The 222,610-nt window shown below is 66.0% G+C and carries 214 protein-coding genes and 2 pseudogenes (2 of these 216 running past the window's edge); 108 read left to right on the top strand and 108 right to left on the bottom strand.

The features are described 5' to 3' along the window. Positions 1-243, top strand: partial view of a hypothetical protein gene (locus ACSQ9A_RS25595; protein WP_436294023.1) — the 3' portion only. 96 nt of this gene lie to the left of the window's left edge; 243 of the gene's 339 nt are visible here — the last part of the coding sequence; the start codon falls outside the window, past its left edge; its stop codon occupies positions 241-243. A gap of 6 nt (positions 244-249) precedes the next feature. Here the strand turns inward: ACSQ9A_RS25595 and ACSQ9A_RS25590 are convergent, their stop codons facing one another. The 6 genes from ACSQ9A_RS25590 to ACSQ9A_RS25565 all read right to left on the bottom strand — a co-directional run bounded on the left by ACSQ9A_RS25590 (position 250) and on the right by ACSQ9A_RS25565 (position 5,575). Then, entirely contained in the window at positions 250-537 is a 288-nt protein-coding gene (locus ACSQ9A_RS25590; RefSeq protein WP_436305728.1) for a hypothetical protein, read from the bottom strand. A 240-nt stretch (positions 538-777) separates the two neighbouring features. Next, on the bottom strand, positions 778-2,895 hold the full coding sequence (locus ACSQ9A_RS25585) for an SdrD B-like domain-containing protein (RefSeq protein WP_436305727.1): 2,118 nt from the start codon (positions 2,893-2,895) through the stop codon (positions 778-780). After that, positions 2,892-3,719 (bottom strand): hypothetical protein, encoded by an 828-nt coding sequence (locus ACSQ9A_RS25580; protein WP_436305726.1) that lies wholly within the window; start codon positions 3,717-3,719, stop codon positions 2,892-2,894. The genes ACSQ9A_RS25585 and ACSQ9A_RS25580 overlap by 4 nt, the downstream gene beginning before the upstream one ends. Then, entirely contained in the window at positions 3,716-4,186 is a 471-nt protein-coding gene (locus ACSQ9A_RS25575) for a hypothetical protein (protein ID WP_436305725.1), read from the bottom strand. The genes ACSQ9A_RS25580 and ACSQ9A_RS25575 overlap by 4 nt, the downstream gene beginning before the upstream one ends. Next, positions 4,183-4,830 carry a hypothetical protein gene (locus ACSQ9A_RS25570; RefSeq protein WP_436305724.1) on the bottom strand — a complete coding sequence of 216 codons (648 nt, stop codon included), beginning with the start codon at positions 4,828-4,830 and terminating at the stop codon, positions 4,183-4,185. Before ACSQ9A_RS25570 ends, ACSQ9A_RS25575 begins: the two co-directional genes overlap by 4 nt. Before the next feature lie 103 nt (positions 4,831-4,933). Beyond that, positions 4,934-5,575, bottom strand: coding sequence for a hypothetical protein (locus tag ACSQ9A_RS25565; RefSeq protein WP_436305723.1), 642 nt, complete (start codon positions 5,573-5,575; stop codon positions 4,934-4,936). A 270-nt stretch (positions 5,576-5,845) separates the two neighbouring features. Here ACSQ9A_RS25565 and htpG point away from each other — a divergent pair, with 270 nt between their 5' ends. After that, positions 5,846-7,888: a molecular chaperone HtpG gene (gene htpG, locus ACSQ9A_RS25560; RefSeq protein ID WP_436305722.1), complete on the top strand. Its 2,043-nt coding sequence runs from the start codon at positions 5,846-5,848 to the stop codon at positions 7,886-7,888. Between the two features lie 2 nt (positions 7,889-7,890). Then, on the top strand, positions 7,891-9,168 hold the full coding sequence (locus ACSQ9A_RS25555) for a cytochrome P450 (protein WP_436305721.1): 1,278 nt from the start codon (positions 7,891-7,893) through the stop codon (positions 9,166-9,168). 16 nt (positions 9,169-9,184) lie between these two features. Here the strand turns inward: ACSQ9A_RS25555 and ACSQ9A_RS25550 are convergent, their stop codons facing one another. The 6 genes from ACSQ9A_RS25550 to ACSQ9A_RS25525 all read right to left on the bottom strand — a co-directional run bounded on the left by ACSQ9A_RS25550 (position 9,185) and on the right by ACSQ9A_RS25525 (position 14,138). Next, positions 9,185-10,207, bottom strand: coding sequence for a serine/threonine protein kinase (locus ACSQ9A_RS25550; protein WP_436305720.1), 1,023 nt, complete (start codon positions 10,205-10,207; stop codon positions 9,185-9,187). A gap of 13 nt (positions 10,208-10,220) precedes the next feature. Continuing rightward, positions 10,221-11,336, bottom strand: a complete 1,116-nt coding sequence (locus tag ACSQ9A_RS25545) for a DUF2855 family protein (protein WP_436305719.1) — start codon at positions 11,334-11,336, stop codon at positions 10,221-10,223. A gap of 96 nt (positions 11,337-11,432) precedes the next feature. Next, a complete protein-coding gene (locus ACSQ9A_RS25540; RefSeq protein WP_436294033.1) occupies positions 11,433-11,861 on the bottom strand; it encodes an organic hydroperoxide resistance protein in 429 nt (142 codons plus the stop codon). Positions 11,862-11,924: 63 nt separating this feature from the next. Next, entirely contained in the window at positions 11,925-12,377 is a 453-nt protein-coding gene (locus ACSQ9A_RS25535; protein WP_093108396.1) for a MarR family winged helix-turn-helix transcriptional regulator, read from the bottom strand. A gap of 89 nt (positions 12,378-12,466) precedes the next feature. After that, entirely contained in the window at positions 12,467-13,282 is an 816-nt protein-coding gene (locus tag ACSQ9A_RS25530; protein WP_436305718.1) for a crotonase/enoyl-CoA hydratase family protein, read from the bottom strand. 7 nt (positions 13,283-13,289) lie between these two features. Then, positions 13,290-14,138, bottom strand: coding sequence for a 3-hydroxybutyryl-CoA dehydrogenase (locus ACSQ9A_RS25525; protein WP_436305717.1), 849 nt, complete (start codon positions 14,136-14,138; stop codon positions 13,290-13,292). Positions 14,139-14,197: 59 nt separating this feature from the next. Here ACSQ9A_RS25525 and purT point away from each other — a divergent pair, with 59 nt between their 5' ends. From purT to ACSQ9A_RS25480, 9 genes are all read left to right on the top strand, one after another. Beyond that, positions 14,198-15,400 carry a formate-dependent phosphoribosylglycinamide formyltransferase gene (gene purT / locus ACSQ9A_RS25520; RefSeq protein WP_436305716.1) on the top strand — a complete coding sequence of 401 codons (1,203 nt, stop codon included), beginning with the start codon at positions 14,198-14,200 and terminating at the stop codon, positions 15,398-15,400. A gap of 25 nt (positions 15,401-15,425) precedes the next feature. Beyond that, positions 15,426-16,367, top strand: a complete 942-nt coding sequence (locus ACSQ9A_RS25515) for an alpha/beta hydrolase (RefSeq protein ID WP_436305715.1) — start codon at positions 15,426-15,428, stop codon at positions 16,365-16,367. Between the two features lie 190 nt (positions 16,368-16,557). After that, a complete protein-coding gene (locus tag ACSQ9A_RS25510; RefSeq protein WP_436306361.1) occupies positions 16,558-17,301 on the top strand; it encodes a helix-turn-helix domain-containing protein in 744 nt (247 codons plus the stop codon). 11 nt (positions 17,302-17,312) lie between these two features. Continuing rightward, entirely contained in the window at positions 17,313-18,188 is an 876-nt protein-coding gene (locus tag ACSQ9A_RS25505) for a branched-chain amino acid ABC transporter permease (protein WP_436294038.1), read from the top strand. Continuing rightward, on the top strand, positions 18,189-19,265 hold the full coding sequence (locus tag ACSQ9A_RS25500; RefSeq protein ID WP_436305714.1) for a branched-chain amino acid ABC transporter permease: 1,077 nt from the start codon (positions 18,189-18,191) through the stop codon (positions 19,263-19,265). Next, positions 19,262-20,074, top strand: a complete 813-nt coding sequence (locus tag ACSQ9A_RS25495; protein ID WP_436294040.1) for an ABC transporter ATP-binding protein — start codon at positions 19,262-19,264, stop codon at positions 20,072-20,074. The genes ACSQ9A_RS25500 and ACSQ9A_RS25495 overlap by 4 nt, the downstream gene beginning before the upstream one ends. After that, positions 20,071-20,844 carry an ABC transporter ATP-binding protein gene (locus tag ACSQ9A_RS25490; protein ID WP_436294041.1) on the top strand — a complete coding sequence of 258 codons (774 nt, stop codon included), beginning with the start codon at positions 20,071-20,073 and terminating at the stop codon, positions 20,842-20,844. The genes ACSQ9A_RS25495 and ACSQ9A_RS25490 overlap by 4 nt, the downstream gene beginning before the upstream one ends. A gap of 4 nt (positions 20,845-20,848) precedes the next feature. Continuing rightward, positions 20,849-22,726, top strand: coding sequence for an AMP-dependent synthetase/ligase (locus ACSQ9A_RS25485; RefSeq protein WP_436305713.1), 1,878 nt, complete (start codon positions 20,849-20,851; stop codon positions 22,724-22,726). 37 nt (positions 22,727-22,763) lie between these two features. Next, the gene (locus tag ACSQ9A_RS25480) at positions 22,764-23,936 is read left to right on the top strand and encodes an ABC transporter substrate-binding protein (RefSeq protein ID WP_436294043.1); all 1,173 of its coding nucleotides are present in this window, start codon (positions 22,764-22,766) and stop codon (positions 23,934-23,936) included. Positions 23,937-23,948: 12 nt separating this feature from the next. Here the strand turns inward: ACSQ9A_RS25480 and ACSQ9A_RS25475 are convergent, their stop codons facing one another. The 3 genes from ACSQ9A_RS25475 to ACSQ9A_RS25465 are packed head-to-tail and all read right to left on the bottom strand — an operon-like array spanning position 23,949 to position 26,393. Continuing rightward, positions 23,949-24,482, bottom strand: coding sequence for a DUF4124 domain-containing protein (locus ACSQ9A_RS25475; protein ID WP_436305712.1), 534 nt, complete (start codon positions 24,480-24,482; stop codon positions 23,949-23,951). Between the two features lie 7 nt (positions 24,483-24,489). Continuing rightward, entirely contained in the window at positions 24,490-25,437 is a 948-nt protein-coding gene (locus ACSQ9A_RS25470; protein WP_436305711.1) for a pseudouridine-5'-phosphate glycosidase, read from the bottom strand. Between the two features lie 35 nt (positions 25,438-25,472). Then, on the bottom strand, positions 25,473-26,393 hold the full coding sequence (locus ACSQ9A_RS25465; RefSeq protein WP_436294045.1) for a LysR substrate-binding domain-containing protein: 921 nt from the start codon (positions 26,391-26,393) through the stop codon (positions 25,473-25,475). A 103-nt stretch (positions 26,394-26,496) separates the two neighbouring features. Between ACSQ9A_RS25465 and ACSQ9A_RS25460 the strand changes: the two genes are divergently transcribed. Next, positions 26,497-27,654: a pyridoxal-phosphate dependent enzyme gene (locus ACSQ9A_RS25460; RefSeq protein WP_436305710.1), complete on the top strand. Its 1,158-nt coding sequence runs from the start codon at positions 26,497-26,499 to the stop codon at positions 27,652-27,654. Positions 27,655-27,671: 17 nt separating this feature from the next. Next, entirely contained in the window at positions 27,672-28,649 is a 978-nt protein-coding gene (locus ACSQ9A_RS25455) for a Bug family tripartite tricarboxylate transporter substrate binding protein (RefSeq protein ID WP_436305709.1), read from the top strand. 14 nt (positions 28,650-28,663) lie between these two features. Here the strand turns inward: ACSQ9A_RS25455 and ACSQ9A_RS25450 are convergent, their stop codons facing one another. After that, on the bottom strand, positions 28,664-29,191 hold the full coding sequence (locus ACSQ9A_RS25450) for a hemerythrin domain-containing protein (RefSeq protein WP_436305708.1): 528 nt from the start codon (positions 29,189-29,191) through the stop codon (positions 28,664-28,666). A 220-nt stretch (positions 29,192-29,411) separates the two neighbouring features. On the opposite strand from ACSQ9A_RS25450, the gene ACSQ9A_RS25445 reads away from it, so the two are divergent. The 5 genes from ACSQ9A_RS25445 (at position 29,412) to ACSQ9A_RS25425 (ending at position 38,177) form a co-directional block, all read left to right on the top strand. Continuing rightward, positions 29,412-35,240: a GAF domain-containing protein gene (locus tag ACSQ9A_RS25445; RefSeq protein WP_436305707.1), complete on the top strand. Its 5,829-nt coding sequence runs from the start codon at positions 29,412-29,414 to the stop codon at positions 35,238-35,240. A gap of 13 nt (positions 35,241-35,253) precedes the next feature. Then, positions 35,254-35,595, top strand: a complete 342-nt coding sequence (locus ACSQ9A_RS25440) for an Hpt domain-containing protein (RefSeq protein WP_436305706.1) — start codon at positions 35,254-35,256, stop codon at positions 35,593-35,595. Further along, positions 35,588-36,643: an adenylate/guanylate cyclase domain-containing protein gene (locus tag ACSQ9A_RS25435; protein WP_436305705.1), complete on the top strand. Its 1,056-nt coding sequence runs from the start codon at positions 35,588-35,590 to the stop codon at positions 36,641-36,643. Before ACSQ9A_RS25440 ends, ACSQ9A_RS25435 begins: the two co-directional genes overlap by 8 nt. 501 nt (positions 36,644-37,144) lie before the next feature. Beyond that, positions 37,145-37,630 carry a hypothetical protein gene (locus tag ACSQ9A_RS25430; RefSeq protein WP_436305704.1) on the top strand — a complete coding sequence of 162 codons (486 nt, stop codon included), beginning with the start codon at positions 37,145-37,147 and terminating at the stop codon, positions 37,628-37,630. A gap of 175 nt (positions 37,631-37,805) precedes the next feature. Continuing rightward, complete coding sequence (locus ACSQ9A_RS25425) at positions 37,806-38,177, top strand: hypothetical protein (RefSeq protein WP_436305703.1); 372 nt, start codon at positions 37,806-37,808, stop codon at positions 38,175-38,177. 134 nt (positions 38,178-38,311) lie between these two features. Here the strand turns inward: ACSQ9A_RS25425 and ACSQ9A_RS25420 are convergent, their stop codons facing one another. The 4 genes from ACSQ9A_RS25420 to ACSQ9A_RS25405 form a co-directional block, all read right to left on the bottom strand. Next, positions 38,312-39,100 (bottom strand): class I SAM-dependent methyltransferase, encoded by a 789-nt coding sequence (locus ACSQ9A_RS25420; RefSeq protein ID WP_436305702.1) that lies wholly within the window; start codon positions 39,098-39,100, stop codon positions 38,312-38,314. 56 nt (positions 39,101-39,156) lie between these two features. Then, entirely contained in the window at positions 39,157-39,648 is a 492-nt protein-coding gene (locus tag ACSQ9A_RS25415) for an H-NS family nucleoid-associated regulatory protein (protein ID WP_436305701.1), read from the bottom strand. A 73-nt stretch (positions 39,649-39,721) separates the two neighbouring features. Continuing rightward, positions 39,722-40,099, bottom strand: coding sequence for a VOC family protein (locus ACSQ9A_RS25410; RefSeq protein ID WP_436305700.1), 378 nt, complete (start codon positions 40,097-40,099; stop codon positions 39,722-39,724). Positions 40,100-40,115: 16 nt separating this feature from the next. Continuing rightward, complete coding sequence (locus tag ACSQ9A_RS25405; RefSeq protein ID WP_436305699.1) at positions 40,116-40,835, bottom strand: zinc-binding dehydrogenase; 720 nt, start codon at positions 40,833-40,835, stop codon at positions 40,116-40,118. On the opposite strand from ACSQ9A_RS25405, the gene ACSQ9A_RS25400 reads away from it, so the two are divergent. Further along, positions 40,806-41,321 carry an alpha/beta hydrolase gene (locus ACSQ9A_RS25400; protein ID WP_436305698.1) on the top strand — a complete coding sequence of 172 codons (516 nt, stop codon included), beginning with the start codon at positions 40,806-40,808 and terminating at the stop codon, positions 41,319-41,321. The genes ACSQ9A_RS25405 and ACSQ9A_RS25400 overlap by 30 nt on opposite strands. Here the strand turns inward: ACSQ9A_RS25400 and ACSQ9A_RS25395 are convergent. The 4 genes from ACSQ9A_RS25395 to ACSQ9A_RS25380 form a co-directional block, all read right to left on the bottom strand. Beyond that, the gene (locus tag ACSQ9A_RS25395; RefSeq protein WP_436305697.1) at positions 41,284-42,795 is read right to left on the bottom strand and encodes a tripartite tricarboxylate transporter permease; all 1,512 of its coding nucleotides are present in this window, start codon (positions 42,793-42,795) and stop codon (positions 41,284-41,286) included. The two genes, ACSQ9A_RS25400 and ACSQ9A_RS25395, sit on opposite strands and share 38 nt — an antisense overlap. 13 nt (positions 42,796-42,808) lie before the next feature. Further along, entirely contained in the window at positions 42,809-43,297 is a 489-nt protein-coding gene (locus tag ACSQ9A_RS25390; RefSeq protein ID WP_436305696.1) for a tripartite tricarboxylate transporter TctB family protein, read from the bottom strand. 172 nt (positions 43,298-43,469) lie between these two features. Next, complete coding sequence (locus ACSQ9A_RS25385) at positions 43,470-43,874, bottom strand: RNA recognition motif domain-containing protein (RefSeq protein ID WP_436305695.1); 405 nt, start codon at positions 43,872-43,874, stop codon at positions 43,470-43,472. A 185-nt stretch (positions 43,875-44,059) separates the two neighbouring features. Beyond that, complete coding sequence (locus tag ACSQ9A_RS25380) at positions 44,060-44,275, bottom strand: DUF3820 family protein (protein WP_436305694.1); 216 nt, start codon at positions 44,273-44,275, stop codon at positions 44,060-44,062. A gap of 39 nt (positions 44,276-44,314) precedes the next feature. Here ACSQ9A_RS25380 and ACSQ9A_RS25375 point away from each other — a divergent pair, with 39 nt between their 5' ends. After that, positions 44,315-45,556 carry a DEAD/DEAH box helicase gene (locus tag ACSQ9A_RS25375; RefSeq protein ID WP_436305693.1) on the top strand — a complete coding sequence of 414 codons (1,242 nt, stop codon included), beginning with the start codon at positions 44,315-44,317 and terminating at the stop codon, positions 45,554-45,556. Here the strand turns inward: ACSQ9A_RS25375 and ACSQ9A_RS25370 are convergent. From ACSQ9A_RS25370 to ACSQ9A_RS25360, 3 genes are all read right to left on the bottom strand, one after another. Continuing rightward, positions 45,551-46,711, bottom strand: a complete 1,161-nt coding sequence (locus ACSQ9A_RS25370) for an acyl-CoA dehydrogenase family protein (RefSeq protein ID WP_436305692.1) — start codon at positions 46,709-46,711, stop codon at positions 45,551-45,553. The two genes, ACSQ9A_RS25375 and ACSQ9A_RS25370, sit on opposite strands and share 6 nt — an antisense overlap. Positions 46,712-46,757: 46 nt before the next feature. Then, positions 46,758-47,519 (bottom strand): MHYT domain-containing protein, encoded by a 762-nt coding sequence (locus ACSQ9A_RS25365; protein ID WP_436305691.1) that lies wholly within the window; start codon positions 47,517-47,519, stop codon positions 46,758-46,760. Between the two features lie 117 nt (positions 47,520-47,636). After that, entirely contained in the window at positions 47,637-48,668 is a 1,032-nt protein-coding gene (locus ACSQ9A_RS25360) for an NAD(P)H-binding protein (RefSeq protein ID WP_436305690.1), read from the bottom strand. 91 nt (positions 48,669-48,759) lie between these two features. Between ACSQ9A_RS25360 and ACSQ9A_RS25355 the strand changes: the two genes are divergently transcribed. Beyond that, complete coding sequence (locus ACSQ9A_RS25355) at positions 48,760-49,671, top strand: LysR family transcriptional regulator (RefSeq protein WP_436305689.1); 912 nt, start codon at positions 48,760-48,762, stop codon at positions 49,669-49,671. Here the strand turns inward: ACSQ9A_RS25355 and ACSQ9A_RS25350 are convergent. The 4 genes from ACSQ9A_RS25350 to ACSQ9A_RS25335 form a co-directional block, all read right to left on the bottom strand. Beyond that, positions 49,668-51,305 (bottom strand): hypothetical protein, encoded by a 1,638-nt coding sequence (locus ACSQ9A_RS25350; protein ID WP_436305688.1) that lies wholly within the window; start codon positions 51,303-51,305, stop codon positions 49,668-49,670. The two genes, ACSQ9A_RS25355 and ACSQ9A_RS25350, sit on opposite strands and share 4 nt — an antisense overlap. Positions 51,306-51,384: 79 nt before the next feature. After that, entirely contained in the window at positions 51,385-52,227 is an 843-nt protein-coding gene (locus ACSQ9A_RS25345; protein ID WP_436305687.1) for an ABC transporter permease, read from the bottom strand. A 15-nt stretch (positions 52,228-52,242) separates the two neighbouring features. Continuing rightward, positions 52,243-53,217: an ATP-binding cassette domain-containing protein gene (locus tag ACSQ9A_RS25340; RefSeq protein ID WP_436305686.1), complete on the bottom strand. Its 975-nt coding sequence runs from the start codon at positions 53,215-53,217 to the stop codon at positions 52,243-52,245. Further along, complete coding sequence (locus ACSQ9A_RS25335; RefSeq protein ID WP_093108431.1) at positions 53,217-54,101, bottom strand: LysR family transcriptional regulator; 885 nt, start codon at positions 54,099-54,101, stop codon at positions 53,217-53,219. The genes ACSQ9A_RS25340 and ACSQ9A_RS25335 overlap by 1 nt, the downstream gene beginning before the upstream one ends. Positions 54,102-54,210: 109 nt before the next feature. Here ACSQ9A_RS25335 and ACSQ9A_RS25330 point away from each other — a divergent pair, with 109 nt between their 5' ends. Next, positions 54,211-54,852, top strand: a complete 642-nt coding sequence (locus ACSQ9A_RS25330; RefSeq protein WP_436305685.1) for a glutathione S-transferase family protein — start codon at positions 54,211-54,213, stop codon at positions 54,850-54,852. Beyond that, a complete protein-coding gene (locus tag ACSQ9A_RS25325; protein ID WP_436305684.1) occupies positions 54,849-55,811 on the top strand; it encodes a flavin-nucleotide-binding protein in 963 nt (320 codons plus the stop codon). The genes ACSQ9A_RS25330 and ACSQ9A_RS25325 overlap by 4 nt, the downstream gene beginning before the upstream one ends. Before the next feature lie 6 nt (positions 55,812-55,817). On the opposite strand, the gene ACSQ9A_RS25320 is transcribed toward ACSQ9A_RS25325, so the two are convergent. Continuing rightward, the gene (locus tag ACSQ9A_RS25320; RefSeq protein ID WP_436305683.1) at positions 55,818-56,972 is read right to left on the bottom strand and encodes a cytochrome P450; all 1,155 of its coding nucleotides are present in this window, start codon (positions 56,970-56,972) and stop codon (positions 55,818-55,820) included. A gap of 51 nt (positions 56,973-57,023) precedes the next feature. Between ACSQ9A_RS25320 and ACSQ9A_RS25315 the strand changes: the two genes are divergently transcribed. After that, positions 57,024-57,716 (top strand): ArsR/SmtB family transcription factor, encoded by a 693-nt coding sequence (locus ACSQ9A_RS25315; RefSeq protein ID WP_436305682.1) that lies wholly within the window; start codon positions 57,024-57,026, stop codon positions 57,714-57,716. A gap of 9 nt (positions 57,717-57,725) precedes the next feature. Here ACSQ9A_RS25315 and ACSQ9A_RS25310 read toward each other — a convergent pair whose 3' ends face one another. From ACSQ9A_RS25310 to ACSQ9A_RS25275, 8 genes are all read right to left on the bottom strand, one after another. After that, complete coding sequence (locus tag ACSQ9A_RS25310; RefSeq protein ID WP_436305681.1) at positions 57,726-58,736, bottom strand: Bug family tripartite tricarboxylate transporter substrate binding protein; 1,011 nt, start codon at positions 58,734-58,736, stop codon at positions 57,726-57,728. 138 nt (positions 58,737-58,874) lie between these two features. After that, positions 58,875-60,392: an AMP nucleosidase gene (locus ACSQ9A_RS25305; RefSeq protein ID WP_436305680.1), complete on the bottom strand. Its 1,518-nt coding sequence runs from the start codon at positions 60,390-60,392 to the stop codon at positions 58,875-58,877. A 40-nt stretch (positions 60,393-60,432) separates the two neighbouring features. Next, complete coding sequence (gorA, locus tag ACSQ9A_RS25300; protein WP_436305679.1) at positions 60,433-61,788, bottom strand: glutathione-disulfide reductase; 1,356 nt, start codon at positions 61,786-61,788, stop codon at positions 60,433-60,435. Between the two features lie 78 nt (positions 61,789-61,866). After that, entirely contained in the window at positions 61,867-63,915 is a 2,049-nt protein-coding gene (locus tag ACSQ9A_RS25295) for a DUF6600 domain-containing protein (RefSeq protein WP_436305678.1), read from the bottom strand. 126 nt (positions 63,916-64,041) lie between these two features. After that, positions 64,042-65,001 carry an extracellular catalytic domain type 1 short-chain-length polyhydroxyalkanoate depolymerase gene (locus tag ACSQ9A_RS25290; protein WP_436305676.1) on the bottom strand — a complete coding sequence of 320 codons (960 nt, stop codon included), beginning with the start codon at positions 64,999-65,001 and terminating at the stop codon, positions 64,042-64,044. Positions 65,002-65,011: 10 nt separating this feature from the next. Beyond that, positions 65,012-66,925, bottom strand: a complete 1,914-nt coding sequence (locus ACSQ9A_RS25285) for a TRAP transporter large permease subunit (RefSeq protein ID WP_436305675.1) — start codon at positions 66,923-66,925, stop codon at positions 65,012-65,014. Next, positions 66,922-67,581, bottom strand: coding sequence for a TRAP transporter small permease subunit (locus ACSQ9A_RS25280; RefSeq protein ID WP_436305674.1), 660 nt, complete (start codon positions 67,579-67,581; stop codon positions 66,922-66,924). Before ACSQ9A_RS25280 ends, ACSQ9A_RS25285 begins: the two co-directional genes overlap by 4 nt. Before the next feature lie 82 nt (positions 67,582-67,663). Continuing rightward, positions 67,664-68,773, bottom strand: coding sequence for a TRAP transporter substrate-binding protein (locus ACSQ9A_RS25275; protein ID WP_436305673.1), 1,110 nt, complete (start codon positions 68,771-68,773; stop codon positions 67,664-67,666). 183 nt (positions 68,774-68,956) lie between these two features. Between ACSQ9A_RS25275 and ACSQ9A_RS25270 the strand changes: the two genes are divergently transcribed. Further along, positions 68,957-69,421, top strand: a complete 465-nt coding sequence (locus ACSQ9A_RS25270; RefSeq protein ID WP_436305672.1) for a rhodanese-like domain-containing protein — start codon at positions 68,957-68,959, stop codon at positions 69,419-69,421. 4 nt (positions 69,422-69,425) lie between these two features. Here the strand turns inward: ACSQ9A_RS25270 and lysM are convergent, their stop codons facing one another. Then, complete coding sequence (gene lysM / locus ACSQ9A_RS25265) at positions 69,426-69,890, bottom strand: peptidoglycan-binding protein LysM (protein ID WP_436305671.1); 465 nt, start codon at positions 69,888-69,890, stop codon at positions 69,426-69,428. Between the two features lie 118 nt (positions 69,891-70,008). Here lysM and ACSQ9A_RS25260 point away from each other — a divergent pair, with 118 nt between their 5' ends. Further along, positions 70,009-70,782: a type III pantothenate kinase gene (locus ACSQ9A_RS25260; RefSeq protein WP_093108502.1), complete on the top strand. Its 774-nt coding sequence runs from the start codon at positions 70,009-70,011 to the stop codon at positions 70,780-70,782. Here the strand turns inward: ACSQ9A_RS25260 and ACSQ9A_RS25255 are convergent. The 3 genes from ACSQ9A_RS25255 to ACSQ9A_RS25245 are packed head-to-tail and all read right to left on the bottom strand — an operon-like array spanning position 70,779 to position 74,345. Then, on the bottom strand, positions 70,779-71,873 hold the full coding sequence (locus ACSQ9A_RS25255; RefSeq protein ID WP_436305670.1) for a M14 family metallopeptidase: 1,095 nt from the start codon (positions 71,871-71,873) through the stop codon (positions 70,779-70,781). The two genes, ACSQ9A_RS25260 and ACSQ9A_RS25255, sit on opposite strands and share 4 nt — an antisense overlap. Further along, a complete protein-coding gene (locus tag ACSQ9A_RS25250; RefSeq protein ID WP_436305669.1) occupies positions 71,870-73,084 on the bottom strand; it encodes a M20 aminoacylase family protein in 1,215 nt (404 codons plus the stop codon). Before ACSQ9A_RS25250 ends, ACSQ9A_RS25255 begins: the two co-directional genes overlap by 4 nt. Positions 73,085-73,142: 58 nt before the next feature. Then, entirely contained in the window at positions 73,143-74,345 is a 1,203-nt protein-coding gene (locus ACSQ9A_RS25245; RefSeq protein WP_436305668.1) for a glycerophosphodiester phosphodiesterase, read from the bottom strand. A 107-nt stretch (positions 74,346-74,452) separates the two neighbouring features. On the opposite strand from ACSQ9A_RS25245, the gene argE reads away from it, so the two are divergent. After that, positions 74,453-75,661 (top strand): acetylornithine deacetylase, encoded by a 1,209-nt coding sequence (gene argE, locus ACSQ9A_RS25240; protein WP_436305667.1) that lies wholly within the window; start codon positions 74,453-74,455, stop codon positions 75,659-75,661. A 113-nt stretch (positions 75,662-75,774) separates the two neighbouring features. Next, positions 75,775-76,881, top strand: a complete 1,107-nt coding sequence (locus tag ACSQ9A_RS25235; protein WP_436305666.1) for a DUF445 domain-containing protein — start codon at positions 75,775-75,777, stop codon at positions 76,879-76,881. On the opposite strand, the gene ACSQ9A_RS25230 is transcribed toward ACSQ9A_RS25235, so the two are convergent. Further along, entirely contained in the window at positions 76,878-77,426 is a 549-nt protein-coding gene (locus ACSQ9A_RS25230; protein WP_436306360.1) for a helix-turn-helix domain-containing protein, read from the bottom strand. The genes ACSQ9A_RS25235 and ACSQ9A_RS25230 overlap by 4 nt on opposite strands. Before the next feature lie 243 nt (positions 77,427-77,669). On the opposite strand from ACSQ9A_RS25230, the gene ACSQ9A_RS25225 reads away from it, so the two are divergent. Beyond that, a complete protein-coding gene (locus ACSQ9A_RS25225) occupies positions 77,670-77,978 on the top strand; it encodes a helix-turn-helix domain-containing protein (protein ID WP_436305665.1) in 309 nt (102 codons plus the stop codon). Positions 77,979-78,220: 242 nt separating this feature from the next. Further along, positions 78,221-78,355: pseudogene (locus ACSQ9A_RS25220) on the top strand (IS481 family transposase); the annotation flags it as partial. Positions 78,356-78,540: 185 nt separating this feature from the next. Here ACSQ9A_RS25220 and ACSQ9A_RS25215 read toward each other — a convergent pair. After that, the gene (locus ACSQ9A_RS25215; RefSeq protein WP_436305664.1) at positions 78,541-79,665 is read right to left on the bottom strand and encodes an ABC transporter substrate-binding protein; all 1,125 of its coding nucleotides are present in this window, start codon (positions 79,663-79,665) and stop codon (positions 78,541-78,543) included. Positions 79,666-79,737: 72 nt separating this feature from the next. Between ACSQ9A_RS25215 and ACSQ9A_RS25210 the strand changes: the two genes are divergently transcribed. Genes ACSQ9A_RS25210 through ACSQ9A_RS25200 form a run of 3 tightly spaced genes read left to right on the top strand, consistent with a single transcriptional unit; the run spans position 79,738 to position 83,236 of the window. Further along, positions 79,738-81,765 carry a molybdopterin-containing oxidoreductase family protein gene (locus ACSQ9A_RS25210; protein WP_436305663.1) on the top strand — a complete coding sequence of 676 codons (2,028 nt, stop codon included), beginning with the start codon at positions 79,738-79,740 and terminating at the stop codon, positions 81,763-81,765. A gap of 45 nt (positions 81,766-81,810) precedes the next feature. Then, the gene (locus ACSQ9A_RS25205) at positions 81,811-82,911 is read left to right on the top strand and encodes an aminopeptidase (protein ID WP_436306359.1); all 1,101 of its coding nucleotides are present in this window, start codon (positions 81,811-81,813) and stop codon (positions 82,909-82,911) included. Further along, complete coding sequence (locus ACSQ9A_RS25200) at positions 82,904-83,236, top strand: polyhydroxyalkanoic acid system family protein (protein ID WP_436305662.1); 333 nt, start codon at positions 82,904-82,906, stop codon at positions 83,234-83,236. The genes ACSQ9A_RS25205 and ACSQ9A_RS25200 overlap by 8 nt, the downstream gene beginning before the upstream one ends. Before the next feature lie 15 nt (positions 83,237-83,251). On the opposite strand, the gene ACSQ9A_RS25195 is transcribed toward ACSQ9A_RS25200, so the two are convergent. The 4 genes from ACSQ9A_RS25195 to ACSQ9A_RS25180 all read right to left on the bottom strand — a co-directional run bounded on the left by ACSQ9A_RS25195 (position 83,252) and on the right by ACSQ9A_RS25180 (position 85,636). After that, on the bottom strand, positions 83,252-83,506 hold the full coding sequence (locus ACSQ9A_RS25195; protein WP_214691904.1) for an acyl-CoA-binding protein: 255 nt from the start codon (positions 83,504-83,506) through the stop codon (positions 83,252-83,254). A 59-nt stretch (positions 83,507-83,565) separates the two neighbouring features. Further along, positions 83,566-84,396: a hypothetical protein gene (locus ACSQ9A_RS25190; RefSeq protein WP_436305661.1), complete on the bottom strand. Its 831-nt coding sequence runs from the start codon at positions 84,394-84,396 to the stop codon at positions 83,566-83,568. A gap of 19 nt (positions 84,397-84,415) precedes the next feature. Beyond that, positions 84,416-85,090, bottom strand: coding sequence for a TetR/AcrR family transcriptional regulator (locus tag ACSQ9A_RS25185; RefSeq protein ID WP_436305660.1), 675 nt, complete (start codon positions 85,088-85,090; stop codon positions 84,416-84,418). A 78-nt stretch (positions 85,091-85,168) separates the two neighbouring features. Then, complete coding sequence (locus tag ACSQ9A_RS25180) at positions 85,169-85,636, bottom strand: phasin family protein (protein WP_436305659.1); 468 nt, start codon at positions 85,634-85,636, stop codon at positions 85,169-85,171. A 152-nt stretch (positions 85,637-85,788) separates the two neighbouring features. Between ACSQ9A_RS25180 and rfbB the strand changes: the two genes are divergently transcribed. The 6 genes from rfbB (at position 85,789) to ACSQ9A_RS25150 (ending at position 92,580) form a co-directional block, all read left to right on the top strand. Further along, on the top strand, positions 85,789-86,850 hold the full coding sequence (rfbB, locus tag ACSQ9A_RS25175) for a dTDP-glucose 4,6-dehydratase (protein ID WP_436305657.1): 1,062 nt from the start codon (positions 85,789-85,791) through the stop codon (positions 86,848-86,850). Beyond that, positions 86,847-87,737, top strand: coding sequence for a dTDP-4-dehydrorhamnose reductase (gene rfbD / locus ACSQ9A_RS25170; RefSeq protein ID WP_436305656.1), 891 nt, complete (start codon positions 86,847-86,849; stop codon positions 87,735-87,737). The genes rfbB and rfbD overlap by 4 nt, the downstream gene beginning before the upstream one ends. A 23-nt stretch (positions 87,738-87,760) precedes the next feature. Continuing rightward, entirely contained in the window at positions 87,761-88,648 is an 888-nt protein-coding gene (gene rfbA, locus ACSQ9A_RS25165) for a glucose-1-phosphate thymidylyltransferase RfbA (protein ID WP_436305655.1), read from the top strand. Further along, the gene (gene rfbC / locus ACSQ9A_RS25160; RefSeq protein ID WP_436305654.1) at positions 88,645-89,190 is read left to right on the top strand and encodes a dTDP-4-dehydrorhamnose 3,5-epimerase; all 546 of its coding nucleotides are present in this window, start codon (positions 88,645-88,647) and stop codon (positions 89,188-89,190) included. The genes rfbA and rfbC overlap by 4 nt, the downstream gene beginning before the upstream one ends. A gap of 75 nt (positions 89,191-89,265) precedes the next feature. After that, entirely contained in the window at positions 89,266-90,324 is a 1,059-nt protein-coding gene (locus ACSQ9A_RS25155; protein ID WP_436305653.1) for an FkbM family methyltransferase, read from the top strand. 315 nt (positions 90,325-90,639) lie between these two features. Next, the gene (locus ACSQ9A_RS25150) at positions 90,640-92,580 is read left to right on the top strand and encodes a hypothetical protein (protein ID WP_436305652.1); all 1,941 of its coding nucleotides are present in this window, start codon (positions 90,640-90,642) and stop codon (positions 92,578-92,580) included. A 273-nt stretch (positions 92,581-92,853) separates the two neighbouring features. Here the strand turns inward: ACSQ9A_RS25150 and ACSQ9A_RS25145 are convergent, their stop codons facing one another. The 9 genes from ACSQ9A_RS25145 to ACSQ9A_RS25105 form a co-directional block, all read right to left on the bottom strand. Beyond that, positions 92,854-94,176, bottom strand: coding sequence for an NAD(P)/FAD-dependent oxidoreductase (locus ACSQ9A_RS25145; protein ID WP_436305651.1), 1,323 nt, complete (start codon positions 94,174-94,176; stop codon positions 92,854-92,856). 31 nt (positions 94,177-94,207) lie between these two features. Then, positions 94,208-95,191 (bottom strand): lysylphosphatidylglycerol synthase transmembrane domain-containing protein, encoded by a 984-nt coding sequence (locus ACSQ9A_RS25140; RefSeq protein ID WP_436305650.1) that lies wholly within the window; start codon positions 95,189-95,191, stop codon positions 94,208-94,210. Next, positions 95,184-95,960 carry a glucose-1-phosphate cytidylyltransferase gene (gene rfbF / locus ACSQ9A_RS25135; protein WP_436305648.1) on the bottom strand — a complete coding sequence of 259 codons (777 nt, stop codon included), beginning with the start codon at positions 95,958-95,960 and terminating at the stop codon, positions 95,184-95,186. Before rfbF ends, ACSQ9A_RS25140 begins: the two co-directional genes overlap by 8 nt. A 14-nt stretch (positions 95,961-95,974) precedes the next feature. Further along, complete coding sequence (locus ACSQ9A_RS25130) at positions 95,975-96,958, bottom strand: glycosyltransferase family 2 protein (protein ID WP_436305647.1); 984 nt, start codon at positions 96,956-96,958, stop codon at positions 95,975-95,977. An 11-nt stretch (positions 96,959-96,969) separates the two neighbouring features. Continuing rightward, positions 96,970-97,797, bottom strand: coding sequence for an NAD-dependent epimerase/dehydratase family protein (locus ACSQ9A_RS25125; RefSeq protein WP_436305646.1), 828 nt, complete (start codon positions 97,795-97,797; stop codon positions 96,970-96,972). Next, positions 97,794-98,903 carry a CDP-glucose 4,6-dehydratase gene (gene rfbG / locus ACSQ9A_RS25120; RefSeq protein ID WP_436305645.1) on the bottom strand — a complete coding sequence of 370 codons (1,110 nt, stop codon included), beginning with the start codon at positions 98,901-98,903 and terminating at the stop codon, positions 97,794-97,796. The genes ACSQ9A_RS25125 and rfbG overlap by 4 nt, the downstream gene beginning before the upstream one ends. Before the next feature lie 227 nt (positions 98,904-99,130). Beyond that, on the bottom strand, positions 99,131-100,168 hold the full coding sequence (gene gmd / locus ACSQ9A_RS25115; RefSeq protein ID WP_436305644.1) for a GDP-mannose 4,6-dehydratase: 1,038 nt from the start codon (positions 100,166-100,168) through the stop codon (positions 99,131-99,133). Positions 100,169-100,310: 142 nt separating this feature from the next. After that, the gene (locus ACSQ9A_RS25110) at positions 100,311-102,878 is read right to left on the bottom strand and encodes a glycosyltransferase family 4 protein (RefSeq protein ID WP_436305643.1); all 2,568 of its coding nucleotides are present in this window, start codon (positions 102,876-102,878) and stop codon (positions 100,311-100,313) included. A gap of 4 nt (positions 102,879-102,882) precedes the next feature. Beyond that, positions 102,883-104,226 carry a methyltransferase domain-containing protein gene (locus ACSQ9A_RS25105; RefSeq protein ID WP_436305642.1) on the bottom strand — a complete coding sequence of 448 codons (1,344 nt, stop codon included), beginning with the start codon at positions 104,224-104,226 and terminating at the stop codon, positions 102,883-102,885. Positions 104,227-104,696: 470 nt separating this feature from the next. Between ACSQ9A_RS25105 and ACSQ9A_RS25100 the strand changes: the two genes are divergently transcribed. Both ACSQ9A_RS25100 and ACSQ9A_RS25095 read left to right on the top strand, forming a co-directional pair. Further along, positions 104,697-106,514 (top strand): FkbM family methyltransferase, encoded by a 1,818-nt coding sequence (locus ACSQ9A_RS25100; protein ID WP_436305641.1) that lies wholly within the window; start codon positions 104,697-104,699, stop codon positions 106,512-106,514. Positions 106,515-106,735: 221 nt separating this feature from the next. Then, complete coding sequence (locus ACSQ9A_RS25095) at positions 106,736-108,796, top strand: glycosyltransferase family 4 protein (protein ID WP_436305640.1); 2,061 nt, start codon at positions 106,736-106,738, stop codon at positions 108,794-108,796. Here the strand turns inward: ACSQ9A_RS25095 and ACSQ9A_RS25090 are convergent. The 3 genes from ACSQ9A_RS25090 to ACSQ9A_RS25080 are packed head-to-tail and all read right to left on the bottom strand — an operon-like array spanning position 108,765 to position 111,739. Next, the gene (locus ACSQ9A_RS25090) at positions 108,765-109,511 is read right to left on the bottom strand and encodes an ABC transporter ATP-binding protein (RefSeq protein WP_436305639.1); all 747 of its coding nucleotides are present in this window, start codon (positions 109,509-109,511) and stop codon (positions 108,765-108,767) included. The two genes, ACSQ9A_RS25095 and ACSQ9A_RS25090, sit on opposite strands and share 32 nt — an antisense overlap. A 6-nt stretch (positions 109,512-109,517) precedes the next feature. Beyond that, on the bottom strand, positions 109,518-110,321 hold the full coding sequence (locus ACSQ9A_RS25085) for an ABC transporter permease (protein ID WP_436305638.1): 804 nt from the start codon (positions 110,319-110,321) through the stop codon (positions 109,518-109,520). Beyond that, the gene (locus tag ACSQ9A_RS25080; protein WP_436305637.1) at positions 110,318-111,739 is read right to left on the bottom strand and encodes a mannose-1-phosphate guanylyltransferase/mannose-6-phosphate isomerase; all 1,422 of its coding nucleotides are present in this window, start codon (positions 111,737-111,739) and stop codon (positions 110,318-110,320) included. The genes ACSQ9A_RS25085 and ACSQ9A_RS25080 overlap by 4 nt, the downstream gene beginning before the upstream one ends. 115 nt (positions 111,740-111,854) lie before the next feature. On the opposite strand from ACSQ9A_RS25080, the gene ACSQ9A_RS25075 reads away from it, so the two are divergent. From ACSQ9A_RS25075 to ACSQ9A_RS25065, 3 genes are read left to right on the top strand one after another with little or no spacing between them, the layout of a single operon-like run. Further along, positions 111,855-113,882 (top strand): glycosyltransferase, encoded by a 2,028-nt coding sequence (locus ACSQ9A_RS25075; RefSeq protein WP_436305635.1) that lies wholly within the window; start codon positions 111,855-111,857, stop codon positions 113,880-113,882. Next, positions 113,816-114,883, top strand: a complete 1,068-nt coding sequence (locus ACSQ9A_RS25070) for a glycosyltransferase family 2 protein (RefSeq protein WP_436305634.1) — start codon at positions 113,816-113,818, stop codon at positions 114,881-114,883. Before ACSQ9A_RS25075 ends, ACSQ9A_RS25070 begins: the two co-directional genes overlap by 67 nt. Before the next feature lie 40 nt (positions 114,884-114,923). Further along, positions 114,924-115,982, top strand: a complete 1,059-nt coding sequence (locus ACSQ9A_RS25065) for a glycosyltransferase family 2 protein (RefSeq protein ID WP_436305633.1) — start codon at positions 114,924-114,926, stop codon at positions 115,980-115,982. On the opposite strand, the gene ACSQ9A_RS25060 is transcribed toward ACSQ9A_RS25065, so the two are convergent. Next, the gene (locus ACSQ9A_RS25060) at positions 115,979-116,740 is read right to left on the bottom strand and encodes a glycosyltransferase family 2 protein (RefSeq protein WP_436305632.1); all 762 of its coding nucleotides are present in this window, start codon (positions 116,738-116,740) and stop codon (positions 115,979-115,981) included. The two genes, ACSQ9A_RS25065 and ACSQ9A_RS25060, sit on opposite strands and share 4 nt — an antisense overlap. 44 nt (positions 116,741-116,784) lie before the next feature. On the opposite strand from ACSQ9A_RS25060, the gene ACSQ9A_RS25055 reads away from it, so the two are divergent. From ACSQ9A_RS25055 to ACSQ9A_RS25040, 4 genes are all read left to right on the top strand, one after another. Continuing rightward, positions 116,785-117,879: an MraY family glycosyltransferase gene (locus ACSQ9A_RS25055; protein WP_436305631.1), complete on the top strand. Its 1,095-nt coding sequence runs from the start codon at positions 116,785-116,787 to the stop codon at positions 117,877-117,879. A gap of 43 nt (positions 117,880-117,922) precedes the next feature. Next, positions 117,923-118,816, top strand: a complete 894-nt coding sequence (gene argB / locus ACSQ9A_RS25050) for an acetylglutamate kinase (RefSeq protein ID WP_436305630.1) — start codon at positions 117,923-117,925, stop codon at positions 118,814-118,816. A gap of 63 nt (positions 118,817-118,879) precedes the next feature. Continuing rightward, positions 118,880-119,011 (top strand): hypothetical protein, encoded by a 132-nt coding sequence (locus ACSQ9A_RS25045; protein WP_436305629.1) that lies wholly within the window; start codon positions 118,880-118,882, stop codon positions 119,009-119,011. A 144-nt stretch (positions 119,012-119,155) separates the two neighbouring features. Further along, positions 119,156-119,833, top strand: a complete 678-nt coding sequence (locus ACSQ9A_RS25040) for a GSU2403 family nucleotidyltransferase fold protein (protein WP_436305628.1) — start codon at positions 119,156-119,158, stop codon at positions 119,831-119,833. On the opposite strand, the gene galE is transcribed toward ACSQ9A_RS25040, so the two are convergent. Then, complete coding sequence (galE, locus tag ACSQ9A_RS25035) at positions 119,821-120,840, bottom strand: UDP-glucose 4-epimerase GalE (protein ID WP_436305627.1); 1,020 nt, start codon at positions 120,838-120,840, stop codon at positions 119,821-119,823. The two genes, ACSQ9A_RS25040 and galE, sit on opposite strands and share 13 nt — an antisense overlap. 124 nt (positions 120,841-120,964) lie before the next feature. On the opposite strand from galE, the gene slmA reads away from it, so the two are divergent. Both slmA and ACSQ9A_RS25025 read left to right on the top strand, forming a co-directional pair. Then, on the top strand, positions 120,965-121,612 hold the full coding sequence (gene slmA, locus ACSQ9A_RS25030; protein WP_436305626.1) for a nucleoid occlusion factor SlmA: 648 nt from the start codon (positions 120,965-120,967) through the stop codon (positions 121,610-121,612). Between the two features lie 112 nt (positions 121,613-121,724). Then, positions 121,725-123,245: pseudogene (locus ACSQ9A_RS25025) on the top strand (catalase). 15 nt (positions 123,246-123,260) lie between these two features. Here the strand turns inward: ACSQ9A_RS25025 and ACSQ9A_RS25020 are convergent. After that, positions 123,261-123,767: a BON domain-containing protein gene (locus tag ACSQ9A_RS25020; RefSeq protein WP_436305625.1), complete on the bottom strand. Its 507-nt coding sequence runs from the start codon at positions 123,765-123,767 to the stop codon at positions 123,261-123,263. 32 nt (positions 123,768-123,799) lie between these two features. Continuing rightward, positions 123,800-124,600, bottom strand: coding sequence for a hypothetical protein (locus tag ACSQ9A_RS25015; protein ID WP_436305624.1), 801 nt, complete (start codon positions 124,598-124,600; stop codon positions 123,800-123,802). Positions 124,601-125,400: 800 nt separating this feature from the next. Between ACSQ9A_RS25015 and ltrA the strand changes: the two genes are divergently transcribed. Both ltrA and ACSQ9A_RS25005 read left to right on the top strand, forming a co-directional pair. Then, positions 125,401-126,771, top strand: a complete 1,371-nt coding sequence (gene ltrA, locus ACSQ9A_RS25010) for a group II intron reverse transcriptase/maturase (protein WP_436302363.1) — start codon at positions 125,401-125,403, stop codon at positions 126,769-126,771. A 111-nt stretch (positions 126,772-126,882) separates the two neighbouring features. Then, positions 126,883-127,518, top strand: coding sequence for a LysE family translocator (locus tag ACSQ9A_RS25005; RefSeq protein WP_436305623.1), 636 nt, complete (start codon positions 126,883-126,885; stop codon positions 127,516-127,518). Here ACSQ9A_RS25005 and ACSQ9A_RS25000 read toward each other — a convergent pair whose 3' ends face one another. Both ACSQ9A_RS25000 and ACSQ9A_RS24995 read right to left on the bottom strand, forming a co-directional pair. Next, positions 127,519-128,553, bottom strand: a complete 1,035-nt coding sequence (locus ACSQ9A_RS25000) for an L-idonate 5-dehydrogenase (protein ID WP_436305622.1) — start codon at positions 128,551-128,553, stop codon at positions 127,519-127,521. A 20-nt stretch (positions 128,554-128,573) separates the two neighbouring features. Continuing rightward, positions 128,574-129,347 carry a glucose 1-dehydrogenase gene (locus ACSQ9A_RS24995; RefSeq protein WP_436305621.1) on the bottom strand — a complete coding sequence of 258 codons (774 nt, stop codon included), beginning with the start codon at positions 129,345-129,347 and terminating at the stop codon, positions 128,574-128,576. Positions 129,348-129,601: 254 nt separating this feature from the next. Here ACSQ9A_RS24995 and ACSQ9A_RS24990 point away from each other — a divergent pair, with 254 nt between their 5' ends. The 10 genes from ACSQ9A_RS24990 to ACSQ9A_RS24945 all read left to right on the top strand — a co-directional run bounded on the left by ACSQ9A_RS24990 (position 129,602) and on the right by ACSQ9A_RS24945 (position 140,988). Further along, complete coding sequence (locus ACSQ9A_RS24990; protein ID WP_436305620.1) at positions 129,602-130,810, top strand: aspartate transaminase; 1,209 nt, start codon at positions 129,602-129,604, stop codon at positions 130,808-130,810. Between the two features lie 112 nt (positions 130,811-130,922). After that, entirely contained in the window at positions 130,923-132,128 is a 1,206-nt protein-coding gene (locus ACSQ9A_RS24985) for an ABC transporter substrate-binding protein (protein WP_212733643.1), read from the top strand. Positions 132,129-132,162: 34 nt separating this feature from the next. Beyond that, positions 132,163-133,035, top strand: a complete 873-nt coding sequence (locus ACSQ9A_RS24980) for a branched-chain amino acid ABC transporter permease (protein WP_436305619.1) — start codon at positions 132,163-132,165, stop codon at positions 133,033-133,035. A 39-nt stretch (positions 133,036-133,074) separates the two neighbouring features. After that, positions 133,075-134,109, top strand: coding sequence for a branched-chain amino acid ABC transporter permease (locus ACSQ9A_RS24975; RefSeq protein WP_436305618.1), 1,035 nt, complete (start codon positions 133,075-133,077; stop codon positions 134,107-134,109). Continuing rightward, complete coding sequence (locus ACSQ9A_RS24970; protein WP_093103735.1) at positions 134,099-134,872, top strand: ABC transporter ATP-binding protein; 774 nt, start codon at positions 134,099-134,101, stop codon at positions 134,870-134,872. Before ACSQ9A_RS24975 ends, ACSQ9A_RS24970 begins: the two co-directional genes overlap by 11 nt. A gap of 1 nt (position 134,873) precedes the next feature. Further along, the gene (locus ACSQ9A_RS24965; RefSeq protein ID WP_436305617.1) at positions 134,874-135,617 is read left to right on the top strand and encodes a branched-chain amino acid ABC transporter ATP-binding protein; all 744 of its coding nucleotides are present in this window, start codon (positions 134,874-134,876) and stop codon (positions 135,615-135,617) included. A gap of 38 nt (positions 135,618-135,655) precedes the next feature. Next, a complete protein-coding gene (locus tag ACSQ9A_RS24960) occupies positions 135,656-137,746 on the top strand; it encodes a hydantoinase/oxoprolinase family protein (protein ID WP_436305616.1) in 2,091 nt (696 codons plus the stop codon). Between the two features lie 12 nt (positions 137,747-137,758). Next, positions 137,759-139,447: a hydantoinase B/oxoprolinase family protein gene (locus tag ACSQ9A_RS24955; protein WP_436305615.1), complete on the top strand. Its 1,689-nt coding sequence runs from the start codon at positions 137,759-137,761 to the stop codon at positions 139,445-139,447. Next, positions 139,447-140,250, top strand: a complete 804-nt coding sequence (locus ACSQ9A_RS24950; RefSeq protein WP_436305614.1) for an SDR family oxidoreductase — start codon at positions 139,447-139,449, stop codon at positions 140,248-140,250. Before ACSQ9A_RS24955 ends, ACSQ9A_RS24950 begins: the two co-directional genes overlap by 1 nt. Positions 140,251-140,265: 15 nt before the next feature. After that, positions 140,266-140,988 carry an HpcH/HpaI aldolase family protein gene (locus ACSQ9A_RS24945; protein WP_436305613.1) on the top strand — a complete coding sequence of 241 codons (723 nt, stop codon included), beginning with the start codon at positions 140,266-140,268 and terminating at the stop codon, positions 140,986-140,988. Between the two features lie 3 nt (positions 140,989-140,991). On the opposite strand, the gene ACSQ9A_RS24940 is transcribed toward ACSQ9A_RS24945, so the two are convergent. Further along, complete coding sequence (locus tag ACSQ9A_RS24940) at positions 140,992-141,960, bottom strand: LysR substrate-binding domain-containing protein (RefSeq protein WP_436305612.1); 969 nt, start codon at positions 141,958-141,960, stop codon at positions 140,992-140,994. An 88-nt stretch (positions 141,961-142,048) separates the two neighbouring features. On the opposite strand from ACSQ9A_RS24940, the gene nac (ACSQ9A_RS24935) reads away from it, so the two are divergent. Beyond that, the gene (nac, locus tag ACSQ9A_RS24935) at positions 142,049-142,972 is read left to right on the top strand and encodes a nitrogen assimilation transcriptional regulator NAC (RefSeq protein ID WP_436295227.1); all 924 of its coding nucleotides are present in this window, start codon (positions 142,049-142,051) and stop codon (positions 142,970-142,972) included. A 15-nt stretch (positions 142,973-142,987) separates the two neighbouring features. Here nac (ACSQ9A_RS24935) and ACSQ9A_RS24930 read toward each other — a convergent pair whose 3' ends face one another. Together ACSQ9A_RS24930 and ACSQ9A_RS24925 are read right to left on the bottom strand one after the other, a co-directional pair. After that, on the bottom strand, positions 142,988-143,659 hold the full coding sequence (locus ACSQ9A_RS24930) for an RraA family protein (protein ID WP_093103747.1): 672 nt from the start codon (positions 143,657-143,659) through the stop codon (positions 142,988-142,990). Positions 143,660-143,694: 35 nt separating this feature from the next. Further along, positions 143,695-144,903 (bottom strand): aspartate transaminase, encoded by a 1,209-nt coding sequence (locus ACSQ9A_RS24925; RefSeq protein ID WP_436305611.1) that lies wholly within the window; start codon positions 144,901-144,903, stop codon positions 143,695-143,697. Between the two features lie 256 nt (positions 144,904-145,159). Here ACSQ9A_RS24925 and nac (ACSQ9A_RS24920) point away from each other — a divergent pair, with 256 nt between their 5' ends. The 12 genes from nac (ACSQ9A_RS24920) (at position 145,160) to ACSQ9A_RS24865 (ending at position 154,908) form a co-directional block, all read left to right on the top strand. Continuing rightward, complete coding sequence (nac, locus tag ACSQ9A_RS24920; RefSeq protein ID WP_436305610.1) at positions 145,160-146,098, top strand: nitrogen assimilation transcriptional regulator NAC; 939 nt, start codon at positions 145,160-145,162, stop codon at positions 146,096-146,098. 133 nt (positions 146,099-146,231) lie between these two features. Further along, positions 146,232-146,648, top strand: coding sequence for an acetyl-CoA carboxylase biotin carboxyl carrier protein (locus tag ACSQ9A_RS24915; protein ID WP_436305608.1), 417 nt, complete (start codon positions 146,232-146,234; stop codon positions 146,646-146,648). Between the two features lie 12 nt (positions 146,649-146,660). Continuing rightward, positions 146,661-148,013: an acetyl-CoA carboxylase biotin carboxylase subunit gene (accC, locus tag ACSQ9A_RS24910; protein ID WP_436305607.1), complete on the top strand. Its 1,353-nt coding sequence runs from the start codon at positions 146,661-146,663 to the stop codon at positions 148,011-148,013. Then, positions 148,010-148,678, top strand: a complete 669-nt coding sequence (gene pxpB, locus ACSQ9A_RS24905) for a 5-oxoprolinase subunit PxpB (RefSeq protein WP_436305606.1) — start codon at positions 148,010-148,012, stop codon at positions 148,676-148,678. The genes accC and pxpB overlap by 4 nt, the downstream gene beginning before the upstream one ends. Beyond that, positions 148,675-149,661, top strand: a complete 987-nt coding sequence (locus ACSQ9A_RS24900) for a biotin-dependent carboxyltransferase family protein (protein ID WP_436305605.1) — start codon at positions 148,675-148,677, stop codon at positions 149,659-149,661. The genes pxpB and ACSQ9A_RS24900 overlap by 4 nt, the downstream gene beginning before the upstream one ends. 1 nt (position 149,662) lies before the next feature. Next, positions 149,663-150,079 carry an acetyl-CoA carboxylase biotin carboxyl carrier protein gene (locus tag ACSQ9A_RS24895; protein WP_436305604.1) on the top strand — a complete coding sequence of 139 codons (417 nt, stop codon included), beginning with the start codon at positions 149,663-149,665 and terminating at the stop codon, positions 150,077-150,079. Between the two features lie 13 nt (positions 150,080-150,092). After that, a complete protein-coding gene (locus ACSQ9A_RS24890) occupies positions 150,093-150,860 on the top strand; it encodes a LamB/YcsF family protein (protein WP_436305603.1) in 768 nt (255 codons plus the stop codon). A 116-nt stretch (positions 150,861-150,976) separates the two neighbouring features. Continuing rightward, positions 150,977-151,729: an SDR family oxidoreductase gene (locus ACSQ9A_RS24885; RefSeq protein WP_436305602.1), complete on the top strand. Its 753-nt coding sequence runs from the start codon at positions 150,977-150,979 to the stop codon at positions 151,727-151,729. A gap of 27 nt (positions 151,730-151,756) precedes the next feature. Further along, on the top strand, positions 151,757-152,458 hold the full coding sequence (locus ACSQ9A_RS24880) for an amino acid ABC transporter permease (protein WP_436305601.1): 702 nt from the start codon (positions 151,757-151,759) through the stop codon (positions 152,456-152,458). Positions 152,459-152,461: 3 nt separating this feature from the next. Next, a complete protein-coding gene (locus tag ACSQ9A_RS24875; RefSeq protein ID WP_436305600.1) occupies positions 152,462-153,220 on the top strand; it encodes an amino acid ABC transporter permease in 759 nt (252 codons plus the stop codon). A 75-nt stretch (positions 153,221-153,295) separates the two neighbouring features. Continuing rightward, the gene (locus tag ACSQ9A_RS24870; protein ID WP_436306358.1) at positions 153,296-154,030 is read left to right on the top strand and encodes an amino acid ABC transporter ATP-binding protein; all 735 of its coding nucleotides are present in this window, start codon (positions 153,296-153,298) and stop codon (positions 154,028-154,030) included. A gap of 35 nt (positions 154,031-154,065) precedes the next feature. Further along, positions 154,066-154,908: an ABC transporter substrate-binding protein gene (locus tag ACSQ9A_RS24865; RefSeq protein ID WP_093103765.1), complete on the top strand. Its 843-nt coding sequence runs from the start codon at positions 154,066-154,068 to the stop codon at positions 154,906-154,908. 13 nt (positions 154,909-154,921) lie between these two features. On the opposite strand, the gene ACSQ9A_RS24860 is transcribed toward ACSQ9A_RS24865, so the two are convergent. Continuing rightward, complete coding sequence (locus ACSQ9A_RS24860; RefSeq protein ID WP_436305599.1) at positions 154,922-155,866, bottom strand: LysR family transcriptional regulator; 945 nt, start codon at positions 155,864-155,866, stop codon at positions 154,922-154,924. 90 nt (positions 155,867-155,956) lie between these two features. On the opposite strand from ACSQ9A_RS24860, the gene ACSQ9A_RS24855 reads away from it, so the two are divergent. Together ACSQ9A_RS24855 and ACSQ9A_RS24850 are read left to right on the top strand one after the other, a co-directional pair. Beyond that, the gene (locus tag ACSQ9A_RS24855) at positions 155,957-156,928 is read left to right on the top strand and encodes a Bug family tripartite tricarboxylate transporter substrate binding protein (RefSeq protein ID WP_436305598.1); all 972 of its coding nucleotides are present in this window, start codon (positions 155,957-155,959) and stop codon (positions 156,926-156,928) included. A gap of 20 nt (positions 156,929-156,948) precedes the next feature. Then, the gene (locus ACSQ9A_RS24850; RefSeq protein ID WP_436305597.1) at positions 156,949-157,947 is read left to right on the top strand and encodes a 4-hydroxythreonine-4-phosphate dehydrogenase PdxA; all 999 of its coding nucleotides are present in this window, start codon (positions 156,949-156,951) and stop codon (positions 157,945-157,947) included. A gap of 22 nt (positions 157,948-157,969) precedes the next feature. On the opposite strand, the gene ACSQ9A_RS24845 is transcribed toward ACSQ9A_RS24850, so the two are convergent. From ACSQ9A_RS24845 to ACSQ9A_RS24820, 6 genes are all read right to left on the bottom strand, one after another. Beyond that, positions 157,970-158,701 carry an MBL fold metallo-hydrolase gene (locus ACSQ9A_RS24845; protein ID WP_436305596.1) on the bottom strand — a complete coding sequence of 244 codons (732 nt, stop codon included), beginning with the start codon at positions 158,699-158,701 and terminating at the stop codon, positions 157,970-157,972. Positions 158,702-158,752: 51 nt separating this feature from the next. After that, a complete protein-coding gene (locus tag ACSQ9A_RS24840; RefSeq protein ID WP_436305595.1) occupies positions 158,753-159,844 on the bottom strand; it encodes a phosphatase PAP2 family protein in 1,092 nt (363 codons plus the stop codon). 318 nt (positions 159,845-160,162) lie between these two features. Continuing rightward, the gene (locus ACSQ9A_RS24835; protein WP_436305594.1) at positions 160,163-161,389 is read right to left on the bottom strand and encodes a sulfite oxidase; all 1,227 of its coding nucleotides are present in this window, start codon (positions 161,387-161,389) and stop codon (positions 160,163-160,165) included. A 144-nt stretch (positions 161,390-161,533) separates the two neighbouring features. After that, the gene (locus ACSQ9A_RS24830) at positions 161,534-162,715 is read right to left on the bottom strand and encodes a glutamate carboxypeptidase (protein ID WP_436306357.1); all 1,182 of its coding nucleotides are present in this window, start codon (positions 162,713-162,715) and stop codon (positions 161,534-161,536) included. A gap of 144 nt (positions 162,716-162,859) precedes the next feature. Next, positions 162,860-163,207 (bottom strand): hypothetical protein, encoded by a 348-nt coding sequence (locus ACSQ9A_RS24825; protein ID WP_436305593.1) that lies wholly within the window; start codon positions 163,205-163,207, stop codon positions 162,860-162,862. 102 nt (positions 163,208-163,309) lie between these two features. Then, a complete protein-coding gene (locus ACSQ9A_RS24820) occupies positions 163,310-164,137 on the bottom strand; it encodes a TIGR02594 family protein (RefSeq protein WP_436305592.1) in 828 nt (275 codons plus the stop codon). A gap of 165 nt (positions 164,138-164,302) precedes the next feature. Between ACSQ9A_RS24820 and ACSQ9A_RS24815 the strand changes: the two genes are divergently transcribed. Next, complete coding sequence (locus tag ACSQ9A_RS24815) at positions 164,303-166,975, top strand: C1 family peptidase (protein ID WP_436305591.1); 2,673 nt, start codon at positions 164,303-164,305, stop codon at positions 166,973-166,975. A 159-nt stretch (positions 166,976-167,134) separates the two neighbouring features. Next, positions 167,135-167,461 (top strand): hypothetical protein, encoded by a 327-nt coding sequence (locus ACSQ9A_RS24810; RefSeq protein ID WP_436305590.1) that lies wholly within the window; start codon positions 167,135-167,137, stop codon positions 167,459-167,461. Here the strand turns inward: ACSQ9A_RS24810 and ACSQ9A_RS24805 are convergent. Then, positions 167,412-167,927 (bottom strand): DUF1772 domain-containing protein, encoded by a 516-nt coding sequence (locus ACSQ9A_RS24805; RefSeq protein WP_436305589.1) that lies wholly within the window; start codon positions 167,925-167,927, stop codon positions 167,412-167,414. The genes ACSQ9A_RS24810 and ACSQ9A_RS24805 overlap by 50 nt on opposite strands. A gap of 196 nt (positions 167,928-168,123) precedes the next feature. On the opposite strand from ACSQ9A_RS24805, the gene ACSQ9A_RS24800 reads away from it, so the two are divergent. After that, a complete protein-coding gene (locus tag ACSQ9A_RS24800) occupies positions 168,124-169,245 on the top strand; it encodes a heparan-alpha-glucosaminide N-acetyltransferase domain-containing protein (protein WP_436305588.1) in 1,122 nt (373 codons plus the stop codon). Positions 169,246-169,257: 12 nt separating this feature from the next. On the opposite strand, the gene ydiK is transcribed toward ACSQ9A_RS24800, so the two are convergent. Further along, positions 169,258-170,334: an AI-2E family transporter YdiK gene (ydiK, locus tag ACSQ9A_RS24795; RefSeq protein ID WP_436295250.1), complete on the bottom strand. Its 1,077-nt coding sequence runs from the start codon at positions 170,332-170,334 to the stop codon at positions 169,258-169,260. A 90-nt stretch (positions 170,335-170,424) separates the two neighbouring features. On the opposite strand from ydiK, the gene ACSQ9A_RS24790 reads away from it, so the two are divergent. The 4 genes from ACSQ9A_RS24790 to ACSQ9A_RS24775 all read left to right on the top strand — a co-directional run bounded on the left by ACSQ9A_RS24790 (position 170,425) and on the right by ACSQ9A_RS24775 (position 175,722). Further along, positions 170,425-171,324 carry a Ku protein gene (locus ACSQ9A_RS24790; protein ID WP_436295251.1) on the top strand — a complete coding sequence of 300 codons (900 nt, stop codon included), beginning with the start codon at positions 170,425-170,427 and terminating at the stop codon, positions 171,322-171,324. After that, positions 171,321-172,175: a tetratricopeptide repeat protein gene (locus ACSQ9A_RS24785; protein WP_436305587.1), complete on the top strand. Its 855-nt coding sequence runs from the start codon at positions 171,321-171,323 to the stop codon at positions 172,173-172,175. Before ACSQ9A_RS24790 ends, ACSQ9A_RS24785 begins: the two co-directional genes overlap by 4 nt. A 15-nt stretch (positions 172,176-172,190) precedes the next feature. Further along, the gene (gene ligD / locus ACSQ9A_RS24780; protein WP_436305586.1) at positions 172,191-174,704 is read left to right on the top strand and encodes a DNA ligase D; all 2,514 of its coding nucleotides are present in this window, start codon (positions 172,191-172,193) and stop codon (positions 174,702-174,704) included. Between the two features lie 217 nt (positions 174,705-174,921). Next, positions 174,922-175,722, top strand: coding sequence for a transporter substrate-binding domain-containing protein (locus ACSQ9A_RS24775; protein ID WP_436305585.1), 801 nt, complete (start codon positions 174,922-174,924; stop codon positions 175,720-175,722). 30 nt (positions 175,723-175,752) lie between these two features. Here the strand turns inward: ACSQ9A_RS24775 and ACSQ9A_RS24770 are convergent, their stop codons facing one another. The 8 genes from ACSQ9A_RS24770 to ACSQ9A_RS24735 form a co-directional block, all read right to left on the bottom strand. Then, positions 175,753-176,325 carry a DUF2894 domain-containing protein gene (locus tag ACSQ9A_RS24770; RefSeq protein WP_436305583.1) on the bottom strand — a complete coding sequence of 191 codons (573 nt, stop codon included), beginning with the start codon at positions 176,323-176,325 and terminating at the stop codon, positions 175,753-175,755. Positions 176,326-176,350: 25 nt separating this feature from the next. Next, on the bottom strand, positions 176,351-176,998 hold the full coding sequence (locus tag ACSQ9A_RS24765; RefSeq protein WP_436305582.1) for an OmpA family protein: 648 nt from the start codon (positions 176,996-176,998) through the stop codon (positions 176,351-176,353). After that, positions 176,998-178,803 (bottom strand): hypothetical protein, encoded by a 1,806-nt coding sequence (locus tag ACSQ9A_RS24760; RefSeq protein WP_436305581.1) that lies wholly within the window; start codon positions 178,801-178,803, stop codon positions 176,998-177,000. The genes ACSQ9A_RS24765 and ACSQ9A_RS24760 overlap by 1 nt, the downstream gene beginning before the upstream one ends. Next, entirely contained in the window at positions 178,800-179,447 is a 648-nt protein-coding gene (locus tag ACSQ9A_RS24755; RefSeq protein WP_436305580.1) for a DUF3348 domain-containing protein, read from the bottom strand. Before ACSQ9A_RS24755 ends, ACSQ9A_RS24760 begins: the two co-directional genes overlap by 4 nt. An 83-nt stretch (positions 179,448-179,530) precedes the next feature. Further along, the gene (locus ACSQ9A_RS24750; protein WP_436305578.1) at positions 179,531-180,715 is read right to left on the bottom strand and encodes an amylo-alpha-1,6-glucosidase; all 1,185 of its coding nucleotides are present in this window, start codon (positions 180,713-180,715) and stop codon (positions 179,531-179,533) included. A gap of 102 nt (positions 180,716-180,817) precedes the next feature. Next, positions 180,818-181,045 carry a hypothetical protein gene (locus ACSQ9A_RS24745; protein ID WP_093103798.1) on the bottom strand — a complete coding sequence of 76 codons (228 nt, stop codon included), beginning with the start codon at positions 181,043-181,045 and terminating at the stop codon, positions 180,818-180,820. 91 nt (positions 181,046-181,136) lie between these two features. Beyond that, complete coding sequence (locus tag ACSQ9A_RS24740; protein ID WP_436305577.1) at positions 181,137-181,442, bottom strand: hypothetical protein; 306 nt, start codon at positions 181,440-181,442, stop codon at positions 181,137-181,139. Between the two features lie 161 nt (positions 181,443-181,603). Then, positions 181,604-182,080 carry a DUF6130 family protein gene (locus ACSQ9A_RS24735; RefSeq protein WP_436305576.1) on the bottom strand — a complete coding sequence of 159 codons (477 nt, stop codon included), beginning with the start codon at positions 182,078-182,080 and terminating at the stop codon, positions 181,604-181,606. A gap of 293 nt (positions 182,081-182,373) precedes the next feature. Between ACSQ9A_RS24735 and ACSQ9A_RS24730 the strand changes: the two genes are divergently transcribed. Then, complete coding sequence (locus ACSQ9A_RS24730; protein WP_436305575.1) at positions 182,374-182,793, top strand: cupin domain-containing protein; 420 nt, start codon at positions 182,374-182,376, stop codon at positions 182,791-182,793. Between the two features lie 139 nt (positions 182,794-182,932). Here the strand turns inward: ACSQ9A_RS24730 and ACSQ9A_RS24725 are convergent, their stop codons facing one another. After that, entirely contained in the window at positions 182,933-183,199 is a 267-nt protein-coding gene (locus ACSQ9A_RS24725; RefSeq protein ID WP_093103801.1) for a hypothetical protein, read from the bottom strand. Between the two features lie 483 nt (positions 183,200-183,682). Between ACSQ9A_RS24725 and ACSQ9A_RS24720 the strand changes: the two genes are divergently transcribed. From ACSQ9A_RS24720 to ACSQ9A_RS24700, 5 genes are read left to right on the top strand one after another with little or no spacing between them, the layout of a single operon-like run. After that, positions 183,683-184,804: an aminotransferase class V-fold PLP-dependent enzyme gene (locus ACSQ9A_RS24720; RefSeq protein WP_436305574.1), complete on the top strand. Its 1,122-nt coding sequence runs from the start codon at positions 183,683-183,685 to the stop codon at positions 184,802-184,804. A gap of 37 nt (positions 184,805-184,841) precedes the next feature. After that, positions 184,842-185,741 carry a transporter substrate-binding domain-containing protein gene (locus ACSQ9A_RS24715; RefSeq protein WP_436305573.1) on the top strand — a complete coding sequence of 300 codons (900 nt, stop codon included), beginning with the start codon at positions 184,842-184,844 and terminating at the stop codon, positions 185,739-185,741. Positions 185,742-185,771: 30 nt separating this feature from the next. Continuing rightward, complete coding sequence (locus tag ACSQ9A_RS24710; RefSeq protein WP_436305572.1) at positions 185,772-186,539, top strand: amino acid ABC transporter permease; 768 nt, start codon at positions 185,772-185,774, stop codon at positions 186,537-186,539. Then, the gene (locus ACSQ9A_RS24705; protein ID WP_436305571.1) at positions 186,536-187,228 is read left to right on the top strand and encodes an amino acid ABC transporter permease; all 693 of its coding nucleotides are present in this window, start codon (positions 186,536-186,538) and stop codon (positions 187,226-187,228) included. Before ACSQ9A_RS24710 ends, ACSQ9A_RS24705 begins: the two co-directional genes overlap by 4 nt. 18 nt (positions 187,229-187,246) lie before the next feature. Beyond that, on the top strand, positions 187,247-188,038 hold the full coding sequence (locus tag ACSQ9A_RS24700) for an IclR family transcriptional regulator (RefSeq protein ID WP_436305570.1): 792 nt from the start codon (positions 187,247-187,249) through the stop codon (positions 188,036-188,038). A gap of 4 nt (positions 188,039-188,042) precedes the next feature. Here the strand turns inward: ACSQ9A_RS24700 and ACSQ9A_RS24695 are convergent, their stop codons facing one another. Further along, positions 188,043-188,783 carry a hypothetical protein gene (locus ACSQ9A_RS24695; protein ID WP_436305569.1) on the bottom strand — a complete coding sequence of 247 codons (741 nt, stop codon included), beginning with the start codon at positions 188,781-188,783 and terminating at the stop codon, positions 188,043-188,045. A gap of 134 nt (positions 188,784-188,917) precedes the next feature. Here ACSQ9A_RS24695 and ACSQ9A_RS24690 point away from each other — a divergent pair, with 134 nt between their 5' ends. Together ACSQ9A_RS24690 and ACSQ9A_RS24685 are read left to right on the top strand one after the other, a co-directional pair. Beyond that, complete coding sequence (locus ACSQ9A_RS24690) at positions 188,918-189,553, top strand: FABP family protein (protein WP_436305567.1); 636 nt, start codon at positions 188,918-188,920, stop codon at positions 189,551-189,553. A 34-nt stretch (positions 189,554-189,587) separates the two neighbouring features. Next, the gene (locus ACSQ9A_RS24685; protein WP_436305566.1) at positions 189,588-190,874 is read left to right on the top strand and encodes a lytic murein transglycosylase; all 1,287 of its coding nucleotides are present in this window, start codon (positions 189,588-189,590) and stop codon (positions 190,872-190,874) included. Here the strand turns inward: ACSQ9A_RS24685 and ACSQ9A_RS24680 are convergent. After that, entirely contained in the window at positions 190,871-191,230 is a 360-nt protein-coding gene (locus tag ACSQ9A_RS24680) for an SET domain-containing protein (RefSeq protein WP_436305565.1), read from the bottom strand. The genes ACSQ9A_RS24685 and ACSQ9A_RS24680 overlap by 4 nt on opposite strands. 309 nt (positions 191,231-191,539) lie before the next feature. On the opposite strand from ACSQ9A_RS24680, the gene ACSQ9A_RS24675 reads away from it, so the two are divergent. The 3 genes from ACSQ9A_RS24675 to ACSQ9A_RS24665 are packed head-to-tail and all read left to right on the top strand — an operon-like array spanning position 191,540 to position 194,531. After that, positions 191,540-193,447: a galactose oxidase-like domain-containing protein gene (locus ACSQ9A_RS24675; RefSeq protein ID WP_436305564.1), complete on the top strand. Its 1,908-nt coding sequence runs from the start codon at positions 191,540-191,542 to the stop codon at positions 193,445-193,447. A gap of 32 nt (positions 193,448-193,479) precedes the next feature. Then, on the top strand, positions 193,480-193,932 hold the full coding sequence (locus ACSQ9A_RS24670) for a hypothetical protein (protein ID WP_436305563.1): 453 nt from the start codon (positions 193,480-193,482) through the stop codon (positions 193,930-193,932). Next, the gene (locus ACSQ9A_RS24665) at positions 193,929-194,531 is read left to right on the top strand and encodes an SCO family protein (protein ID WP_093103818.1); all 603 of its coding nucleotides are present in this window, start codon (positions 193,929-193,931) and stop codon (positions 194,529-194,531) included. The genes ACSQ9A_RS24670 and ACSQ9A_RS24665 overlap by 4 nt, the downstream gene beginning before the upstream one ends. Here ACSQ9A_RS24665 and ACSQ9A_RS24660 read toward each other — a convergent pair. After that, positions 194,514-195,950, bottom strand: coding sequence for a cytochrome P450 (locus tag ACSQ9A_RS24660; RefSeq protein WP_436305562.1), 1,437 nt, complete (start codon positions 195,948-195,950; stop codon positions 194,514-194,516). The genes ACSQ9A_RS24665 and ACSQ9A_RS24660 overlap by 18 nt on opposite strands. A gap of 63 nt (positions 195,951-196,013) precedes the next feature. After that, entirely contained in the window at positions 196,014-196,667 is a 654-nt protein-coding gene (locus tag ACSQ9A_RS24655; protein ID WP_436305561.1) for an N-acetyltransferase family protein, read from the bottom strand. A gap of 246 nt (positions 196,668-196,913) precedes the next feature. Between ACSQ9A_RS24655 and ACSQ9A_RS24650 the strand changes: the two genes are divergently transcribed. Together ACSQ9A_RS24650 and ACSQ9A_RS24645 are read left to right on the top strand one after the other, a co-directional pair. Beyond that, positions 196,914-198,434, top strand: a complete 1,521-nt coding sequence (locus ACSQ9A_RS24650) for a hypothetical protein (protein WP_436305560.1) — start codon at positions 196,914-196,916, stop codon at positions 198,432-198,434. A 2-nt stretch (positions 198,435-198,436) separates the two neighbouring features. After that, positions 198,437-202,201: an alpha/beta fold hydrolase gene (locus ACSQ9A_RS24645; RefSeq protein WP_436305559.1), complete on the top strand. Its 3,765-nt coding sequence runs from the start codon at positions 198,437-198,439 to the stop codon at positions 202,199-202,201. On the opposite strand, the gene ACSQ9A_RS24640 is transcribed toward ACSQ9A_RS24645, so the two are convergent. Further along, positions 202,164-204,758, bottom strand: a complete 2,595-nt coding sequence (locus ACSQ9A_RS24640; protein WP_436305558.1) for a winged helix-turn-helix domain-containing protein — start codon at positions 204,756-204,758, stop codon at positions 202,164-202,166. The genes ACSQ9A_RS24645 and ACSQ9A_RS24640 overlap by 38 nt on opposite strands. Positions 204,759-204,896: 138 nt before the next feature. Next, positions 204,897-205,295 (bottom strand): nuclear transport factor 2 family protein, encoded by a 399-nt coding sequence (locus tag ACSQ9A_RS24635; protein ID WP_436305557.1) that lies wholly within the window; start codon positions 205,293-205,295, stop codon positions 204,897-204,899. Positions 205,296-205,349: 54 nt separating this feature from the next. On the opposite strand from ACSQ9A_RS24635, the gene ACSQ9A_RS24630 reads away from it, so the two are divergent. Beyond that, positions 205,350-205,799, top strand: a complete 450-nt coding sequence (locus ACSQ9A_RS24630) for a topoisomerase DNA-binding C4 zinc finger domain-containing protein (protein WP_436305556.1) — start codon at positions 205,350-205,352, stop codon at positions 205,797-205,799. Positions 205,800-205,951: 152 nt separating this feature from the next. Here ACSQ9A_RS24630 and ACSQ9A_RS24625 read toward each other — a convergent pair whose 3' ends face one another. From ACSQ9A_RS24625 to ACSQ9A_RS24610, 4 genes are all read right to left on the bottom strand, one after another. Further along, entirely contained in the window at positions 205,952-206,227 is a 276-nt protein-coding gene (locus tag ACSQ9A_RS24625) for a GAF domain-containing protein (RefSeq protein ID WP_436305555.1), read from the bottom strand. 137 nt (positions 206,228-206,364) lie between these two features. After that, positions 206,365-206,913 (bottom strand): alpha/beta fold hydrolase, encoded by a 549-nt coding sequence (locus ACSQ9A_RS24620; protein WP_436305554.1) that lies wholly within the window; start codon positions 206,911-206,913, stop codon positions 206,365-206,367. A 16-nt stretch (positions 206,914-206,929) separates the two neighbouring features. Continuing rightward, the gene (locus ACSQ9A_RS24615) at positions 206,930-207,274 is read right to left on the bottom strand and encodes a putative quinol monooxygenase (RefSeq protein ID WP_436305553.1); all 345 of its coding nucleotides are present in this window, start codon (positions 207,272-207,274) and stop codon (positions 206,930-206,932) included. Between the two features lie 107 nt (positions 207,275-207,381). Then, positions 207,382-207,942: a hypothetical protein gene (locus ACSQ9A_RS24610; protein ID WP_436295281.1), complete on the bottom strand. Its 561-nt coding sequence runs from the start codon at positions 207,940-207,942 to the stop codon at positions 207,382-207,384. Positions 207,943-208,207: 265 nt separating this feature from the next. On the opposite strand from ACSQ9A_RS24610, the gene ACSQ9A_RS24605 reads away from it, so the two are divergent. After that, entirely contained in the window at positions 208,208-208,417 is a 210-nt protein-coding gene (locus tag ACSQ9A_RS24605; protein ID WP_436305552.1) for a hypothetical protein, read from the top strand. Positions 208,418-208,490: 73 nt separating this feature from the next. After that, a complete protein-coding gene (locus tag ACSQ9A_RS24600) occupies positions 208,491-208,802 on the top strand; it encodes a hypothetical protein (RefSeq protein ID WP_436296559.1) in 312 nt (103 codons plus the stop codon). A gap of 180 nt (positions 208,803-208,982) precedes the next feature. Here the strand turns inward: ACSQ9A_RS24600 and ACSQ9A_RS24595 are convergent, their stop codons facing one another. The 4 genes from ACSQ9A_RS24595 to ACSQ9A_RS24580 all read right to left on the bottom strand — a co-directional run bounded on the left by ACSQ9A_RS24595 (position 208,983) and on the right by ACSQ9A_RS24580 (position 212,937). Continuing rightward, complete coding sequence (locus tag ACSQ9A_RS24595; protein ID WP_436295283.1) at positions 208,983-209,783, bottom strand: hypothetical protein; 801 nt, start codon at positions 209,781-209,783, stop codon at positions 208,983-208,985. Between the two features lie 322 nt (positions 209,784-210,105). After that, positions 210,106-211,236: a sensor histidine kinase gene (locus tag ACSQ9A_RS24590; protein WP_436306356.1), complete on the bottom strand. Its 1,131-nt coding sequence runs from the start codon at positions 211,234-211,236 to the stop codon at positions 210,106-210,108. A 138-nt stretch (positions 211,237-211,374) separates the two neighbouring features. Continuing rightward, complete coding sequence (locus ACSQ9A_RS24585; RefSeq protein WP_436305551.1) at positions 211,375-211,755, bottom strand: response regulator; 381 nt, start codon at positions 211,753-211,755, stop codon at positions 211,375-211,377. Between the two features lie 114 nt (positions 211,756-211,869). After that, positions 211,870-212,937 carry a hypothetical protein gene (locus tag ACSQ9A_RS24580; RefSeq protein ID WP_436305550.1) on the bottom strand — a complete coding sequence of 356 codons (1,068 nt, stop codon included), beginning with the start codon at positions 212,935-212,937 and terminating at the stop codon, positions 211,870-211,872. Between ACSQ9A_RS24580 and ACSQ9A_RS24575 the strand changes: the two genes are divergently transcribed. Further along, positions 212,936-213,322, top strand: a complete 387-nt coding sequence (locus ACSQ9A_RS24575) for a hypothetical protein (RefSeq protein WP_436305549.1) — start codon at positions 212,936-212,938, stop codon at positions 213,320-213,322. The two genes, ACSQ9A_RS24580 and ACSQ9A_RS24575, sit on opposite strands and share 2 nt — an antisense overlap. A gap of 19 nt (positions 213,323-213,341) precedes the next feature. On the opposite strand, the gene ACSQ9A_RS24570 is transcribed toward ACSQ9A_RS24575, so the two are convergent. Then, the gene (locus ACSQ9A_RS24570) at positions 213,342-213,674 is read right to left on the bottom strand and encodes a hypothetical protein (RefSeq protein WP_436305548.1); all 333 of its coding nucleotides are present in this window, start codon (positions 213,672-213,674) and stop codon (positions 213,342-213,344) included. Positions 213,675-213,939: 265 nt separating this feature from the next. Here ACSQ9A_RS24570 and ACSQ9A_RS24565 point away from each other — a divergent pair, with 265 nt between their 5' ends. Then, complete coding sequence (locus tag ACSQ9A_RS24565) at positions 213,940-214,506, top strand: hypothetical protein (RefSeq protein ID WP_436305547.1); 567 nt, start codon at positions 213,940-213,942, stop codon at positions 214,504-214,506. A 14-nt stretch (positions 214,507-214,520) separates the two neighbouring features. Next, positions 214,521-215,111 (top strand): hypothetical protein, encoded by a 591-nt coding sequence (locus ACSQ9A_RS24560; protein WP_436305546.1) that lies wholly within the window; start codon positions 214,521-214,523, stop codon positions 215,109-215,111. 50 nt (positions 215,112-215,161) lie between these two features. Here ACSQ9A_RS24560 and ACSQ9A_RS24555 read toward each other — a convergent pair whose 3' ends face one another. Genes ACSQ9A_RS24555 through ACSQ9A_RS24545 form a run of 3 tightly spaced genes read right to left on the bottom strand, consistent with a single transcriptional unit; the run spans position 215,162 to position 218,491 of the window. Next, positions 215,162-216,220, bottom strand: a complete 1,059-nt coding sequence (locus tag ACSQ9A_RS24555) for a malate/lactate/ureidoglycolate dehydrogenase (RefSeq protein ID WP_436305545.1) — start codon at positions 216,218-216,220, stop codon at positions 215,162-215,164. Positions 216,221-216,237: 17 nt separating this feature from the next. After that, positions 216,238-217,764 carry a UxaA family hydrolase gene (locus ACSQ9A_RS24550; RefSeq protein ID WP_436305544.1) on the bottom strand — a complete coding sequence of 509 codons (1,527 nt, stop codon included), beginning with the start codon at positions 217,762-217,764 and terminating at the stop codon, positions 216,238-216,240. 19 nt (positions 217,765-217,783) lie between these two features. Then, on the bottom strand, positions 217,784-218,491 hold the full coding sequence (locus ACSQ9A_RS24545) for a FadR/GntR family transcriptional regulator (RefSeq protein ID WP_436305543.1): 708 nt from the start codon (positions 218,489-218,491) through the stop codon (positions 217,784-217,786). Positions 218,492-218,641: 150 nt separating this feature from the next. Between ACSQ9A_RS24545 and ACSQ9A_RS24540 the strand changes: the two genes are divergently transcribed. Genes ACSQ9A_RS24540 through ACSQ9A_RS24530 form a run of 3 tightly spaced genes read left to right on the top strand, consistent with a single transcriptional unit; the run spans position 218,642 to position 220,990 of the window. Next, positions 218,642-219,376, top strand: a complete 735-nt coding sequence (locus ACSQ9A_RS24540) for an SDR family oxidoreductase (RefSeq protein WP_436293708.1) — start codon at positions 218,642-218,644, stop codon at positions 219,374-219,376. Next, positions 219,373-220,119, top strand: coding sequence for an SDR family NAD(P)-dependent oxidoreductase (locus tag ACSQ9A_RS24535; protein ID WP_436305542.1), 747 nt, complete (start codon positions 219,373-219,375; stop codon positions 220,117-220,119). Before ACSQ9A_RS24540 ends, ACSQ9A_RS24535 begins: the two co-directional genes overlap by 4 nt. Positions 220,120-220,141: 22 nt before the next feature. Then, positions 220,142-220,990 (top strand): fumarylacetoacetate hydrolase family protein, encoded by an 849-nt coding sequence (locus ACSQ9A_RS24530; RefSeq protein ID WP_436305541.1) that lies wholly within the window; start codon positions 220,142-220,144, stop codon positions 220,988-220,990. A 40-nt stretch (positions 220,991-221,030) separates the two neighbouring features. Here the strand turns inward: ACSQ9A_RS24530 and ACSQ9A_RS24525 are convergent, their stop codons facing one another. Next, the gene (locus ACSQ9A_RS24525; protein ID WP_436305540.1) at positions 221,031-221,783 is read right to left on the bottom strand and encodes a tetratricopeptide repeat protein; all 753 of its coding nucleotides are present in this window, start codon (positions 221,781-221,783) and stop codon (positions 221,031-221,033) included. 126 nt (positions 221,784-221,909) lie between these two features. Here ACSQ9A_RS24525 and ACSQ9A_RS24520 point away from each other — a divergent pair, with 126 nt between their 5' ends. Beyond that, positions 221,910-222,610, top strand: the 5' portion of a protein-coding gene (locus ACSQ9A_RS24520; protein WP_093104163.1) for a GntR family transcriptional regulator. The gene runs 82 nt beyond the window's last position; the window shows 701 of its 783 coding nt (coding positions 1-701); it begins with the start codon at positions 221,910-221,912; its stop codon lies beyond the right edge, outside the window.

Raw genomic sequence — 222,610 nt, 5'->3', positions numbered from 1 at the left:
TCCGACTACCACCCGCTCATGATGAACTCGCCGCCGAGCGCCGAGGTGCAGGCCGGCGCGGTGGCGGCCGCGCATCCGGCCGGCACCGAGGTCGAGGGCCAGTCGACGGCTGCGCCGGCGATGAGCTCCAAGGTGTCCGAGACCGAGGTCTATGCCGGCGCGCTCGCCGCTTCCCATGCGAGCGGCACCGAGCTGCCGGGCCAGTCGACCTCGCCGATGCCGCCCTCGGGCAGCAGCCACTGAGCCCGCTCAGAGGCCGTGAACCAGCAACAGGCCCTGCGGCGGCGTCGGAATCTTCAGCGTTGTCTCGCCGACGCGGTGGAACCGGTATTCGCGGCCGTTGAGCATCACGCTGGGCCTGTTGGTCCAGACGCGGTACTCGTACCCGTCCGTCACCGGCGTCACCTGCAGCACGCGGAACACGGGCGGAATGATCACCGTGAAGTTCAGGCCTCCGGTCGCGCTGTTCACGCCGAGCGTGGTCTCGGCTGTGCAGGCCAGCGGCAGCAGCAGCAGGGCGGTGAGGGCGCTTTTCATGCAAACCCCCGTTGAGAACGCGCTTCCGTACATATGGCGGCACCCAAGAAAAAACAGGACAGGCAGGCGTCGCATCGACGACCGGTCCTTTGGATATCGGCGGAGTCACGGAAAAATGAAGGGTCGGCGGGATCCGTGGCCTCCGTTGCCGGCCAGTAAATACCCTGCCGCGGCGCAGCGCAACCGACTTAAGTCGTAGGACGCGTGCGCAACGCGCCGCCGCGAGACAAAGGCCGCGCTTCAGCGCTCTTTCTGCACGGGCAAGTCCGCCGAGGCGGTGTCGCGCACGTACACGTCGACGCGGCGCGAAGGCGAGCCCGCGCTGCTCCAGGGCAGCGGCAGGTTGTCCTGGATCAGTTCGATCTCGTGGCTGCCGGCCGCCACCGACGGGAAGCTGTAGAAGCCCTGGGCGTCGGTGCGCGCCACGTAGCGGCGGTCGAGCACCACCGTCACGTTGGCTACGCCGCCCTCGTTCGCTTCGCGCCGGCCGTTGTTGTCCTGGTCGAAGAACACATGGCCTTCGAGCCGGCCCGCGCCGGCACCGGGTGCGCCGCCGATGGGCGCGCTGGCCAGGCCGGCCCGGTTCTCGTAACGCAGCGCCACCATGAAGGTTCTGCTGTAAGGCGTGACCAGCACCGGCTGCAGCGTCGCCGCCGTCAGCGCCGAGACCACCGCCGGATTGAGCGACTCCTGCCCGCGCGCCGCCGTGTACTGGGCGATGAAGGACCAGCCCAGGCCGAGTGGCCAGGTCAGGCGCGCATTGGCGCTCAGGAAGCGCGAGTCGTTGCCGCCGATGCCGTTGCTGCCGCGCAGGCTCAGGTCGAGCCGGGCGCCGGCGACCAGGGGCGTGGTGCCGAGCACGCCCCAGTGGACCGTGCGCTTGCTGAGGCCGATCTCGCGCGACTCCTCGACCGCCAGCGAGGTCGAGAGGGTCTGCGTCTCGCTCACGCTCCAGGCATGGTCGACGCCGGTGCGCAGCACGCGCAGACCGGTGCCGTGCGCCGCGTCGGTGCGCCATTGCGTGTAGCCCCAGTCGGACTTGTGCTCCCAGGTCAGCTGGACCGACTGCGCGGCGAAAGTGCCGGTGCGCGCGGCGAGGGTGGCCGAGAGTGCGTCGCGCGAGTCGAAGCGATAGCGGCCGAACAGGTTGCCGAACACCGAGCTGCGCCGCAGGCCGCTCACGCTGTCGCTCACTTCGAGGTTGGTGCCGAGCTGCCATTGGCGCGTCGAGATGTCGCCGCGCCACGAGGCGCCGCGCAGATCGCTCGGCAGCGAATCGCCGCCCCAGCGCAGCGAGGGCTCGAAATAGAACACCGAGGCGGCCTGTTGCATCAGCTTCGTGCGCCAGGCGGCATCGACCCAAGCGCCGGTGGCCGAATCGCGCGGGGCGAAGGAGGACGCGTCCGAAGGCCGGCCGGAACTTTGCGCCAGGTTGGCCTGGACGCGCAGGCCGCCCACCTTGTCGGCGACGCCGCCGAAGCCGGTTCCCAGCGAATCGGCCCAGGGCGCCAGGCCCTGCCAGGACACGGCGGTCCAGAGCGAGCGTGTGTTCTGGGCAAAGCCGGGCACGCCGTTGGCGTTGAAGTCGCGCGTCTCGATTAGCTGGACGGCTGCATCGGTGCGGCCCAGCGCGAGCGGGCCGTCGCCGCCGGTCAGCTGCGTCTGGGCGCCGGCGCTCGTGGCCGTGCCCTGGTTGGCCGAGAAACCCTGGAAGGAGAGCCCGTCGAAAAAGCCGAGCCGGCCGGCCGAGGCATTGAAGGTGGTCCTGCCCGGCTGCTCCAGGCTGGCGGCAACGCCCTCGATCGGCAGGCTGGGCAGGTAGACGCGGCCGACGCCGCGCGCCAGCGGCGTCGCCGCCATGTTGATGTTGCCGACGCTGTTGTTGCCGAACCAGCCGCCGTCGAAAGGCATGCCGCGCTGGTCGATGCGCCAGGTGCTGCCGGTGCGGTAGCTGTAGGGCACCACGCTATACGGCGTGCCGGTGGTGCCCACCAGGCCGAGGCCGTTCACCGGCGCGGCGTCGCGGTTGAGGTTCGCATTGGCCGAAAAGGTGCCGTAGTCGGGCGTGTCGAGGTAGCCGGAGAACAACAGCGACTGGCTGCGCTGGCGCACGATGCCGCTCTGCTGGGTCGACTGGCCTTCGATGCTCCAGCCGCGCGGCCAGCCCGTGTCGCGGACCTGGGGCTCATCGGCCGGTTCGGCTTGCGGGCTGTCGTCCAGCACGCGGTCGGCATAGCCGGCCGCCTCGGGCTGCACCACCGTGGCAGCGGGCGCGGCCTGTGCCCATGCCGGCGCGCCGGCCAGCGCGTGGCCCGCGCCGCACAGTCCGAGGGCGCTGCATCGGAGCCAGCGTCTCATGGGGCGAAGCGTTGATGGATCGGCATCGAGCCGTTCTTGCCCCACTCCAGCTTGCCGGTGATCGTGATCGGGAAGCGCACGGCGACGGCCGTTTCGGTGTCGCCGGGCTTGTTGGCCACGAGCGCGATGTCGCGTGTCTCGCCGGCCATGATGGGGGTGGTGCTGGCCTGCAGCTCCAAGGCCGTGCCGCTTGCATCGGTACCGGAGAGGAAGCCGGCCAGCCGGCCGTGGGCGGTGCCGGTGTTGCGGATCTTGAGCATCGGCGTGGCCTGGCCGTCGACCGTCTGGACCGAGCTGCCTGCGAGCTCCAGCACCGGCGCCACGTCACCCACGGCGACATAGATGATGACGCCGATGCGCGCCCCCAGTGCAACCGGAACGCCCGGTGCCGCCGCGGGCTGCTGGCCTTCGATCATCACCGCGAAGCGGCATTCCGTCGGCGGCGTGCCGGCCGGCGGCGTCACTTCGAAGCGGAAGCGGTAGGGGCGTCCGGGCGTGATGCTGAGTTCGCGGCGCTCGATCGCGACCCAGGGCCGGCAGCTGCCCGACAGCAGCTCGTCGCTGAAGTCGACCGAGGCGTCGGGCCTGAAGGTCCAGTCGGTGGTCTTGAGCTTGTAGGCGCCGGCGCGCGTGTCGCGGTGCGTGAGCTCGATCACCTCGCGCACCCGTTCGCCCGGCTTCGCCGACAGTTCGAAACGCGGCGGCGATACGGCGAGCGAAAACTGTGCCTGCACCGGCGCGCCGGTCGTCAGGGCGGCAATGCCGGTCGCAAGCAGAAAGGCCGCGGAGTGCACGCGGCGGAAAAGTGCGGCACGGCGCGTCACGGCGATACCTCGATCTCAAAGAAGAATTGCAGGGATTGCGCGCGCTCCACCGTCCGGCCATCGGCGGTGAGATCGAGCACGATGCTTTCCTGCAGAAAAGCGTCGCGTGCCACGCCTTCGAACACCAGCGTGCGGCTGCCGCCGCGGACCGTGCCCGGAAGCAGCCGGCCCTGCGTGCGCCACGTGGCGATCAGCTGCTCGCCCTCGGTCGGTGCCAGCGACATGTAGATGCGCGCCGGCCGGTTGAGCCAGGGCGACAGGTTGAGCCGCAGCGCCACGGCCACGCGGCCTTCGATCGTGTGGTCGCCCGCGCGGCCGGGTGCCAGCTGGCGCCAGCGCATCGGTGTGACCGGCTGGCTCACGTAGGTGCCCGTGTCGTCGACCCGAAAGGTCGCGGCGCCGGCCGTCGGCGGCGTGGCCAGGGCCAGCAGGCCGGCCAGCATGGCAAGCGAAGCGCGGGCCTTCATGGCGCGGTGAGCGTGTAGGTCGCTCTGCCGGTGAAGGTGCCGGCGGGGACCAGCTGGGTGTTGAGGTAGCGGAAGGCCAGGCAGCTTTCGAACCAGGTGTTGCGGGTGACCGACAGCAAGGTCTGGGCGCCGCCCGCGAAGGTGGCGCTGGGGATCGTTGTTCCCGTGTCGCCGTTGCCCGAAGAGGTCCACGCGATGCTATTGAAGGGGATCGTGTTGCCGCCATCGGTCAGGCTCGCCGGCGTGGTGACGGACAGGGTCGCCGCGCCGGCGGTGCTCGAACCCGGCATGCGATAGAAGCCGCCCACGTACACCTGCCCCGTGGTGGCCGGTGAATTGCAGAACGCGAAGCCGTCCCATGGACTGATCGTGACGGTGCTGTCGGTCGTCATGGCCTGGGCCGTGCCCGAGCCCAGTTGGCCCGCCGGAACGGTGACCGACACGGAGTTGACGGTCGTGTTGTTGCCGGGCGTGCCGCCGGTTCTGAAATTGCCGCCCGACATGGTGCCGGCGCCCACCTGAAGAAAAAGCGCGCGGGTGCCGGGTGTGATGCCGATCGTGAAGCCGTGTGCCGCAGGCAGCCAGACGCCGCCCAGCACGGCAAGCGCCAGCGCGGCGCGCCGGGCGCGGGAAGGTGGTGACAACCAAGGTTCCATGCGGCTTTTTCCTAGACGGCTTAGGCAGGACGGGCCTGCCTTCCTTCATCGCGTCTCGAAAGCCGCGCGTCCCGGACAGTCGTGTTGGCGATCAGGGCGCGGTCGCGGTGTAGGTCACGCGGCCGTTGTTGCCCACGGTGTCGCCGTAGGTGCCGGCCGGCAGCGTAGCCGTGTTGGCATAGGCGAAGGTCCAGCTGCCTTCGCGGCGCACGAGGCCTGCCGAGGCGGCCAGCGTGGTGGCCGTCGCCGACGCGCCGCCGCCGGCTGCGTCGTTGAACGGCGGGTGGGCGATGGCCGCGTTGGTGTAGCCGGCGGTGGTCGTTGCCAGTGCACCTGCGGTCACGACGATGTCGGCCCACGGCACGGTCGGGTTGCCGGCGACGCCGCTGCTCAGTTGGCCCGTGGTCGCGTTGGTCAGGCTGACGGTGCCGCTGTTGCCGAGCACACGCACCGTGACGCCGCCGCCGGCCAGGTCGCCGCCGGTGCCGGCCACGGCAGTGCCGTTGCCGATAGCGCCTGCCGGCACGTCGAAGGTGACGTTGTCCACGGTCGCGTTGTTGGCGAGATTGGTGCCGGTACCGACTTGCAGGAAGAGCACCTTCGGAACGACGACCTTGAAGTCGAGCTTCGCGGCGGCGCTCTGGGCGCCCGAGCCGGTGACGAAGTTCGATTCGGCTTGCGCGGCCAGGGGAGCGATGGCGGCAAGCGCGGTGACCAGAATAAGTTTTTTCATGAGCGGTGGAGTAAGTGGTTGGTTTCGGTGCCGGGTGAAATGTAGGCGATGGCCTACAAGTTCGGGCGCTATTTAGTTCTCATGAATAACGAGAAGAGAACTTTCGTTAAATAGTTACGATGTAGTACTTTGGGGTCTGTCGTGCCTTTGCCACGCACCGTGCAGCATTCCATCTGCGGAGCCGGGCATTTCTTTCGGATGGCTCGCCGCGGCGGGGTCTTGTAAAGTTGTCGATTCGCCTGAGGCGACCGTCCTTTTTCTTCTCGTGCCATGACCCTTTCCAAGACCAAACTCCCGTTCCAGGCCGAAGTCGCGCAACTGCTTCACCTGGTCACACATTCGCTCTACTCCAACAAGGAAATCTTCCTGAGGGAGCTGATCTCGAACGCGTCGGATGCCTGCGACAAGCTGCGTTTCGAGGCCATCGACCAGTCGGCCCTGTATGAAGACCAGCCCACGCTGGATGTGCGCGTTTCCTTCGACAAGGAAGCCAAGACGATCACGATTGCCGACAACGGCATCGGCCTCTCGCAGCAGGAGGCCATCGACCACCTGGGCACCATCGCCAAGAGCGGCACCCGGGAGTTCATGAGCAAGCTCTCGGGCGACCAGAAGGCCGATGCCCAGCTCATCGGGCAGTTCGGCGTGGGCTTCTACTCGGGCTTCATCGTGGCCGACAAGATCACGGTCGAGTCGCGCCGCGCGGGCCTGCCCGCCGAGGAAGGCGTGCGCTGGGTCAGCGCAGGCGCTGGCGATTTCGAAGTCGACACCATCGCGCGAGCACAGCGCGGCACCAGCGTGACGCTGCATCTGCGCGAGGATGCCGAGGAATACCTGAACCTGTGGAAGCTCAAGTCCATCATCTCCAAGTACTCCGACCACATCTCGCTGCCCATCCTGATGGAGAAGGAGGAATGGAAGGAGGGTGAGGAGAACAAGGGCGGCCAGATGGTCAAGACCGGCGAATGGGAGCCGGTCAACCAGGCCAATGCGCTGTGGAGCCGGCCGAAGAAGGACATCAGCGAAGAGCAGTACGTCGAGTTCTACAAGAACATCAGCCACGACTTCGAGCCACCGCTCGCCTGGAGCCACAACCGCGTCGAGGGCACGACCGAGTACACGCAGCTGCTCTACATGCCGTCCAAGGCGCCGATGGACCTGTGGAACCGCGAGAAGAGCGCGGGCGTCAAGCTCTACGTCAAGCGCGTCTTCATCATGGACGACGCCGAGGCGCTGCTGCCGAGCTACCTGCGCTTCGTCAAGGGCGTGATCGATTCGGCCGACCTGCCGCTCAACGTGAGCCGCGAACTGCTGCAGGAAAGCCGCGACGTGAAGGCGATCCGCGAAGGCAGCACCAAGCGCGTGCTCGGCATGCTGGAGGACCTAGCGAAAAAGCAGAAGGCGGCCGGCCAGAGCCACGAGGGCAAGCTCGATGTCGGCTCCGGCGAGAGCGTGCCGGCGCCCGAGCCGGGCGAGGGTGTGACCGATGCGGTCGACAAGAAGGACGCGGACACCACGCTGGCCGCCGAAGCCGCGGCCGAGTACAGCGACGAATCGGGCAAGTACGCCAAGTTCTACGCCGAGTTCGGCGCCGTGCTCAAGGAAGGCCTGGGCGAAGACTTCGGCAACCGCGAGCGCATCGCCAAGCTGCTGCGCTTCGCATCGAGCACCAGCGACACCGTGAGCGTCAGCTTCGCGGACTACAAGTCGCGCATGAAGGAAGGCCAGGAAGCGATCTACTACATCACGGCCGACACCCCGGCCGCGGCCAAGAACAGCCCGCAGCTCGAGATCTTCAAGAAGAAGGGCATCGAGGTGCTGTTGATGACCGACCGCGTCGACGAGTGGGCGCTCAACTACCTCACCGAGTTCGATGGCACGACGCTGCAGAGCGTGGCCAAGGGCGCGGTCGACCTCGGCAAGCTGCAGGACGAGGCCGAGAAGAAGGCTGCGGAAGAGGCGGCCGAATCCTTCAAGCCGATGCTGGAACGGCTCAAGCTGACCCTCAAGGACAAGGCCGAAGACGTGCGCGTGACCACGCGCCTGGTCGATTCGCCGGCCTGCCTGGTGGTTCAGGACGGCGGCATGAGCACCCAGCTCGCGCGCATGCTCAAGCAGGCCGGCCAGCCGGCGCCGGAACTCAAGCCGGTGCTGGAAGTGAATGCCGAGCACCCGCTGGTCAAGAAGCTCGATGGCTCCGAGCACTTCGAGGACCTGGCCAACATCCTGTTCGACCAGGCGCTCCTGGCCGAGGGCGGCTTGCCGGCCGACCCGGCCGCGTACGTGCGGCGCGTCAACGCTTTGCTGGTGTAGTCATGAGCCCGGCCGAGTCCTCGCAAGCGCCCGACCTGTCGGGCTTCGACTTGCGCAGCCTCGGCCCGGCCTTCTACGAGAACCCCTATCCCTGGTACGCCGCGCTGCGCGAATCGACGCCGGTGCGGCGCATGCCCGACGGTTCGCTGCTGCTGACGCGGCATGCCGACTGCGTGGCGGTCTACAAGGACACGCACACCTTCAGCTCCGACAAGCGCGCCGAGTACGCGCCCAAGTACGGCGCCGGCAGTCCGCTCTACGCGCATCACACGACCAGCCTGGTGTTCAACGACCCGCCGCTGCACACGCGCGTGCGCCGGCTGATCGCCGGTGCGTTGACGCCCAAGGCCATCGAGTCGCTGGAGGATGGGCTCGTGCACCTGGTGAACGGCCTGCTCGACCGCATGGAAGAGCGGCAGCGCGCCGGCGGCGAGGTCGACCTGATCGAGGACTTCGCGGCCGCGATTCCGGTGGAGATCATCGGCAACCTGCTGGGCGTGCCGCGCGACGAGCGCGAGCCGCTGCGCAACTGGTCGCTCGCGATCCTCGGCGCGCTGGAGCCGCGGCTGACCGAGGCGCAGATGGAAGCCGGCAACCGCGCCGTGACCGAGATGGTGGCCTATCTGCGCGCGCTGGTGGCCGAGCGGCGGCGCCATCCCGGCGATCCGGCGCACGACGTGCTCACGCGGTTGATCCAGGGCGAGGAGGACCCTTCGACAGGCTCAGGACAGGACAAGTTGAGCGAGAACGAGCTCTACCAGAACTGCATCTTCATCCTCAACGCCGGCCACGAGACCACGACCAACCTGATCGGCAACGGCCTGGTTGCGCTGCTCGAATGGCCCGAGGAGAAGCATCGTCTGCTGGATGACCCCTCGCTCATCCGAAGCGCGATCGAAGAATTCCTGCGCTTCGAGAGCTCCAACCAGCTGGGCAATCGCATCACGACCGTCGCCGCCAAGGTCGGCGGCATCGAGGTGCCGGCCGGCACGCAGATCACGCTCGCCATCGGCGCGGCGAACCGCGATCCGGCGGTGTTCGATGCGCCCGATCGGCTCGACATCACGCGCTCGCCGAACCGGCATTTGGCCTTCGGCTCGGGCACGCACCAGTGCGTGGGCATGAACCTCGCGCGGCTCGAGGGCCGGGTCGCGATCGCGGCCTTCCTGGCGCGCTTTCCCGACTACGGGCTCTGCGGGCCGGTGGTGCGTGGCGGCCGTGCGCGCTTTCGCGGCTACCTGCATGTGCCGCTGAGCCTGGGGCTGCCGATCGAGTCCTGATCGCGTCGGCGCGCTTTCAGGCGTACAGCGGCTCCTCCGCCATCGCCTCGCACTGGTCCTGCAGCATCTGGATCTGCTCCTTCCAGTAGTCGCTCGAGCCGAACCAGGGGAAGTTGATCGGGAAGATCGGGTCGCGCCAGCGCCGTGCGAGCCAGGCGCTGTAGTGGATCTGGCGCAGCGTGCGCAGCGGCTCGATCAGCGCCAGCTCGCGGCGGTCGAATTCGCGGAACTGCTCGTAGCCCTCGAGCAGGCCGCTCAGCTGCGCGGTGCGCTGCGGGCGCTCGCCCGACAGCAGCATCCACAAGTCCTGCACCGCGAAGCCGGTGCGCGCGTCGTCGAGGTCGACGAAGTGCGGGCCGCCGTCGGGACGGTCGGTCGGGGTCCAGAGGATGTTGCCGGGGTGCACGTCGCCATGCAGGCGGAGCTTCTTCAGGTCGGTATCGGCGGCCGTTCCCAGCGCGGTGCCCTCGATCATCTCGAAGGCGGTGTTGCAGGCCTTCTCCCAGTCGCGCTGCACGTCGAGCGGGATCATCTCGTGGCCCAGCAGCCAGTCGCGCGAGGCGATGCCGAAGCTCTGCAGGTCCAGCGCCGGCCGCACTTCGAAGGGCCGCGCGGCGCCGACCGTGTGGATGCGCGCCAGGAAGCGGCCCACCCATTCGAGCACCTCGAAGTCGTCGAGCTCGGGCCCGCGCCCGCCGCGGTAGGGGCTGACGCTGAAGGCGAAGCCGCCGTGGTGGTGCAGCGTGGCGCCCTGCAACTCGAGCGGCGCGACGGCCGGCACCTCGGCGGCCGTGAGCTCGGTGGAGAAGGCGTGCTCTTCGGCGATCTGTTCATCGCTCCAGCGGCCGGGCCGGTAGAACTTGACCACCACCGCGCTGCGGTCCTCCAGGTACACCTGGTAGACGCGGTTCTCGTAGGAGTTCAGCGCCATGAGCCGGCCGTCGCCATGCAGGTCGAGCCCGGCGAGCGCGTCCAGCACCACGTCGGGCGTGAGGCTTTCGTAGGGATGGGCGCTGGCTTTCTCGGCGGATGAGGTCATCCGCCCATTGTCGCTAGCTCGAAGCCCTGGAAAGCGACAAGATGTGCCCGGTGCGCGGATCGCCGCGGCCCGACAGCACCTGCGCGTAAGCGGCCTGCACCGCTTCGGGCCCCTCGTGGTGCTGGACGACGAGCCACGGCGTGGCGGGCCGGGTCACCTGCGCGATGAAATTGCGCCAGGCCTCGACCATCCGCCGTCCGAATTCGTCGCCGCCCCATTCCCCGGTGCGCTTCTTGATCTGGGCCGGCGCGAAGAACAGCGTCGCGCGCACGCCGGACAGGTCCTTGCCGCTGCCGCTCGCGGCCAGCTGCTCGACGTGCGTGCCGCCGATCGAGCAGCTGTACTTCAACTGGGTAAAGCGCGTGTGGATGGCGCGCCGCAGTTCGCCGTTGCCCGCGAAGTCCACGTAGACGCAGGGCGCGTCGGCCGCGACCTGGTCGAGCTCCTCGTAGGCCAGCACGCGGTGGTAGCAGCCCAGGCTTTCGCAGAAAGCCTTGTTGGCAGAGGAGGTGAGGCCGATCACCTCGATGCCGGGGCGCTGATGCATATGGAAGGCGGTGCCGTAGGCCGTCTTGCTCGACGCGCTCGAAAGCAGGGCGATGCCCGGCCTGGCGCCGAAGAAATCGTTGTCCTCGAAGAAGTCGTCGATCAGCCAGGAGGTGATGAACAGCGGCCGCAGCAGGGCCTGCAGGTCTTCCGTGTCGGCGCTGTAGAGCGGATCGCTCGCGGCGCGGAAGTACTGGTTGTAGACGGCCGGCAGCGCCGCGCGGTGCGGCGCGCCGTCGGTGAAGCGGGCGGCAGACAGTCGCTCGGGGGTCAGCACCACGCTTGATGCCATCGGCACATAGCCGTAGAGCCGCTCGCCCACCGCGACACCCGGGTGCAGCGACTGCACCACCGAGCCGAAACCCCAGACCGGGATCGAGCCCCAGCCCTCTTCACCGGTCGGGAAGAACTGCCAGTAGTTCATCGACTCGCCGAAGGCGGCGTAGGTGATGTTGTTGGAGGTGAGGGCGAAGCTGTCGATGCGCACCCGGACCTGGCCGTCGGCCAGGGGCGCGTCGTCGTCGGCGCGCACGCGAGTGGCAGAGAGATCGTCCTTGCGGATCAGGAGGGTGGTGGTGTTCATGGAAACCACCTTAGCGCAGGCGCATGACGCCTGTCATGTCTAAAGCTGCGGCCGGCGTCACCTGCGTGACGCCGGCCGCAGTTCCGACGGGAGCGATCAGACGATCGAGAGTTCGACGTCGATGTTGCCGCGCGTGGCGTTCGAGTACGGGCACACCTGGTGGGCGGTGTCGACCAGGAGCTTCTTCTGCGCGTCGTCGAGGCCCGGCAGCGTGATCGCCAGCTTGACCGCGATGCCGTAGGCCTTGCCCTCGTTGATCGGGCCGAGCGAAACGCTGGCGTCCACCGCCACGTCTTCCGGCACCTTGACGTTGATCTTGGGCGCCACGGCCTTCATCGCGCCGATAAAGCAGGCCGAGTAGCCGACCGCGAACAACTGCTCGGGGTTGGTGCCGGGCTTGCCGGAGCCGGGCGGATTCAGTTTGACGTCGAGCGCGTCATCGCTGGACTTGCCGGCGCCGCCGTCGCGGCCGCCGGTGGTGTGGGACTGGGCGGTGTACAGGACTTTGTCGAGCTTCGTGGCCATGGTGATTCCTTCAGGTTGGTTGGGGGAGAAAAAATGCTTCGGTGGGCCGAAGCGGGGGAAAACCTATGCGGCGGCCTTGACGCGATCCCTCAGTTGCTGGATCTGCTGCGTGAGCGCCACCAGCTCCTCGACCGAGCACTGGGAGGCGGCCATCAGGCAGGCCGGAACGCTCGCCGCACGCGCCTTGAGCTTGCGGCCGGCGGCCGTGAGACTGACGTGCACGCGCCGCTCGTCGGCCACGTCGCGGATGCGCGCCACCAGGCCGTTGGCTTCGAGGCGCTTCAGGAGCGGCGTCAGCGTGCCCGAATCGAGCGAGAGCCGCTCGCCCAGCTCCGACACCATGAGACCGTCACGCTCCCACAACACCAGCATCACAAGATACTGGGGATAGGTGAGCTTGAGCTTGTCGAGCAGTGGCTTGTACAGCTTGGTCATCGCCAACGAGGCGGAATAGACCGCAAAGCAGAGCTGGTTGTCGAGCCGCAGCATGTCGTCGGCGGAGGGCGTGGAAGGCATGGGCAGAATTGTAGCTGTCAATTGAATTGTGTGCAATCTAAATGGTAAGCGCATGTTGCCGGAAAAGGCGGCATCCTGCGCCGCCGTGCTCAGCGCCCGCTGAAACGCGCCGGCCGCCGCTCGACGAAGGAGCGCACGCCCTCGGCCGCGTCCTCGCTGTTGGCGAGCCGTTGCTGGACCGGAATGAAATCCGCCACCGCCGCGAGCGGCCCCTGTTCGATCGCCTTCATCACGTTGAGCCGGGTCGCGACCACCGCGAGCGGCGCCTGGGCCGCGATGCGTTGGGCGATGCGCAGCGCCTCGTCCAGCTCCTGCCCGGCCGGTACCACCTTCTGCACGAAATGCAGGCGATAAGCCTCGGCGCTGTCGAACTCGTCGGCCGTGAGCAGATGCAGCATCGCATTGCCCAGGCCGGCGCGCTCGGCCATGCGCAGCGTGGCGCCGCCGGTGGCCATGATGCCGCGCTGCACCTCCATCTGCGAGAAGCGGCAGTTGTCGGCCGCCACCACGATGTCGGCGCCCAGCATCAGCTCGATGCCGACCGTGAAGCAGATGCCCTTGACCGCGACCACCATCGGCTTCTCGCGGCGGCGGTAGCCGGGCAGGCCGAAGTCGTGCGGCTCCACCAGGCCCTCGGGAATCGCCTTCTCGCCGCGCTTCATGTACTCGGCCACGGCCGGCAGGTCGAGCCCGGCCGTGAAGTGATCGCCGAAGGCATGCAGCACGCCCACGCGCAGGGCCGGGTCGTCGTCGAGCCGCGTATAGGCCTCGGCCAGCTCGCGGAACATGCGCGGCGTCCAGCCGTTGCGCTTGGCGGGGCGGTTGATGCCGATCAAGAGCACGTGGTCGAGCACCTGTGTGTCGATGCAGCCTTCGGGCGGGGGCGTGGTGGGGATGGCGGTCATGGCGGGCTCAGTAGGTGTAGACGCCGCGACCCGTCTTGCGGCCGAGCTGGCCTGCCGCGACCATCTCCTTCAAGAGCGGGCAGGGCCGGTACTTCGAATCGCCGAACTGCTCGAGGTACACCTCCATCACCGCCAGGCAGACGTCGAGCCCGATCATGTCGGCCAGCGCCAGCGGACCGATGGGCTGGTTGCAGCCGAGCTTCATGCCGGCGTCGATGTCTTCCGCGCTCGCAATGCCTTCGGCCAGCACGAAGAAGGCCTCGTTGATCATCGGCACCAGGATGCGGTTGACCACGAAGCCCGGCGCGTTCTTCACGGTGATCGGCGACTTGCCCAGCCGCTCGGCCAGCGCCTTCACCGCATCGTGCGTGGCGTCGCTGGTGAGGTAGCCGCGGATGATCTCCACCAGCGCCATCATCGGCACCGGGTTGAAGAAGTGCATGCCGATGAAGCGGTCGGGCCGCGAGGTCGCCGCTGCCAGCTGGGTGATCGAGATCGACGAGGTGTTGGAGGCGATGATGGCCTCCGGCGCCAGCATGGCGTCGATCTGCTTCAGGATCTTGAGCTTGAGTTCGTGGTTCTCGGTCGCGGCCTCGATCACCAGCTCCGCGGCCTTCAGGTCCTCGTAGTTCGTCGAGCCCTTGATCAGCGCCAGCGCCGCATCCTTCTGGGCGGCCGTGAGCTTGTCTTTCTTGATCAGGCGGTCCAGGCTGCCGGCCACGGTGGCGAGACCCTTGTCGACCGCGGCTTGCGCGATGTCGACCATCACCACCTTCACGCCTGCGACCGCGCAGGCTTGCGCGATACCGTTGCCCATCGTCCCCGCGCCGATGATCCCGACCGTCTGAATCGCCATTTCGAATGCTCCTTGAAAATCCGCCATTGTGGGTCAGCCCGTGATTTAAAGTCGTCACCATGACGACCCTTGGAACCCCTCTTTCCCCCTCTGCAACCCGCGTGATGCTGCTCGGCTCAGGCGAACTCGGCAAGGAGGTGCTGATCGCGCTCCAGCGCCTCGGCGTGGAGACCATCGCCGTCGACCGCTATGAGAACGCGCCCGGCCAGCAGGTGGCGCACCATGCGCGCACCATCACGATGAGCGACCCCGATCAGCTGAAGGCGCTGATCGAAGCCGAGAAGCCGCAGCTCGTGGTGCCCGAGATCGAGGCCATCGCCACGCCCATGCTGCAGCAGCTGGAAGACGCGGGCACGGTGCGCGTGATCCCGACCGCGCGCGCGGCGCGCCTCACGATGGACCGCGAGGGCATCCGCCGCCTCGCCGCCGAAACGCTGGGTGTGCCGACCAGCCCCTACAAGTTCTGCGATTCGCTGGCCGAGTTGCAGGCGGCGATCGACGCCGGCATCGGTTATCCGTGCATCGTCAAGCCGGTGATGAGCAGCTCGGGCAAGGGCCAGAGCAAGATCGACGGCCCGGCCGACGTGCAGAAGGCCTGGGACTACGCGATGGCCGGCGGCCGCGTGAGCCACGGCCGCGTGATCGTCGAGGGTTTCATCGATTTCGACTACGAGATCACGCTCCTGACCGTGCGCGCGCTCGACGCGGCAGGCCGGGTCCAGACGCAGTTCTGCGAACCCATCGGCCACGTGCAGGTGAGCGGCGACTACGTCGAGAGCTGGCAGCCGCATCCGATGGCGCCGGCTGCGCTGCAAAAAGCGCAGCAGATCGCGCAGGCGGTGACGGCCGACCTCGGCGGCCAGGGGCTCTTCGGCGTCGAGCTGTTCGTGAAGGGCGAGGAGGTCTGGTTCAGCGAAGTCAGCCCGCGGCCGCACGACACCGGCATGGTGACCATGGCGACCCAGTGGCAGAACGAGTTCGAGCTGCATGCGCGCGCCATCCTGGGCCTGCCGGTGGACACCGCGCTCAAGAGCCCGGGCGCCAGCGCGGTGATCTATGGCGGCGTGGACGCGACCGGCATTGCCTTCGAAGGCGTGGCCCACGCGCTGCAGGTGCCGGGCAGCGAGGTGCGCCTGTTCGGCAAGCCCGAAAGTTTCGTCAAGCGGCGCATGGGCGTGGCGCTGGCGCATGCGGCGGATGTGGAGACGGCGCGCCGCAACGCGAAGGAAGCCGCTTCGCGCGTCAAGCCGCGCAAGGCCTGAGTTCCGGCCCTTCCAGGAGTCCGCCATGCTGCATCCCCAAGCCCAAGCCTTCATCGACCTGCTGGTGCAGCGCGGCGTGCCGCCGACCCACACGCTGACGCCGACCGATGCGCGCAAGTTCTACCGCGAACGGCGCGCGGTCACGCAGCCGGAGCCCGGCGAAGTGGAGGAGGTGCGCGAGCTCAGCGCGCCCGGCCCGCACGGCGCGATCCCATTGCGGCTCTACCGTCCACTGGGCAGCACGGCCGGCGCCTCGGTGCCGGTGCTGGTCTACTACCACGGCGGCGGCTGGACCATCGGCGACCTCGACACCCACGACACGCTGTGCCGCGAGCTTGCCAACCTCTCGGGCTGCGCGGTGATCGCAGTCGACTACCGCATGGGCCCGGAGCATCGCTTCCCGGCCGCGGTGGACGACGTGCTCGCCGCCACCTACTGGGTGCGCAAGGAAGCGGATTCGCTCGGCGTGGACGCGAATCGCCTCGCGGTCGGCGGCGACAGCGCCGGGGGCAACCTCGCGGCGGTGGTGGCGATCGCGGCGCGCGATGCGGGCGATCTGCCCATCGCCTTCCAGTTGCTGATCTACCCGGCAACCGACATGCGCTGCGTGCACCCTTCGCACACCAGCAACGGTCAGGGCTATGTGCTGACCAGCGACACGATCAAGTATTTCCACGACCACTACATCACCGACCCGCAGCACGACCTCGACTGGCGCGCCTCGCCGCTCTTGCACACCGACCTGTCGCGCCTGCCGCCGGCGCTGGTGCTCACCGCCGGCTACGACCCGCTGCGCGACGAGGGGCTGGACTACGCGCGGGCGCTGACTGCGGCCGGCAACCGCGCGGTCTACGTCTGCTTCGAGCGCCAGATCCATGGCTTCATCACCATGGGCCGGCTGCTCGACGAGGCGAACGCGGCGGTGGCGCTGTGCGCCGGCGAACTGCGGCGGGCGCTGGCGGCATGACCAGGAACCGTTCGGACTGAGCTTGTCGAAGTCAGGGCGCATGTAGGGAAAGTCCCCGCACCTCGACATCGCCGCGCCGCTGCGGCGCCGCTACGATCCTGCGAGCGCGACGCGAGCGCAGGAGACATTCATCTTGGGCACCAGGACGGACACCGACCGCAGCGGCAACGGCAGCAGGGGCGAGCGCCTCATGTGGCTGACCCGCGAGCGCGTTTTCTACGCCGGCCTGCTGGGCGCGGCGGCCGAGCGCAGCCTGGGAGGCCATGGCGTCTACGTGTCGCCCACGGGACAGCCGATGCGCATCCGCATCGGCGGCGGCGCCTGGCAAAGCGGCGAGCTGCTGGTGGTGCCGCCGCAGGTGCCGCACCAGGTCGTGAGCGAAGAGCCGCTGATCCTCAACCTGCTGATCGAATCGGAGTCGGTCGATCCAGCGCAGCTGCCCAACTTTCTGCAGCACTGCGGCGCGGTCGAGGCGCCGGACTTCGTCCAGCGCGTTCGCGCGGCCCACGCGCAACTGCTTGCCGCCGCCGGCCGCGACGGCTTCGACGCCCTTGACTTCGACACGCTGTTCTTCGGCCAGCCGCTCGTCGTGCGGCCGATCGACGCGCGCATTCGCCAGGTGGTCGAGCGCATCGTCGCCGACCCGGCGCTGCCGGCCTCGGCCGAGGAATGCGCGGCCTCGGTGCAGCTCTCCTTCTCGCGCTTCCTGCATCTGTTCAAGCAGGAGATCGGCGTGCCTTTCCGTGCCTTCCGCGCCTGGAAGCGGGCCCGCAGCCTGCTGCGCCATGTGCGGGAGTCCGCCACGCTGACCGACATCGCGCTCGACACCGGCTATCCCGATTCGACCCATTTCAGTCACTCGATCCGCCAGGTCTACGGCCTGCGTCCCAGCGACATCCTCGCCGGCTCGCGACGACTCGCCGTGTATCAATGAAAGAGGCCTGATTGCAAGTCCTCCAGCTCCTACTCTCAGGCATTGCGCAAGGCTGCATCTACGGCCTGATCGCGCTGGGGTTCGTGCTGATCTACAAGGCCACCGAAACCGTGAGCTTCGCCCAGGGCGAGCTCATGATGCTGGGCGCCTTCTGTGCCTTCGCCGGCATGTCCTTGTTCGGCCTTCCCTTCTGGTTGGCGGCGCTGCTGGCCGTGGCGGCGATGGCCGCCTTCGGCGTGCTGCTCGAGCTGGTCGTGATCCGGCCGATCCTCGGGCAGCCGCAGTTCTCGATCGTGATGCTGACCATCGGCATCGGCTACGTGGCGCGCGGGCTGATCACCATGATTCCCGCCATCGGCACCGAGACGCACACGCTGCCTGTGCCCTACAAGGACCAGATCTGGAAGCTGGGCGAGCTGGTGGTCAACGTGGAGCAGATGGCCATCATCCTTTCCACCGCGGTGCTGTGCGGCCTGCTGTTCGCGATGTTCCGCTACAGCAAGCTCGGCATCGCGATGCAGGCCTCGTCGCAGAACCAGCTGGCGGCCTACTACATGGGCATTCCGGTCAAGCGGCTCAACGGGCTGGTGTGGGGGCTCGCGGCCGCGGTGGCCGCCATCGCCGGCATGCTGCTCGCGCCGATCACCTTCGTGCACGCCAACATGGGCTTCATCGGCCTCAAGGCCTTTCCGGCGGCGGTGGTGGGCGGCTTCGGCAGCCTGCCGGGGGCGATCGTCGGCGGGCTGGTGATCGGCATCGTCGAATCCTTCGCCGGCTTCTATCTGCCCGACGGGTTCAAGGACACGGCGCCCTACATCGTGGTGCTCGTGATGTTGATGGTGAAGCCCAACGGCCTGTTCGGCGAGAAGCTGCGCAAGAAAGTCTGAATGCGCTTCATCTTCAAGACCTCCTACGCGCAGGACATCGGCCTGGCCAAGCACGGCGGCCACGTGTTCTGGTACAGCCTGCTCGGTGCGGCGCTGATCGCGGCGCCATGGCTGCTGCCCGAGTACTGGCTCGCGCAGCTGACCTTCGTGCTGATCTACGGCATCGTGGGCCTCGGCCTGATGCTCCTGGCCGGCTTCACCGGGCAGTTCTCGATCGGGCATGCGGCCTTCCTGGGCACTGGCGCCTACACGCAGGCCGTGCTCGCGAACATGGGGGTGCCCTTTCCGATCGCGATGGTGGCGGCCGCTGCGCTCTCGGCCGCGGTCGGCGTGATGGTCGCGCTGCCGGCCCTGCGCGTCAAGGGCATCTACCTCGGCATCGCGACCCTGGCCTTCGGCTTCATCGTCGAGGAGGTGTTCGCGCGCTGGGAGAGCGTCACCGGCGGCAACTCGGGACTGCACGTGAAGTCGCCCAAGCTCTTCGGGCTGGACATCAGTTCGAGCGAAGGCTTCTACATCGTGTGCCTGGTGATCGCGGTGGTCTGCACGCTGGCCATCCTGAACCTGCTGCGCTCGCCGACCGGCCGCGCCTTCGTCGCCATCCGCGATTCGGAGATCTCGGCGCAGAGCATGGGCATCCATCTGGCGCGCTACAAGACCATGTCCTTCGCGATCTCGGCCGCATTGGCGGGGCTCGGCGGGGCGCTCTATGCGCACAAGCTCAGCTTCATCTCGCCGGACCAGTTCAACATCCTGCAATCGATCGACCTGCTGCTGATGGTGGTGATCGGCGGGCTCGGTTCGGTGCACGGCGCTTTTCTCGGCGCGATCTTCCTGATCGCGATGCCGCAGCTGATCGCGCTCGGCAAGGACTGGCTGCCGCCGGTGATCGGCCAGGCGCCCGGACTGCAGGGGCTGGTCTACGGGCTGGTGCTGATCGGCTTCGTGCTGTTCGAGCCGCTGGGCCTGTACGGGCGCTGGCTCAAGATCCGCACCTACCTGCAGCTCTTTCCTTTCTACCGCCGGGGCTTGTTCAGGCGGCAGAAGTCCTTCACCAAGTCGGATCGCCTGAGATGAGTGGCGATGTACTCCTTGCAGCCCGGGACCTGAGCGTGCGCTTCGGCGGCGTGCTGGCCGTGAACAAGGTGAGCTTCGACGTGCGGCGCGGCGAGGTGTTCACGCTGATCGGGCCCAACGGCGCCGGCAAGACCACGGTCTTCAACCTGATCAGCCGCATCTACACGCCGACCACGGGCGAGATCGTCTGGCACGGCGAGGGCGCGGCGCTCTCGCTCACGCAGCAGGCGCCGCATGCCATTGCCGCACTCGGCATCGCGCGCACCTTCCAGAACATCGAGCTGTTCGAGCACGCGACCGTGCTGCACAACCTCCTGATCGGCCGCCACACGCATCGCCAGACCGGCTTCTGGAGCGAAGTCTTCTTCACGCCCGCCACGCGCCGCGCCGAGATCGAGGCGCGCGAAAAGGCCGAGCGGGTGATCGACCTGCTGGACCTGCAGCATCACCGCGATTCGATGGTGGCGGGGCTGCCTTACGGCGTGCGCAAGGTGGTGGAACTCGCCCGCGCGCTGTGCACCGAGCCCAAGCTGCTGCTGCTCGACGAACCGTCTTCCGGGCTCAATGTCGAGGAGACGGCGGACATGGCCTTCTGGATCCAGGACATCCAGCAGGAGCTCGGCATCTCGGTGCTGATGGTGGAGCACGACATGTCGCTGGTGTCGAAGGTGTCGGACCGCGTGCTGGCGATGAACATGGGCGAGGCGCTGGCCTCGGGGACGCCGCGCGAGGTGCAGTCGGATGTGAAGGTTATCGAGGCTTATCTGGGGACTGTGGGGGATGTGAGCGGATTGAGGAGGACGGCATGAGCGACATCGTCCTTGCGCTCCTCAACGTCGAAAGCGCCTACGGCCCCATCAAGGCCATCCGCGGCGTCAGCCTCAAGGTGCGCCAGGGCGAGATCGCCACCGTGCTGGGCTCCAACGGCGCCGGCAAGACCACCATCCTCAAAACGATCTCCGGAATCATCGATCCGAGAAAAGGCAGCATCGAATTCCAAGGTCAGAACATCACCGCCAAGGATCCTGCCCATATCGTCCAGCAAGGCCTCTCGCACGTCCCCGAAGGCCGTGAAGTGTTCCCGCTGCTGTCGGTGAAAGACAACCTGCTGATGGGCGCCTACACCCGCACCGACCGCGACGGCGTCGCGCGCGACATCGAAACCGTCTATGGCTATTTCCCGATCCTGCGCGAGCGCGCCACGCAGGACGCCGGCCTGCTCTCCGGCGGCCAGCAGCAGATGCTCGCGATCTCGCGCGCCATCATGGCGGCGCCCAAGCTCATCCTGCTCGACGAGCCCAGCCTCGGCCTTTCGCCCAAGCTCACGCGCGAGATCTTCGAGATCGTGGTGCGCATCAACCGCGAGCGCGGCACCACCATCCTGCTGGTGGAGCAGAACGCCAACATGGCGCTCAACGCCTCCGACTACGGCTACGTGCTGGAGAACGGCCGCATCGTGATGGAAGACACCTGCGAGCGCCTGCGCGAAAAGGAGGACATCAAGGAGTTCTACCTCGGCCTGAAGGACGAGGGCGTGCGCGGCGAGCGGCGCTGGAAAAAGAAGAAGACCTGGAGATAAGACCATGGCCAAGCAGCATCAGCAGCAGCAAGGACTCTGGGACCTCTCTCACATCCAGCCGCGGCAGGAGATCGTGGTGCAGGGCGACACCGTTCCCGCGGTCTTCTGGAACGCCGAGCGCGCGCGTGGCGACCAGGTCTGGATGCGGCAGAAGGAGTTCGGCATCTGGCGCAGCTGGAGCTGGCGGCAGACCGCCGAGGCGGTGCGCGAGATCGCCGGCGGGCTGATGGCGATCGGCTTCGCGCCCGGCGAGTGCGCATCGATCCTGGCCAACACCGTCGTCGAATGGGTGCTGTGCGACCTGGCGGTGCTCAGCTGCGCCGGCGTGGCCAACGGCATCTATCCGACCGACGCGGCCTCGCAGGTGAAGTACCTGTGCGAGGACTCGCGCACCACCGTGCTCTTCGTCGAGGACGACGAGCAGCTGGACAAGGCGCTCGAAGTGCGCGCCGGGCTGCCGCTCCTGCGCCGCGTGATCGTGTTCGACATGGAAGGCTTGCGCGAGCTTCATGATCCGGGCGTGATGAGCCTCGATGCGCTGCGCGCCCTGGGCCGCGACTATCTCCAGAGCCACCCGCAGGAACTCGAACAGCGCATCGCCGCCTGCCGCCCCGAAGACCTGGCGATCCTGGTCTACACCTCGGGCACCACCGGCAAGCCCAAGGGCGCGATGCACAGCCATCGCGGGCTGGTCCACACCATGCGCGGCTACAACATGCTGGTTGCGCAGGACGAGCACGACGAGCGCATGTGCTTCCTGCCGCTGTGCCACATCGCCGAGCGCATGGGTGGCGAGTACTTCGCGATGTACACCGGCGCCATCCTCAACTTCGTCGAGAACCCGGAGACCGTGCCGGAGAACGTGCGCGAGATTGCGCCCACCGTGTTCACCGCCGTGCCGCGCGTGTGGGAGAAGTTCTATTCGGGCGTGATGATCGCGCTGAAGGAAGCGAGCAGCCTGCAGCAGGCGGCCTACCGCTGGAGCATCGGCGTGGGCGGCGCCATCGCCGAGCGCGTGCTCGCGGGGCAGCCGGTGGGCGGCCTGCTGCGCTTCAAGTTCCGCCTCGCGCGCTGGCTCGCGCTCGACAACGCGCGCAAGCTGATCGGCATCCACCGCGCGCGCTTCCTGGTCACCGGCGCGGCGCCGATCTCGCCCGAGCTGGTCAAGTGGTACCTGGCGCTCGGTGTGCCGATGCTCGAGGTCTGGGGCATGACCGAGTCCTGTGGCGCTTCCACCGGCGTGCCGGCCGCGCGCATCAAGCCGGGTTCCATCGGCCCGGCCGCGGGCTACAACGAGGTACGGCTCGATCCGGCCACCGGCGAGATCCTGGTGCGCGGCACCAACGTCTTCATGGGCTACCTCAACCTGCCCGAGAAGACGGCGGAGACCATCGACGCCGACGGCTGGCTGCACACCGGCGACGTCGGCACCGTCGACGAGGACGGGTATTTCCGCATTACCGACCGCATGAAGGACATCATCATCACGGCAGGCGGCAAGAACATCACGCCGAGCGAGCTGGAGAACGAGCTCAAGTTCAGCCCCTACATCACCGATGCCGTGGTGATCGGCGATGCCAGGCCCTATCTGACGGTGATCGTCATGATCGACCAGGAGAACGTCGAGAAATTCGCGCAGGACCACGACGTGCCTTTCAGCAACTACGAGAGCCTCACGCGCGCACAGGAAGTGCAGGACCTGATCCAGGGCGAGATCGACCGCGTCAACGCCAAGTTCGCGCGGGTGGAGCAGATCAAGAAGTTCTTTTTGCTCGAAACGCAGCTCAGCGCCGAGGACGAAGAGCTCACGCCGACGATGAAGCTCAAGCGGAAGCTGGTGCAGACCAAATACTCCCCCCGCATCGAGGCCATGTACCGATAGCCGACTCGTTCAGTTCGTCAACCAAGGAGATTCCTGTATGAAGATCAAGACACTGTTTCCCCTGGCCGCAGTCGCCGGTCTCGCGCTGGGCTCCGGCCTGGCCGGCGCGCAATCGCAGGGCGTCACCAAGGACGAGATCCGCATCGGCACCATCCAGGATCTCTCGGGCCCGATCGCGGGCTTCGGCAAACAGTCGCGCAACGGCATGCAGCTGCGCGTGGACGAGCTCAACGAGCAGGGCAACGTGCATGGCCGCAAGCTCAAGCTCTTCGTCGAGGACTCGGGCTACGACCCCAAGAAGGCGGTGCTGGCGGCGCAGAAGCTGGTCAACCAGGACAAGATCTTCATCATGGCCGGCCACATCGGCACCGCGCAGAACATGGCGGCGATGCCGGTGCAGTTCGACAAGAACGTGATCAACTTCATGCCGATCACAGCGGCGCGCGAAATGTACGAGCCCTTCCACCGGCTCAAGTACTCGTTCGCCGCCACCTACTACGACCAGATCCGCAACGCGCTGCCCAAGATGATCAAGGAGAAGGGCGCCAAGAAGGTCTGCACCATCTACCAGGACGACGAGTTCGGGCTCGAAGTGCAGCGCGGCGCCGAAGCCGGCCTCAAGACCGCCGGCATGGAGCTGACCGAGAAGACTTCATTCAAGCGCGGCGCGACCGACTTCTCCTCGCAGGTCGCGAAGATGAAGGCGGCCAACTGCGATCTCGTGGTGATGGGCACCATCATCCGCGAAACCATCGGCACCATCGGCGAGGCGCGCAAGACCGGCTTCAACCCGACCTTCCTGGGCTCCAGCGCGGCCTACACCGACCTGATCCACAAGCTCGGCGGCAAGGCGATGGACGGCCTCTACGCGACCATGACCGCGCAAAATCCCTACACGGACGAGCAGTCGCAACCGATCCGCTTCTGGGCCAACAAGTACAAGACCAAGTTCAACGAGGACCCGACCGTGTTCTCGGTCTACGGCTACACCATCATCGACCAGTTCATCAGGGCCGCGCAGAAAGCCGGCCCCAACCTCACGACCGACAGCTTCATCAAGGCGATGGACAGCATGACCTTCGAGCCCGACATGTTCGGCGGCCCCAAGAGCAGCTACACCGCCACCAAGCGCCTGGGCAACGACCAGTCGCGCCTGTCGCAGATCGTGGACGGCAAGTGGAAGGTGGTGTCGGACTACGTGGCGCCCTGAGGCGTCGCCGGCTCAGCGGCAGATCGTGGTGGTACCCACCGGCCGGCAGGTCTTTCCATCGGGGGTCTGGTAGCGGTCCAGCTGGCCGGAGCGGTTGTAATGGTTGCCCTGCGTGTCCTGGCAGCCCGCCGCATCGCAGTTGCGGATGCGCGGGCGCATGTCGCGACGCGGCATGGGCTGGCGATAGGTGCCGGGGTAGGGATATCCATCGTCGATCGCCACGGGATCGCTGCCGCGCTCGCTCCAGCGCGAATCGCCGGGCCGCTCGTTGCTGCTGGCGCCGCGAGAGTCGATGATGGCCGGGCCTGCCGGCGCCTGAGACGGGTTCGGGGCCGCTGCCATCGGGCCGCGCTCCTCACGCTGACGTTCGGCTCCGTCTCGCAGCGCAGGCGGGGGTTCCGACACGCGTCCCACCGGCCTGGCGCCCGGCGGGCATGTGCCGTCGGTATAGCTCACGTTGCCGGCCGCGTCTGCACAGCGGATCACCTCCGCGCTGGAGAGGGGAGCGAGCGTGCTCAGGATGGCAAGAAAGAGGAGCTGGCGCATGAGGCACTCATTGTGCGCCTGCTCCCCGTCCCGCACGTGCCAACGCCAGCGCCAGCCTGGCCCCCACCTCGGCGTTGTGTTTGACGAGCGCGATGTTGGTCGCCAGGCTGCGTCCGCCCGTCAGCGCCTTGATGCGAGCCAGCAGGAAGGGTGTCACCGCCTTGCCGGTGATGCCTTGCGCCTTGGCCTCGGCGAGCGCCTGCCGGGTCAGCGCGTCGATCTCCTCGCACGGCATCGCGGCCGCTTCCGGCACCGGCGTGCTCAACACCACGCCGCCCGCGAGGCCCAGGTCCCACTTGGTGCGGATGAAGCGTGCCTGCGCCGCGGCGTCGTCCAGCCTGAAGTCCGCGAGAAAGCCGCTGTCGCGCGTGTAGAACGCGGCGAAGTTGTCCTGCTCGCAACTGAGCACCGGCACGCCGTGCGTTTCCAGGTATTCCAGCGTGAGCCCGATGTCCAGGATCGACTTCGCACCGGCGCACACCACGGCCACCGAGGTCTTCGCCAGTTCCTGCAGGTCGGCCGAGATGTCGAAGCTCTCCGGCGCACCGCGGTGCACGCCGCCGATGCCGCCGGTGACGAAGACCTCGATGCCGGCCAGCGCCGCGCAGATCATCGTGCCGGCCACCGTCGTGGCGCCGAGTTCGCCGCTCGCGAGCACGGCCGGCAGGTCGCGGCGGCTGACCTTGTACGCATCGCCCGAGCGGGCCAGCAGTTCGAGCTCGTCGTCCGCGAGGCCGACGCGGATCCGCCCGCCGATCAGCGCGATGGTCGCGGGCTCGGCGCCCAGGCTGCGGATCAAGGCCTCCACTTCGCGTGCCGTGCGAACGTTCTCCGGATAGGGCATGCCGTGGGCAATGATGGTCGACTCCAGCGCCACCAGCGGGCGGCCGGCGGCCTGCGCAGCGGCCACGGGTGCGCTGCGGGTCAACCAGGAGTGGGCAAGTTCGGTCACCATGTCGATGCTTCCGGCAGTGTGGTTCACGCGGCGGTTCAGCGCAAATGGCGCTGCAGCCGCTGACTATCCTCGGCGAGCTGCTGGCGCATGACGGACAGGAATTCCCTGGCCGTGGCCGACAGCACCTTGCCCGCAGGCAGGGCCAGCAGGCAGGCGAACGAGACGTCGATCGACAGCTTGCGCACGACCAGCCCACGCTCGGCGTAGTCGAGTGCGGTGATCGGATTGACCAGGCCGACGCCCAGGCCGCGCAGCGCCATCTCGCAGACGCTGGCCGCATAAGGCGTCTGCGCGGCCACGCGCAGCGCGATGCCCTGCTGCGCCATGGCGGTCTCGAGCCGGCGATGCGCCGGGTCCTCGGGGTTCAAGGCCAGGAAGGGAAGCTCCGCGAGCTGCTGGGGCTTGACGGTCTTGAAGCGAGCCAGCGCGTGGCCCTCTCGCATCACGATCACGCCGGGCATGCGCGCAAAGGTCGAATGCTCGATGCCCTCCAGCGACAGCTCGTCGGCCATGAGCCCGAAATCCGAAATGCCCATGGCCACGCGGTCGCGCACGTCCTTCGAGCTCAGCACCTGCAGCGACACCTGCGGCCATGCGCCGTCCCCGCGTTGCGCCTTCAGCCGCGCCAGCGCGCGCGGCATGAAGCCGAGCCCGAAGGCCGGATAGCAGCTGAGTTCCAGCTGGTTGACGCCGAAGTCGCGCAGGCTGCGCAGCCGGTGCTCGATGGCGTCCATGCCGATGAACACGCGCTCCACCTCGGTCCAGAGCGCGCGGGCCTCCGGTGTCGGCACCAGCCGCCCGCCGGTGCGCTGGAACAGCACCATGCCCGCCTGCGCCTCGAGCCGCTTGAGCGACTGGCTGACGGCGGGCTGCGTCACATGCAGCTGAGCCGCCGCCTTGCGCGTGGTGCTGCTGCGCATCAGGGCCCGGAAGGTCTCGATCTCGGTGAATCGCATTGATAAGTTTGGTTATCGGATGAATAGATCGATCGACTTTATTTTATTTATCTGCGCCTAGCATTCGGGCATCGATTTCAGCGACAAGACAGAAGCCAAAGAGATGACCCACCCGGTTTGCGCCCTGGCCCAGCCGATCCGGCCGATCAGGAATCCGCTGCTGCGCGGCCTGCAATGCCTGCGCTGCGACGCCGAGTATCCGATCCGCCTTGCGCACGAGGGCTGCCCAGCCTGCCGCGCGGAGGGCGTGCATGTCGGCCTGCGCGCGAGCTACCGGGCCGACGCGACGTCAGCGCCTCTCATGCCGTATGCACGGGGCTTCAGCCTGGGCGAGGGCGGCACGCCGCTGTACGCGATGCCCGATCTCGCACGTCGCTTCGGCGTCGCGCGCCTCAGCTTCAAGGACGAGTCCTGCAATCCGACCGGCTCGCACAAGGACCGGATGACCGCGATTGGCGTCACGCAGGCGCTGGACTTCGGCGCTCACACGCTGGTGCTCGCCTCCTCGGGCAACGCCGCGGTGTCGGCCGCGCATTACGCGCAGGCGGCGGGCCTGGCCTGCGAGGTCGCGACCTACGACGGCATGCCAGCCGCCTACGCGCGCGCACTCGACGCCGCGGGCGCCAGGCGTTTCGCCTTCGCCGACAACGCCGGCCGCTGGGCCTTCGTGCGCGAGCGTGCGCCGCTCGCGGGCTATTTCGCGCTCACCAACTACAGCCTGCCGGCGCTCGGCAGCGCGCCGCTGGCCATCGAAGGCTACAAGCCCATCGCCGACGAATGCCTGGAGCAGGGCGGCCTGCCCGACCATGTGCTGGTGCCGACGGCGCGCGGCGATCTGGCGTGGGGCCTCTTTGCCGGCTTTCGCGATCTGCTGGCCGCCGGCCGCATCGCGAAGCTGCCGCGCATCTGGGCGGTCGAGCCTTTCGCGCGGCTCTCGCGCGTGCTCGAAGGCGGCGCGCTGGATGCCGACTACCCCGGCCGCACCGCGCAGTTCTCCACGGCCGGCGCTACCGTCACGTATCTTCAATGGCAGGCGGTCGCCGCCACCGGCGGCGCCGCCGTGGTCGTGGGCGACGACCAGGCGCGTGCGGCCCGGCGCCTGCTCGCGCAGGCGGGCGTCAGCGCGGAGCTCTGCGCCGCGGGCGGCCTGGCTGCGCTTTCGCAATTGCGCGAACGCAGCGCGATCGCGGCGGACGAACACGTGCTGCTGATGCTCACCGCGGACGCCTCGTGCGATCCGAGCTGGCCCGATCCTGTTTGAGTTTCAAGGAGCTTCCCATGTCGCCGATGCATCGCCGCACCTTCCTGAGCGCAGCCGCGCTGATGGCCGCCGGGCCGAAGGCCTGGGCCGCCTTTCCCGACAAGCCGATCAAGCTGATCGTGCCTTGGGCTCCCGGCGGCAGCACCGATGCCATCGCGCGCGCCATGGCGCAAGGCATGAGCAGCGCGATGGGCATCTCGGTCGTCGTGGACAACCGGCCCGGCGCCGCGGGCCAGATCGGCACCGAAGCCGCCGCCCGGGCCGCGCCGGACGGCTACACGATCGCCATCGTGGAACTCCCGCATGCCATCGCGCCGGCGGTGATGACCCGCCTGCCCTACGACCTGCTGCGCGACTTCACGCCGATGACGATGATCGGCACCTCGCCGTTGGTTTTCTTCGGCGGCACCGGTGCCGACAGCAAGGATTTCAGGAGCTTCATGAAGGCGGCTGCGGCCGCTGCTGCGTCGCCGCCCGCCATCGCGCACAGCGGCGCCGGCACCGTCAGCCACCTGGCCGCGGAGCTGCTGGCGACCCGCAGCCGGATCAGGTTCAACATGGTGCCGTACCGAGGTTCGGCGCCTGCGCTCAACGACGTGGCGGCGGGCATGGTGGCGGGCCACCTCGCCACGCTGGCAAGCGGCTCCAGCCTGCTCGCGGCCGGCAAGATCCGCGCGCTGGCCGTGGCCAGCCCGCAGCGTGTGGACCTGCCGGCGCTGCGGGGCGTGCCCACGCTGTCGGAGGCCGGCATCAAGGGCGTCGAGATCGACCAGTGGTGGGCCATGGTGGCGCCGGCCACCACGCCGCTCGAGGTGACCGAACACCTGCGCAAGGAGGCCGCGGCAGCCCTGGCTCAGCCGGCCGTCAAGGAGCGGCTGTCGGCCCTGGCCGTGGAACTGAAAGCGTCCAGCAGCGGCGAGTTGCGCGCCTTCATGCGCGCGGAAGCCGAACGCTGGCAGAAGGTGGCGAAGGAAATCGGCTTGCAGCCGCAATAGCGGCGGCGCGATCCTCAGGAGGGCGGGCGACCACGGTCGCGTTCTTTCGCGGCCTCCATGGCCGCGGACATCGACGACACCACGGCAGCCCACTCCTCGCCCGTCAGCAACAGCGCCGTTTGGGAATGGAGCAGCGTGTCTTCTCGGTCCAGATGGGCATGCATCAGCTGGCGGTGCTCTTGCAACAGGGCTTCGACGGTCCCGGCGTTGCCCATTTCCCCCGATTCGGCAGGCTTCAACATGGCCTTTGCCCGTGAGAGCAGGCCGTCACAGTGCTTGCTTTCCAGTTCGAGCTCATCGAGCAGTTGGTCGGCCTCTGCCGACCTGCCGCGCAGTATCTCGAGCAGGACGACGCCCTTCGGGCGATGCGTCGTTTCGTCGAATGCCTGAAGGCGTTCGATGAGTTCGACGAGCGACGCCGCCTGCGGCCCCGGTCGTGTCCAATCCCCTGTTTTCAGCGTGCCGTCGACAAGCGCCAACAGCTCACGAATGCGAGTGTGCTCGGCACGCAAGATGATCCACGCGCATTCGGCCGCCAGCATGTTCTTGTCCCCTTTGTGCCAGCTTACTCCTGTGCGTTTGCCTTGAAGGTCTGGCCGCGTGGGCATTGGGGTTTCAAGCAATTGAAGCACCGGCCATAGGGCCTCACACCCGCTCGCCGCTTCGCCGTTAGACTCCACGCCGTGTGCGCCACTCGCGCATCACCCCCTGATCGCAGGAGGCAATTGCCATATGGCAAGGTCCCGGTCCCGGCCACTGTTGATGCGCGCGTTGCGCGCCGACACCCACCGGCGCGAGCCCTTCGAGCGCCTGGTCTACAGCGGGCTGCGCCTGAATGAACTGCACCGCGAGAGTGAGCTGCACGAATTCCTGATCGACGAGGCGATCGAACTCAGCGGCGCGCAGCGCGTGCTGCTGGTGCTCGACAGCGACGACGGCCCGCGCATCGTCGCCTCGATGCTGCCGCAGGGCGAAGACGCCGCCGGCCTGCTCAGCGCCATTGGACCCTGGCTCGCCGAAACCCGCCGCACCCGCGCCGTGAGCCTGCGGCACGGGCCCGATGGTGCCGAACCCGCCGCCCAGCGCTCGTGCCTCATCGCTCCGCTGATCGCGGGGCGCGAGCTGATCGGCTACCTTTACGCCGACATCGAAGGCGCGGCCGGTCGCTTCCATGGCGCGGACCGCGACCTGCTGGCCATGCTTGCGAGCCAGGCCTCCATGGCCCTGGCCAATATCCGCTTCCGTGAGGGCCTGGAGCGCAAGGTGGCTGAGCGCATGGCCGAGCTCGCGCAACGCGCCGGGGAGCTCACACTCATCAACAGCATCCAGCAAGGCGTGGCCGCCAGGCTGGAGTTTCAGGCCATCATCAACCTGGTGGGCGACAAGCTGCGGGAAGTGTTTGCCACCGGCGACCTGAACATCGTGTGGTGGGACGACAAGACCAACCTGATCCAGGCGCTGTATCGCTACGAACACAACGTGCCGTTGCCGCTCCCGCCGGCGCGGCCGTTGAAGCCCGGCGAGGCGGCAGAACGAATCCTCCGCGAACGCCGGACCGGCGTGGCGAACACGCGCGAGGAACAGACCCGGATCGGCATGAGCCCGGCACCGGGAACCGATTGGGCGCACTCGATCGTCGCGGTCCCCATCATCGGCAGCGATCGCGCTCTGGGCGCCATCGTGCTGCAGAACCACGAGCGCGAATACGCCTTCGGGAGCAACGAGGTCCGGCTGCTCGAAACGGTGGCGGCGAGCATGGGCCTGGCGCTGGAGAACGCCCGCCTGTTCGACGAGACGCAGCGCCGCGCCCGCGAATTAAAGGAGGCGCTGGCGCACCAGACCGCGACCGCCGAGGTGCTGCAGGTCATCGGCAGCTCGGTGGCCGACACCGGGCCCGTGTTCGACAAGATCCTCGAGTGCTGCGACCGTTTGTTCGACGCCGGTTCCTTCGCCTTGTTGATGGTCGACGCTCAGGGCCAGCTCGCGCTGACGCGTTGGCGGATGACGGCGGCCGGCCGCGCCGCGATCGGCGAGGCACGCGCTGCCGAGCTCGAGCCATTGATGCAGTCGAACTACCCGATGCCGCTGGCCGATACGTCTGCCGAACCCGCGTTCCGCACCGGAGACCTGGTGGAGTTTGCCGACGTGCTGAACGACGTCGGGGCGCCACTGGTGTTGCGCCGCAACGCCGAGCATCTGGGAAGAAGCTTCGCGAACCTGGCCGCTCCGCTGATGTGGGAGGGCCGCGGCATCGGCATCCTCAGCATGCAGCGCGGCGAGGTGGGTCCGTTCAGGCCCAGTGAGCGCGCTCTGCTCAAGACCTTCGCCGACCAGGCGGTGATCGCAATCCGGAACGCGCGGCTGTTCAACGAGACCCAGGAGGCGCTGCACAAGGTCGAGGAACGCACCGCCGAGCTGACAGAGTCCCTCGAGTACCAGACCGCGATCAGCGAGGTGCTGCGCGTCATCAGCGAATCGCCGACCGATGTGGCGCCCGTGTTCGAGGCGATCCTGGATTGCGCGACGCGGCTGCTCGGCAGCCCGACTTCCGCGATCTTGAGCTTCGACGGGCGCCTGGTTCATCTGGCAGCCACCCGGAACTGGGCTGCACCGGCGCTGGAGGCGGCACGCACGCTGTACCCGGCGCCTCCCGATTCGCACCTGATGAGCGGTCGCGCCATCATCGAGCGAAGGGCCCTGAGCAACGAGGATGCGGGGTCGGACCCGAACTACGACCGCACGATGGCGAAGACCGGGAACTGGCGCCGGATGATCGCTGCACCGATGCTCAAGGATGGCGCGCCGATCGGCGTGATCGTCACCGCGTGGCTGGAACCCGGCAAGACGCCGCGACGGCAGCTCGACCTGCTCAAGATGTTTGCCGACCAGGCCGTGATCGCGATCGAGAACGTGCGGCTGATCAATGAGACCCGGGAGGCGCTGGAGCGCCAGACCGCAACGTCCGAGGTGCTGAAGGTCATCAGCGGCTCGCCGACCGACGTGCAGCCGGTGCTCGACACGGTGGCCGAGCGCGCCGGCCTGCTGTGCCGGGCCGACGGCAGCCGGGTGTGGCTGGCCGTCGGAGAGCACCTGCGCGCGATGACGAGCTACGGGCCGGCGTACGGCGACTACTCGCTGGGCGCGGAACTGCCGCTGCGCACCAGCTCGATCGGCGGCCGTGCGTTCCTGGAGCGCCGCTGCGTGCATGTCGAAGACGTCGTTCCCCTGCTCGACACCGAATATCCGGACGTGCGCGAGCTCCAGGCGCGCAACGGCTTTCGCACGGTGCTGGCCGTGCCGATGCTTCGCGATGGCGAATCGATCGGCGTGATCGCACTGCTGCGCAACCAGGTACGGCCTTTTGCGCCGGCGGAGATCGCCCTGGTGCAGACCTTCGCCGACCAGGCGGTGATCGCCATCGAGAACGTGCGTCTGTTCAACGAAACCAGGCAGGCACTGGAGCGGCAGACGGCAAGCGCCGAAGTCCTGCAGGTCATCAGCGGCTCGGTGGCCGACACCGCGCCGGTGTTCGACAAGATCCTGGAGAGCTGCGCTCGCCTGTTCCGCAGCTCCGAGCTCGGCATCGTGATCATCGACGAGGAGCAGCAGCTGTTGCGCTCCGCGGCCTACCGCGGCGAGTCGGCGCCGGCGGTGGCGCGCATCTTTCCGCTCCCGCTGCGCGAGGAGCCGGTCCACCAGGCGATCCGCGAAAACCGCGTGCTGCGCTACGCCGACGTGATGAACGGGGCCGACACACCCAAGAGCGTGCGCAACGCCGCGGTGATGCTCGGGACCGGCAACTACTCGCAGGTCTTCGCGCCGATGCAGTGGGAAGGGCGGGGCATCGGCATGCTGTACGTGACCCGCAACCCGCCCGTGCCCTTCAGCGAGCAGGAGGCCGGGCTGCTGAAGACCTTCGCCGACCAGGCCGTGATCGCGATCCAGAACGCGCGACTGTTCAATGAGACCAAGGAGGCACTGGAGCAGCAGACCTCCACGGCGGCGATCCTGCGCGTGATGAGCAGTTCGCCCACCGATGCGCAGCCCGTGTTCGAAGCGATCGCGGAGCGCGCCAGGGCGTTGTGCGGCGCGACCATCGGCACGGCCACGCGTTTCGACGGCCAACTGCTGCACATGGTGGGCTACCACGGCACGACACCGGAAGCGGAGGCGTCCATGCGCGCCTCATTTCCGATGAAGCTCGGGCGCGGCTCCAGCAACGCCCGCGCCATCATGGAACGCGCGCCAGTGCAGATTCCCGATGTGCACGCGGACGCTGATTACGAACTGAATGAACAGGCCAGGCAAGCGGGCTTTCGCAGTGTGCTGTCGGTGCCCCTGCTGCGCGAGGGCCGCCCCATCGGCACGGTCGGCGTTGCGCGTGAGCAGCCCGGTACCTTCCCCGCCAAGTCTGTCGCCCTGCTGCAGACCTTCGCCAGTCAGGCCGTGATCGCGATCGAGAACGCGCGCCTGTTCCGTGAGACCCAGGAAGCGCTGGAACGGCAGACGGCGACAGCGGAAATCCTGAAGGTCATTGCAAGTTCGCCCGCCGACGTGCAACCTGTCTTCAGCGCCATCGTTCAAAGCGCGCGGCAGTTGGTTGGCGGGTTCTCCGCGACATTGCTGCGGCTCATCGACGATTCGATCCATCTGGCCGCATACACGCCCACCAGCGAGGAGGGCGACCAGGCGCTGAAGAACTACTTTCCCGCCCCGGTGGCCTCGGACTATATCTACCAGCCCCTGGTGACGGGCAAGCCGCTTGTCATGGAAGACATCGAGGCGAATGCGGAGGTCTCGGATGCATTGCGAGCGCTGGCGCGCCGCAGGGGATGGCGCGGCCAGGCCGGCGTCCCGCTGGTGCACGAGGGCGTTCCCATCGGCATGATCAGCGTGACCCGCAGCGCGGCCGGGCCGTTCTCCAGCCACCAGGTGGAGCTTCTCAAGACCTTCGCCGACCAGGCCGTGATTGCCATACAGAACGCCCGAATGTTCAATCAGACGCAGGAGGCGCGTGCCGCGGCCGAGGCCGCCAACGACGCGAAAAGTTCGTTCCTGGCGACCATGAGCCACGAGATTCGCACGCCGATGAACGCGGTGATCGGCATGAGCGGCTTGCTGCTCGACACGAAGCTCGACACCGAGCAGCAGGACTACGTCGCGACCATCCGCGATTCGGGCGATGCGTTGCTGACCATCATCAACGACATCCTCGACTACTCGAAGATCGAGGCCGGGCGCATGGACATCGAATCGCACCCGTTCGACCTGCGCGACTGCGTGGAGGCGGCGCTCGACCTCGTCAGCACGCGCGCGACCGAGAAGCAGCTCGACATTGCCTATGTGTTCGAGGGTGACGTGCCCGCGGCCGTGAGCGGCGACCTCGCGCGGCTGCGGCAGATCCTGCTGAACCTGTTGAGCAATGCGGTGAAGTTCACCGAGGCCGGCGAGGTGGTGTTGACGGTGAGTTCGGAGGCTGCCTCCGCCGGCAAGGTCGCGCTGACCTTCGCCGTGCGCGACACCGGCATCGGCCTGTCGCCGCAAGGCATGAGCCGGCTGTTCCAGTCGTTCACGCAGGCCGACTCGAGCACCACGCGCAAGTACGGCGGCACCGGCCTGGGCCTGGCGATCAGCATGCGGCTGGCCGAACTGATGGGCGGACGCATGTGGGTGGAAAGCGAGGGTGTGGGCAAAGGCTCGACCTTCCTCTTCACCATCGAGGCGCCGACCGCGAACCTGCCGCCGAGCCGGCGCCGCGACCATGTCGGCGTGCAGGCGGGACTGCAGGGAAAGCGCGTGCTGATCGTCGACGACAACGCGACGAACCGGCGCGTGCTCTCGCTGCAGACCGGCAAGTGGGGCATGAGTTCGCGCGACACGGAATCGCCGCTCGAAGCCTTGCGCTGGCTCGAACAGGGCGAGCGCTTCGATCTCGCGATCCTCGACATGCACATGCCCGAGATGGACGGCATCGACCTCGCGCGACGCATCCGGGCGAGCCACGCCGTGCTGCCGCTCGTGCTGTTCAGCTCGCTGGGGCGGCACGAGACGCATGCCACCGAATCGTTCTTCAATGCGTACCTGGCCAAGCCGATCCGCCAGTCGCACCTGTTCGACACGTTGATGGGCCTGCTCGCGCACGACACGCCTGCGAAACCTGCAGCCGCCGATGCGGCCAAGCCGCAGATCGACCCGACGATGGCAGCACGCCACCCGCTGCGCATCCTGCTCGCCGAAGACAACGCGGTGAACCAGAAGCTCGCCATGCGCCTGCTGCAGCAGATGGGCTACCGGGCCGACCTCGCCTCCAACGGCATCGAGGCGGTGGAATCGGTGCAGCGCCAGGCCTACGATGTGGTGCTCATGGATGTGCAGATGCCCGAACTCGACGGACTGGACGCGACGCGGCAGATCTGCAAGCTGCTGGAGGCGCCGCAACGGCCGCGCATCGTGGCGATGACGGCCAACGCCATGCAGGGCGACCGTGAGATGTGCATGGCCGCAGGCATGGACGACTACCTGACCAAGCCGATCCGCGTCGATCGGCTGGTCGAAGCGCTGAACAGCGTGCTCGCACGAAAGGACCGATGAAAGGAGCGATGACATGAGCGCTGCGACCATCGACCTCGCGACCTTTACGGAACTGCAAGACACCGCGGGAGCCGACTTTGTCAAGGAACTGGTGCAGACCTTTCTCGAAGAGGCACCGGCGATGTTGAAGGAGCTTCGCGACGCGATGGACTCGGGCAATGCTGATGACTTCCGCCGCGCTGCGCATTCGCTCAAGTCGAACAGTCTCACCTTCGGCGCGCATACGCTGGGCGCGATGGCGCGCGAACAGGAACTCGGGGGCCTGGCGGCCGCGCAGCAATCGAATGCACTCGACGCGCTGGCGCTGGAGTACGCCCGGGTCGCCGCGGCTCTGACGGAGCTGATCCATGGTTGACTTGCGCCACGCGCCGGCCCACCTCCTCGTGGCGGACGACAACAAGGTCAACCGCCTGCTGCTGACCCGCAGCCTCGAACTGCAGGGCCACCGCGTCGAAAGCGCCGAGAACGGACGTGTCGCCCTGGAGCTGCTGCGGCGCGACACCTACGACCTGCTGCTGCTCGACATGGAAATGCCCGAGATGGACGGCTTCCAGGTGCTGGAGCAACTGACCGCCGATCCGAAGCTGCGCGACCTGCCCGTGATCGTGACCTCGTCGCTCGAGGGCGTGGCCACCATCGTGCGCTGCATCGAGCTCGGCGCTGAGGACTACCTGCACAAGCCGGTCAATGCGGTACTGCTGAAGGCGCGCATCGGCGCCAGCCTCGAGAAGAAGCGCCTGCGCGACCAGCAGAAGGAGCTGGTGCGCCGCTTCGCCACCTCCGAGGTCGCGCAGGACCTGCAGCAATCCGGCTTCGCGCTCGGCGGGCGACGCGTGCAAGGCGCGGTGATGTTCTCCGACATTCGCAGCTTCACCGCGCTGGTCGAGTCGCAGCCGCCCGAAGAGACGATCGAACTGCTGAACACGTACTACACGCTGATGTTCGACGCGATCAACGGCCATGGCGGCGTGGTGAACCAGATGATCGGCGACGGGCTGATGGCCATCTTCGGCGCCCCGCTGCCGCTGCCCGACCACAGCGCGGCCGCGGTGCGCGCGGCGCTCGACATGGTCGAGATGATCGAGCTGCTGAACACAGAGCGCATCGCTGCGGACAAGCCTGCGATCCGCATCGGCGTGGGAATCGCCAGCGGCGAAATGGTGGCGGGCTACACCGGCACGCAGCAGCGCGCGACCTACACCTGCATCGGCGACACGGTGAACCTTGCCGCACGACTCGAGGCGCACACCAAGCTTGCGAAGCGGACGATCCTGATCGATCCGGCAACCTGCATGGCTCTCGGTGGACGCATTCCGGTCGAGCCCCTCGGGGCGGCGTCGTTCCGGGGCAAGGCGGCGCCGGTCGAGGTGTACGCCGTCACTGGCAGCAACGCATCAGAGTGAAGGGTCGCCGTGCGGCTGCAAAGAGGCAGCGTCCATAAATCGAGTTTTCGAACGTGCCAACGTAAACGACCGCTTTTGCGACTTGTAGCTTTCCGAAATGGCAGGTATCAATTCGCAACCGACAAAACGCAACGGCCGTAACTGGCTACAACGCGTGTAACTGGCCCTAGGAGGTCCAACATGCACCGCGTTCCGGCTCCGGGCGCCAACGGGTATTGAGCTGCAAGACTTCCTGTTGAACCCATAGAGCGCAGTACACCGAAACGATACCCGTCTCGCAGGCAATGAGTTTGCGCATGCAAGGAATTTGCGTCCGGAATCTGTTGCGTGTTTCAACGGGGGATAAGTTCCGCCGGCGCCTATTTCGTTTGTCCAATGTCAAACTTTATTATTAAGTTCAGCATGCCAAGTGTTCTCAGGTCGCCGCGATGTTGACCTCATCGCCACCACCGAGACGCACCCAAGAACAGATGATTTTTCAATCTTACTTGGAGGCTTAATATGAAGAAGACATTACTGATAGCGGCAATGCTGACGTTTGGAGCCGGACAGGCGCTCGCCGCGGCACACTTCTTCAGTGCCGACGCATCCGTGAATTCGAATGGGGCCCTAGTGGTCAGTTTTGATGAAGCCGGAGTGGGGAATGCAACAGTGCTCGAAAGCCTTACAGCTCAGGGCACGGCGGTGTACGCGTGCATCAACCACGGGGGAAAGAATCCGAGCGCCAGCAACAAGACCACCGTCACGGGAGCCGTTCGGGCTGACGACACATTCCCGGCCACCAAGAACGGCCGAGTCAGGGGGAGCCTGACAGCCGGCCCTCCGGACGAGGGCAACTTTGCCTGCCCATCCGGTCAAGATCTCATCATCGCATGCGTCAGATACACAGACGTGCTGCTCACTGATTTGACCAACGGTGTCTCGATCGTGCCAACTGGCACCTTCGCGAGAAACTTCTTCAGCATCCCAGGCTCTTGCCCCAACTAAGCAAGAGGCCGCGTCGGAAGGGACCCTGGGCAAGCTCGGGGCCCTTTCCCCATTGCGGTTTCGCCGTGCCCGGATGTGATCGGGCCAGCGTCCTGATCTTCGACACTTATCAAGCGCACCAGGCAACCGGCAGCAAGTAGTAACGGCCATCTCGGCCAACACCAAGGACATCGTCGTGGTGCATGGACAACGTGGAGCGCGCCTTGCGCTTGCAGGTCTTGGCCTGGCAGCCCTCTCGGCAGCTGCTGCGGCGCCGCCGTTCGCAGCCGAAGCTCGACGGCCTTCCTCCACTGAAGCCGATCGGATCGAACAATCAGCCGGCGTCGAAGTCCAGGCCGACGAGTCTGGCTTGGCAAGCCATGGCGGCGCGCTCTACAGCCCGTTCAGCACCGCTTTTGACATGGCCGCGTCAACACCGCACGCCTACGCCACGTCGACACGACAAAACGCGGACGACGGATCGCCCAACCCCGTGACGGCGGCAGTCACCGCGCTCGTTGCTGTGGGGTTCCTCGTCATTCTTGTTCGCGTCCTGATTGCGAGTTAGGGGCGCCTGCGCCTTGACTCTAACTAAACGGGGATGACTCGGGTAGTCCACATAGCATCTGTTGGCCGACTGTCGCCGGCCGCGGCCGGCGAGCTTCTGGCCCTAAACAGACATTGCTCTTGCTGCAACGCGCCCTAGACAACTCCGCGTACAGCCCAAAACGACGTTGTCAGGGCGCGTGGTCCGTCAGGCAAGCCGCAGAGATACGCTGCTCGGACATGATGCTTCAGTTCGTCGCGTTTCGACATTGCAAGCTGCGTCACGTAGCTGCCCGTCTTTCCTTGCCCGGTGAGGAACGTAGACCAGTAGTCATCAAACGATTGGTACTCGAATAGGGCGGCAAGTTGGTCTTCCACGACGGCGGTGAAGCTCGCAGCTTCGAACAAGTCCGCGAGTCCTCCGGGCCAACCGAGCGCCTTCGAGACCATTTCGTCGCGCATTGCAGCGCCGTCTGCATCGAGGACGGCAGCGGCGTCCCAAACCAGGCTGAATGGCGTCCAGCCGCAGCGGAAATTGTTGACGACCACAGTGACCATGCCGCCCTTGCGCGTGACCCGCTTCATCTCGCGCAGGCCCTGGGCGGAGTCCGGAAGCACGTCCAGCGCGAGCATGGATAGGGCGCGGTCGAAAACTCCATCCTGGTACGAAAGGTTAAGGGCATCGCCGACTTCGAAGACCACGTCCTGCCTTGCGGTCACACGCTGTGCAAATTCAACGTAAGAGGGAGACAGATCGACGCCGGTTGCGCGCGCCCCGGCGAGCGATATGGCACGCGTCAGATGGCCTGTGCCGCAACCCACGTCAAGGACGGCCTCGTTTGCCGAAACACCCGCGAATCGAACAACGGACGGTGCAAGGCGTTGGCTTCCTCGACCGACATATGCTTCATAGCCCTCAGGGTCGGTCGCTACGAACACTGCCATTTGAAACTCCTCAGAACCTGCATTGCAGACTTCCGGTGCGGCGCGTCAGCCGTGTCTCAGGCAGTCATCTCCTCGAGTGTCTTTCCCGCATCCAGCGCCTCTTTCAACCAGCGCGGCCGCGGGCCCATTCCCGACCATGTGTGTCCAGCCTCATCTCGATACACAACCTTGGACTTCCGCTTCTTGGACTTATTGAGCTTTTTTGCGCTCGACGCGCCCGACGACGAAGCCGCGGTGGCGAACTCTTCAAGCGCCCTGCCGGCATTGAGAGCGTCACGCAGCCAGTACGGGCGTTTCCCAATGCCCGACCAGGAATTGCCTTGACCGTCGCTGTACTTCGTTGACCGAGTGGGGGCAGTCTTTCCTGCTTTCGCCTTCACACTGCCGGCAGTCGCTCCGAAGCCCAACTGCTCTGGAGTGAGCCCGTAGTGGGCGATGGCCACCTTGATGCGCGCAACTACTCCATCGACCTCCTGCTTGCGCAAATTCTCGGCTTGGCGCTGGAGAGTCTCGATTTGCTTTTGGATCTGCTTGTAGCTTTGAGTCATTGACCTTGGTTCCGAGATTTGGAAAGACTCGACTTTAGTCGCATTGACGAGTCTTGCCAAAATGCGGCCGCCGCTACGGCTTCTCGGAGGCGTCGAAGTCGAGTTCGACCTTCGCTCCGTTGGGGTCATGACAGAACAGCTGCCAGGTGCCCGCACCCGCCTGCTGCCGCAGCTCGTACTTCGTGCCGCTCTGGTCGAAGCGGGCTTTCACGGCACGCAGGTCGCGTGCCGTGAAAGCCATGTGGTCGATGACGCCGGTGCGCTGCGCCGGCACCGGCCGCTCGAAGTAGAGGTGCAGCACCGCCTGCGGCCCCTCGCCGTAGAGCCATGCGCCGGGAAAGCCGAGGTCCGGTCGATGGCCGATGGTGAGCCCGAGCAGGCCCGTGTAGAAATCCAGGGTCTTCTTCTCGTCCTCGGCCGTGACGGTGAAGTGATTCATCCCGACGATCATTTCGCTCTCTCCTTGTTCATGGCAGCAACACCAGCGCGCCGATGGTGGCGCGCGATTCGAGCCGCGCGTGCGCCTCTGCCGCGGCGTTCAGTGAATAGCGTTCGATCGGCGGCGCCTTGATCGTGCCGTCGGCGAGCGCGTCCCAGACCCGTTGCGCGCGCTCCGCGAGCTGCTCGTTCGTCGCCACGTAGTCGAACACCACGGGCCGCGAAAAGCTCAGCGACTTGGCGAGCAGCGCGTCGGCCGGCAATGGCGCCAGCGGTCCGCTGGCCTGGCCGAGGCTGATCCAGTGGCCGCGGCGCGCGAGGGCGGCGAGGTTCTCGTCGCGGGCCGCGTCGCCCAGGCCGTCGATCACCACGTCGGCGCCGCTGCAGGCGCGCTGCACGGCATCGGCGAAACGGTAGTCGCGGGTCACGATCACGTGCTCGCAGCCGTGTTCGCGCGCGACGCGGGCCTTCTCCTCGCTCGACAAGGTGCCCAGCACGACTGCGCCGAGACGGCGCGCCCAGGAGCAGACCAGCAGGCCCACGCCGCCGGCTGCCGCATGGACCAGCAGCCGCGTGCCGCGCTGCACGCGCCCGAGGTCGCGCAACAGGTAGTCGGCGGTGATGCCCTTGAGCAGCAGCGCGGCGGCGAGCTCGTCCTCGACTGCCGCGGGCAGCCGCACCACCCGGCAGTCAGCATCGAGCACATCCTGCTGCAGCTCGTGCAGGCACTGGTCTGGGTCTATCGGCATGCGGCGGAACACGGCGGCGATCCCGAGCGCATCGTGGTGGCCGGCCACTCCGCGGGCGGACACCTGGCAACGATGCTGCTGGCCTGCGACTGGCGCGCCGTGGCGCCCGACCTGCCTGCGGACCTGGTGAAGTCGGCGCTGGCCATCTCGGGGCTGTACGAGCTCGAACCGCTGCGGCACGCGCCCTTCCTATGCCTGAGCGCAGCAACGGCGCAGCGCCTGAGCCCGGCCGCGATGCCGCCGCCGCGCGGATCGCAAGTGACGGTGGTCGGCGGCGACGAGAGCGAGGAGTTTCTGCGGCAGGCGGCGCTGATCTCGCAGGCTTGGGGTCCGCGCGTCGTCATCGCTGCAGAACGCGTTCCGCAGCGCAACCACATGGACGTGCTCAACGAGCTGGCGGACCCGCACTCGCCAACGCATCGGCGGGCCTTGCAACTGCTGGGACTGCTCAGTCCTCGACGAAAGCCTCTTGCCGCTTCGCCTTGATCGAGGGCAGCAGCACGATGCCCAGCAGCGCCAGCGCCGCCACCAGCAACCCGGCCGACAACGGCCGCGTGACGAACACGCTCCAGGTTCCGCGTGACAGCAGCAGCGCGCGGCGCAGGTTCTCTTCCATCATCGGCCCGAGGATGAAGCCCAAGAGCAGCGGGGCCGGCTCGGTGCGCAGCTTGATGAAGAGATAGCCGACGAAGCCGAAGATCGCGACCATCCAGACGTCGAAGGTGTTGTTGTTGGTCGAGTACACGCCGATCGCGCAGAACAGCACGATGGCCGGGAACAGGAACTTGTAGGGCACGGTTAAGAGCTTGATCCACATCCCGATCAGCGGCAGGTTCAGGATGATGAGCATCGCGTTGCCGATCCACATCGAGGCGATCAGGCCCCAGAACAGCTCGGGGTTGCTGGTCATCACCTGCGGGCCGGGCTGGATGTTGTGGATGGTCATCGCACCGACCATCAGCGCCATCACCGCGTTGGGTGGAATGCCCAGCGTGAGCAGCGGGATGAAGGAGGTCTGCGCGCCGGCGTTGTTGGCCGATTCGGGCGAGGCCACGCCGCGGATGTTGCCCTTGCCGAAGGCGATTTCGCCGGGGCGCATCTTGATCTTCTTCTCGAGCGCATAGGCCGCGAAGGCCGCCAGCAGCGCGCCGCCGCCCGGCAGGATGCCCAGCGCCGAGCCCAACGTGGTGCCGCGCAGCACCGCGGGCGCCATGTTCTTGAAGTCCTCCTTGGTCGGCCACAGGCCCTTGACCTTGGAGGTGAACACTTCGCGCTCGTCGTCGGGCTGCGAGAGGTTGCCGATGATTTCGCCGTAGCCGAACACGCCCATGGCGATCACCACGAAGCCGATGCCGTCGGTCAGTTCGGGGATGTCGAAGCTGTAGCGCGCCACGCCCGAATTGACGTCGGTGCCGACGATGCCGAGCAGGAGGCCCAGCACGATCATCGCGACCGCCTTGAGCAGTGAGCCCGAGGCCAGCACCACGGCGCCGATCAGGCCCAGGATCATCAGCGAGAAGTACTCGGCCGGGCCGAACTTGAAGGCCAGCTCGGTCAAGGGTGGCGCGAAGGCGGCAAGGATCAGCGTGCCGACGCAGCCCGCGAAGAAGGAGCCCAGGCCCGCAGCCGCCAGCGCCGGACCGGCACGGCCCTGCCGCGCCATCTGGTAGCCGTCGATGCAGGTCACGACCGACGAGGACTCTCCCGGCAGGTTGACCAGGATCGCGGTGGTCGAGCCGCCGTATTGCGCGCCGTAGTAGATACCGGCCAGCATGATCAGCGCCGACACCGGCGGCAGCGCGTAGGTCGCCGGCAGCAGCATCGCGATGGTGGCGACCGGGCCGATGCCGGGGAGCACGCCGATCAGCGTGCCCAGGATGCAACCCACCAGGCAGTACAGCAGGTTGGTGAAGGTGAAGGCGACGCCGAAGCCGGTCGCCAGGTTGTGAAGCAGATCCATGGTGCGCCGGTCCTCAGCCCGAAATGAAAGTGGGCCAGACCTGGATCTGCAGCTTGAGCGCCCAGATGAAGGCCACGTAGCTGCCGGCCGCCAGGATGGTCGAAAGAATCAGCACGTCGCGCAGCTTGAAATGCGCGCCGGCCAGGCTGGAGATGATGGTTAGCGCGTAGATCGCGAGGATCATTCCCATCGCCGGCAGCCCGATGCTGGGCAGGCCGCCCAGCAGCACGCCGAAGGCGAGGTTGGCGCCGAGCACGAAGGCAAGCGGCTTCCAGGCCCATTTGCCGATCTTGTCGCCGTCGTTGGTCTCGACCACCAGCGCCTGGAACATGATCGCGGCGCCCAGGATCGCCAGCAGGATCCCCAGCATGAGGGGGAAGTAGCCGGGCCCCATGCGGGCCCCGTCGCCGATGTTGTAGGTGGTGGCGCCGATCGCGAAGGCCCCTCCCACCGATGTGAACATGACTCCCGAATAGAAGTCAGCCTGACTCTTGATGCGCATTGTCTCGACCCTCGTTGATGTGCACCCGAGGGTCGTCGCCCGTGCCTGACCGCTTGCTGACCAGTACTGTACGGACTTCCACGTATCGGCCCTTCTCTCCCTGTCGCGGCCGCAACGAAAAAGGCTCCCGAAGGAGCCTTTTCATCGACGCTGTGAAGCGTGAGGTATGTGCTTAGTAGCCGCCGCGGCCACCGCCACCACCGCCGTAGCCGCCACCGCCGCTGCGATTGCCGCCACCGCCGCCGCCGTAGCCGCCACCACCGCCGCCGCCGTAACCACCGCCGCCGCTGCGGCCACCGCCGCCGCCGAAGCCGCCGGGCGAACGGGGCTCCATCGGACGGGCTTCATTGACGGTCAGGCTGCGGCCTTCGAGGGATTGGCCGTTCAGGCCTTCGATGGCTGCGAGCGCTTCCGCGTCGCTGCTCATTTCGACGAAGCCGAAGCCCTTGGAGCGACCGCTGTCGCGTTCCATCATGACCTTGGCACTGGCGACCGAGCCGTACTGGCCGAAAGCCTGTTCGAGTGTGTCGTCGCGCACGGAGTAAGCGAGGTTGCCTACGTAAAGTTTCTTGCCCATGGAAGGACTCCTAATTCAAACCAACAAAACAAAGCGATGGAGTCCCTGTATCACAACAAACTAAAACAGCGCTGTGGCGCGAAACTGACCGATCACCGGATCACGTCTTTGGCAGAAAAAATGCCAGGACGCCCCGGTATTGTCGTTCACTATTCTGAATTTGTCAGAAATGCTTTTATTAAGGGTTAACGCGGCCTGCGCAGCGGGGCCAGCAGGGCCCTCAACCCGTTGTGGTCGATCTCGTGCATCAGCGCCAGCAGGCGGCCGATCTCGCCCTTGGGAAAGCCCTCGCGCGCGAACCACTGGAGGTAGTTGCCCGGCAGGTCGGCGATCACGCAGCCCTTGTGCTTGCCGAAGGGCATTTCGAGCGTGACCAGGCGTTCGAGGTCATCGGGCGTCATGCTGGCTATGCTCCTTCACTCGCTCCAACTTTCTCATTCATGCCATTCAGCTCTCTGGGCCTCGATCCTGCCATGGCGCGCGCCGCGGCCGACAAGGGCTATGCCGCACCCACCGCCATCCAGGCCGCGGTCATTCCGCCGATTCTGCAGGGACGCGACATCCTGGGCGCGGCCCAGACCGGATCCGGCAAGACGGCCGCCTTCTCGCTGCCGCTGCTGCAGCGCCTCGCGAGCGAGCGCCCGACCGCGCCGCGCCGGCTGCGGGCGCTGATCCTGGTGCCGACGCGCGAGCTCGCCGCGCAGGTCGGGGAGTCGATGCGTGGCCTGGCGCAGCATCTGGCGTCGTCGCTCAAGATCGCGGTCGCGTTCGGCGGTGTCTCCATCAATCCGCAGATGATGGCGCTGCGCGGCGGCGCCGATGTCATGGTCGCCACGCCGGGCCGGCTGCTGGACCTGGTCGACCATCGCGCGCTGAAGCTCTCCTCGGTGTCGATGCTGGTGCTCGATGAGGCCGACCGGCTGTTGGACCTCGGTTTTGCCGACGAGCTCGCGCGCATCCTCGCGCTCTTGCCGGCAGAGCGCCAGAACCTGCTGTTCTCGGCCACCTTCCCGCAGGCGGTGCGTTCGCTGGCCGAGGGGCTGTTGCGCGAGCCGGTGCGCGTCGAGGTGCAGGCCGAACCGGCCGAAGCGCCCGCCATCCTGCAGCGCGCGATCGAGGTCGATGCCGGACGGCGCACGCAGCTGCTGCGCCACCTGGTCCAGCACGAGGGCTGGGCGCGGGTGCTGGTCTTCGTCGCCACCAAGCACGCGGCCGAGATCGTGGCCGACAAGCTGCGCAAGGCCGGCATCGATGCCGAACCCTTCCACGGCGTGCTGAGCCAGGGCAAGCGCACGCAGGTATTGACCGACTTCAAGGCTTCGAGGGTGCAGGTGGTGGTCGCCACCGACCTCGCGGCGCGCGGCATCGACGTGGTGCAGCTGCCGGCGGTGGTGAACTACGACCTGCCGCGCTCGGCCGTCGATTACGTGCACCGCATCGGGCGCACGGGCCGTGCCGGCGAGAGCGGCGTGGCGCTGAGCTTCGTGAGCGCGGACAGCGAGGCGCATTTCAGGCTCATCGAGAAGCGCCAGGGCCTGAACGTGCCGCGGGAGCGGGTGGCGGGCTTCGAGCCGGTGGAAACCCAAGCGCCTGCAAGAGCGCCGGACAGCAACGGCGGCGTCAAGGGAAAGAGGCCGAGCAAGAAAGACAAGCTGAGGGCGGCCAAAGCATCCGCATCATGACTGCGGTGGCCGCTTTGCGATCCCCATGGTCTTGGCCAGGATGCCCAGCATCACCTCGTCGGCGCCGCCGCCGATCGAGGCCAGCCGGCCGTCGCGGTACAGGCGCGACACACGGTTCTCCCAGGTGAAGCCCATGCCGCCCCAGAACTGCAAGCAGGTGTCGGCCACCTCGCGCGTGAGGCGCCCGCACTTGAGCTTGGCCATCGAGGCCAGCGCGGTCACGTCTTCGCCCTGCACATGGAGGTCGCAGGCGCGGTAGGTCAGCGCGCGCAAGGCCTCCACTTCGGTCTGGAGCTCGGCCAGCTTGAACTGCACCCACTGCTGGTCGGCCAATGTGCCGCCGAAGAGCTTGCGCTGCTGCGCCCACTCGATGGTGTCGGCGATGCAGGCTTCCATCGGTTCGAGCGAGCTGGCGGCGCACCACAGGCGCTCCTCCTGGAATTGCTGCATCTGGTAGACGAAGCCCTGGCCTTCCTCGCCGATGCGGTTGCGCTGCGGCACGCGCACGTTGTCGAAGTAGATCAGGCCGGTGTCGCTCGAGTGCATGCCGATCTTCTTGATCTTCTTCGCCTTTTCGATGCCGGGGCTGTCCATCGGCACGATGACCAATGACTTGTTGCGGTGCGCCGGTCCGTCGCTGGTGTTGACGAGCATGCACATCCAGTCGGCCTGCAGGCTGTTGGTGATCCACATCTTCTGCCCAGTGATCAGGTAGTCGCCACCGTCCTTGCGCGCATGGCTTTTGAGCCCGGCCACGTCGCTGCCGGCGCCGGGTTCGCTGACGCCGATGCAGCCCACCGTCTCGCCGGCGATCGCGGGTGCGAGGAACTCGCGCCTCAGGGCGTCGCTGCCGAAGCGTGCGAGCGCCGGCGTGCACATGTCGGTCTGCACGCCGATGGCCATCGGCACGCCGCCGCAGCTCACATGGCCGAGCGCCTCGGCCAGCGCCATCGCGTAGGAGTAGTCGAGCCCGGCGCCGCCGTATTCCTCCGGCTTGTTCAGGCCGAGCAAGCCCAGCGCGCCGAGCTTCCTGAACACCTCGTGCGCGGGAAAACTCTCCGCCGCTTCCCACGCGTCGACATGCGGGTTGATCTCCTCGTCGATGAAGCGCCGCAGCGTCTTCTGGATCTCGAGGTGTTCGTGGGTGTACTGCATGCCCCACTCTAGGCGCGCAGCGCGACGCGCCGCTTGCGCAAACTGGCTATGCGTGCGCCGTGCCCCGTGGCGAGTTGTCGATCGCGCGGCCCGTCACCACCCAGAGGATGAAGATCAGCACGGTGCCCGCGATGCCGAACACGCCCAGGCCGATGTTGCTGCCGCCGATGGCGAAGGCGCTCGGGGCCGTGGGTGCGATGCAAACCATGCTGGCCGCCAGCATGCCGACATAGTGCATCGAGCAGACGGCCACGCCCATCACTGCGGCGGCCACCACCTGGTGCGTCAGCTCGGTCAGGTTGAAGGCCAGCCACAGCGCCGAGGCGGCGGCGATGACGGCGATGGCGAACGAGCCCGCCACGACGTTCCAGTCGAGGCTCATCGTCGCGCGCATGCTCATCGCGAACATGCCCATGTAGTGCATCACGCAGACCCCCACCGCCGCCAGCAGGCTGCCGGCGACCCAGCCCTTGGCGTTGAAGCGTTTGCCGCCCGCCAGGTACAGGGCGACGCCGGAGATGACGATCGCAGCCACCAGGGAAATGACGGTGAGCGGCACGTTGTACGCAATGGGAATGGGCAGGTGGTAGGCCACCATGCCGATGAAGTGCATCGACCAGATGCCGATGCCGCCCAGGGCCACGGCGCCGGAGGTCAGCATGGCGAAGTCCACCGTGCCGTCGGCCCGGACCATCTTTCTCGCGCACAACAGGGCCAGCAAGGAGCCGAAGAACGAAATCACGTAGGAGAGCACCACCGTCCCGAGGGCGTATTTCGGGGTCAGCAATTGGCCGATGAGGGGGTCCATGACTTTCCTTTCAAGAAAAACCAAGAAAGGCCGGCCCCGTGAGAAGACCGACGCGGCGCCCGAGGGCTGCGCCAGTCTGTAACAGCTATTTCTGTAAGTAAATTAAGCGCTTGTTATTCAGATCGATGCCGACGTGTGACTTATTTCCGCTTTTTGATGCGCTTGAGCCTTGACGCCGTCGACTTGCAAACAGCCCAGGCCGGCCAGCGTGGCGCCGACCGCGAGGTCGAGCGGCGTGTGAGGCTCGGTCCCCAGCACTGACCGCAGCCGTGTGTTGCGCAGGCGCACCGGCTGCTGCCACAGGTAGCGCATCTCGCGCAGCTCGCGGAACATCGGCACGAAGGGCGAGCTCAGTGTGATCAGCCACCAGGGAAAGCGCTTGACCGGCAGCTCCGGCTGTCCGCTGGCGCGCCGGATGGCGGCCTGCATCTGCGTGCCGTCCGCGTCCCAGTGGCCGTTCATGTGGAAGGCATCGAACACCGCGAGCGCGCTTTCGCGTTCGACCAGGCGAACGATGGTTTCGGCCACGTCGGGCAGGTAGGCCCATTGGTGGCCGACGCCGCGTCGTCCGGGGTCGCTGATCGCCGCGAGCGCCTGGCCGGGCTTCACCAGCCCCTGGGAGAACCAGTTGTTGCGGGCCCTGGGCCCGAAGAAGTCGCCGGCGCGAACGATGAGTGTGCGCACACCACGCTGTGCCGCCTCGCGCAGGCGTTGTTCCATCTGCACGCGGATCGCGCCCTTGCGCGTCAGCGCACGCTGTGGTGCGCTCTCGGCGATGTCGGGGAATGCATCCGGCCCGTAGTTGTAGACCGTGCCCGGCAGCACGATGCGGGCGCCTGAAGCCTCGGCCGCCCGGATCGTGCTCTCCAGCATCGGCAGCACCAGCGTCTCCCAGTTGCGGTAGCCGGGCGGATTGACCGCGTGGACGATCAGCGCCGCGCCGCGCGCCGCCGCCACCACGCTCGCGGCGTCGAGCGCATCGCCTGCCACCCATTCCGGCTGTGCCAGGCCGGCCGGCCATTGCGCCGCAGCCTGGACCGGGTCGCGGGCCAGCGCCCGCACCTGCCAGCCGCGCCGCAGCAAGGCCGCCACCGTTTCGCCGCCGATACCGCCCGTCGCACCGAGCACCAATGCCGTACCTTGTTCCATTTCGCTGTTCCTTTCGTCGAGGATTCGATTCTTGAGGCGGCTCGCACTAAACACAATTGTCGTAGCGGTGCTATCAGCTAGTATGAAATGTATGAGCACAAGTCATCTCGACTGGGAAAACCAGCGCGCCTTCCTCGCTGTACTGCGCGAAGGAAGCCTCTCCGCGGCGGCAAGAGCACTCAACGTCGTTCAACCGACAGTGCGGCGTCGGCTCGATGCGTTGGAGCGCTCCCTCGGGGTCGCGCTGTTCACGCGCTCGCCCAGCGGTCTTTCGCCGACCGAAGCCGCACGCGAACTTGGCGCCCATGCCGAAACCATGGCGGCCGCCGCGGATGCCTTCGCGCGAGCGGCCTCGGCCGACACCGATGCTGCCTTCGGCACGGTGCGCATCACCGCGAGCGATGTGATGGGCGCCGAGGTGCTGCCCGCGGTGCTGGCCGAGCTGCAGGAGGCGCAGCCGGGGCTGGTGTTCGAACTCAGCCTGACCAACCGCACCGAAGATCTGCTGCGGCACGAGGCGGACATCGCGGTGCGCATGGTGCGGCCCACGCAGGCGGCGGTCGTCGCCACGCACGTGGGCGCGGTGCAGCTCGGCCTCTTTGCCAAGGCCGCCTATCTGGAGAAGCACGGCACGCCGCGCGCCCTCGAAGAGCTCGGCCGCTTCGCGCTGATCGGGCCCGACCGCGACACCGGTGTCCTGCGCGCATTGCAAGCCCGGGGCCTGGATCTGCGCCGCGCGATGTTCAGCTGCCGCGCCGACAACCAGCTGGCACAACTGGGCGCCATCCGGGCCGGACTCGGCATCGGCATCTGCCAGAAGGCGCTGGCGAGGCGCGACCCGGCGCTGGTGCCGGTGCTTCCCGAGCTGTTCACCCACGATCTCGAAACCTGGGTCACGATGCACGAGGACCTGCGGCGCGTGCGGCGCGTGCGCACGACCTTCGGCCACCTGGTGAAAGCGCTGTCCGCCTACTGCAGCGGCGGTGAAGGCCTCCCGCTCTAGCGCTGCGGCCGGATCCGGTAGAGCGCGTTGTTGCGGTCGGCCGTCATGTAGATGGTGCCGTCGCTGCCCACCGCCACCCCGGTCGGCACGTACGGCGGCGGCATGCCGGGCCCGCCGGCCAGGCCGATCGGCAGGTTCTGGGCCACGGTGCGGCGCGTGCCGTTCGCGGGATCGATTTCCACCAGCCGCCGCGCCGCGCTCTCGGCCACGATGAAGCTGCCCCAGGGCGTTTGTGCCAGGCCTTCGGGCAGCGCCAACCCATCGGCGATGGCACGCAGCGGCGCGCTGGCGTCGAGCGGAATGCGCGTCAGCTTGCCCGCGGCTTCGGTAACGTAGAGCGCGCCGTCGCGCCCGAGGATCATCTGCACCGGCCCGCCGAGCCCGCTGGCCAGCACCTGCCGGGTCTCGAACTTGGGGCCGCTCGCGCGCGTCACGCTGCCGGTCGCGATCTCGGCATAGACCAGGCTGCCGTCGGGCATCGGGATCGCATCCACCGGCGCCTTGAGGCCATGCAGCATCGCAGTGGTCTTGAAGGTTTTGCGATCGACCAGCTGCACCGAGCCGGTGAACCACGACGACAGCGCGAAGTGGGTGGCCGACAGGCCCACGCCGAACGGGTATTCGAGCTCCGGATCGCGCTGCATGCGGAAGATGTCGCGCACCGCGCCCGTTTTCGCGTCGACCTGGCGGAAGCCGAAGATGTCGGCCACCCACAAGTCGTTGCCGTCGATCTTGAGGCCGGCCGGCACCGCGAGCTTGCCGCTGGTCAGCATGCGCACCTCGCCGGTCGCCGGGCTGAAGGTCTCGACCGAGTTGTCGGCCATGTTCGAGACGTAGATCGTCCCGTCGGGCGCAATGGCGAGGTTGTCGAGCGAGGGCTTGAGCTGCTTGGCGACCGTCTTGCGGCCGGTCGAGAGATCGACGCGCACCAGTTCGCCGCTCCTCGTATCGACCACCCACAGATTGCCCTTGCCGTCGAGGTTGGCGGCGGCCGGGATCTTGAAGCCCTCGGCGATCACCGTGAGCCGGCCGTCGGCCGGATCGATCTTCACGACCTGGCCCTTGAACCACAGCGGGCCGTAGAGCATGCCGTCCGGTCCGACCTCGAAGCCGTTGAAGCCGCCCATGTCCTTCTTGATCAGGCGCGGCGGCTTCTGGCCCGCCATGTCGATCTCCCACAGCGCGTCGCCGAGGAACACCTGCGAGGCGTAGAGCTTGCCGTTGCGGCGGTCGAAGTCGAGCGAGTTGATGCCGGGCAGGTCCTTGGCGAGCACGCGCATCGGAGCGCCGTCGCTCTCGCGGTAGCGGACCATGCCCATCAGGTAGTTGGTCCACGCGAGTTCCCCCTTGGGCCCGACCGCGATGTCGTCGGCCTGGCCTTCGAGGCCCTCGATCAGTACGCGGGCGGCGCCGCTGTTGCGGTCGACTTCCCACATCGTGTTGCTGACCACCGAGCCCGCGAGCAAGCGGCCCTGGCGGTCGACGGCCAGGCCGTGGACGCCGCTGAAGGAGGAGGGAGCGACCAGCGTTTCGGGCGGAGCCCAGCCCGTGGGGCGGGTGGGCGGGGCGGTGGTGGTGCAGGCGCCGAGGATGAGTAGCGAGGCGAGCAGCGCTGCGTCGAGGATTCGCGGCATGTGTTGTCTCCTTTTCTTGGTCGCCGGGGGAGTCTAGGAGAAGACGAGGGGGGCTTTGCAGTCACCCTCGGGACAAGGATCAGGCCCTGAACCTCTTGCGCGTCAAGGCCAGTGCCACCCAGAACGACACCACGGTGTAGACCACAAGCACCACCGCATGCCGCCACCAATCCACAGGCCATTGATCCATGAACAGCGGTCGCACCAGCTCCACCGCGCTGGCGAGCGGCAGCCAGCCAGCCACTGCGCGCACCGCCCCCGGCAACTGCTCCAGCGGAAAGAAAACGCCCGAGAGAAACATCATCGGCGTCATGAAGAGCGTGAAGTAATAGGTGAAGAAGTCGTAGCCCTTCGCCAGCGCATTGAAGATCAGCGCGATGCACGAGAAGGTGACCCCCACGCCGGCCAGCACGAACCAGGCGACGAGGAGCTTGGGGCTGTGGCTGATGCCGAGCCCCAGCATCACGAACAGGATCGCGGTGGTCGTGAAGATGGCCTTGAAGCCGGCCCACAGCATCTCGGCCAGCACCACGTCGTCGAGCCCCACCGGCGCGTTCATGATGCCGTCCCAGGTCTTCTGCACGTGCATGCGCGAGAAGGCCGAGTACAGCGCCTCGAAGGAGGCCGCGTTCATCGAGCTCATGCAGATCGAGCCGCTGGCGAGGAACAGGATGTAGGGCACGCTGCTGCCGCCCACCTCGACTTGGCCGACCAGCGCGCCCATGCCGTAGCCGAAGGCCACCAGCCAGATCAGCGGCTCGGCGATGTTGCCGATCAGGCTCGGGATCGCGAGCTTGCGCCATACCAGCAGGTTGCGCAGGAACACGGGCCACCAGCGCATCGAGAGCTCGGGCGGTCGCCAGACCGACGGCGCTCGAGGGGTGGGGGAAGCGCCCGGCAGAGAAGAAGCTGGACTCGACATGATGATGTGCTCCGACTAGCCGTCTTCGCGGATCTGGCGGCCGGTCAATTTGAGGAACAGGTCCTCCAGATTGGCAGGTCGATGGAAGGTACGCAAGCCGCTGTGGCTCGCCAAGGCTGCCAGCAGGCCGCGCGCATCCTGCGTATAGAAGAACACCGTTTCGCCGCTGACCTCGACGCGGGCCGCGAACTCTTTCAGCGGCGATTGCGCGAGCCCGAGCGCACCGTTGCCGTACACCTCGACCACGTCGGGCTCCAGGTGCTCGGCGATCAGGTCGCGCGGCCGCCCTTCGGCGATCTTGCGGCCGTGGTCGAGCACCAGCAAGCGCGAGCACAGGCGCTCGGCCTCGTCCATGAAGTGCGTGGTGAGCAGGATCGACTTGCCCTGCTGCAGCAGCAGCTGCAGCCGCTCCCACATCAGGTGCCGCGCCTGCGGATCGAGGCCGGTGGTGGGCTCGTCGAGCATCAGCAGCTTCGGATCGTTGACCAGCGCGCGCGCGAGAGACAGGCGCCGCCGCATGCCGCCGGACAGCTCGCCCGGCCTCGCATCGGCCTTGTGCGAGAGCGCCGCGAATTCGAGCAGCTGCGGAATGCGCGGTGCGATCTGCGCGCGGCGCATGCCGAAGTAGCGCGCGTAGACCATCAGGTTCTCGGCGCAGCTGAAGTCGGGGTCGAGCGTGTCGAACTGGCTCACCACGCCGAGCTGCGCCTTGATGGCGCGCGCATCGCGCGGCATCGAGAGCCCGCCGAGCGCATCGATCGTGCCGCCGTCGGGCGTGGTGAGCCCCAGGCACATGCGGATGGTGGTGGTCTTGCCGGCGCCGTTGGGGCCGATCACGCCGAGGCACTCGCCGGGCGCGATCTCGAAGGACAGGTCGTCGACCACGGTGGTCGCGCCGTAGCGCTTGTGCAGGTGGCTGGCGTGGAAAAGAGGGGAAGCAGGGCTGGGCACCGCGGCATTGTGGCGCAAGCGGGCGGCGCCTTCGCGCATCAAAGATGCAACCCCTCGAACTCCTTCTTCATCCAGTCGATGAAGGCGCGTGTGCGTGCCGGCAGCAGCCGTGCGTGCGGATAGATCACGCTCACCGGCCTCGGCTCCAGCTCGAACTCCTCGAGCACGATCGCAAGCCGCCTCTGCGCCACGAAGGGCTGCACCTGGTAGGAGAAAAACATGCCGAAACCCATGCCTGCGGCGCAGGCCTCGACCGCGGGCGCGATGTGGTTGAACTCCAGGTTGCCCTTGGCCGCGACCGCGAAGCTCCGGCCGTTCTCCCGGAAGTGAACCGGGGCGCTCGGATGGATGCGCACGCAGTTGGCCTTCAGCAGCTCGCGCGGATGCCGCGGGATGCCGTGCTGCCGCAGGTAAGCCGGGCTCGCGACCACCACGCGGCGGATGCTGCCGAGCTGCTGCGCGACCAGCGACGAATCTTCGAGCGGGCTGATGCGGATGCCGACATCGATACCTTCCTCCAGCAGGTTCACATTGCGGTCGTGCAAGAGCACGCTGCAGCGCATCTTGTCGTAGCGCTGGAGGAAGCGAACGATCGCCGGCGCCACGTACATGTGGCCGAACAACACCGGAGCAGTGACCGTGAGCTGCCCGGCGGGTTCAGCCGCATCGACCGTGAGCGCGCGGTCGGCGGCATCGGCCGCGGCCAGCACCTCGCGTGCGCTGTCGAGGTAGCGACGGCCTTCCTCGGTCAGCGAGATGCGCCGCGTCGTGCGGTGGAACAGGCGCACGCCGAGGTGCGCTTCGAGCGCAGCCAGCGAGCGCACGACGGCGGGCAGCGAGCTGTCCAGCGCATCGGCGGCCTTGGTCAGACTGCCCTGGTCGGCGATCTGCACGAAAGTCTGCATGGCTTTGAGGCGGTCCATGAGGCGATTAGACCGGAAATCGCAGCAGTGAAATACAGGAAAGCCTATTACTCCGAAGGACGTATCAAAGAAGAATCGGCTTCATCCACCCACCCGACAGGAGAAAGCCATGCCCACCCGTCCCGCCCGCCCCATCACGGTCTACAGCTCGTCGATCTCCGGCCACTCGCACCGCGTGCGTCTGTTCCTCGGGCTGCTCGGGCTGCCTTTCGAAGTCGTCGAGATCGATCTCGCAGCGCGCGCGCAGCGCAGCCCCGAGTTCCTGCGCCGCAACGCCTTCGGCCAGGTGCCGGTGATCGAGGACGGCGAGGTCACGCTGGCCGATTCGAACGCGATCCTGCTCTACCTCAACGAACGCTACGCACCCGATCCATTGCGCTGGCTGCCGCGTGACGCGCTCGGCGCGGCGCGGGTGCAGCGCTGGCTCTCGGTCGCGGCCGGGCCACTGGCGCAAGGCCCTTCGATGGCGCGCGTGATCGTGTTGTTCGGCCTGGCCACCGACCCGTCCGACGTGATCGCGCGCTCCCACAACCTGCTGAAAGTGATGGAGGCCGAACTTTGCGACCGCCCCTTCCTCGCAGGCGACTCTTCGACGCTCGCCGACATCGCCAACTACAGCTACGTCGCGCATGTGCCCGAAGGCAATGTGTCGCTGGAGCCCTATCCGAAGGTGCGCGAATGGCTGGCACGCATCGAGGCGCTGCCGGGCTTCGTGCCGATGGTGGCGTCGCGCATTGGGCTGAGAGCATGAACGCCGCTGCCGCCACTTGGCACGAGGGCGAGCGTGCGCTGCAGTCGCGCGCCGGCATCGGCCAACGCATGGCCGAGATCGGCCCGCGCGTGGTCCGCGATCACATGCCCGACCAGCACCGCAGCTTCTTCGCGCAGTTGCCCTTCCTGATCGCGGGCAGCCTGGATGCCGAGGGCCGGCCCTGGGCCAGCGTGCTGGTGGCGCCGCCGGGCTTTGCGCATTCGCCCGACCCGATGCACTTGCGTATCGACACGCTGCCGCTGCAGGGCGATCCGCTGGGCGGCGCGCTCGCACCCGGCGCGCCGATCGGCTTGCTCGGTATCGAGCCGCACACGCGCCGGCGCAATCGCATGAACGGCGTGGTCGAGGCGCTCGATGCGCGGGGCTTCTCGGTCGCGGTGCGCCAGAGCTTCGGCAACTGCCCCAAGTACATCCAGGCGCGCGAGCCCTTGTTCGTCGGCGGTGCGCAGGACGCGCATGTCGGGCCCCGCAGCGACCGGCTCGATATGAAGGCGCAGCGCATGGTGCGCGCGGCCGACACCTTCTTCATCGCCACTGCGCATCCTTCGGCCGGCGATGCAGGCTCGCCGGCCCATGGCATCGACGTCTCGCACCGCGGCGGCCGCCCCGGCTTCGTGCAGCTGAGCGGCGAGGGCACGCTCACGGTGCCGGACTTCGTTGGGAACACCTTCTTCAACACCCTGGGCAATATCGCGATCAATCCGGTCGCCGGCATGTTGTTCATCGATTTCGAGACCGGCGATTTGCTGCAGCTCTTCGTCAAGGCCCAGATCGTCTGGGACGGGCCGGAGGTCGCTGTATTCGCCGGCGCAGAGCGCTTGCTGCGCATGCAGGTGGTGGCCGCGCAGCATGCGCCGGCCGCGCTGCCGCTGCGCTTCGGGCCCGCGGCCCTGTCGCCGCATCTGGAGGCGACGGGACGCTGGCCGGCAGCCGCGTGAAGCAGCTCAGTGGAAGACAGGGATGCGGGCGTTGACCGAGGGCCGGTAATCCCAGCCGCGTTCACGCAGCGATGCGGTGTCGGCGCCGCCTGCCAGCAGCGCCTGCACGCCTGCCGCTGCCACGGTGCAGGCCAGCGCCTGGCCGGGGCAGTTGTGGAGGCCATGGCCGAAACCCAGGGTCTGGCGATCGGGGCGCGCCAATTCGAAGATCGCCGGCGAGGGGTTCAGCGCCGGGTCGCGGTTCGCGGCGCCCAGCACCAGCAGCACCGCATCGCCCGGTGCGAGTGCCGTGCCTGCCACGAGGGTCGTTTCGGCGACGAAGCGGCGCGTGTTCTGCACCGAGGGATCGTGTCGCGCGACTTCCTGCACGAGGGCGTTCAACAGTTGGGGCTGCGATTCGATCGTGCGGCCGAGCCCCGGCTCGCGTGCGAGCGCCACCAGGCTGTTGCCCAGCAGGCCGGCCGTGGCCTCGCAGGTTTGCGACAGCAGGCCGGCCAGGTTGGCCAGCAGGGCGCGCGAGTTGTCGTCCGGCGCCTGGGCGCGCACCGCAGCCAACAAGCTGCCGTCGCGCGCGGGCTGCGCGGCGACGAGCTGCTCGAAGCGCGCCATCAGCGCTTGCGCGGCCTCGCTCGCGGCCTGCAGCTGCGCCGCGGTGGACAGCGGCGACAGGCAGGCGACGAAGTCGCGCATCCAGTCCGAGATGCGCGGCAACTCCTCGTCGGCGAAGCCCAACAGGTGCGCAACGCCCGCGACCGGCAACGCGAAGCAGGCGTCGGACAGCGACGCGGCGGGCATTCGCGTCGCGACTTCCAGAACGCCCGAGTGCGCCGACTGCAGATCGAGCCCGGCCAGCGCGCGCTGCAGCACCGGCTTGTGCGCGGCATGCGGCGCGCCGTCGTTCATGCGCACGAGACGGCCGAACACTTCGCCGGCCGGCGTGCCCGCGATCGCGCGCGGCACCGGCTCGGCCGCGGGCCGCACGCGCAGCGCAGGGTTGGCGAGCAGCTCGCGCACGGTCTCGGCACGGCTCGCGACCCAGAGGCGAAGGCCTTCGTCGTAGATCAGCGCGGGTCCTTGGCGCAGTACGGCGTACCAGGGGTAGGGGTCGGGGTGGGTGACGGCCGCGATGGCGTCGGCTGGCGGGGCGATGTCGTGGTTCATGTCCGAAGTGTGATGCTTCCCGCACGCACACACTTCGCTTAGCATCGAAGTATGGATGCATCCACGGCCGACACCCACCTGGCGCGCCTGGCCGGCGCCATCGCCGAACCGGCCCGCGCGCGCATGCTGTGCTGCCTGCTCGACGGCCACGCCCGCACCGCGACCGAGCTGGCGGCCGTGGGCGAGGTCGCGGCCTCCACCGCGAGCGCGCACCTGGCGCGGCTCAAGGAGCAGCGGCTGGTGGAGTCGGTGGCGCAGGGCAAGCACCGCTATTTCCGGCTTGCGGGCAGCGAGGTCGCCGCCGTGCTCGAAGGCCTGCTGGTGGTCGCCGGCGCGCCGCGCAGCGAATTCCAGCCGACCGCACCAAGCCGCCTGCGTGCGGCGCGCACCTGCTACGACCACATGGCCGGCACGGCCGGCGTCGCGCTGCACGACCGGCTGCATGCGCAGGGCTGGCTGCAGGCGACGGCGGAGGGCGGCGCCTACGAGCTCACGGCCGAAGGCGCGGTGGCGCTAGAAAGCTTGGGGCTGGACATCGAGAACGCGCGCAGCTCGCGCCGGCGTTTTGCCTGCGCCTGCCTCGACTGGAGCGAGCGGCGGCCGCACCTGGGCGGCGCGCTCGGCGCGGCCTGGCTGCAACTGTCGCTGCGGCGCGGCTGGGTGCGCCAGGAACTGGACGGCCGGGCCCTCGCGCTTACGCCCAAGGCAAAGCGCGAAATGCCGGAGCTCTTCGGCCTGGCGTGAGGGACTTCTTCAGGCTTTGAGCTTGAGGATGTAGGTCAGGACGCCGGCCGTTGCCACGTCCAGTTCGAGAAAGGACTTGAAGTCCTTCCCTTCCATCCAGTAGCTGTCCCAATTGCTGCGCTTGATGGTTTTTTGCCAGGCGTCCGTGGCCACCGCGCGCCGCACGGCTTCGAGCAGCGCGGCCTGGCGCTGCGGCGGCACCGCGCGACCGGTGAAGACGCCGCGCCAGTTGGCGAGATCCGCGTCCACGCCCTGCTGCCGTACCGACGGGACACCCTGGAACGGGCTCTTCGACGACACGCCGATCGCGCGCAGCTTGCCGCTGGCGATGTGCTCGCTGAACTCGCTGTAGCCCGAAATGCCGGCGACGGCCTGGCCGGACTCCACCGCCGACACCACCTGGGCGCCGCCGGGGAAGGGCTGGTAGACGAGTGCCGCGGTGTTGCCGGCCGCGCGTGCCAGCAGGCCGGCGAACATGTGGTCGACCCCGCCGGCGGAGCCACCGGCGATGGCGGCGCTGGTGGGCTCGGCGCGCATCTTCGCGATCAGGTCCTTCGCGGTCTTGATCGGCGAGTCGCTCTTGACCACCACCATCTCGTAGTCGCTGGTCAGCCGCGCCACGGGTGCGATGCGGTTCATGTCGACGGGGGGCTTCTGCAGCGCCACGGCACCGACCATCACCATGCCGCTCATCAGCAGGGTGTCGGGGTCGGCGTCGTACTTCTCGACGTAGCGCGCGAGGCCGATGGTGCCGCCCTTGCCGCCGATGTTCTCGTACTCGATCTGGCCGACCGCGCCGGCGGCGATCAGCGCGGCGCCGAGGGCGCGGCCGGTCTGGTCCCATCCGCCGCCTTCGTTGGCCGGGATGACGATGCGCAGGCGCGGGATTGCTGCGGCGGTCGCTGCTGCTGCGGCGGCGGGCGCGGGCCGTGCCGCCTGGGCCCATGCGGATGCCGGCAGGGCGCCGGCTGCGGTGGCGGCGAGCCACGAGGTGAAGATGCGCCGCGTCGGGTCAACCATGGTGGAGTGGGGACACAGATTGTGTCAATTTGTTGCTGACAGGTGGAATCCTAGCCCACGACCCGCAGAGTTCGGTGACGACTGTCGCGAGGAAACGCCAGTCTCGCGCCAACAAAATCTCGAAAAGCGGCGCTTCGCCTACTGGAAGGCCACTTCGGCGAAGCTGCGCAGCTTGCGGCTGTGCAGCCGGCTCGAGCCTTCGCTGCGCAACACGTCGATTGCGGCCATGCCGATGCGCAGGTGCTGCTCCACCCGCTCGCGGTAGAACTGGTTGGCCATGCCGGGCAGCTTGATCTCGCCGTGCAGCGGCTTGTCGCTCACGCACAGCAGGGTGCCGTAGGGCACGCGGAAGCGGAAACCGTTGGCCGCGATGGTGGCGCTTTCCATGTCGAGCGCCACCGCGCGGCTCTGGCTGAAGCGCCGCTGCGGCTGGTTGCCGGGCAAGAGCTCCCAGTTGCGGTTGTCGGTGCTGGCCACCGTGCCGGTGCGCATGATCTTCTTGAGCTGCGTGCCCTGCATGCCGGTGACGTCGGCCACCGCCTTCTCGAGCGCGAGCTGGATTTCGGACAGCGCCGGGATCGGCACCCACAGCGGGAGCTCCTCGTCGAGCACGTGGTCCTCGCGCACGTAGGCGTGGGCCAGCACGTAGTCGCCGAGCTGCTGCCCCTGGCGCAGGCCGGCGCAGTGGCCGAGCATCATCCACGCGTGCGGGCGCAGCACCGCCACGTGGTCGGTGATGGTCTTGGCATTGGCCGGGCCGACGCCGATGTTGACCATCGTGATCCCGCTGTAGTCCTCGCGCACCAGGTGGTAGGCCGGCATCTGCGGCAGGCGCCCCGGCGGCGTGCCTTGCGTACCGTCGAGCAGCACGCCGAAGGTGCCGCTCGAACCCGCCGCGAGCCCGCGCCGGCGCGTGATCACATTGCCGGGCTCGATGAAGGCAATGTATTCGCTCTGCTCGTCGGTCATCGCTTCGTGGCCGAGGCGCACGAACTCGTCGATGTAGAACTGGTAGTTGGTGAAGAGCACGAAGTTCTGGAACCACTCGGGCGCGGTGCCGGTGTAGTGGCGCAGCCGGTGCAGCGAGTAGTCCACGCGCGCCGCGGTGAAGAGCGAGAGCGGCTGCGCCTCGCCGGGCTTGGGCTCGAAGGTGCCGTTGGCGATGCCGTCGTCCATGGCGCCGAGATCGGGCAGGTCGAAGACATCGCGCATCAGGGCGCGGCGCTCGGCGCTCATCGTGCCTTCGATGTGGTCGTTCTCGGCGAAGGAGAAGTGGACCGGGATCGGCTGCGTGCTGGTGCCGACTTCGAGCTCGACCTCGTGGTTCTCGAGCAAGAGCCGGAACTGCTCGCGGTAGTAGCGGTGGAACAGATCGGGCCGCGTCAGCGTGGTTTCATAGCGGCCCGGCCCGGCGACGAAGCCGTAGCTCAGCCAGGCGTTGGCCGCCGGCGTGCGGCGCGAAACCGTGTGCGTATGAACGCGGACGAAGGGGTAGCAGGCGCGCACGCGGCCGGCCAGGCTGTCGCCGGCCACGAAGCGCTGCATCGCGTCGCGCAGGTGCTGCAGGCCGCCGTTGTAGATGAGACGGACCTGTTCGAGGGCTGCGTCGGGGTCGGTGAAGCGGGCGGGTGCGACGAAGGCGGGCATGTAGGGCATCCGCTCATTGTGCAGCGTGCCGGCGGCGACTTGCGCGGGGCTATCCTGGCATGGGTTCCCGCATCGTGACGAACTCCTCTGCAACGGTGGGGTGGATGCCGATGGTGCTGTCGAACATCGCCTTGGTGGCGCCGGCGCGCATCGCGACCGCGAAGCCCTGCACCACCTCGCCCGCGTCGGGCCCCACCATGTGCAGGCCGACCACGCGGTCGCTGGCGTGCTCGACGATCAGCTTCATGAAGGTGCGCTCGCCGCTCCCCGAGAGCGTGTGACGCAGGGCCTTGAACTCGCTGCTGAATACGCTGACCTTGCCGAACTTGGCGCGCGCCGCGGCCTCGGTGTAGCCGCAGGTGCCGATGTTCGGATGGGTGAAGACGGCCGTCGGCGTGAATTCGTAGTCGAGCTGCCGCGGTCCCTTGCCGAAGAGCGTGTCCACCACCACCATGGCTTCGGCCAGCGCCACCGGCGTCAGCTGCTGGCGCGTCGACACGTCGCCCACCGCAAGGACCGAGGGCACCGAGCTGCGGTAATGCGCATCGACCACCACGCCGCCGCGCTCGTCGAGCGCAACGCCGGCGGCTTCGAGGCCCAGGCCCTGCGTGTTGGGCACGCGGCCGGTCGCGTAGAGGATGGTGTCGGCCTCGACGCGCTGGCCGCGCGAGAGCAGCGCGCACAGGCCGCTGTCCGTGCGCGTGATCATGTCGATCTCGCAGTTGAAGCGGATGTCGATGCCGGTGCGCGTCATCTCCTTGGCCAGGAACTGGCGCAGGTCCTCGTCGAAGCCGTTGAGCAGGTGCGCGCCGCGGTACAGCTGCGTGACCTGGGCGCCCAGCCCGTTGAAGATGGAGGCGAACTCACAGGCGATGTAGCCGCCGCCCACCACCAGAAGCCGCTTCGGAAAAGGGTCGAGGTCGAACATCGCATCGGAGACCACCAAGTGCTCCCGCCCCGCCACCTCCGGCACGAAGGGCATGCCGCCGGTGGCGACGAGCACATGACGCGCCGTGTGCTTCTTCTCGCCGATCTGCACTGTCTGGGCGTCGGCCAGTTGCGCCCAGCCCTGGATCAGCGTGACGCCTGCGCCTTCGAGCAGGCCGCGGTAGACGCCGTTGAGCCGCGTGATTTCGCGTGCGCGATTGGCCTTGAGCCGGTTCCAGTCGAAGCGCGGTTCACCGAGCCGCCAGCCGAAGCCCGCGGCTTCCTCGAAGGATTCGGCATAGCCGGCGGCGTAGCTGTAGAGCTTCTTGGGAATGCAGCCGACGTTGACGCAGGTGCCGCCCAGCTCGGCGCATTCGGCCAGCGCCACGCGAGCGCCGCGCTGGGCCGACATGCGCGCCGCGCGCACGCCGCCGCTGCCGCCGCCGATCACGAAAAGGTCGAAGTCGAATGTGCGCATGGGTGCTCCTTGCGGCCGACTGTAGCCGGCCGAAGGAGCGGCTGCTGCGCGCGGGTTTCGTGATCGGCCGCGGCCCACTCAGGGGCGATCGCCTTGCTGAGCGGAGTCCCGCGACGTCCAGCGCTGCTGCACACGCGGATCGCCGGCGCGCTGCTGCAACCGCTGCTGTTGCTGTTGCAAGGCACGCTGCTGGGCTTCCTGCGCTTGGCGCATCGCGTTGTGTTGCTGGGCCTGCTGCTGCGCCTGCACCTGCTGCTGCGCGCGCAAGGCCTGCTGCTGTTGCAACTGCTGCATCTGCTGGGCCTGTTGTTGCTGCGCCTGCATCTGCTGCTGTGCCCGCAGGGCCTGCTGCTGTTGCAGCTGCTGCATCTGTTGAGCCTGTTGCTGCGCCTGCATTTGCTGCTGTGCCCGCAAGGCCTGCTGCTGTTGCATCTGTTGGGCCTGTGCCTGGGCAGCGGCACGCTGCTGCATCTCCTGCTGCTGGCGTGTGGCCTGCAACTGCATCTGCTGCTGTGCCTGTGCCTGTGCCTGCGCGGCGCGCTCCTGTTGCTGCTGGCGCAGCCCGTCGCGTTGCTGCATCTGCTGAAGTTGCTGCGCCTGTTGGAGTTGCTGCGCCTGTTGCGCCTGTTGCAACTGCTGGGCCTGTTGGAAGCGCTGTGCCTGCTGCGACTGAAGTTGCTGCTGCGCCTGCGCCTGTGCTGCGCGCTGCTGGAGCTGTTGCTGCGCTTGCTGTGCCTGGGGCTGTTGCCGTGCCTGCTCGAACTGGAATTGCTGCTGCTGTCGTGCCTGAAAAGCAGGCGGCGGCAGCGAAGCGGCGGGGCGCCCGAAGCCGCCGAAGTGGCGATCGCCGCGCGGCGGGATTGGCACCGCCGGTGCGACCTGCATTTGCGCGATGCGGTCCTCGGGCATGCGCAGGAAGTCGCGCCGGGCGATGGGGCCGCGGCCGAAGATGTCCACCGGCACCAGCGAGAGCGCACCGGGCGTGTTGCGGTGCAGGTACTCGGCGCGCGCCAGTTGCTGCTGGTAGGCGATCGCGCGATTGACCTCGTCGATGTAGCGCTGGCTGGCGCGGTAGCCCGGCCGCCAGGGCTCGCCCGGCGCGAGCGGGAACCAGCCCACGCCGTTGCGGCCGCCGCCGATGTTGGCGCCGCCTACGAAGCCGACCAGCGCCGGCGCATAGATCGGCCGCACATTCGGCCGCCCCGGGACCCAGCACCAGCGCGAGCCGATGCGGGCCCAGCGGCCGTAATGGGAAGGCGCAAAGCCCCACGGTTGGGCGTCGACCCAGGTCCAGCCCCAGGGCGCCACATTGACCCACTGGCCGTCGCGATAGGGCGCCCAGTCGGCGTCCACATTGCGCGGGTACCAGACGTTGCCGTATTCGGGAACGTTCTGCCAGTCGCCGTAGTTGTCGAGCTGCTGGTAGCCGACCACTTCGCGCGAGACGTAGCGCGCCGAGATCGACTGCTCTTCGATGCGGTCGCGCTCGGCCACCCAGCGCTCGAAGGCGTCGTTGCCGGCGCGCACTGGGCCTGCGCTCACTGTGGCCAGATTGCGCCCCGATACCGTGAGCTGCTGGCGCGCGCCGAGCGGCATCGACTCGCCGCCTTCGCCATAGAGCGTGGCGCTGCCGGCGGCAATGGCCACGCGCGTGGTGCCGGCAGCCGGGTCGGCCTCGATGCGATAGTCGCCGGGTGCGTCGATCACCACGGCAAGGTTGCCGGTGTCGATCTCGAAGCGCTGGCCTGCCAGCTCGTCGCGCACCCGCACCTGCAGGCGGCCCTGCTGCGCTGTGATGCGCGCAGTGTCGTCGTCGAGTTCGGACACCGCGATGCTGGTCTGGTCGTCCAGGCGCAGCGTGGCGGAGCCCACGTGCAGTTCGGCGCGGGCATTACGATCGGTCCAGAGGCGGTCGCCGGTGGTGATCGGCCGGTTCGGGACCACGTCGTACCAGCTGTCGTCGCCGGCCGGCGAGAAGCTGATGGTGCCTTGATGGAAATTGAGGCGGGCCACGCGGCCCGGCGGATCCTGCTGGGCAAAGGCTGCAAGCCCGGTGAAGAGCAGCGCCAGACCCAGCAGCCAGCCGGCCGCGCGGCGGCCGGACGTCGAGGTGGTGCGGTGTTTCATGGGTCGTTCCCTTCGTGACGTCCCTATTAACGCGCGAGCGGGCCCGGCGCTGGCATCCGCTTTGCAAAGCTTTGGAAATATCGCGCCCGGTGCGCAACCTGATGTAAGCGCGAGCCGGGTGGCGGGCTAGGGCGTCTGCGGATGCGAGAGAAAGAAGCGAAGCATTTCGGCGCTCGCGTCCGGCCCGGTGGGATCGGTGAACGAGCCCTCCGCGCTGCCGCCGGCCCAGGCGTGGCCGGCGCCGTGCAGCAGCCAGTGCTCGACCGTGATGCGGCCATGGGTATCGGCGTAGGTGCGGCGGGCATAGGCGCGGCCTTGCTTCGACCGGCCTTGCGTCTCGTGCGCTTGCGGCCTGCCGCCGCCGGCCTCGGCGGCGAGCGCGGCCGTCGCCACCTCTTCGCCGTTGCGCGGATGCACCGTCTCGTCGGCGTCGCCGTGGAAGACGATGGTCGGCCGCACCGGGCCCGCCGTCGCGGCCGCCGCGCCGTTCTTCATCGCCGCCATTGCCGACATCAGGTCTTTCGCCGCGCCGATCGGCAGGCCCGAGTGCACGCCGACCGCGGCGAAGAGCTCAGGGTGGGTGCGCGCGAGGATGTGGGCCATCGCGCCGCCGGCCGAAAGGCCCGCCACGTAGACGCGCGCCGGATCGACCGCGTGATCGGCCATCACCGATCGCGTGAGGTCAGCCAGGAGCGCCGGCTCGCCGCGCTCGCGCTGCTGGTGCTGCGGCAGAAACCAGTTCCAGCACCTCGCGGCGTTGTGCTGCTTCGTCTGCGTCGGGTAGAGCACCAGGAAACCGCGCTCGGCGGCGAGCCGGTTCATCTGCGTGCCGGTCGCGAAGTCATCCGGATCCTGCGTGCAGCCGTGCAGCATCAGCAGCAGCGGGCGCCGCTGGCCGGTGTTCCGGGCCGGGACGAAGAGCTTGTAGGCGATGCTGCGGTGCTGGTGCGTGAAACTGCCGTCGATCCATTGGTCGGACCGGGCTTCGCGTGCAGGCGCCAGCAGCCCGGCGCGCCGCAGCGCGCGCGGGACGGCGCCGGCCCATTGCGCGAGGCGGCGCTTGAATCCTTCGAACAGGGAAGCCATCAGGCGTCGGCTAACCCCCGTAGAGGTACTGCGGCAGCCAAAGCGTCAGGCCCGGCCAGATGTACATGAACACCATGCACAGGATCACGATCAGCATATACGGCATCATGCCCGCGAAAATCTGGTTGATCGTGACATGCGGCGGCGAGACGCCCTTCAGATAGAAGGCCGACATCGCCACCGGTGGCGACAGGAAGGCGGCCTGCAGGTTCACGAAGACCAGCACGCCGAACAGCAGCGGATCGATCTGGAAGTGCGCCAGCAGGGGCAGGAAGATGGGCACGAAGATCACGATGATCTCGGTCCACTCGAGCGGCCAGCCCAGGATGAAGATGATCGCCTGCGACAGCAGCAGGAACTGCAGCGGGCTCAGGCTCATCCCGAGCACCCATTCCTCGATGATCCGCTGTCCGCCGAGCAGCGCGAAGACCGCCGAGAACAGCGCCGAGCCGACGAACAGCCAGCAGACCATGGAGGTGGTCTTGAGCGTCAGGAACACCGCCTCCTTGATCTTCTTGAAGTTCAGCGTCCTGGCCTGCCACGCCATCAGGAAGGCGCCTGCTGCGCCTACGGCGGCCGACTCGGTGGCGGTCGTGATGCCGAACAGGATCACGCCCAGCACCACCAGCGTCAGCGTCGCGAGCGGCATGACCGAGGAGGCCAGCATGCGCAAGATCTCGAACTGCTCGGCGTCCATTCGCCAGTAGTACCAGCCCAGAAGCACGAGCGCGAAGGCGCAGGCCACCGCGAAGCCGATGTAGAAGGCCTCCGGCACGGCCGCCGTCTTCGGCGCGTCGACGGCTTCGCCCAGTTGCTGCAGGCCGCCCTCCTGGGTTTGCGACGCGGCGCTTTCGCTGCCGGGCGGCTCCTCGACGCCGCCGGACGATTCCGGCTCCTGCGCGCCTTCGGTCGTGGGCGGCTCCGCCAGTCCACCGCCGGACGGCTCGGGCAGCGTTGCGCCCGCGCCGGCCTTCGTCGCCTCTGCCGACTGGGCGGCGACAGGCGCGCTGGCCGGGTTGCTGTCCTTCTGCGAATAGATTGTCACGTACCACCAGATGGCGCCCAGCGTGACAGCGGTCAGCGCCAGCGGCACCAGCGCGGTGAGCAGGTTGCGCAGCAGCAACGCCCAGGTGATCTTCATGCCCTCGACGCTGCCGCGCAGGGCGCGCGCCGGCGCCAGCACGGCTGCGAACAGCGCCGGCAGCATGCGCGGCGAATAGCTGGCCGCGAGGTGGGCGACCCAGGGCGAGACCGGCGCGCGCTGCTGGTCGATCGGCAGCTTGGGCGCGACCTTGGGCTGCAGCACGGCCCAGCCGATCACGTAGATCAGGTACAGAAAGGCCAGGAAGAAGCCCGGGAACATCGCGGCCGCATAGAGCTTGACCACCGACTGTCCGGCGACGGCCGCGTACACGATGATCATCACCGAGGGCGGGATCAGGATGCCCAGCGTGCCGCCGGCCGTGATGACGCCGGCCGCCAGCCGCGTGTCGTAGCCGGCGTTCAGCATCGGCCGCATCGCAATCACGCCCATCAGCACGACCACCGCGCCGACCAGGCCGCTCGCGATGCCCCAGAAGGTGCACACGATCAGCGTCGTGACCGCCAGCGAGCCCGGCACGCGGCGGAAGGCGAGCTGCACGCTGTGGAACATCTTGTCCACCAGCGCGCCGCGTTCCATCACATAGCCCATCAGCACGAAGAGCGGTATCGAGAGCAGGGTTTCGTTGGTCATCGCGCCGAAGGCGCGCTGCACCATGAGGTCGAACACCTTGTTGTCGAGCCACGGCACGGCCGGGTCGTAGAAGGCGATGAAGCCGAAGAACATGCCCAGCCCCATCAGCGTGAACGCCGTCGGGAAGCCGAGCATGATCACCACCACGATCAGCCCCAGCATCGTCAGGCCGAGTACCGCCTCGCTCATGACTGGCCCCCGGTGCTGCGCTGCTGGGCCGCGTGTTCAATGTCCTTCGCGCGCTCCATCACCTCGCGCTTGGCCGCCTCGTCGACGTAGCTGCTGCTGGCAAGCTGGTCGCCGACCACGTCCATCTCTTCGGCATCCTTCAGGCGCGGCGTCCACTCGCCGGTCTTGAGGCAGACGACGCAGCGCACCATCTCGGCGAAGCCCTGCAGCAGCAGCACGATGCCGGCGACCGGAATCACGAACTTGAAGGGGTAGACCGGTATCGGGTCGGCATTGAAGGTCTGCTCGCGCATCGCGAGCGAGTCATTGAAATAGGTCCAGCCCGACCAGGTGAGCGCCACCACGCCGGGCAGGAAGAACAGCGCGAACAGCGCCAGGTCGAGCGCCGCCTGGGTGCGTGGCTTCATGCTGCCGTAGAAGAAGTCGCCGCGCACATGGCCCGCCTGCGCGAGGGTGTAGGCGCCGCCCATCATGAAGAGCGTGCCGTAGAGCATGTTGTTGGCGTCGAAGATCCATGCGGTCGGCGCGTTGAGCGCATAGCGCTTGAAGACCTCGCCGCACACCAGCAGCATCAGGGCCACGATGAGCCAGGAGAAGGTCTTGCCCACCACCATGCTGAAGCGGTCGACGGTGTGGAGGAATCGTTGAATGGTCATGGAACGCGGAAGATTCACATATCAAAAAAATCAGCCACCCGGAAACGCCCGGATGGCTGATGGCAGCGGGGGCCCCTGAAGCTCAGGCCTTCTTCTTGCTGAAGTAGTGGTTGTAGGCCATCTTGAAGTCGACGTTGTAGTCGTTTTGCCACTGCAGGGCACGCTCGGCAAAGGTTTTTTGCGAATCGAGCACCTTCTTGAAGAGCGGGTTCTCCTCGGCCTTCTTGGCGATGGTCTTGTCCCAGGCCGCGAGCTGGGCGCGCAGCACGGCGTCGGGCGTCTTGTAGAACTTGATGCCGGCCTTCTTCATGTCCGCGTAGTCCTGCGAATTGCGCTGCACGGCCTTCCAGCTCATGTCGGCGCTGGCCGCCTGCACGGCGTAGTCGATGATCGAGCGGAGCTCCTGCGGCAACGCACCGTACTTCGCCTTGTTGAACAGGATCTCGAACTGCTCGCTCGACTGGTGGAAGCTCTGCAGCATGCAGTTCTTCACCACGTCGGGGAAGCCGAGCACGCGGTCGCTGGAGGCGTTGTTGAACTCGGCCGCGTCGATCAGGCCCCGGTCGAGCGCCGGCACGATCTCGCCGCCCGGCAACGGGTTCACGGCCGTGCCCATCTCGGTGAACACGTCGACCGCCAGCCCGACGGTGCGGAACTTGAGGCCCTTCATGTCCTCCACCTTGGCCACCGGCTTCTTGAACCAGCCCAGCGGCTGCGTCGGCATCGGGCCGTACAGGTAGGACACCACCTCCATGTTCAGGCTCTTGTAGATCTCGTCGAGCAGCGCCTTGCCGCCGCCATAGTTGTGCCAGGCAAGGACCGTGTTGGCATCCATGCCGAAGCTGGGGCCCGAGCCCCAGAGCGCCAGGGCCGAGTTCTTGCCGTAGTGGTAGGCGACCACGCCATGGCCGCCATCGAGCGTGCCCTTGTTCACCGCCTCCAGCAGTTGGAAGGCCGGCACCACCGCGCCGGAGGGCAGCACATCGATCTTGAGGCGGCCGCCCGCCATTTCATTGACCTTCTTGGCGAAATCCTGTGCGTACTCGTGGAAGATGTCCTTTGCGGGCCAGGTGCTCTGGAAGCGGAAGGACGCGGTCTGCGCCATGCTGACCATGGGCGCGGACATGGCGCCGGCCGCCACGGCTGCGCCTTTGAGCAGGCTGCGGCGGCGGTTCGGTTTGTTCTCGGTCATTGCGTATTTCTCCGTTGGTGTCTGGAAAACCCCAGACTGCCATCTTTGACATGTGAACATTCGCGACAAAGAGGGTTTTCACGAACTGGTGAAAAATCGTGGGATGCGGAACGGACTTCTGACGCAAAGACCGCCCGCTTCTAAGCAGTAACCCTAGGAAACAGAAGGATGACAGTGACAGACATGACCCAGCCGGCCCCGAACCCAACCAGCGCAGATAGCGCACCAGCCGGTGAACGAGCGGGCGTGCGGCCGGCCGAGGGCTATGCCGGCGACGTGACGCCCGAGCAGGCGCATGCGTGGGTCGCCGGCGGCGAGGCCGTGCTGGTCGACGTGCGCAGCGATGCCGAGCGCGAATGGGTGGGCTATGTGCCCGGCGGGGTGGGTCTGGCCTGGAAGCAGTGGCCGGGGATGGCGCTCAACGCGGGATTCGACGAAGGACTCAAGGCCGCCGTGCCGGCGGGCAAGAAGGTTGTGATGCTGTGCCGCAGCGGCGTGCGTTCCATCTCGACCGCGCGGCGCGCCACCGAACTGGGCCTCGAGGCCTACAACATCCTCGAAGGTTTCGAGGGCGATGCCGACGCCGAGGGCCACCGCGGGCGCAAAGGCGGCTGGCGCCTGCGTGGCTTGCCCTGGAAGCAGAACTGACCGTTTACTTGAGGGGAGGGATGCGGAGTTTTTGGCCGGGGTAGATCTTGTCCGGGTGGCTCAGCATCGGCTTGTTGGCTTCGAAGATCGCGTTGTACTTGTTGGCATCGCCGTAGTACTTCTTCGAGATGGCCGACAGCGTGTCGCCCTTGGCCACGTCGTGGTACTGCGCCGGATCGGCCGCGGGTGCCACCAGCTTGTTGTCGACCTGGCTCACGTTGGCCACATTGCCCGCCGCGAGCGATGCTTTTTCGCTGGCCTCCTGCGAGGGTGCGTTGCCCGCGAGCGTGACCACGCCCGAGGCGGCGACGTAAGTCACTTCCAAACCGGTCAGGCCCAGGTTCTGGGTCTCGATGTAGGTCTTGATCGCGGCGGCTGCCTTCTGGTTGGCATCCGGTTCCGCCGCCTGGGCCGAGGAGCCTCCGAACAGTTTTTCCCCCGCCTCTTTGATGAAACTCAGCAAACCCATGGTGTTCTCCTTGCGCCTTGGTTGATCGGAAGGGCACTGTACCGTCGGAAAGTGACCGCCGCGCGTAGGCTGCGGCCGCATGTGCAAGCTCCCGTAAGAACTCGCAATAATGCCGCGCATGGCATTCCTCGCGATCGACATCGGCAACACCCGCCTCAAGTGGTCCCTCTACGATGCGGCGCGGCCGGGCGCGTCGCTGCTGGCGCACGGTGCCGAGTTTCTCGACCATATCGAGCGGCTGGCCGACGGCCCTTGGGCGGACCTGCCCGCGCCGGCCTCGATGCTCGGTTGCGTGGTGGCCGGCGACACGGTGCGGCGGCGGGCCGAGGAGCAGGTGGTGGAGCGCTTCGACTGTTCCCCGCGATGGGTGGTTTCGAGCGCCGCCGAAGCCGGCATCGTGAACGGCTATGACCATCCGACGCGCCTGGGCTCCGATCGCTGGGTCGCGATGATCGGCGCGCGCCACCGCATGCTCTCGCAGGGGCCGACGCGTCCGATGGTGGTGGTGATGATCGGCACCGCGGTGACGGTCGAGGGCGTGGATGCGAACGGCAAGTTCCTCGGCGGCCTGATCCTGCCGGGCCACGGCATCATGCTGCGCGCACTCGAATCGGGCACCGCGGGCCTGCACGTGCCGACCGGTGAAGTGCGCGAATTCCCCACCAACACCAGCGATGCGCTGACCAGCGGCGGCACCTATGCGATCGCGGGTGCGGTGGAGCGCATGGTGCAGCACGTGCGCTCGCACTGCGGCGTGGAGCCGGCCTGCTACATGACGGGCGGGGCGGCCTGGAAGATGGCGCCGAGCATGAACGGGGAGTTCGAGCTCGTGGATGGGTTGATCATGGACGGATTGCTGGTGATTGCGCAGGAGCGCCTGTTGGCGTCCTAAGAAGCCAGCCCGTCCACCGCCTGGAACATCGCCTGCCGCGCCTGGCTGATGACCTGCCCTCGCCAGGCATCCGTGTCCGTGTAGAAGGTCTCCAGCATCTGCGACCGGATGGCCGCGGCCAGTTCGGCCGGCGCCTCCGGATGCTTGTGGAGCCAGTGATCGGCCCGCAGGGCCTGCGTCACTTCGAGCATGGACAAGGTTCCGTACTCGAGCGCGATCGAGGTGTGCTCGGCCTGCGGGCATTCGTCGTCGAGCGCATAGCACATCAAGCCGGTCAGAAAGGCGGAGGTGGACGAGCCGTCGTACATCGAAGTCACCGGCGCCGCCGCCGTGCCCCACCAGGCATTGGCGCGCGCATAGGCGGCCTTGTCGTCCCTGCCGGCGAAGATGCGCTCGCCGATGCCGCTGGGGCCGAGCCCCGTGTGGAAATCGATCCAGCCGATGCGCCGCGCGCCACCGGCATGGGTGCGCAGCACTTCGCGCAAGGTCCTGTTGCTCCAGGTCGGCGCGTCGCCGCCGTAGAACAAGCCGTCGGCAAACTGGTACTGCCCTCGCGTCACGGCGGCCTGGTAGAAGCCCAGGCCCTCGCGTTCGATGAGACTGCCGATCTCGGCCTGGTTGGCCGGCGTCGGCGGCCACTCATCGGGCAGGAGCAACGGATGCAAGCGGGCGTACGCCTCGTTGACGGGCCGCGGCTGCGAGAAGTCGAGGAAGTTGCGGTTCAGGTCCACGTTCTCGTGCGTCACGCGGCGGCTGTACGAGAAGCCGTACGGGTTGAGCGCATGCACGTACAGCACGGCCACGCCCTGGTCGCGCGCCTTTTCGCGCCACTCGGCATCGTGCAGCGCGAAGGCCTGCACGCCGCTGCCGCAATGGCCTTCGACGCCGTGGCAGGCACTGCTCACGATCAACAGGTTCTCGGCCTTCGCTTCACCATCGAGCGCCACATCCATCGCGAGCGCTTCGCCTTCGCGCCCCTTCCGCGGATGGACATGCGAGCGCACGGCCAGCCCGGCGCTCGCGCAACCCTGCAGGAACTTCTGGCGTGCCTGCGCGTAGCGAGGGGAGAAGGCCTCGCCGACGCCGATCATGCGGCCGTCCCTTCAGGCGCCTTCGGCCCCTGGAGGAACTCTTCGGCCAGCCGGACCCAGCAGGTCGCGCCCAGCGGAATCAGATCGTCGTTGAAGTCGTAGCTCGCGTTGTGCAGCATGCAGGGCCCGCCGCCGTGGTGCATGTCGCGGTGGCTGCCGTCGCCGTTGCCGATGAAGGCATAGGCGCCCGGTTTGGCCAGCAGCATGAAGGCGAAGTCCTCGGCCGTCATCGCTGGTTCCTGCACCAGCACGTTGTCCGCGCCGACGATGCCGGCCATCACGCGGCGGGCGAAGTTCGCTTCGTCGGCCGTGTTGATGGTGGGCGGGTAGTTGCGGTGGAAGCGGAACTCGCACTGCGCGTCGTGCGCCGCGCTCACGTGCTCGGCGATCTTCTGCATGCGCGCCTCGATCAGGTCGAGCACCTCCAGCGTGAAGGTGCGCACCGTGCCCTTGAGCTCGCAGCTGTCGGGAATCACGTTGTTGGCTTCGCCCGCATGGATCATCGTGACCGAGATCACGCCCGCGTCGGTGGGCTTCTTGTTTCGCGTGATGATGGTTTGGAAGGCCTGCACCATCTCGCAGGCCACCGGCACCGGGTCGATGCCGGTGTGCGGCAGCGCCGCATGGCCGCCCTTGCCGCGGATGGTGATGGTGAACTCGTTGCTCGAGGCCATGGCCGGCCCGGGACTCACCGCGAACTGGCCGGCTTTCATGCCCGGCCAGTTGTGCATGCCGAACACGGCTTCCATCGGGAACTGCTCGAACAGCCCTTCCTTGACCATCTCGCGCGCGCCGCCGCCGCCTTCTTCGGCGGGCTGGAAGATCAGGTAGACCGTGCCGTCGAAGTTGCGGTGCTTGGCGAGATGCTGCGCCGCCGCCAGCAGCATCGCGGTGTGGCCGTCGTGGCCGCAGGCGTGCATCTTGCCGGCGTGCTTGCTCGCATGGGCGAAGGTGTTGAGCTCGGTGACCGGCAGCGCATCCATGTCGGCGCGCAGGCCGACGGCGCGTGTGCTGGTGCCGTTCTTGACGATGCCGACCACGCCGGTGGTGCCGAGGCCGCGGTGGATCGGGATGCCCCATTCGGTGAGCTTGGCCGCCACCACGTCGGCGGTGCGCACTTCCTGGAAGCAGAGTTCGGGATGGGCATGCAAGTCACGTCGAACCGCGGCGATGCCGGCCGCCTCGGTGACGAGGGAATCGATGAGTTTCATGGGCACGAGTCTAGGCTTTGCGCAAGAGGCTCGCAAAGACCGTGCCCCCTCATCCGACTCAGCGGCCGGTTTCCTTCAGCCAGCTACGGCGGGCTGCCAGCGCGGTGTCGGTGAAGTCGGTGAAGACGCCGTCGACGCCGAGCCGGTAGTAGGCCAGGTACTCGTTGGCCGCGTCCCCCTTGTAATCCGCCGCCAGCCGGCGCGACTCGTTGCGGAAGGTGAAGGGGTGCACGAACAAGCCGGCCTTGTGCGCGTCGGCCACCAGGCTGGTCGGCGCGGTGGAGGTGGCGTCGGCATCGTTGACCTTGCCGTCGCGGTTGACGTCGACCGGCTTGCCGTCGGCGCCGACGGTGCCCTTGATGCTCACGATGTAGCGCTTCCACGGGCCGATGCCGTCGGCATAGGTCTTGATCTCGGCCAGGCCCGCGGGCGTGACCATGACGTCGAAGTTGCGCTTGTCGCCGGCCTTGGTCCACTCGTAGGGGCGGTCCACCGGCACCGCGTAGGTCATGGCGCCGGTCTTCATGTCGATGCCGTCGCCGTCGATCAGCTGGATCAGCCGGGTCTTCAGGCCCTTGCTCTTCATGTACTTGAGGCTGCCGGGCTCGAAGGACTGCACCAGCACCGGCGCCGTGCGGCTGTTCCAGCCCGCGGCCTCGAGCATGGCGATCAGCTTGTCTTCCATGGGCATGCCCAGGTCGCGGAAGTAGGTCGGGTTCTTGGTCTCGGGATAGATGCCGATGGTGCGGCCGGTCTCGCGCGACTTGGCCTTGGCCAGGTCGATCACTTCCTGGAAGGTCGGCACCTTGTACTGGCCGTTGAACTGCTGCGGCCGCTCGGCATCGGTCGAGATCGCGCCGAGGCGCTTGATCTCGGCCAGCGTGAAGTCGTTGCTGAACCAGCCGGTCTGGGTTTCGCCGTCGACCTGGATGGTCTTCTTGCGCGCCGCGAATTCGGGGCGCTTGGCGACGTCGGTGCTGATCGCGAGGTTGGGGTCGTGGCGCGTGATCAGAACGCCGTCCTTGGTCGACACCAGGTCCATCTCGATCATGTCGGCGCCGAGTTCGATCGCGCGCGCATAGGCTTCCAGCGTTTCCTCGGGCAGCAAGCCCGAGGCGCCGCGGTGCGCCACCACCAGCGGCGGCTGGCCGTCGAGCGTGGGCAGCTTGCCCGATGGGCCGGTGCCCGGCAGGCTGCAGGCGGCCAGGCCGAGGGCGGCGCTTGCGGCCAGTGCGGTCTTGGCGGTCTTGAATCGCGTCATGAGCTTCTTCTCCATCCGGTTTGAAAAAAGGCGCAGCCTACTCCCATGCGGTGACAGTTTCCCGGCGGCAGCGGCGGGCTGGCCGGACTTCCGGGACAATCGTCCGCATGTCCCATGTGCTTTCCACCCGCAGCCTCGAACTCGCGCAAACGCTGGTGCGCATGAACACCGTGAGCGCCAACAGCAACCTGGAGCTGATCGACTTCGCGCGCGACCACCTCGCCGGCCTGGGCGTGCGCAGCCGGCTCACCTACAACGCCGACAAGACCAAGGCCAACCTCTTCGCCACGCTGGGCGCCGGCAAGAAGGCCGGCGTCATCGTTTCGGGCCATACCGACACCGTGCCCTGGGACGGCCAGGACTGGAGCGTCGACCCGCTCTCCGCCACCGTGCAGGACTGGCCGCAGGGCGGCCATGACGGCGAGGCGGTGCATGCCGAGCCGCGCCTCTATGGCCGCGGGTCGGCCGACATGAAGAGCTTCATCGCGATCGCGCTGGCCAATGCCGAGCGCTTCCTCGAAAGCGAGTCGCCGTTCGCGGTGCACTTCGCCTTCAGCTACGACGAGGAGGTCGGCTGCTTCGGCGTCAAGGAAATGATCGCCGACATGAAGGACCAGGGCATCAAGCCGCTGGCCTGCATCGTCGGCGAGCCGACCCTGATGGTGCCGGCCATCGCGCACAAGGGCGTCTACCGCTACCGCTGCTGCGTGCGCGGCAAGGAGGCGCATTCCTCGCTCACGCCGCAGTCGGTCAATGCGATCGAGATGGCGGCGCGGGTGGTCGGCAAGCTGCGCGACATGGCCGAGGGCTTCGAACGCGACGAACCGCGCTACGCCGGCTTCGACGTGCCCTTCAGCACCGCCAGCGTGGGCCAGTTCCACGGCGGCATCGCCGACAACGTGGTGCCGCGTGACGCCGAATTCCGCTACGAATTCCGCGACCTGCCCACCGCCGATGCGCAGCAGATGCAGAAGGAGCTCCGCGGCTACGCGAGCCGCATCGAGGCCGGCATGAAGAGGGTCGCGCCCGAGGCCGGCTTCAGCTTCGAGACCATCTGCGAGATCCCGAGCTTCCTGACCACCGCCGACGATCCCGTCACGCGCCTCGCGCAGCGCCTGGCCGGCGAAGTGCGCACCACGCTGGTCGCCTTCGGCACCGAGGCCGGCATCTTCAAGAACGCCGGCATCCCGACCGTGGTGTGCGGCCCCGGCAGCATCAATCAGGCGCACCAGCCCGACGAGTACGTGACGCTGGAGCAGCTGGCGCGCTGCGAGCAGTTCCTGCGGGGGTTGGCAACGACGAAGGAAATCCGCTGAAGCGCATCGCCTTCGGCCTGCTCTGCGCTGCCGCGCTGCTGTACGCGGCGGCGACCGCGCTCGAAGCGCGGCATGCTGCCTGGGGCTACGTCGCAGCCTTCGCCGAGGCCGCGATGATCGGCGCGATCGCCGACTGGTTCGCGGTGGTGGCGCTGTTCCGGCATCCGCTGGGCCTGCCGATTCCGCACACCGCGATCATCCCGGCCAACAAGGACCGCATCGGCGCCAAGCTCGCCGGCTTCATCTGCAACAACTTCCTGAGCACGTCGCAGGTGCTGGCCAAGCTGGAGCAGCTCGACCCGGCCGCGCGACTGGCCCACTGGCTTTCGGCGCCCGAGCATGCGGCCAAGCTCGGCGAGCACCTGGTGGCTGCCGCGCGCTACGGGCTCAGCGCTTTCGACGATGCGCGCGTGCGCGACTTCCTCGGCCGCATCGCGACCGCGGGCCTGGCGCAGGTCGACATCTCGCGGCTGGCGGGCCAGGCGCTCGATGCGCTGACCGCAGACGGGCGGCACCAGGCCTTGCTCGACGACGTGCTGGCGCAGGTCGCCGGCGTGGTCGAAGGCGACGAGGTGCAGGAGCAGATCACCGAGGCGATCGCGCGCGAGATCAGGGCGCTGCGCTATGTGGGCCTGGACCAGGTCGCCGCCAAGCTGGCCACGCGCAAGATCGTGGCCGCGGTGGCACGCACCATCGCGGAGATGGCGGCCGAGCCCGGGCATCCGCTGCGGCTGCGCTTCGATGTCTTCATGCACGTCTTCATCGCGAAGCTCAAGACCGACCCCGAATTCCATCGGCGCGGCGAGGCCATCCGCGCGGAGCTGCAGGCGCACCCTGCGCTGGGCGACTACCTGCACGGCTTGTGGGGCGAGCTGCTGGCCTGGCTGCACGACGACCTGACGAAGACCGATTCGGGCATTCGCCAGCGCATCGTCGCGATGGCAGGTGCGCTGGGCGCGCGCCTTGCGGCCGACGCGGCGATGCGGCGCTGGATCAACGAGCAGATCGTGGACGCGGCGCCGCGCACGATCGAGCGCTACCGCGAGGACATCCGGCGCTACATCGTCGAACGCGTCGAGGCGTGGAATGCGGACGAGATGACGCTCGAGCTCGAACGCCACATCGGGCGGGACCTGCAGTTCATACGGGTGAACGGGACGCTGGTGGGTGGATTGGTGGGATTGATCATTCACGCGCTGACGCAGGTGACGAGGGCTTAGTCTCGCATCGTGAACACGACCGATAGATACGTCACCGGGCCAGCCTCAACGGCCTCGATGCCATGCAACGCTGTGGCATCGAACTGCAGCGAGTCCCCTGGCCCCAGCTTCACCACTCTCGCGCCGTAGCGGTAGGAGACTCGGCCTGAGAGAAGGTGCAGGAACTTCACGCCCGGGTGCTGGAAGGTGACGTAGGGCTCAGCCTCCGGCTGCAGCGTCACCAGGTAAGGCTCTACGAACAGGTTGCCGGAGAGCTGATGGCCGAGCAGCTCGTAACGGTAGCCGGCCACAGCACCGACCCGATCCACCAAGATGCCCCGCCCTGCGGGTACGTGCGAGAAATCGGTGCGGTTGGACTGGTCGCTGAAGAAGCGTGAGACGGGCACGCCCAGGCCGGTGGCGATGCGATCCAAGGTTTCGACGGAAGGGGACACGAGACCGCGCTCGATGCGGGAGAGCATGGAGCTCGAAACGCCAGCAGAGGAGGCCAGCTCGCCACCGGAAGCGCCAGAGGCGATCCGTAGGGCGCGTACTTGCTGGCCGATGCGCGTTGCTGAACTGCTGCGCGAAGGTGGGGACACTCGGGGCAAGCGCGCGCGAAGCACTGACGCCGGCAGCCGAAACGGCTGAGCGGTCGGGAACGGCGAGGCAAGTTGCTTATCGCCCATGTGCTATTCAGCTTCCTTGCTGATCGTGGGGGCCACGAAGAACATACATCCGCCTAGGACAATCTGACTGAGTTAAAGATAACGTGGTTTTTATTATTTCAAACCCTGACGCTTCTGTCCATGCAGAAGCGGGCTACTCAGAGGGGGCGACCGGCTGGTGCGACCACCTTTGAAGTCGCGCCAGCTCGTGCGTTTGGCGCTGTGATCCGCGCGCTACGGCTTGAAGATGGAGTGGCGCAAGAAGCTTTGGCTCATCGAGCAGGCATCGAGCGCTCGCATATGGGGAAGATCGAGCGCGGCGAGCATATGCCGACCCTGGCGTTGATTTTGCGGCTCGCAAGGGCCCTTGGGCGAAGTGCAGGGGAGCTTCTTATGGAGACGGAAGCAAAGCTCGTTGAGAGGCCGCATGCTCCTAGAGCGGAATACTAGTTCGCTGACGTTGCTTCAAGGCTAGATGCCCACCGCCACAAACCGCGCGACATTTGGCGAGTCGAGTTGTCGGAACGGCGGTACTCTCTCGAGTGCACCCGCCCGGACACATCGAAGTCCTGCTTGCTGAACTCGCGGAACACGTTCTGGTGAAGCCCAACCCCACAGCAGGTCGCTGCCGTCGAGGTCATTGCACTAGCCTAGCCAGGGCGTGATGGACACATAAATGCCGACAAAGGGCTCCCCTGTCCAGTGCCTTGCACAGGCTGCCTGTGGCGATGCGCCCGGACCCCAAGGCAGATGGCTGCTTCGACGCATTCTTCTGTCATCACCGCTTCATGCGGCTGGATCTGCGTAACCCCGCCACTCCATCCTGAGCATTCAAGGTGTTTACTATGTCCCCGCACACCCGTTACCCAGGTCCCCGGTCCGTACAGCGAGACAAGAAAAGTGAGTCGCCCGCCGGGGCGAATTTCCGGCCCCGGCCTCACACAGGCGCAGCGTACAAATCAAAGGCCCGAGTGCCCTCACCCCAACCCTCTCCCAGAGGGAGAGGGAGCCATCAGGTCCGGATCCGCCCATCCCCCGTGATCATCGACAGCTCCACGAACTTCGACGCCACGTGGTTGCGCGGCGAGAAGGACACTTCGAAGCCGCCGAACTGCTGCCGGTCGATGGATTCCAGTCCCGCGATCAGCCCGTCGCGCGTGAGCTTGCCCGGTGCGCGGCGCAGGCCTTCGGTCAGCACCTTGGCGGCCAGATAGCCTTCCATGCTGGAGAAGTTGGCCTTGGTGGCGCCGCCGCTCTTCTTCACTGCGTCATTGAACTCGCGCGTGATGCCGTTCGCGGCGTAGTAGGGCGAGGGCACGACCTGGGTGACGACCACGCCGGCACCGTCCTTGCCGAGTTCATCGGCCAGCGCCTGCGTGCCGACGAAGGACACGTTGTAGAAAGTGCCGCCGTAGCCAACCTTGCGCGCCTCTCGGATGAAGGCGGCGCAGGACTTGTAGGCGCTGACCTGGACCACCGCGTCCGGCTTCGCGGCCACGATGGTCTTGACTGCCGCCGCGACGTCGACCGTGTTGCGCTCGACCGTCGCGAGCGCTGCCGGCTTCAGGTCCAGCTGCGACAGCGCGAGCGTCGTGCCGTCGAGGCCGGCCTTGCCGTAGGCGTCGTTCTGATAGAAGACCGCGATCTTCTTCAGGCCCAGGTGGGTGAGCTGCTTCACGATCAGCGCGGTCTCGTCGTTGTACGAGGCGCGCAGGTGGAACACGTTCCTGTGGAAGGGCTCGCGCAGCGCCATCGCACCGGTGAAGGGCGCAATGAACGGGATCTTCGCGCCCACGGCCAGCGGCAGAGCCGCCAGGCTGGTGGGCGTGCCGATGTAGCCGAACAGCGCGAAGGCTTCCTCGTCGATCAGCTTCCTGGTGTTGGCGACGCAGCGGTCGGGCTCGTAGCCGTCGTCGAGGAACTTGATCTGCACGTCGCGATGGCCCGGCGTCGCGTTGTACTGGTCCAGGAACAGCTTGGCACCCTGGTAGAACTGGATGCCCAGCTGCGCGGCCGGCCCCGAGAAGGGCGCCGACTGCCCGAGCACGATCGGCGTTTCGCTCTGTGCCCGCGCGATATGAAAGCCGCCGAGCGCTGCAGCGCCCGCCGCGACCGAAAAGTGCCTGCGATTGATCATCGTGAAAACCCCTCAGCGCATCTTCGGCGCGCAACTTAGACTCGACTGAATACTCGTTGTCCCCGGCCCACCATGACTTCTTCGATCCAGGTGCTCGGCGCCTGTCCGCACGATTGCCCCGACACCTGCGCACTCGTGACCACCGTGCAGGACGGCGTCGCCGTCAAGCTGCAAGGCAACCCGGCGCATTCGCACACGGCCGGCGTGCTCTGCACCAAGGTCTCGCGCTACATCGAACGCAACGACCATGCCGAGCGTCTTGTCCAGCCCTTGAAGCGCATCGGCCCCAAGGGCAGCGGCCGCTTCGAAGCGGTGACATGGGAAGCTGCCCTTGACGACATCGCCGCGCGCTTGAGCGAGTGCAAAAGTAACAATCCGGAAACGATTGTGCCTTACAGCTACGCCGGAACCATGGGTTTGGTGCAGGGCGAATCGATGGACCGTCGTTTTTTTCACAAGCTTGGCGCGTCGCTGCTGGACCGCACCATCTGCTCGACCGCAGGCGGTGAAGCTTTAAGTTTTACTTTGGGCGGCAAGGTCGGCATGCGGGTCGAGTTTTTCGCCGAAGCGAAGCTGATCCTGATCTGGGGCAGCAACTCGATCGCGAGCAACCTGCATTTCTGGCGCCACGCGCAAGCCGCCAAGCGCGCCGGCGCGCGGCTGGTGTGCATCGATCCGCGCAAGACCGAGACCGCCGACAAGTGCGACGAGCACGTCGCCTTGCTGCCGGGCACCGACGCGGCGCTGGCCTTGGCGTTAATGCACGAGCTGATCGTCAACGACTGGCTGGACCACGACTACATCGCGCAGCACACCCTGGGCTGGGAGCAGCTTCGCGAGCGCGCCCTGCAATGGCCGCCCGCGCGCGCGGCTGAAGTCTGCGGCGTGCCCGAGGCGCAGATCGTGGCGCTCGCGCGCGCCTACGGAACCACGAAGCCGGCCGCGATCCGCCTCAACTACGGCATGCAGCGCGTGCGCGGCGGCGGCAATGCGGCACGCGCCATCGCCTGCCTGCCCGCGCTGGTCGGCGCCTGGCGGGATCGGGCCGGCGGCCTGCTCCTGAGCAGCTCGGGCCTGTTCCCGGTGGACCGCGCCGCCTTGCAGCGGCCCGACCTGCTGGCCGGCCGGCGCCCGCGCACCATCAACATGAGCGCGATCGGCGATGCGCTGCTCGACGCCACCAACCCGATCCACGCGCTGGTGGTCTACAACAGCAACCCGGTCGCGGTCGCGCCGGAGTCGGGCAAGGTTGTGGCCGGCTTTGCGCGCGAGGACCTGTTCACCGTGGTGCTCGAGCAGTTCCAGACCGACACCGCCGACTATGCCGACTACGTGCTGCCGGCCACCACGCAGCTCGAGCACTGGGACATCCACACGAGCTACGGCCACACCGACGTGCTGCTCAACCGCCCGGCCGTGGCGCCGCGTGGCGAGGCCCGCAGCAACACCTGGGTGTTCCGCGAACTCGCGCGGCGCATGGGCTTCGACGAGCCCTGCTTCTCGGACGACGACGAGACGCTGTGCCGCAGCGCCTTCGCGCCCGGCGCGATCGACTTCGACGAGCTGCAGGCCCAGGGCTTCACCAGTCTGAAGCTGCCCGATGCGCCCTTCGCCGCAGGCGCATTCCCCACGCCCTCGGGACGCTGCGAGTTCTTCAGTGCCCGGCTGGCCGCGCTGGGCCAGGACGGCCTGCCCGACCATGTGCCGAACTACGAACCGGCCGGCAGCTCCAAGGAGTTTCCGCTCGCGATGATCTCGCCGCCGGCGCGCAACTTCCTCAATTCGAGCTTCGTCAACGTGAAAAGCCTGCGTGCGATCGAGGGCGAGCCGCTGCTCGAGATCCATGAAGCCGATGCCGCGGCGCGCGGCATCGTCGACGGCGCCACGGTGCGCGTGTTCAACCAGCGCGGCGAGCACCGCTGCCGCGCCGAAGTCTCGCGCCGGGCCCGGCCCGGCGTGGTGCACGGCCTCGGCATCTGGTGGCGCAAGCTCGGGCTCGACGGCACCAACGTCAACCAGCTCACGAGCCAGCGGCTGACCGATATCGGGCGTGGGCCGACCTTCTACGACTGCCTGGTAGAGGTAGCTCCAGATGCCTGAGAGGCACGCGTGAACAGGAGGCGCGCGGTCTTCGCTGCGGCTGCCATGCTCTGCCTGGCCGGCTGCGCCGACCTCGGCTATTACTGGCAGTCGGCCAGCGGCCATCTCGGGCTCATGCGCGCGGCGCGGCCGGTGCCCGAATGGCTGCAGGATCCCGGCGCATCCGACGCGCTCAAGGCCAAGCTGGAACTCACCCAACGCATCCGCCGCTTCGCCTCCTCCGAGCTCGGCCTGCCCGACAACCCGAGCTACAAGGCGTACGCCGATCTGCACCGCCCGGCCGCGGTCTGGAACGTGGTGGTCGCGCCGCCCTATTCGCTCACGCTCAAGACCTGGTGCTTCCCGGTCGCGGGCTGCGTCGGCTATCGCGGCTACTACAACGACGCCGATGCCAGGGCCGAGGCGGAGGCCCAGCGCGCGCTGGGCCTGGAGGCGGCCGTCTACCCGGTGCCGGCCTATTCCACGCTGGGCTGGATGAACTGGGCCGGTGGGGATCCCTTGCTTTCCACCTTCATCGGCTACCCGGAAGGCGAGCTCGCGCGCATCGTGTTCCACGAGCTCGCGCACCAGGTGCTCTATGTGCCGGACGACACGATGTTCAACGAGTCCTTCGCGACCGCGGTGGAGCGCATCGGCGGTGCGCGCTGGCTGCAGACCCAGGCCGGCGAGGCGGCGCGGCTCGAATATGCGCAATTCGACGGGCGGCGCCAGCAGTTCCGCGCCCTTGCAAACGAGACGCGCCGCGCGCTCGCGGGCATCTATGCCTCGAAGGAGGCGCAGGCCGGCGATTGGCCGGCGGTCGATGCGAGGAAGAAGGCGACCATGGACGACTTCCGCCAGCGCTACGCCGTGCTGCGCACAGGCTGGACCGGCCCGCGCCAGGGCGCCTACGACGGCTGGGTGGCGCGCGCCAACAATGCGATGTTCGGCGCGCAGGCCGCCTACGACGAACTGGTGCCTGCCTTCGAAGCGCTGTTCGAACGCGAGGGCCGGGACTGGCCGCGCTTCTACGCCGCGGTCAAGCGCTTCGCCGCGCTGCCCAAGGCCGGGCGTGCGCAGGCGCTGAAAGCCGCTGCCGTCCCCGCCACGGCGGACACGCACACCCCACAACCCCACAACCACGACAAGGGAGGCCGCGGTGCCTGACATCCATATCGAACGCAGCCACACCCTGGGCATCGAGGCCGCGCGCGCGGTGGCGCGCCAGTGGATGCAGAAGGTCGAGCGGGACTACGGCCTCGCATGCAGCTACGACGAAGGCGAGCGCCGCGATGTCGCCCAGTTCACGCGGCCCGGCATCGACGGCAGCGTCGAAGTCACCGCCGACAGCTTCAGGTTGCGCGCGACGCTCGGTCTTTTGTACGCCAGCTTCAGCGATCAGATCGAGCAGCGCCTGCAGCGCAACCTCGACGAGCTGCTGGGTGCAGGCGAGGCCGAGGACGACGCCTACAACGACAAGGACTGGCTGTAGGCGCGGGCGCGTTTTTCAGCGCAGCGATTCGATGAGGTCGATGTACTTCTGCTTGGCCTCGTCGGCGCCCAGGCCCTTCTGGGCCGTCCAGGCGTCCCACTTGGCGCGCGCGACGATGTCGCTGAAGCTGGGCTTCTTCTCGGTGTTGTCGCCCTGGGTGGCCTGCTTGAAGAGGCCGTAGATCTTGAGCAGCGTCGGGTTGTCCGGCCGTTCGGCGAGCAGTTTGGAATTGGCTTGGGCGGCTTCGAACAGGGCGTTCAGATCGGACATGGCGACAGGCGGGTTGGAACAAGGACGCGCATCTTAAGTGACGCTGTCGTTGATAAAGATCAGTCGGAGAGCCCAGCGCGCGCCAGTTCCACGTCGAGCCGTTCGCGCGCATCGGCCGGCTCCAGGGCGGCCGCTTTCTCATAGAGGCGCGTGGCTTCGGCCATGCGCGAGTCGCCCTCCAGCATCAAAAGACCGCGGGCGTATTCCATCAGCGCGCTGGCCGAATGGGGATTGAGCTGCAGGCCGCGCCCGAACAGCTCGATCGCGGTTTCGGCGCGCACCCCGTAGGTCATGCGGCCCACCAGCATCCCGACCTTGTCGATGACTTCGGCATGGAAGGCGGCGAGTGCGATGTGCGCATCGGCATGGTGCGGCTGCAACTCGATCACGCGCTCGAGCGCGCCCTTGACCTTGGTGCCCAGGCCCTGCGCCAGCGCGCGTGCCACGCTGATGCCCTGGCTGTAGCGCCCCAGCGCATAGGCTTGCCAGTACAGCGCCTGGCAGTTGTCGGGCTCGGTCGCGACCTGCGCGGTGGCACGTTCGACCACCTGCCTGAACAGGGCCTGCCGCACGGCTTCGCGCGGTTCCAGATAGTTGGCATAGATGGCGGTGGCCTGGTTGGCGAGCGCCAGCCCTTCGTGGCCGTGCCGCAGGCCCACGCCGGCGGCTCGCTCGAATTCGCCGCTGTGATAGAGCGCCCAGCCCTCGGCCAGCGGTCCGGGCACCGGCGGCTGCAGGCCCTGGCCGACATGCAGCTGCGGCCAGTGGCTGAGCAGGTTGGCCGTGTCGAAGTACGGCGCGTCTCTGTAGGGCAAAAGTGTCCATGGCTCCGTTGCAGGCACCGAGCCGGTCGACAGCAGCGAAAGGGGTTGGATGTCGTGGTGGGGCATGCGATGGAAGGTTGGAATTTCAGACGGTTGCCGTGTGATCTTCGCCCGCGTAAGCGCTGCTCAGTGTCAGCAAATGCCGCCGTTGTTCCGTCGCCAAGTAGGGTGCCAGCAGATGCAACGTGTGGTGGGCGCCGCGCAGCAGGGCGCCCTGGGCGTGCGCCGGCTCCAGCGCCTCGCGAGGGTTGCGCACGTACTCGTAGCTGAGCCAGTAAGTCAGCACCACCACCATGCTCTGCGCCAGCGGGTCGACCTCGCGCATGTCGATGTCGAGGTGGCCGGCGCGGCTCATGCCGGCGAGCAGGGTGCGGATGGCGCGCGCCTTGTTCTTCAGGACCAGCTGGAACTGCGTTTCCAGGTGCCGGTTCTTGCTCAGCAGATCGTTGAGGTCGCGGTAGAGAAAGCGGTAGCGCCAGATCAGCTCGAACAGGCTGTGCATGAAGAACCAGGCGTCCTCGACGTCGTGCACGCCTTCGCTGGCATGCAGCAGTTCGTTGAGCTCGGTCTCGTAGCCCTCGTAGAGCCGGTTGATCAGCTCGTCCTTGGCGGGGTAGTGGTAGTAGAGATTGCCGGGGCTGATGTTGAGCTCGCCCGCCACCAGCGTGGTCGAGACGTTCGGCTCCCCGAAGCGGTTGAACAGGTCAAGCGCGGCTTCGAGGATGCGTTGTGCAGTGCGGCGTGGCGCTTTCTTGGCCATGTCGTAGCCCTGGTTTTTGTCTCCTGGGGCCACTCTAGCGCAAGTCTGTGCCGGCCGGGGTCGGTGTTCTTCCTGCCCTCAGGCCCCGCTGCCCGGTTTGTGTCGCCGCGACGGTTTCGCGGCCTCGGGCGGCATGCGCGCGGCGGTCTTGCGCGTCGCGCCAGTCGCGTTCTTTCGTTTTAACTGAGCCTCGAGCGCCTCTACCCGCGCCTGCAGCGCGGCCACTTCCTGGGCCGAGGGCATGCCGAGCTTTTCGAGGGCGCGCGCCACGCGGTCCTCGAAGATGGTCTCCAGCTTGCCCCAGCCGCCCGCGGCCTTGGTGCCGAACTCGCTCGCGAAGCCCGCCATCCGGGCCTGGGCCTGCGCCAGCGTTTCCTCGGCGGCCTGTTGGGTCTTCTTCTGCACCCCGATGCCATCTTTCACCAGCGCCTCGAAGGCCTTGCTGCCTTCCTGCTGCATCTTGGCGAAGGCGCCCAGGCCGGCGAGCCAGATCTGCTGGGCGGAGTCCTTGATGCGGTCGGGTTTGTCGTCGTCTTTGCTGGCCATGGGCATTCCTTGAAGTACGTCGGAAGCACTCTATCCGCGCTTCAGGTTGCCCGGTAGGGACTGGTCTCTAGCAGCGTCTTGAAACATTCCACGATGGGATAATCGCGGCTCGACCGCCACCCGGCGGTTTTTTTCCACTAGCGGGAGACTCCATGATCCTGGTTACCGGCGGCGCCGGCTTCATCGGCGCCAATTTCGTCCTCGATTGGGTGGCGCAACACAACGAAGCGGTCGTCAATCTCGACAAGCTGACCTACGCCGGCAACCTCGAGACCCTGGCCTCGCTCAACGGCAACCCCAAGCATGTGTTCGTGCAGGGCGACATCGGCGACAGCGCCCTGGTCGACCGGCTGCTGGCCGAGCACAAGCCGCGCGCGGTGCTCAACTTTGCGGCCGAATCGCATGTGGACCGCTCGATCCATGGCCCCGAAGACTTCGTGCAGACCAACGTGCTGGGGACGTTCCGCCTGCTCGAATCCGTGCGCGGCTATTGGAGCGCGCTGCCGGCCGACCAGAAGGCCGCTTTCCGCTTCCTGCACGTCTCGACCGACGAGGTCTACGGCTCGCTCTCGGCCACCGACCCGGCCTTCACCGAAGAAAACAAGTACGAGCCCAACAGCCCCTACTCGGCCAGCAAGGCCGCCAGCGATCACCTGGTGCGCGCATGGCACCACACCTACGGGTTGCCGGTGCTCACCACCAACTGCTCGAACAACTACGGCCCCTTCCACTTCCCCGAGAAGCTGATCCCGCTGATGATCGTCAACGCGCTCGCCGGCAAACCGCTGCCGGTGTATGGCGACGGCATGCAGGTGCGCGACTGGCTCTACGTCAAGGACCACTGCAGCGCCATCCGCCGCGTGCTCGAAGCCGGCAGGCTCGGCGAGACTTACAACGTCGGCGGCTGGAACGAGAAGCCCAACATCGAGATCGTCAACACCGTATGCGCGCTGCTCGACGAACTGCGCCCGCGCGCCGACGGCAGGAGCTATCGCGAACAGATCACCTACGTGACTGATCGCCCCGGCCATGACCGCCGCTACGCCATCGATGCGCGCAAGCTGGAGCGCGAGCTGGGCTGGAAACCGGCCGAGACTTTCGACAGCGGCATCCGCAAGACGGTCGAGTGGTACCTGGACCATGCCGAATGGGTGCGCAACGTGCAAAGCGGCGCGTACCGCGAGTGGGTGCAGAAACAGTACGAGGCGGCATGAAACTATTGCTGCTCGGCAAGACGGGACAGGTGGGCTGGGAACTCCAGCGCAGCTTGGCGCCGCTCGGCGAGCTGGTCGCGCTGGATTCCGCAAGCAGCGAGTTCCATGCCGACTTCCGGCACCCCGAGCAGGTGGCGCAGACGGTGCTGAAGCTGCGGCCCGACGTGATCGTCAATGCCGCGGCGCACACGGCGGTGGACAAGGCCGAGAGCGAACCCGAACTCGCGCGCACCTTGAATGCGACAGCGCCCGGCGCGATCGCGCAGGCCGCGCAAGAAGTCGGTGCGCTGATGGTGCATTACTCGACCGACTACGTGTTCGACGGCAGCGGCAGCAAGCCCTGGCAGGAAGACGATGCCACCGGCCCGCTCAGCGTGTACGGCCGCACCAAGCTGGAGGGTGAGCTGCTGATCGCCGCGAATTGCCCGCGTCACCTGATCTTTCGCACCAGCTGGGTCTATGCGGCGCGCGGCGGCAACTTCGCGAAGACCATGCTGCGGCTGGCCAAGGAACACGAGCGGCTCACTGTCATCGACGACCAGTTCGGCGCGCCGACCGGTGCCGAGCTGCTCGCGGACGTGACCGCGCACGCGATCCGCGACACGCTGCGCGATCCGGCCAAGGCCGGGCTCTATCATCTGGCGGCGGGCGGTGAGACCACCTGGCACGGCTATGCGCGCTTCGTGCTGGAACAGGCCGAAGCGGCGGGTGTTGAACTGAAGGCTGGGCCCGCGATGGTCGATGCCGTTCCCACCAGCGCCTTCCCGACGCCGGCGGCCCGGCCGCACAATTCGCGCCTGAGTACCATCAAGCTCCAGTCGAACTTCGGCTTGCAGCTGCCGCCCTGGCAGACCGGCGTCGCGCGCATGCTGCACGAGACGCTCTGACTCACGACCCGAAAAGAAAATCCATGACGCAACGCAAAGGCATCATCCTCGCCGGCGGCTCCGGCACACGCTTGCATCCGGCCACGCTCGCTCTGAGCAAGCAACTGCTGCCGGTATACGACAAGCCGATGATCTACTACCCGCTCAGCACGCTGATGCTCGGTGGCATTCGTGACATCCTGATCATCAGCACGCCGCAGGACACGCCGCGCTTCCAGCAATTGCTGGGCGATGGCAGCCAGTGGGGCATCAACCTGCAGTACGCGGTGCAGCCGAGCCCGGACGGCCTGGCGCAGGCCTTCATCATTGGCGACAAGTTCATCGGCGATGCTCCAAGTGCACTGGTGCTCGGCGACAACATCTTCTACGGCCACGACTTCGAACATCTGCTCTCCGATGCCGACGCCAAGCAGACGGGTGCGACCGTGTTCGCCTACCATGTGCACGATCCGGAGCGCTACGGTGTGGTCTCGTTCGACGCCAAGGGCAAGGCCAGCAGCATCGAGGAAAAGCCCCTCAAGCCCAAGAGCAGCTATGCGGTGACGGGACTCTATTTCTACGACAAGCAGGTGATCGAAATCGCCAAAGCCGTAAAGCCGAGCGCCCGCGGCGAGTTGGAGATCACCGCCGTCAACCAAGCCTACTTGGACCTCGGCAAGCTCAATGTGCAGATCATGCAGCGTGGATATGCGTGGTTGGATACCGGCACGCACGACAGCCTGCTGGAGGCCGGGCAGTTCATCGCGACGCTCGAGCATCGGCAGGGACTCAAGATTGCATGTCCCGAAGAGGTGGCATGGCGGCATGGATTCATCAGCACCGAGCAGCTCGCGGCGCTGGCGAAGCCGCTGGAGAAGAGCGGCTACGGCAAGTACCTGAATCGCCTGCTGACCGATGAGGTGCGCTCGTGAAGGTTACGCCGACTGCGATTCCGGATGTGCTCGTGATCGAGCCGAAGGTGTTCGGCGACGCGCGCGGATTTTTCTATGAGAGCTTCAACGGCAAGGCCTTCGATGAGGCCGTGGGGAAGCATGTCGAATTTGTTCAGGACAATCATTCGCGTTCGGCGAAAGGCGTGCTGCGCGGGTTGCACTACCAGATCCAGCAGCCGCAGGGAAAGCTGGTGCGCTGCGTGCGGGGGAGCGTGTTCGATGTAGCGGTGGATATTCGCCGGTCGTCGCCCACGTTTGGGAAGTGGGTGGGGGTGGAGCTCACGGAAGAGAATCACAAGCAGTTGTGGGTGCCCGAGGGCTTCGCGCATGGTTTTTTGGTGCTGAGCGATGTCGCCGAATTCCTGTACAAGACCACCGACTACTATGCACCGCTCCACGAGCGATGCATCGTTTGGAACGACAACGAGCTTGGCATCAAATGGCCCAGTGGCGGCCCTCAGCCGCAGTTGTCTACCAAAGATGCTGCTGGAAAAGCCTTTGACGACGCGGAAGTCTTTTGATTCACGCATTTGCTGTAGCGCCATCGGTCGCTTTCGTCGGCCCTGTTCTCTCATCTCAATGACTCGGAAGAAGCCATGCCACTCATTCGAAACGCTGCGCTGAACGTTCCCGCACTCCGGCGTCTATACGACTCGCGCAACGCTCTTCAGCGCGAACGAGATGTACTCGTCGATGATCGAGCACGCCTACAGCACAGCATTGAAGAGCTGAGTGCTCGACTCGCTGACAGCGAGAACCGGCCACCGCAAAGCCCGTTCTTCCACTACAACACCTCTTTCGATCCGATAGAGCTTATGCATCGTCACGCTGCACCAGGGTTGACTCCTAAACCGGGCTATCTCACAAATTTTCTGGGCGTGCGTATAGATCCAAAATTCTTTCCTGAAATACTCATGGACCGTGCGGGTCAAGTGGAAGGGATCCCAATCCCGGCCAATTGGCATGCTGACGTCGCGGAGTGGGGTGTTGCATTGCGGGCAATTGAATTAGCCCAGCAAAGCTTCACCATGATCGAACTTGGCTGCGGCTGGGGATGCTGGATGAACAATACTGGTGTAGCAGCGCGTCGTGCAGGCCTCGACGTGCATGTCATTGGTGTTGAAGGCGACGAAGGACATATCGGGTTCGCTAGAGAGTCCTTGGAAGTAAACGGCTTCCAGCCGGAGCAGGTGTCACTCCATCGAGGCATTGCTGCTGCGCAAAGCGGCCTTGCCTTGTTTCCAAGGCAAGAGCGAGCAGGTGTGAAATGGGGCTTGGAGCCCATATTCGGCGCGACCGAAGAGCAGCGTGCGAAGGCCGTGGAAAGCGGCGACTACGACGAGCTTCCGATGGTCTCCCTCTCCGAGCTGGTCAACCCACATCCTCGAATAGATCTGCTGCACATCGATATCCAGGGCGGCGAAGCCGATCTAATTGCGGGTTGCCTTTCGATCCTTCGTGAGAAGATTGCATATATCCTCATCGGAACGCACTCGCGGCAGATCGAAGGTCAGCTGTTTGACACACTGCTGCAGGATGGCTGGCACCTTGAAATGGAGCGCCCTGCGATCGTTGGGATTCTGAATGGATCCCCCTCGATTTCCGTCGACGGCGTGCAGGGCTGGCGCAACCTGCGCTTGCTCCCGCTTTCATAGCAAATCGATCGTTCAATCGTCACGGCTGCAAGAAGAGGGCGTTCCGCACTAGCGCGGCCTCTCATCGAGCATCGCGGGTTGCCACCAGAAGGAATGATCATTGCGGCGCAAGCTGGTCTGATGGACTTAGGCGCAACTTTTCCGTTTTGGGGGTGATTTCTGCAGGGGCACCAGTCGGACGTTAATGTCCGGCTCTCAACGCCCGTGGTGTATAGCTCATAGCCTTCTGCTTCGAACGCCATATCAACGAATTCGCTAAAAATATCGGCTGCGGTTGATGGAAGTACGGCGATCAATAAAAAACAGATTACGCGTATGAAGAATTATTTATCCAGATTCCAGCTCTCGCTTATTGCCCTTGCAGGAATATTTTTGATTGCCATCAACATGGACTCCATGTGGAGTGCCAGCGTTGATTTATCGCACCATTATGCACTTGCATTCAGGCTCTCTGAGAATTGGAGCCTAGGGGTCGCGAACGACCCGAGCTTGGGGGAGATGAATTTGTACCCAAGAGCAAGTCACGCATTGGCTGCGATCATTGGGCTTGTATTCGGGTCGACTTTTCTTGGCATTCAATTCGTCTCTTTGGCTGCTCTGGCACTGACATGGGGGGCGGTGATTTTCATATTGAACTCCTTCCCGCTGCGCGTTGCCTGTGTATCCTCAGTTGGATTTGCATGTGTATTGGCGCTGAATCGTGACTACATGAAATTCAATGTTCACGGTGCTGAATTAATAGACAATTTTTTCTTTTCTCAACTGGTTGCCCAGTCCATGGCATTTTTTGTATTGGCTGTTGCGATCGTCATGGAAGTCAAAGGCCGTAGCGAGTATTTGATTGCCTTGTTTTTTATTGCAGCTATTTTTGCTGTTACCGGGGTTCATCTGCTGCCGGCGCTTGAGATTTTTGGCGTATTTGTCGGCGGCGTGATTCTAAATAACTATGTATCACGCAAAGAATCTACGTATTGGGGGGTAAAGAAGCATCTGTGGGTTTTGGGTTGTGTAGCCATTGCGGCAGTCTCGGTTTTTTTTAATCCTGCATTCGCAGCAATGCGAAAAATTTCGGAGAATAATGGCTCCTTGGTGCTGGCGCATATCTCCGGAGCTGTTGGGCTGATATTCTTGTGTGTCTTGGCCCTGGTAGTTGCAGGATTTCAGATCTTTCTTTGGATAAGGAAGTACGACGAAAAAACAAGCTACGTTGGTCTTAAGTATCTTGGATTGTATGGTGCCTCAGTCGCGCTACTGTGCTTGGCTCAAATGGTAGTTCTTGGGTTTGGTTTTGGTAGCGAATATGCTGCAAAGAAGTACGCATTTGGAATTGTCACTTATGTATTGATCTCCGTTCCCGTCTTTGCGGGATTGGTTCTTGAGAAAAAATTTGCCAATTTTCCGTCTAACCGCTTCATTGGGTGGCCACTCTTCCGAGTGGCGATTCCAGTGGGTGCATATATGACGGCGTTCATTTTTTCGATGCCGCAAGCTAAAACGTTAGACACATCAGACATTGTTTTGCTAGAGCGTCAGTTGATTGCCCTGCGCGATATGGCTCCGGCTGTTTCACGTGAAAAAAGCAATGTTGTATTTGACTTGGCGAACATGCCGCCAACCATCGACTATATGTTCTCCATTGCGATTGCGAAAACGCCTGTTGCAATTGCAATTCCGGATGTTCTTGTCTCGAGAAAATTAAATGATATTGGCAGATACGGCGCCATTTTAACTGCCGTTGGCTCAAAGCCTTACTATCGATCGGTTTGCAAATTTCCTGTTTCTATGGGGTCGATTGCTTTGGTTGATGCAGCTTGTGTTGGAGGTGAGTTGGCTGAATCGGCCATTTGCACTGGCGAATTCGATTTGTCAAAGAATGGCGGGGTTGATGGGGCGCTTGTCAGCGGTTTTAGTGCGCCGGAGGATCACGGGCGCTGGACAGACGGGTTGAACGCAACGTTTAATTGTGCTATCCGAGGCAAGGGGCCGACCAAAGCAATAATCTATGTGACGCCGTTTATTCATGGGTCTCATGACAAGCAGCGCCTTAGAGTGACTATAGATTCACTTGTCCGGGAGTATGTTCTCGACAGCACAATGATTGGGCGGAGTATTGAAGTTCCCTTGCCCTCTCGGAGGACTGGAGAGAAGCTGGCTATTGATTTTCATATGCCAGATGCAATATCGCCCGCGAAGCTGGGGCTTAGTGAGGATGGCCGCGTCCTGGGTGTCAGTATCAAAAAAATAGCTTTTGAATAGTTGACTTGGTGGCGCGCTGCGCGGATCTCGCGCACGTCAATCGCGTGGCGTGCGCTGCCCGTTGAAGGCAATTCTCTCCATCCATAGAGGGCTTGAACGGAGCAGCGGCTTCGGCAATTCACGCCGCCGCGCTATCAATATATTTGAGGAGCGTTGACCAGCGGGGAACCTATCGAGAATTGTGCGCACGCTTCCCGCTAGAAGAGAATTCAGATGTGGAGCAGGTTCGCGCTCAGGGTCTGTGGCCTGGCAAACCGAGAGTGCTCATCCATATTAAGAGACCGAGAGGCGTTGCAGCAATTGCTGGCCGACCTTCCGTCCCTCTCTGATTGCATAATTGGTTCCGCGATCCTCAGGGTAGATTTGCGCCATGGTTGATATGGTGGCATTTGCGAACGGCGTGGTTGAATCCGGTACGTACGCTGAGTAGTCTCGCTCCGTTACTGGCTGAGCATGCTCGGCGCGCCAAACCCGATAGTCCAAGATCCAGGACTCGTCAAAAGCAGGGAACATACGATGCAGATGTTTCAGAGCGAACTTCAGGTACTCTTCGTCGCTATACGACCAGACGGGATCTTCGACGGCGAGATAGCGCGAAAGAAAGGCGATGCGGCTGCCTTTGTAATTTTCGGGGCTATCGAAATTGGTATGTTCAATTACGCCGACAAAAGGGAAGCCCGGGTCGTTGACATTGATCCAGTAGGTATCAGAAAGGCTTTTCTTTAGTCGAAGCACTAAGCACATGTTGCCGAGATATTTAACCCGACGCAGTTTTTCAATCCATTCCGCGTTGCCTGTGGATTGAAGAATATCGGCGATAACAGGGAATGATGGGGTGAATAAAAATTCCTTGCCTGCAACTTCGCCGGCGCTGGTGCTGACGGAGACTATTTTTCCTGATTGTGTGTTCGGGCCTGTCACTCGCTCGCCTAGGCTGACCTCGCCGCCGAGGTTTTCAATGGCAGCCACGAGGGCTTCCGCCAAGCGGCCAAATCCACCTTTGAAGTAAGCAAGTTCCTCGCCGCCCTTCTTGTTGCGCGTGCCTCCCCGCAGAACCAACTTCTTCCAGAACCAGACGGCGTTCACTGCCTCGGCGAAGATCGAGAACTTCGAGTTGATCAAGGGCTCCCAGACCACTCGATAAACAGTCCTGCCGCAGAGCGGTTCGAGCCATTCCCGAATGCTGAGATGCTCAATAGTGCGCCAATCCTTGACGCGACGCACCTGCAAGACCAAGAGACCTAGTCGAATCCGATCCACAAACGGCAATGCAGAGAAGCGCAGCAGGTCCAAGGGTGTGGAGAGTTTCCACATGCGCCCGTTGAAATACATGCCGGTGCGAGACGGGAGGGTGATTACGTCTCCCTCCATCCCTAGCTCTTTCACGAGTTCGGGGACGTACACGTCATTGTTGAACCAGTGGTGATAGAACTTCTCAAGCTTGACACCGTCGCTGAACTCAAAAGTCCCGGCAAGACCCCCGGGGGAGCCATCAGCCTCCAAAACGCGCACCGTTTTGCCGGCTTTGGCGAGACAATAGGCCGCCGTAAGGCCAGTGAACCCTCCGCCAACAATAACAACGTCGTACTGCTTCATATTTGCTTAATTTGATAGGTATGTAAACACATCATTGGTCTCGCATCCGGCGAAGACCTTTGAACATTTGAGGGGTCGAAGCGATGGCGATGGCGCCCGCTAGGGTCGTGGGCACCCAGAGGCCGAGGTGCGACAGCACTGCGAAGCTGGCCGCCTGGTCGCTTGTTCCGCCCAATAACGAAATGCCGGCGAACGCTGCGAGATGGAAGGGGCCCACGTACCCCGGCGACGACGGTACAAGGGTCGCCAGCGTCGCGATAGCCATGACGATCATTGCCGTTGTTGGCGTGGCGCCCAGGCCGAATCCGATCAACAGGCTGTAGAACAGCCCGGCTTCGCCAACCCACACCAGCAGCGAAAGGCCGAAGAGCGTCGTAAGTACGGGCAGCCTCGACATTGCGTCAAAGCCTTCCAGCAGCGCGACCAGCGCCTTGACAGGTAGGCTAGGACTGCTTTTCAGCCGCCGGGCGATCGCCCCGCTGAGCACAAAGATCGCCACGAGCGCCGCCGCACCGGCGATTGCAAGCGCCAAAGCGGTTTCCGCGACCCAGCCGGGCACCGGGAGATGGCGGCTCAGTGAAAGACTTATCGCCAACCAGATCAGGAGCGTCATGAGATCAACGAGGCGCTCCATGACCAGACTGCTCGTCGAGGTCGCACGCAAAACGCCGATAGAGGTCGGGAACACCAGCGCGCGCACAACGTCCCCGAGTCTGAGCGGCAGCACGTTGTTGAGTGCAATCGAGCCGAGGAAGGGCGCTGCGCATTGCCGAAAGCGCACCTGAGCACCCGCCGCGTTCAAGATTCTCGACCATCGAAAGATGCGCATGGCATAGCCGAAGGCGAGGCAGGCGATCCCCAGGCCAAAGTAACGCCATTCGAAGCGCTGAAATGCCAGCTTGACTTGATCGAAATCGACCTTCTGAACGATGAAGGCCAAGCAAGCCACGGAGATGAGCGTGCCGATCGCCAGCGATGCCCACTTGCCGCGGCGGCGCGCCTGCGCTTCAACCATGCCAGACCCGCCATCGTGCCTGGCCGCTATCCCAAAGTTGTTCCAATTGGCGTTTATCGCGCAGGGTGTCGCATGGCTGCCAGAAGCCGTGGTGTTCGAATGCGGCGAGTTGGCCATCGCGCGCTAGATTCTGAAGAGGCTCGCGTTCCCAGGAAGTCGCGTCTCCGTCGATGTAGTCGATGACGCCTGGTTCTAGAACGAAGAATCCGCCGTTGATCCAGCCGATCTCGTCGCTCGGTTTTTCTTCGAAGGACCGCACGTTGTGTCCAGCGTTGATGTTGAGCACCCCGAACCTGCCGGGCGGTTGCACGGCTGCTACCGTCGCCAGCTTGCCCTGCTTGCGATGAAACTGGATTTCCTTCGAGATATCGATGTCCGCCAGCCCGTCGCCGTAGGTCAGGCAGAAGGTCTCGTCGCCGATGTAGGGCGCGACCCTCTTAAGCCGGCCACCCGTCATGGTTTCGGCACCGGTGTCGATCAATGTGACACGCCAGTCTTCTGCCTGGCTGTTGAGCACCTTGTGCGAGCCCTGCTTGAGGTCTATCTGGAGGTCCGCGGTGTGGTTGTGGTAGTTGAAGAAGAATTCCTTGATCGCATAGCCCTTGTAGCCAAGGCAAATGATGAAGTCGTTCACGCCGTGGTGCGCGTACGTCTTCATGATGTGCCACAGCAGAGGCCGGCCTCCCACTTCCACCATCGGTTTGGGGCGATGGTCTGATTCCTCCGCGATGCGGGTCCCTAGCCCTCCGGCCAAGATGACTGCTTTCATTCGTTCTTACTCCGTCAAAGTTTGAGATCGGCGTGCGCGAAATTGAGACTGCTCTCCACGATCGCCACCGGCTCCGCTCGCAAGATCAGGTAGATACGCAGGAGGTACTCGCCCACGATGCCGAGCAGGAGCGACTGCAGGCCGATGCCGAACAACACCAGAATGTGGATGCTGGCCAAGCCTTTGGGCAGTTCCGGATACATGAGTCGCAAAACGGTGTAGTAGATCGCCCCGATCACGCTGAACAGCAGCATCGCGATACCGGCCAAGGACGCCAGACGCAGCGGTACTGTCGAGTGATTGAAGACTGCTGTCAGCCCCAACCGGATGAGGCGGGAAACACCGAACTTGCTTTCACCCGCTGTACGCGCATCCCGCTCGTAGTCAATGCCGATCTGGTTGAAGCCCAGGCCGGCGATCATGCCTCGGAGGTAAGGGCTCGCGGTTTTCATATGCAGCAGGGCCTGCACAACTCGCCGGTCGACCAGGCGGAAGTCGCCTGCGTCCTGCGGGATTGCATGGTCGCTGATGAAGTCGATCAGCCGATAGCCGAGCTTGCGGAAGCCATTGATGAATATTCCCTCCTGACGCTTGCGCCGGACGCCATAGACCACTTGGTACCCGTCCTGCCAGTGCTTGAAGAAGACCTCCAGCAGCTCCGGGGGATCTTGCAAGTCGGCATCAATCTGCATGATCGCGTCGCCGCGGGCGTGCATGTAGTTGGCCAGGATCGACCGCTGAAACCCGAAGTTCTTAGAGAAGCGGATGGCCCGTACCCGAGGGTCTCTTTCGGCAAGCTCTGTCAGCTTGGACCAGGTGGCGTCATTGGAGTGGTTGTCCGAGAAGACGAACTCCAGATCACAGCGATCAGCCATGCGGTCCGCTAGCGCATGCAAGCGCGCGTACAGGGCGTCCAGGTTGTCCTGTTCGTTGAGAACGGGGATCGACAGTGAGATCAGTGGCTTGGCATCCGCCCGGCGTTGCGTTGCTGTGCTCATGCGGTTGCTTTCTAATCTGGCAGATAGCTCTTGAGGTAGTCAATCATGGCGACGCGGACGTCGCGGAAACATTGCCCCGCGAGCTGAGGTGTGCGCGAGAAGCGCAGGCCAACCTTTTCATTTGCAGGCGCTGGGAGCGCGCCAAGCTTGAGCAGCTCGCTCGCACCGAACGCCTGAAATGTACTTTGTGCAAGCTCTGCGAGCGAGATCGAGTCACCGTGGTTCAGTTCGACCACGCCGTTGGCCTCGGAGTTGGCGAGTGTCACCACCGCCGGTGCTTCGTCGTCGATATGGTGGTACTCACGAAGCTGCGTTCCAGGCGACATCAGAAAGTGCTTGCGCTTGCGAAGTGCCGCGAGCATCTGCCCCGTAAACATGAAAGGATCTGGTGCCCCCCCTCCGTAGAGCGTATGAATGCGCAGATGCAACGCATGACCGCGCGCCTGCGTTTGTTGTCTCTCGACGAACTCAGCCAGCGCCACCTTGCTCGCTACGTACCCCGCGGAAGGAATGCTGCTCGATATGGCTTCCATTATCGTGCCAAAGGTGATAACACGGATTCCGAGTGGGGCGGCAGCCCGAATCACCTGTTGGGGCAAAAGATAGTTCACGCGCTCATGCGCCACCGCAGTTGCATTGGGGTCGATGACGCCCGTTGCGACGAAGACAGCGTCAACGCGGGGCCCTTGTACGTCCAGATAGCGCGTGATCTCAGAAACAGCGGTTGGACGCCACCAGTCTTGATAGACGCTTCGGTCGGGCGCAAGCAGCCCGTCGGCTGCAAGTTCGGCGCACAAGCCAGTACCCAGGCGTCCCCTGGCACCTAACACCAGCTTCATTGCAGAGCTGCCAGTTCGGCGCGCAGGGCATTGATCTGGTCGAGTGTGTAGCGGCGAGCCTGCGCGGGGTTGTCGTAGTAGTTGCGATACCAGGCGGTGGTTTCTGCGATGACGCGTTCCGTACCCCATGGCGACTGCCAGCCCAGCAGGTGGCGTGCCTTGCTGCTATCGAGCGCCAGCGCGCGCGCCTCAGGTAGGGGGTTGTCGAGATAGTCCACCACTGGACGGTGCCAATCACTTGCCATCAACTCCAGAACCTGACGAACCGAGTATTCGCGATTGTCGGAAGGGCCGAGGTTCCATGCCTGAGCGTATTTGCCTGGGCTTTCTGAGATCAACCCCGCCAGCAACATCAGGTAGCCATGGGCCAACGCCAGGACGTGTTGCCATGGGCGAGTGGCTTCGGGATAGCGCAGGGTCAGCTTTCCGCCTTCATTGACCGCTCGTACGAAGTCCGGAATCAACCTGTCTTCAGACCAGTCGCCCCCCCCCACGATATTGCCTCCGCGGGCCGTAGCGATCGCAGGGCCCTCGCCTGTTTGCCAGGGATACGAGGCTGCGAAGCTCTGGATCACAAACTCAGCCGCTGATTTTGAAGCACTATAGGGATCCTTTCCCCCAAGAGCATCTTCCTCGCGGTACGGCCAGACCCATTCATTGTTCTTGTAGACCTTGTCGGTGGTGACGCAGAGAACGCCCTTGACGCCCTTGCTTTGTCGCGCGGCATCGAGTAGGTGCGCTGTGCCCTGCGTATTGACCATGAAGGTACGGACGGGGTCTCGATAGGCGCGACGGACAAGCGGCTGGGCTGCAAGGTGCAGTATCAGTTCGGGGCGGTGCTGCTTGATTGCGTCATGAACCACAGCAGGATCCGCAATATCGCCGTAAATGGTTGGAATATCCGCACCGAGTCCAGCGGCTTCGAACAGGGCCGGGCTTGTTTCTGGCGGCAAGGCCAATCCCGAGACCTTGCATCCAATTGCGCTCAGCCACAGGCAGACCCAGCTGCCGGTAAATCCCGTGTGCCCAGTAACAAGAACGCTCCTTGCCTGCAAAGCTTCTTCGAATGGCAAAAGGAGATTTTGGGCGCTTGATATCGACATCATTGAGCCAGTGGAGTTCGTGTGTGCAGCGAGAGTGCGATCGGGCATGTGCAGGAGTGCGGATAGAGGCTTGCTTCGTGACTTTTCGTTTGCACGTGCTTCATGGGCACTTGCCCAGGTGGGCTTCCGAAACCATTCGGATGGTGGCGCATGTCTTGTGCCTTGGACCGAATCCAAGACCTGACCAGACCGGGATGGACGCCCACGCGTCGCACCCCGGACGGAGATGATCAGAAAGAATGGCCCTCAGCGTTGCGACGCAGGTCGGCCTCGACCATCATCGTGCATAGCTGTTCCAGCGTGGTCTTCGGTTCCCAACCCAGCTTTTCCTTGGCTCGCGCCGGATTCCCGATCAGCAAATCAACTTCGGCTGGCCGGTAGAACTTGGGGTTGACGCGCACCAGCGTCTTCCCAGTCTTGATATCGATACCAACCTCGTTCTGTTCCTCTCCCTCGAAGCGAAGTTCATAGCCTGCCGCCTTGAAGGCCATGTCGACAAACTCTCGGACCGTCTCCGTACGGTTGGTGGCGAGCACGAAGCTGTCGGCTTCCTTGGCCTGCAACATTCGCCACATACCTTCCACGTACTCCTTGGCAAAACCCCAATCTCGCTTCGCGCCCAAGTTGCCAAGCTCCAAGACCTCGAGCTTGCCGAGCTTGATCTTCGCAACGGAATCGGTGATTTTGCGTGTGACGAACTCACGGCCGCGCAGCGGGCTTTCATGATTGAAGAGGATGCCGCTGCAACCGAAGATGCCGTAGCTCTCGCGATAGTTGATGGTCATCCAGTGCGCGAACAGCTTGGCGACGCCATAGGGGCTGCGGGGATAGAAGGGCGTGTCTTCGACCTGGGGGATCGCCTGCACCTTGCCGAACATTTCGGACGTGGATGCCTGGTAGAAGCGGATCTTGGGATTGGTGAGGCGGATCGCTTCGAGCAGATGCAGTGCGCCCATGCCCGTGATCTGAGCTGTCGCATCGGGTTGGTTAAAGCTCACGCCCACGAAGCTCTGGGCCGCGAGGTTGTAAACCTCGTCGGGCGCGGCCTCCTTCATCAGCGTTAGGGAACTGCCGAGATCGGTCAGGTCGTATTCGATGAGATGCAGATCTGGGTTGTCTTGGATTCCCAGTTCCTCGATCCGCCAAAAGTTGACAGAGCTCGTTCGGCGATACGTCCCGTAGACCACGTAACCCTTGCTAAGCAGCAACTCCGCCAGGTAGGCGCCATCTTGGCCAGTGATTCCGGTGACTACTGCGCGTTTTTTCATGAAAGCCCTTCCTGTAGAAAATCATCGTATGAGTACGCCCAACATTGTGCCGTAGCTCCAATGATGAACCGCCTCGCGGCGGCCGCCCCCAGAGGGAGAAACGTCTGCGACGCTCAGCCGATCAGTTACAAATCGTAGACTTCTAGCAGTCCGTTCCTGCAACTGAGTTTTCCGTTCGTGGACCACCTCCAGGCTCATCGAACATACATGTCAGGAGTTGTTGCGCGCTCTGCTTCCAAGTCAGCCACTGCAGTCCGGCGGATCGCGGTTCGTTGCCCGCTTCCCGGAGCGCAATCCACAGCTTGAGATGTTCCGACAAGTCAACTGCCGACAAGCCATCAAAATAGTAAGAGTGGTCGCCGGCGACTTCTCGAAATACCGGTATGTCGCGCGCGATGATCGGCTTACCCTTCATGGCGGCTTCTATCAGAGGCAGGCCAAAGCCTTCCCCCTCGCTGGGGACGAGCAGGCATGAGCAGGCTGCATAGATTCTGTCCAAATACTCGTCGCTCACGCCGGTGAGTACATGAAGCTTGTGCCCCAGTTCCGGATGCGCACATAGCCGATCATGCAGTTCGTCGACGAGCCAACCTTTCTTTCCGACGATGACGAGGCTGATGTCGATGCCCTGTTGCCACAGCAGCTCGAACGCACCGATCGCTTGTGCATGGCCTTTACGGGGCTCGATGGTGCCGACCATCAGGAAGCTCACGCTGGATCTAATGCTTTCCAATATCTCGGAAGCGTCGGAAGGCATGCCCGTGCTGGGCCGACTGTTCTCAATGTCCGCTCCAAGGTGGAAGCTTCGCACCAGGGGTCCGTAGAGGCGGTCGGGCGGATTGTTGCCGAGCCATTCAATTACATCGTCGGCAACCGTGGCGGAAATGCAGATCAATCCCGTCGCAACTTGGGCCACGCTTTTCAGCCATCGTTCGAACAGGGGCGCTATGTTCTCTGCCCACCAATCCGGTCTGTGGATTATGAGAATGTCGTAGATGACGAAGTAGAGGTCGACGCCTAGTTGTCTCAATCTGAGATGCAAATCATGAGTCGCCTCAGATAGATGCGCATTGAGGTCTAGCGCAAGGTACGTGTCGCCCTGTCGAAGGTCGACGACCTCGGACGTGGCTACGTAACGGGAATCCCCCGACTCATCGGCGGGCAGAACTTTGACAAGTCTGAAGTGTCCTGCCTCAAAGTAAATCGAAGCAACATCGGTGTCTGGAGGAGGATTGCGCAGCAACTCGTGGAGCAGGCTGCGGACGACCCGCTGGATGCCCGACTTGGCGTCGACGTGGACGATTGTGGAAATGTCGAGGAAGAGCATTCTGTTTCTGCTCCGTCTGACATTGAAGGAGATCGCCTGCGCAGCGCGAAGCAAGTCTTCATCTCCCCAGGTAGGCGCCGATGTGTTCGCGATCCTAGTAACGACCGAGGCTATCCTGTTGTCCGGATGATCATTCGCGGTTTCAAGGTTCGATCTGCCAGTCGTGCCGACAAAGTGCTCGAAGGCGTCGAGGGCACGGGTGGCACTCTTGTCCCAGGAAAACTTCGCGGCCTGCTGCAGACCGTGTTGAGCGAGTTCGTTGCGAAGCGTCGCATCGCTGAGCACTTGCGCGATCTTCTGCATGATCGCTTGGGCGCTATACGGGTCAAAGAGAGCATCGTCGCGACCGATGACCTCTGGAATGCTGGAAGTTTTCGATCCGATCACTGCTGCCCCGCAGGACATGGCCTCCAATGCCGGCAGCCCAAATCCTTCATGCCATGAGGGCAAGACAAAAAGCGAGCAGAGGTTGTACAGCGCCACCAGTTCTTCATCACTGACTCGACCGGTAAGGACGACATCGTGGGCACTTAATCCGAAAGATCGAGCGTGAGCAAGGAATCGTTCCCGATGACTTGCCGGCATCCCCCCAACGATTAGTAGAGGGTGGCGTTTACGCAGTGCCTGAGGCAGCAGGGAGAAAGCTTCAATGAGTCGAAGATGGTTCTTGCGTTCGTCGGTCGCACCTGAATACATGAGAAATCCGTCTCGAAAGCCGAACCTCCTGCCCAGCGACTCCTTGGTCGCCGTATCGATGTCGATGACGTTGAACTGGGCGTCGGTCGCAGCACCAATGTTCACTACGCGTTCTGCGGGCCGATCGAGATAGCGCATCGCCTCCTCACGCGCAGATTCCGAAATGGCGAGCAGCAGATCTGCGCGCTTCAGATGCTCCAGCTTTTCAAGGTAGGCAATAGCAAATTTCGGATTGGGATCCAGATAGACATCCTTCTGGACAAGCGGGATCGCGTCGTAGAACGTTGCGGCGGTAGGTATGCGGCGGTTGAGCCTGCCGATGCTGTGGATCGCATCGTCTGCGAAGCCTTCAAGCAAGCTCGAAATGTGAACGATGTCGGGGCGCAGCGACTCCAGGAATTCTTCACGAATGATCTCCGCGGCTCCGCGGCGCCAGTTGTTGGCGGAATCGAAAGCGTTGACAGGACTTGGTGCGGTCCAGATTCGAATGTTCTGTTGCGGCAGTAGGCCTTTGAATGCTGCCCGGATTGGCTCAATGGTCTCTGGGAACAGGCCGTTTAGTGCGATCAGCACTTCATGGTTTCGCCTATGGCGGACCATCGCGGTTGCGAGCGCAACGCTATAGCGCCCGATACCCCGAAGCCGGCTTTCCGTTTGCGCGCCCTGTAGATCGATGACGATGCGCATGCTCTCAGCTCTCCCGGGTCTCAAGTATTGCTTGCAATTGCTGATAGATCGCTTGAGCGTTCGGCGAAAGGTCGTCCAGGATCAACTCAGGTCGTCGTACTGCCGTAATTGCAGGCCGGGGCGAGGGAGGTGGTGGGGCCAGCAGTGCGCGCAACCGTCGTCTAAGGGGGGGTACGAGGTCAAGGATCCGGATAACACCATGCTTTAGCGTGGGGTGGCGTACGACTGCGTGAGCAGTCATTCGCAGGGCTGCCTTGATGCGTCGCCTTGTGCCGCTCGCTACGCGGTTTTCCTTGACGGCAGAAGTGATTCGCCGGAATGGAGCACCTGCCAGCCGCAGAGGAGCAGTAATGCGCCATGAAGTGCTAGTGAGCGCGTGCTGCAAGCTTTGTGCAGTGGCTGCGGCGCGTTGCTCAGCCTCCTTGGCGCGGGCGTCTGCAAGTGCCGCGCGTGTATCGGCTTGCTCGGCGCGTGCGTCGGCCTGCTCCGCGCGTGTATCGGCCTGTCTTGCGCGTGCATCTGCCTGCTCGGCGCGTGCATCCGCCTGCCCGGCTCGGATATCGGCCTGCCTGGCGCGTGCATCTGCCTGTTCGGCTCGCGCATCAGCCTGATGGTCGTACCGCTTCGCCAAGTGATCAAGCGAGACGCCATAGTCCCTTGTGAATGCAGGATTGAACAATTGGAGTACTTCAGGCGGTGCTTCTTTTTGCGCAACTACCCCATAGTCAGGACTAACCCCTTCTAATACGTCAAACAGCGCGACTTTTCGCATTTTCAATTCCGGGGCGTCCTGCAAACGCACAACCTTATTCTGCAAAAAACCGGCATATTCGGTGGTAAAGCTGAGCAACAGGGGCGGGATAGGGCGAATATGCGTCGGATCCAAATAGAAATTGGTTGCCCCGACGACAAGATTCTCTGGATTTGGCGTTTCCAAGATCAGGATTCCGCCTGGTGCGAGTACCCGGTGCGCTTCCTTTACAAGCTGGCGGACCGCATCGAAAGGCAAGTGTTCGACCACATGAAACGCGGAGACCAAAGCGACGCTCTCATCGCTGAGTTCCTGCAGCGTTTCCAGTGCGTCGGCACGTGCGGCATTGAGTCCGAGTTCTCGGCATGCCGAGAGCATTCCGTCATCAAGGTCGACGCCTCTTGAATCAAAGCCGAGGCCGCTTGTCATTTCGAGCCATTCTCCGCGACCACAGCCCAAATCGATCGATTTGGCGGGCTTTTGCAGGCTAAGCAGCGGGGTCAGGAATGGCTCATAAGCTCGAAGTCGCGACTTGATCAATGTGCGAGAGCCTCGGTAGCGGTCCTCGAATGCACGATAGAAATCGGTATCACTCATTGGCCGCCAAATGGGAGTGTGAGGTTCGGGTATTCGGCGCCCGGATCCGCATATTATTGATCAATTGACACATGCTTCATCGCTGACCAGAGCGCGATGTCTTCAAAATACTGCACGTGAGATGTGACGGGCATGGGCTTGTCGCGTTCTGCACGCGCTGATGGACTTCTGCTCCTCCGGAGCGGCCGCGTGGAGGTAAAGCGCTGCATTTTAGGCGCTCGCCCAGCGATGACCTGTAGGTCGGCTGCGTGTTTTTGCCAGTAGGGTCGCCCCCGCTCCAGGGACAAGCCTTCAGACGTCACCGGCCAGGGCAGATGCGTCCTTGCGCCCGCTCGTAGGGCTGGCGACGAGGGGACGACCGCATGCCCTACCATGCATGTTCCAAGAACTCGACTTCCACGATGCTCTATACGCGAACTCCCTTCCGACAACTTGCCCGCCTTTACAGCGCTGTGCTATCGAGCGCCGCCTTGCTGACGAAAATCAGCGAAAGCAGCAGCACAGGAATCACCGCTGCGAAAGACAGGTTCGATCAGATCAACGCGGGGCTCTCTGCCTCAGGGCACCAGGTCGTCGAGCGGCTCGAAGCGCACTCGGGCCAGCTTAGCGCAATGGCATCCAGGCTCGCCGAACTGGAAAGTGCGAGCCGAAATCTCAGGCTACAGGGTGCAGGACAAACGATGGAGGGCCTGCGATCGGAACTGGCCTCGAGAATGCCCGGTAACCCCGCCGTTCAGGGGTGGAGTTCGTACTCTCAATGCGATGAGGACGGTATTATTCGGGAGTGTCTGCGCCGCATCGGCTCGATCGCGCAGTTGTCGAAGACCTTCATCGAAATAGGCTGCGGCAATGGGCTGGAAAACAATACCCACCAGCTTGCCCTGGATGGCTTTGTCGGCTGCTGGCTCGATGGCGACTGGTCGAACATCGGCTTCATCTCGGAGGAGCTGACTTCCTCAGAGACGCCTGGTCTACTCGTGCGGCAGACCTTCGTCACGCTGGAGTCCATCTCCGACGTGATCGCGGATTTCACGTCGTTCCTTGGGACGCAGGAGATCGATTTCTTTTCCTTGGATACCGACGGAAACGATACGTACCTCGTTGGCAAGGCACTCACGAGAATCCGTCCAAAGCTCGTTTGTGTCGAGTACAACGCAAAGTTCAGGCCGCCTACGCGAGCCGAGATGCAATACAACGCCAGCCATACTTGGGCCGGGGACGATTATTTCGGGGCGTCGCTCCAGTCCTGGATCGACCTGCTTGTCGGATACACACTGGTGAGCTGCAATCTGAGTGGCGCAAACGCATTCTTCGTTCGGGATGACTTGCTCGCGCCCTTCGACCGATGCAGCGCGGAGGAGCTATATCAGCCGCCGCGCTACTGGCTCACTTCGCTGGGTTGCGGACACTCCGCAAGCATGAAGTGGCTTCGACAAGCAGTCCTCGCGAACCACATCGACCGCCCATGGGTGCTTGAAGGCCGGGTCCCGGGTATCCCGGGATTTGACTTCGAGATCCACAGAAGTGGCGATCTGTTCATCTCTACCCAGCTGGCGCGTGCCAACATTTGGGAGCCCTTCGAGACGGAGGTCATTCGGCGTCTCTGCCGAAAGGGTGACTTTGTGTTGGACATCGGCGGAAACATCGGCTGGTACAGCGTAGTGGTCTCAACGGTCATCGGCGCGACAGGACGCATCGTGACTTTCGAGCCGGACCCGGACAATTTCGCGCTGCTGTCGAGAAACGTTGCTCGATGCACCGATGCGCCGCAGATCCAGTTACGCCAGGAAGCAGTTGGAGAGAGCGCCGGCAGGGTGAAGCTTTTCCTTTCCGACATCAATCGGGGAGATCATCGAATCTTCGATGATGGCACCGACCGTATCGCAATCGAGGTGCCGTTGGATTCCCTGGACTCCATACTGAGCAATGAAAGTCGCCTACCCGACTTGGTCAAGTCCGACACCCAGGGGTCAGAGGCGCGGATCATCCGGGGCGCTCGAGGGCTGCTTTCGTCGGGCTGGCGTCCAGTCTTCGTGCTGGAATTTTGGCCGTTCGGATTGAGCGGCTCGGGCGACGATTCCTTCGCCCTTTGGCAGGAACTGTTCGAACTCGGCTATCAGATGTTCGAAGTTGCTGAGGAGAAGCCGAGGCTGTTTCCCTTGTCGGCAGAGCGGATGAAGACACTGATTGCCACTGACATTTGTGCAGCCTCCGGTGCATTCATTAACATCCTTGCCATTCCGGCAAACAGCGACCGAATTGAGAGCGTGCTCGACCTCATCGTCTAGGGCGTCGCAGCTTTCCTGCTCAAGCGCATGGTAGGAGCACACCACGCCGAAATCCTTCACAAAGCTATGCCATCAATGACGAAACCTTTTGCTCGGTCTACCCGACAGCCTCTGCAGTTCAGGAGCAGCCGATGCAATTAACCGCAGCGCTCCGACGGAGTGCCCGCAAGCCCGCAAAGGCTCTATGGTGGCTCGTAACGCCTTGGCGGATGTCACAGCGCATGCAGTTCAGGCGAGAGCGCGCGGCTGTCGAGGCACACACGGCCGCGCTGGCGACACTCGTCGAGCGCGAGCATGCACGAATCGCGCTGCGCGAGCGTGGCGCTGCAGTAACGCCAGCCGAACCGCTCGATCTGTTCGACGACGCGAAGGTGTCGCAAGTTACCGGCTTGCCATCGAGCGCGATTCTGTGGTCCCCTGTCGCGTCCCAGGATGTGATGGACCGTTGGTCGGCAGCGCGATTCTGTATCGACCTATTGCGTAAGCGCGGCGATCTTCGCGCGCGGTTCCCTATCGCTCTCTCAGAGGGGCGTGAGGGCGCGTTCGCCGTGTGGCTTCTGCGGGAGGGCGCTGCTGAATTGAGCTTGACGGATGCGGCGGTGCGGGAGCTTCTCGATGTGCTGGATGCGGGCCTGTCCGACGAGGCCAGGCAGGCGTTCCTTGGAAATGAGATGCCTCGATCCGTAGTGCCGCATGGCTTGACGCCCGCAGGCATGCAAGACGCTTTTCGTTGGTTCATGTGCTGTGGCATTAGCGACGCCGGCTTGCGACTGGAGGAGGTCTGGTGGCTCTTTCTCGACGCGGCACAAAACCCGCGGCGAGAACTCATGTTGGCCTACTCTTTCACGCCCGCGTGGCAGCAAAAGCATCCCGATGGTTTGACGGTCTTCGGCCGCAATGCATTTGCCGCCTGGTTTGCCGCAGAGTATGGCGCTTCGGGGCGCTGGATGGACCCGTCCACGTGGCCGGCATGGGAAGAGCCGGCAATGCAGATTCGCACGAGCTATTGGGCACGAGATGAATGGCGTAAAGCCCACCCGGATGCGCTTGCCGATGAACGCGGTGCACGTTCATTGTTGACCTGGTTGTCGTCGCCGGAAGCAGCCATGCCCGAAGCTCTTCGCGATTGGTGTCGCCGGCTCGATTCGCGATCCGTCTCTGCTGAACTCGTGCGGCCCGGCGTCAATGTCATTGGGCACTTTTGCTATCCATCGGGCCTTCGGGTGTCGGTTGAATCGATGGTGGAGGCCATGAGTTCGATGGGTGTTTCTGCGTCATTGCGTGACCTGCGGACCGATGCCCAGGATGACCCCCGTCATGTTCACTTCCACGGCATGGAATGCCATGACACCACGATCATCCACGCACAGCCCGAGCCATTTTTCGATCAAGCCTATTGGCGCGCAGATCTGTTCGAGCGCAGTCCCCGCACCTACCGCATCGGCTACTGGTACTGGGAGTTCGATTCGATTCCGGATTCGTGGGTTGCGCATGCTCAAGGGGTCGACGAGGTGTGGACCGCTACGGAGTTCGTCGCGCGCGGACTGCGCGACCGTTTGTCCGTTCCAGTTCGCACGATGTTCCCAGGCGTCAAGCTGGCACCCTACGAGCGGCGCAACAAAGCGCACTTCGGGTTGAGTGAGGAGCCGTTCACCTTCCTGTTCACGTTCCACATGATGAGCGTGATGGAACGAAAGAACCCCCTGGGCTTGATCCGTGCGTTCAAGCAAGCGTTTCGCAAGGACGAGGCCGTGCGCTTGGTGCTCAAGACCTCGTTCGGTGATCGGCATCCGGTGCAGATCGGGGAGCTGCGCGACGCCGTCGCCGGCGCCAACATCACCGTCATCGACCAGGTCTACAGCCCCGACGAGGTGCTCTCGCTCATGGACGCCTGCGACGCTTACGTGTCGCTCCATCGCAGCGAGGGCCTGGGCCTGACGATGGCCGAGGCGATGCTCATGGGCAAGCCGGTGATCGCCACCAACTTCTCGGGCAATGTGGACTTCATGGGCGAGAGCAATAGCCTACTCGTGCCCTATGAGCTCGTGAAGCTCGGCAAGCCTATCCCGCCATACGACGCCGATTTGGAGTGGGCCGAACCCTCCGTCGAGCATGCCGCGCAGCTCATGCGGCGCGTCTACGAAAACCAGGAATGGGCGCGCGAGGTCGGGGTACGGGGCAAGGCGAGCGCCGAAGCCAACCTGTCGCTGGAGGCTGCGGGCCGAAGAATCGCCGCCCGCCTCGAGGAAATCAAGGCGCTGCGACGGCGATCGGCAGGTTGAGGGGCTCGCTCACAGACTGCTCGACGATCCGCCCGTGCTCCAGGTGGATCACCCGGTTGCACTCCTTGGCGATCAGGTCGGGCGAATGCGAGGCCAGCACCAGGATGCCGGACTTGGACACCACGTCCTTCATCCGCTGCTCGGCCTTCTCGGTGAATTCGGCATCGCCGACCGACAGCCACTCGTCCATCAACAGGATGTCGGCCTGGACGCTGGTCGAGATCGAGAAGGCCAGCCGCATCAGCATGCCGGTGGAATAGGTGCGCACCGGCATGTTGACGTATTCGCCCAGTCCGCTGAACTCGCAGATCTCCGGCGTGAGCGCATCGATTTGCTTCTTGCTCATGCCCATCACGAGCCCGCGCAGCATGATGTTCTCGATGCCCGTCGCGTCGTGCTCGATACCCAATGCCGGATCGATCAGGCTGGACACGGTGCCCTGGCGGATGAACTCGCCCGAAGACGGCTCGTAGACGCCGGCGAGCGCACGCAGAAGTGTTGACTTGCCCGCACCATTGTGGCCGACCAGACCGAGGCGGTCGCCGCTCTTCAACTCGAGGTTGATGTTGCTCAGGGCCTGCACCACGTTGACGCCGGTCTCCTTGCCGAAGCGGCCGCCGGTCACGGACGCCGCGAGTGTCTTTTTCAGCGAGGCGGCCCCAGCCCCGTAGATCGGGAAGTTGACCGAGACGTTCTTGAGGGAAATGAAAGCCATGGTTCCTTACAGCCAGTAGACGACGCGACGGCGGTACTTCGCGAAAAGCAGGCTCGAAGCGATCAAGCTCAGCGCCGTCCACAAGAGAATCCCCCACCAGTTGTGCGCGCCGGAGACACCACCCATCAGGGGCGCACGCAGCAAGTCGAGCATTTGCGCGAACGGATTCCACAGGATGTACTGGGCGCGACCAGGCAGGCTTTCGGGCAGCCAGAAAACGGGCGTCAGGAACATCAGCATCTGCATCACACTGGTGACGATCTGGGTCACGTCGCGAAAGCGCGTGCAGATGAGGCCGAGCACCATGCCCAGCGCCTGGGCGTTGATCAGCGTCAGAAGGAACGCGGGCACGAAGAGCAGCGCAGACCACGACAGTGAGATGCCGGCCCACAGGGCCACCGGCACGTAGAGCACGATGTGGTGGGAGAACTGGATGAGGTTGCGCGCCATGCTCCGCCAGACGAACAGGCTGATCGGGAAGTAACCCTGCTTGAGATAGTTGCTCGATCCGATGAAGGCATTGCAGGCGTCGGTCACCATGCTGGAGAAAAAGCTCCAGAAGATGATGCCCAGCGCCAGGTGGGGGAAGAACTTCGACAGCTCGGTGCCGAACAGCGAGCTGTACAGCGGGCCCATGCCGCCGATCATGGCACCCATACTGAGCGTCAGCCACAAGGGGCCCAGCATCGAGCGCCGGTAGCGCAGCACGATGTCGAACCAGGCCAGCGTCCACCAGATGTCGGTGCGGCGGGTGCCCTCCCACCAGTCGGCCCACGCGTTGCGATGAAGATTGGAATGCGCCTGGCTCATACGCGTCCGTAGGTGTCCACCAGGCGAACGATGTCGTCTTCGCCGAGGTAGCTACCGCACTGGACTTCGATGAGAACCAGTTCATCCTGTCCGATATTCGTCAAACGATGCTTCTCCTTGAGCGGGATGTAGCGGTACTCGCCGGGCAAGGTCTTGTGCTCCACATCGCCGATCTGGACGATCGCCGTGCCGCGGACGACAACCCAGTGCTCCGCGCGCTGGTGGTGATACTGCAACGAGAGCGCCTCCCCCGGCTTCACCGTGATGCGCTTGACCTTGTAGCCGTCTTCTTCCTTGAGCGAGGCGTAGGTGCCCCAGGGACGGTGGACGACCGCGGGCAGCTGCACGGTTTCGTGCTTCCGCGCCTTGAGGATGTCGACCACCTTCTTGACCTGCTGCGCGCTGTCCTTGTGGGCCACCAGCAGCGCATCGGGCGTGTCGACGATCACCAGGTCGCGCAAGCCCAGGGCCGCCACGATCTTGGGGCCATGGCTTTCGACCTGGATGTGGGTCCCCGTGGTGTCCACGGCCACTACTTGGTCGTCCGGGAAGGTGTTGCCGCTGGCGTCCGACGGCATGGCATTGGCGACGGCCGGCCAGGAACCTACGTCGCTCCAGGCGAACCGGGCCGGCACCACGCGCACGTTGTCGGCGTGTTCCATCACCGCATAGTCGATGCTGATGTCGGGCTGCAGACCGAAAGCGTGCAGGTCGAAGCTGACCGCCTCGCCCTTAGTCTGCGCCGTGTCCAGCGCATGGCGCGCCGCCTTCAGCACTTCCGGCGCATGCAGCTCCATCGCCGAGACGATCGCCGCCGCTGTGAAGCAGAACATGCCGCTGTTCCAGTAGTAGCGTCCCGTCGCCAGGTACTCCTGCGCCGTGGCCAGGTCCGGCTTCTCGACGAATCGCTTGACCGGTTGGCTGTCGCGCGAGACGCGCTCGACTTCCACATAGCCGAAGCCGGTTTCCGGCGCGGTCGGCGAAATGCCGAACAGTACCAGCGCACCTTCCTGGGCCAGCCGGAACGCTTCGCTTGCGCTGGCGACGAAGGCTTCCACGTCCGGCACTAGGTGATCGGCCGAGAGCACCAGCATCACGGTGTCGCCGCTGAACTGGCGCTCGCACTGCAAGGCCGCCAGGGCGATGGCCGGCGCCGTATTGCGGCCCCTGGGCTCGAGCAGGAAGGTGGCCGATGGCGGATCGCTCATCTGACGCAGCACGTCCTTGGTCAGGAACTGGTGGTCTTTATTGGTCACTACCATCAGGTCGCCCGTTCCGCAGGCCTGCCCTCTTTCGACGGCCTGCTGGAGCAAGGTCGAGTCGCCGAGCCTCATGAAGGGCTTAGGAAAGGCTTGTCGCGATGCGGGCCACAGACGGGAGCCTGCGCCTCCCGAGAGCACAACAGAAAGCAAGCGCATTTTTTTTGGGGGTGTGAAGAGGGGGGATAATTTTACCGGCCCCGATTCAGGGGCCGTATGACGATTGGAAGCCGTTTTTCGGCGTATGGAGCTGCTATTTTTGTGATCTTGAGTGATGTTCAGTAAGCCAAAGCTGCCGGCCGTGCAGCCGCCGGAGCGGCGACGCAGACTCGAAACCGGACCGAGCGAGGCTCAACTCCAGCGGCGAATCAGCATGTTGGAGGGACAAATCAGCATGCTGGAAGGGCAAACCAAGGCGTTGGAAGAACAAGTCCGAACCATAAGGCAATCCGTCAGCTGGCGTGTGACGGCGCCTCTGCGGTGGGTCAACCGGCATTTTCAACGCACTGTGCGCGTCGCGCCGGCAAATGGCCTGGGGCAACGCAGAGACTATGTCGGATGGATCGCCTCGTACGATACCCTGAGCCGAGACGCCCAAGCCGATTTGCGCAAAGAGATCGATCGGTGGCCGGCGCGGCCGGTCTTGTCGGTTGTGCTGCTCAGCAGCGCCAACGGCAACGGCAGTCTGTCGTCGCTTCGTGAAGCCATCGAATCCGTTCGATCGCAGATCTATCCAGCGTGGGAACTGCGCATTGCCGCCGCCGAATCAAGCAGCGACGAAGCCAAGGCGCTGCTCAAACGCTATGCACAGGAGGAGCCAAGAATCAAGGTGATGTTCCTGCCGAACAGCGGGTCCGTCTCTGTCGCTTTCAACAGCGCTACGGAGTTGGCTTCCGGAGAGTGGATCGTCTTGCTTGGCCAAGACGATCTGATGCCTGGGCATGCGCTGTATTGCGTCGCGAAGGAAATCATCGAGCATCCCGAGGCGCGGATGATTTATTCGGACGAGGACCAGATCGACCCGGCAGGACAACGCAGCAACCCCTACTTCAAGCCCGACTGGAACGTCGACCTTTTCCACTCCCAGGATATCTTCTCGCACCTGGGTGCCTTTGATGCTCGCTTGCTCAAGGAGGTTGGTGGCTTTCGAGAGGGCGTCGACAGGGCGCAAGACTACGATTTGGCGCTGCGATGCGTTGAGCGCATTCGAAGCGAGCAGATGCGCCATATTCCACGCGTTCTCTATCACCGGCGCTTGCATGCGCAGAGCACAGTGCAGTCATCGGCTGCAGGGTCCCAGGCTGAAAGTTCTGGTGAGCGGGCGCTCAACGAACATTTCGAACGCGTGGGAATCAGAGCGCAGGCGGAGTCCACCCTTGACGGCTATCGCGTGCGGTATGCGCTGCCCACGCCGCCGCCATTCGTTTCTCTGATCATCCCCACACGCAACGCTGCGGCACTGGTTCGTCAGTGCATCGAGAGCATCGTCGCCGAGACGGCGTACCCGCACTACGAGATTCTGCTGGTCGACAACGGATCGGACGATCCCGAAGCGCTCGCGTATTTCGAAGAGTTGAATACGCAGCATGGCATCACTGTGATCCGTGACGATCGCGACTTCAACTACTCCGCATTGAACAACGGGGCCGTGGGGAAAGCCCGCGGCGAGGTGATCGGCCTGATCAACAACGACATCGAGGTCATCTCGCCCGAATGGCTCGGCGAAATGGTTTCGCTTGCGCTTCAGCCCGGCGTTGGTGCCGTGGGGGCGAAGCTGCTTTATACCGACAGGACCGTTCAGCACGGCGGTGTGGTGTTGGGCGTCGGTGGTATCGCCGCCCACGCGCACAAACACCTGCCTGCGTGGCATGCTGGACACGGTGGCCGAGCACAATTGACTCAGTCATTCGCCGCGGTGACGGGCGCATGCCTCATCGTACGTAAGGAACTCTATGAGCAGCTTGGCGGGCTTGATGAAGTCCACCTCGGCGTGGCCTTCAACGATGTAGACTTCTGCCTGCGGCTGCGCGAGGCCGGCTACCGCAATGTCTGGACTCCTTACGCCGAACTGCTGCATCATGAGTCGGCCACACGCGGGCCTGAGATCACGCCCGAGGCGCGCGATCGGCTTGCCCGCGAATCGGCCTACATGGCGGGTCGCTGGGCCGGCTCGCTCGCGAACGACCCCGCCTACAACCCCAATCTGACGCTGGACAGCGAAGGTTTCGACCTCGCGTGGCCGCCGCGGCTCGCGCCCCTGTACGCGCCGCACAGCGGTTCTGCCAGAGCGAGCAGCCCATGAGTGTCTCCCGTCCCCTCGAAGTCTCCGTCGCGCTGTGCACCCACAACGGCGCACGTTTCCTGCGCGAGCAGGTGCGGAGCATTTGCCTTCAAAGCTTGCCGCCAGCGGAAATCGTGCTGTCCGACGATGCCTCGCGCGATGGCTCGGTCGAGGTGGCGCGCGCTGCGGTCGAAGAATGTGCGGGCGAGCGCCCCGGGCAGCCGCTGAGGCTGCGGGTTCTGGAGAACGTCACGCCATTGCGCGTCACCAAGAACTTCGAGCAGGCCATCGGCGCCTGCACCGGCGAGCTGATTGCGCTGAGCGATCAGGATGACGTGTGGGAGCCGGAGCGGTTGGCCCGGATGATGCCGGAGTTCGAGCGCGACCCCGGCTTGCTGCTGCTGCACACCGATGCGCGATTGGTGGATGCGGAGCGCCGTGATTTGGGCCAAACGCTGTTCCATGCGCTCGAGGTGACGCCTTTCGAGATCGAACGGATCCACGCAGGCAGAGCCTTCGACGTGTTCCTTCGCCGCAATCTGGTGACCGGCGCGACCACCGTCTTTCGCCGCTCTCTGCTCGCCCATGCCTTGCCCTTGCCGGTCGAGTGGGTGCATGACGAATGGCTGGGTATCGTCGCAGCCGCAACGGGGCGGGTCAACGTGCTGGAGGAGGCCTTGATCGAGTATCGGCAGCACGACGCCAACCAGATCGGCGCGCGACGCGACTCCTTTGCCGGCAAGGTGCGCAAGGCGTTGGCTTCCCGGGGACGCACGCACATCGAGCGCGCCATCAAGGCCGAGATTCTTCTTGCGCGACTGCTTGAACTCGGCGATCGGGTCGCGTCGGACACCATCGAGAAAGTGCGCAGCAAGCTGGAGCACCAGCGCTTTCGGGCCGCCTTGCCCGCGTCACGCTTCGCGCGGTGCCTGCCGGTCATTCGCGAAGCCATGACCGGCCGCTACGACAAGTTCGGTCGCGGCGTGCGGGGCGTCGTTCGCGACCTTTTCGAATCTGTGTAGGCTTCGCCTGAAGTGCCCCGCGCAATATCCAATGATTTCAATGAATGCCTTGCCAGATTTGCCGCCAATCGATCGCCAGAAGACATGGCCCACTCCTACCGTCGTCGTCGTCATCCCGTTCTACAACGGCTCTGAATTCATCGAGCGCTCGGTGCAGAGCGTCTTCAACCAGTCGGTGCCCGCGGACGAGGTTGTTGTCGTCAACGACGGCTCGCAACCTGCAGAGCGCGAGTTTCTCCATGCACTTGCCGAGCGCTACCCTTTCAAGATCGTCGACAAGGAAAACGGTGGGCAAGGCTCGGCGCGCAATGCCGGCGTTGCCGCGTCCACGGCAGACTACATCTGCTTCCTGGACCAGGACGATTTCTATCTCCCGAACCATATAGCGACACTGGGCGCTGCCATTCCGCGTGAGGACCTGTTGTTCGGATTCGTCTATGCCGACCTCTATGAAGCCGATGTCAACGGCAACGTCGTTCGTATGGGGGTCGTGAAGGAGCATTCCAAGGACCATCCGAAACGCAGCATCTTCCGCCTGCTGCGCCATGACATGTTCGTTTTGCCCTCGGCGGCGCTGGTGAGCCGCAGTGCATTTGATGCTGTCGGCGGCTTCGACCCCCAGTTCATGGGTTACGAAGACGACGACCTTTTTCTTCGAATCTTTCGCAAGGGATACAGCAACTCCTTCGTCGACCAGGCCGTGACTGTCTGGTGCATCCACACGGACAGCACGTCGTTCAGCATCCGCATGATCCGCAGCCGCTTCAAATACTTCAAGAAGCTGGTGGCGATGTTCCCCGATGAGCAACGGCTTGGCCGCTACTATCTGCGCGACTATTTGATCCCAAGGTTTGGTCGTCCGTTTGTCGAGCAGGTCATTCAGGCCGTCAAGCTGGAGAACGAGGCTCGAGCGGAGCTGAGCGACCAGCTCGAGGAGTACGCAGGAATCGTGCTGGCCAATCCCTATGTCGGCCCTCGCTACAAGATGAAGCTGCGAGCGGCGGTTTTCCTGCTCAAGCACAGCCCGCCGGCGCTCGTGAGAGCGCTGAGTGCCGTCACCCGCCTTCCTCTCATACGAGATTTTCGGCGGCTTCGTTAGGGGTTTCGAACACGCCGCCGCTTGGCGTGATAGCGCCAGAAGGGCCGCGACAGCCAGACCTTGAGCAGGCTCGTCACATGCCAGTACAGATGCCGCAGGCTCGTTCGGCTGGCGCGCTGGGCATCGTGCAGCGCCATCAGGTCCTCGGCCACCTGCAGCTTCCAGCCGGCAAGCCGCGTGCGCGCGCAGATGTCGAAGTCTTCGCCGTACATGAAAAAACGCTCGTCGAAGCCGCCGACCTGGCGGTAGGCCTCGCTGCGAAACAGCATGAAGAGGCCGGGAATCCAGTCCGGCACCAGCGGGCGCACATAGTCCGGCCGCTTGCGCCGCAGAATTTCCAGCGGCGTGATGATGGCGCGGTGCTGCTCGGGCTCGCTCTTGCCGGGCTCGAGAATGCGCGGCGTGAGTAGGCCGCTGCCGGGCGCGGCCTGGGCGATCAGCGGCGCCAGCACGTCGCGATCGAAGCGGATGTCCGGGTTGAGCACCAGGAACCAGGGCGTCGTGCAGCGATCGAACGCCTGGTTGTGGTTGGCGCCGAAGCCCAGGGGGACCGCGTTCTCGATGCGTTCGATCTCGAAACCCCAGCTGGCGCCCGCCAGCAGGTCGGGCTCGGGGATGTTCTGCGTGAGCACGACCTTGGCCGTGAGCGCGCGGCTGAAGCGGTCCAACTGCTCGAGCAGCGGGCGCACCAGTTCGAGCTGACCATGGCTCACGATCGAGACCGTGACGGCGGGCGAGGGGGAGGGGTATGTGGACATGGTCTAATTTCGCTCGGGGATTCTAGGGTTCCCGATTTCCATCCATGCTTACCCTGATCGTCATCAGCTTTCTCGTCTCCGCCATTTCGGTGCTGTTCTTCATGCGCCGGGCGCGCCGCCATGCGCGGCGCTACGGCACCGACATGCCGCAGCGCTTCCACAAGGGCCACGTGCCGCGGCTGGGCGGCGCCGGCATCTTCCTCGGCACGGGCGCCGCCTGGCTGGTGGCCGGGATCGGCTCGGACCCCTTCAACGTCTCGTGGCCGCTCAGGGCCTCCGCCTTCACGCTGCTGTGCATCGCGCCGGCCGTGCTGGGCGGCATCATCGAGGACCTGACCCAGCGGGTCTCGGTGCGCTACCGGCTCGGGCTCACCATCGGCTCGGCGCTGCTCCTGTGCTGGCTGCTCGGCCTCGGCGTCTCGCGCACCGGCATCGGCTTCGTCGACGGCTGGCTGCAGGCCTGGCCCTACGCGGCGATCCTGTTCGCGGCCTTCGCCATCGGCGGCCTGCCGCATGCCTTCAACATCATCGACGGCTACAACGGCCTGGCCGGTACCGTGGCCGTGCTGGTGTGCCTCGCGGTCTCGCACGTGGCGCTGCAGGTCGGCGACCGGCAGCTCGCCGCCATGGTGATCTGCCTGGTGGGCGCGACGGCGGGCTTCCTGGTCTGGAACTACCCGCGCGGCAAGATCTTCGCCGGTGACGGCGGCGCTTACGTCTGGGGCATGGTGATCGCAATCGCCGTGGTGACGCTGGTGCAGCGGCACCGCGTCGTTTCGCCCTGGTTCCCCATGCTGCTCCTGATCTACCCGGTGTGGGAGACGGTTTTCTCCATCTACCGCAAGCTGGCGCGCGGCCAGTCGCCAGGCGATGCTGACGCGCTGCATTTCCACCAGCTGATCTTCCGGCGCATCGTCCGCGTGGCCTTCGCGGACGACGAGGCGCGGCAGCTGCTGGCGCGCAACAACCGCACCTCGCCCTACCTGTGGATCTTCGCGGCGCTGACGGTGGTGCCGGCCGTGCTGTTCTGGAACAACACGCCGATCCTGATGGCCTTCTGCGCGCTGTTCATCGCCACCTACGTGGCGGCCTATCTCATGATCGTTCGCTTCAAGGTCCCGCGCTGGCTCCGGCCCTGAGTTCCGTCACAATCCGCCGCATCCGTCTACTCCACCGCCGACCATGACCGATCCCGTCCTCAACATCCCCCCGCGCGACAAGGCCGAGATCTTGGCCCAGGCGCTGCCGTACATCCGCAAGTTCCACGGCAAGACCATCGTCATCAAGTACGGCGGCAACGCCATGACCGACCCGGCGCTGCAGGCCGACTTTGCCGAAGACGTGGTGCTGCTCAAGCTGGTGGGCATGAATCCGGTGGTGGTGCACGGCGGCGGCCCGCAGATCGAGGCGGCGCTCAACCGGCTCGGCAAGAAGGGCCACTTCATCCAGGGCATGCGCGTGACCGACTCCGAGACCATGGAGGTGGTCGAGTGGGTGCTCGCCGGCGAGGTGCAGCAGGACATCGTGGGCCTGATCAATCAGGCCGGCGGCAAGGCGGTGGGCCTCACCGGGCGCGACGGCGGCCTGATCCGCGCGCAGAAGCTCAGGATGGCGGACCGCAACGATCCCAACCTGCATCACGACGTCGGCCAGGTCGGCGACATCGTCTCGATCGACCCGAGCGTGGTCATCGCGCTGCAGGACGACGCCTTCATCCCGGTCGTGAGCCCGATCGGCTTCGGCGAGGAAAACGAGAGCTACAACATCAATGCCGACGTGGTGGCCGGCAAGCTCGCCACCGTGCTGAAGGCCGAGAAGCTCATGCTGCTCACCAACACGCCCGGCGTGCTCGACAAGAACGGCAAGCTCCTGACCAACCTGAGCGCGCGCGAGATCGACGACCTGTTCGCCGACGGCACCATCTCCGGCGGCATGCTGCCGAAGATCGAAGGCGCGCTCGATGCCGCCAAGAGCGGCGTCAACACCGTGCACATCATCGACGGGCGCGTGCCGCACGCGATGCTGCTCGAGATCCTCACCGACCAGGCCTACGGGACCATGATCCGGGCCAGGTAGAAGAACTCCAAGTCATTGTCATTAAAGGGATTTCATTGTAATTTCGGGAAACCGGAATTTCTGATGAAATCCTTCCCGCACCTGACCGATCTTTCCGCCGCGCAACTGCGCCAGTACATCGATGCGGAGGCGGTGTTCAGTGCGCTGGAACAGGCCGCCAAGGAAGCCGCCGAGGTCCGGGGTTCGATGTTCTGACGGCATCAGGGCGCCCATACCTACCTGATCCGCACATCGGCCGCCGGCGCGCAGACATCGCTCGGGCCTCAGAGCGAAGAGAACCTCGCCATCCATCGGCGCTTCATCGAGCGCAAGCAAGCCGCCGAGGAGCGCGTGAAGAACTTGAGAAGTTCACTCCAGCAGCAGCAGCAGCGGTTGAACAGGGCGCTGCGCGTCGGTCGCGCGCCGCCGATCGTGATCGAGACCTTGGAAGCCATCGCAAAGGCGGGGTTGGACACGCATTTCCTGGTCGTCGGCACGCACGCATTGTTTGCCTACGAAGCCGCGGCGGGCGTGATGGTGGAGTCCGGCGCGACGGCGACGCAGGATGTGGATCCGCTGTTCGACACACGCAGGCGCCTGAGTTTCTGGAGCCAGCTCAAGCGACTGGACTCATCGTTCCTGTCGGTGCTGCGCAAGGCCGACAAGAGCTTTCGCGTCAGGCCAGGCCAGCTCTACACCGTGGTCAACGACGCCGGCTTCGAGGTGGACGTGGTGCGCCGGATCAAAGCCGAAGGCGACCCGCATCCTCTGCGTCTGAGCAATGACGAAGACGACCTGTGGCCCGTGCAGGTCTCCACGGGCCAAGACCTGCTGAACGCCGAGCGCTTCAGCCGGATGGTGGTCTCCACCTCAGGCAGCATGGCGCGCATGCACACCGTCGATCCACGCGCCTTCGTCCGCGTCAAGCGCTGGCTTGCAGCGCAAAAGGCGCGCGATCCGCTCAAGCGCAGAAAAGACCGCCTGCAGGCCGACATCGTGGCGTCGCTCGTCGAGAACTACCTGCCTCAGCTCTCGTAGCCCCTCGGATTCCCCTGCTGCCAGCGCCAGCTGTCCGCGCACATCTGCTCCAGCCCGCGCTGCGCGCGCCAGCCCAGCGTGGCCTGCGCGAGCGAGGGGTCGCCCCAGTAGGCCGGCACGTCGCCCGGCCGGCGCGGGCCGATCTCGTAGGCGATGGTCTTGCCGCTGGCGCGTTCGAAGGCCTTCACCACCTCCAGCACCGAGGCGCCCTGGCCGGTGCCCAGGTTGAGCGTGACCAGGCCGGGCTGCTGCGCGGCATGGCGCAGCGCCGCCACGTGGCCTTCGGCCAGGTCCATCACGTGCACGTAGTCGCGCACGCCGGTGCCGTCGGGCGTCGGGTAGTCGCCGCCGTGCACCGCGAGCTTGTCGCGCAGCCCCACGGCCACCTGGCAGACGAAGGGCATCAGGTTGTTGGGCTTGCCCTGGGGATGTTCGCCGATCAGACCGCTCTCGTGCGCGCCGACCGGATTGAAATAGCGCAGCAGCGCGATGCGCCAGGCCGGGTGCGCATGCTGCAGGTCGGCCAGGGCCTGCTCGACCATCCGCTTCGAGTGGCCGTAAGGATTGGCCGGCCTGAGCGCCGCGCTTTCCGGGATCGGCGAGCTGTCGGGGTCGCCATAGACGGTAGCCGAAGACGAGAAGATCAGCGTGCGCACGCCCGCCGCCTGCATCGCTGCCGCCAGCACGAAGCTGCCATGCACGTTGTTGTCGTAGTAGGTGATCGGGTCGGCGACCGAGTCGCCCACCGCCTTCAGGCCCGCGAAGTGGATCACGCCGGCGATCGGCTGTTCGCGAAACAGCTTGTCGAGCAGCGCGCGGTCGCGCACGTCGCCTTCGATGAAGCGCGGCGCGGTGCCGATGATGCGCGCGAGCCGGTCGACGACGCGCGCGTCGCTGTTGCCGAGGTTGTCCAGAATCAGCGGCGTGTAGCCGGCCGCCGCCAGTGCCACGCAGGTGTGGCTGCCGATGAAGCCGGCCCCGCCGGTCACGAGAATCGTCGAACCCATCGTTTTTCTTTCGCTGATTGTGTGAAAAAAGCCCAGCCATTCTGCGCGACGTACAGTGCATGCCCAGTAGGCACGCGCTCACTGCGCTGTGCGAGAATCAATTTTTTACATTTTGCACGCGCCCATGCAGAACGATGAGACAAGCGCCTCGCGCGCTGAAGACAGCAGTTCAGATCCGGTGGCCGTACCGACGCGCAAACGCCCCAAGCCGGGCGAGCGGCGCGTGCAGATCCTCCAGGCCCTGGCCGCCATGCTCGAACAGCCTGGCGCCGAGCGGGTGACGACCGCGGCGCTCGCGGCGCGGCTCGACGTGAGCGAAGCCGCGCTGTACCGCCACTTCGCGAGCAAGGCCCAGATGTTCGAGGGCCTGATCGATTTCATCGAGCAGAGCGTGTTCACGCTCATCAACCAGATCACCGAGCGCGAGGCGCCGGGTCACGAGCAGGCCGCGCGCGTCGTCGCGATGCTGGTGCAGTTCGCGGAGAAGAACCCGGGCATGACCCGCGTGATGGTCGGCGATGCGCTGGTCTACGAGAACGAGCGCCTGCAGAACCGCATGAACCAGTTCTTCGACAAGATCGAGGCCACCTTGCGCCAGTCGCTGCGCGGCGCGGCAGCGGCCGACGGATCGGCCACGCCGAGTGTCGATGCGCAGGTGCGCGCCTCCACGCTCACCGCCTTCGTGGTCGGCCGCCTGCAGCGCTTCGCGCGCTCGGGCTTCCGCCGCGCGCCCTCAGAGCATCTCGAAGCCGCAGTCGCGCTGATGCTCTGAGCTCTCTCGAAAGGGATAGCTGCCTATCGTCAAGATAGGGGGATGTCATCAACGGGCGGGGTGTTCATGACCAGAATGCAAGGCTCCTGAACACTGCACAAGGACATGCCCCATGACCGAATCCCGCAAGCTCACCACCGAGAGTGGTGCCCCCGTCGAGAACAACCAGCAGTCGCAGACCGCCGGCCCCAACGGCCCGGTGCTGATGCAGGACCACCACCTGATCTAGAAGCTCGCGCGCTTCGACCGCGAGCGCATTCCGGAGCGCGTGGTGCATGCGCGCGGATCGGGCGCCTTCGGCACTTTCGAAGTGACGGCCGACCTCAGCCAATGGACCAAGGCCCGCTTCCTGAGCCAGGTCGGCAAGAAGACCGAGGTGCTGGCCCGCTTCTCCTCCGTGGCGCTCGAACTCGGCTCGGCCGATACGGTGCGCGACCCGCGCGGCTTCGCGCTCAAGTTCTACACGGAAGAGGGCAACTACAACCTGGTCGGCAACAACACCCCCATCTTCTTCATTCGCGACCCGCTCAAGTTCCCCGACTTCATCCACTCGCAGAAGCGCGACCCCTACAGCCACGTGCAGGAGCCCAACAACGCCTGGGATTTCTTCTCGCAACCGCCCGAGGCCACGCACCAGTTCACCTGGCTGTTCGGCGACCGCGGCATCCCGAAGAGCTACCGCCACATGGACGGCTTCGGCTCGCACACCTTCCAGTGGGTCAATGCCAAGGGCGAGGCCTTCTGGGTCAAGTACCACTTCAAGACCCGACAGGGCATCGACTGCTTCACGGCCGAAGAGGCGCAGCGCGTGGGCGGCGAGAACCCGAACCACCACCACCTCGACCTCCTGCATTCCATTGCGCGCGGCGAGTTCCCGAGCTGGAAGGTTCAGGTCCAGATCATGCCGGTGGCCGAGGCGCAGAACTACCGCTTCAACCCCTTCGACCTGACCAAGGTCTGGTCGCACAAGGACTACCCGAAGATCGACATCGGCACCCTCACGCTCAACCGCAACCCCGACAATTACTTCGCCGAGATCGAGCAGGCCGCTTTCAACCCCGCCAACTTCGTGCCGGGCATCGGCCCCTCGCCGGACAAGATGCTGCAGGGCCGCCTGTTCAGCTACGGCGATACCCAGCGCTACCGCCTGGGCATCAACCACACGCAGCTGCCGGTGAACTGCCCGCACGCGACCAAGGCCGCCAACTACGGACGCGACGGCGCGATGCGCTACGACAACGGCGGCCGCGCGCCCAACTACGAGCCCAACAGCTTCAGCGATGCGCCCAAGCAAAGCAACGAGCCGTTGTACGCGCCGCTCGAGATCCACGGCTGGACCGGCAGCCATGCCTGGACGAAGCACCCAGCGGACACCGACTTCGTGCAGGCCGGCGACCTCTACCGCCTGATGGACGAGGCCGCCAAGAGCCGCCTGGTCGCCAACATCGCCGGCAGCTTGGGCGCCGTGACGCGGCAGGACATCATCGACCGCGCGGTCAACCACTTCCGCCAGGCCGATGCCGACTACGGCGAGCGCGTGAACAACGCGGTGCGTGCCGTGCAGGCCCGCATCAAGGGCGAAGAAGTGACGATCCAGGTCGGCAAGCCGGCGCACGCCGAGAGCCGGAGCTGATCGAGGAGCGCGGCCTCAGTTCGCCGCGGTCACCTCGAGCCGGTTGTCGACCGAGCTGACGCCCTTCACGGCGCGGGCGATGGTCTCCGCCCGCGCCTTGGCTTCGGTGCTCGGCGCGGGGCCGGCGAGCTGCACCGTGCCGGCGTTGGTGCGCACGTCGATGCGCCGGGCGCTCAGCTCGGGATCGCGCGCCAGCGCGGCCGTGACCGAGGCCGTGATCGCGGCGTCGTCCGTCTTGGCCGTCAACGCGTCGCCGGCGTTCTTCAGCGCATCCTTGGCCGCCGCGACGTCCCGTTTCACCTCGGGCGACTCGAAGTAGGCCTTGGTGTTGTCGCGCGCCTTCTCCGCCAGCTCGGCGGCCTTGCGCGCGGCGGCCACGGTCGCGTCCTGCGTCTTCTCCACCGCGGAGTCGACTTTTCTTTCGGCGCTCTGCTTGCTCGCCTGATCGCTACACGCCGCCAGCGACAGGATGGCGCCCGCTGCGCACAGCGCCAGGGCCGGTTTGAGTTTCTGCAAGGTCACCGTCGTTCCTTCCGCCTCCTTGCCCGCGGGGCTCAATTGCCCAGAAACAGATTGCGGCGCGCTTCGTCCTGACGGCGCTGGCTCAGCGGCTTCTTGCACTGCGAGAGCTGGGCGTTGCCCGGCTGGGCGCAGCGGTTGTTGACGCAGACGGCGTGCGCAATGAAGTTGCGTCCATCGCACGATGCCAGCGGGCCCGGCGCCGAGCGCCGGAAGCTCGCCGCCCGCAGTTCGGGCGGCAGCGCCGAAGTCTTGCGCACGGTCTGGGCGTGGGCGCGCGGCACGCGCTTCAGCGTGGGGCTTGTCGCGGGAGGTGCCGGCCGCTCGTCGACGAACACCGCTGCCTTCGGGTTCTCGCCCGAGGAGGTGGCGTGGAGGCTCGAAGCCATCGCCGGAAGCGCGACCGGAAGCACGCTGGGCGCAGCCACCGGCGTCACGGCCGGGGGCGAGGTGGCCGTCGAAACCGGTGGCGGCTCCACCGTCGTGCCGCCGCCGTACCAGAGGCCGAGCAAGGCGAGCATCGTGGCCAGCGCCGCGGTAAAGCCCAGCACCGAGATCGCGAGCGTCAGCACGGTAGGCGTGCGCTCGTCGTCGATGCCCGGCGCGTGCGAAGCGTTGTCCGCGACGGCACCCGTCGCGTAGAAGGCCGGCAGCTTGCCCGCGCAGCCTTTGCAGAAGAGGGCCGAATCCCGGTTGATGGTCCGGCAGGTCTCGCACACCACGGTGGTCGACGGGTCGCTGTGCAGCAGCACCCTCGACAGGTCGATCAAGCCCCCGAATGCTTCTGCAGACACGGGGCCGGGCGGGGGGACGAAGTTGGCGGTGAGGGCAGTCATGATGAGATCGAGTCAGTGCATGGATGAGATACCTGTTCCCGAAAAAGCCGGGCTCCTTCTCTTCGCCAGGGAGCTCGACCACAGAACGAATTAACGAAGCCTTGTTGCAACACCAACTTCGGAAAAGCGCCGCAGCAGATGTAGGACGGAAGCCTGCAACGAAGAGTTGCAAAAGAAGCCCTTGATCGCGTGCCTCGGCTAAGCTGCGCCGCATGGTGCGTCGTGACGCGAAGAACGAACTGACTCCGAAAGGGGAAGGGACCGACTTTGCTTGCTGCGCCTGTCCAACGGGTGCAAGTCCCGTCCCGGTAAGCGTCGGTGCGCCGGGTAGCAGACCCCAGGCGGAGCGGGGAGACCTGGCCGCCCGAGCGGGGTGTCAAAAGCCCGTGAAGCAGCTTGAGCTGTTCAGCGGGGAGCAAGCACGCGGGCCGCAACATGAAGTGAAGCCTGCAGCCTCGACAGAGTTACAACCCGCAGGCCGAGCCGATCATGTCGCGGCGAAGGCAACATCGGGCGCGCTTGAACCGAACGGTGCGCAAGACTGCGGCGGGGTATGGGGAGCAGCACGTGTGCAAGGACAGGAGCGGAACACGAGAGAGCCGTCTGCGCGGCCCGGGTCGGGGCAAGCGCGCTCGTATAAGCCCAAGGCGAAATCGAGGCGTGCGCAGCGGCAGTCCGAGGGGATCGTAGTACTGCACGGTGGGGCGCAAGCCGCACCGACGAAGGCCGCGCGGCATAACGCGGCTGGAGGGAAGGGTCCCTGCGGTGGACATGCTGGGGATGCAGGTAAGCGCGAGGGAATGGCCGGCCTGACCGGACCTAAAGACCCCGTGGGGCGAGAGCCCGATGCCAAAGTGCGACAACTGCAAAGACAGCTCTGGGCCGCAGCCAAGCGGGCACCGGGTAGGCGTTTCCACGCGTTGTACGGGCAGATTTGCAGGGATGACATCCTGCAGGAGGCGTGGAGGCGAGTGAAGGCCAACCGAGGCGCAGCCGGAGTGGACCGCCAGAGCATCGATCAAATCCAGCAGTACGGGGTTGATCGCTTCCTGGGCGAAATTGCGGCGACGCTGAGGGCGGGCGACTATCGTGCGCAAGCCGTGCGGCGCACATACATACCGAAAGCCGATGGAAGCGCGAGGCCGTTGGGAATCCCCACGGTGCGAGATCGGGTAGTGCAAATGGCGGCCAAGCTGGTGCTCGAACCCCTGTACGAGGCGGACTTCCTGTCCTGCTCATACGGGTTCAGGCCCAGGCGCAGTGCCACACAGGCCCTGGAGGAGCTGAGGAAACTCGGAGCCCAAGGCGGCCAGTGGGTGCTGGAGGCCGACATCCGCGACTACTTCGGCAGCATCGATCACGGCAAGCTGATGAAGCTGGTGGAGCGGCGCGTGTCGGATGGGCGCATGCTCAAGCTGCTGCGCCAGTGGTTGCAGGCGGGGGTGTTGGAAGAAGGCGCCGTGCGCAGCGCGGCGGCCGGAACGCCGCAAGGCGGGGTGATCTCGCCGTTGCTGGCCAACATCTACCTGCACGTACTGGACCAGGTGTGGACGAAACGGTGTGCCCATCTGGGCACGCTGGTGCGCTATGCGGATGACTTCGTGATCATGTGCCGCAATGGCGCGGACTGCGAAGAAGCCCGCGAGCGCATCGGCCACATCATGCAGCGGCTGGGGCTTGAGCTGCATCCGGGCAAGACGCGCGTGGTGGAGCTGACGCAGGGCAAGGAAGGCTTCGACTTCCTGGGCTGTCACCTGCACAAGCGCATGAGTGGGCGGCTGTGGCAAACCAAGGGCTTGCGCAGGTACTACCTGCATCGCGGGCCCAGCGGGCGAGCCATGAACCGCATCCGCGAACGCGTGCGGCAGATAACGCCTCGGGGGCGCTGTCATCAGGATGTGCGAAGCGTCATCGCTGAGCTCAACCCGGTGCTGCGCGGTTGGGGTCAGTACTTCCAAAGCGGCAACGCCGCGCGGCAGTTCGGCGCGCTGGACTCCTTCGTGGTGCGGCGGCTACGCAAGCTGCGCGTCGCGCGCAAAGGGCGCAACCTGCGTCCTGGCGAAGCTCCCGGCTACTCGCGTGAATACTTCGAAGCACTCGGTCTGTATCGCCTGCGCGGAACCATCCGCTACCCGGCGCATTCCCTCTTGCCCAACAAGGGGGCCGCGTAATGCTGCGAGCCGACAGTCCACCGGTAAGCCGTGTGCGGGAAATCCGCATGCACGGTTTGAACGGGGGCGTTGGCTCTTCGATTCAACATCCATAAGAGCCAACGTCTACCAATGAACACCGCAACCCTGCTCGTCTTCGCTTTCGTCGCGTTGGTGGCCATCGCCACGCCCGGCCCCACCGTGCTGCTCGCACTCGCCAACGGCTCGCGTTTCGGCGTGCGACGCTCGCTACCCGGCATGCTGGGCGCAGTCGCTTCCGACTTCGTGCTCGTGGGCGCGGTGGCGCTCGGTCTCGGCGCCTTGCTGGCGGCGTCGGAGTTCTGGTTCTCGGTGCTCAAGTGGGTGGGCGCGGCCTACCTGGCGTGGCTCGGCATCCGGCTGCTGCGCTCGCAGGGTGGGCTGGACCTCTCGCGGCCCGAAGGCGAGGTGCCGGGCGGCGCGACGCCGCGCGCCATCTTCGCCAAGTCCTTTCTGGTGGCCGTGACCAACCCCAAGGGCTATCTTTTCTGCTCGGCGCTGATGCCGCAATTCATCGATCCCGCTGTAGCCCAGTGGCCGCAGTACGCCGCCATCAGCATCGTGTTCGCGGGTCTCGACTTCTCGGTGATGCTGGCCTATGCCGTGATCGGCGCGCGCGCCGTCAAGCTGCTGCGGCAGCGTGCGGTGCTGTGGCTGGACCGCTGCTGCGGCGGCGCGCTGCTGGCGTTGGCGGCGTCGCTGGCCTTCTATCGGCGCAGCGCGACCTGATCAATCGAAGTTCAGCAGTACCTTCATCGCCTGCGAGCGATCGGCCGCCAGTGCGAAGGCGCGCGCCGAGTCGCGATAGGACAAGGTCGCCGAGATCAGCGGCTTCACGTCGACCAGCCCCTTGTTGAGCAGTTCCACCGCCACCGCGAACTCTTCATGGAAGCGGAAGGCCCCGCGCAGGTCGAACTCCTTGGCCACGATGGTGTTGATCGGCAGCGTCATCTCGCCGCCCAGCCCCAGCTGCACGATGATGCCGCGCGGGCGCAGCGCATCGAAGGCGCCGACCAGCGCGCGCTGGTTGCCGCTGGCTTCGAACAGCACGTCGAAATGCCCCTTGTCGGCCGTGAAGCGCGCCAGGCCATCGGGCTCCTCGGCAACGTTGACCACTTCGTCCGCGCCGACCTTGAGCGCCTTGCCCAGCGTGTGCGCACCGACGTCGGTCGCCACGATGTGGGTGGCACCCGCGCGCCGCGCCGCGATGATGGCCAGCGCGCCGATCGGCCCGCAGCCGGTGACCAGCACGCTCTTGCCCAACAGCGGCCCCGCGCGGCGCACCGCATGCAGCGCCACCGACAGCGGCTCGGCCATCGAGCCCTCGCCGTCGCTCACCGTGTCGGCCAGCCGATGCGCCTGCCAGTGCTCCACCACGATCTGCTGGCGGAAGGCGCCCTGCACGTGCGGCGTGCGCATCGCGCTGCCGTAGTAGCGCATGTCCAGGCAATGGTTCTGCAGGCCCTGCTGGCAGTAGCGGCACAGCCCGCAGGGCCGGCTCGGGCTGATGGCGACGCGCTCGCCGGCCGCGAAGCTGCCTGCGCCGGCGCCCACGGCCTCGATCACGCCGGCCACCTCGTGGCCCAGCACCATCGGCTCCTTGATGCGGATGGTGCCGAAGCCGCCATGCTGGTAGTAGTGCAGGTCGGAGCCGCAGATGCCGCCGCAGCGCACGCGCACCTGCAGCTGGCCGGGGCCGAGTTCGGGGGTGTCGACTTCTTCGACGCGCAGGTCGCCGGGGGCGTGGATGACGAGGGCTTCCATGTGAATTCTCCTTGGCGGGTTCAGAGCGTGGCCGTCACGCCGCCGTCGACGTACAGGATGTGGCCATTGACGAAGTTGGAGGCATCGCTCGCGAGGAACACGGCCGCGCCGACCAGGTCCTCCACGTCGCCCCAGCGGCGCGAAGGCGTGCGCCCGACCAGCCAGGCGGTGAACTCTTCGTTCTTGACCAAGGCATCGGTCAGCTCGGTCTTGAAATAGCCCGGCCCCAGGCCGTTGACCTGGATGCCGTGCTGGCCCCAGTCGATCGCCATGCCCTTGGTCAGCATCTTCACCGCGCCCTTGCTGGCGGTGTAGGGCGCGATGCCGGGGCGGCCAAGCTCGCTTTGTACCGAGCAGATGTTGATGATCTTGCCGCGCTGTCGCGGGATCATCCGGCGCGCCACCGCCTGGCCGACCAGGAACACGCTGTCGACGTTGGTCTTCATCAGCTCGTGCCAGTGCGCTTCCTCGAACTGGTCGAGCGGGCCGCGGCGCTGCATGCCGGCGTTGTTGACGAGGATGTCGATGGCGCCGATGTCGGCCTCGATGCGCTCGATGGCCGCGCCCACCGCCTCGCCCGAGGTCACGTCGAAGGCGGCGGTGAAGACGCTGAAGCCTTCCTCGCGCAGCCGTACCGCGGCCTGTTCGAGCTTGTCGGCGCTGCGCGCGTTGAGGATCACCCGCGCGCCGGCGCCTGCCAGTCCGCGCGCCAGCGCGTAGCCGATCCCGGCGCTGGAGCCGGTGATGAGGGCGGTGCGCCCGCTGAGGTCGAAGCTTTTGAGAACGGGATTCAAGGCGGTGTCTCCATCAAGGTGCGTGTGTTGTGTGGCCGAGTAGCGGAGTATCGCTTCGCCGATCGCGAATGAGCGCAACGGTACGCAAGCCCGCCGGTCGCGACCAAGACGAGATCGCTCTGGCTGTATAGCAAAAGCTTATGCGGGGCGCGCAGGCCCATAAGCGGATGCGACACCCCTAGAGCAAAGCCGTCTTGGCTTCCGCGCCGGGACAGGCCTACCGTTGCGAATATCGCCACCGAAGAGGAAATCCCGTGAGCCCGTCCCGCATCTCGACGCGCATCCGCCGCATCAAGCCGTCCCCGAGCAGCGCCGCTGCAGATCGTTTTGCCGAGTTGCGCAGGGAGGGCCGGGACATCATCAACCTGGCGATCGGCGAGCCCGATTTCGACACGCCGGCCCACATCCGGCAGGCCGGCTGCGAGGCGATCGAGCGCGGCGAGACGCGCTACACCCCGGTCGCCGGCACCCTGGCCCTGCGCGAGGCGATTGCGGCCAAGCTCCAGCGCGAGAACGGCCTCGCCTACAGCCCGCGCGAGATCATCGTCACCTGCGGCGCCAAGCATGCGCTCTTCAATGCGCTGTCGGTCACGGTGGAGGAGGGGCACGAGGTGATCGTGCCCGCGCCGTTCTGGGTGTCTTACCCGGACATGGTGCTGGCCTGCGACGGCACGCCGGTGATCGTGGCCTGCCGCGAGGAGGACGACTTCCGCCTCACGCCCGAGGCGCTCGAGGCGGCGATCACGCCGGCCACGCGCTGGCTGGTCTTCAACTCGCCGACCAATCCAACCGGCACCACCTACACCGGCGCGCAGCTGCGCGCGCTGGCCGACGTGCTGCTGCGCCACCCGCAGGTGATGGTGTTGACCGACGACATCTACGAGCACATCCGCTTCGACGACGTGCCGCCCCGGCACCTGCTGGCCATCGAGCCGGCGCTGCGCGATCGCACCCTGGTGGTCAACGGGGTGTCCAAGACCTATGCGATGACCGGCTGGCGCATCGGCTATGCGGCCGGCCCCGCCGACATCATCGCGGCGCTGGACATGCTGCAGTCCCAGTCCACCAGCGGGGTCTCGTCGGTGAGCCAGGCGGCGGCCGTGGTGGCGCTGAATGCCGAGCCCACCTTCCTGCCGGAATGGGTCGCGACCTACCGCGAGCGGCGCGATACGGCATTGCGAATGCTCAACGCCATTCCCGGCATCCGCGCCCGCGCGCCGGGCGGGGCCTTCTACCTCTACCCGCACTGCGGCGGGCTGATCGGCAAGCGCACGCCCGAAGGCAAGACGCTGGCGACCGACAACGACGTGGTGATCCACCTGCTGGAAGCCGGCGGCGTGATGGTGCTCGCGGGCACGGCCTACGGGATGTCGCCCTACTTCCGCATGTCGACCGCCACCAGCGTCGAGCAGATCGAAGAGGGCTGCCGGCGCATCGCAAAAGCCGTTGCGCAATTGCGCTGACGTCGCACCCCATCAAGAACGCTTATACGTGAAGACGCATGACGTATTGGCCCGCCGGCAAGGGCCTTCCTATCATTCTTCCAACCCCTTTTTCATTGATTGGAGCACTGCGATGAGCTGCCACCCCACGACAACGACGAACATGCGCGCCGCGGCCTGGATGGCACTCGTCGCGCTCTCCGGTCTTTGCGCCTTCACGTCCGCGCGCGCACAGGGCGCCGACACCTTCAAGATCGGCATCATCAGCCCCATGAGCGGCCCGAACGCGCGCTACGGCGCCTTCGCCAACAAGGGCGCCGCGCTCGCTGCCAAGGAGATCAATGCCGCCGGCGGCGTGCTCGGCAAGAAGATCGAACTGGTGAGCGGCGACAGCCAGTGCGTGCCGGCCGAAGGCGTGGCGGCCACGCAGCGCATGATCAGCCTGGAAAAGACGGCGATCATCATCGGCGACGTCTGCAGTTCGGTGACCCTGGCGATGCAGCCGATGGTGGAGGAGTCGAAGGTGCTGCTGGTCAACGCGGCATCGTCCAACCCCGACATCACCCACAAGGCCGGCGTCGGCGGCTTCAAGTGGACCTTCCGCAACTACCCGACCGACGAGGTGCGCGCGGCCACCGTGCTCGAGTACGCCGCCAAGACCAAGGGCTTCAAGAAATACGCGGTGCTGTCGGTGGACAGCGACTACGGCCGCGGCGCGATCAAGTTCACCAAGCGCTACCTGCCGAAATACGAAGGCGCGGAAATCCTCAGCGAGGACTACTACAAGGATTCCGAGACCGACTTCCGCTCGGTGCTCAGCAAGATCCGCCGCTCCGGCGCGCAGGCCATCATCCTCTACGGGCAGGCCGACACCACGCCGATCATCGCGCGCCAGATGCTCGAACTGGGCCTGGCCGGCAAGGTGGCGCTGGTGGGCAACGGCGAGTTCAACACCAAGGAAACCATCGCCGCGGCGCCCAAGGTCATGAACGGCGCGGTCGAGGCGGCGGCCTGGCTGCCCGAGGTGCCGGCGCCGCGCAGCCTCAAGTTCGTCGACGACTACCAGAAGGCCCATGGCGGCGAGATGCCCAACAACCACGCCTACACCCACTACGACACGCTGCAGCTGATCGCGCAGGCCATCAAGAGCGCCAACAGCCTGAAGGGCGAGGACGTGCGCAACGCGCTCGCCAAGATCAAGTACGACAGCCCGATGGGCATCGTCACCTTCGACGATCACAACCAGGCCGTGCTGCCGATGGTGCTGCTGGAGATCACCGACGGCAAGCCGGCCATCAAGGGAACGATCACCACCAAGATCGACTACGCGGTCAAGTGAAGCGCCGACTTCATCCGCCTGCCGGGACACCCACGTGAGTTCCTTCATCCTCGAACAGATCGTCAACGGCATCATCACCGGGTCGGTGTACGCGCTGGTCGCCGCCGGCATGACGATGATCTTCGGCGTGCTGCGGGCCATCAATTTCGCCCACGGCGAGTACTACATGCTGGGCACCTTCGCGGCCTGGTGGGTCATGTCGAAGCTGATGGCCGACTACAGCCTGGCCATCGTCGGCGGCGTGGCCATCGTGTCGCTGATCGCGGTGCTGATCGGCCGCAGCGTGATGCAGCGGCTCATCGGCCAACCTTTCCAGGCCGGCGTGCTGGCCACGCTGGGCCTGTCACTGATCCTGCAGAACGTCGTCATCCTGGCCTTCGGCGGCGGCTACAAGGTGTTCTCGGGCGGCTGGATCGAGCCGATCGAGCTCGGCGACTTCGGCATGTCGCAGCAGCGCGTGATCCTGGTGGTGGTCACGCTCGTCGTGTTCGCAGCGCTCGAGTGGATGGTGCGCAGCACGCGCCTGGGCCGCTCGATCCGCGCGGTGTCGCAGAACATCGAGTGCTGCCAGGTCAACGGCATCGACGTCGAGCAGGTGGTGCGCCGCACCTTCCTGATCGGCGTCGCCATCGCCGCGCTCTCGGGCATCCTGACCGGCCCGATCAACGTCAGCATCTACGGCGGCATGGGCGAGTCGATCACGCTCAAGACCTTTGCCGTGATCGTGATGGGCGGCATGGGCAACGTGCGCGGCACCCTCATCGCCGGCTGCCTGCTCGGCGTGGTCGAGAGCCTGGTGGCCGGCTTCATCGGCCTGCAGTACCGCGACTCGGTCGGCTTCGTCGCGCTGCTCCTGATGCTCATGCTGCGGCCGCACGGCCTGTTCAGCAGCAGAGCCCGCTTCTGAGCCCATGAGCTTCTGAGATCTCACCGAATGGAACGGACGATGATGTCTATCACCACGCTGGATACGCCCCGCCTGCCGGCCGCACGGCTGGCCACGGTGAACTGGAGCGCCTGCGCGCTGGCGATGGCGGCATTGCTGGCGGCGCCGCTCTTCCTGGGCGACTACTACCTGCACGCGATGGTGCTCGCGATGATCTTCCTCTTGCCTGCCTTGGGCCTGAACCTGATCCTCGGCTACACCGGCATGCTGTCGCTGGCGCAGGGCGTGTTCTTCGGCCTCGGCGCCTACGGATCGGCGCTGATGTCGATCCACTTCGGCACGCCCTTCCTCGTGAACTTCCTGTGCGCCGGCCTGCTCGCCGGGCTGGTCGCGCTGCCGCTGGGCATCCCGGCGCTGCGGCTGCGCGACACCTCCTTCGTGATGTGCACGCTCGGCATGGTGGTGATCGCGCAGGTCGTGTCGAAGAACTGGGTCGAGCTCACGCGCGGCGACATGGGCCTGTCGGGCGTGCCGCGGCCGACGCTGGGCTTCGGCGACATGGCGCTCACCATCGTCAGGGCGCCCGAGTACTTCTATCTCGTGCTGGTGCTCGCCGCGCTGGCGGTGGCTGCCTTCGTCGCGCTGATCCGCTCGCCGGCCGGCCGCTGCATGGTGGCGATCCGCGACAACGAGACGCTGGCCGAATCGCTGGGCGTGCCGACCTGGACCTACAAGCTGATCGTGTTCATGCTGAGCGCCGTGTTCGCCGGCCTCGGCGGCAGCCTCTACGCGCACTTCTCGACGGTGGTGAGCCCGCTGGTGTTCCAGGCCTACTACTCCAACACCATCCTCATCATCGTGCTGGGCGGCGGTGTCGGGAAGGTGCCGGGCGCGATCATCGGCAGCTTCGTCTTCGTGGCCGTCTCGGAGGCGTTGCGGATCACGCCCGAGCTGCGCATGGTGATCTACGGCTTCGTGCTGCTGGGCCTGGTGTTCCTGTTCCCGCAGGGGCTGGCACCGCTCTTCCACGGCGCGGCCGAGCGCATCGCGCGCATCGGCCAGGGCGGCCGCAAGGAGCAGCGCGATGTCCGCTGAGCACGCCATGCTGCGCATCGAAGGGCTGCGCAAGAACTACGGCGCGGTGGCTGCGCTGCAAGGCGTGGACATCGAGGTCCGGCGCGGCGAGGTGATGGGCCTGATCGGGCCCAACGGCTCCGGCAAGTCGACTCTGTTCGACTGCTGCACCGGCCTGCAGAAGAGCGACGCCGGCCGGGTGCTGCTGAAGGGCGTGGACATCACCGGCTGGCCGATGAACCGGATCGCGCGCGAAGGCCGCTTCCTGCGCAGCTTCCAGAAGACGGTGGTCTTCCCGACGCTGGATTCGGAAGAGAACCTGGTGCTCGCGGGGCAGATGTCGCGCTTCCCCAGCGTGCTGTCGACCTTCTGGATCGGGCCGGCCGCGCAGCGGCGCGTGAAGGCGCTGCGCGAACGCGCCCGGGAGCTGATCGAGGTCTCTGGCCTGTCGCGCGTGGCGCACCAGCCGGCCGGCCACATGTCCGGCGGCCAGCAGAAGCTGCTGCAGTTCGCTTCGATGCTGATGCCCGAGCCCGAGCTGATCCTGCTCGACGAGCCGCTGGCCGGCATCAACCCGGTGCTGATCGAGAAGGTGATCCAGTGCATCGAGCATGCGAACCAGACGCTGGGCGTGACCTTCGTCGTCATCGAGCACAACACCGACGTGCTGATGAACCTGAGCCACCGCGTGGTGGTGCTGCACCAGGGCGCCAAGCTGGCCGACGACACACCCGAAGCCGTCGTGCGCAACCCCGAAGTCATCGAGGCCTACCTCGGAGGCTGACATGGGAGACCCGATCATGGAACTCGAGATCGACAAGCTGTATGCCGGCTACGGCCACCTGGACATCCTGCACGGGGTGGACCTCAAGATCCGCCACGGCGAATTCGTCGCGCTGCTCGGGCCCAATGGGGCCGGCAAATCGACGCTGCTGAAGTCGCTGTTCGGCATGACCACGCACAAGGGCGGCGCGATCCGCTGGAAGGGCAAGGACATCGCCGGCCTGCGGCCGCAACAGATGCTCGCGCACGGCATTGCCTACGTGCCGCAGGGGCGCTGCAATTTCCAGCTGATGACCATCGACGAGAACCTCGAGATGGCGGCCTACACCCTCAAGGACGGCGACCTGAAGGGCGAGCGCGAGTACGTCTACGACCTGTTCCCGATCCTGCGCAAGCGCCGCAACGAGCTTGCCGGAAACATGTCCGGCGGCGAGCAGCAGCTGCTGGAGATGGCGATGGCGGTGCTGCGCCGGCCCGAAATCCTGCTGGTGGATGAACCCTCGGTGGGCCTCTCGCCGCAGGCGATCACGCTGGTATTCAACGAGCTCAAGCGCCTGCATCAGGGCGGCCGAACCATCTTGCTGGTCGAGCAGAACACCCGCAAGGCGATGCAGGCGGCCGAGCGCGCCGTGGTGCTGCGCCTGGGCAAGGTGATCTGGGACAGCCCGGTCGCCGACCTGAGCAATGCCGACCTCGGCGAACTGTTCATGACGGGCCGTCGCGCTTCGGACGCGGCGCCGGCCTGAGCGCCGACATCCACCGAACATTCAAGGAGCTGAAAAGCATGAAACTGGCATTCGACACCGGCGGCACCTTCACCGACTTCGCCATGACGGACGACGACGGCACGATCCTGCTGCACAAGGTGCTGAGCACGCCGGACGCCCCCGCGCGCGCCGTGCTGCAGGGCGTAGACGAGCTGCTGGCCAAGGTGCGCGCGAACCACGCGGGCAGGGCGGACACGCGCGGCACGCTGCAGATCCTCGGCGCGACCACGGTCGTCACCAACGCCGTGCTCGAGCGCCGGGGCGTGAACACCGCGTTCATCACCACCGACGGCTTCCAGGACATGCTGCGCATCCGCACGGAGGGCCGCTACGACCTGTACGACCTGCGCATCCAGTACCCCGAGCCGCTGGTGTCGCGCGAGCTGTGCTTCGGCGTGGTCGAGCGCATCGCCGCCGACGGCACTGTGATCACGGCGCTCGACGAGGAGGGCGTGCGCGCCATCGGCCGCACGCTGGTGGAGCGCAAGGTCGACTCGGTGGCCGTGTGCCTGCTGCACGCCTACAAGTACGCGCAGCACGAGCGGCGCGTGGCCGAACTGCTGGCCGAGGTGGCACCGAAGATCTCGGTGTCGCTGTCGTCGACGGTCTGCCCCGAGGTGCGCGAGTACGACCGCGCGTCGACCACCGTCGCCAACGCCTACACCCGGCCGATGATGGTCGGGCACGTGAGCCACCTCGAACGCGAGCTCTCGCAGCGCGGCATCGACGGCCAGCTCTTGTGGATGACCTCGAGCGGCGGCGTGGTGCCGAGCTCGGCCGCCTCCCGCACGCCGGTGCGCCTGATCGAGTCGGGTCCGGCGGCCGGCGCGGTCGCCGCCGCCGACTATGCCCGCCGGGCCGGCGAGGCGAGCGTGCTGTCCTTCGACATGGGCGGCACCACCGCCAAGCTGTGCCTGATCCCGAACGGCCAGCCGATGGTGGCCAACGAACTCGAAGTGGCGCGCCACGCGCGCTTCCGCAAGGGCAGCGGCTTCCCGCTCAAGATCCAGTCGATCCACATGATCGAGATCGGCGCCGGCGGCGGCAGCATCGCGGCACGCAACCGGCTCGGCCTGCTGGGGGTCGGCCCGCGCAGCGCCGCGGCCGCGCCCGGCCCGGCCTGCTACGGCCGCGGCGGCACCGAGCCGACCGTGACCGATGCCGATCTGCTGCTGGGTTACCTCGACGAGAAGTCCTTCCTCGGCGGCGACTTCGCGCTCGACCGCGCGGCGGCAGAGGCCGCGATGGCGCGCCTCGCGAAGGAGCTCGACATCACCCCGGAGCGCTGCGCCTGGGGCATCCACGACATGGTCAACGAGAGCATGGCCGAGGCCGCCTCGATGCAGGCCACCGACAGCGGCGTGGACCCGCGCGCGCTGCCGCTGATCGCCTTCGGTGGCGCCGGCCCGGTGCATGCCTACGGCGTGGCGCGCAAGCTCGGCATCCGCAAGGTGATCTGCCCGCTGGGCGCGGGCGTCACCTCGGCCATCGGCCTGCTCGGCGCGCCGGTGGCTGCCGATCTCTCGACCAGCCTGCCGATGCGGCTGTCGGCCTGGGACCCGAAGGCGGTCGACGCGCTCAAGGCCGCGCTCCAGGCGCAGGGCCGCGAGGTGGTGCTGGCCAGCCAGGTGCCGGCCGACCGCATCGGCTTCTCCTACACCGTGGACATGCGCCACGTGGGGCAGGGCTACGAGATCTCGGTGGCGCTGCCCGAGCTGGACCCGGCCGACCCGGCTTTCCTGAAGGAGCTGCTGGCGCGCTTCCACGCCAACTACGTCGCGCTGTACGGCCGCGCCGTTGCCGGCACCGATGCCGAGGTCATCACCTGGCGCATCCGCGCGAGCGGCCCGAAACACGAGGTGTCGCTCGCCGGGCTGCGCGGCGAAGCCGGCGCCGTGCGCGATCCGCGCAAGGGCACGCGGCCGGTGTTCTTCTCCGAACTCGGCAAGTACGCCCTGACCCCGGTCTACGACCAGTACGCGCTGCTGCCCGGCGTGCCGGTCGTTGGGCCGGCCATCATCGAGCAGCGCGAATCGACCGTGGTGATGGGGCCGAACGCCTCCGCCTCGCTCGACGCCGAGCACAACCTGATCATGCTTTTGTCCTGAAGGGCCTGCGCCATGTCCATGCTGAAACCCGACTTCAACGACCCGATCACGCTGCAGGTGATGTGGGACCGCCTGGTCTTCATCGCCGACCAGGCCGACATCGCGCTCGGCCGCACCGCCTTCTCGCCGATCGTGCGCGAGAACCACGACTACGTCACCGTGCTGCTCGATGCCAAGGGCCGCGCGCTGGCCCAGTGCACCTGGTCGATCCCGGTGTTCATCACCACGCTGCCGATGGCGGCGCAGAACTATTTCCTGCCGGCCTTCCCGCCCGAATCGCTGGAGCCGGGCGACGTGATCGCCACCAACGACCCGGTGATCGGCACCGGCCACCTGCCGGACATGGTGATGCTCACGCCGATCTTCCGCAACGGCAAGATCGTGGCCTATGCCGGCAGCATCGCCCACCTGCCCGACATCGGCGGCCGCCCGCAGTCGCCCGACTCCACCGACATGTTCGAGGAGGGCATCCGCATCCCGATGCTCAAGCTCTTCAAGGCCGGCAAGCCGAACACCGACGTGTTCGCGGTGATCGAGGCCAGCGTGCGCCTGCCGCACGAGGTGCGCGGCGACATCCAGAGCATGGTGGCGGCCAACGAGGTGATGTGCCGCGAGCTCAGCCGCTTCATGGACGAGTACGGCCTGGACGACTGCAACGAACTCGGCGAGGCGATCTTCAGCCGCTCCGAGCGCTTCATGCGCCAGGCCATCGCGGCCTGGCCCAACGGCAGCTACAAGGCCGACATGACCATCGACGGCTTCGAGAGCGACGTGACGCTGTGCGTCAGCGTCGAGGTGGGCGACGATGCCATCCACGTCGACTACACCGGCACCTCGCCGGAAGTGGCGCGCGGCATCAACGTGGTGCCGCACTACCGCGTCGCGCACAGCGTCTACGCGCTCAAGTGCCTGCTCGACCCGGACACGCCCAACAACGAGGGCTGCATGATCCCGCTGACCGACTCGGCGCCCGCGGGCTCGATCCTCAACCCGCGGCCGCATGCCGCCGGCGCGGCGCGCAACCTGGTGGGCCACGTGATCCCGAGCCTGATCTTCAAGGCGCTGCAGAACGTGGTGCCCGAGGGCGCCATGGGCGACAGCGGCGGCGCGCCGATCTGGGGCATCAACTGCCAGGGCCAGCGCTCCGACGGCAGCGCCTACGGCAGCGCCCAGAACTTCCACGGCGGGCAGGGCGGGCGTTCGTCGATGGACGGGCTCGACACGCTGAGCTTCCCGTCGAACTGCCGTGTCACGCCGATCGAGATGTACGAGATGGCGGTGCCGATCCTGACCGAGCGCAAGGAGCTGATCCCGGATTCGGGCGGCCCCGGCAAGTTCCGCGGCGGCCTCGGTCAGCGCGGCGTGATGCGCAACCTGTCGGACCGCGAGATGAACATCTACCTCAGCACCGAGCATGTGAAACACCCCTGCCTGGGCGTGCTGGGCGGCCAGGCCGGCCGCAACGGAGCGGTGATGCACGACGGGCGCCACGTGTTTCCGAAGGGCCGGCTCGTGCTCGGCCCGGGCGAGCGGCTGATGATCGAGCTGCCGGGCGGCGGCGGCTGGGGCGATGCCCAGCAGCGTTCGCGCGAGCTGGTGGAGGACGACCTGCGACAGGGCCTGATCAGCGCCGCGGGCGCACTCGCCGACTACGGCTACGAAGCGCTGGCCCCGGCAACGCCGGCCAAGGCGGTGGCGTGATGGCCGGCACCGGACTCTCCGGCAAGGTCGCGCTGGTCACCGGCGGCGGCTCCGGCATCGGCCGTTCCACGGCCCTGATGCTCGCGGCCGAGGGCGCGCGCGTGGTGGTGATGGGCCGCCGCAAGGAGCCGCTGGACGCGGTGGTGGCCGAGATCCGCGCCGCCGGCGGCGAGGCCTGGGCGCGCCAGGCCGATCTGCAGGAACGCGAGCAACTGCAGGCGCTGGTGCGCTGGACCGAGGCCGAAGTCGGCTCGGTCGACATCCTGGTCAACAACGCCGGCCTCACCAGCCGCGTGCGCAACATCCGCTGGATCGAGCCGGACGACTGGGAGTCGGCCATCTCGGTCAACCTGACCGCCGTCTACGTGCTGATCCAGGCCGTGCTGCCCGGCATGCTGGCCGCCGGCGCAGGCACCATCGTCACCGTCTCCTCGCTGGCGGCGGTGCGGCCGAACCTGCTGGGCGGCGCCCCCTACGGTGCGGCGAAGGCGGCGGTGAGCAACCTGATGGGCTTCATGCATGCCACCTTCCGCAACAACAACATCCGCTCGACCACCATCCTGCCCGGCGAGGTGAACACGCCGATCATGGACACCCGCGTGCGCCCGCCCAGCGCCGCCGAGCGCGCCGCGATGGTCGCGCCCGAGGACGTGGCGCGCGCCATCCTGCTGGCTTGCACGCTGCCGCAGGGCACCACCATCGAGCAGCTGGTCATCAGCCCCACGCTGGCGCGCGACCAGGGGCCAGACGTCGAGATCAGCCGCTGGCTCGGCGCCCCCGATGGCACCCCCGGCAAACCCTGAACGAGAGACAACACGATGAGCACTTCGTCATCATTGAAGGAACGCCTGGCACGCGGCGATTCCGTGCTGATGGTCAATCCCAACCACATCTCGCCCACGCTGTGCGAGAAGCTGGTGCGCTCGGGCGCCGACTCGGTCTTCATCGACTGCGAGCACGGCCTGGCCGGCTTCGAGGACATCCACCACATGGCCAAGGCCGCGCGCTACGCGGGTGGCTTCGGCATCGTGCGGCCGCAGAACCAGGAGCGCTCGACCATCACGCGCTGCCTCAACGCCGGCGCCGACGGCGTGATGGTGCCGCTGATCCACACCGCCGAGATCGCGCGCCAGGTGGTGCACACCTTCCGCTACGCCTGCCCGGACGACCATGAGACCCGGCTGCTGATCGGCATGGTCGAGTCGGTCGAAGCGGTGCGCAATCTCGACGAGATCCTCGCGGTGGAAGGCATCGACGTGTTCTTCGTCGGCCCCGGCGACTTGTCGCAATCGATGGGCTATACGCCTGCAGTGGCGGCGGGAAAGCGCCGGGCGCAACCGGTGCTCGACCTGGTGGACCAGACGCTGCAGCGCATCCGCGCCGCCGGCAAGGTGGCCGGCACGCTGGTCGTGCGGCACGACGTCGCGCATCTGGTGTCGGTCGGCGCGCAATTGCTCTACTACCATGCCGATCCCTTCGTCGCCGAAGGCGTGGGCGTGATGCGGCAGCTCAGCGCGCCGCTCGCTGCAGAAGCGCACTGAGGCTCAGCGCGGCGTCGCGTCGGGCTCGGGCGCGCGAATGCCGACCAGGCGGCCGTCGGCGAACAGGTCCTCGATCTGCTTGCGGAGGATGCCGAGCACCGCCTGCGCCTGGTCCGACATCGGCAGGTGGTCCGGCACGCACAGCGACACCGTGGCCTGCAGGCCGGGCTCGACGATCCGGCGAATGACCAGCTGCGCCGCAACGCTCGTCGCATGCGCCGAGGCCGACGGCAGGATCGTGGCGCCGACGCCGGCCTCGATCGCCTGGCGCAAGGTCGCGGCCGACTCGATCTCGGCCGTGATGCGCGGCACCACGCCGATGCGGGCGAAAGCCTCGTCGATCAGCCGGCGCAGGAAGTGCGTGCGGCTGGGCAAGAGCAGGTCCATGTCGGCCAGTGAACGCAGGGCGACAGCCTCATCGCTGCCCGGCGGCAACCGGAGATCCGGCGGCGCGATCAGGCACAGCTCCTCCGTGAACAGGGGCTGCAGCGTGACGCCCTTGATCGGGCCGGCCGCATAGATGACGGCCATGTCCATGCGCCCGGTCATCACCATCTCGCTGAGCACCAGGCCGAAGTTGTCGTTGATGAAGAGACTCACATCGGGATACTCGCGCCGCACCGCCTGCAACAGGGGCATCGAGAGAATCGACGCCGTGCTGTAGGTGGCCAGCCCCACCGACACGGCGCCGGCGATGAAGCTGGCGTCGCTGCGGCTCGTGAGCTCGCGCTCCACCTGCTCGAGATGGCTGAGGATGATCTGCGCATGCCGGTAGAGCTCGCTGCCGGCGCGCGTCGGCGTGACGCCGGCGTTCGAGCGGTTGAGCAGCCGGTGCTTGAAATGCTCCTCGAGCGAGGCGATGTGCTGGCTCAGCGCGGGCTGGGCGACGCGCAGCTGGTGCGCCGCGGCGGACAGGCTCTTCGCATCCACCGCCGTCACGAAGCTCCTGAGCGTCTTGAAGTTCACCGTCATTGCCGGCTGATCGTAACCCCGGTTGACGCGGTCAATCGGTGGCTCGATGCTTGCTTGGCTCCGTCCCGAGAGCATCAACGAGGCCCCCGTGAATCTCAGGCGTTTGAAGTATTTCGTGAAGATCGTCGACGTCGGCAGCCTGACGCAAGCCTCGGAGGTGCTCCACGTCGCCCAACCCGCGCTGAGCCAGCAGCTGGCGACGCTGGAAGGCGAGTTCAAGCAGCAGCTGCTGCTGCGCACGCAGAAGGGCGTCATGCCCACCGAGGCCGGCAAGGCGCTGTACCGCCATGCGCAGATCATCCTGCGGCAGTTCGACCAGGCGCAGGCCGACGTGCTCAACGCCGGTCAGAGCCTGTCGGGCCAGGTGTCGGTCGGGATGGCCCCGGGCACCGCGGCCTCCGCACTGGCCTTGCCGCTGCTCCGGGCCGTGCAGGGACGCCATCCGCAGATCGTGCTCCACATCAACGAGAACTTCGGCACCACGCTGTGCGACGTGGTGCGCAGCGGCCGCATGGACATGGCCGTGCTGTACGGCGGCGGGCGCGTCGTGCAGGGCCTCTCCTTCGATCCGCTGCTGACCGAGGACCTGTTCGTCGTGGCGCCCGAGGGACTGCTGCGCAGGGAGGGCGAGGTGGCGCTGGCCGACCTGGACGGCATCGACCTGCTGCTGCCGTGCGCGAACAACCAGCTGCGCAGGTACGTGGACCAGGCTTTCGCAGCGGCGCAGATGGTGCCGCGCGTCGTGGCCGAGATGGAATCCTCGAACACGCTGGCGGCCGCGGTCGCCTCCGGCGTGGGCGCGACGATCCTGCCGGTGTCGGCCGCGCGCGGGGTCGCCGCGACCGCCGACGTGCACCTGCACCGGATCGTCTCACCGCCGATCGAGGTGCCGCTGGCCTTGTGTGCGTCCGATCATCTGCCGCTTTCCGAGCCGGCGCAGGTGGTCAAGGCCATCCTGCTCGAACTGGTCGGCCAGCTCGAACTCGAAGTCGGCCTGCATACCTTGCATTGACGGCCCCGCTCGTTTTCAGTTGGGGCAGCGGGCCTCGAGCGCGTCGATGAAGGAACGGTCCCATCGACCCTCCTTCATGGCCCGTATCGTCTCGGCTTCGGTCTCCAGGTGTGCGCGTGCCTTCTCGATCAACAGTTCGGCCTCGTCCGGCGCGAAGGCCATCAGGCCGTCCTGGTCGCCGACCACGATGTCGCCGGGGTTGACCACCATGCCGCCGACGGACACCGGCACGTTGATCTCGCCCGGGCCGTCCTTGTACGGGCCGCGATGGGTGACGCCGCGTGCGTAGACCGGGAACTCGCGCGCCCTGATTTCGGCCACGTCGCGGATCGCCCCGTCGACCACCACGCCCACGACGCCGATGTGGGCGGCGTAGAAGGACAGGATGCCGCCGACCACCGCGTTGTTGAGGATGCCCCCGGCATCGATCACCAGCACGTCGCCGGGACGGCAGAACTCGAGGGCGCGCAAATATGTCAGGTTGTCGCCGCCACGCGAGCGCGCCGTGACGGCCGTGCCTGCCATGGTCCGGGCGACGGGGCGGTGATAAGGGTTCAGGCCCGTGGTACCGATGTTGCGATGCATGTTGTCGCTCAGCGCCGCAACGGGCATCTCGCGCAGTGCGGCCAGGATCTTCGGATCGACCTGCGCGGCCGAGGGGTTCTTGCGGATGGCTTTGTATGGCATGGGTGTGTCCTTGGTGGCGGCGATGGTTCGTGCGTTCAGCGCAGCTCGGCCACCGCGCGGGCGATGCGCGTGCAGCCTTCTTCCAGTGTTTCGATCGAGGTGGCGATGGACAGGCGGAAGTAGGGCGAGAGCCCGTAGGCGGTGCCGGCGACCGTGGCCACGCCCGCGCTTTCCAGCAGGTACATCACGACGTCGCCGTCTTCGTTCAGTTGCTTGCCTGCGGGCGTGGTCTTGCCGATCAGTCCGGCGCAGTCGATGTAGAGGTAGAAGGCGCCGGGCGGCGTGGCGCAGCTCAGGCCGGGGATCGCATTGACGAGTGCGAGCGTGCGGTCGCGCCGCTCCTTGTAGACCGCCACGCTCTCGGCCACGAAGCTTTGGTCGCCGTTGAGCGCCGCCGCGGCGGCCGCCTGGCTGATCGAGCAGCAGTTGCCGGCGGACTGCGAGAGCAGGGTGTCCATCGCCGTGATCAGATCGGCCGGGCCCGCGGCCCAGCCGATGCGCCAGCCGGTCATCGCATAGGTCTTGGAGACGCCGTTGACGGCCAGCGTGCGCTCGCGCAAGGCGGGCTCGACCGCCAGGATGTGCGGCGTCGAGCGGCCGTCGAAGCGGATGTGTTCGTAGATGTCGTCGGTCATCATCATCACGTGCGGATGGCGCATGAGGACATCCGCCAGCGCGCGGTATTCGTCGGCCGTGTAGCTGGCGCCGGTGGGATTGCTCGGCGAGTTGATCAGGAGCCAGCGCGTGCGTGGCGTGATGGCGGCCTCGAGCTGGGCCGGCGTGAGCTTGAAGCCGCTGGCCTCCGGGCAGGCGACGATGACGGGCTTGCCTTCGCAGGCCAGCACCATGTCGGGGTAGGACACCCAGTAGGGCGCGGGGATGATCACTTCGTCGCCCGGTTCCAGCGTGATCGCGAAGGCGTTGTAGATCGCGCTCTTGGCGCCGCTGGTGACGATGATTTCGTTCATCGCGTACGTCAGGCCGTTCTCGCGCTGCAGCTTGGCGACGATGGCCTGGCGCAGCTCGACCGTGCCGGCCATCAGCGTGTAGCGCGTGGCGCCCTTGTCCATGGCTTCGGCGGCGGCGCGCCGGATATGCAGCGGGGTGTCGAAGTCGGGTTCACCCACCACCAGGTTGACGATCGATTTGCCCTGGCGGCGCAGCTCGTTGGCGCGGTCCGCGGCGGAGGTGCTGGGCGAAGGCTTGATGCGCCGTACGCGGGCGGCGATGCGGGAGGTGGTCACGGATCTTCCTTGGGTGCGGGATGTACGGACCCAACGGTACGCACATCGCTCCACCTCGGCCAAGATGAGATCGCTCTGGTTCGATAGGCTGAGCTTATGGTGACTCCTGTCTGGTCCCCTCTCCCTCCGGGAGAGGGCTAGGGTGAGGGCATGGGCGCCTCCGCGCCCCCGGACCCCCCGGACCCCCCGGACACACATCGCATCTAGGCGCCCCTGCGCCCCAGTGCTAGGCTCAGCTTTTGCTTGGAGACAAGGCGTGAACCTCCGACGCCTCAAATACTTCGTGAAGATCGTGGACATCGGCAGCCTGACGCAGGCCGCCGAGGTGCTCTTCATTGCGCAACCGGCACTGAGCCAGCAGCTCGCCACGCTCGAAGGCGAAGTGCGGCAGCAATTGCTGGTGCGCACCAAGCGCGGCGTGACGCCTACCGAGGCCGGCAAGGTGCTGTATCGCCATGCCCAGATCATCCTTCGGCAGTGCGAGCAGGCCCGCGTCGACATGGAGGCCGCCGGCGAGGGCCTGTCGGGCCAGGTGTCGGTGGGGCTCGCGCCCGGCACCGCAGCCTCCGCGCTGTCGCTGCCGCTGCTGCGCACCGTGCGCGCCCGGCATCCCGGCATCCTGCTCTACCTCAACGAGAACTACGGCACCACGCTGAGCGAACTCATCATGAACGGCCGCATGGATCTGGCCGTGCTCTATGGCGACAAGGCCATCCACGGGCTGTCCTTCCTGCCGCTGCTGAAGGAACCCCTGTTCCTGGTGGGGCCGGCTTCCATGCCGGCGCCGGCCGAGCCCGTGCGACTGGCCGACCTGCGCGAGATCGAACTGTTCTTGCCGCGCCCCTATAACGTGGTGCGCAAGCTGGTCGATGCGGCCTTCGTGCGCGCCGGCATGGTGCCGCGCGTGGTGGCCGAGATCGAATCGGCCTTCACCCTGACCGCCGCCATCGCCGACGGACTGGGCGCCACCATCCTGCCGGCATCGATGGCGCGCGAGGTCGTGGCGGCCTGCGGCGCCTGGCAGTTCCGCATCGTCGATCCGGTGATCGAGGCGCCGCTCGCGCTGTGCCAGTCGGACCACCTGCCTCTTTCCGAACCGGCGCAAGCGGTGAAGGACATCCTGCTCGAGCTCGTCGTCGACCTTGCCGGCACCGTCGCCTCGACGCCCGAACCCGAGCTGAACGCCTTGTCATAAGCCGCCCTTATCGCGGCACAGCCAATCCGTCTTGGGCTTTGTGCCCGCGGCCCGCTACCTTTCATGCATGCCGTCACGCGTTCGTCGAACGCGTCGGCCACCCAGGATGTTCCGTCGCCCAAGACGGCCCGGCATGAATCAGGAACAGATCAAGACGCTCATCGACGCGCTGGCCGCATCGGACCTGTGCGAGCTGGAGTACAGCGAGAACGGAAGCACGCTGCGGCTGGTGAAGCAGTCGGCGCTGGCGGCGACGCCGCGCCGGCGAGCAGCGATCGCGGCGCACGATGCGCCCGTTGCGGCGGCAGCGTCGGCCGAATGCCTCGCGCCGCTCTACGGCGTGGTGCACCTGCAGCCGACGCCCGCCGAGCCGCCCTTCGTGCAGGCCGGTCAAACCGTTAAGGCGGGCCAGACGCTGTGCGTGATCGAGGCCATGAAGGTCTTCAACGAGGTGCGCGCCGAACGCGACGCCACGGTGCAGGCGGTGCTGGTGCGCTCGGGGCAGGAGGTCGAAGCCGGCCAGCCGCTGTTCCGCTTCGACGGCGAATAGGGGACCATGGCCATGTTCGACACCGTGCTCATCGCCAATCGGGGGGAGATCGCCCTGCGCATCCAGCGCGCCTGCCGCGGCCTCGGGCTCCGGACCGTGGCGGTGTATTCCGAAGCCGACTGCGACGCGAGCTATGTGGCGCAGGCCGACCAGGCCCTGTGCATCGGCCCGGCCGCGCCCGGGCAGAGCTACCTGAACCCCTCCGCGATCCTGTTCGCCGCCGAAGTCAGCGGCGCGCAGGCCATCCATCCGGGCTACGGTTTCCTGTCGGAGAACGCGGGCTTCGCCGAGCGCGTCGAGCAGGCCGGCCTCGTCTTCATCGGCCCGAGCGCCACCTGCATCCGCACCATGGGCGACAAGGTCGCGGCCAAGCGCGCGATGCGGCGCGCCGGCGTGCCCTGCGTGCCCGGCCCCGACGGCAGCCTGCCGGAGGACCCGGACGAGGTTCTCGCCCTGGCGCGCGAGATCGGCTTCCCGGTGATCGTAAAGGCCGCGGGCGGCGGCGGCGGTCGCGGCATGCGCGTGGTGCACGACGAAGCCGCCCTGCCGGAGGCGATGTCGCTCACGCGCGAGGAGGCGCGCCGCGCCTTCGGCAACCCCGAGGTCTACATCGAGAAGTTCCTGCTGCATCCGCGCCATGTCGAGATCCAGGTGCTGGCCGACAGCCATGGCAATGCGCTATGGCTCGGCAGCCGCGACTGCTCGCTGCAGCGCCGCCACCAGAAGGTGATCGAGGAGGCGCCGGCCATCGGCATCGACGAGGCGCTGCTGGGCGAGGTCGGCGAGCGCTGCGCCTCGGCCTGCCGGCAGATCGGTTACTGCGGCGTCGGCACCTTCGAGTTCCTGTACGAGCAGGGGGCCTTTTATTTCATCGAGATGAACACCCGCCTCCAGGTGGAGCACCCCGTGACCGAGATGACCACCGGCATCGACATCGTGCAGCAGCAGTTGCGCGTGGCGCGCGGCGAGCGCCTGGGCTTCACGCAGGCCGACGTGCGTTGTGAAGGGCATGCCATCGAGTGCCGTATCAATGCCGAGAACCCCGATACCTTCGCGCCCTCGCCGGGGCGCATCAGCGGCTGGCAGCTGCCAGGCGGCTTCGGCGTGCGCGTGGACTCCCATGCCAATGCCGGCTACCGCGTGCCGCCGTACTACGACTCGATGATCGCCAAGCTGATCGTGCAGGGCAGCACGCGCGCCGATGCGCTCGACCGCATGCGCCTGGCGCTCGCCGAGATGCGCGTCGAGGGCATCTCGACCAACGTGCCGCTGCACCGCGAGATCCTGCGCGACCAGGGCTTCGCCGCCGGCGGCGTGGACATCCACCACCTCGAGCGCTGGCTGCCGCGAAGGAGCCTCGCGTGATCGCACCGACCGCATCCGTCAGCCTGCTGGGCACTACGGCGCTGCTCTTCGAGGCACCCGGCGAGCTCGCGCTACCCTCGCAGCAGCGCATCTGGGCCCTCGCGCGAGAGGCGCAGGCCTGGCCGGAGGTGCGCGAGGCGGTGCCGGGCATGAACAACCTCATGCTCACCTTCGAGCGGCCGCCGCGCAGCGCCGAGGCGCTGGACGCGCTGGAGGCCCGCCTCCAGGCGGCCTGGGACGCGGCGCTCCCGCTGCCGCTCGAAGGCCGCGTGGTCGAGCTCCCGGTGGTTTACGGCGGCGAGGGCGGTCCCCACATGGCCGACGTGGTGGCGCACACCGGGCTCAGCGTGGAGGAGATCGTCGAGCTCCACAGCACGCCGGTCTACCCGGTGTACGCGCTCGGCAGCCATCCGGGCTACTGCTACCTGGGCGGCATGGACCCGCGCATCGCCACGCCGCGGCGTAAGGTGCCGGTGCTGAGCATTCCGGGCGGCGCGGTGTCGATCGGCGGCGTGCAGACCGGCGTGTCGGCCTCGGCCGGCCCCAGCGGCTGGAACACGATCGGCAGCACCGCCATGACCTTCTTCGATCCGTCGCAGGACCCGCCGGCGAGGCTGCAGCCGGGCGACATGATCCGCTTCCGGGTCCAGGAGGTGATCCGATGATCGAAGTGCTCTCGTCCGCCGCGCTGGCCACCGTACAGGACATGGGGCGCACCGGCAGCCTGCGCTGGGGCGTGGGCACCTCTGGGGCCATGGACAAGCTGGCGCTGGCGGCCGGCAACCTGCTGCTGGGCAACGGGCCCGATGCGGCCGCCATCGAGGTGCCGGTGTTTCCTTTCAAGCTGCGCTTCGACCAGGACTGCGCCTTCGCGCTGACCGGCGCCGACTGCGCGGCGCGGCTCGACGAAGCGCCGCTCCTGCCCTGGTGGGTGCACCAGGCGCGCGCCGGGCAGACGCTCACGCTGGGCCTGCCGCAGGGCGGCAGGCATCGCGGCAGCCGCGCCATGCTGTGCCTGGCCGGTGGCGTGGACGTGCCCGAGGTCCTGGGCTCGCGCAGCACCCAGCTGCGCGGCGCCTTCGGCGGCCACGAGGGCCGCGCGCTGCGCCGCGGCGATGCGCTGCGCGCGGTGGGCGAGGGGCAGTCCTGCCAGACCGGCTTCGGCCTCGTGCCGCCGGCATTGAGCCTGCCGCTGCAGGTGGACGGCCTGCCCGCAGTGCGGGTGTTGCCCGCCGCCGAATACCTGGGCTTCGAGGAAGCCTCGCGCGCCGCCTTCTGGGCCGGCGAATGGAAGATCACGGCCCAGAGCGACCGCTACGGCTATCGCCTCGACGGCGAGGCGCTGCGGCCGATCGCGCCGATGGAGATGCGCTCGCACGGCATCGTGCCCGGCGTGATCCAGGTGCCGCACAGTGGGCAGCCCATCATCCAGATGCGCGATGCCCAGCCCTCGGGTGGCTACCCCAAGTTCGGCACCGTGATCGAGGCCGATCTCTGGCGACTCGGCCAGGCGCCGATCGGCAGTCGCATCCGCTTCATCGAAAGCAGCTGGGACGAGGCCGTGGCCGCGCTGGACGAGATCGAGGCCTGGCTCGACAGGGTGCGGCGCATGGTGGACCTCCACCGCAGCGCGCCGCGCATGAACTGACATGAAGAGCCCTGCGCAAGTCCGGGAGCTCGCCGCCTGGCTGGCCGCCACCGACATCGGCCTGCTGGAGCTGCGCACGCCCGACGGCGTGCTGCGGCTGGGGCGCGGGGGTGGGCCCGGAAGCGGGATCGTGCAGCTGGATGCGCAGCAGGAGGGCACGCCGCCGGCGCCGCCGTCATGCGTGGCTGCCGCGCCCAGTGTGGGCAACTTCCTGCACGCCCATCCGCTGCATGCCGCGCCCTTGGCGCGCCCCGGCGAACGCGTGTCCGCGGGACAGCCCGTGGGTTTGATGCAGATCGGCCCGCTGCTGCTGCCGGTGCACGCATCGCAGTCCGGCGTGCTGATCGCCTTCCTGGTGCCCGACGGCCAGCCTGTGGGCTGGGGCACCCTGCTGGTCGAACTGCAGGCCGACGAATGAGGAGTACATCGCGATGGACATCGACCTGAACGCCGACCTGGGCGAGGGCTTCGGCCCCTGGCGCATGGGCGAGGACGAGGCGCTGCTGGAGATCGTTTCCTCCGCCAACGTGGCCTGCGGCTTCCATGCCGGCGACCCGGTCATCATGGACCGCACGGTGCGCATGGCCCGCGACCGGGGCGTGGACGTGGGGGCGCATGTGGGTTTTCCCGACCTGCTCGGCTTCGGGCGCCGCCCGATGCAGATCGATGTCGCGGAGCTCGCCACCTACGTCACCTACCAGTTGGGCGCGCTCGCGGGCATGGCGCGCTCGGCCGGCCACCGGATGACGCACATGAGCTTCCATGGCGCGCTGGGCAACATGGCGGCCGCCGACGCGGCACTGGCCGGCCCGCTGGTGCGCGCGGTGGCGGACTTCGACCCCGGCCTGATCATCAGCTCGTCTGCCAGCCGCGCCATCGAAGACGCGGCCGAGCGCTGCGGGCTGCGCGTGGCGCGGACCTTCCTGGCCGACCGCGCCTGCGACGACGAAGGCCTGCTGGTGCCGCGCAAGCTGCCCGGCGCCGTCATCCACGAGCCCGAGGCCGTGCTGGCGCGCGTGCACCAGCTGCTGGAGGAGGGCACGGTCACCAGCCATGGCGGGCGCAGGATCCCGATGAACGTCCGCTCCATCCTCGTGCACGGCGATACGCCCGGTGCGGTGGAGCTGGCGCGGGCCGTACGCGGCGTGGTCGAGGCGGCGGGGCGCGTGCTGCCGATCTCGCGCCAGATGGCGCCCTGAAGCCGGGCGGTCAAAAAAGCGACATAAGGACGGCTTATCTCTACACAGCCATTCCGTCTTGGCGCCCCGAGGTCGCGCTGGATACAGTGAATTCGTCATAACGAAAGAAGCCAAAGATGCCTTTCTCCGACTACAAGACCGCGCTGGTGACGGGAGCCTCCTCGGGCATCGGCGCCGCGGTCGTCGAGCGCCTCTGCAAGGAAGGCCTGCAGGTCCACGCGCTCGCGCGCAGCGCCGGCAAGCTGGCCGAACTGGCCGCGCGCACGGGCTGCATCCCGCACGCCATCGACGTGAGCGACCTCGCGGGCATCACCCGGCTGGCGCAGGAGATCCCCTTCGACGTGCTGGTCAACAATGCCGGCGTCGACAGGCCCGGCTCGATCCTGAAGGCCGACGCCGAGGGCATCGACCTGCTGGTCGACGTCAACCTGCGCGCCGTGCTGCACCTGTGCCGGCTGGTCGTGCCGGGCATGGCCGCGCGCGACCGCGGCCACGTGATCAACATCAGCTCGATCGCCGGGGCCTACAACTTCGGCGGCAACAGCACTTACCACGCGACCAAGGCCGCGGTGAGCATGCTGTCGCGCCAGTTGCGCATCGATGTCTTCGGCAAGCGCGTGCGCGTCACCGAGATCTGCCCGGGGCGGGTGGCCACCGACATCTTCGCGCACGTGCACGGCAACCCGGAGGAAATGCACAAGCGTTTCATCGAGGGCTTCGAGCTGCCGCGGGCCGAGGACATTGCCGACGCCATTGCCTTCGCCATCGCCGCGCCGGTCGCGGTGAACGTGGGCCACATGGAGATCACGCCGACGCTGCAGGTGCCCGGCGGGCTCTCCACCGCGCGCCCGGAAGCGCCGCAGGCCTGAGAACCACGGAAAACAAAGGAACGGCACATGAAGGACTTCGACCTGCTGGCCGTCCTGCTGAAGCCGGAGTTCGGCGCGATGCTGCTGCACGGCGTGGAGATGACGCTGAAGATCGCGGCCGGCTCCTGGCTGCTCGCGATGAGCCTGGCCATCGTGCTGCTGACCGTGCGCCTGACGCCCGGCCGCATCGCCGAGCGCGTGGTCGCGGCCTATGTCTCCTATCACCGCAACGTGCCGACGCTGGTGCAGCTGATGCTCTGGTACTTCGGCATCTTCAGCGTGCTGCCCCAGTTTCTGCAGAACTGGCTGTCCGAGCACAACGCGGAGGCCATCCTCTCGATCGTCGCGCTCGGGCTGTGCCAGGCGGCCTACTTCAGCGAGGACCTGCGATCGGGCCTGCGCTCCATCCCGGCGGGGCAAGCCGAGGCCGCGCGGGCGCTGGGCCACAGCTACATCGGCTCGATGCGCCACGTCATGCTGCCGCAGGCGATCCGCAACGCCATCCCCGCGCTGGTCAATCACAGCGTGTCGCTGTTCAAGAACAGCAGCCTGGCCATGGCGATCGGCGTGGCCGAGCTGACGCACGCGGTCAAGGAAGTGGAGAGCCAGAGCTTCCGCGCTTTCGAGGCCTACAGCGTGGCCACGGTGCTCTATCTCGGCTTCTCGCTGCTCATCATGGCCGCGGGCGGCTGGGTGGCGCGGCACTACCGCATCGTCGGAGCGAGGTGAGAGATGTTCAGCATCTTCGAGATCCTGCGCGACAACTGGCTGCTGCTGCTCATCGGCCAGTATCCCAACGGCCCCATGGGCGGCATCGTCGCCACGCTGGTCCTGTCGGTGCTGGGCATCGTGCTGGCCTTCCCGCTGTCGGTGCTGATGGCGCTGGCGCGGCTGTCGCCGTGGGCGGTGCTGCGCTGGCCGGCGACGGTGCTGGTCTACGTCGTGCGCGGCGTGCCGCTCCTGATGGTGATCCTGTGGGTCTACTTCCTCGTGCCGCTTTTGATCGGCCGCGAGATCTCGGGCTTCACCACCATGCTGTGCACGCTGGTGATCTACGAGGGCGCCTACCTGTCGGAGGTGGTGCGCGCCGGCATCCAGGCCCTGCCCAAGGGACAGACCGAGGCGGCGCGCGCGCTCGGCCACAGCCACCTGGGAATGATGTGGTACGTGATCCTGCCGCAGGCGCTCTACAACATGCTGCCGAGCATGCTGAGCCAGTTCATCTCCACCATCAAGGAAACGACGCTGGGCTACGTGATCAACGTGAACGAGCTCACCTTCGCGGCCAACCAGATCAACAACCAGCTGCTGACCAAGCCCTTCCAGGTCTTCTTCATCCTGGCGATGACCTACTACGTGGTCTGCTTCAGCCTCACGCAGCTGGCGCAGTGGCTGGAGCGGCGCATTGCCCACAAGCGGCTCGGCGCGGCGATGGCCCCGCTGTCGCCCGAGGGCGCCTCGCTGCCGCCGCCGGTGGCGGCCAATCCCTGACAAGGCCGCGCACGACGGTCGGACAAACGCAAAGGAGACAGAACCATGCCCACTCCAACGAACGCAGACGTTCCCATGATCCTGTTTTCCAACATCAACAAGTGGTACGGCGACTACCAGGCGCTCGCCGACGTCAACGCCGAAGTCAAGAAAGGCGAGGTGGTGGTGGTCTGCGGGCCTTCCGGTTCCGGCAAGTCGACGCTGATCCGCACCGTCAACCGGCTCGAGGAGATCAAGTCGGGCCAGTTGCTCTTCGACGGCCACGACATCCACGCGCCAATGAGCAGCGTGGCGCTCAACAAGTTGCGCAGCCGCATCGGCTTCGTGTTCCAGAGCTTCAACCTGTTCCCGCACCTGTCGGTGCTGGAGAACATCATGCTGTCGCCGATGCGCGTGCTCGGCGTCAAGCGCGCCGCCGCGCGGACCAAGGCGATGCAGCTGCTGGAGCGCGTGGGCCTGGCCGCCAAGGCCGGTGCCTATCCGGCGCAGCTCTCGGGCGGCCAGCAGCAGCGGGTGGCGATCGCGCGCGCCCTGGCCATGGAGCCGCCGGCCATGCTCTTCGACGAGCCCACCAGTGCGCTGGACCCCGAGATGGTGGGCGAGGTGCTGTCGGTGATGCGCGGCCTGGCCAACGACGGCATGACCATGATGTGCGTCACGCACGAGATGAGTTTCGCCCGCGAGGTCGCGGACTGCATCTGGTTCATGGATGCCGGCCGGATCCTCGAGAAGGCCGAGCCCGAGACTTTCTTCAGCAGCCCCCAGCATCCGCGCGCGCAGCGCTTCCTGTCCGATCTGCGCGCGCACTAGGCGTTTCCCATCCCAGCCCTCACCAGGAGTTCATCATGTCGAAGAAGACCGTCTTCCGTCTCGCCGCCATCGCTTGTTGCCTTGGCGCCCTGTCCGTCCTGGCGCATGCCGACCAGTGGGATGACATCAACCAGCGCAAGGAACTCAAGTGCGGCACCTTCGCCGATGTGCCGCCCTTTGCCGCGCCCGACCCCAAGACGCGCGAGATGGTGGGCTTCGATGTCGATCTGTGCAACGCGCTGGCCAAGCAACTGGGCCTGAGCGCGAAGGTCACGCCGCTGTCGGTCGAAGCCCGTGTGCCCGAGGTCAAGCTCGGCCGCGTCGACGTGACGGTGGCGAACCTGGCCTATACCAAGAGCCGCGGCGAGCAGATCCAGTTCAGCGATCCGTACTACGTGGCCAAGGAAATGCTGGCCGTGAAAGCCTCCGACCCCGGCACCACCAAGGCCGACTTCAAGGGCAAGCGCCTGAGTTCCACCAAGGGCTCGACCTCGGAGCTGTCGATCAAGATGAACGGCTCCGAACCGGTGACCTTCCAGGACACGGGCTCGGCCTTCATGGCCGTGCAGCAGAACAAGTCGGTCGGCATGGTGGCCAACACCATGACCATCACCAAGCTCGTCAACCAGTCGAAGACCTCCGGGGTCGAGCTCAAGATGATCAAGGAGCCGATGGTGCTGCAGCCGATCGGCGTCGGCATGAAGAAGGACGAGCCGGTGCTGCTGGCCAAGGTCAATGCGGCGCTGGTGGCGCTGGACAAGGCCGGCGAGATCGACAAGATCTGGGCCAAGTGGCTCGGCCCGAACACCGAATACAAGATGACGCGCGAAGAAAAGGTGATGCCGCTGTCCGAACTCAAGTTCGAGCTGCTGCCCTGAAGGTCCGCGCCTGTCAGGCCGCCGCCGCCGGCCGCAGCAGCGCAACGAACTCCGCCGCGGCCGGCGACAGGCTGTGCGCCCGCCGCGTGATCAGGTAGATCGGCGGCACGCGGATCGGCAGTTTCACCGGCAGCACGCGCAGCACGCCCAGCCGCGCGTAGTGCGCCGCCTGCGACGCCGGCATCACGGCGGCCATGTCCGAGTGTTCCAAGAGCGCCGTCATCGCGATCGGCGATGCGGTCTCGGTGATGCGCAGCCGCTGCTGGATGCCCGCCTCGCGCAAGGCTGCCTCGAAGCGACCGCGCTGCGGCGAGCCCGGCGGCTGCAGCAGCCAGGGCCAGTCGACCAGCTCGCGCAGCGTCAGCGACTTGCGCTTGAACAGCGGATGCGCCTTGCGCACCACCACCACCTGCGGCTCGCCGAGCAGCGGCACGCAATCGAAAGCTTCGGCGCTGTGGTCTTCGGTGAGCCGGCCCAGCATCAGGTCGACCTCGCCGCGCGCAAGCTGGCGCAGCATCACGTCGCTGGTGTCGACCACCACGCTCACCGCCACGCGCTCGTGCTTCTTCTGGTAGGCCACCAGCGTGGGCGCCAGCAGCTCGGGCACCGCGCCCGGCACGCTGCCCACGCGCAACGCGCCGCTGAGCCCGGAGCGCAGAGCCTCCACTTCTTCGCACACCGCGCCGAAGTCCGTCAGCACCCAGCGCGCATGACGCACCAGCGCCTCGCCGTACGGCGTGGGCGACATGCCGCGCGCGACGCGCGTGAAGAGCGGCACCGCGAAGGTCTCTTCCAGCTGTTGCAAGAGCTTGGTGGCGGCCGGCTGGCTGATGCTCATCGCCGCGGCCGCGCGGCCCAGGTGGCGGTGCTGGTCGAGCAGCGCCAGCAGCACCCATTGCCGCGTGCGCAAGCGCAGCAGCAGGCGCCAGGGCGGGAGATCGGGGCCGGGCTGAGTCATATGCGGTGGTATATGGATTCTTCAGAACATTCGATTGGATTGGAATGGCAAACATCCCTAAGCTGGGGACCAAAGATCGGAGACACGCCCATGCCAATCCTGTTGCCCTGGCGCCTTGCGGCGCTCTGCCTGATCGCCGTGCCGCTCGCGGCATCCGCCCAGGCCGTCTACCCCGACAAGCCTCTGCGCATCATGGTCGGCGCCTCGCCCGGCGGCGGCACCGACATCCTCGCGCGCCTACTCGCCGACAAGTTCGGCGCCTCGCTCAAGCAGCCGGTGGTGGTCGAGAACCGGCCCGGCGCCTCCAACACCATCGCGGCCGAACTCACGGCGCGGGCCGTCGCAGACGGCAGCACACTGCTGCTGGCCACCAACACCGGCCAGGCGGTGGCGCCGCACCTGCTCAAGCTCAAGTACGACCCGTTGAAGGACCTGCAGCCCGTCGGCCTGGTGGCCGTGATGCCCAACGTGCTGGTGGTGCCTTCGACCTCGCCCTACCGGGACGTGAAGGAGCTCATCGCCGCGATGCGCGCCAAGCCGGGCGGCCTGCGCTATGCGTCCTCGGGCATCGGCAGCACGCAGCACGTGGGCGGCGAAGCCTTTGCGCTGGCCACCGGCACCAAGGCCATCCACGTGCCGTACCGCGGCAGCTCGCAGGCGCACGTCGACATCATCGGCGGGCAGGTGGAGATGATGTTCGACAGCACCTCCTCGGCCATGCAGCAGATCAAGGCCGGCAAGTTCCGCGCGCTCGCCGTCGCCGCGGCCAGGCGCACGCCCGAACTGCCTGATGTGCCCACGCTGGCCGAGGCGGGCGTGCAGGGCGCCGATGTCAACACCTGGTATGGCCTCTTCGTCACCGCCGGCACGCCGCGCGCGGCGGTGGAGCGGCTCAACGCCGAGCTGGCCCAGAGCCTGCGCATGAGCGACGTGCAGGAGCGCATCAAGGGCCTGGGCGGCGAGATCACGGCCATGGGCATCGAGCCCTTCGCCGAGATGAACCGCAGCGAGTTCGAGCGCTACGGCAAGCTGGTCAAGGACACCGGCATGCGCGCCGATTGACTGAAGAGAAAAGGATGTCGATGAAACCCCGAATCGCAGTGCTGCCCGGCGACCCGAGCGGCATCGGCCCCGAGATGACGGTGAAGCTGCTGCGCCGCGCGCAGAACCTCGAAGCTGCCGAGCTGCTGCTGATCGCCGATCAGCTGGTGCTTGAAAGCGGCGAACGCATCGCAGGAGGCCCCGCGCTCGACCCCTTGAGACTGGAAAGCCTGGACGTGCTGCGCTTCGAGCCCGGCCGCCCCAGCCTGCTGGTGCAGAACACCATGGCCGGCAAGCCGCCGGTGCTGGGCGAATCGAATGCGCATTCGGGCAAGGCGTCTTTCGAGGCCATGCAACTGGCCACCGAAGCCGTGCGCCGCGGCGCGGTCGACGGCATCGTCTTCGCGCCGCTCAACAAGCATTCGCTGCGCCTGGGCGGCCTCGCGCACGAAGACGAGCTGCGCTACATGCAGGAGCGCTTCGATGTGCCGGGCTTCGTCTGCGAGTTCAACATCACCGGCAGCCTGTGGACCTCGCGTGTGACCTCGCACGTGCCGCTGAAAGACGTAGCGGCCCTCATCACCGGGCAGGCCGTGCAGGACGCCGTGCACATCATCCGCGGCGCGCTTGTCAGTGCCGGCGTGCCCGCGCCGCGCATCGCGGTCTCGGGCCTCAATCCGCATGCCGGCGACGGCGGCTCCATCGGCCGCGAGGAGATCGAGATCATCGAGCCGGCCGTGCGCGCGCTGAAGGCGCAGGGCATCGACGCGCGCGGCCCCTATCCGCCCGACACCGTCTTCATCGGCGCGCGCCGCGGCGACTTCGACGCCGTCGTCTCGATGTACCACGACCAGGGCCAGATCGCGATGAAGCTCATGGGCTTCGAACAGGGCGTGACGCTGCACGGCGGGCTGCCGGTGCCGGTGGCGACCTCGGCGAGCGGCAGCGCCTTCGACATCGCGGGCAAGGGCGTGGCGAACATCGAAGGCTTGCAAAAAGCCTTCGAGCTCTGCGTCCGAATGGCCGGCAGGGCAGGGTAAGTAAAGGCTGAGCGCGCGGAACTCAATGCGAGGCCGAGAGTGCCTCTGAAAGACTGCGCAACAGTGATGCGCCATCTCCCTGCCATGCGCTGCCGTGCATGCATGCAAGCGTGCGGGGCTCCTGCTTCGCGAGCCCGGCCAGCAATGCGGCCGTCTGCGGTGCATGCGCGTAATAGTCCATCTGGCGTCGAAACGCCTCGCTGGGGCCAAGGATGTCGCTATCGACCAGCGCCCGCTCACTGTTGCCCGGCTGCGTGAGGAGGTCGCCGCAGAAGAAGGTGCGCGTGTGCGTATCCATCATCAGCCCGCACTCCCAGCCGTGCGGAAGATGAGGCGTGTCGAACCAGCGCATCGTGTGGGTGCCGAGCGCGAGTTCTTCGCCATCGGCGAGCGCGCGCGGCGGGCGGTCGGCCATGTCACCCATCGAGACCATGGCCGCGATGCTGCTGCACAGGGGCACGGCCTGCGGCGCTGCGGCCAGAAACAGGTTCAGCGCACCGCACTCGTCCGCCTCGACATGGGACAGCCCGATATAGCGCAGGCGCTCGACCGGCATCACGCTTGCGATGGCTTCGCTCACCAGCGGGAAAAGCTGGCGCGGGCCGGAGTGGAACAGCAGCGGCTGGTCGTCGACCACTAGGTATTGGTTGAAGCTGAACAGGTTGCCGTCGGGCAGCGGCACGGGCGTGTTGATGCGGAAGATGCCCGAGGCGATTTCCTGCACGTTGGTGCCGGCCTGCGGATTCGTGATCATGCGCGTCTCCTGTGGGTTGTGGGCTGCAACTCGACGGGCAGGATGCGGCCTCTAGCTGCCATCAGACTTTGCACGCGCAACGACCGCTTCGCCCACCTGTCGTCCGATCTCCCAGCCGGACGTGATGTCGCTGCGGAAATGGATCCCCGCCCATAGGCGCGATTCTCCGAATTCCTGTACCCAGCCGTCGTACCGCGCGCGCTCGCGGGGAAACAGGTAGGTCAGAACGACAGTCGGTGCCTTGACGAGCGTAGCCGCATTGGACGGATAGGTCGGAAATGGCGGGGTCGGAATCACTGTGGTTATCGCCGCGTCGAACTGATTCGGGCGCGCTGTCCAGTAGTGGAACTTGGCGTCCTGCGAGGCGATCCAGCCCTCGTAGTGCGCGACGTGCACCAGCGTGTACGCACGCGCGGCACGTGGCGCACTGGCGTGCGCTCCGTCCTCCGCCAACCGGCGCCCCACCTCTTCGCTCAATCGAAACGCGACGCCCGGCTGCCCCAACTGTCCGAACTGCCAATAGCTCACCTTGCTGTTCGTGAACGGCGTGCGCTTGAAACCCTTGACTTCGGCAAGCTCCGCGGCGCGTTCAGGCGAGTCGTGCGCTGGAGGCGGCCCAGGGCGAAACTGGCTCGGAGAGTTGAGAACGAAGAGCTTCCAACCCACTTCGTCGACACCCACGGGATTGGTTCCCTTCCACAGACCTGGACCAGTGGGTACGGGGCCAGCCCATTTGCCGCCATCGAGCTTCATTCGCTCGATGACGCGTGCGGCGACGGCACGCCCGAGCTCCAGTCCCGCCTTGGTATCACTCGGAAAAGCCGCCCCCGCCATGACACGTGAGCGAGCGGCCTCCTCTGCCGCGCTGGTTATACGCTGCGCTTCTTTCGGATAGATATGCGCAAGAACTGCGGCAGCGGCACCTGCGGCCACGGAGTGCTCGCACGGATACGAGGGATTAGGGGGCGTGGCCACGGAAGCTGGAAACAGTCTGTCGATCTCACCAGGACGTTGACGGTGGTATGTGTACTTGGTGTCCCAAGCCGCGATCATCGCGTCATTGATCGCGATGTTCATCATTGCAAACGCACGCTGCACGGCTCCACCCGGGATTGGATTGGCCCCCGAGACGTCGATCAGCATTTCGTTCCATCGATGAGACGGCGACCAGAAGTCCCAGTACCGGATCCGCTCCTGGGCCGCGGAGTCCCGCTGCGCTGCAAATGTCCGCAGCTGCTCCAGCTCGGCGGCAGTTGCGGCAGCGTTCGGCGGAGGCTGCAGTCGGAGTTCCTGTCCGGAGGTCAATACCCACGTACGCCACGCGCCGGCACCTCGGTCGGCGAGCGGACCGGATGACTTGTCTGGCGGTGGGACGCTGGTTGCGCAAGCCGTCGCAAGCGCAAGCAACGAAGCAGAAACAGCGAACCTGGTACGCATGGGCGTCCCCTGTGCGAACGACGATCAGGTGAGTCGGACCCGCCGCGTGACTTGCCCGTTGCTTTCCCAGTAGGTGCGCTTCTTGGCGATGCGGGGATCCTCCATCGCTGGTTGGACATTCCCCTGGGTATCGACAGCACGTGAAGTGATGGCGTGTTCTCCTGGCGTCGCATTCGCCCACTCCAGGGACCAGAGCTTCCACGCAAAATCGGCTTGCTCACTCCGGTCCATGGTTGCTGCGACCCAGGGTCCCGCGTCGATCTGCACCTCCACGCGCGCTACGGATGGCCCCCACGCTGCACCGACGATACGGTATTTGCCGTTTCTGCCGGTGACCTTGGCCGGTACAGACTTGAGCAGGGCCCGACCCACGGACGTTTCCGTCCAGACGGTTTCCTGATTGCGCTGCTCTTCGCGGATCGTCACGTAGTCACGCGCCATGAAGCGGCCCATGAAGCGGGTGTCCCATACCTCGATGCGCTTCAGCCATTTGACGTTCGCAATGCCATACCAGCCTGGAGCGATAAGCCGCACGGGGAACCCGTGGGGCTGCGGAAGCGCTGCGCCGTTCATCTCATAGCAGAGCAGGTTGTTCGGGTTCATCGCATCGACCAGCGACATGCTGCGGGCAAAGTGCTGCGGCATCTTGGCCTGGCGGACTTCCTCCTCACCCGCGTCGCTCCCAACGAAGACGACTTCCATCCCTCGATTCAGCACCCCGGCTTCCTTGAGCAGTGGGGCGAGCGGCGTCCCCGCCCACCTGGCCGTGCCAATTCCGCTGATGAACCACGGGAACCCATGATTGCCGGAGCATTCGAGTGTGAAGACGACCTCTTTCCGAGGTCGGGCCTTGAGCGCGGGGAGCGTCAAGGTCTTGGGCTGCTTGACGAGCCCGGTGATCTCGAGGGCCCACGCCTTCTCGTCGATGACCGGCTTGTTGTAGTGCGCCACACGAAAGAACTTGTCGTTGGGCGTCAAAAAGGAACTCAGCTCTTCCCACTGGGGCAGATTCTCGACAACACCGCCACTCGGGTTCGGTGGCGGTTGATCCAGCCAGGGGATGACCTCCTCGCCCGGCCGGGCCGGGAAGGCCTGGGCAAGCAAGTGGGAATGCAGCAGCGCCAGACCGGCGAGCGCCGCACCGCCTTGCCGCATCAACTGTCGTCGTGCCATGTCTTTTGCATCCATTGCAGGTCTCCTTGATATAGAAGTGGAACCTGCATCGAACTTGATCTGGACTTCGTTGAGCATGGCAACTCCTTGGATCCGGGACTCGCGGCGCGAACCACCACGACTTCGAATAATCGGCGGCGCTTCATGGAAATACAAGAAACGGGAAGGCCTGGTAGACGAATAATCCAAGCCTTGCGTACCACCCCAGTGGCGCGCGTGATGTCACGGCTTCTTGCTGAGCTCCATCACCATGCGGGTGAGCAGGTAGAAGCGCGGCACCACGCTCTCGACCTCGGCATATTCGTCCGGCGTATGAATGCCACCGCCGACGATCCCGAAGCCATCGAGCGTGGGAACGCCGACATCGGCGGCCAGGCTCGCGTCGGCGGCGCCGCCGGAGCCCTCGATGGTGAGCTTCTTGCCGATTTCGGCGTAAATCGATTCGGCCGTTTTGACCAGCGCGTCGGACTGCGGCGTGCGCGGCATCGGCGGCAGGCCGCGCGACAGCATCGTCTTGACCTGCGTGTCGGCGATCAGCTTGCTTTGCGAGACGCGGGCCAGGTCGCGCTCGATGCGATCGAACTCTTCGCGCGTCACCGCCCGCACGTCGCCCCTGGCAGATGCGTTCTCGGGGATCACGTTGGTGGCGCCGTTGGCGGTCAGCACGGTGAAGTTGATCGTGGTGAGCTTTTCCGCATCGCCCAGCTTGCCGAGCTGCAAGACCTGATGGGCCACCTCCGTGGCAGCGTTGCGACCTGCGTCCGGCGCCACGCCGGCATGGGCCGCGCGCCCCTTGACCTCCACCGTGGCCGTGGCGCTGCCCTTGCGCCACACCACCAGGCCGTCCGCCGGGCGGCCGGGCTCCAGGTTGAGGGTGACATCGTGTTCCCTGGCTACGCGGCGGATCAGCGCCGTGGTGTCGAGCGAACCCACCTCTTCGTTGGTGTCGATCAGGAAGGTGATGCGGCCGTAGTCCTTGAAGTTCATCGCTTTCAGGATCTTGATCGCGTACAGCCCCGCGACCACGCCGCCCTTGTTGTCCATCACGCCGGGGCCGTAGGCGCGGCCGTCCTTGATGTAGAAGGGCTTGGCCTTCGCCGTGCCGTCGGCGAACACCGTGTCGATGTGCGCCATCAGCAGGATCTTGCGGGCGCCGGTGCCCTCGAAGGTCGCGACCACGTTGGTTCCGGGATGCGGCGTAGCCGGAAAGGTTTCGATCTTTCCGCCGAGCTTTTGCAACTCTTCGACCACCACACCCCGCACCTTCTCGAGGCCTGCGGTGTTGGCCGAGCCGGAGTCGATGTTGACGAGGCGTTCAAGCAGCAACAGCGCTTCGTCCTTGTAGCCTGCAGATCGGTCGAGAACTTCCTTGTGGGGCTGGGCATGAAGCGTGGACACCAGCATTGCCGCGCCGAGCCCCAACAAGAAACGAGGCAGCCAACGTGCCGCAGGCGCACAGGTGGTCGATGCGAATGTCATCGGGAAATCCTTCGTTGAACAGAGACGCGGGAGTCTAGGCCAGGTTTTCTCCGAGACCAGCCGTCTGAGCTATGCGGTCCGATCTTTCACAGCCCTGATCGCTCGGCGATAGATCAAGACCATGGAAACCAGACCAAAAAAAGACGCCATGGTCGAGGCCAGCGCGATCGCAAACAGTACCCCCGGCACTGCATCGTCCGTGGCAAGGAGCGCGAGAACCAGGCAGGCTGCCCACAGTGCACCCCAGCGCAGGATGTAGATGTCCATGTACGTTTTCAGCCAGACGTAGTTCCGGCTCCTGATCGCCGCACGCTCAGGCGCACTTGCATGGGCCGGAGTCGGCTCCAAAGCGGAAGTCGGCGACCAGAACCGGATCCAGACAGAGCCGGCATTGGCGTTTTCCTTGGAGGGTGTCATCAGGCCTCCAGCCTAATCCTTCTCGCAAACCCTCTGCGCGCGAAGCAGGTCGAAGACGGCAACGAGGAAACGTTCGACGTCGAGTACGGCCCAACCACGAAATCAGGCGGGAGGCCATCGGTAGCCCACCAGGTTTTCCTTGGGCCTGGACGTGATCCGAACGGCATTTCCGACGTTGCCGCCCAGGCAAAGAATGTAGGTCGCGGTTTGGCCCAGGTAGAGGCACGAATAGGCCTGCCCGCGCGACGGGGACGCATCACTTTCCGGGCGCTTGAAGATCGCCACGGCGCCTTGCTTGGGTTCCTTCAGCTCGCTCCCCCACGTCAGCCACGCGATATTGCGACCATCATCCACGCCGGGAACGCCCGACGCTTTCATCACCCAGTTGAGGAAGAGCGCACTCCAAGGAAGCATCGTGTCGTCAGTGACATTCTTGAAATGAGGTGAGGAATGGATGTATTCAAGAATGCGTGGATTGGACTCGGGCCCTGGGATCTCTGACTGGCCCAGTTCGGCCAAGGCAAGCTTCAACCAGGGCGGTGCCGGTATCGCCGCGGTCCCGACCGACAACGGCGCTTCGATCTCCTTCGCCGCGCTCTTCAGATTCGCCGAATCCTTCTTCACCTCTTCGCTGGCCGCGCCTCCGGACTTTGCGGCAGCGGTCTTGGCCATGGCGTCTGCAATGGCGACCAGCGTCTCGGCAGTCACCTTGATTTCAGTACCCGGCGTCGGCTGCGGCTTGCCTCGAAACCAGCCGGAGGCCGTGGTCCAGATCGTGTCGACGTTCTTGACGAACGCGGCCGTTCCAGCGACGACGGTCACGACGATGGCGATCCAGGATGCCAGCTTCCTGAAGCTCAGACGGCGTTGTGAATCCGTGCCATCGGTCAGCACAGCGGTCGATAGCGAGTCCTTGTCACTGGTTCCCATCGCACCTCCTCGGAGTTGCCCGAGATTTTGCCGCAGGGGGCTGATCACTCGTCTATCCCTTTGGCTAGATCGACAGACATAGTCCTTCAGGCCGCTTCGTCAGATTCTGCGTGAGATGCAGAATTTGCCGCGAACCAGTCCCCGTCACTCGCGAAAGGGCATCCCATGCTCACCGACCTTCAACTCGCGCAGATCATGCTCCACGCTTCGCAGAAGAAGCGCCTCCTGTACGTCGACCCGCTGAACGCGGCGATGGAGGAATTCGAGATCAACAATCTGCGACGAACATCCGCATTCATCGCGCAACTGGCGCACGAGTCGGGCGAGTTCAACTTCATGGAGGAGATCTGGGGGCCAACGCCGGCGCAGAAGCGCTACGAGCCGCCGAGCGACCTGGCACGGACGCTCGGCAACACGCAGCCCGGTGATGGCAAGCGCTTCAAGGGCCGCGGCCCGATTCAGTTGACTGGCCGCGCCAACTACCAGAAGTTCGGCGATCTGCTCGGGGTCGACCTCGTCGGCCAACCCGAGCTGGCCGCCGCGCCGGAGCTGGCGTTCAAGACGGCGGGGCTGTACTGGAAGCGCAAAGGGCTCAACGAGCTCGCCGATGCGGACAACTTCACCGAGATCACGCGCAGGATCAACGGCGGCCAGAACGGCGCGGCTGAAAGGGTTCGCTTCTACGAGCGGGCCAAGCTGGTGCTGGCCCCCTCCTTTCCGGCCGCGAGCGCCAGACATGCCAAGGCAAAGACCGCGAAGACGTTCGCGGAGCCGGCCGATGCATTGATGCGCGGCGCTGAGTCAATCCAGCTGGAGCCGCCGCCGCCGGCCTTTGTGCCGCCGCCTTCCGAATCGCTCGCAGTGCGGCCGGACACGCTCGACTTCCGCGACCTGATGTACACGCCCACGCTCATCGAGGTGCCGACCCACATTCCGCTGGGCGAGTACCTGGAGCACAAGGTGCCGATCCTGAACCAGGGCAGCGAAGGCGCGTGCACCGGCTTCGGCCTGGCGACCGTCGCGAACTATCTGCTCCAGCGCAGGCGGGTGGTGCCTGACAGCGTTCCCGTCAGCCCGCGCATGCTGTACGACCTGGCGCGCCGCTACGACGAGTGGCCCGGCGAGAACTACAGCGGCTCGAGCGCGCGCGGCGCGATGAAGGGCTGGCACAAGCACGGCATTTGCTCCGAGGAGCTATATCCCTACCAGCCCGGCAAGGTCGACCGCCGGGGCATGACCGAGCAGCGCGTGGCAGACGGCATCCGCCGGCCGCTGGGCGCCTATTTCCGCGTCAACCACAAAGACCTGGTCGCCATGCACGCGGCCATCGCCGAGGTCGGCGTGCTCTATGCGACGGCCACGGTCCACGAGGGATGGGCCAGCGTAGGGGCCGACGGCCTGATCGTGCAGTCGGAGGTGATCACCGGCGGCCATGCTTTCGCCATCGTTGCCTATGACGATCAAGGTTTTTGGCTGCAGAACTCCTGGGGTCCGACATGGGGCCTGCGCGGCTTTGCGCGGGTCACCTATGACGATTGGATCGCCAACGGCACCGATGTGTGGGTGGCCCGCCTGGGAGCGCCGGTGACGCTGCGCGCGAAGCAATCGGCCGCCGCCACGCATTCGGCCACCGCCAACCAGAGCGTGGCCTATTCCTTCGCAGACCTGCGGCCTCATATCGTGAGCGTCGGCAATGACGGGGAGCTGAAGGCGGGCGGCGACTACGGCTCGACGCCTGACGAGCTCAGTCACATCTTCGAGCAGGACATCCCGACGGCGACCCACGGTTGGAAGAAGCTGCGGGTCCTTCTGTATGCCCATGGCGGGCTGGTGAGCGAACAGGCCGCGGTGCAGCGCCTCGCGGAATACCGACCGGAGCTGTTGAAGGCTGAGGTCTACCCGCTGGCCTTCATCTGGCGCACCGACTACTGGACCACCTTCTCGAACATCCTCAAGGACGCGGTCAGCCGTCGACGGCCAGAAGGCGCGCTGGACGCCACCAAGGACTTCATGCTGGATCGGCTCGACGACGCGCTGGAGCCGCTCGCCCGCGTCTTGAGCGGCAAGGCCGCCTGGAGCGAGATGAAGGAGAACGCCGTGCGCGCCGCCAGCCAGGGCTGTGCCTCGACCTTGGTCGTCGATCACCTGAAGAAGCTGGCGAAAAAGGCCGAGAAGAACGGCCAGGCTCTCGAGATCCATCTCGTGGGCCACAGCGCGGGCTCGATCCTGCACGCGCCGATCGTCAAGCTCCTGGCTGCGCGCGGCCTGCCGATCGAGACCTGCACCCTGTGGGCGCCGGCCTGCACGGTCGAACTCTTCAAGGAGTTCTACGTGCCGGCGATGGAATCAAAGACGCTCCGCAAGCTGACGGTGTATGCGCTCAAGGACAAGACCGAGCGTGATGACGACTGCGCCAAGATCTACAACAAGTCCTTGCTCTACCTGGTCTCGAATGCCTTCGAGGGCCAGGCGCGCATCCCGTTCTTTCGCGATGGCGTGCCGATCCTCGGGATGGAGAAAGCCTTTGATCCCGCCTTGCGCAAGATCTTCAATGCCCACGGCGCCGAACTCGTGCTCACGCCCAACACCGAGCCCGACGATTCGCTGAGCGCATCGGAGGCCATGCACCACGGCGACTTCGACGACGACAAGAAGACAGTCATGTCGACCTTCAGGCGCATTGCGGCAGGCGCCGGCAAGGCGCAGGCGAAGCTCGCGGTGAAGCTCCCGGACATGGCGATCCCGATTCGCAGCGCCAAGCCGATGTTCCCGCACACCGAATCGTCGCTGCGCGATCGGCGCATGCAGATCGACCAGCGCACTCGGGAGAGGGTGTAGCGGCGTGCGCGAGGTGCCCGACGGTTGGCGAGGGCAGGCCACTTCGGCGCTTGCGACTCGCACCGGGGCCGCCGCCTTCAACCTCCCCAGCCGGGAGGAGGCGATGCATCGCTGCTGCGCGTACAACCGGCGCATCGAGCCCACCTCAGGAGATAGGCCATGGCCACCACCAACTCCATCGATGGCGACATCGTGAAGCGAGCGATCGTGCAGATCAAGGAGGAGATCAAGCGCAAGCGCGAGCGCATCCGGACGATGCCGGCGCTGATCCTGAAGCTCAGGGACGAACTCGCGACGCTCGAGAGCGAACTCGAAACCGACCTTGCCCAGCTCAAGGCCTTCGAGGAGCAGTCCTCGGCGACCTGCGGGCATATCTCGGTCGACGCGGCACCGCCATCGCAAGGAGCGCGCTGGTTGTGGGGCCTCCTGCCCGACCTCAGGCGCCCGACGCTCCCGCACGCGCCCACTGCACTGCCGCCACCGTGAATGAGAGCGCAGCCAGCACCCCCATCACCGTGCGCAGGTGGTTCCACCGAACCCAGGGCCCCACATAGGCCGGCCATTGCACCGCGGCAACCACTGCAGACGCCTCGGCGCGCGCCAGCGTGTTGTTCATGGGCACATTGAAGACCATCGTCACCCCGAAGGTCCCGATCAGATAGGCCGCTGCTCCGATGAGCAGCCACCAGGTGGCCGCATCGTTCGCATGCAGCAGCGCCCGCAGCACCAGCACCCCGCACAGCACCGCGGTGCCGACGAACACGCCGAGAAACACCGGGTTCTGGATCGTCACGTTGATGTTCTGCATCGCGGCCATCCCCTGCTCGGGCGGCAGCTGCGACAGCGCCTTCATCACCGAGGTCGAGAAGGCGAAGAGCAGGCCGGCGATGACGGCCGAGCCGACGGCGGCGAGCACGGTAAGGGGGAGCATGAGTGCGTTCAGGGTTGCCATGTGGTTTGCCTTCTGCAGTGCGTTCCTGGAATTGCAAAGGTCGCTATTGGGCCCTGGCGGTGCGTGAATTTCAATCACGTGTCGTCCCGGCCTCGTGCTTCATCGTCCAGGTTGCGACACCGCGCGCATGTCGCCAATCTCCAAGACGTGCGCTGCGCGCCTGCCCGACACTGGCCACGCCCCTCGAGACTCCCCCATGCATAGCCCTTCCTCCGCCATCCTCGCCCAGGCCAGCGCCATCGACGCGCCGATCGCGCGGCAAGGCTACGTCGACGCCTTTCGCGGCCTCCTGATCGCGCACATGGCGCTGGACCACGCCTCACTGATGTTCAACGCCGGCCGGGCCGGCGAAGAACTGGCCGCGGCCGCGGCGCCCGTGCCCGGCGACCTGCTGCAGTTCCTGACGCGCTTCACGGGCGTGCCGGTCGCGCCCGCCTTCTTCTTCATGGCCGGCTTCATGGTGGCGCTGACCAGCGCTGCGCGCGAGCAGCGCGGCCTGCCGCATGCCGAGGTGACGCGGCGGCTGATCCTGCGCGGCCTGGTGCTGATCGCGGTGGACGCGCTCGTCATGGGCCTGCCGCGCGCCGCCATGGGCTTCTATTCCTTCGTGGTGCTCAGTTCGATCGGCGCGGCCATCATCATCCTCGCGCTCGTGCGCGACGCGCCGGGCAAGCTGCTGCTGGCGGCGGCGATCGCGGTGCTGGCGCTGCACCCGCTGCTCGACGTGTCGGCGCTGCCGCTGCCCTTGCGGGCGGTGCTCTACGAGCCGGTTCGAAGCGGCGCGTTTCGTTCGCTTTACCCGGTGATCCCCTGGGCCGCGATCGCCGTCGTGGGCTTCGTCGCGGGCCGCGACGCGCTGCACCGCCTGCAGCCGGCGCGGTTCTGGCTGGGGCTGGCCGGCGTCTGCCTGGCGCTGTTTCTCGCGATTCGCCTGGCTGGCGGCTATGGCAATGCCTACGCGTACACGAACGTCGCCAGCCTGGCGTTCTGGAACTTCGCCAAGTACCCGCCGGACCTGCCCTTCCTTGCCTGTTCTTTCGCCGCGATCTTCGCGGGCCTGGCCGTGCTGTGGTGGGTCACGCGCAGCGGCCTGCCCGTTTGGCTGCGTCCGTTCGTGGTCTTCGGCCGGGTGCCGTTCTTCTTCTACGTCGTCCATTTCTACGTGCTGGGTCTGGCCGCGGCCGTCGTGCACACGAAGTGGGGATTGGCGCAAACCTATCTGATCTGGCTGCTGCTGCTGGCCCTCATGCTTTGGCCCTGCGCCTGGTACTACCGCAAGAAGCGGGACCGGCCGAACTGGGTCACACGCTACGTCTGACCCTCGCCAGCGCTACTGCCGCGCCGCATCGGCCGTCTGCGCCTCGGCATCCCGAAGCCAGTTGTCGATGAGGGTGTAGGACACCGCCAGCATGACCGGCCCCACGAAGATGCCGACCAGCCCGAAGCCGAGCAGCCCGCCGATGACGCCCGCGAAGATCAGCACCAGCGGCAGGTCGGCGCCGCGCCGGATCAAGAGCGGGCGAAGGAAGTTGTCCATCGTGCCGACGATCACCGTCCACACCAGGAGGAAGATGCCCCAGCCGGTCGATCCGCTCCAGAAGACCCAGATCACCGCCGGCGCCAGCACCAGCGTCGGCCCGACCTGCACGATGCACAGCATGAACATCACGGCCGTGAGCAGGGCTGCGAATGGCACGCCCGCAATCGCAAGACCGATGCCGCCCGCCACCGCCTGGACGAAGGCCGTCACGCCCACCCCCAGCGCCACGCCGCGGATCGCCTTGCCGGCCAGCACCACCGCGTCTTCCCCGCGCTGGCCGCCGAGCTTGAGGCCGAAGCGCCGGACCACCGCCGCCGCCGATTCGCCGCCTGCATACATCATCCCGGCGATGACGACCGTGAGCAGGAACTGCAGGGTCAGCGCACCCACGACGCCGGCCTGCGCGAACAGCCATCCCGTGACCTGCCGGATATAGGGCGTGACCTTCGCCTCCAACCCTGCCACGCCCGATGCCACGAGTTCATTCCAGGCCATGGCGAGCCTCGGCCCGACGATGGGCAGGCGCTCCACCCAGCCGGGCAACTGGGGCGGGCCCCGGCTGATCAGCAACCTGATCCATGCGACGACTTCCTCCGCATTGGCGGCGATGGTCGAGATCGCCAGCGTGAGCGGCAGCACGAACAGCAGCAGCAGGATCAGCACCATCGCGGCCACCGCCAGGCTGCGGCGCCTCCACAGCCGCGCCTGGATCCAGAGGAAGGCCGGCCAGGTCGCCACCACGACCATCGCGGCCCAGATCGTCGCGCCCAGGAAGGGGCGGAGGATCCAGAGCGAGGAGCCGATGAGCAGCACCAGGGTCAGGACGCCGAAGGTGGTCTTGGCGAGGTCAGGGCGGGGTTCGGACATGGTGGGGGTTGGGTGAGGGGAAGTGCGCCTATTCTCCTGGCAGCCAAAAAATGGCATGCTGCCTTCCTTCGTTCGCCTGGAGGCAATCCCATGGCTGCTCGTTCCATAGCGTCGCTGTCGCTCGGCTTCGGCTTGGTGTCGATCCCCGTCAAGCTGTATTCGGCGACGGAGAGCTCGGCGACCATCCGCTTCAACCTGCTGTCGAAGGACGGCTCGCGCGTGAAGCAGCAATACATCTCCGAGAAGGACCAGACGGTCGTGCCGCGCACCGAAATGGTCAAGGGCTACGAGTTCGAGAAGGACCGCTACGTCATCTTTAAACCCGAGGAGCTCAAGGCGCTGGAGGAGGGCGGCAGCCACGTGATCGACATCGTGTCCTTCATTCCCGAGCAGGCGGTCGACCCGCTCTACTACGACAAGGCCTACTTCCTCGCGCCCGACAAGCGCGGCGGCAAGCCCTACAACCTGCTGAAGGCCGCCATGCAGCAGAGTGGGCGCTGCGCGCTGGCACGCTGGGCCTGGAAGTCCAAGCAGTACGTGGTGCAGGTGCGCGCCAACGACGACGGCCTGGTGCTGCAGCAGCTGCTCTTTGCCGACGAGGTCCGGTCGATGAAAGACCTGGAGATCGAGCAGCTCCCGCCGCCCTCGGCCGCCGAGCTCAAGCTGGCGCTGCAGCTCATCGAGCAGATCTCCGCCGACGACTACGAGCCCACGCTCTTCGAAGACGAAGAGAAGAAGCGCATCCTGGTCGCGATCGACGCCAAGATCGCCGGCCAGGAAGTGGTGGCGGTCGAGCATCCGGAAGATGCTGCCGCCGGCGCCCAGGTCATCGATCTCACCGAAATGCTGCGCGCGAGCCTCGGCCGCGCCGTCAAGCCCGGCGCGAAGCAGCCCGCACCCGCAGTCGAAAGCAAGGGCGCAAAGCGTGCTCCCCGGGCGGCAAAGGTGGCCGAGGCCGCGCCGCCGGTGCGCGCGCGCATGAAGAAGTGACGAACAGCGCACCGCTCGAAAGCACGCACCCCTACACCTTGCGCAGCGTCCGGCAGATGCTGGGCCTGACCCGGCATGCCGTCTCGAAGCTGATCGAACTCGGCTTCGTCGACCCGTCGCGCGGACCCGGGCGCGCCTTGCGCTTTTCGTTTCGCGACGTCGTGCTGCTGCGCTCGGCGCACGACCTGCGCGTGGCGCGCATTCCCACGCGGCAGATCCTGCGCTCGCTGCGGCGACTGCGCGACACGCTGCCGCCCGAAGTGCCCGTGAGCGGCCTGCGCATCACGGCCGCCGGCGACCGCATCACGGTGCGCGAAGAGAACGCGCAGTGGGAGCCCGACACGGGCCAGCTCGTGATGGACTTCAGTGTGGCGCCGTCGACCGGCTCGGTGAGCTTCATCTCCCAGCGCGCCGCCGAGCCGGCGACGCCCGAGTCCGACGACCTCGAAGACCTGTTCGAAACGGCGGAAGAGCTGGAAGCCTCCGACCCCACCGCCGCCGAAGACACCTACCGCCTCATCCTCGAGCAGGACCCGGCCCACGCCCACGCCTACCTGAACCTCGGCTTCATGCTGTGCGAGGCCGGCCGCAGCCGCGAGGCCGTGGCGCTCTACGACGAGGGCCTCGCGCACTGCCCCGACGACCCGCTGATGCACTACAACCGCGCCGTCGCGCTCGAGGACCTCGGCCGCGTGGCCGCCGCGCTCGCGAGCTACGAGGAATGCCTGCGCCTGCAGCCCGACTTTGCCGACGCGCACCAGAACGCCGGGCTGCTCTATGCACATGCCGGACAGAAGCAGATGGCCATCCGCCACTTCAGCGCATTCCGGCGGCTGCAACCGCGGGTCTAGCCGGCGGCGACCGCGATGCCCCGCGCCGACCCGCTCAAGAAATACAAGGCCAAGCGCAACTTCGCGCTCACGCCGGAACCTGCGGAGGGCGGCACCGAAAGCATGCACGCGCGGCAGTTCGTCGTGCAGAAGCACTGGGCCACGCGCCTGCACTACGACGTCCGGCTCGAGCTCGACGGCGCGATGAAGAGCTGGGCCGTGCCCAAGGGCCCGAGCTACGACCGTCAAGTGAAGCGCATGGCCGTGCACGTCGAGGACCACCCGATCTCGTACAACAGCTTCGAAGGCACCATCCCGCCGAAGCAGTACGGCGCCGGCAAGGTTGTCATCTGGGACAAGGGCACCTGGACGCCGATCGGCGACCCGCACGAGGGCTACCGTGACGGCGACCTCAAGTTCGAGCTGCACGGCTACAAGCTGCGCGGCAAGTGGGTGCTGGTGCGCATCAAGAGCAAGGAAGAAAAGCAGAACGCCTGGCTGCTCATCAAGGAGCGCGACGCCTACGAGCGCCCTTCGGCCGAGTTCAGCGTTGTCGACGAGTTCCCGGACAGCGTGGCCGACCTGCCGATGCCCAAGCCGGAATCGGCCGCACCCGCGCCCGCACCGGCAAAGAAGCGCGCCGGTGCGCGCGGCATGCCCGCGGGCGCGGTCAAGGCAGAGATGCCGCAGAAGCTGTCGCCGCTGCTGGCCACGCTGGTCGATGCGCCGCCGGCCCGGCCGAGCGAATGGATCTACGAGATCAAGTTCGACGGCTACCGCATGCTGGCGCGCATCGATGCAGCCCAGGGCGTGCGGCTCATCACGCGCAACGGCCACGACTGGAGCAGCCGCATGCCGCACCTGGTGCAGGCGCTCGCGCGCATGAAGCTCAAGCCCGGCTGGCTCGACGGCGAGATCGTCGTGCTCGCCGAATCCGGCCGGACCGACTTCCAGGCGCTGCAGAACGCCTTCGAGAGCGCCAGGACGCAGGGCATCGAGTTCTTCCTGTTCGACGTGCCGTACTACGACGGCCACGACCTGCGCGGCGTGCCGCTGTTCGAGCGGCGCGAGTTCCTGCGCGCGCTGCTCGCCGAGGCGCCGGCCGGCATCCGCCTGAGCGAAGCCTTCGATGCGGCGCCGAAGGACATCATCGCCTCGGCCTGCAAGCTCGGACTCGAAGGCATCATCGGCAAGCGCAAGCAGAGCGGCTACAGCGCGCGCCGTTCGACGGACTGGATCAAGCTCAAGTGCAGCCAGCGGCAGGAGTTCGTCATCGGCGGCTACACCGACCCGAAGGGCTCGCGCATCGGCATCGGCTCGCTGCTGCTCGGTGTTCACGACGACAAGGGCGATCTGGTGTACGCCGGCAAGGTCGGCACCGGCTTCAACGACCGCTCGCTCGCGGACATGTTGACGCGCTTGCAGAAGATCGAGATCGACCAACGCCCCTTCAAGAACAGGACCGAAGACGAACGCAACGCCCACTGGGTCAAGCCCACGCTGGTGGCGGAGGTCACGTACTCGGAGTGGACCGCCGGCGGCCACATCCGGCATGGCGTGTTCGAGGCGCTGCGCGCCGACAAGCCGGCCCGGGCTATCGTGCGCGAGAAGCCCCTGCACCTGGTGGACGCCGATGTCGAGCAGCAGCAGCCCATCGCGCACACGCTGCCGCCGAAGCTCAAGGTTACCCACCCGGAGCGCGTGATCGACCCGAAGAGCGGCGTGACGAAGATCGAGCTGGTGCGCTTCTACGGCCTGATCGCGCCGCTGATGATGGAGCACCTCAAGGGCCGGCCGGTGTCGATCGTGCGCGCGCCCTCCGGCATCACGGGCGAGCTGTTCTTCCAGAAGCACCTGGACAAGGGCAGCATGGAAGGCATCCGGCAACTCGACCCCGCCATCTGGCCGGGCCATGAACAGATGATCGAAGTCGCGACGCCCGAAGGCTTGCTGTCGGCCGCGCAGATGAACGTCATCGAGTTCCACACCTGGAATGCCGTGAAGACCGCGACCGGCAAACCCGACCGCATGACCTTCGACCTCGACCCGGGCGAGGGCGTCGGCTGGCCGGCGGTGCAGCAAGGCGCCGAGGTCGTGCGCGTGTTCCTCAACGAGCTGGGCCTGGTGTCTTTCTGCAAGACCAGCGGCGGCAAGGGCCTGCACGTGGTGGTGCCGCTGCGCAAGCATCACGACTGGGACACGGTGAAGGATTTTTCGGAAGCCATCGTGCGCCACCTGGCCCGCACCTTGCCGATGATGTTCGTCGCCAAGAGCGGCCCGCGCAACCGCGTGGGCAAGATCTTCATCGACTATTTGCGCAACGGCTTCGGCGCCACGACCGTCTGCGCCTGGTCCGCCCGCGCGCGGCCGGGGCTCGGGGTGTCGGTGCCCGTCGAGTGGGCGGAGGTGCAGCACCTGACGAGCGGGGCGCAATGGACGGTGCGAAACATCCATACGCGGCTGGACAAGGGGAACGAGCCCTGGAAGGACTATGCGAAGTCGGCGCAGGGGATTGGGCCGGCGATGAAGATGCTGGGGTTTCGGGGATGAGGGGCCTTGCTCCCTCTGCCTCCGGGAGAGGGCCGGGGTGAGGGCACGCGGCCCGTGCGCGCGTCGATCGGCTCGCCCGGGGCTCGTCGACCACGATAGGCAGGGCGTTCAACTCGGAGCAGAATGCTTCCGGGTGCAGACCTTCGACGGCAATGTCTGCTGACCCAAAGGCATCTCCATTCGGGAAGCACCGCGAGCGACTTCAACGGAGGACGCAATGCGAACGACTCATTGGCTGATGACGGCAGTCCTTGGACTGCTGCTTGCGGGCTGTGCGGGCATCAGAACCGCTCCGACACCGGAAGCGCGACAGGCTTTGGCTCCAACCGGCAAGCTTCGCGTTGGACTCCAGCTTGGCAATCCCTTGAACGTGGTGCGGGACTCCGTGTCGGGTGAGATGAAGGGGGTCGGATTCGACCTCGGAAAAGAGATGGCCCGGCGCATAGAGGTTCCGTTTGAGCCGGTGCTGTACCCATCGATCGGAGCCCTTCACGACGGCGGGAGATCCGGGGCTTGGGACGTCGCCCAATTTGGGTTCAGTCCCGAGCGGGCGAAGGAGTGGGATTTCAGCGCGCTGCACCTGGAAGTCGAATTCGGCTACCTCATCCCTGGCGGTTCTTCGATCTCAACAATGGCTGATGTGGATCGCCCCGGGACTCGAGTTGCCGTGCAGGAGAAGTCCGGACCCGATGTCTTTTTTACTCGCACGCTGAAGAATGCTGTGGTTGTCCGAGCATCAAGCAACCCTGGCGCATTGGAGGCGCTGAAATCCGGGAGAGCGGACGTCATGGGCAGCATCAAGCCGATCCTGTTCGAGATGTCGAATCAATTGCCTGGTTCTCGAGTCCTCGACGGTCGACCAGGCATCGATCCGCACGCGATGGCGATGCCGAAGGGACGGGATCTCGGAGCGGCATACACGCGCCAGTTCATTGAGGACGCGAAGTCCGAGGGTCTGATCAAAGCCGCGATTGAGAGAGCCGGTTTACGCGGCGTGATTGTCGCTCCGCTCAAATGATGCTCTCTAGCCGCGGCTCCGCGCCCGGCATCAGCCGGATCGGCTCCGAGCGCTCTTCCTGTTGCCCTCGGTGCGCGGGGTATCCGTACCCGCCGAGGCACTGCCACCGTTCGCCTGATCGACCCACTGCAAAGCGTCGACATACGACATGAAGCGGTGGAGGTACTCCGGCGACAGTTCACGCATCAACATGAGCGATCGATGCACGAGGTGACGCGAGTTGAGGGGGCCGGCGTTCTGCGGCACCGTCGCCAGCGACTGCGTTAGCCGTCGATCGGCGCTGAGCCTTGACCAGGTGCTTCTGAAGTAGCCGAGCGTCTTCAGTGCGCTGTCCCCATAGGACGACGCATGCCGGCCGACGTGGTCGACGAGCTCCGCGAGCGCCCCGCGATGGGGTTGGCCTTCCCGCGTCGTGGTGCTGTCCGCGCATGGAGCCCTTTCGAGATCCTCGTCATACGCCGCAAGCAGCTTGGCCACCCTGTCGTCCAGGATGCGACGCGCATCGCCGCCGTGCGCAGCCGCCCGCCTGGCCAGCGCTTCGATAAAACGAAAGCGGACCGGATCGAAGCGATGATCGCCACGCTCGCGCCGTGCATCGATCATGGCGCCGGTTGCGCGTGTCCCCTCGCTACTCACGGGACTTCATGCTTGCGTTGGACGGTCTCGGCGTGGGCGCCATTTCCACGCGCCGGTTCCTGGATCGTCCGTCGGCATCGGCATTCGACGCCACCGCCTGCTCGGAACCGAAGGCTGCGGCAAATACCGAGGACGACGCGATGCCTTCCTCGATCAAGGCCCGGGTCACCGTCAAGGCCCGCTGAGCCGACAGCTCCCAGTTGTCGGCGAACTGGCGGTTGCCCCCCCGCACCTGCCGGTCGTCGGTGAAGCCGCTCACCATCAGGATATCGTCGCGGCCCTGGAGGTAGGCGGCCAGCGGTGCGCTCAGGCTCTTCAACAGTTGCCGGCCTTCGGGCTGCAACTCGGCGGAGTTGACGGCGAACAGCACGCTGCCGCTGATGCCGATGCGCCCGTTGTTCAGCGTCACCCGGCCCGCCGCCAGCGGCCCCGCGAGGGCCTGCTCGAGGGCCTGCAGTCGCTGCGCTGCAGCCTGCCGCTGCCTGACCTCGGCTTCCAGCTTCGTCGTGAGGTCCAGCTGCATGCCGACCACGCACACCAGGATCAGCACGAAGGCGCCCAGCAGCCCCGACATCAGATCGCCGAACACGGCCCATACCGGCACCGTCGGCTCCAGGCCGGCGTCGACGTCCTCCGTCATCACGCTTCGCTGCCCACCGGCGCCCGGCTGCTGGCGAGCTGCTGCAGATCCTCGACGATCTGCTTCTGCGACATGATGCTCAGGTCGATGACTTCTCTGGCCTGCGCCACGTAGTAGTCCAGCTGCTCGTCACTGCGCGCGATGGACTTGCCGAGCGCGCCTTCGATGCGCTGCAGATGGGCCACCAGCTTGTCGTTCGATTGGCTGAACAGCTGCACCGCGAATCCGAATGCCTCGCCCAGGCTCGCCACCTCGACGGCACTGCCGGTGATCTGTGCGGCGACGTCGGCCATCTTCCCGGTTTCCGCGTCGACCTTTTCCGTGAAGCGCGTGCCGACACGGTCCAGCAGATCCGCCGACGCAGCGACCAGCGCGTCGATCGCCGAGCGCTGTTCGGTGGACGCATGGTTCACGCTGTCGAGCAGGGTCTGCAGCGTTTCCAGAATGCGGCCGCGTTCCTCCAGCATCGTGTTGTCGCGCGCCATGCTGTCGGAAAGCTTCTGGCGCAGTTCGGCAATCACCTCGGCCGCGGCCCGGGGGGCTTCCGAGGCGGCATGCACGAGTTGGGCGATCTCGGCGATCGTGTTGCTCGCGTGCGCTTCCGTCCGGGCCGATATCTCTTCGGCGGTCTGCGCCAGCGTCTTGCAGAGCTGCTGCTGCTGGCTCTCGCTGCGCGCGCCCGCCTGCTGCCATTCCTGCTGCAGCGACACGGCCATTGCCTCGAGCGCATCGGTCCAGGCCGCCAGCCGCTGCTGGTCGCGCGACGCCATCTCCGCCTGCAGGTCGGCCTGCGCCTGGGCCACAGTGCGCAGCTGTGAAGCCGTATGCTGCTCCAAGCGGGTCGACAGCCCTTCCAGTTGCCGCTGCACGCCGTGCTCGATGGTGCCGTGCAAGGAGGTCGCCTCGCGCGCGATCCCGGCCATCGTGGCTTCGACGACCGGCTGGATCGTCGCGCCGGCAACGCGGGCGCTCTCGGTCAGGCTCTCCTTCAACGAGCGGTCGACGGAGGAGGCCAGGCTTGCATACGCGGCCTCGGCCTTGCTGTGGAAGCTGTCCTGGCTGGAGAGCAGGCGCTCGTTCAAGGCCTGGCTCTGCCGCTCCATCGTCGCCATCATGGCCTGCAGCCGATCGACCAGCTCGGGCATCGCCTGGCCCTGTCGCTGCAGCAGCTTGAAGGACTCCTCGCGCTGATGGGCCAGGGAGAAGGCACGCAAGGTGGTCGCGATGCGCGTGTCGAGCAGCTGCGCGGCCTGCAGCCTGTCGCGCCGGCACAAGGCGGAGACGAGGCCCAGCATCGCGGACGCGGCCACGCCCGCAACGGACGTGCCGAAGGCCAGCCCCAGCCCCTTGACCGGGGCGGCCAGGGAGGAGCGGATGGCCTGCAGGTCCGACGCGCTCTCCAGCGCAATCCCGGTGCCGTTCAGCGTGACCACCATGCCGAGAAAGGTGCCCAGCATCCCCAGCAGCACCAGCAGCCCCGCGAGGTACGGCGTCAGGGCCGGGCCGGGCAAGCCGACGCGCTCACCCTCGATGCGCAGGCGCACCGCGTTCCGCAAGGAAGGATGCAGCTGGTCGAGCCAATGGCCCAGGCTCGCCGGGGGATCGGGCATGTCCGCCAAGGCGCGTGCCAGGGTGGACGTGGCCTGGTGGAAGCGGTGCAGTTCCAGCGCGCCCATCAGGTAGAACGCGCCGACGAGCAGCGTGATCACCAACGCCAACGGGTTCGAGCCGATGTACCCGGCGCCGACCCAACAGACGGCGGCCAAGCCCACGAAAAAAGCGAAGTGTTGAAGAAATCTAGTCATTCACTCTTGCGAAGGGCTTCGAGCAGCCCTTCGACCGGTTGCAATCGAATATCCAGCTCGGCAAGCAACACGCTTTGCATGTCCTTGCAGAAAACGTTTGACCAGCCTTCGGGCTGGGCCCCGCTGTCGGCCTGGCGCAAGCGCCCGAAATGCTTTTCGAGCAACCCGGGCACGGTCGACAGCAAGCGCTGCTCGTGCGCACCCAACGCCTGTTCCATGACGGCATCCACGGCAGCAAGCCGGGCCATGGCGGGCGACCTGACCGCCAGCTTCGCCCGAAGACGACCGCGCAAGGGCTCGATGGCCGCCTCGATCGCCTGTTGCCTGGCAAGGTAGCGCCGACGGTATGCGGAGAAATCGGCCCCGAGTGCGCTGTCTGCGGCGATGGCTTTCGCCAACGCGGCTCGCACGCGGGTGCATTCGGCTTGCTCGGCGCTTGCGGAAGCGCGCGCGCCGGATGGCGCAGTCGCCGCACCGCCATTCAACGCCGCGGACAGCGAGATGGCGTCGGTCCAACGGAGCCATTCACCCAATCGATCCGCGAAGCCTTGTTTGGATTCGGGAACGTCGGTGTCGGTCAGTTGAGCGAGCAAGCGAATGAGCGCCGATCCGGTGAAACCTGTGCGCCGTGACACTTGCACCATACCGCCAGAAGGGGAAAAGCCCGGCAGTCTACACCGCGCACTCGCGCCGGACGGGCTGGCCGAGTCGCCTCTGTAACGAGACGTCACCAGCCTGCGCCGCCGCCCAGCAGGGCGCGCCTGGCCAGCAGAAAGGTCGCCGCATTCCAGCTCTGCCCGGCCATCCCCATCGGCGCCAGCGTGCGGCCGTGGAACCACTCGGTGAAACGCCAGTCGCCGAGCTCGTTCACGCGCGCCAGTCGCGCGAGCTCCTGCCAGGCCATTGAGTGCAGGCCCACCCGGGCCAGCGCCATCACCCAGAAGCCGCCGACGAAGGGCCAGATGCCGCCGTTGTGGTACTGGTGCACCATGTTCTGCTGATGGCGAGCCATATACGGCCGCCACAGCGCATGCTGGCGCGACAGCGGATGCAGCACCACACGCACAGGGTAGGGATCGCAGGCACGCGCCGCGCTGATGGTCTTGACGATGCGGCGTGCCATGGAGGAATCGGCCAGCCCGCTCTGTATGGCCAGCACGTTGCCGAACACATCCCCCTCGTCGCCGACGACCGAGAGATTGACGAAGCTGAGGTACAGGCCCGGGTCGCGCCGGCCGCGGCGCGCATAGTGCCGCAGCAGTCGGGCGCGATGGTACTCGGGCAGGTTGCGCTGGAACGGATTGAACAGGTGGTTGAAGTGGTACTGCGTCGCCTCGGCCTCGTCCATTGCGTAGCGGCGCTTGACCTCGTACCAGAGTGCGTTGCTGTACAGCACGTAACCCGAGCGCGGCATGATGTCGGCCCAGTCGCTGGCCTCGTTCTGTTGCAGCAGCCGAAAGTGCTGGTGCTCCTGCGCCAGCAGCCAGCCGAGCGCGCGGCCTGCCTCGCGGCCCCAGTGCGAGCGACCGACGCGGCCATGGCGGCGCACATGATCCACCGCGATCAGCCACCACAAGGTGGCGTCGATGCAGCCCAGGTACCAGAAGTCGGCATCGCGGCCTTCCGGGTCGACGTATTTGGGGATCTGCCCATTGGCCGCCTGCTGTGCCGCGAGCGCGTCGAGGCTGGCCACCGCTCCCTGCTCCAGCAGCGGCACACCGCTGCCGCACATCGCCATCACGCAGATCGCGGCGTCGCGCCCGAAGATGCGCGTGTAGCGCCGCGCCTCGGCCGCCTCGGTACGGCTCGCGGCCAGGATGCCGTGCGGCGTCAGGTTGCGTTGCAGCAGTTCGAGTGAAGCCTGGGAGCAGGTGTCGATCAGCGCGAGCGTGGGGGCGTCTAGGTTCTTCATGGGGGCGTAGGGGGCGGTGGGGCGCCGCTTGGCAGCGGAAGCCGCCGTTGACTTTGAACGAATCCCCTCCCGTTTCTGGCGAAGATCGCGACGCGGCAGCAGTCAGTCGATCCAGGGACCACCAAGCATTGCTTGGATATACGCCGCGACCTTCACCAGGTCCTCGTCAGACATCGGGATCGGGGGGGCGTCGACAAGGTGCTCGGCGACCAGGTGCAGCTTTGCCGATGCGTTGGGCTGCTCCTGGAGCAAAACCGCGATCGCCGCGGTTTGGGCGACAGCTCGCAACTCGAGCGAACGCAGTCGCGCGTTGACTTCTTCCATTTCCATTTTGTCCCTCCTCCCCGGGTCCAAGTTGAGGAATCTGGATTCTGCTTCGAAAAAGGGCGGGCACGTCAACGGGTCCGCATCCGGTACTGCCTCAGCCCGCCCCATCCGCTGCGACAGAGCTTTCGCATGCAATGGCTGCGGACGCGCGTTCTTGAAGGGCAAGTTCAGAGTCCCGAATCCGCCGGAGGACAGACCTTAGCTCGTTCTCCTCCACATGGGTCAGCTCAAGCGCCAGGCTCCCGAACTCAGCTTGGTAGCAGGGCAACATCAACGCCGCTGTGAGCGCGTGGACGTCATTGCCGCGTGCAATGTACGCATTGCACGCAGCAATGCTTCGATAGATTTCGAGCGCCCGTGCTACTCGGCCGGAACCTTGCTTGCTTGTCTTACTGGTCATCGCCGGCTCCTTGTGGCGCGCCTCGGATGGCGCCGCAAGACAACTCTATTCACTCGGGAGCGCAGCGCGGAGTAACAAGATCGTCGTGAATCTGACCGCTGCACCCGTGGCGTGCGATGGCGATGAGGACTCCTGAATTGGCGCATCGCCCCATGCACGGCTTATCCGTGCTCGTGGGACCTTGACGCCTTCTGCTCCGGGACAGTCACGGCGATTGTTTCGCTGGCAAGGATCTTGTGACTTGGATCGGCAAGTTCGATCAGCATCTTGTGCACGCCAGGCTTCAAACCCACCACGATGATGGGATCGCCGCTCGTGTGGGCCCAGGTGCCGGGCCGATCGTCGACTGTCACGTGAAGGTGGCCGACACGGGGCGATACCTCGGCGGCGTTCTTGCCGAAGACCGGGATGATCCGCAGGTTCTCGGTCCGGTGCTGAACGATGACGACGCCCCGAGCCAGAGGCTCGACCAACGGCGGATACACAACGAGTTTCGGCGGCGGTTCCGATTCGAGCGGAATGACAGCCGCGGGACGGCCGATATCCGTGGCAGTTTGCGCGGCAGCTTGCGCCCAGGCTGCGACGCAGAAAACAGCGGCGGCAGCGGCGACGGCAAGGTGTCTGAAAGCAGATGGCATGACGTTTTCTTTCGCAGAGGGTTGGTTGACGACGGCCGAATTTTCAGTGGGGATCTGAGCCTCCGGAGCGCAGAACGTATGCCTCTGTATCGGCACGAGAAATCAACACAGTACGTTTCATCTTGGGTTTGCGCGCCGCCCACGCGCCATGCGCCGCACGCCGGCAGTCGTTCTGTGCGCCACTGTGTCTGACAGGCGCGAGAACACACGGGAATGCAAATCGACGGCCGCTCGACACATCGCAGATACGAGCGCCGTCTCCAATGCACTCTTCAACTTTTTGAAAGCCAGCCATGAAGACCTATTTCGCCATCGCATCGGCCAGTGCGGCGCTTGTCAGCCTGTTCGTGTTCTTGTCCCCTGCCTACGCCCACATGCCGCAGGCGCAGCCGCCGGGAATCGCGCGCACCGATCTCCAGCGGCACGATCTCACCGCGCCGGGACGCGAAGTCGTCCAGGTGCGCGTCGATTTCGCCCCCGGGGTGGTGGCTCCCAAGCACAGCCATCCGGGCGAAGAGATCGTCTATGCCATCGAAGGCTTGCTGGAGTACCAGCTCGAGGGCAAGCCGCCGGTGACGCTCAAGGCCGGTGAGGTCCTGTTCATTCCGGCCGGAGCGAACCACAGGGTGACGAACGTCGGCAGCGGCAACGCGGCGGAGCTCGCCACGTACATCGTCGAAAAAGGGAAGCCGCTCGTTGTGCTGGGGAAGTGAGAGACCAGCTTCGGGCCCCTTGTTGTCCGTCGACCTCCGCATCTGAACTTTCGCTCCGCAGCGAAACCGGCCGTTACCCGCAAGATGCTGGGCTTCGACAGTCGGGCCAACAGAAGACCTTCGACCCTGAGGCGCGAACCTACTGCCCTACGACCGACCAGCCCGCTTGTTGGTTCGTCTTGTCGTTTTCGTACTCCCACCGCGTGCCGCAGGCGTCACAACGGTAGCTGGTGATGGTGACCGTGTGACCGCCGCTATCGCCATCGCTGCGCTCCGCCTTGCGACTGGACATCTGAACGAGTTCGGCATGCCCGGGCGCGCGGCGCCAGTTGCGCTGGATTGCGGCGCACGAGGCGCAGAGCACCAGCTTCTTCAGTTCGTCTCGTCGGTTGGATGCGTTCGTCATACGGCTTCTGCCTTCTCTCTATCGGGTCGACCATTCAATTGGCCCATGCTAGCAACATGACAGATTCCACTGGCCAGTCCGTCAGGGGCTCTCCCTTCGCATTTGCCCATGCGGCGCCGAGGACTGAACACGCGTCCGAAAAGTGCGACGCAAAAAGATGAGGTGACCCTCCGAACAGTGCTTGAAAGACGCTCTCCGAGGTGCTCGGCGACTAAATTCCGTCTCAGAATTCGGACGCAAGTTCTGAAGCGGCTTGCACGTGCTTTTCCTCGTAAGCCCGGACTTCGACTTGGCCGAATATTGAGACGTGGTGGCTCAATGGCGCTCCTAGGATGGGGCCATCGCATCAATCGACGTTACGGTGATCACGCGTTCCATGCACCAGTCGCCCCGTTTCGGGGCACCGATTGATGAACCGAGGAAACCATGTCAGCCACTCTCGAACTCGACTCCATCCGCCAGGAGTTTCCCGTCACCAAGCGGATGCTCTACCTGGACTCCGCGCACCAGACGCCGATGGCGACTTGCGTCCGCCAGGCGCTCGCGGAATTTCTCGCCGAAGGCAACGAAATGGCCGGGCCGAAGCCGGTATGGATGCGCCGCGTGGAGCGCGCTCGTGAGGACGTTGCTGCGCTGCTCAACGCGTCGCCCGGCGAGATCGCCTTCACCAAGAACACGTCTGAAGGACTGAACATCGCCGCCAATGCCGTTCCGCTCGCGAGCGGGGATACGGTCCTCATGCTCGAAGGCGACCATCCGAACAACGCCTATGCCTGGCTCAACCTCAAGCGCAAGGGCGTGGAGGTACGCTTCGTGAAGGTGGCAGACGATGAAATCGCGACGGCGGAAACCTTCGAGCGCTTCATCGACGCCACGACCAAGGTGATCTCGCTGTCTCACGTGACCTTCCATGCTGGCCAGCGGCACGATATCGCCAGCATCGGCCGTCTGTGCGCGCAAAAGGGCATCTACCTGGTTGTCGACGTGATGCAGTCGGTCGGCGTGGTTCCGGTCGACGTCAAGAAACTGGGCGTTTCTGTGCTCGCCGCCGGCTGCCATAAGGGTTTGCTGGTACCCCAGGGCCTGGGCATCCTCTACGTGAAGGCCGGCCTCGATGAGCTTCAACCGGCGTACCTGGCAATGAGCAGCCTGGCGAATCCCCCCGAAGACTACATAGCGCGGCCTGACGATCTTGCACCGCGCAAGGATGCGGGTCGCTTCGAGTTCGGCAACTACAACCTTCCGGATCTGCATGCCCTGTCGAGCTCGATCGGTCTCATTCAGAAGACCGGCGTCGAGCGAATCGAAGAGCATGTGCTCGCGCTCGGTGATCGGCTGATCGCCCAACTCGAAAAGCTCGACGTGCGCCTCGTTGGACCGCGCGCTCGTGCCAGCCGTGCGCACATCTACGTGATGGATCTGCCGGTTGCCGAGTGGCACGACTATTTCACGCAAAACCAGGTTCGCGTGTCGCCCGAGCGAGGCGGTGTTCGCATCTCCTTCGGCATGTTCAACACCGCCGAGGACGTTGACCAGGTTGTGTCGCTGATCGAGCAGCGCTTGAACCGAACCAGTCATCCGACCGCTGCGATACAGGTCGACTGAGCGCCATCCATTTCCATTGCCCGCAGGAGAATCTTCCATGAACTTGAAGTCGTCCTTTCTCACCATCGCAGCGGCAAGTCTGTTGGTTGCGAGCATGCCGACCTTCGCCCAGGCGGGCGGCGATACGCTGCAGAAGATCAAGGAAACCGGAGCGATCACGCTCGGCTACCGCGAGTCGTCCGTGCCGTTCTCATTCCTGGACAGCCAGCAGAAACCCGTTGGCATCTCGATGGACCTGTGCGCGGCCATCGTGGACAAGGTGAAGCAGCAGCTGAACCTGCCCAAGCTTGAAGTCAAGTACGTGGCGGTCAACTCGTCGAATCGCATCCCGCTGGTCGTGAACGGCACTGTCGACGTCGAGTGCGGTGGCACCGCGAACAATGCGGCGCGGCAGAAGCAGGTCGGCTTTTCCGTTGCGACCTTCGTCAGCCAGCCGCTTTGGCTGGTGCGCGTGGACTCCGGCGTGAAGAAGCCCACGGACCTCAAGGGCAAGACCGTCGTGGTCACGCAGGGCTCCAACGCCGTTGGCTTCGCGCGCAAGTTCAACGAAGAGCAGAAGATGGAGCTGGTGACGATCGCGGCCAAGGATCACGGCGAATCGATGCTCACGCTCGACAGCAACCGTGCTGTAGGCTGGCTCGAAGACGACATCCTGCTGGCGGGCGAGAAGGCCAACTCGCGCAACTCGGCATCGTTTGCCCTTGTGCCGGGCGGCTTCGACAACGTCTACTACGGCTTGATGCTGCGCAAGGACGATCCAGCGTTCAAAGCCCTGGTCGACGGCGTGCTCGGCAACCTCATGAAGAGCGGCGAGTACGACAAGCTCTACAAGAAGTGGTTCGAGTCGCCGATTCCGCCGCGCAACGTGAGTCTTTCCTTTCCGATGACGGAAAAGCTGAAGGAGCGAGTCAAGGCGCCCAGCGACAGGATCGACTGAAGAACCATCTGCAACTGACCGGAGCTCGGCGTGTTCGAAGTCCTTTTCGAAACAGTCCAGGACGGAGAGGAGCTGTATCTCACCTGGCTGCTCAATGGTTTGGCTTGGACGGTGGCTCTGGCGCTGGCAGGCTGGTGTTTTTCCTTCGTCTTGGGGGTGCTGGTCGGATGCTGCCGGACATCCTCCAACCGGGGCATAGCGCTGGCCGCGCGGCTCTATGTGGAGGTCTTCCGCAATATTCCAATCATCGTCCAGATGTTCCTTTGGTATTTCGTACTGCCGGAACTGCTACCAGCCGATCTCGGCAGCGCGATGATGAAGATGCCGCCCCCCTGGGGTGCGTTCGTTCCGGCCCTCATCGCGCTTTCGCTCTACACCGGAGCGCGCGTGGCCGAGCAAGTCAAAGCGGGTATCGAGGCGTTGCCCTACGGCCAGCGTTCAGCAGCCAGGGCACTCGGCATGAGCGAGCTGAGGGTGTATCGCACCATCCTGCTTCCGCAGGCGCTGCGAATCATCATGCCTACGCTGACCAGCGAGGTGATGGGCGTCTTCAAGAACACGTCCGTAGCTCTAACCATCGGGCTTCTCGAACTCACCGCCCAAGCCCGACAGATCAACGAGTTCACCTTCAAGACGTTCCAAGCCTTTGGCGCGGCAACCCTTCTCTATCTGCTGCTCGCTCTCTTCGTCTACGCAATCATGCATGGCTTGGAACGGCGCCTTCGCACGCCTGGCTCGGAACTCACGATCTCGCGGCGCCGCTTCTTCTTGCTGAGGAAGGAGGCTGCAAAGCCATGAATCACTTCGATTTCTCCGTGATTGCGCAGGCCTACCCGTTCCTGCTCAAAGGGTTGGTGTTCTCGCTGGAGCTCACCGCGGTCGGCTTCCTCGGGGGATTGGTGCTCGGTATCGGCTTGGCTCTTGTGCGGCACCTTGAAGTTCCGGTGGCATCGCAGCTCGCCAGCGCGTACATCACGCTGATTCGCTCAGTCCCGCTGATCATGGTGCTCTTCTGGTTCTTCTTCCTGATGCCGCTTGTGCTGATGTGGATGACAGGAGCTTCAAGGCCGGTGCAGATCGGACCCGTGTGGACGGCCTTCGTGACCTTCACATTGTTCGAGGCCGCCTACTACGCGGAGATCATCCGCGCCGGGTTCAAGTCGATAGCAAAGGGGCAGTATGGCGCTTGCAGGGCGTTGGGGATGTCCACGTGGCAGACCTATCGGCTGATCATCCTCCCGCAGGTCCTGCGGGTTGTCAGTCCGATCCTGCTCACGCAGACGATCATCCTGTTTCAGGACACGTCGCTCGTCTACGTGCTTTCCGTGACCGATCTCCTGGGTGCAGCGTCGAAGATCGCCCAACGTGATGGGCGCCTCGTCGAGATGTACCTGGCGGTCGCCGTGATTTACATGGTGCTTTGCTCGATCACGTCGCAACTCGTTGCCGTACTGAAGAATCGCTATGCAGTTCCAGGACGGCGCTAGAGTCCCAATAATCCGGTCATGAGCACATCGACCAGGAAGGCCAGGAAAACTTCGACAGCCGTCGCAGGAACGCCCGTCGAACGGCTGTTCGCGGTCCTCAACCTGGCGGCCAAGATGGGCATGATCTCCGCAGCCGATATCGTCTACCTCCTCGATCTGCCCAGGCCTACGGCTCACCGGATGATCGCCTCGCTGGAGGAACTGCAGTTTCTTCAGAAGATGCCGGTCAAGGGCAAGTACGCCGTCGCGCCCAAGCTGGTCGGATTGGCGACCTCGATCCTGAGCTCCACGATTGTCTACGCGCCCATCCAGGCGCTGTTGACCGCCGTTGCACAAAAGACCGGAGAGACCTGTGGGCTGGCACTGATGTCCTTCGGCGAGGTCGAGTACATCGCAAGCGTCATGGGCCAGTCGCCGCTCACGCTGCAGTTCCAGGCTGGGCAAAAGGCGCCGCTGCACTGCACGTCCAGCGGTCAGGTCTTTCTTGCAGCGTTGCCGCCGGATGAACTCGCAAAGTTCATGGCCTCCGGCCCCTGGGAGCCGCTGACGCCCAAGACCGTCACCGAACCGAAGGGGCTTCTCGAGCGCCTCCGAAAGGTGAAGAACCAAGGTTATGCGGCCAACGAGTCCGAGTACATCGTGGGCGTCGTCGGTGCCGCAGTACCCATACAGGGCACAGATGGCCAGGTCGTGGCGGCGCTCACGATTTCTGCGCCGAAGAGCCGACGCACGCTCGAGGAAGTCGTCGCGATGGTACCTACGTTGACGACCTACGCAGATCGGATCAGGCGGGCGATCCAACCTAGATAGGATCTCAGCGGTCTCGGCACCACCGGCCCGAATCCGGACACACACTGGCCCGTGCGCCGTTCACCCAGACTTGCTCTTCATCCAGTTGCAACGAGGTCGAAGGATCGATGTCGAAGTCGATCCGAAGTGCGCGCGCGACATCGGCATTCTCGATAGGAAGTTCCCAGGTCAGGAATACCTGGGTGCAATCCTGGTCGGGCGCGAAGTCGGCCACATGGAAGCCGCCGCTCCGGCGCTTGATGACGGCGTGCGGCTGGCCCGTATCGAATATCACAGCCGTACCCCTGGCAAGCGGGATTCGATGACCTGTAGCGGGGAAATGCAAGTCCAGACCCCGGTCCTCGCTCAGGAAGAGATTGCAGAAGGCCGCACCGCCATAGTGTGCGCCGTCATGGTGGTACTTCGCACCGCGGCAGGCCATGAGGGCTACGTCACAGGAGGCAAGCACCTCAGGCAGGCCGAGCGTGCGCGTCCAGTCGGACACCGCCTTCACGCAGTGCCTGTAGTCCGGCCAGCGCGCACGCGCTCGCGCCAGAGGCATTGCCTCGACGTCTCCGGGTTCCAGGCCCAAGCGCAACGATGTCTCCCTTTCCCAATCTGCCATCAGCCTTGCAGGGGGAGCAGGCACGTCGACCGTGCCAGACAGCACCACATCACTCACGCTTCGACTGCGGATGGCATCGCCACTCCAGAAATAGGAAGCAAGAAGGTCTCGCACGCGATGCGGTTGAGGGGGGTGGCTCATCCGACCAGTGTAGTAACCGGCGATGGATCGCCCATCGCAAGCAGCCGTGCTGCGGTTGACGCTGTTGTGGCAGGATGCGGCCAGAATCAGGCGATCGAACTCGCCGACTGCAACTCAACTTCCCGGCCTCTCCCATGCCCACGTTTCCGGACGACATCTACACCGAGCCTTCCAACCTGGATGGAAGAACCCTCTCCAACCTCGGTCCGCTGCGCAGGATGGCGGGCCTGTGGCAGGGCGAGAAGGGCGTGGACGTCAAGCCCAAGGCGCAGGGACCGAAGACGCAGGTCTATGGAGAGCACTACGACTTGCAGCCGATCGATCCCCAGACCAACGGCCCGCAAGTGTTGTATGGCCTGCGCTATCACACCTACATCCACAAGCCGGGCCTGACCAAGATGTATCACGATCAGGTCGGCTACTGGTTGTGGGAACCTGCCACCGGCACCGTCATGCACACACTGGCGATTCCGCGAGGCCAGGTAGCGATGGCGAGCGGCCAAGTGAAGGCGGACGCAGACCGCTTTGAACTCGTCGCCACGCGCGGGAGCCTCGTGAACGGCATCGTGTCCAACGCGTTCATCGAGCACGCTTTCACCACGCTGGAGTGGCGTATCGAGGTCGCGTTCAATGCCGATGGCACCTGGTCGTACAACCAAGATACCGTCATGCAGATCCAAGGGGTTGCCGAACCCTTTCATCACACCGACCGCAACACACTCACGAAGCTCGGTGAGCCGGCTCCCAATCCGTTGGCAATGCAGGATTGAGCGTCGCCGCCAGGATCGGTGGCGAATAGTCAGAATGCACCAAGCCCATTGCCCGTCGCTGCATTTCCCCCGGCTTGCGCTGATGGCGCTCGCGGTCGCTCTGCTGGGCGGCTGCGCTTCCGCGCCAGCTACAGCGCCATCGCAGCCATCAACAGCGCTCCCGACGCCCATGCCCGCGGCCGTGGACGACGCAGAGCTCCGCAAGCGGTTCGCACAGTGGGTCGCGGACTTCCGCGCGACCGCGCGCGCAGGAGGCATCGGCGAGGCCACGCTGCGCAGCGCATTCGACAGTGTCCAGTACCTGCCGCGCGTCATCGAACTGGATCGTGTGCAGCCCGAACTCACGCGCACGGTCTGGGACTATCTTGATAGAACCGTGACCCCCCAACGTGTTGCGGCGGGCCAGGACAAGCTCCTGCAGGTTCGCAACGAAGCCGAAGCGGCGGCCTCGCGCTACGGCGTCCCGCCCAGCATCGTGGTCGCCATCTGGGGCATGGAGAGCAACTACGGCAGCAATTACGGCAGTACCCCGACCATCGACGCGCTGGCGACGCTGGGCTTCGAGGGGCGTCGCGCGGACTGGGCGCGCGCTGAGTTGCTCGCGGCGCTGAAGATCGTCGACAACGGCGACATCGATCGCGAACACCTGGTCGGCTCCTGGGCCGGTGCCATGGGCCAGACCCAGTTCCTGCCGTCAAACTTCCTGGCCTACGCGGTGGATGCCGATGGCGATGGTCGGCGTGACATCTGGGGCAGCATGGCGGACGTGATGGCCTCGACCGCGAACTTCCTGTCGCGCGCGGGCTGGCAGGCGGACAAGCCTTGGGGCGTCGAGGTCCGGTTGCCGACTGGCTTCGACTACGGTCGGGCCGACACAGCCGTGCGCCAGTCCACGGCTCAATGGGCCGGCGAGGGGCTGCGAAGCGCGGACGGTCAGCCACTGCCGGAGTTTGCGGACGGCACGATCCTGCTGCCCGCGGGCGCTCGCGGGCCGGCCTTCCTGGTCGGATCGAACTTCCGAGCCATCTTGCGCTACAACAACTCGACCAGCTATGCGCTCGCGGTCGGCCTTCTTGCGCAACGCATGACTGGCGGCCCCGACGTGCAGTCCCCTTGGCCGCGGGATCTGGCCGCTCTCACGCGCAGCCAACTGATCGAGCTCCAGACCGCGCTCAATCAGCGTGGCTTTGCCAGCGGAGCGCCCGACGGCGTGATGGGGCCCGCCACCCGTGACGGCCTGCGCCGCTATCAACGCAGTGTCGGCTTGCCCGCGGACGGCTATCCGAGCGCAGAGTTGCTTCAGCGCCTGCAACAGCGCTAGCCGAGGTCTGCGAGCATAGTGCCGCGGCAATTGGGAGACCCGCAACGGCAGGGATAGTCCGAGGCCGGCGAGCCGTCGTCCGCTGTCAGGCAATAGTCGACGAACAGTTCGTCCCCCGCGTTCACGGGAGCGATCGTCTGGAACTTCAGCAACAACTGGCCTGCGTCGTCGTACTCCTCGACCGCCTCGCAGTTCGGGTCGCAGGCGTGATTCAGGTGCCGAGTGCCATTGCCTCCCTTGGCGCCATCGATGGTTTCCCGATTGGACAAGGTAAACAGGTAAGTGAGCTGGCCATCCCAGACCTTGGCGGCGATCTCCTGCTGTGAGTAGCGCCGGCCTTCGTAGATACCCAGCAATGCGAAAGCGGGCAACGCGCGTCGCGAAGGCGCCGAGGCCGTGGACTTCGCTGGGCCCCACCCTGAGGCAGGGGGTAGAGGAATGGTGTTTGCGAACCTTTGCCATGTGAGTCGGATTTGTAGACGGAGCCCGAACTTGCCGAAGGCTGTATCGGGTAGTTGAACAGGTTCTTTCTGAAGTCGCTCCAGATCGGCGGTTTCATCCGAACAGCTGGGCCGCGCGCCATGTTTGAATACTTTTGTATTGTTTCTTGCGCGCGCAAGGACTAAGCTGGCACCTGTCGGATGAAGATCAAAAAAGGAGGAACGATGACCAGCGTTCCATCGGCGCGCGCCTTGCGCGGCCTTGCTTATGCGTCCCTGGTGTTCCTGGCTTGGTGCGGCGGCGACGACGGAGGCGGCGGCAGAGCGCAGGGCGCCAACGCGGCGCCCGCGGACGTGTCCGCATCGAGCAGGCCGGCGCCGGGCGGAGAGCCTGCGATCCTGACCAGTCCGCCCCCCGGCACCAAATTCGCCAGCCGCAGCGCGACCTTCGTCTGGACCAACACCGGCGCCAACCAGTACGGCTTCGCGATCCAGTCGACCTCCTCGGCGACACCGGTGGTCGACACCGTGACCAGCGCGACCACGCTGACGGTGACAAACCTGCCCACGGACGGCGCGGGACTCGTGGTCCGGCTGCGCTCCCGATTCAAGGGAAAGTGGCTGCCATCCAACGAGTACAGCTTCACGGCAGCCGGATACACCGCGGCGCAGTCCACCGCTGCCGTCAAGCCCTGGTCCGATCCGATCGCGCTGCCGCTCGTGCCTGCCTCGGCCGCCAACCTGCCGGACGGCAAGCTGCTGCTGTGGGCGGCCCGCTCGCCCACCAGCTTCAGCTCGAGCAGCAACGAGGCCTACACCTACACCTCGGTGTTCGATCCCGCCACGCGATCGTCGAGCCCCCTGACAGTCACGGCCACGGGCCACCAGATGTTCTGCCCTGGCCTCAGCCTGCTGGCCGACGGCAGCGTGCTGGTCACCGGCGGCAGCGATGCGGTGAAGACCTCGATCTACGACCCGGCGCTGGGCGGCTGGGTGACGGGTGCGCAACTCGGGATCGCACGTGCCTACCAGTCCAGCACCACGATGTCCGACGGCTCCGTATTCACGGTCGGTGGTTCGTGGAACGGCGGACTGGGCGGCAAGTATGGCGAGGTGTGGTCGGCCAGCACCAGGACCTGGCGCACGCTGTCCGGCGTACCGGCCAACATGCCGGACGCGAGCAATGTCTCCAACCCGCCGCTGGCCGGCCCGGACGAGGCCGGGGTCTACCGAGGCGACAACCACATGTGGCTGTTCGGCGCCGCCGGCGGCTGGGTGTTCCACGCCGGTCCCGCCGCCGCGATGCACTGGATCGACACGCGCGACAGCGGCGCCATCCTGCAGGCCGGCCCGCGCAGCGACGACCCGTACGCCATGACCGCCAGCGCCGTGATGTACGACATCGGCAAGATCCTCAAGCTCGGCGGCGCGCCGAACCACGACAGCGGCAACGCCTTCAAGACCGCCTACATCATCGACATCAATGCGGGCGCGCCGAACCCACCCACGGTGCGCAAGGTCTCGCCCATGGCCTATGGCCGCACCTTCGTCAACAGCGTGGTGCTGCCCAACGGCGAGGTGCTTGTGATCGGCGGCCAGACGCAGCCCGTGACCTTCTCCGACTCCTACAGCGTGCTGGCTACCGAGCTGTGGAGCCCGGTGCTCGAGAGCTTCATCACCCTGCCGCCGATGCAGAGACCGCGCAACTACCACAGCGTGGCGTTGCTGCTGCTGGACGGACGCGTGCTGGCGGGCGGCGGCGGGCTGTGCGCCTGCCCTGCCGACCACCCGGACGCGGAGATCTACACGCCACCCTACCTGCTGGCGCCCGACGGAACGCCGGCACCCCGCCCGGCCATCACGGCCGCGCCGGCCACCGCCACATGGGGCAGCCAGATCGCCGTGGCCACCGACCGCGCGGCGGCCAGCTTTGCATTGGTGCGCATGGCGTCGGCCACTCACTCGGTCAACACCGACCAGCGTCGCATCCCGCTCTCCTTCACGGGCACGGCAGGCAACTACCAGCTGGGCATTCCGGCCGATCGCGGCGTGGTGCTGCCGGGCAACTACATGCTGTTCGCGCTGGACGGCAGCGGCGTGCCCAGCGTGGCGCGCACCATCAACATCCGCTAGTGGCCGGCGCGCTTCGCAAGCTGAGGCTCCCGATGGCGATGGCGATGGCGATGGCGATGGCGCTGGCGCTCGCAACCGCACTGGCCGCGGGCCTGGCGTGGCGCGAACCCACCGTGCCGGCCTCGGTGGCGCGCGGCGCGCGCCTGTTCGACGGCACCGAGCCGCTCGCCGGCACGCTGTCCGGCCACAGCGCGCCGCTGCCGGTCGCGGCGACGCGCTGCACCCAGTGCCACGCCGGCCCTGGCAAGTCCACCGCCGCGGCCTCCAATTTCGCGCCGCCGCTGGACCGGCGCCAGCTGCGCGAAGCCCGCCCGCGCCGGGGCGGCCCGCCCGTCGCGTACGAGCAGGCGTCCTTCTGCCGCACGCTGCGCACCGGCGTCGATCCGGCCCACGTCGTGTTGCCCCGAACCATGCCGCGCTTCGATGCCGACGATGGCCAGTGCGCGGCCTTGTGGGACTACCTGACGCAGGGCCGTCCCGAATGAACGCGCATCGCCCCCTCGTCCCATCCCGGGTTGCATCCCCCGGGCGCCGGCGCCTGCTTGCCGCCGGTGCGCTGGCGTGGCTGGGGGTGCCGCCGGCCGCCCGTGCCAACGCCGGCGTCGGCCCGGTGATGCCGGCCGTGGCGGCGCCGGCCTTGCCGCTGCGGCGTCACGACGGCGCCGCGCCGACGCTCGCGGCGCAGCTGCGCGGCGCCCCGACCGCCGTTCAATTGATGTTCACCGGCTGCAGCACGGTCTGCCCGATCCAGGGCGCCTTGTTCTCGGCGCTGCAGGCCGCGTTGCTGGCCGAGCGCGATGCGGCGGCGCGCCTGCTGTCGCTGAGCATCGACCCGCTGGCCGACGACCCCGCCGCCCTGAGCGCCTGGCTGCGGCGCTTCGGCGCCAGGCCCACATGGAGCGCGGCGGCGCCTGCCCCCGAGGCGCTCGACCCGATGCTCTCGCTGTTCAAGGGGGGCGCGGCCGCGGGCGACCGCCATACCGGCCAGGTTTATCTGTTCGATCGCCACGCTCGGCTGGTCTGGCGTACCAGCGAGCTGCCGCCGGCGGCCGAGGTCATGGCCGCGCTACGGCGCGTTGCGTAGCCGCAGCCTCAGGCCTACGGGCGACATCGTGAACGCCAGCCGCTCCTGCACTTCCATGCCGTCGGCGGTGGATACGTCCGCGATCTCGAACGCGCCGAGCAGCATGGCGGCCACCATCTTCATCTCCGACAGCGCGAGGTAGCGGCCAGGACAGGTGCGCGGCCCGGCGCCGAAAGGCATGGCGACCCGCTTGGCCGAGCCCGCGGCCCGGCCCGGGCCATCCCCGGCGAGCCAGCGTTCCGGCCGGAACGCCTCGGGATCGGCGAAATGCGCGGCATTCACGGCCCCGGGGCGCATCAGGCACATCACCGGCGTGCCGGCAGGCACTGCCACACCGTCCACCACGGTATCGCGCACGGCCTCCTGGATGAGGAGCGGGGCGACCGGCTTCAGCCGCATCGTCTCGTGCGCGCAGGCTTCCACGAAATCGAGCTGGCCCAGCTGCTCGTGGGTGGGATGCGATCCCTCGCCGATCACGCTGCGCACTTCCTCGGCGGCCCGTTGCGCGGCCTCGGGATGGCGATGCAGCAGCCAGATCATCCACGCCAGCGTGTTGGCCGTCGTGTCCTCGCCGGCCAGCAGCATGGTCAGCATGTTGCCGGAAACGTCCTCGTCGGTCAGCTCGGAGCCGGGCCGGTCGCGCTCGGCGACCATGGCTTCGATGAGGTTGCGGGGGTGCTCGCGCAGTTCAGGCTCGTCGGCGAGCCGTTGCCTCGCGGCGGCGATGAAGCCGTTCACGGCGCCGTGCACCGCCGCCAGATCCGCTTCCACCGCCCGGTCGCGCCGCGTCAGCCAGCGCGGCAGCGGCGACAGCACGCGCTTGGCCAGCGCGGGCAGCAGCTTGTCCAGGTGCTGCTGGATCACCTCCTCGTCCGACTCCAACGTGTTGATGTCCGTGCCGAAGGCCAGGCCCGCGGTCACGTCGACGGTGTAGCGCATCAGGTCCGCCTGCAGGTCGATCGGCTGTCCGGCCTCCGCGGCCCGGCGCCAGCGGCCCTCGAAACGCTGCGTGACCTTCACCAGCGTCGGATGGAAGGCCTTGATGTGGGTCGGGTCCAGGCCACGCAGCACCATGGGCCGGTGCCGCCTCCATTCGTCGCCGTTGATGGTGAACAGGCCATTGAAGCCCAGCGTGCGAGCCGCCGCGTTGAGCTTTGCGCCGCGCTGGAATCCGTCGGGCCGGTCGCGCAGCACCGCGGCGACCGTCCCCGGGTTGGAGATGACGACGAACTCGCGGGAGGCGATGCGGAAGCGGTAGGTCTCGCCGTACTCGCGCGCCCACTGCTCGACCTTCTGGTGCAGGCGTTCGCGCTCGATCTGGAGGGCATTGCCCAGCAGAGGCAGGCCGCGCGGCCCCGGCAGCTCGCGAATACGCCGCAGAGGTGCATCCGCACGCGGTCCATCGGTGGTGATCGCCATGTCGGTCCCTTCGTGCGCCGGCGCGCTAAAAGCGCGGCATCTTATCTCGCCACGGGAGGCCATTCAGAAGCCGAACTGGAAGAGCTGGTTGTTCAGCCAGCGCCGCAGCACGTCCACGGGCCGCGGCGCGAGCGCCTGCTGCAGCCGCGGGGCCACGCCACGTTCCATGCGCAGCACCGGCCGATCGGCGCCCTGGGCGCACGCGACGAAGCCCATGCGCTGCATGAAGCGAATCATCCGGCGGTTGGAAGACGGCACCTCGCCGACAAGCCGGTGCAGGCCGGCATCGCGCGCCGCTTCGAGCAGGCGATCGAGCAATTGCTCGGCCAGCCCCTGGCCCTGCCAGAAGTCGGCCACGACAAGCGTCAGCTCCGCGCAGTCGCCGTCCGCGCCGACGTCGTAGCGCGCCTCCCCGATCACCTCCTCGTCGTGGTCCAGCCTCAGCGTGGCGACGAAGCCGGCATGGCGAACGCCGTCCACGTTGACCAGATCCAGCAGCATGGCCGGCGAGCAGGCACCGAAGCCGCGGCCGAAGCGCTCGTAGCGCGACGCGGCCGACAGCCTGGCGACGAAGCCGCCGAAGCGCTTCGCGTCGTCGGAGCGCAGGGAACGGATCTGGGCCGGTACGCCGTTGCGCAGCCGCACGTGCCGAGGCAGTCCCACGGCACGCCGCGTCGCGGCGATGGCTGCGGCCGGGGTGGTGTTCAGCTTGAGCATGGGGCTATTCCGTTGGCTGGTGAAAAGGAGTGCCAAGCTTCTCGCGCCGCGCCCTTCCAGTCCTTAAGTAGTACTGAAGCGTGCTGAAGCCCGCTTCAGGCGGCCGCCGGCCTCCCGAATTCAGAACGCTTAAGGGCCGAATTCATGACGCCGCGGCCGCCTTCGGCGACAGTCTCGGCACGGACCCGGCCGGGTCCACCGATCCGCCCACGAACCATGGCCTTGAATGCACCGCGTTATGTCTGCTTGTCCGACCTTCACCTCGGCGCCGCCTACAGCACCCTGACCTACGCCGACGCGCAGGGACGGCCCGATCCCGGCCGCCCCAGCGACACCCAGATCGCCTTCGGCAGCGCCTTGCGCCAGCTGCTGTCCACCATGGACGGCCCGCCCCCGACACTGATCCTGCTGGGCGACGTGCTCGACATGGGCCTGTCGCCGATGGGCGACGTGGCGGCGGCCTTCCGGTGCTTCGTGGAGACGGTGATGCAGGACGGCGGCCGTCCGGTGTTCGCCCCGCGCGTGCTGTACGTGCCCGGCAACCACGACCACCATCTCTGGCGCATCGCACAGGACCAGCAGTTCCAGGACGCGCTGCAGCAGGGCCGCATCGAGGACGACCTGATCAAGCACACCGCGCTGTTCGAGGACGCTGTAGAGGGAGACGTGGCCGGTGCCGCCCGGATCGCTTCGTCGATGCTGACGCGGCTCGTGGCCGGCTGCCCGGGCCTGGCCGACGCGCGGGTGGACATCGCCTACCCGAATCTCGGCCTGCTCGATGCGTCGCGCCGCCGCTGCGTCGTGCTGCACCACGGGCACTACATCGACCCGATGTACCGGGTGATGACGATCCTGAATGCGCAGGCTCCGGGCCGGAGCGCGGGACGCAACCCCGACACCGTGACGATCTCGGACCTGGAGGGCCAGAACGGCGCCTGGGTCGACTTCATGTGGTCCGACCTCGGCAGTTCCGGCATGACCGGGGCTGGCGCCGGCAAGCTCTACGAGGTGATGCGCGATGCCGCCGCATCGCATGACTTCTCGCAACGGCTGGCCGCCCTGCTGGTGGCCAAGCTCGACCAGAACTTCGGCATGAGCGGGAGCATGGACGTGTTCCAGGGCATCACGGTCAGCCAGCTCGTGCTCGGCACGCTCGACGCCACGCTGGGCCGGGGCGCCGAGTCGCAGCGCGACGGCTATGCCGAAGTGATGAGCGCCGACGACGTGGCGGACCTGCGCTGGTACCTGTCGGGGCCGGTGAAGCTGCAGCTCGAGCAGGCCGGGCTCAAGCCGTCGGAGCTGGATTTCAGCTTCGTCTTCGGCCACAGCCACAAGCCTTTCGAGGACGAGCTGCCGGTGGCCGGCTTCGACCGGCCGGTCGGCATCTTCAACACCGGCGGCTGGGTGATGGACCAGCCCACCATGACCACCACGCAGGGCGCCTCGGCCATGTTCATCGACGATGCGCTGAACGTCGCGTCGCTGCGCCTGTTCAACGATCCGGTGAACGGGCGCATGCCCCCCGTGCACGCACGCGGCATCGGCGGTTTCCGCGACCGCGACAACCCGATGCTGGCGGCGCTGGCCGCCGGCATCGAACGCACGGCACCGGCCTGGGCGGCGTTCTCGCGCAACGCGCAACAGGCCACGCAGAGCCGCGCCACGCTGCTGCTCGACGAATTCTTCACCGCCTCGGTCGCGGTGATTGCGGACGCACGGGCCGAGATGCAGGCCCGGGCAAAGACGATGGCAAAGGCGAACGCATGACGATGAAGCCCATTTCCCGCTCACTCGACGAGATCGCCTCGCACTACACGGTGGTCGTGGTGGGTTCCGGCTATGGCGCCGGCGTGGCGGCTTCGCGCCTCGCGCGTGCCGGCCAGACGGTCTGCGTGCTGGAGCGCGGCCGCGAGATCCTGCCCGGCCAGTTCCCGAACGACATCGCCACCGCGCAGGCCGACATGCAGATCGACGGTGCGCGCGGCAAGCTCGGCGCGCCCGACGGCCTGTACAACCTGCACCTGAACGACGACATGCTGGCGATGGTGGGCTGCGGCCTGGGCGGCACCTCGCTGATCAATGCCAACGTCGCGCTGGAGATCGATCCGCGCCTGTTCGACGCGACGCCCTGGCCGGCCGAGTTCCGCCGCGACCCGAAGCTGCTCGATCCCTACATCGCACGCGCCCGGCAGATGCTCGACCCCTCGCCCTATCCCGAGGATTCGGAAGACTTCCCGCCGCTGAACAAGCTGCTGGCGCTGCAGAAATCGGCCGCGGCGATGAAGAAGCCGTTCAAGCGCCCGCCGATCGCGGTGAACTTCGTCGACCAGGTGAACCCGTTCGGCGTGACGCAGCCGCGCTGCAACCTGTGCGGCGATTGCACCAGCGGCTGCAACGTGGGTGCGAAGAACACCACGCGCATGAACTACCTGCCCGACGCGCACGGCCACGGCGCGCAGATCTTCACGGGCGCGCGGGTCAGCCACGTCGAGCGCGACGGCGCGCGCTGGCGCGTGTTCTTCGACGAGGTTGGCTTGCGGGGTCCGGACGGCCCGGCCGCGCAGGGGGCCGCTGGCCGGCGCAGCGTCAGCGCCGATGTGGTGATGCTCGGCGCAGGCGCCCTGGGCTCGACCGAGATCCTGCTGCGCTCCAAGGCGCACGGCCTGCCGCTGTCGGACCGGCTCGGCCAGCGCTTTTCCGGCAACGGCGATGTGCTCGCCCTGGGCTACAACAGCTACTGGCAGTCCGGCACCGATGCGGAGGGCCAGGCGGTCCAGCGCAAGATCAACGGCGTGGGCACGGGGCGCAACGAGGTCGCGCCGGCCGATCTGCCGGGGCCGTGCATCACCGGCGTGATCGACATGCGCCAGACGCCCGAGGTGGGCGACGGGCTGGTGATCGAGGAGGGCGTGATCCCCGGCGCGCTGGCTCCGCTGCTGACGCCGGCGCTGTTCTTCGCCGACGCCATGCTGGGCGGCGAGTTCGCGTACGGCGCCACCCAGGCCAAGTCCCGCCTGCTCGATGCCCAGGCCCTGGGCGAGGCGGTACAGGGCGACCCCGGCAGCCTGACCCAACTGGCCTACAGCGGCGCGGTGGCCCGCACGCAGACCTACCTGGTGATGAGCGTGGACGAGGCGGCCGGCCGCCTGCACCTCGAGGACGACCGGCTGCGCATCGACTGGCCGAACGCCGGCGCCAGCCCCACGATCGCCAGGGACGAGGCGTGGCTGAAGGCTGCCAACGACGCGGTCCAGGGCCAGTTCATCCCGAACCCGCTGTCGGCCGAATCGCTCGGCCGCAAGCTGATCACCGTGCACCCGCTCGGCGGCTGCGGCATGGGCGACAGTGCGCGCGATGGCGTGGTCAACCACCAGAGCCAGGTGTTCTCGGGCAACGACGGCGAGGCGGTGCACGAGGGCCTGTACGTCTGCGACGGCGCGGTGCTGCCGGGCGCGGCAGGCGTGAATCCGCTGCTGACCATCACCGCGCTGGCCGAGCGCGCCTGCCAGAACCTGTGCGACGCGCGAGGCTGGGCGATCGAGCTCGGCCTGAAGCCACGCCAGATCTTGCCGGCGCGCAGCAGCGCATCCTCGCCTCCAGCCGCGCCTCCTTCGGGCCTGCTGGAGCGCCTGGAGCGCGAGATCTCGTCGATCGCGCATGACGCCGAAGCGCTGCTCCAGAGCGTGACCGGGAATCTCGAAACAGGCGCCATCGAGCTGGCGAAGTACGCGATCAAGAAGCTCATCGAGAAGGATCCGGCGCTGCTCAGCCCGAGCTTCCAGTTCACCGAAACCATGCATGGCTGGATCAGCACCGACGCGGTGGTCGCGCGCCCCGACGCGGCGCGCCGCATCGCCGACGACTACGAAGTCGCCTGCGCCTGGGGCCGCGTGCGCAACCAGACGATGTGCTTCGAGCTGACCATCCATACCCACGACCTGCACGCGATGGTCTCGGACCCGACCCACGCCGCAACCATCTCCGGCACCGTCACCTGCCCGGCGCTGTGGCACGAGCCGATGCCGGTGGTGAGCGGCGTGTTCCACCTGCTGCCGGCCGATGCGCAGCGCGTGGAAACCTGGACCATGACCTACGAGATGATGCTGCAGCGCGGCGACTCGCGGCTGCGCTTCAAGGGCCACAAGCTGCTGCACCAGCGGCCCGGGTCCTCACCCTGGACCGACACCACCACGCTGTTCGTGCGCGTGCACGACGTGGAAAGCGCCGAGAGCCCGCTGGTCGCGCAGGGCATCCTGACGCTCGACCTCGACGATCTCCTGTGGCAGGCCTCCTCCATCAAGCTCGAGCCGCCCGCGAACCTGCTGGGTGAGGTGGAACAGCAGGTGCCGGCCGCGCGCGACGCCATCAACGCCGCCTACCTGGCCAAGTTCGGCGGCTTCTTCGCCACGACGCTGTTCCGCGCCTACGGCGGACTGCTGGCGGACCTGAACAACTTCCCGGCGCTCGACCTCCCCCAGCTGCAGCGGCGCGCATTGCACGCACCGGTGCCGGTGCCGCACAGCGTGGACGTCGGCGACGGCTTCCGGATCAAGCTCACCCGCTATGCCGGCGGCGCGCGCGGGCCGGTGGTGCTGGCGCCGGGCTTCTCGGTGCGGGCGTCGTCCTTCGCCACCGACACGGTGGAGCAGAACCTGGTGGAAGCGCTCTGTGCGCGCGGCTGGGACGTGTGGCTGTTCGATTACCGGGCCAGCCCCGATTCCGGCAGCCCGATCGCCCCCTTCACCATCGACGACATCGCCCGCATCGACTGGCCGGCCGCGGTGCGCTTCATCCTGGAGGCCACGGGCGCACGGGATCTGCAGGCGATCGCGCACTGCGTCGGTTCGATGAGCCTGCTGATGGCCTTGCTCGACGGCATGACCGGCGTGCGGTCGATCGTCTCCTCGCAGCTGACGCTGCATCCGGTGACGAACTGGCTCAACTACGCCAAGGCCGATCTCGGCCTGGCCCGGCTGCTGGAAGGCTATGCACCGCTGGAGGACCGCTTCGACAGCGTGCCCGGCACCACCGACCTGGACCGCGAAATCGACACGCTCGCCTGGAAGGTGCCCATTCCCGCCGGCGAGGAATGCAAGAACCCGCTGTGCCGCCGCGTGTTCTCCATCTTCGGCCCCTCGTATGCGCATGCGCAGCTGAACAACGCCACCCACACGGCGCTGGCGGAAATGTTCGGCTGCGTGTCACTGCGCCCCTTCGAGCAGCTGAGCCTGATGATGCAGCAGGCCAAGGCGGTGGACAGCGAGGGGCGCGACGTCTACGTCGTGCCGGAGAACGCGCCGCGGCTGGCGCTGCCGATCAGCTTCGTGGCCGGCGCCGGCAACCAGCTCTTCTTCCCGGAAACCTGCATCCGCACGCAGAGCTGGCTGTCGGCCTTCAACGACCCGGCGCTCTACACGCGCCACATCTTCGACGGCTACGCCCACATGGACCTGTTCATCGGGCGCGATGCGGCGCGGGACGTCTTCCCCTACCTGATCACGCAGCTCGAACGTGCGGACCCGAGGCAGCGTTGAGAAGGTGCCGCTCGGACACCAGCGCCATGATGGCGTCCTCGTCGAGCCCGGCCCCTTCGAGGCGCCAGGCCTCGATGCTGGCCGCCGGATGCGAGGCACCGATGAGCGCCAGGGCGGCCGCCATCGCGCGGTCGTCGCTGGGCGAGCGCCGCTCGCCGCGCCGCTGGCGCGCGGCGTCGTCGCAGCCGATCAGCAACGCGGCCTCGCGCAGCCGGCCCTGGCGCGCCGCCAGCAGCGCCAGCATGCCCGCGAAGTGGCGCAGCCCGACCGAACGGCGGCAATGCGGCAGGCTTCGAAGCACCTGGGCCTGGGCCTCCTCGAGCGCGCCCTGACCGGTCAGCGCATGCGCGTACCAGTTCAGCGCGAAGGCCATCATCTGCGCATCGGCCAGCGGCGAGCGCTGCAAATGGTCGATGAGCCCGCGGAACTGGGCCACCGCCTCGTCGACATGCCCCAGTTCGTGATGCATGGCAGCCAGGTTGTTGAGCACATGGAACAGCGTGCGCGCGTTGCCCTCCGACCGCACCAGCGGCAGCGCCTGGGAGAAGGCAGACAGCGCCTGGACGGGCTGGTCCTGGTAGCGCCGCACCATGCCCGTGCAGTACAGCCAGGTGCCCTTGAAGGGGCGCAGGCCGGGTTGCTCGACCAGCTCGCGGCATTGCGCCAGCCTGCGCTCGGCGCTGTCGAAATCGCCGCTCACGGCCGCCACGTAGGCGTTCGAGCACAGGGTGAGGGCCAGCAGGCCGTGCGGCGGCTGCCGCTCGAAGATGTCGCAGGCCCGGTCGAGCAGTTGCATCCGCCGCTGCGCGCTGATGCCGCCGTGCAGCCCGACCAGCGCCAGGCCGAGGCTGAACTCGGCCACCACCTGCGCCGGCGTGGCCTCGTCGATCAGGGGCTCGGCCATCAGCATCCAGCGCAGGCATTCGGGGTAGCGGCCTGCCTGGTACATCAGCACCGCGGCGATGTTCACCAGGTCGAGCGCCAGCGCGGCATCGCCGCCGGGGCCGCAGGCCCATTCGATCGCGCTGCGCAGGTTGTCGATCTCGGGGCTGCAGGCCAGCACCCACTGGTCCACCGTCTCGGCGCCCAGGTGGCCGGCACGCACGCGCCGGTCGAGCGCCGACTGCATGCAGCGCGCATGCCATTGTCGCAGGCTGTCCCATTCGGAGGCCGCCTCGAGCTGCTCGCGGGCGTAGACGCGGGCCGTCTCCAGCAGGCGGTAGCGCGGCACCGGGCCGGCATCGACCACGACGATCGACTTGTCGACCAGGTTGCCGAGATGGTCCAGCACGGCCCAGATATCGATGCTCTCGTCGGACGCCACCTGCTGCGCCAGTTCGAGGCCGAAGCCGCCGACGAACACGCCGAGCCGGCGGAACACCTTCTGCTCATCCGGGCTCAGCAGCGCATGGCTCCAATCGAGCGTGGTGCGCAGGGTGCGATGGCGCGAAGGCGCATCGCGCACGCCGCTCTTCAGCACATGCAGGCGCTGGGCCAGGTGCTGCCGCACGCCCTGCACGCCCAGGAGCGGCACGCGCGCGGCGGCGAGTTCCAGCGCCAGCGGCAGGCCGTCGAGCTCGCGGCAAATGTCCACCACCGCGTCCAGATTGCCTTCGTCGAGCCGGAAGCCCGGCTGCATGGCGCCGACGCGAGCCACGAACAGGGCCACCGCGCCATGCGTCGCCGCGTCGGCCAGGACGGCATGGTCCGGCACTGCCAGGGCGCCGAGCCGGACCGGCCGCTCGGTGGCCAGCTTCAAGGGCTCCTGGCTCGTGACCAGGACATGCAGCTTGGGCACGGCTTCGAGCAAGTAGCCCACGAGCGCAGCCACGGGCTCGATCAGGTGCTCGCAGTTGTCCAGCACCAGCAGTTCGTGGCCGCGCAGACGTTCGGCCAGCTCGACGCTCGCGTCGGCCCGGCCGGGCAGGTTGATGCTCAAGGCGAGCGCCACCGCGCCGGGCAGCGCGGCCGGGTCCGAGATGGAGGCCAGCTCCACCATCCAGGCGCCGTCCCGGAAGTCGTGCGCCACCTGGCGGGCGGCGGCGCGGGCCAGGCTGGTCTTGCCGATGCCGCCCGGCCCCAGCAGGCTGAGCAGCCGATGCTGCTGCAGCACCAGCTCGCGCAGCATCGCCAGCTCGGCATCCCGGCCCAGCAAGGGGGGCAGCAGGGCAGGCAGGTTGCCGGTGTCCGAGCGCAGGGCCCTGGCGGCAGATGCCATGGGAGCGCCCCTGGGACTCGATGCGGGCGCCCCGGCGCTCGCGGCAACCGCGGCGACCGCGGCCAAAGCGGGCAGGGCGTCCAGCGCGGCGGCGAAGCGATAGCCGCGGCCCGGAATCGTGACGATGGCTTTGGGCCCCAGCAGCTTGCGCAGCGCGCTCACATGCACCTGGAGGTTGTTTTCCTCCACCACCAGGTTCGGCCACACCATCTCGAGCAGCTCGTTCTTGGTCAGCATCCGCTCGCGGTGCGCGATCAAGGCCGAAAGCACATCGAAGGCGCGGCTCCCCAGGTTGGCGGGCTGGCCCCCTACCAGCAGTTGCCGGGTGGAAGGGCGCAATTCGATATTGTCGAAGCGGTAGATCGAATCAGTCGGAAGCAAAGCGACCTCAAAGCGGTATGAACACAGGCAAAGCCAGGGTTGTAACCGCGTCGGTCGAAAGTAACAACTGCGGTAACAATTTTTGTCGATGCCCGGCTACTTCGAGTTGAGTCTGGCGGCCGTGTCCCCCGTCCCAATCCAGCGGCTGATCTTGGTGTCGTCTTTCCACGTAAAGACCTGCACCCATTCGGACTCGTGCATCTTGCCATCCGGGAGCGCCCTGCTCTTTACGCGGCCGAGGACCGTCACGTGGTTGGGCCCTTCGAGGAACTCGCGAGGCTCGAACTCCTGAATCTCATCGGCCTGCGCGAGCTTTCCGAAGAATTCGGCCACCTGCTGCTTGCCCTTGCAGGTTCCGCCATAGGGCGTACCGGTTTCCGGACTGCCCAAGAATCGCCATTCCACGTCATCTGCAAGGAGCGCGAGGAGCGCAGGAATATCGCGGCTGGCGAACGCTGCGTAGCCTTGCTTCGCAATCTCGGTGGGGGTACCCATGGCGCGTCTCCTTGTGGGTTGAAAGGGCGAATAGTTTAGTGCTACAAGTGCAAGATGCAACGCCGCGCTGCGGTTAAGCGTTTCGCTGGCACCGGTGAGCTACTTCCTTGCGCATGCATGGGCTGTTCGAATCGCGGCCGAGATAGTGACCAGGCCGCAGGTCACATCGGGCAGCGCCGCGGGTGGTGGGTTCGTCGTGACGTCGGGGCGATTCACGGACGAGGCGCGCGAGTTCGCCAAGGGACGCAATGCCAAGTTGATTTGGGTGGCGATGTGCTCTTCGAGTTGATCCGATCGGCGCGTGGAGCAGGGCTCGACGAGCGCTCATGGAGTGCTGAAGCAAAGCCCCAGCCTGAAGCGACGGACACCAGCAGCGCATCGGCAACGCCTGTATGCCCACGATGCGCGGGGCACATGGTGCGAAGGACCGCGAGGAAGGGCGCGCATGTGGGCGAATCTTTCTGGGGATGCGCTGCGTTTCCCAAATGCAGGGGCACTGCATGAGCGCCGGTCGAGGTCGCGCGTGAAGAAGCTGATGGACGGTGCGGAACATCCATGCGCGGCTGGACAAGGGCGCTTGAGCGATTCGCTGTGTCGGCGCCGAGATTGAATCTCGGCGAACGTCCGATGAAGAGATTGGAAAGACCGCCGCTGATTCAACCTTCGACAAGGAAACTTGGCAGCAGCCTGGCTGCACTCTGCAGAAGCTCGAACTCGTCATCAGACAGCGGCAGGGACGCCATGTCGAAATGGCTCAGCGTGCCCCACAGCTCGCCGGCAGCTGTCACCAGCGGAACGCTGTGATACGAGACGACCACGCCTTGATAAGGATGGCCTTCGAGCCTTGGGTCAGCCGCCGAGTCGTCTGTTCCTGAACGAGCTGTCCCGAAGAACAAACTGACAGAAGCTTTTGTCGAAGGGCACTGCAGCAAGGTACTCGGGCCGTATCTTCCCCGCCTTGGAGGAGGCGGAAATGATGGATACCCGAAGTCCAGGTGTCGCTGGGCTCACTGATTTGACGCCTACGCGCTCTTCCGCTGAGGCTGGGCAGCCGCTGCTCGCGTGACTGCTACGCGCTCGCGCGCATCGGCTCCAGGAATTCCGTCAACAGAGAGTTCACGAGCTCCGGCTCCTCGTGGTGAACCCAGTGCGTAGCGCCTGGGATGTGAACCACATCGCCGCGTTCACAGTAGGCAATACCGGCCTCTGCAAATCCATGTTCCAAGGCGCTATCACCATCACCCCAAATTACCCTGGCGGGGGTTTGAATACGGCAGGTTTGAGGCTTGGCGAGCGGCATAGCACGGTACCAGTTGAGCATCGTGGTCAGAGCACCTTCCTCTGACCAGGCGCTTCGGTAGTGGGCGAGCATGGCATCGCTGAACGTGCCAGGTCGGCTCGTGCGCGTGAGCGCCAAGCTCAGCGCCGCGTACTCGTAGGCACTCAGCAAGATTTCGGACAGCCATGGAACTTGGAACAGGGCCACGTAGGCGCTTCTTGCAAGCTGTATAGGATGAGTGAGTGCGAATGAGGTGAAGGTCGCCGGGTGCGGTGCGTTGAGAATGGCAACGCCAATCAACTGGTCCGGGTTTCTGGCGGCGAGATGCCAGGCGACCATGCCTCCCCAGTCACTCTCAGGGCTGCGACAAAACTGCCAATCCGGGCGTTGCGAAAACATAGTCGCAGCGAATGGGACTCCAGTAATGCATCTCTCGCGGACGCTCGAGTATCTCCGGAAGGCGCGACTCGTACGCTTTGCGGTATGCCCGACCCATCTGGATCCGAAGGAAGTCTTCCCTGTCGATCCAGGTCTCGTATAGCGTGAACTCGCAAGGGTCTGCTGGATCCTGGTGCAGCATGGTATTGATGAAGGTTTTCTCGTGGCGCATTGCATCGAGGACTGGCGTTACCAGGGCGACGTACTCTTGCTCATGGCCGGGCTTCACGCGATTGCGCACTATGACGACGAACTGCGACATGGCCGATCTTCCCTAATAAAGTGTGGCATCCGGGACGTTCTAGGTGCGCCAGCGTCTGCCGTCCGTTCGTTAACGCACTCAGCGCGTTCCGAGGTGCCTTCTTGATGTCAGGAATGCGCCGTGCTCCGATTCCACGGCGCCAGTTCAAAGCTTCGTGACATCCACCGCTCTATGCCCGAGATGACGGATGCATCACTGCGACCGAACACGCCGATGTCCGACAGAGGCAACCCAAGGCGATGAAGGACCTGCGCCAAGCCTTTTCCGTCGATACACCGCACCTCGTACGTGCGCTCAGCGTTGGTTTCATTTTCGCTCTCGAAGTGAAGCCAGCACTCACGATGAAAAAGCTGCTTTCCCACCAAGAGAGTGCCCGTTTTTGCATCGTAGCCAGTGAACAGATGCCACCTGTCCTGCAGCCGATTGCGAGAGATGCCCACGTACAGGATGACTTGGTCGTCGCCAGCCACCAGGTAGAGATAGGGCCTCAACGCCTCCCATGCCGCTTCGTCGAGAATTTCGTACCGGGCTCGGAGGAAGGGTCCGCCGGCTTGCGGGCCCTTGGAGACGTCGCGCTTCCAGCGTCTGTCGCCAAGGCTGCTGATGCGGATGACGGGTGTTGCCGCCAGGAATATCTGTCGAGCGTCGTCGACTGCAGATGAGGTCATGAGGAGCCTAGGCGCCGCAGGTAGCAGCGACACCAAGTGGTAGCACTTTGTTGGGGCGTGCAGTGTCGGCGGTCGCCGCCATTCCCAAATCCTTTTGGCCTTCGACTGCCTACTTCTTGGGCAAACGTAGAAGAAAGCACGTCTTGTAAGGTTCGATTGGATGTAGGAGTATTCCTACCAATCAATCGCTACCTTGGTTGTGGAGAATCCAAATCCTTACTCTGTTCACCCCCCAGGACCACCGGCGCGCGCAAAGGAGTCCGTCGTGATTGCTTCTCCCGCATCCACTGGCTATGAGTTGCTCTTCCGCTCTCTCATTTCCACTCGTCGCGCCTATGTCTTTCCGTGCGACGCGGTCGGTCATGTCGATATGGACTCACTCTCCGAGCGCGCGCGCGACAACTACCTGTATGCGCGAGCGGTCATGGGAATGGAAGTTGAATGGCCTGACGTCCGGCCAACGACGTCGCACTGAAGCGGTCCGTACAAGAGGCACCCTTTGCCCGTATTCCGGCCCATCAGAAAAAGCAACCCGAACGGGACTCACCATGATCGACAAGACTACCCACGTGTCGCATTCGGTCCCGGCCGGCGTCGAGGCCGACCCGGACGTCACTGTGCTTAGGGATTGGAACCGCCTGCTGATGGCAGTGATTGCAAAGCTGCGATCGAGCGTCGGGGAGCCATACGATGAACCCTTATCTGCCCGGACCAAGGTCGCACGCCAGATCCAGGGGGCCGTTCTAGGCTGCGCGATAGACCTCGATCTACTGCATACCGCGCTGAGTGCGGAGAGTGCGCGGCGGCGCAGGTTCGAAGCCGGGGTTGCCGAGGCGAACACGGCCCTAATGACCTGGTAGCCGCCGAAGAAACGCCTCCCCGCCACATCTCGGGCGGGATCGCGTACCCGAAACCGTCTTCGGTCAAGGAATCTGCTGAACCGGTTGTTGGTTGAAGACCTTTGGTGCTCGCAGCGGCGTTGATCAAGCCCGGTCGAAGGAACATGTCTTCGCTCATCGGCCGCGCGCCTCCGAAGGCGACTACGCTTTGAAAGCGAACGCGGTCAGCTCCCCCGCGGCTTCGCCAGGTGCGAGGTGAATCAAGGTGAGGGAGGTCCAGCGTATTTCCTGCTCCAGGCCTATCCGAATCAGCTGCAGCCCCGTCAGCCCCTTCAAGAGACTCTGGAACTCGTCCCCAAGCGTGTTACCAAAGGCCGTGCCCTGCTGGGCGTACTCCATGCCGTCTCGAAGAGCCGATTCCGAGGCCGAGTGCCAACGGCCGCCGTTCGTGGCACGGTATAGCTCGACCAGCAGGCGCGCGTGTTCACCCGTCAGCTGCACTTTCTCCGGGCCGAGGACGGTGCCCAGTGCTGCAGTGAGTGCCGCGAGGGTTGCACGAGCCCGCCTCGAAGCGGCGCCAAGGGCGTCGAGCAGCGTTCCCACCAGCACCCAGCTGGGCAATCGCAAACGCCGCGGCTGACGGTCGCCCACGACATCCCACATGGCCACTTTGACCGCGGCCGCCAGGTTTCCCGTCAAGTAGCCGGCCACCCCCAGTACGGAAGGCCAGGGGTGAATCTCGTTGCAGAACTCGGTGATTTCACTCAATCGCTCCCGGCCGGTCGCGAGCGCCTCTAGCACTGCGCGAAAGACAAGTTGGTCGTTCTCCGTGGGCTCGGGCTGCCAGGTGCGGGTCAGCATGCTCTCGACCCGGGGTGCGAGGTCATCCAGGACGCCGCGACGCAGAACCCAAAGCATTCGTTTTCCGCTGGATGTGATGATGGTCTGCGGCTGAAGAGCGTTCCAGAGGTCGATCTGGCTTCGCGGAGGCAGCTTAGCCATGACAGCATCGAAAGCGGCCTGGCACGAAGCCACCAGCCCGATGTACTCGGGGAGATTCAGACGGCGTTCGCCTCGAGAGAACGCGTCCTCCCCCCTAGCCCGGGCCATGGTGGCAGCAATCGCGGACGAGGGATTCAGCGGCAAATAGCGAAAGGGCCATGAGGTTGCTCGATATGCCCGATGGGCACAACGTCAGGCTATCGCTGAAACATCAGTTGGTCTGTTCGATACCAAACTCAAGGCAATGGTCGCCTCTAGCTCAGCGCATGCGATCAGTACGGCACCTTCCGGAGCATCGACGAGATACCGTGCCGCCCGGAGCTCATTCCGGTTTTAGCGGGCAGCGCGGAAGGCGAATGCTGAAAACGCATCCGGTGCCAGGCACGTCTCGAACAGTCAACGTGCCGGAGTCGGCCTCAACGCTCTGCCGGGCGATGCAAAGACCGAGACCCAGGCCTGATTTGTCATCACTGCCTTGATTAAAGGGGATGAACATCTTGGCGGCACTTTCGGGCGACAGCCCGCCGCAGTGGTCCTCGACTTCGATGAGGACGTGCTCTCCCACTCCGCGGGCCGTCAACATGACCTCTGTTTGAGAGCGAGTGAATTTGAACGCATTCTGCACGAGGTTGGTCAACGCAGCGAGCAAGAGTTCGCGGTTCGCGCTAACGCGCAGAAGAGGGTCTACTGGTGCGACCTCAAAGGTGCAACCTGCGGCGCTTGCAACTAGTTGGGCCGCGTTTTCGGCGTCCGTTATCAACGAGGCTACGGAGAATGTCTGGCGTTGCTCCGGTGAGCTACTGCGTACCTCGGCGAGCGACCGACTGATCAGATTTCCAAGCGATGAAAGGCTGCGTTTCAGGACGGCTCCAGTAGCGCCGCTCACTGTCATGTTGCCCAACTCAAGGGCTCGGACCGCAAGAATTGCCGTACCCAAGGAGTTACGCAATTCATGAACCAGGAAGCCGAGACGCTCGTGCGCATCGACGTCTTGCTGCCGGGCGATCTGTGTGTCGCGTTGAAGACTGAACTCTGTGACAGCGTCGGCGATGGCATTGTCCAGACACCGATTCAGGGTGCGGAACTCCCCGATGGCGAATGGCGCGTCTCTCTCAAATGCCAAATCAGTGATTGCCTGGCAGACGTCGCCGTAGTCGTGAACGACCTGGTCGACTGAATAGCCAAGCTTCAGCAGTTCTCTTCCATGCGCAGCGGCGCTCAGGCCCAGCTCAGACAATGCCAGCGAATCCCCGCCCGAGGCCCCCGAGATTCTGATGCCTTCCTCAGCTTCGTCAGCCTTTTCCGCTGCAAGCGTTCTTGTCAGTTGGTCCAGAAACAATGGAACGCCATTTGCAAGCTGTTGTTCAGTTGCGGCTCGTCTGGGTCTCTGCGCAACCTTTGTCTTGCAGCGTGAGATCAGCTCATCCCGGTTGTTGATCAAGAATCTTTGCATCATGGAACGCCTCGTGAGCTTCTAACGTACTTCATCTCGACGAACGCCGAACTCTCGTTCTTCTCTTCTACGACTTCAAGCGCGATGAGTCCGTGCGGTAAAGCACGGAGAAGTTCCAGCTCGCGCAGTCCAGGCGCGTCACATGGGGGTATCTTTTGGCGCATTGCAGAAGTCGAAAAACCCGTCCAGTTCCGTAGATTTGTCGAAGACGGCATCCGCACCCAGAGCCATGCATCGCGCACGGATGTCGACCGTGCAGTAGTTCGTGAGGATGACCACTCGTTGGTGCGGCTGTCGGTGGTCGCACCCTTTCAGAACACCGAGCCCTGACCCATCCTTGAGAAAGAGGTCGACCACCGCCAAGTCCCAGGAGCCGTTGTGGCCGTCGAGCCACTCGCTCGCGTCATGCTCGCCTTCGGCAAACCCTACGACCCTGCAGTTGGAAAGATCGTGCAGCGTAGGAATCAAGTTTTCCCTGATGATCGCATTGTCCTCAACGAGATAAGTGATGGCTGCCACAGGCGCACGCATTGGAGAGAGGGGAGCCCATGGCGCCTGACTCGCCCAAGGAGGTGGGTGGGCATGCTGCCCGACTTCTTGTGGGACCAACACCTGCTGGCAGCTGCAAGCTGCTTAAGCCTTGAACGCCAAAACAATCCGATCCATAAACGCAAACACCAGCTCCGTCCCGTACCCCGCCACAAACGCCAGCGTCCATATCGGCAGACTGCTCGACAGCCCCACCTGCTGCGGCGTCAGCAGCCAGGTCGATGCGATGCCGGCCAGTGCGCCGAGCGAGAGCCGCGCGATGTGGTGCAGTGACGAGTGCGGCGCAAACTGTTGGGCTCGAATCTCCAGGCTGATGTTGCGCAGCAGGTAAGAGTAGGAGCCGAGCAGCCCGAAGAGCAGGGGCAGCACGATGCGGTTGAGTCGGTCCAGCGTGGTCCTGGCGCTGTCGAGCACTTCGGCGGCGGATGTCGTGCCGTTGCCATTGCCGTTGCGGACGTTGCCGCCGTTGCCATTGCCGCTGTCCAGGCACAGCCACGCCTTCAGCAGCCACGTGTTGCACGGCCGCTGCTCCCAGCGGCCCAGTGTCGGCGGGATGCCGTCTCTTTCGGATTCGAGCTGCTTCTTCTGCTCGCTCTTCACCACCAGTTCGTCCCCGGCCTGCCGCACCGCGTTCGCAATGGCACGCGCCGCAGGCGACCCGGGCTCCGACCGGTCCCTGTCCGCCAGCGCCTGCTTGTCGAACATCGCGGCCTGCAGCTTCACCCTGTCGTCGGCCAGCTTGGTGATGTCGTCGCTCAGCGCCTTGTGGCGTGCCAGCGCGGCGCTGCCGATGGTCTGGTGGCCCAGCGCCAGGGCGGCCATGATGAGCACGACGACGAAAAGCACCGCGTGGATGAAGCGGCCCCAGGTCATGCCCGACATCCGGGTCATGAAGTTGCCGCGCAACTGCAACAGCGACGACAGCGGGGGCAGCCGCTGCATCGATGCCTGCAGCGTTTCGGCGGTCACGGGCGCGAGCTTGCGGGTCAGCTCCTGGTAGGCCTTGAAGAACTTCTGCTCGTCCTCGAGCGTTGCCGCGTGGCGCCCGACGAGGTCGTGGGTCGAGATGATGGCGTTGCGCAGGTCGTCGTCGATGTCGGGGCTCTTGGTCGATGCCGCATGGCGAAGCAGCTTCATCGCGTCGTCGACCATGGGCGCGAGGCGCATCGACCGTTCGCGTGCGCGCGTGGCCGGTGCGGTGGCCGACCTGGCGCGCGCCGCTTCAACGGTGATGGCGGGGAGCGGGGTCGAGACCGGCGCGCCCGCGATGTCGGTCGCCGCGTTCCACGATTCGCCGTCCTTCAGCTGGCGCATTGCGCCCGAGACGAGGTCGATGACCAGCGGCGGCCTGGTTTCTTCGCCGAAGTCGAGCTGCTTGTCCGCGGTGCTGGCCGCGTTGTCGACCTCGAAGACCGCGCTGCTCGCGCAGATCACCTGCCACCTGCCGGGGGGAAGAACGATGAAACCCATGCTGCCGGCTCCGAGAGTGGTCGCAGGCCGCATGATGACCCGCGCGCCCGCGGGCGCCATCCACTAAAGGATGTATGGCCGGGCGCTCAGTCCAGCGTCAAATTCCTGTACCCCGCCAGCTCGGTGCGCTGAAAGTCCCCCACAGGAATCCGCCGCTCCGCCATCCCCGGAAAGCGCGCGACGATCTCACCGCGTTCGCGGACCCAGCAGCCCTTCAGCGTCGCCGAGTCCCACCAGCTCAGGTAGGCCACGCGGCCGGGGGTGTCGCAGACGTCCTGCGCATCGGTCAGGCTCATCACGTTGAAGTCGGCGCCGTTGGCAACATAGATCACGCCGGGCGTCATGTCGCAGCCGGTGGCGATCCATGCGCAGGCGGCGAGGAGCGCAGCGGTGGCAAGGCGATTTTTTTGGAACTGCATGGTGCTTCCTTCCTTCGATCGGCACGCGCTGAATGAAACGCGCGTGCATGCAATCTAGAAAAGAAGCCCCGCGGCGGAAATGCCGCCTTCGCGTTTGGCATCCCGCGTTCGGGGGAAGGGGACCGACGCTCGGTTCATGAGGCGCCTGAGAGAGAAATTTCACGAACGGTTGCGAAACCCGGGGGCAGTTTCAGGGCGCGGCGGCCTTTGCTGTACAGCAAGTTACATTTCCCGCTCCTCAAACAACCAGAAGAAAGAGCGAGAGATGGCATCACGCCTGAGACTGATCTCGATGTGCACGGCTGCGCTTCTAGCCACCGGCTGCGCGCAACTGATCGCACCCCCTTACTCCAGCGACTACGAAGCGCTCGACCGCCTGAAGCGCGTCCCGGCGGAGCGCGTCGCCGTGGCGACCGTGCAGCCCACGGACGCGAACAACGCCGTCAACAACCTGTCGCTGCGCGGCGCGGGTTTTCGGTCGGGCAGCGGCACTTTCGCCAAGTACCTGGAAGACGCGCTGGTTGGCGACCTGAAGGAAATCTCGTTGTACGACGCCACCGCCCGTACGCGCATCGACACGGTCATTCAGAAGAACGAAATCGCGGTGGCCAACATATCGACCGGCACCGGGCTGATGGACGTCGAGCTGACGGTCGCCCGCGACGGCAAGCAAAGGCTGCGCAAGGTGTATTCGGCGCAGACGAGCTTCGAGTCGAGCTTCGCCGGCGCGGTGGCGATCCCGAAGGGGCAGGCCGAATACCCGAACCTCGTGCGCGCGCTGCTGCGCGAGGTGTACACAGACCCGGCGTTCATCGCCGCCATCAGCAAGTGAAAAAGAAAGATCCCATGTCCATCCGCAGTTTTGTTCGTCTTTGTGCCGCGACCGCGGTCGTTGCCGTTCTCGCCGGTTGTGCCCACCCCATCGTGGTCAGCGCCGAGAAGACGCCGGAACGCGTCGAGTCCCAGTTGGTCCAGAAGAAGGTCGCCTATGCAATGACCGATGCGGACCGCGCCAAGGAAGTGACCACAGAAGGCGGCGGCGGCGACCGCGTCAGCTACTACCCGTATCGCGATCTGGAGAAGGCGATCCGCGAAGCGCTTCGCTCGGTGTACGCGGACGTGGTCGTGATCCGTTCGGCGGCCGACGCCAACGCGATGCGCGACTCGGGCGTGGCGCTGGTCTTCACGCCCGAGATCAAGACCACCTCCGGATCGCCGTCTCCGTTCACCTGGCCGCCGACGCGCTTTACCAGCGAGATCGCGTGCAAGGTCACGGATGCGTCCGGCCAGGAAGTTGCCAGCGTGCGTGCTGCCGGATCGGGCAACGCGGAGTTCAGCGAATTCAAGAGCAACTTCAGCCTCGCGGCGAACCGTGCGGGTTCGGATGTCGCCAGCAAGCTGAGCGCCGAGATCAGGGCCAACGACAAGCTGCGCTGAAGGCGCGTCGCGCCTGAAGGATTGGGCGGCGAGCCGGACTTTCGGCTGCCTCAGCCGAGGCTCACGCCCACCTTCGCCCCGGCCGCGACGATCTCGCCCCAGGTCGCGTCGTCGAGCCAGATGCCCTCGCGCTCGCGCGCCGCACGCGCCTTGCGTTCGGGCTCGCCCGCGATCTGCACCGCGTCGAAACCCTGGCCTGCCGGGCTCTGGCGCAGCCAGGCGATGAAAGCGCTCGCCTCCTCTTCGAAGCTGGCCTGCGTGCCGAGCTTGGCCGGGTCGATCACGATCGCCAGCATGCCGTTGAGCACCGTGCGTGCGGTGTCGGCGGGGCGGTGCCAGGTGCCGCCGCCGGTCAGCGCGCCGCCGAGCAGCTCGCAGGCCACCGCCATGCCGTAGCCCTTGTGTTCGCCGAAGGTCATCAGCGCGCCGAAGAGGCCGTTGCTCTGGGGCACGACGACCACGCCGGGGTCGTCGGTGGGCGCGCCGTGCTCGTCGATCAGGTAGCCGGGCGGCACGCGCTCGCCCTTGTTGTGGGCCACGCGCATCTTGCCCTGCGCCACTCGGCTGGTCGCGTAGTCGAGGATGAAGGGCTCTGCGCCCTTGATCGGTATGCCGATGCAGCACGGGTTGGTGCCGAAGCGCCCGTCGCCGCCGCCCCAGGGCGCGACCACGGGGCGCGAGAGCACGTTGACGAAGTGCATCGCCACCAGGCCCTGCGCGGTCGCCATCTCGGCGAAGTGGCCGATGCGGCCCAGGTGGTGCGCGTTGGCGAGCGAGAGGATGCAGCTGCCGTGCTGCTTGGCGCGCGCGATGGCGAGTTCCATCGCCTGCACGCCGACGATCTGGCCGTAGCCGCGCTGGCCGTCGAGAGCGAGCATGGGGCCGGTGTCGAGGTTGATCTTGACGCTGGCGTTGGGTTTGAGGCCGCCTTCGGCTGCGGCGTCGACATAGCGCGGGACCATGCCCACGCCATGCGAATCGTGGCCGCTGAGGTTGGCGAGCACGAGGTTGGCGGCGACCTGTTCGGCTTCGGCGGGCGTGCTGCCGGTGCCGGCGATGATGGCGGCGACTTGGGCGCGGAGGGTGGATGCTTGAAGTGTTTTGGGCATGAAAATTTCCAATCCGGCTACATCACCGCGCCGACTTGCCACGGCACGAATTCGTTCTGCCCGTAGCCGTGCTTCTCGCTCTTGCTCTGCTCGCCCGAGGCCGTGGCCAGCACCAGCTCGAAGATGCGCTGCCCCATCTCCTGGATCGACACCGTGCCTTCGACGATCTCGCCGCAGTTGATGTCCATGTCCTCTTCCTGCCGCTGCCACAGCGCCGAGTTGGTCGCGAGCTTGAGCGAGGGCGAGGGCGCGCAGCCGTAGGCCGAGCCGCGGCCGGTGGTGAAGCAGATCATGTTGGCGCCGCCCGCGACCTGGCCGGTCGCGCTCACCGGGTCGTAGCCCGGCGTGTCCATGTAGACGAAGCCGTGCGCCGTCACCGGCTCGGCGTATTCGTACACCGCCTCGAGGTTGCTGGTGCCGCCCTTGGCCACCGCGCCCAGCGATTTCTCGAGGATGGTGGTGAGCCCGCCGGCCTTGTTGCCGGGCGAGGGGTTGTTGTTCATCTCGCCCTCGTTGATCTCGGTGTAGTGCTCCCACCAGTGGATGCGCTCGACCAGCTTCTCGCCCACTTCGCGCTTTACCGCGCGGCGCGTGAGCAGGTGCTCGGCGCCATAGACCTCGGGCGTTTCCGACAGGATGGCGGTGCCGCCGTGCGCCACCAGCAGGTCGACCGCGGCGCCCAGCGCCGGATTGGCGCTGATGCCCGAATAGCCGTCCGAGCCGCCGCACTGCAGGCCGATGGTGATGTGCGCCGCGCTGCAGGGCTCGCGCTTCACCGCGTTGGCGCGCGGCAGCATTTCGTTGATGAGCGCCACGCCTTTTTCCACCGTCTTGCGCGTGCCGCCCGTGTCCTGGATGTTGAAGACGCGGAAGTTCTCGCCCTCGGCGAGGTTGCCGGTCGCGAGCCAGGCGTTGATCTGGTTGGCCTCGCAGCCCAGGCCGACCACCAGCACGGCGGCGAAGTTGGCGTGCGTGGCGTAGCCGGTGAGCGTGCGTTCGAGGATCTGCATGCCCATCCCGCCGGTGTCCATGCCGCAGCCGGTGCCGTGCGTGAGCGCGACCACGCCGTCGACGTTGGGGTAGTCCGCGAGTGCGGCCGGATTGGTCTTGCGCGAGAAGTGGTCGGCAATGGCGCGCGCCGCGGTGGCCGAGCAGTTCACGCTGGTCAGCACGCCGATGTAGTTGCGCGTGGCCACGCGGCCGTCGGCGCGCTTGATGCCCATGAAGGTGGCTTCGCGCCGCGCGGGCGGCGGCTTCACGTCGGCGCCGTAGGCGTAGTCGCGGTCGAAGTGGCCCTTGTCGGGGCCCATGTCGAGGTTGTGCGTGTGCACGTGCTCGCCGGGCGCGATCGGCTTGCTCGCGAAGCCGATGATCTGGTTGTAGCGGCGCACCGGCTCGCCCTGGGCGATGGCGCGAATGGCGATCTTGTGGCCGGGCGGGATCAGGCCGCGCGCGGCGACGCCTTCGACCGGCGTGCCGCCGAGCAGCTGGCCGCGCGCAATGACGACATCGTCGGCGGGGTGGAGGCGGATAAAGGGGTTCATCGTGTGTGTCCTTGAAGTATCAAGCGGCATTCGCGCGGCGCCAGCTCGCGCTGAATCGCTGGTGCGATTTGTCCATGTGCGCGTGCATCGCGCGGCGCGCCGCGTCGGCGTCGCGCGCGGCGATCGCGTCGCGGATCGCCTCGTGCTCGGCGATGGCGCTGCGCCACGAATTCACGGTCTCGAAGTAGCCGCCCAGCCGCGTGAAGATGGGCCCCTTGCGCGAATCCCAGAAGGCCTGCACCGTTTCGGAAAGCACCACGTTGCCGCAGCATTCGACGATCGCAAGGTGGAAGGCGCGGTCGCCATCGAGCGGCATCAGGTTGCGGTCGGCCAGCTCGCGCATGCGTTCGATGGCGCGCGTCATCGCATCGATATCCTTGCGCTTGGCGAGCCCCGCCGCGATCGCCGCGGTCTCGCCCTCGACCACGCGGCGGGCGCGGATCAATTCGAGCGGGCCCCATTCGGTGGCGGCCACGGGCGCCGCGGCGCGGTGCGAGCGGTCGAGCACGTAGACGCCCGAGCCGGTGCGCACCTCGACCCAGCCCTCGACCTCGAGCGCGATCAGCGCCTCGCGCACCGAGGGCCGGCTCACGCCCAGCTGCTTGGCCAGGTCGCGTTCGGCCGGCAGGCGCGCGCCGGCCGCGAACTCGCCCTTGGCGATCAGCGCGCGCAGCTGGTCGGCGATCTGGCGGTAAAGGCGTCTGGGTTCGACGGTCTGCAGGGGCACGTGGGTCAATGGGTTTAAGGGTTGTCCTGAATTGGACAAGTGGTAAGGCCAATTCAGAATACGATTCTCCCCGAGATGCAGCCATCGGGCCAAACCCTGAACGCCTGCATCGCGTCCCTTTTTCGACCCAGATTCCAACGAGGACATCCCATGAGACTCAAGGGCAAGACCGCGCTCGTGACCGCGGCCGGGCAGGGCATCGGCCATGCCAGCGCACTCGCACTCGCCGCCGAGGGCGCGCAGGTCTGGGCCACCGACGTCAACGAGAAGCTGCTCGCGCGCTACGCAGGCGTCGCCAACATCCAGGCCGCCAAGCTCGACGTGCTCGACAAGGCCGCGATCGACGCCTTCACCAAGACCCTGCCCACGCTCGACATCCTGTTCAACTGCGCTGGCGTGGTGCACAACGGCGCCGCGCTGCAGGCCACCGACGACGACCTCGACTTCGCCTTCCGGCTCAACGTGCGGGCCCAGTTCTGGCTGATCCAGGCCGTGCTGCCCGGCATGCTGGCCGCGGGCCGCGGCAGCATCATCAACATGGCCAGCGTGTGTTCGAGCATCAAGGGCCTGCCGAACCGCTGCGTCTACGGCACCACCAAGGCCGCGGTGCTGGGGCTCACCAAGAGTGTCGCGGCCGACTACGTGGGGCAGGGCATCCGCTGCAATGCGGTGTGCCCCGGCACGGTGGACACGCCCTCGCTGGGCGAGCGCATCAACGCCAATGCCGACCCGGTCGAAGCGCGCAAGGCTTTCATCGCGCGCCAGCCGATGGGCCGGCTTGCGCAGGCAGAAGAGATCGCGCCGCTGGTCGTGTTCCTCGCCAGCGACGAATCGCAGTTCGTCACCGGCCAGGCCTACGCGGCCGACGGCGGTATCACCATATGAACCAGCTCGATTTCGCCGGCCGGCACGCGGTCGTCACCGGCGGCGCGACGGGCCTGGGCTACGGCATCGCGCAGCGGCTCATCGCCTCCGGCGGCAGCGTGACCTTGTGGGACCGCGACAGCGAAGCGGTCACCAAGGCGGCCTGGGCGCTCGGCGCCAAGGCCTTCGCGCTCGCGGTCGACGTGTCGCAGCAGCCCTCGGTGGCGAAGGCCGTGGCGGACACGCTGGCGCAGGCGAAGCGCATCGATGCGCTGGTCAACAGCGCCGGCATCACCGGGCCCAACACCCGGCTCTGGGACTATCCGGTGGATGCATGGCGCGAGGTGATGGAGGTCAACATCAACGGTGTTTTTCTCTGCTGCCGCGAGGTCGTGCCGCAGATGCGCAAGCAGGGTCATGGCCGCATCGTCAACATCGCCTCGGTCGCTGGCAAGGACGGCAATCCCAACGCTAGCGCCTACAGCGCCAGCAAGGCGGCCGTGATCGCGCTCACCAAGTCGCTCGGCAAGGAGCTGGCCGACACCGGCATCCGCGTCAACTGCGTGACGCCGGCCGCGGTGAAGACCGCGATCTTCGACCAGATGACGCCCGAGCACATCGCCTTCATGCTCTCGAAGATCCCGATGGGGCGCTTCGGCACGGTGGAGGAGATCGCCGCGATGGTGAGCTGGCTTTGCACCGAAGATTGCTCCTTCTCCACCGGCGCCGTGTTCGACCTGTCCGGCGGCCGCTCCACTTACTGAACTCGCAACAAGAAAGGCACACATGAAACTCGTTCGCTATGGCAACCCCGGCAAGGAGAAGCCCGGCCTCATCGACGACAAGGGTCTGCTGCGCGACCTGAGCGCGGTGGTCGAGGACATCGGCCCCAAGCAGCTGGGCGATGCCGCGCTGGCCAAGCTGCGCAAGCTGAAGACCGACAAGCTGCCGCTGGTCAAGGGCAAGCCGCGCTACGGCAGCCCGGTCGCCGATGTCGGCAAGTTCATCGCCATCGGCCTCAACTACGCCGACCACGCGGCCGAGTCGGGCCTGCCGATCCCGGCCGAGCCAGTGGTCTTCACGAAGGCCACGAGCTGCATCCAGGGCCCGAACGATCCGGTCATGCTGCCCAAGAACTCGGTCAAGAGCGACTGGGAGGTGGAGCTCGGCGTGGTGATCGGCGCCCAGGCGCGCTACGTCTCGCAGAAGAGCGCGCTCGACTACGTGGCCGGCTACTGCGTCATCAACGACGTGAGCGAGCGCGAATTCCAGATCGAGCGCGGCGGCACTTGGGACAAGGGCAAGGGCTGCGACACCTTCGGCCCCATCGGCCCCTGGCTCGTGACGCGCGACGAAGTGCCCAACCCGCAGAAGCTCGCGATGTGGCTCGACCTCAACGGCAAGCGCATGCAGACCGGCAACACGAAGACCATGATCTTCAACATCGCCAAGATCGTGAGCTACGTGAGCCAGTTCATGACGCTTGTGCCCGGCGACGTCATCACCACCGGCACGCCGCCCGGCGTCGGCCTCGGCATGAAGCCGCCGCTCTATTTGAAGAAGGGCGACGTGATGACGCTGGGCATCGAGGGGCTGGGGGAGCAGCGGCAGGACGTGGTGGCGTTCAAGCTTTGAACGCGCGAGGCGGCGGCCTGCTTGCCGCCGCTTTTTGTCTTCAAAGCGGCGTGGGGCGTCCGGGAAGCGTCGTACGACCGCGCGCGCGAAGACTGTCGATGAGGCGCAACTCCGTCTGCGCCCGCCTGTCGCCGGCATCGAGTTCGAGGCAGCGGCGATAGCGGCTCTCGGCTTCGTCGAGACGGCCCATCTCGATGAGGGCGAAGCCCTGGCCGCGCAGTGCGCGGGTTTGGTGGCGAACCCTTTCGTCGTCCTTGGAAAACTCGATGAGGCGCTCGGCCTCGGTGAAGATCTCGAGCGCCTTCGGCCAGTTCTTGTCGACCTGGTAGGTGTGGCCGAGCTCCGAGCGGAATTGCGCATTGGCAGGCGAGAGCTCGATCGCGCGCTCGATCGCGCGGCGTCCTTCGGGAACTCGCTTCAGTTCGATCAGCGCATAGCCCTTGAGGTATTGGGCATGGCCCCAGGTCGGGCCGACGTCGATCGCATCCTTCCGATCGCTCGCCGCCTGGGTCATGTAGTAGAGGCTTTCGGGCAAGGTGCGCGCGCTGTAGATGTGCTGCTTGCTGTCGCGGTATCGGGCCTCGAAGCGACCGATCAATCCATCGATCACTTGCAGACCTTCCGCAGGCTTGGCTTGCTTGAAGACCAGAAGGCTCGCCTTCTGGAAGTCGGCCAAGTCCTGTGCCTGTGTCTCCTTCGCGATGGGCGCCGTTGCCTTGGCACCCGGGCCGGTCGCGCAGCCGGAAGCGAGGAAGGCGACGGTCATCGCCAGCGCCAGCAGGAATGTCCTCACGTTTCCCTCCTCCTCTGCGGGCGAGCTTAGCTGAACACGCGTCCCCAGGACAGAGGGCCCGCGCCGACTTCAAATGTCTCATTGACAGAACATTAGAACTGCACAAACATTCAGGGCATGTCGCAGATGCCCTTGCCGAAATACCACCAGATCTACCTGGTGCTGCGCGAGCAGTTGGATGAAGGGCGTTTCGCCGAAGGCGTGCCGGGCGAGCTGGCGCTGATGGCGCAGTTCGGCGTGGCGCGCGTCACCGTGCGGCGCGCGCTGGAGCGGCTGTCCACCGAAGGGCTGATCTCGCGCAACCCCGGGCGCCGGACGCGGCCGGTGCCGCCCGTGTCGGCCGCCGAGCCGCGCGAGAACGAGGGCAGCCAGCGCGCCAACCTGCATGGCCTGCTGGAGAACCTGGTCACCATGGGCCTGCGCACCTCGGTCAAGGTGGTCGATGTCGCGATGGTGTCGGCTTCGACGCAGGTGGCCGAGGCGCTGCAGATCCAGCTCGGCGATGCGGTGCAGAAGGCGGTGCGCGTGCGCTCGACGCGCGAGGGGCCGCTCTCGCACATCACCACCTACGTGCCGGCCGAGGTGGCGCGGCGCTTCGGGCGGCGCGAACTCGCCAAGAAGCCCATCCTCGTGCTGCTGGAAGAGGCGGGCGTCAAGGTCGGGCGCGCGCACCAGACGATCTCTGCGCGGCTTGCGGACAACGTGCTGGCCGAACACCTCGAAGTCTCCGTCGGCTCGGCGCTGCTGGCCGTGCGCCGCCTCGTCTACGACGACGCCGATCGGCCGGTGCAGTGGCTGCACGGCTTCTACCGGCCCGACCGCTACAC

The sequence above is a fragment of the Variovorax sp. LjRoot290 genome, assembly GCF_964253985.1.
GTDB lineage: Bacteria > Pseudomonadota > Gammaproteobacteria > Burkholderiales > Burkholderiaceae_C > Variovorax.
Note: the sequence above shows the minus strand (reverse complement) of the source record. Positions and strands in the feature narration are given on the sequence as shown.

Bases quoted from the DNA above. Each gene is read 5' to 3' on its own strand.
- ACSQ9A_RS25590 (WP_436305728.1), bottom strand. From the start codon at position 537: ATGAAAAGCGCCCTCACCGCCCTGCTGCTGCTGCCGCTGGCCTGCACA.
- ACSQ9A_RS25585 (WP_436305727.1), bottom strand. From the start codon at position 2,895: ATGAGACGCTGGCTCCGATGCAGCGCCCTCGGACTGTGCGGCGCGGGC.
- ACSQ9A_RS25575 (WP_436305725.1), bottom strand. From the start codon at position 4,186: ATGAAGGCCCGCGCTTCGCTTGCCATGCTGGCCGGCCTGCTGGCCCTG.
- ACSQ9A_RS25565 (WP_436305723.1), bottom strand. From the start codon at position 5,575: ATGAAAAAACTTATTCTGGTCACCGCGCTTGCCGCCATCGCTCCCCTG.
- htpG (WP_436305722.1), top strand. From the start codon at position 5,846: ATGACCCTTTCCAAGACCAAACTCCCGTTCCAGGCCGAAGTCGCGCAA.
- ACSQ9A_RS25555 (WP_436305721.1), top strand. From the start codon at position 7,891: ATGAGCCCGGCCGAGTCCTCGCAAGCGCCCGACCTGTCGGGCTTCGAC.
- ACSQ9A_RS25550 (WP_436305720.1), bottom strand. From the start codon at position 10,207: ATGACCTCATCCGCCGAGAAAGCCAGCGCCCATCCCTACGAAAGCCTC.
- ACSQ9A_RS25545 (WP_436305719.1), bottom strand. From the start codon at position 11,336: ATGAACACCACCACCCTCCTGATCCGCAAGGACGATCTCTCTGCCACT.
- ACSQ9A_RS25540 (WP_436294033.1), bottom strand. From the start codon at position 11,861: ATGGCCACGAAGCTCGACAAAGTCCTGTACACCGCCCAGTCCCACACC.
- ACSQ9A_RS25535 (WP_093108396.1), bottom strand. From the start codon at position 12,377: ATGCCTTCCACGCCCTCCGCCGACGACATGCTGCGGCTCGACAACCAG.
- ACSQ9A_RS25530 (WP_436305718.1), bottom strand. From the start codon at position 13,282: ATGACCGCCATCCCCACCACGCCCCCGCCCGAAGGCTGCATCGACACA.
- ACSQ9A_RS25525 (WP_436305717.1), bottom strand. From the start codon at position 14,138: ATGGCGATTCAGACGGTCGGGATCATCGGCGCGGGGACGATGGGCAAC.
- purT (WP_436305716.1), top strand. From the start codon at position 14,198: ATGACGACCCTTGGAACCCCTCTTTCCCCCTCTGCAACCCGCGTGATG.
- ACSQ9A_RS25515 (WP_436305715.1), top strand. From the start codon at position 15,426: ATGCTGCATCCCCAAGCCCAAGCCTTCATCGACCTGCTGGTGCAGCGC.
- ACSQ9A_RS25510 (WP_436306361.1), top strand. From the start codon at position 16,558: ATGTGGCTGACCCGCGAGCGCGTTTTCTACGCCGGCCTGCTGGGCGCG.
- ACSQ9A_RS25500 (WP_436305714.1), top strand. From the start codon at position 18,189: ATGCGCTTCATCTTCAAGACCTCCTACGCGCAGGACATCGGCCTGGCC.
- ACSQ9A_RS25495 (WP_436294040.1), top strand. From the start codon at position 19,262: ATGAGTGGCGATGTACTCCTTGCAGCCCGGGACCTGAGCGTGCGCTTC.
- ACSQ9A_RS25490 (WP_436294041.1), top strand. From the start codon at position 20,071: ATGAGCGACATCGTCCTTGCGCTCCTCAACGTCGAAAGCGCCTACGGC.
- ACSQ9A_RS25485 (WP_436305713.1), top strand. From the start codon at position 20,849: ATGGCCAAGCAGCATCAGCAGCAGCAAGGACTCTGGGACCTCTCTCAC.
- ACSQ9A_RS25480 (WP_436294043.1), top strand. From the start codon at position 22,764: ATGAAGATCAAGACACTGTTTCCCCTGGCCGCAGTCGCCGGTCTCGCG.
- ACSQ9A_RS25475 (WP_436305712.1), bottom strand. From the start codon at position 24,482: ATGCGCCAGCTCCTCTTTCTTGCCATCCTGAGCACGCTCGCTCCCCTC.
- ACSQ9A_RS25470 (WP_436305711.1), bottom strand. From the start codon at position 25,437: ATGGTGACCGAACTTGCCCACTCCTGGTTGACCCGCAGCGCACCCGTG.
- ACSQ9A_RS25465 (WP_436294045.1), bottom strand. From the start codon at position 26,393: ATGCGATTCACCGAGATCGAGACCTTCCGGGCCCTGATGCGCAGCAGC.
- ACSQ9A_RS25460 (WP_436305710.1), top strand. From the start codon at position 26,497: ATGACCCACCCGGTTTGCGCCCTGGCCCAGCCGATCCGGCCGATCAGG.
- ACSQ9A_RS25455 (WP_436305709.1), top strand. From the start codon at position 27,672: ATGTCGCCGATGCATCGCCGCACCTTCCTGAGCGCAGCCGCGCTGATG.
- ACSQ9A_RS25450 (WP_436305708.1), bottom strand. From the start codon at position 29,191: ATGCTGGCGGCCGAATGCGCGTGGATCATCTTGCGTGCCGAGCACACT.
- ACSQ9A_RS25445 (WP_436305707.1), top strand. From the start codon at position 29,412: ATGCGCGCGTTGCGCGCCGACACCCACCGGCGCGAGCCCTTCGAGCGC.
- ACSQ9A_RS25440 (WP_436305706.1), top strand. From the start codon at position 35,254: ATGAGCGCTGCGACCATCGACCTCGCGACCTTTACGGAACTGCAAGAC.
- ACSQ9A_RS25435 (WP_436305705.1), top strand. From the start codon at position 35,588: ATGGTTGACTTGCGCCACGCGCCGGCCCACCTCCTCGTGGCGGACGAC.
- ACSQ9A_RS25430 (WP_436305704.1), top strand. From the start codon at position 37,145: ATGAAGAAGACATTACTGATAGCGGCAATGCTGACGTTTGGAGCCGGA.
- ACSQ9A_RS25420 (WP_436305702.1), bottom strand. From the start codon at position 39,100: ATGGCAGTGTTCGTAGCGACCGACCCTGAGGGCTATGAAGCATATGTC.
- ACSQ9A_RS25415 (WP_436305701.1), bottom strand. From the start codon at position 39,648: ATGACTCAAAGCTACAAGCAGATCCAAAAGCAAATCGAGACTCTCCAG.
- ACSQ9A_RS25410 (WP_436305700.1), bottom strand. From the start codon at position 40,099: ATGATCGTCGGGATGAATCACTTCACCGTCACGGCCGAGGACGAGAAG.
- ACSQ9A_RS25405 (WP_436305699.1), bottom strand. From the start codon at position 40,835: ATGCCGATAGACCCAGACCAGTGCCTGCACGAGCTGCAGCAGGATGTG.
- ACSQ9A_RS25395 (WP_436305697.1), bottom strand. From the start codon at position 42,795: ATGGATCTGCTTCACAACCTGGCGACCGGCTTCGGCGTCGCCTTCACC.
- ACSQ9A_RS25390 (WP_436305696.1), bottom strand. From the start codon at position 43,297: ATGCGCATCAAGAGTCAGGCTGACTTCTATTCGGGAGTCATGTTCACA.
- ACSQ9A_RS25385 (WP_436305695.1), bottom strand. From the start codon at position 43,874: ATGGGCAAGAAACTTTACGTAGGCAACCTCGCTTACTCCGTGCGCGAC.
- ACSQ9A_RS25380 (WP_436305694.1), bottom strand. From the start codon at position 44,275: ATGACGCCCGATGACCTCGAACGCCTGGTCACGCTCGAAATGCCCTTC.
- ACSQ9A_RS25375 (WP_436305693.1), top strand. From the start codon at position 44,315: ATGCCATTCAGCTCTCTGGGCCTCGATCCTGCCATGGCGCGCGCCGCG.
- ACSQ9A_RS25370 (WP_436305692.1), bottom strand. From the start codon at position 46,711: ATGCAGTACACCCACGAACACCTCGAGATCCAGAAGACGCTGCGGCGC.
- ACSQ9A_RS25365 (WP_436305691.1), bottom strand. From the start codon at position 47,519: ATGGACCCCCTCATCGGCCAATTGCTGACCCCGAAATACGCCCTCGGG.
- ACSQ9A_RS25360 (WP_436305690.1), bottom strand. From the start codon at position 48,668: ATGGAACAAGGTACGGCATTGGTGCTCGGTGCGACGGGCGGTATCGGC.
- ACSQ9A_RS25355 (WP_436305689.1), top strand. From the start codon at position 48,760: ATGAGCACAAGTCATCTCGACTGGGAAAACCAGCGCGCCTTCCTCGCT.
- ACSQ9A_RS25350 (WP_436305688.1), bottom strand. From the start codon at position 51,305: ATGCCGCGAATCCTCGACGCAGCGCTGCTCGCCTCGCTACTCATCCTC.
- ACSQ9A_RS25345 (WP_436305687.1), bottom strand. From the start codon at position 52,227: ATGTCGAGTCCAGCTTCTTCTCTGCCGGGCGCTTCCCCCACCCCTCGA.
- ACSQ9A_RS25340 (WP_436305686.1), bottom strand. From the start codon at position 53,217: ATGCGCGAAGGCGCCGCCCGCTTGCGCCACAATGCCGCGGTGCCCAGC.
- ACSQ9A_RS25335 (WP_093108431.1), bottom strand. From the start codon at position 54,101: ATGGACCGCCTCAAAGCCATGCAGACTTTCGTGCAGATCGCCGACCAG.
- ACSQ9A_RS25330 (WP_436305685.1), top strand. From the start codon at position 54,211: ATGCCCACCCGTCCCGCCCGCCCCATCACGGTCTACAGCTCGTCGATC.
- ACSQ9A_RS25325 (WP_436305684.1), top strand. From the start codon at position 54,849: ATGAACGCCGCTGCCGCCACTTGGCACGAGGGCGAGCGTGCGCTGCAG.
- ACSQ9A_RS25320 (WP_436305683.1), bottom strand. From the start codon at position 56,972: ATGAACCACGACATCGCCCCGCCAGCCGACGCCATCGCGGCCGTCACC.
- ACSQ9A_RS25315 (WP_436305682.1), top strand. From the start codon at position 57,024: ATGGATGCATCCACGGCCGACACCCACCTGGCGCGCCTGGCCGGCGCC.
- ACSQ9A_RS25310 (WP_436305681.1), bottom strand. From the start codon at position 58,736: ATGGTTGACCCGACGCGGCGCATCTTCACCTCGTGGCTCGCCGCCACC.
- ACSQ9A_RS25305 (WP_436305680.1), bottom strand. From the start codon at position 60,392: ATGCCCTACATGCCCGCCTTCGTCGCACCCGCCCGCTTCACCGACCCC.
- gorA (WP_436305679.1), bottom strand. From the start codon at position 61,788: ATGCGCACATTCGACTTCGACCTTTTCGTGATCGGCGGCGGCAGCGGC.
- ACSQ9A_RS25295 (WP_436305678.1), bottom strand. From the start codon at position 63,915: ATGAAACACCGCACCACCTCGACGTCCGGCCGCCGCGCGGCCGGCTGG.
- ACSQ9A_RS25290 (WP_436305676.1), bottom strand. From the start codon at position 65,001: ATGGCTTCCCTGTTCGAAGGATTCAAGCGCCGCCTCGCGCAATGGGCC.
- ACSQ9A_RS25285 (WP_436305675.1), bottom strand. From the start codon at position 66,925: ATGAGCGAGGCGGTACTCGGCCTGACGATGCTGGGGCTGATCGTGGTG.
- ACSQ9A_RS25280 (WP_436305674.1), bottom strand. From the start codon at position 67,581: ATGACCATTCAACGATTCCTCCACACCGTCGACCGCTTCAGCATGGTG.
- ACSQ9A_RS25275 (WP_436305673.1), bottom strand. From the start codon at position 68,773: ATGACCGAGAACAAACCGAACCGCCGCCGCAGCCTGCTCAAAGGCGCA.
- ACSQ9A_RS25270 (WP_436305672.1), top strand. From the start codon at position 68,957: ATGACCCAGCCGGCCCCGAACCCAACCAGCGCAGATAGCGCACCAGCC.
- lysM (WP_436305671.1), bottom strand. From the start codon at position 69,890: ATGGGTTTGCTGAGTTTCATCAAAGAGGCGGGGGAAAAACTGTTCGGA.
- ACSQ9A_RS25260 (WP_093108502.1), top strand. From the start codon at position 70,009: ATGGCATTCCTCGCGATCGACATCGGCAACACCCGCCTCAAGTGGTCC.
- ACSQ9A_RS25255 (WP_436305670.1), bottom strand. From the start codon at position 71,873: ATGATCGGCGTCGGCGAGGCCTTCTCCCCTCGCTACGCGCAGGCACGC.
- ACSQ9A_RS25250 (WP_436305669.1), bottom strand. From the start codon at position 73,084: ATGAAACTCATCGATTCCCTCGTCACCGAGGCGGCCGGCATCGCCGCG.
- ACSQ9A_RS25245 (WP_436305668.1), bottom strand. From the start codon at position 74,345: ATGACGCGATTCAAGACCGCCAAGACCGCACTGGCCGCAAGCGCCGCC.
- argE (WP_436305667.1), top strand. From the start codon at position 74,453: ATGTCCCATGTGCTTTCCACCCGCAGCCTCGAACTCGCGCAAACGCTG.
- ACSQ9A_RS25235 (WP_436305666.1), top strand. From the start codon at position 75,775: ATGATCGGCGCGATCGCCGACTGGTTCGCGGTGGTGGCGCTGTTCCGG.
- ACSQ9A_RS25225 (WP_436305665.1), top strand. From the start codon at position 77,670: ATGCAGAAGCGGGCTACTCAGAGGGGGCGACCGGCTGGTGCGACCACC.
- ACSQ9A_RS25215 (WP_436305664.1), bottom strand. From the start codon at position 79,665: ATGATCAATCGCAGGCACTTTTCGGTCGCGGCGGGCGCTGCAGCGCTC.
- ACSQ9A_RS25210 (WP_436305663.1), top strand. From the start codon at position 79,738: ATGACTTCTTCGATCCAGGTGCTCGGCGCCTGTCCGCACGATTGCCCC.
- ACSQ9A_RS25205 (WP_436306359.1), top strand. From the start codon at position 81,811: ATGCTCTGCCTGGCCGGCTGCGCCGACCTCGGCTATTACTGGCAGTCG.
- ACSQ9A_RS25195 (WP_214691904.1), bottom strand. From the start codon at position 83,506: ATGTCCGATCTGAACGCCCTGTTCGAAGCCGCCCAAGCCAATTCCAAA.
- ACSQ9A_RS25190 (WP_436305661.1), bottom strand. From the start codon at position 84,396: ATGCCCCACCACGACATCCAACCCCTTTCGCTGCTGTCGACCGGCTCG.
- ACSQ9A_RS25185 (WP_436305660.1), bottom strand. From the start codon at position 85,090: ATGGCCAAGAAAGCGCCACGCCGCACTGCACAACGCATCCTCGAAGCC.
- ACSQ9A_RS25180 (WP_436305659.1), bottom strand. From the start codon at position 85,636: ATGGCCAGCAAAGACGACGACAAACCCGACCGCATCAAGGACTCCGCC.
- rfbB (WP_436305657.1), top strand. From the start codon at position 85,789: ATGATCCTGGTTACCGGCGGCGCCGGCTTCATCGGCGCCAATTTCGTC.
- rfbD (WP_436305656.1), top strand. From the start codon at position 86,847: ATGAAACTATTGCTGCTCGGCAAGACGGGACAGGTGGGCTGGGAACTC.
- rfbA (WP_436305655.1), top strand. From the start codon at position 87,761: ATGACGCAACGCAAAGGCATCATCCTCGCCGGCGGCTCCGGCACACGC.
- ACSQ9A_RS25155 (WP_436305653.1), top strand. From the start codon at position 89,266: ATGCCACTCATTCGAAACGCTGCGCTGAACGTTCCCGCACTCCGGCGT.
- ACSQ9A_RS25150 (WP_436305652.1), top strand. From the start codon at position 90,640: ATGAAGAATTATTTATCCAGATTCCAGCTCTCGCTTATTGCCCTTGCA.
- ACSQ9A_RS25145 (WP_436305651.1), bottom strand. From the start codon at position 94,176: ATGAAGCAGTACGACGTTGTTATTGTTGGCGGAGGGTTCACTGGCCTT.
- ACSQ9A_RS25140 (WP_436305650.1), bottom strand. From the start codon at position 95,191: ATGGTTGAAGCGCAGGCGCGCCGCCGCGGCAAGTGGGCATCGCTGGCG.
- rfbF (WP_436305648.1), bottom strand. From the start codon at position 95,960: ATGAAAGCAGTCATCTTGGCCGGAGGGCTAGGGACCCGCATCGCGGAG.
- ACSQ9A_RS25130 (WP_436305647.1), bottom strand. From the start codon at position 96,958: ATGAGCACAGCAACGCAACGCCGGGCGGATGCCAAGCCACTGATCTCA.
- ACSQ9A_RS25125 (WP_436305646.1), bottom strand. From the start codon at position 97,797: ATGAAGCTGGTGTTAGGTGCCAGGGGACGCCTGGGTACTGGCTTGTGC.
- rfbG (WP_436305645.1), bottom strand. From the start codon at position 98,903: ATGATGTCGATATCAAGCGCCCAAAATCTCCTTTTGCCATTCGAAGAA.
- gmd (WP_436305644.1), bottom strand. From the start codon at position 100,168: ATGAAAAAACGCGCAGTAGTCACCGGAATCACTGGCCAAGATGGCGCC.
- ACSQ9A_RS25110 (WP_436305643.1), bottom strand. From the start codon at position 102,878: ATGCGCATCGTCATCGATCTACAGGGCGCGCAAACGGAAAGCCGGCTT.
- ACSQ9A_RS25105 (WP_436305642.1), bottom strand. From the start codon at position 104,226: ATGAGTGATACCGATTTCTATCGTGCATTCGAGGACCGCTACCGAGGC.
- ACSQ9A_RS25095 (WP_436305640.1), top strand. From the start codon at position 106,736: ATGCAGTTCAGGCGAGAGCGCGCGGCTGTCGAGGCACACACGGCCGCG.
- ACSQ9A_RS25090 (WP_436305639.1), bottom strand. From the start codon at position 109,511: ATGGCTTTCATTTCCCTCAAGAACGTCTCGGTCAACTTCCCGATCTAC.
- ACSQ9A_RS25085 (WP_436305638.1), bottom strand. From the start codon at position 110,321: ATGAGCCAGGCGCATTCCAATCTTCATCGCAACGCGTGGGCCGACTGG.
- ACSQ9A_RS25080 (WP_436305637.1), bottom strand. From the start codon at position 111,739: ATGCGCTTGCTTTCTGTTGTGCTCTCGGGAGGCGCAGGCTCCCGTCTG.
- ACSQ9A_RS25075 (WP_436305635.1), top strand. From the start codon at position 111,855: ATGTTCAGTAAGCCAAAGCTGCCGGCCGTGCAGCCGCCGGAGCGGCGA.
- ACSQ9A_RS25065 (WP_436305633.1), top strand. From the start codon at position 114,924: ATGAATGCCTTGCCAGATTTGCCGCCAATCGATCGCCAGAAGACATGG.
- ACSQ9A_RS25060 (WP_436305632.1), bottom strand. From the start codon at position 116,740: ATGTCCACATACCCCTCCCCCTCGCCCGCCGTCACGGTCTCGATCGTG.
- ACSQ9A_RS25055 (WP_436305631.1), top strand. From the start codon at position 116,785: ATGCTTACCCTGATCGTCATCAGCTTTCTCGTCTCCGCCATTTCGGTG.
- argB (WP_436305630.1), top strand. From the start codon at position 117,923: ATGACCGATCCCGTCCTCAACATCCCCCCGCGCGACAAGGCCGAGATC.
- ACSQ9A_RS25045 (WP_436305629.1), top strand. From the start codon at position 118,880: ATGAAATCCTTCCCGCACCTGACCGATCTTTCCGCCGCGCAACTGCGC.
- galE (WP_436305627.1), bottom strand. From the start codon at position 120,840: ATGGGTTCGACGATTCTCGTGACCGGCGGGGCCGGCTTCATCGGCAGC.
- slmA (WP_436305626.1), top strand. From the start codon at position 120,965: ATGCAGAACGATGAGACAAGCGCCTCGCGCGCTGAAGACAGCAGTTCA.
- ACSQ9A_RS25015 (WP_436305624.1), bottom strand. From the start codon at position 124,600: ATGACTGCCCTCACCGCCAACTTCGTCCCCCCGCCCGGCCCCGTGTCT.
- ltrA (WP_436302363.1), top strand. From the start codon at position 125,401: ATGGCCGGCCTGACCGGACCTAAAGACCCCGTGGGGCGAGAGCCCGAT.
- ACSQ9A_RS25005 (WP_436305623.1), top strand. From the start codon at position 126,883: ATGAACACCGCAACCCTGCTCGTCTTCGCTTTCGTCGCGTTGGTGGCC.
- ACSQ9A_RS25000 (WP_436305622.1), bottom strand. From the start codon at position 128,553: ATGGAAGCCCTCGTCATCCACGCCCCCGGCGACCTGCGCGTCGAAGAA.
- ACSQ9A_RS24985 (WP_212733643.1), top strand. From the start codon at position 130,923: ATGAGCTGCCACCCCACGACAACGACGAACATGCGCGCCGCGGCCTGG.
- ACSQ9A_RS24975 (WP_436305618.1), top strand. From the start codon at position 133,075: ATGATGTCTATCACCACGCTGGATACGCCCCGCCTGCCGGCCGCACGG.
- ACSQ9A_RS24970 (WP_093103735.1), top strand. From the start codon at position 134,099: ATGTCCGCTGAGCACGCCATGCTGCGCATCGAAGGGCTGCGCAAGAAC.
- ACSQ9A_RS24965 (WP_436305617.1), top strand. From the start codon at position 134,874: ATGGGAGACCCGATCATGGAACTCGAGATCGACAAGCTGTATGCCGGC.
- ACSQ9A_RS24960 (WP_436305616.1), top strand. From the start codon at position 135,656: ATGAAACTGGCATTCGACACCGGCGGCACCTTCACCGACTTCGCCATG.
- ACSQ9A_RS24955 (WP_436305615.1), top strand. From the start codon at position 137,759: ATGTCCATGCTGAAACCCGACTTCAACGACCCGATCACGCTGCAGGTG.
- ACSQ9A_RS24950 (WP_436305614.1), top strand. From the start codon at position 139,447: ATGGCCGGCACCGGACTCTCCGGCAAGGTCGCGCTGGTCACCGGCGGC.
- ACSQ9A_RS24945 (WP_436305613.1), top strand. From the start codon at position 140,266: ATGAGCACTTCGTCATCATTGAAGGAACGCCTGGCACGCGGCGATTCC.
- ACSQ9A_RS24940 (WP_436305612.1), bottom strand. From the start codon at position 141,960: ATGACGGTGAACTTCAAGACGCTCAGGAGCTTCGTGACGGCGGTGGAT.
- ACSQ9A_RS24930 (WP_093103747.1), bottom strand. From the start codon at position 143,659: ATGCCATACAAAGCCATCCGCAAGAACCCCTCGGCCGCGCAGGTCGAT.
- ACSQ9A_RS24915 (WP_436305608.1), top strand. From the start codon at position 146,232: ATGAATCAGGAACAGATCAAGACGCTCATCGACGCGCTGGCCGCATCG.
- accC (WP_436305607.1), top strand. From the start codon at position 146,661: ATGTTCGACACCGTGCTCATCGCCAATCGGGGGGAGATCGCCCTGCGC.
- ACSQ9A_RS24900 (WP_436305605.1), top strand. From the start codon at position 148,675: ATGATCGAAGTGCTCTCGTCCGCCGCGCTGGCCACCGTACAGGACATG.
- ACSQ9A_RS24895 (WP_436305604.1), top strand. From the start codon at position 149,663: ATGAAGAGCCCTGCGCAAGTCCGGGAGCTCGCCGCCTGGCTGGCCGCC.
- ACSQ9A_RS24890 (WP_436305603.1), top strand. From the start codon at position 150,093: ATGGACATCGACCTGAACGCCGACCTGGGCGAGGGCTTCGGCCCCTGG.
- ACSQ9A_RS24885 (WP_436305602.1), top strand. From the start codon at position 150,977: ATGCCTTTCTCCGACTACAAGACCGCGCTGGTGACGGGAGCCTCCTCG.
- ACSQ9A_RS24880 (WP_436305601.1), top strand. From the start codon at position 151,757: ATGAAGGACTTCGACCTGCTGGCCGTCCTGCTGAAGCCGGAGTTCGGC.
- ACSQ9A_RS24875 (WP_436305600.1), top strand. From the start codon at position 152,462: ATGTTCAGCATCTTCGAGATCCTGCGCGACAACTGGCTGCTGCTGCTC.
- ACSQ9A_RS24870 (WP_436306358.1), top strand. From the start codon at position 153,296: ATGATCCTGTTTTCCAACATCAACAAGTGGTACGGCGACTACCAGGCG.
- ACSQ9A_RS24865 (WP_093103765.1), top strand. From the start codon at position 154,066: ATGTCGAAGAAGACCGTCTTCCGTCTCGCCGCCATCGCTTGTTGCCTT.
- ACSQ9A_RS24860 (WP_436305599.1), bottom strand. From the start codon at position 155,866: ATGACTCAGCCCGGCCCCGATCTCCCGCCCTGGCGCCTGCTGCTGCGC.
- ACSQ9A_RS24855 (WP_436305598.1), top strand. From the start codon at position 155,957: ATGCCAATCCTGTTGCCCTGGCGCCTTGCGGCGCTCTGCCTGATCGCC.
- ACSQ9A_RS24850 (WP_436305597.1), top strand. From the start codon at position 156,949: ATGAAACCCCGAATCGCAGTGCTGCCCGGCGACCCGAGCGGCATCGGC.
- ACSQ9A_RS24845 (WP_436305596.1), bottom strand. From the start codon at position 158,701: ATGATCACGAATCCGCAGGCCGGCACCAACGTGCAGGAAATCGCCTCG.
- ACSQ9A_RS24840 (WP_436305595.1), bottom strand. From the start codon at position 159,844: ATGCTGATCGACGTCTCGGGGGCCAATCCAATCCCGGGTGGAGCCGTG.
- ACSQ9A_RS24835 (WP_436305594.1), bottom strand. From the start codon at position 161,389: ATGCTCAACGAAGTCCAGATCAAGTTCGATGCAGGTTCCACTTCTATA.
- ACSQ9A_RS24830 (WP_436306357.1), bottom strand. From the start codon at position 162,715: ATGCTGGTGTCCACGCTTCATGCCCAGCCCCACAAGGAAGTTCTCGAC.
- ACSQ9A_RS24825 (WP_436305593.1), bottom strand. From the start codon at position 163,207: ATGACACCCTCCAAGGAAAACGCCAATGCCGGCTCTGTCTGGATCCGG.
- ACSQ9A_RS24820 (WP_436305592.1), bottom strand. From the start codon at position 164,137: ATGGGAACCAGTGACAAGGACTCGCTATCGACCGCTGTGCTGACCGAT.
- ACSQ9A_RS24815 (WP_436305591.1), top strand. From the start codon at position 164,303: ATGCTCACCGACCTTCAACTCGCGCAGATCATGCTCCACGCTTCGCAG.
- ACSQ9A_RS24810 (WP_436305590.1), top strand. From the start codon at position 167,135: ATGGCCACCACCAACTCCATCGATGGCGACATCGTGAAGCGAGCGATC.
- ACSQ9A_RS24805 (WP_436305589.1), bottom strand. From the start codon at position 167,927: ATGGCAACCCTGAACGCACTCATGCTCCCCCTTACCGTGCTCGCCGCC.
- ACSQ9A_RS24800 (WP_436305588.1), top strand. From the start codon at position 168,124: ATGCATAGCCCTTCCTCCGCCATCCTCGCCCAGGCCAGCGCCATCGAC.
- ydiK (WP_436295250.1), bottom strand. From the start codon at position 170,334: ATGTCCGAACCCCGCCCTGACCTCGCCAAGACCACCTTCGGCGTCCTG.
- ACSQ9A_RS24790 (WP_436295251.1), top strand. From the start codon at position 170,425: ATGGCTGCTCGTTCCATAGCGTCGCTGTCGCTCGGCTTCGGCTTGGTG.
- ligD (WP_436305586.1), top strand. From the start codon at position 172,191: ATGCCCCGCGCCGACCCGCTCAAGAAATACAAGGCCAAGCGCAACTTC.
- ACSQ9A_RS24775 (WP_436305585.1), top strand. From the start codon at position 174,922: ATGCGAACGACTCATTGGCTGATGACGGCAGTCCTTGGACTGCTGCTT.
- ACSQ9A_RS24770 (WP_436305583.1), bottom strand. From the start codon at position 176,325: ATGATCGATGCACGGCGCGAGCGTGGCGATCATCGCTTCGATCCGGTC.
- ACSQ9A_RS24765 (WP_436305582.1), bottom strand. From the start codon at position 176,998: ATGACGGAGGACGTCGACGCCGGCCTGGAGCCGACGGTGCCGGTATGG.
- ACSQ9A_RS24760 (WP_436305581.1), bottom strand. From the start codon at position 178,803: ATGACTAGATTTCTTCAACACTTCGCTTTTTTCGTGGGCTTGGCCGCC.
- ACSQ9A_RS24755 (WP_436305580.1), bottom strand. From the start codon at position 179,447: ATGGTGCAAGTGTCACGGCGCACAGGTTTCACCGGATCGGCGCTCATT.
- ACSQ9A_RS24750 (WP_436305578.1), bottom strand. From the start codon at position 180,715: ATGAAGAACCTAGACGCCCCCACGCTCGCGCTGATCGACACCTGCTCC.
- ACSQ9A_RS24745 (WP_093103798.1), bottom strand. From the start codon at position 181,045: ATGGAAATGGAAGAAGTCAACGCGCGACTGCGTTCGCTCGAGTTGCGA.
- ACSQ9A_RS24740 (WP_436305577.1), bottom strand. From the start codon at position 181,442: ATGACCAGTAAGACAAGCAAGCAAGGTTCCGGCCGAGTAGCACGGGCG.
- ACSQ9A_RS24735 (WP_436305576.1), bottom strand. From the start codon at position 182,080: ATGCCATCTGCTTTCAGACACCTTGCCGTCGCCGCTGCCGCCGCTGTT.
- ACSQ9A_RS24730 (WP_436305575.1), top strand. From the start codon at position 182,374: ATGAAGACCTATTTCGCCATCGCATCGGCCAGTGCGGCGCTTGTCAGC.
- ACSQ9A_RS24725 (WP_093103801.1), bottom strand. From the start codon at position 183,199: ATGACGAACGCATCCAACCGACGAGACGAACTGAAGAAGCTGGTGCTC.
- ACSQ9A_RS24720 (WP_436305574.1), top strand. From the start codon at position 183,683: ATGCTCTACCTGGACTCCGCGCACCAGACGCCGATGGCGACTTGCGTC.
- ACSQ9A_RS24715 (WP_436305573.1), top strand. From the start codon at position 184,842: ATGAACTTGAAGTCGTCCTTTCTCACCATCGCAGCGGCAAGTCTGTTG.
- ACSQ9A_RS24705 (WP_436305571.1), top strand. From the start codon at position 186,536: ATGAATCACTTCGATTTCTCCGTGATTGCGCAGGCCTACCCGTTCCTG.
- ACSQ9A_RS24700 (WP_436305570.1), top strand. From the start codon at position 187,247: ATGAGCACATCGACCAGGAAGGCCAGGAAAACTTCGACAGCCGTCGCA.
- ACSQ9A_RS24695 (WP_436305569.1), bottom strand. From the start codon at position 188,783: ATGAGCCACCCCCCTCAACCGCATCGCGTGCGAGACCTTCTTGCTTCC.
- ACSQ9A_RS24690 (WP_436305567.1), top strand. From the start codon at position 188,918: ATGCCCACGTTTCCGGACGACATCTACACCGAGCCTTCCAACCTGGAT.
- ACSQ9A_RS24685 (WP_436305566.1), top strand. From the start codon at position 189,588: ATGCACCAAGCCCATTGCCCGTCGCTGCATTTCCCCCGGCTTGCGCTG.
- ACSQ9A_RS24675 (WP_436305564.1), top strand. From the start codon at position 191,540: ATGACCAGCGTTCCATCGGCGCGCGCCTTGCGCGGCCTTGCTTATGCG.
- ACSQ9A_RS24670 (WP_436305563.1), top strand. From the start codon at position 193,480: ATGGCGATGGCGATGGCGATGGCGATGGCGCTGGCGCTCGCAACCGCA.
- ACSQ9A_RS24665 (WP_093103818.1), top strand. From the start codon at position 193,929: ATGAACGCGCATCGCCCCCTCGTCCCATCCCGGGTTGCATCCCCCGGG.
- ACSQ9A_RS24660 (WP_436305562.1), bottom strand. From the start codon at position 195,950: ATGGCGATCACCACCGATGGACCGCGTGCGGATGCACCTCTGCGGCGT.
- ACSQ9A_RS24655 (WP_436305561.1), bottom strand. From the start codon at position 196,667: ATGCTCAAGCTGAACACCACCCCGGCCGCAGCCATCGCCGCGACGCGG.
- ACSQ9A_RS24645 (WP_436305559.1), top strand. From the start codon at position 198,437: ATGAAGCCCATTTCCCGCTCACTCGACGAGATCGCCTCGCACTACACG.
- ACSQ9A_RS24635 (WP_436305557.1), bottom strand. From the start codon at position 205,295: ATGGGTACCCCCACCGAGATTGCGAAGCAAGGCTACGCAGCGTTCGCC.
- ACSQ9A_RS24630 (WP_436305556.1), top strand. From the start codon at position 205,350: ATGCAACGCCGCGCTGCGGTTAAGCGTTTCGCTGGCACCGGTGAGCTA.
- ACSQ9A_RS24620 (WP_436305554.1), bottom strand. From the start codon at position 206,913: ATGGTCGCCTGGCATCTCGCCGCCAGAAACCCGGACCAGTTGATTGGC.
- ACSQ9A_RS24615 (WP_436305553.1), bottom strand. From the start codon at position 207,274: ATGTCGCAGTTCGTCGTCATAGTGCGCAATCGCGTGAAGCCCGGCCAT.
- ACSQ9A_RS24610 (WP_436295281.1), bottom strand. From the start codon at position 207,942: ATGACCTCATCTGCAGTCGACGACGCTCGACAGATATTCCTGGCGGCA.
- ACSQ9A_RS24600 (WP_436296559.1), top strand. From the start codon at position 208,491: ATGATCGACAAGACTACCCACGTGTCGCATTCGGTCCCGGCCGGCGTC.
- ACSQ9A_RS24595 (WP_436295283.1), bottom strand. From the start codon at position 209,783: ATGGCTAAGCTGCCTCCGCGAAGCCAGATCGACCTCTGGAACGCTCTT.
- ACSQ9A_RS24590 (WP_436306356.1), bottom strand. From the start codon at position 211,236: ATGCAAAGATTCTTGATCAACAACCGGGATGAGCTGATCTCACGCTGC.
- ACSQ9A_RS24575 (WP_436305549.1), top strand. From the start codon at position 212,936: ATGGGCGCGAGGCGCATCGACCGTTCGCGTGCGCGCGTGGCCGGTGCG.
- ACSQ9A_RS24580 (WP_436305550.1), bottom strand. From the start codon at position 212,937: ATGGTCGACGACGCGATGAAGCTGCTTCGCCATGCGGCATCGACCAAG.
- ACSQ9A_RS24570 (WP_436305548.1), bottom strand. From the start codon at position 213,674: ATGCAGTTCCAAAAAAATCGCCTTGCCACCGCTGCGCTCCTCGCCGCC.
- ACSQ9A_RS24565 (WP_436305547.1), top strand. From the start codon at position 213,940: ATGGCATCACGCCTGAGACTGATCTCGATGTGCACGGCTGCGCTTCTA.
- ACSQ9A_RS24560 (WP_436305546.1), top strand. From the start codon at position 214,521: ATGTCCATCCGCAGTTTTGTTCGTCTTTGTGCCGCGACCGCGGTCGTT.
- ACSQ9A_RS24555 (WP_436305545.1), bottom strand. From the start codon at position 216,220: ATGCCCAAAACACTTCAAGCATCCACCCTCCGCGCCCAAGTCGCCGCC.
- ACSQ9A_RS24550 (WP_436305544.1), bottom strand. From the start codon at position 217,764: ATGAACCCCTTTATCCGCCTCCACCCCGCCGACGATGTCGTCATTGCG.
- ACSQ9A_RS24540 (WP_436293708.1), top strand. From the start codon at position 218,642: ATGAGACTCAAGGGCAAGACCGCGCTCGTGACCGCGGCCGGGCAGGGC.
- ACSQ9A_RS24535 (WP_436305542.1), top strand. From the start codon at position 219,373: ATGAACCAGCTCGATTTCGCCGGCCGGCACGCGGTCGTCACCGGCGGC.
- ACSQ9A_RS24530 (WP_436305541.1), top strand. From the start codon at position 220,142: ATGAAACTCGTTCGCTATGGCAACCCCGGCAAGGAGAAGCCCGGCCTC.